This window comes from Staphylococcus lutrae (assembly GCF_002101335.1).
In the GTDB taxonomy this organism is placed as follows: domain Bacteria; phylum Bacillota; class Bacilli; order Staphylococcales; family Staphylococcaceae; genus Staphylococcus; species Staphylococcus lutrae.
In genome coordinates this window covers 2,074,759-2,305,444 of sequence record NZ_CP020773.1, presented here as the reverse complement: position 1 = coordinate 2,305,444, position 230,686 = coordinate 2,074,759, and the positions used below count along the sequence as shown (strand labels likewise).

Here is a 230,686-nt window from a genome sequence, read left to right as displayed (position 1 = left end):
TCAACCAAATAATCTCGATCTTCTTGGTTGACGAGTGGTTTTGATTTGTCATTATTATAAAATGTATCTGTAGTTCCGACGTACGCCTTGCCATCACGTGGAATCGCAAAAATCATACGCCCATCTTTCTCAGTATCAAAGTATACCGCTTGACGCAATGGGAACTTCGATTGGTCAATAACAACGTGAACACCTTTTGTTAATCGCAGTTGTTTATTGTTTTTAGAATAATCTGCACTACGCACTTCATCTACCCAAGGTCCTGTCGCATTCACGACTTTTTTACCTCTAATTTCAAATGTTTCATTAGCAAGGCGATCAATCACCATGACACCATTCACTTTTTCTTTATGATCATATAAGAAGTTATTCACTTTGACATAGTTCATGATGTCTGCACCTTGTTCAGCTGCTTTTTTCATTACTTCTATCGTTAATCGTGCATCATCCGTACGGTATTCTACGTAATAACCGCCGCCTTTTAATCCTTCTTGTTTAACAAGCGGTTCTTTCGCAGAAGTTTCTTTCTTACTTAACATTTTTTTTCGTTCTGATTTTTTTACCCCTGCTAATCGGTCATACATCGCTAAGCCGATTGAAGTTGAGAATTTACCAAATGTACCACCTTTGTGCATCGGTAATAACATCCATTCTGGTGTCGTGACGTGTGGCCCATTTTCATAGACGATGGCACGTTCTTTACCTGTTTCAGCAACAACCCCCACTTGAAATTGCTTTAAGTAGCGTAAACCGCCATGTACTAATTTTGTCGAACGTGAACTCGTTCCCTGTGCAAAGTCTTGCATTTCAACAAGCGCCACTTTCATTCCTCTCGCTGATGCATCTAAAGCGACACCTGCCCCCGTAATGCCGCCACCTACAACAATAACATCATATTCCTCATTTTTCATTCGCTGCTTCACCGAATCACGTTTCAATGTCGATAAACTCATATATTTCGCCTCCTAATTTCATAAAAAGAGAGACTCCGCCTATACACCTTCATCAAGTTGTACGAACAAAGTCTCTTCTTTTCTCGCGTTATGCTATTAACTTACCTACAGTATATCATACGGCTTATGCCTCGTCTATTTTAAAAACTTGTGTGGCTTCTACAGCTTTCTTCCATCCTTTGTATAATCGATCACTTTCCTTATTGTCCATTGATGGTTCGAAAGCTTTTTCTAATTTCCAACGACTCGTAATTTCTGATTTGTCCTTCCAAAATCCTGTTGCCAAACCAGCTAAATAAGCCGCACCTAGGGCTGTTGTTTCATTGATTTCTGGACGTTCTACGCTGATATTAACTAAGTCGGCTTGGAATTGCATTAGGAAATTATTTTTAACTGCACCACCATCTACGCGCAAACTGTTCACTTCAATCCCTGAGTCTTGTGCCATAGCTTCAATGACATCACGTGTTTGATAACATAATGACTCAAGCGTCGCACGAATGAAGTGTTCTTTTTCTGTACCACGCGTTAATCCGAAAATTGCGCCACGTGCATCAGAATCCCAATATGGCGTTCCCAAACCAACAAATGCAGGAACAACGTACACCCCTTCAGTAGAATCAACGCGTTTTGCATAGTCTTCAGATTGCGGTGCAGAATTAATCATTCTCAGCCCATCTCTTAACCATTGAATCGCAGAGCCCGATACAAAGATTGAACCTTCTAAGGCGTAATTGACTTTACCATCGATACCATATGCGATTGTCGTGAGCAAACCATTGCCTGACTTCACAGCTTCTTCGCCTGTGTTCATTAACATGAAACCACCTGTACCATATGTGTTTTTGATATCGCCACGTTCAAAGCATGCTTGCCCGAACAATGCCGCCTGTTGATCGCCAGCAATTCCAGCAATCGGTACGTTCTCACCAAAGAAATGATAATCGATTGTTTCGCAGTATACTTCACTCGAAGGTTTGACTTCAGGTAACATCGCCTTTGGAACATCTAATAGTTCAAGAAGCTCATCATCCCATTTTAATTCGTGAATGTTATACATTAATGTACGACTTGCATTGGAATAATCGGTCACATGCGCACGACCGCCTGACAATTTCCAAACGAGCCATGAATCAATCGTACCAAACAATACATCGCCTTTTTCTGCACTTTCACGTGCGCCTTCAACTTTATCCAAAATCCATTTTACCTTCGTACCTGAAAAATAAGGATCTAACAATAATCCCGTTTTATCCCTAAATAATTGTTCATATCCCTCATTTTTCAACGCATCACAAATTTGTTGCGTTTGTCGTGATTGCCAAACGATGGCATTATAGATGGGACGCCCTGTGTTTTTATCCCATACGACCGTCGTTTCACGCTGATTCGTAATACCAATTCCTTTAATTTCTTTAGCGGATACATTATTTTCATTCAAAACTGACGCCATAACAGATAAAACCGACGTCCAAATTTCATTCGCATCATGTTCTACCCAACCCGCTTTTGGAAAATGTTGTTTAAATTCTCGCTGGGCAACGCCTACAATTCCACCTTCTTCATTGAATAAAATCGCACGTGAACTTGTCGTACCTTGGTCTATTGATAAAATATAATTTCCCATAATATGATCTCCTCTCAACACTTCGTCTCTGTTTCAAATATTAACTTGTAGAAAAACATGGTGTGGCGATGAATCCACCACACGTCAATCTTTTGTCACTTCACTCTATACAACCACAAGGCTTTATGTCAACAAGAGTGACCAGACTTCTATATTCATTCACCTATCAGAGAAGCCTTGTCATTCTCTCATTGTTATTCATACATCCATGTTGTATTTTTATATTTGTGCAATTTCTTCTTTAGGTGTTTTTTGGTTTAAAATTTTACCTAACAATAATGTAAGGATTAAAATGACGATTGTTGCAATCGTCCATCCATCAAAAATACTTTTGAATACGAGTCGATACAACACTGTCCCTAGCATACCCCCAACTAGTGGTCCAATGACCGGCACGATCGCATAACCCCATCCACTTGAACCTTTACCATGAATAGGTAAAATCGCATGAGCAATACGTGGGCCTAAGTCCCGTGCTGGATTAATCGCATACCCTGTCGTACCTCCTAAACTTAAACCGATGGCTACAATCAATGCGCCAACAATCAATGGGTTTAAACCATCTGTAAATTTGTTCGCACCGATATACAAAAGTCCTGATGTTAACACCGCTGTTCCGATAATCTCTGATATAAAATTTGCAATATAGTTTTTTAATGCAGGACCAGTTGCAAATACCCCGAGTTTCGTTGCAGGTTCCTCAGTTGCACGCCAATGCGGTAAATACATGAGCCAAGTTAACATACCACCCAAAATACCACCCAGTAATTGCGCAATCATATAACCAGGTACTTGTGCCCATGAAAAATCTCCGTTAATGGCTAAGGCTAATGTTACAGCAGGGTTTAAATGTGCGCCAGAAATTTGCCCCACCGCATAGACGCCTAATACTACTGCGAGGCCCCATCCAATTGCGATAACAATCCAGTCTGCACCATTGGCGTTCGTTTTTTTCAAACTCACATTTGCAACAACGCCACCACCCATGAGTAAAAGTAATGCTGTACCGAAAAACTCGGCTAAGTAGACATTCATTCTTTTTCCTCCCTTTAAATAGAAAAAGACTTCAATACGCATTAAACAGTATTAAACGCGAATAGAAGTCTCTTAGTCTCTAGCTAAATATCAACTTGCAATCATATTACAACGAAAATGTAAGCGTTGTCAATATTTTCGTCAACTTATATCAACCAATTTAATCACTTTTGACACTTTAATCGGATTCTGCCGTAACCGCCACTTCATCTATGCTAAAAGTAAGGGCGTCCACTGAAAGGGTCGCAAGGACGCCATATGGAAGCGTAAATTTAGGTTCATTATGTCCAAAACTTGCATTCCCCATAATAGGCAACCGCTCTTGATTAAATTCACGCATAATGAGACGTAATTTATCGTGATAGGCTTCTTGGTGAACACCATTTTGGGGACGTCCAAATAGGATACCTACAACGCGATGAAAGATTCCCATTAATCCAAAAGAACGCAATGTTTCTTCAAAATTCACAGGTGAAATCTGCACTTCTGATGTCTCTAAAAACAGGATTTTTCCGTCAAATTCATCTAAACTCGGAAAATAAGGGGTGCCTCGAAGTTTGTCCAAAGATTCAAAACACCCGCCAATCAATGCACCTGTCACTTGCCCTTGTCCTTGCACATACATATAGCCCTCATTTGGTTGTTTTTCTCGCTCAATATGACGTTGATGATAGTTCCAACGCAAACCGGAAGTGCGCACGTCTTTTGAAGGGACAATCTCTCCTATCGGTTGTGTATCGCTAATGACGCTAAATAAATGCGACAACGTATAGGTGTCTAATTGAACATTTTCAGCAAAATCTGTTAATAGTGCCGGTCCATAAAAACTGATTACGCCAAGACGATATAAATGAAGGTGTAGCGGAGTGATATCAGAGTAGCCAATAAAAATTTTAGGATTTCGACGAATCAATTCATCGTCTAAATACGGAATGATACGTACACTTTCATTTCCTCCAATTGTTGATAAAATGGCAGTCACTTCTGAATCTACAAATGCTGCATTTAGAATTTCAGCACGTGCTTGTGGATGTTCATAATTCCACTTGATGCCATTTAAACTATTTTCCATCACTTTCACACGGTAACCCAATGCTTCTATATCACGAATCCCCTGTTGCGTTCGCCATAAAATGTCTGGCTCACCCGCCAAACCCGAGGATGGCGATACAATTGCAATTGTGTCCCCTTTCTGTAATCGTTTTGTCTTTATCATCACCCGAACCCCCTTTACTCAATTTACCATAATGATTGTTCACTCGTAGTAATGTACGCTGCGCCACTCTGAATCGCACGTGAAACTTCGTCTTGTGTATTGATGAGTCCACCCGCGATAACGGTTACACCGGTTTTTTGATGAATTTCTTGAATCACTTTATCTGCAATACCAGGTAAGACTTCAACATAATCAGGTTCAATTCGTTGGATGAGTTCAATACTCCGTGCCAAAGCATGACTATCAATGATAAAAACACGAAAAATCGTTACGACACCTAATGCTTTTGCTTTTTTAATCACTTTCGTTTTAGTTGATACAATACCTTTGGGCCGATAAGTTTGAATAATGTATTCGCAAGCAAATTCATCATGACTCATCCCTTTAATTAAGTCAATGTGCATAAATGGCTTTAATTGATGTTGTTGAATCAGTTTCATAATGCCATTCAAATGACCAATATGTGTGTCTAATAATACACATGTTTTGTAATCCGTTTTGAATAACTTCTCCAAATCTTTAATCGATCGAATTGCTGGTAAAATATGTGGCTTCATGGCAAACTCCTTTAATTCTCATGTTATTGAATCCTTTTAAACAAACGTTCTAATTCATAATTTGTGAAATGAATAATGACCGGTCTTCCATGCGGACAAGTAAACGGATCTTCCATTTCTCCCAATTGATTGACCAAATCTGCCATCTCGTTCAATTTCAAATAGTGGTTTGCTTTAATAGACCGCTTACAACTCATCATAATCGCCGCTTCTTCTCGAAACTTTGCAATATCGATTTTTTTATGGCGAATGACGTACTCGATCATATCGCGCATTGTACCCTCAACGTCTTCTTGTGGGAACCAAACTGGGAAACTATCGACAATATAATCATGTCCCCCGAAAGGTTCTAAAAATATTCCCGCTGTTTTTAACGCATCCCGATACTGTTCAATGATGAGCTGTTCATCTTTTGAAAAATTAAAAGTAAGCGGAATGAGCAAACTTTGATTTTCATTATTGACTTCGCCGATTTTATCTCGATAATATTCATATTTAATTCGTTCCTGGGCCGCATGTTGGTCAATTAAATACATGCCTTGATCATTTTGCGCAATAATGTACGTGCCATGTACTTGTCCAACCACTTCCATGTACGGAACACGTCGTTTAGATTGTGTTCGAGAGGTTGCCTCAATCGTTTGTGGTGTATCTTCTTGTTCTGCTTCGTGCCGATTGACAGACTGCAAATGCTCAGAGTCACTCCCAGTCAATTCAGAAAAATGTCTACGCTCATCTATCGAAAAATCGTTGTCATGATGATGTCGTATGTTTTGCTGGTCAGGCATGACATCCATAGATGAATCAGAAAATGATGTACGCGGTTCCTCAACAGTCATCTCCTTCAACTGTGATGTTGAAGTTGAAGACGGTGCTTGCGTATCTTGCTTAGAGGCAACGTCCTGTTGTTGATTAAAGGCCATTTTTTGTTGTTCAAATTGTTGCAATACTTTTTTAGGTGTATATTTAGATTTCAAGTCATTTTGTGGTATGAGCAATTGGTCTTTAAAAGCCTCTCGAATCTTTTGAACAATGAGATCAAATAATTGATCCTCTTTCGACAGACGTACTTCTAATTTAGTGGGATGCACATTCACATCAACTAAAATGGGATCCATTTCAATATTCAAATAAACAATAGGATAGCGCCCAATCATCATCAGTGTGTGATAGCCTTCTTGCACCGCTTTATTTAACAAGAAATTTTTAATATAACGCCCATTAATGAATAAAGATATATAATGTCGATTGCTACGTGAATGTTCAGGTTTTGCGACGTAACCAGATATACGATAGTCACTCGTTTCACCTTCGACACGTACTAAATCGCGTGCTACTTTCATACCATAAATTTCAGCCATGACTTCATTTGTCCGGCCTGATCCATTCGTCTGTAGTATCTTTTTACCATCATTTGTTAAGGACATCCGGATTTGAGGATGACTCATTGCCATACGGTTGACAATATCGGTTATTTTTCCCAACTCTGTGTATAGGCTCTTGATATATTTCAAACGTGCAGGTGTATTATAAAATAAAGATTCGACACGAATATCCGTTCCTTTACGTGCTTTTGCAGGTTTTTCCGACAAAATTTCGCCTTCTTCAGCATAAACTTCATAGCCATTGACACCATCTGTAGATGTTTGTAATGTCACTTTCGCAACGGATGCAATACTGGCTAGCGCTTCACCCCGAAACCCTAAAGTACGAATATGAAATAGATCGTCATCTTCAATCAACTTACTCGTTGCATGTCTATGGAACGTCAGTGGTAAATCGTCCGGTAAAATTCCAGAACCATTATCTACCACACGTATAGAAGTAACACCCGACTCAACAACTTCAACATTAATTTCTGTCGCACCTGCATCAATACTATTTTCAAGCAATTCTTTTACTACAGAACTTGGCCGTTCAACCACTTCGCCCGCTGCAATTTTATTCGCTAAGGACGCGTGTAATCGTCTAATTTTCCCCATCCGTTTCACCTTCTATCGTAATCTATTTTGAAGTTCGCTTAATTTTACTAACGCTTCTATGGGTGTCATTTGTGAGAGGTTTAAATTTTTAATTTCAAGTTCTACTTCACTTTGCTCAACTTCTGGTACAAATAAATCGAAAGTCGGTTGTTCAAATTGCGTCGCACCGCTAGGCTGATTGGTTGTACTCAAGTTAGATTTTTGTGCCACATCACCACTATCGTCATGTGACACACTGGTTTTCTCATGCGCTTCAAATGCTTCCAATATCACCTGTGCCCGTGCAATGACTTGTTCTGGCAGATTTGCGAGCTGTGCAACTTGAATGCCGTAACTGTTTGCGACTGCGCCATCTTTAACTTTGTGAAGAAATATCAATTCTCCTTGATATTCATCTGCCGCAACGTGTACATTTTTAAGACTCGGCAATTGTTGATCTAATTCTGTGAGTTCGTGATAATGTGTAGAAAACAACGTCTTTGCTTGTGAAGTTTCAGCAACATACTCAATCATCGCTTGAGCTAAGGCAAGTCCATCATATGTCGACGTCCCACGTCCAATTTCATCAAAGATAATTAAACTATTCGCAGTGGCATACTTTAATGCTTTTTGTGCTTCTAGCATTTCCACCATAAATGTACTTTTACCAGAAACCAGATCGTCCGCTGCACCAATACGTGTGAAAATTTGATCAAACAGCGGCAAAATTGCACGTTCACAAGGGACAAACGCGCCCATTTGTGCCATGATGCTAATAATTGCCACTTGACGCATATACGTCGATTTCCCTGACATATTCGGTCCAGTAATTAAATAAATAAACTGATCTCGATCGAGGTAGCAATCATTTGGGACATAATCGTTATAATCCATTACGCGTTCTACTACTGGATGCCTTGAATCAACTAACTGAAGTGTTTGATCTTCGCTAAACTGTGGTCGAACATAGTGATATTGTTGTGCAATTTCCGCAAAACTTTGTAAACAATCGATTTCCGAAATAATTTTGGCTTGTTGTTGTAGCCTTTCGGTATAACTTTTCACTTTTTCACGTAGCCCAACAAATAATTGATATTCAAGTTCAATCGCCTTTTCTTGTGCGCCTAAAATAATCGCTTCTTTTTCCTTTAATTCATCAGTGATAAAACGTTCAGCATTCGATAAGGTCTGCTTCCGTTCATAACCATAATCGGCAGGGTTAAACTGGGATAAATTGGCTCGTGTAATTTCAATATAATAACCAAATACTTTGTTGAAGCTAATTTTTAATGACTTTATCCCTGTACGCTCACGTTCTTGTGCCTGCAATTGAGCTAGCCACTGCTTACCATTTTTTGAAGCATCTAAATATTGATCTAACGCCTCGTTGAATCCTGTTTTGAACAAACCACCTTCTTTTACAGATAGTGGCGGCTCATCCACGAGACTTTCCGATAATAGATGTAGCAAATCATCGAGTGGCTCTAAAGCATTAAAATGTGCAATAGACGCATGTTCAATGGATTGTAACAATGCCTTTATAGAAGGGATTTGTGCAATGGAATGCTTGAGCTGAACTAAGTCTTTCGCATTGACATTACCAAAACTCACACGTCCAACTAATCGTTCGATGTCATACACTTCTGTCAAATATTGTCGCAACGTATCTCGTTCAATAAAGTATTGTAAAAATTGTTCCACTGCATCATGACGTTTTGAAATTTCAGCTTGTTGAATGAGTGGACGGTCAATCCACTGTTTAAGCCGACGTGCCCCCATTGGTGTTTTCGTCTTATCCATCAACCAAAGCAATGTCCCTTTTTTCGATTTGAGTCGGATGCTTTCTGTTAATTCCAAATTGCGTTTGGCATAAAAATCCATTTTCATATAATCAAGCGCTTGATACGCAATCGCCGTTTCAATATGAGATAAGTCTCTTTTTTGCGTATCATAAATATAATCTAATACAATCTGCACGGCTTGGTGCATCAATGGGTGGGTCATGTCATTCGCTGCGTATGGCTGTTCGGAAATCGTTTTAACTACCGTTATGGTCTCAGTAATCACACTGAGTTGTCGCTTTAATGACTCTGATAATGTTTGTGTCACAACAATTTCATTGGGATGAATCGTCGTGATTTCATTAATTAATGTACTTTCATCTTCAAAGTGCGTGACTTTTAATTCTCCTGTAGATACATCACAATAACTTAATGCATAACCGTCGTCCTTCACAAAACTTAAAATATAGTTATTTTGTGTATCGTCAATCCCACCTTTTTCCATGACCGTCCCTGGCGTGATCACACGAACCACTTCACGCTTGACCATGCCTTTTACTTGCCTTGGGTCTTCCATTTGTTCGCATATCGCTACCTTATAGCCATTTTGAATTAACGTTTCGATATAGCCTTCCGCCGAATGATAAGGAACACCTGCCATCGGTATAGGATTCTCTTTTTTAGCATCCCGCTTCGTCAACGTAATTTCTAGGACACGCGAAGCTGTAATCGCATCATCGTAAAACATCTCATAAAAATCTCCGAGTCTGAAAAACAATAATGCATCTTCATGTTGTGCTTTAATATTCATATATTGCTTCATCATTGGTGTGACATTTGCCATATATTTTTCACAATCCTTTTTTAATATTAAGTTTATGTATGATTTTGCTCACGTGCTGATATTTTGATACACGTGACGTGCCTTCACTTACGATTAACCCTTGCTTACGACTGACCTCAATCCTAGCAATAAAGTACAAAAGACTGAGAGAATAAACACGCCGTTTAAGCCCCCAGTCCCTCGTATCATGTACGATATCGCTTGAATATGATCGTCATGCAAGCATGGTCAATTTACTATTTAAAAACGATTTCTTCCACGATAGCGATGCTTTTGTTCTAAATCGAGATAAGTCAGTAACCCTCGACATTTCAAAATAATCAATAAGATATAACTCATTGTCGCACCGATAAAGCTTGAAACGATAAAAACCGCCATCAATGGTTTGATTAAAAAATGGTCAATTTGTAACAGCCAAGCAAGCGGTATACACATGAGACTCCCAATGATACCTGTACCAATCACTTCTCCAATAGCCGCAACGAAAAGATGACGATTCACATAGTAAAATAAACTTGCTAGCAATACGCCAATCATACTCCCTGGAAAAGCAAAAAGCGTTCCCGTACCGAATAAAATACGTATAGTTGATGATAAAAATGCTTGCACAAGGGCGTACCACGGGCCGAGAATGACTACACTTAATACATTTACAAAATGTTGAACAGGTGCAGCTTTAATCGGTCCTAATGGAATCACAACAACTGTGCTTAATACAACATTGACTGCAATAAAGAGCGCGGTCAGTGTTAGTTTACGTGTGTTCAAACGTATCACGCTCCTCTATAGGCGAGAGATTCAGCCATTTCATTTTCAGAACAATTTAACATTCTTAAATTACATCTTTTTATGGTCCTCAACCTCAAAGTTTTCTTGTCCAATTTTTGACGATAACGTCCCAATCACCACTTGTAGCAAGGTGTTCGCTTCCTGTTGTGCAACTTTGAATTCATTGACAATAGGCATATGATTCATTTTCTTTTGTAATGCTTCAATTTTTGCTTCTGATTGTTCGAATGCCAAAGGTTTATCATAATTTTGTAGATTGACGGATTGTTTTTGATTCGCTTTTAACTCCGCCATGTATTGGGAAATCCGTTGATTTTGATGAATTTGTGCTTCGACACGTTGATAGGCTTGAATGGTCTCCAATGATTGAAGCGATGTACTCAATTCACGAGCACGCGCTAAAATATTTTCACGTGAGTTCATTTAAACGGTCACCATTGTTGGCGCACTTACACCTACAAACTCACCATTTAAAGAAAATTGTTTCGCTTCAATGATTTTAACGTCAACGATTTTACCAATCACTGATTGTGGTGCGCGGAAATTAACTAATTTATTTTTCTCAGTATACCCAGCGAGTACCGCTTCATCCTTTTTACTTGCCCCTTCACATAGCACACGCACAACTTCACCTTCATAGGCTTTTAATGCACGTGATGAATACTCACCAACAAGTCGGTTCAATTGTTGTAAACGGGCTTTCTTCACATCATTCGGTACATTATCTTTCATTTTAGCAGCTGGTGTACCATCACGTTGAGAATAAATATACGTATACGCATGTTCAAAGCCCACCGCTTCATATAATGATAGGGTTTCTTCAAATTGTGCATCTGTTTCATTTGGGTAACCGACGATGATATCAGTGGTCAAAGCAACATCAGGCATCGCTGTTTTAATCCGTTCTACCAAATCCAAATAGCTTTCACGCGTATACTTACGTCCCATGATTTTCAGTACTTGGTTATTTCCTGATTGTACTGGTAAATGAATATGTGGCACAATGTTACCACCTTCCGCAATGACTTCAATCATACGGTCAGTAAAGTCCCACGGGTGGCTCGTTGTAAATCGCACACGCGGAATATTTATTTTTGAAATATCCGCGAGCAAATCGCCTAAGCCATATTCAATATCATCTAAATCTTTTCCATAAGCATTTACATTTTGACCCAGCAAAGTAATTTCTTGATAACCTTGACGTGCTAAATCGCGCACTTCTTCAATAATATCATCAGGGCGGCGGCTTCGCTCTTTACCTCGTGTAAACGGCACAATACAATATGTACAAAATTTATCACAACCGTACATAATGTTGACCCATGCTTTAATGCGACCTTGTCTTACTTTTGGCAAGTTCTCAATCACATCGCCTTCTTTAGACCACACTTCTACAACCATCGCTTTAGATAAATACGCTTCTTCTAAAATTTGAGGAAGTCGATGAATATTGTGTGTCCCAAAAATCATATCCACATTTTGATAAGACTTCAATATTTTATTGACCACCGATTCCTCTTGAGACATACATCCACAAACACCGATTAAACAATCTGGGCGTTCTTGCTTAATGTGTTTCAAGTTTCCAATTTCACCAAACACTTTATTTTCAGCATTTTCACGAATCGCACAAGTGTTCAATAAAATCACGTCTGCCACATTTACATCTTCAGTTGGTGTAAAACCTAGCGCGGTCAAAATTCCTGCCATCACCTCAGTGTCATGCGCATTCATTTGACAACCGTATGTTTTAATTAAAAATGAGCGACCTTTTCCCATTCCACGATATTTTTCATCAATTTGGAAGTCGCGATTATATTGTACAGTTTCTTTTCCACGCTTTTTCGCTTCTTTTAAGCTAGGAGGTTGATAAACGTGCTCGAAATCAAAATATTTACTGTAATCTTTCTCTTCTTTATTTTTTCGTTGTGCTAAAACGTCTATTGTTCCAGCTTTTCTTTGTTCTTCATTCACATACAAAACCCTTTCTGCCCATATCATCATTAGTTCATTATATTAAAAATCTAGAGAAAGTGCAAAATGAAATCTTATTCATATGCATGACTAAAAGGGGACTTTACGCTTCATTCATCGCATCGTATTTCCCGGTCAACGTTTCAATCATTATGCCTTTCGGTACATGATAAAATTTAATTTGACTTATCACACTAGGTGCTTCAAGCTCAACCATTCGATCGTTCATGTTTTGAATCAGTATTAATAAGGCACTCATATCTCCTTCAACTGTTGTTTCTAATGGACCTACACGATATTTCAAACCTGATGCATCAATGACTTTAATTGCTTCATCAACATAGGGAATGACATCTTCTCCGTTAGGCGTTTGTGGAATGATTTGAATGCTCATGAGTGTATCAATCATTGCAAGACCTCCTTAATTAAAAACAAAAATAATAATTTTTAATGCAAGATTTCGTTACGCGCTCCCGTATCAATGATTCGTTTGGAAACAGTTTGGCTAAAAACGAATGTCCGATTCTGCTTTTTAAAGACGATATATTTTATTTAAAGTACCATTACCATCATATGCTCATTATGACTTTGTTGAAAGCGGAGTGCAAAAATTTAGTTCCATACTTTCTCCATTTCGAGCTGCGCAACACGAACATTCTTAAAATACTGCCACATAACATAAAGGGAACGGTTGTATCAGAAATAACAACCATTCCCTTTTCTCTTCATCATTACACAAATTGTTTCGTCAATGACTCAAACTGCGCTGCACTTAACTTCAAATCTTGGTGTACTAACGGTTTTTCTGCAAAACCATCAATTTGAGATTCGTATGAAGGGGTTGTTGTATCTTGATAGACAATCCCTTTCACTAACGAGTGATGCTGTAAAACCATTTGCAATGCGGCTTGCTTATCACTCACATCGTAACCTTCAATATCATCAATTGCTGTAAGATTCTCTTTAAACCAATCATACGTATTGATTTTATTGTACGTTACACAAGGGGAAAAGACGTTGACAAACGAAAATCCGTCATGTTGAATGGCATCTTCAATCATTTTAGTTAATGCTTTAATATCACTTGAAAATCCTTGCGCAACGAACGTCGCACCTGAAGATAATGCGAGTTCTAATGGGGCAACATTTTGTTCAATATTACCTTTTGGTGTTGTTTTAGTGACAAATCCCGGTGCTGAAGAAGGTGACGTTTGTCCTTTTGTCAAACCATAAATTTGATTATCCATAACGATATAAGTGATGTTCATATTACGACGCAACGCATGAATCGTATGTCCCATTCCAATCGCATACCCATCTCCATCTCCACCTGATGCGATGACGGTTAAATCACGATTTGCCATTTTCACGCCTTGTGCGAGTGGTAACGCACGTCCATGAATCGCATGCATACCGTATGAATTGACATAACCCGATAAACGCCCAGAACAACCAATCCCCGTAATCAGTGCCACATCTTCTGGTTCCAACCCGACATTTGCTGCTGCTTTCTGGATAGCGGCTTGAACAGAGAAATCACCACAACCTGGGCACCAGTTCGGTTTCACATTATTTCTAAAATCTTTAAAAGTAGCCAATTACACTCTCTCCTTTAATGCGTTTAAAATTTCTAAACCTTTACTTTCGATTTCGTGAGGTAAAAATGGGGTACCGTCGTATTTGGTTTGTTTGATTAATTTGTCACCGATATTCACATTCATTTTAATGATGTTCGCCAGTTGTCCTTGATAATTATGCTCGGCAACAACCACTTTTTGCGCTTGGTCGACAGCTTTTTGAATCACTTCTGTCGGAAATGGATGCAGTTGACGAATTTGTAGATAATTCACACGATGACCTTGTTCAATTAATCGCGTGACCCCTTCTTGAATTGCACCTTTTGTAGAAATAAAGCCGACATAAAGAATATCTGCTTCATCATATTCAATCGCACCTTCGACAGGTTTTGGAATTAATAAATGTTCTGTCTTACGCATCCGTTTATCCATTTGATTTTGACGGTTTTCTGGCGCTTCACTTGGTTTACCTTCTTCGTTATGCTCCACACCTGTCACATGATGAATTCCGCCTTTTACACCAGGAATTGGACGCGGTGACACACCTGAACTTGTTAAGGCGTATCTTCTAAAATACGCTTTGTCATCTTCATCACGTTCGATATCTTCTAAAATCGTCGCGCCACGACGAATTTCAACTTTTTCATAATCCAATGCTTGTACAGTTTGTTTACCGAGTGATAATTGTAAGTCGCTTAATAAAATGACTGGACATTGATATTCCTCAGCTAAATTGAAAGCTTCAATGGTTAAATAAAACGCGTCTTCAGCGTCTGTAGGTGCTAAGACGATCTTAGGAATGTCCCCATGTGTTCCATAAATCATTTGCATTAAATCCGATTGCTCTTGTTTCGTCGGTAATCCTGTAGAAGGACCCCCACGTTGCGTATTAATCACAACAAATGGCGTTTCCGTCATCCCCGAAAGTCCAATCGCCTCCATCATGAGTGATAGCCCTGGACCTGCTGAAGCTGTAAATGCACGTACACCGCCATAATTTGCACCAATCGCCATCGTAGCCGCAGCAATTTCATCCTCAGTTTGAATGACTGATCCACCCACCTTAGGTAAATTCTCAATCATATACTCCATAATTTCTGAAGCAGGTGTAATGGGATACGCCGCCATAAATCTAGAACCTGCCGAAAGCGCTCCTAAACCTATTGAATCATTTCCAATCATATACAAATGGGGCACCCCATCGCTGTCTTCTAATTGAAAATCTCCAGTGATTTGATCCAGTTGCGCTTGCATTAAACGATATCCCTCATTCAATGCTTGAATATTTAAATCAACAACTTTTTCTCCTTTTTTCTCAAACATGTTTGTAATTAATGCTTTAAAAGTGTCTGTATTCAAGTGCATTAAGGCAGCCGTTGCACCAATTGCTACCATATTTTTCATTAAAGTTGTCCCAAGTTCTTTCGCAATGTCTGTAAATGGTAAAACAATGAGCTGCGCTTGACAATTTTCTGGTTTTTCTGGTTTTGCTTTGCTGTCCGCTAAAATCACGCTATCCTCACGCATTTCATGGTGGTTCAAGACAATCGTCTCTTGATCAAAAGCGACAAGTATATCAAGGTCATCGCTAATGGCATGGACGGGTGTTGTAGAAACACGAATTTTATTATTCGTATGCCCCCCTTTAATACGACTGGAAAAATGACGATAACCATAGAGATAATATCCTTTGCGGTTCATAGCAGTAGCGAAAATTTCACCCGTTGATTCAATACCTTCGCCTTGCTGTCCTCCCACTTTCCATGATAATTGAGATTTCATAGATTTAGCCTCCTACACGTTGGAATTCACTCAACATTTTATCAAAATAACCCACTATTTGCTTTACAAAATAGTGGGTTATAAGAAAATTCATACTAATGGCGGATAAAACAACGTCACATTGTATCCACATTTAAACACTCTTCAAATACTGTACGACATTGACCTTTATTAATTATCGAAAGGATGATCTTCATTAATTAATATCCGCTCAATTTTTTTGGCGGTGCCATCCTCTTTCAAATCAATAATCACACCCGATAAAACGCTACGACCTTCGTCTGGAACCACATGCCGCTGTGGCAAACTCGTAATAAATCTTTTAATCACTTCATCTCTGTTGATTCCTAACACGCCATCATAATAACCTGTCATTCCAACATCAGTGATAAAGGCCGTCCCTTGGGGTAAGATGCGGTTATCTGACGTTTGAATATGTGTATGTGTTCCGACAACTGCACTCACTCTGCCATCTAAATACCATGCCATTGCATTTTTTTCGGATGTCGTTTCAGCATGAAAGTCAACGAAGATAAAATCCGCTTCCTTTTGTGCTTGCGCAATGAGTTGATCGGCTTTTTTGAATGGATCATCAATGACCGGCATGAAACTCCGACCTTGTAAATTGATCACCGCTAATTTTTTAGCGTTTAATTGAATAATACGCATGCCGAGACCAGGTGCTTCATCAGGGAAATTGGCAGGTCTGACTAGACGCGTCGCATCGTGAATAAAGTCGTAAATTTCTCTTTGACCGTATGTGTGATTACCCATTGTCATGAAATCAATGCCTTCTCTCAATAATGCTTTATAGATCTTCTCTGTCAATCCTTTACCATGTGCAGCATTTTCCGCATTCGCAATTGTCAAAGTAGGTCTGTAATGTTGTTTCAGCTTTGGTAAAAACGTCGTGATTGCTTGTCGTCCAACTTTACCAACAATATCCCCTATAAATAAAATTCTCATTTCTTTCGTCCTCTCTCAATGACCATTTAAAACCTGTCATTCAATCTCTTCATATGTATATCTATACGTTGTGTTTCATGGGTGATATTTGCATGACGGATTTAATGAGAAGAACGTATCATCAGCTGCTGTTAACAATGATACGCCTTCTCCAACATCCCATTTTAATTCTCTTTCTATTCACATTCATTTTATATATATTTGATAAGTTTTATTGTAACGCTCTCTTCTACGATGTCAATCAACTCACTCGTTTCGTTCAAGACACTTTAACATAATGTAAACGAAGTGCATTCAGTGCGACAATTAAAGTTGCACCCATATCAGAAAAAACAGCAATCCATAGTGTTAACCAACCTGGAATAACGAGTAACAACGCAATGAGTTTGATGATAATAGCAAATGCAATATTAACTTTAATCGTACGCATCGTTCGTTGGCTCAATCGATACGTAAAAGGCAGTCGCGACATATCATTGCTTAACAATGCGACGTCTGCGGTCTCAAGAGCGGCATCTGTACTTGCTCCACCCATCGCGATACCAATCGATGCCCTCGCTAAAGCCGGAGCATCATTTACGCCATCTCCGACCATTCCTACTGTACCAAAGTGTTGTTCTAAATATTCAATTTCATTTAATTTATCTTCGGGTAGCAGATTGGCTTTAACATGTGTCATACCTAACTGATCAGCAATGACTTTTGCCGTTGGTCCATTATCACCTGTCAGCATAATTGTATGTTGAATACCTAATTTTTTCAATTGTTGAACGGCTTGTAAAGACTGTTCTCGCACTTCGTCTCTCATCGCAATTAATACACACAATTGTTCATTTTTCTTAGCGATAACCACGGTATGGCCTGTCGTTTGCAATTGTTGAATTCGCGCTGACATATTATGATTCAACTGCGCTTCAAACATTTGTGGTTGTGCAATAACATATCGTTGACCGTCCACATTCGCAGAGACACCTTGGCCTGTTTGAGAATAAAAATCGGTCACGTGAAATTGTTCAAACGTGTGATGGTGACTTTGTGCATATTCTACAATAGCACGCGCAATCGGATGTTGCGAATATGTTTCGATTGCAGCGATAGGGCCGATGATACTTTCATCCACTGGGGTATGATCGGTTAACGATTCTACAACTGTGACAACAGGCGCGCCAACGGTAAGTGTCCCTGTCTTATCAAATGCGATGGCACGCATCCGACTTAACTGTTCAAGGTGAATGCCACCTTTTATTAAGACACCATTTTTTGCTGCGTTACCAATACTGGATACAATTGAAATCGGAGTGGCTATGACTAACGCGCATGGACAACCCACTACGAGCACGGCAAGGCCTTGATAAATCCAAGTTACAAAAGGTTGATTGAATAAAAGAGGCGGCAATAAGGCGACCAGAAGGGCAATAATCATGATGGCTGGCGTATAATAGCGGGCAAATTTTTCTATGAGTGCTTGTACAGGAAGTTTTTTAACTTGCGCTTCTTCAACAAGTTGAATCATTTTTGCTAACGTTGTCTCATGTGCAACCTTAGTCACACGGACTTCCAAAACGCCATCATTATTCAGTGTTCCGGCATATACATCCATTCCTTCTGTCTTTTCAATTGGCATCGACTCCCCTGTAATTGCAGCTTGGTTGACTGTCGCTTGACCCGAGATCACAATGCCATCTAGCGCGATTTTTTGTCCTGGCTTAATATATAATACGTCCCCTTGTTGGACTTGTTCCACCGGCATTTGTTGTTGTTGTCCATTGCGTAATACAGTCGCTTCATCCGGTGCAATTTCCATTAAAGATCGCATGGACTGACGTGCTTTATCCATAGAAAAACTTTCAAGCGCTTCACTGATTGCAAATAAGATCACGACTGCAGCGACTTCTCCCCATTGTCCTAAAATAGCACCCCCAATCACTGCTATCGTCATCAATGTTTGCATATCAAACTCAAGGCGACAGAGATTTTTGATACCTTGGATAATTAATTGTCCTCCGCTTAATAAAATAGATACAATAAATAATAAGCGCGTCATCAATTCGTGCTCTCCAATGAGAAAGCTAGAGATATAACCCAGTAGAAACACCACAGTAGCAAAACAAATCGTTGAATGTCTCTCATAAAATGCGCGCATCTTTTGGATGATCCCTTGATCATGATGCGTGGGTTGCCCCATGTGATTTTTCTCGCTTTTTTGATAATCTGGCGTCAATTTAAGATTTTCAAATGCACCGGCACTTTCCAACTCAGCGATTGTTGGATGGCCAGTGACATAAATTTTTGCTGCGCCAAAGTTGACTTGCGCTTGATCGACGGAATCCAATTGTTGAACATTTCTTTCATACTTAACTGCGCAATGTGCACATGAAAGTCCTTCTATTTTATAAGTTGTCCGACTTTGATTCATCTTCATCCACTTCTTTCTTATGCTCAATCGAAATCATCATCAATTGTCGAATATGTTCGTCATATAATCGGTATAAAGCACGTTTTCCTGATTTTCGATAAACGACAATACCATTTTTGTATAACGATCTTAAATGATGTGACGCATTCGCAACCGTTACACCTAAAATGTCCGCGATATCACAAACGCAAAGTTCTTCATGTTGACAAAGTGCAAATACAATTTTTGAACGATTGACATCTGCAATACTTTTAAACATTTGACTCACACGTTCAATATTAGAATCACTAATTTCTTTTTTAGCTTGATGCACTGCATCTACATCTATTCTATATGTTTCACAAGTCGGTATTTTTTGATTGACCATATCCTCATATCCTTTTTTATTTTTATAATAAAATTATAACTTCTTTTATCACCATATTCAAGTCATCGCTTGAATGAAAATATTAGATTAATTTTTTAAAAACAGGGTATGGCTATTTTAGGAAGCGGCTAGAATACATGAAGATGTATCTCGTGTTTTTCTCTCACGTACGATGATGGGGCTGCGCCTTTTTTCGCTTGAGCGTGTGCGCATTTCGCATCAGTCAACATGGTTCTATGCCCCAATATAAAAACAAAAATTAGGAGTTGTAGTTAATTCATGTCAATTCAAATTGATCCAAAAACATTTGCCGAACTTGTCGTTGGTGCAAACACTTCTACAAAGAAAAATCCAGAAGATATTGCAAAAGAAAGTATCGCCATTTATATTCACGCCTATCATATGGCAGAACGTTTTACTCATATCTCATCAAGTTGCTATGATACGGCGAGTGCATTGGAAGAATTGAAAGCAACCGAATTGCATCTCTCTCGTTAATATAAGAAAATAACTGATTTCAGAATCAAAAAAGCAAGTTTCTTAACTATTCATGTAGTTAAAAAACTTGCTTTTCATTTTCATACGCGATTATTTTGCATATTCAATTGCTCTCGTCTCACGAACGACTGTCACTTTGATATGACCCGGATATTGAAGTTCTCCTTCAATTTGGTTTTTAATATCTCTAGCTAAACGATGCGATTTCAAATCATCAATGGCTTCCGGTGATACAATCACACGAATTTCTCGACCCGCTTGAATCGCATAGGCTTTTTCAACGCCATCATAGTTTTCAGAGATTTCTTCTAAACGTTCCAAACGTTTAATGTAATTTTCAAGCGTTTCTTTTCTAGCCCCCGGTCTTGCAGCAGAAAGTGCATCTGCAGCTGCCACTAAGATTGAGATAATAGAAGTTGGCTCTACATCACCATGATGAGAATGAATTGCATTAATTACAGTCTCTGGTTCACCATATTTTTTAGCTAATTCCACACCAATTTCAACATGGCTACCTTCCACTTCATGGTCAATCGCTTTACCGATATCGTGTAATAAACCTGCACGTTTCGCTAAAGTAACATCTTCATTTAATTCTGCTGCGAGCATACCAGAAAGATGTGCTACTTCGATAGAATGCTTGAGTACATTTTGACCGTAACTTGTACGATAATGCATTCGACCTAAAATTTTAATCAAATCTGGATGCATATTATGAACATTTAGTTCAAATGTGGCATGTTCACCAGCATCTCGAATAATTTCATCGACTTCTCGTCTCGATTTTTCAACCATATCTTCAATTCGACCTGGATGTATGCGGCCATCAGAAACAAGGTTGATCAAAGCGGTCTTAGCAATTTCTCGACGAATAGGATCAAACCCTGATAAAATGACTGCCTCGGGTGTATCATCTATAATTAAATCGATACCCGTCAACGTCTCCAATGTTCGAATGTTGCGGCCTTCTCTCCCAATAATTCGACCTTTCATTTCATCATTAGGTAAGTTCACCACTGAAACCGTTGATTCAGATGTATGGTCTGCTGCAAATCGTTGTACTACAGTTGCAAGTAATTCTTTGGCTTTTTGGTTTACTTTTTCTTTCGCTTCATTTTCTTTTTCTTTAACAAGTACTGCAATATCTTGTGACAACTCTTCTTCTACACGTGTTAATTGTTCTTGACGTGCTTCTTCTTGTGTGAGACCGGAGATGCGTTCTAGTTCTTGTTCATGCTTCATTATTATTGATTGAACACTACTCTCTTTTGCGTCTACTTGTTGTTGTCTTTCTTCAATTTTAGATTCCTTTTGCTCTAAAATCTCATCTTTTTTATCGAGAAGATCAGATTTTCGCTCCAAGTTCTCCTCTTTTTGAAGAAGTCGGGATTCTTGCCTTTGAAGCTCTGACCGTCGTTCTCTAAGTTCACTTTCTACACGTTCTCTGAGAATTTGGTTTTCTTCTTTCGCTTCAATTAACTTCTCTTTTTTAAGGTTTTCAGCTGCTTTATTTGCTTGCTCAAGAATATCTTTTGCAGTATGCTTCGCTTGCACCTGCTTTTGGTATATCAAGTTTTGGGCGATAAAATACCCTACAACAACTCCTAGAATCATACCCAGCAAAATGAGTAAGAGGCTTAATAAATTCACACAAACACCTCCTTTTTTCTAGGATTTCATTCTGTATGTTAATAAATCTATATGATTATATGGATAAAAATAAGAATCATACAAGTTCAATTGTACGTTTTGAACAATGAAAAATCAAGGCTTCTGACATCATTGAATGAAAAAGACATTCGGCTTTGAAACGATATGTTCAAAAATTATTTAATGGACTACTATTGTTAACTTATGTCATTTTACATTTTACTCGTCCATGGAAGGTTGTTTCAAAAAGTTGAAAACATCTGCAGTCTGTGCCCAAAATCTTTTAATTCCCTCATGATGTGCCTCTCATCAAATGGGATACGTTTAAAAAATCATTTTGTCATAATAAGCATAATAATAAAGAAAAACCGAACAAAGGAAGAGGCCCTTTCAAGCCTCAATCCCTGTTCGATTGCTAATACAGACGATAAATGAAATGCACCAATCATCTATCTGAAACCGTTGACCGATTCCTGTCGTTTATTCATCAAATAAAGTCTGTGTTTCTTCTTGTTCAGCCTCTTCAACATCACCATCAAAAATGCCTAGTTTTTCTCGTAATTTACGATCGATTTCATCTTCAAGTTTAGGGTTTTCTTGTAAAAATTGTTTAACATTTTCTTTACCTTGTCCCATACGTTCACCGTTGTATGAGTACCACGCACCCGACTTATCCACAATATCATATTGTACCCCTAAATCTATCAATTCACCTTCACGAGAAATACCTTTACCATACATAATGTCAACTTCAGCCACTTTAAACGGTGGTGCCACTTTGTTTTTCACGACTTTGATTTTCGTTCGGTTACCTACGATATCTTGACCTTGTTTTAATTGTTCTGCACGGCGGACTTCCAAACGAACGGAGCTATAAAACTTGAGTGCGCGTCCACCTGGTGTTGTCTCAGGATTACCAAACATTACGCCAACTTTTTCACGAATTTGGTTAATAAATATAGCGGTTGTTTTCGACTTAGAAATCGCAGCAGACAATTTACGCAACGCTTGAGACATCAAACGCGCTTGCAAACCTACATGCGTATCCCCCATCTCACCTTCAATCTCAGCTTTAGGTGTTAATGCAGCAACAGAGTCAATAATCACGATATCAACAGCACCACTTCTTACAAATGCTTCAGCGATTTCAAGACCTTGCTCTCCATGATCAGGTTGTGATAAATATAAATTATCTATGTCTACGCCAAGTGCTTCAGCATAAACTGGATCAAGTGCGTGCTCAGCATCAATAAAAGCAGCAACACCTCCATTTTTCTGTACTTCTGCAATCGCATGTAGGGCTACTGTCGTTTTACCTGAACTCTCTGGGCCATAAACTTCGATAATACGACCTTTAGGATAGCCACCCACGCCTAATGCATGGTCTAATGTTACAGAACCCGTCGAAATACTTGAAACACGACGATCTTTATTTTCACCGAGTTTCATTACAGCACCTTTACCAAATGATTTTTCCATATTTTTAATGACTGTATCTAATGCTTTTTGACGTTCATTATCCAATTTAGGACCCCCTACTTAATCGAAATTTCCTGTTAATTTATTTCTACTATACATGGTCTGAGATTAAATTACAAGCATTTTGCGAATGTTTGTTCGTTATTTTAGAAATGCAAAATCATAAAAACAGAACGCATGTACTTATATTTGTTCGATAACTTTTTGATTTTGTGGATATTTTAACCAATTTAACCAGGTTATTAAAATATAATTTTGACTTCTGTCACGTTGTAAATGTCTCTTTTGACTCATTTTAAACGTTTTAATTTGGAAGTCCTCCTGATTTAACAATCCAATAAAAACCGTATTTACTTCTACGAGTATACTGATAGCCATTTCGGAATCATATAAAGATTGAACAAAAACAGCCGCATTGTATAGCTGTTGCTTCATCGGTGCAGTGGTATCAATAAACTGCGGGTGATGTAGCATATAACCTTTCAGTAAATGATTGACATCTTCCTGCTTTATGCGCGAATATAATATGCCATCCGTTACTTGATCATAAATCGCTACGGTTTGCTTTTGTAATTCGAATACGGCACGTTCAGGTGTCATCGCATCAGAACCGTAGTAATATAGCCCTAATCTTTGTAGAATTTCTTTTTTTACCGGTGCAATACGCTGACGTACCGCTTCAGTGTGTGTACCACTGGCCGTCAATCGAATTGTGACCTCATGGGTACCTGCTAATGGCGCTATAGTAGGATTCGATTGTGCATCTATTAAATCCATAATTGTCGTTTCCACTTGTGACTCACCAATACCACAAAATCGTAATACTTCTGACTCAATGGTTTGTCCACTTTGAGCAAAATAAGGCATCAACTCATGATTGACCATTGGCTGTAACTCTTTCGGTGGTCCAGGCAACATAATGATATGCTGATTTCCTTCATCTACATAAATTCCAGGTGCCATTCCTACTTTATTTTTCAACACATGCGCCCCTTCAATGACAAGCGCCTGTTGACGATTATTTGTCGTCATGACTTTTCCATGTTGCTGAAAGTATGCCGTAATCGCATCCATTGCTTCTTGATCGATCACCAAGCGTTTGTTCAACACATCAGCAATGGTTTGTTTTGTTAAATCGTCCTTAGTCGGCCCTAATCCTCCTGTAAAAATCAAGATGTCATATTGATTTAATGCACGTTTCGTCACTGATGCTAAACGTTGTGCATTGTCACCTACGACAATATGTTCTAAAACATGGTATCCCGCTGCGTTAAACTTTTGCGATAAAAATTGTGCATTGCTGTTCACAATTTGTCCTAATAAAAGTTCTGATCCAACTGCAATAATACAAACTTTCATAAAATACCTCCAATATTGACGCCTTCTCCATGGCACATGCGATGTCATCGTCATCCAAACAGCTATTACAAAACGATGCCCTTTAATCACATCATCCTTGTTACATTTTCAATCAACACAAAAAATAGAAAAGCAACACAAGCCGTTAATACACTCATGTTGCTCAATCATCGTACGTCTTTTCATTAAGACCTTACGCTTTTCTATCTTGTAAAAAAACATCACGGCCTTTATAAAAATACTCAATACCAGAAAGTATAGTGAAAAATACGCCAATATATAATAAAATTTGTCCCAATGAAAAGCCAATCCATTGACTGAAAGGTTCGCCTAACAATATCAATACTAACGCCACCATTGTCACAGCTGTTTTAATTTTTCCTAATTGCCCTGCCGCACTTACAAAGCCTTGTTCGATTTGCAATAAACGTAAACCTGTGACTGCAAATTCACGTGCAATAATAATGACTGCAACGACAGAACTCGTAAGTCCCAATTCAACTAGGACGATGAGTGCTGCGGACACTAAAAGCTTATCCGCTAATGGATCTAAAAATTTCCCCATGTTTGTGACAAGTTGCCATTTACGTGCCAAATATCCATCTAAAAAATCGCTTAATGACGCTACAATAAAAATCACGCCACTGATTAAAAATTCAACACGAATCAATTGTCCTCCTAAAAAAGTCACTTGACCCATTCCAAAGTCGACAAGTGCAAACAACATAAAAATTGGAATTAAAATCACTCGAAACAAAGTAATCTGATTCGGTATATTCATTATTTTTCCTCTCTTCAACATTCTCTATCTTTTAAAATCATTATAGCATAAGCGCCATGAGTCCCCAACAGACTGCTGTAATACATATGAGTAATCCAATCAAAGTCGCAACCTTTTTGGGCTGTTCATTCGACTGTTCAAAGGTCAACACATCTTTATGTTCCGCGATTTGCTGTAAAATCATGTGCGCTTGACGCTGTGATTCAGGTAATTCCTCTTTGTGCTTTTCCATCAACAATTGTGCGTCGATATTCACAGATTGGGCATATTTTTGAATAAATCCTCGAATATGATGTGGATGTTTAAAACTTTCGAAATGATTTTGTTCAATACGCATCAACGTGTCTCGTTGTATTTGCGTCCTTTTTTCTAATTCAGCGAGTGTCATGCCGATACGCTCTCTTTTACTCTGCAACACTTCTCCGATCGTTTGCACATTGCGCCCCCCGTTCATCTCCATGATCCAAATCCGTCCCCAAAACCATCACCGAATCCACCAAAAGTATCACCGAAATCTAAATTGTTTTTACTTCTTACGGTTTGCTTTTTCATTTCTTCATATTCTATTTCTTGGTTTTCTTCCGCTCTGAGTTCGATGATATAGTCAAAATCTTCCATTATATAATCACTTGCTTCAACAAAAAGGTCAGGGTGCTCAACAACTTTGACAGAAGGCAATGTCATTACCTCTCTAACCAATTCTTGATGTTTCGGATTCGTTTCACGCGCCGTTACTGCTCCATCGATGATATAGACGTGATCTTTATCATATTCTCCTTTAATTAAAGAACTTCTCACAGTTTGCTTAATCAATGTAGAACTAATAAAAAGCCACTTTTTATGTGCGGAAACACTTCCCGCTACAATAGACTCTGTTTTTCCCACACGTGGCATCCCTCGAATACCGATTAACTTATGACCTTCCTCTTTAAATAACTCTGCCATGAAGTCAACAAGTAAACCTAAATCGTCTCTTTCAAAGCGGAATATTTTTTTATCATGCTCATCTTGCTTTACGTATCGTCCGTGTCGGACTGCCAAACGATCTTTAAGTTCTGGTTCACGTAACACTCTCAATGAAATATCATCGATTTCTTTCAACAATGTTTCAAAACGTTTAATTTTTTCTTCGCTATCCGACTTAATGATGAATGCACGTATCGACTTATCAATGCCATTAATCGTTCCGATGTTAATACCCATCATCCCTAGCAAGCTTGATACATCGCCTAATAACCCAGCTCGATTGACATTAATATTATATTCTAAATACCATTCGCGTTTTTCTCGTGTGATCATCAAAATCCCCCTTACGTATACAGTGCCAGTAGATTAACTTTATTATAGCAAATTAACAATACCATCCACCATTAATACGTTGAACAGTACCGGTCATACTTTGCGCACTAGGTGATAATAAAAAACGCGTCACATATGCAACTTCCTCAGGTGTCACCCACCGATTTTGAGGCAATTCCTCAAGCAAAGCGTCACGCGCATCTATTGGTAATGCGTCCGTCATCCGACCTGCAACCACACCTGGTGCAACGGCATTGACAGTCACAGAAGTACGCGCTAACTCTTGTGCAAGGGCTTTAACAAAACCAATTTGGGCCGCTTTCATACTAGAGTATACCGTTTCATAACTCGCACCTGTTTCACCCCAAATTGAAGAAATGACCACAATACGCCCTTGTTCACTTTGAATAAGTTGATTAATGAAATAGCGTGTCACTTTGATGAAATGAAAAACGTGTACACGATACAGTGCGTCAATTTGCGTATCTTCCATATCTTGTAACAAGCCATACAAACTTTGACCACTCGCATAAACGATGGCATCTAAGTTACGAATGAATCCAAATTGTTGGTCTAAATCGATGGATTGCGTTAAATCCAATTGGATAAACTGTACAGGTTGATTTTGAAATTCATCTCTTAATTCAGCAATAGGTGTCTGATGATAGGTCACAACCACTTCATAGCCATGTGAAAGAAGGTCATGCGTAATTGCACGACCTATTGTACCAGAACCTCCAATCACAAGTGCTTTCATGACATTTTCATCTCCAAACGACTGTCCACCATCGCCTCTAAATCCAGACGACGACGAACTGTTTCGTTTACCGTTTCTAATGTAATACTGTCCACTAAATTTAAAAGTTCAAATAAACTCAAACCATCAAAATAAAATTTCGTAGATTGGTTCGCAATATACTCTGGCGCATTCAAGCTAGAAATATATTCACCAATAAATTGTCTCTTCAATAAATCAAAAGCATGTTGATCCTCTAATTGTCCCATTCTCAATTTAAGTTCATCAATCAGTAAACCTTTCAAGCGATCTGGTTCAGTCGTTGCTGATGTAATCAGAGTAAAACTATAGCTTGGTTCAATCACTGTTTGGTAGCTAAATGTATCATCAATCAAATCCTGACTGAGCAACATTTGATAAAATGGTGTTTCTTCTCCATAAATCATCTCGAAGAAAAATGACATCTCTATATCTTCTTTAACCCCTTGTTGCAACGTCGTTTCGTATACGGGATGCTTTAAGCCAATCATTATTCGTGGCGATTGAATTGCCATTGCTTCATCTGTTTTAGAACATACGATTTCAGAAGGTTCTAACAACGGATCACGCTCAATAACAGGTTGCGCTTTAATGCCACGTGCATCTTCATGTGTTCGTACCAGTTGCTCGATATGTTCGGGGTCTACATCTCCTACAACGAATAGCACCATGTTGGAAGGATGATAGAACGTTTCATAGCATAAATACAAATCGTCTTTTGTGATTTGATAAATACTTTCAACCGAACCCGCAATATCGACGCGCACTGGATGTTGATGATACATCGCACGCAAAGTGTTAAACATCAGACGATATCCGGGTTGCTCTTGATACATTTTAATTTCTTCAGCAATAATCCCTTTTTCTTTTTCAACAGAGGCTTCTGAAAAGTAAGGTGATTCCACCATTTTTAACAAACGTAAAATATTGTCATCAATATGATTGGTGGCGCTGAATAAATAACTTGTACGATCAAAGCTTGTAAAGGCATTCACTTGTGCATCATGTGCTGCAAACTCTGTGAACAAATCACCGTCTTCTTTTTCGAATAATTTATGTTCTAAAAAGTGGGCAACACCATCAGGAACAGAAACAAATTCATCAGAGCCATGTGGCTTAAAACGGTAATCAAGAGAACCAAATTGTGTCGTATATGTCACAAAAGTCTTCTGAAAATCTTTTTTAGGAATAACAAAAAGGTTTAATCCATTTTCCAAAGTCGCATGATACACCGTTTCATCAATTTGCTGATAGTATGTTTGCTTCATCTACGTCACCTTCCTTTGTCAAAATATAAATCGTATCTAAATGCGCATTTTGACAGAGTCGTTGAATATCTTCATGTCGAACCGCTTGAATGCGTGCTTCAAATTGCGCTTCTGTTTCAGGGACATCTAACAGCAATTGATTGTGCATCGTCTCAATCATATGTTTTGGACGATCTTTCGATTCTTTTCTGCCTGATAAAATAATCGTTTTCGCCAATTCCATTTTCTCTTCTGTGAAATCACCTGTTTTAAATCGGTTAAACGCTTCTATAATCGTATCTTTTGCGAGTTGATCATCTTTTACAGATACACCACTCATTACAAATAAGAAACCATTTTTCCCATCGATTTGTGAATGGATGGAATAGGCTAAACTTTTTTGCTCACGTACTTCATTGAACAATACAGATGATGGATCACCACCGAACATGGTATTAAAAACAACGAATGCATAGTAATCTTTTTCACCATAATGCGTAGGAAAACGAAATCCCATATTCAGTTTAGCTTGGTCTATATCATCTTTTTCAACGATTTCTTTCACAGGTGTACCGTGTTGAATCGTTTGACCAAATGACGTAGGTCGATATGTGAAAGCGCGAATGTTAAATTCTGATTGAATACGTTGAATCGTTTCGTCTTCTTTAACATTTCCTACAACATAAACAGAACAGTAATCATTGTCTAACATAGAACGATATGTATGATAAAGATCTGCCGCGGTTATCTTGTCAATTTCATCAAGGTCGCCCGCCGCCATATAACGATAAGGATGCGTGCCAAACATATGTTTAAGTAATCGTAAGTATGCAATTTGAGATTTATTATCTTCAAGCGCAGATAATTTTTTCTTTAACAAACTTTTTTCTTGTTTCACAAATGTTTCGTTAAATTCACCATTTGATACAAGTGGATTCAAAATAATTTCTTTTAACAAAGCGATACCTTTTTCGAACAAAGGCTCATCATCTAACAAATAACGCGAATTAACAATTTCCAACGTTATCGTAATGACATGGCAATCTTTATACTTAGACACATAGCTATTAACGTAAGCGCCATACAATTCAGATAAATATTGATTGAATGCCTTATCGTTTGGAAATTGATGTGTCGCGCGTACAAGTAATTTGCTTAATAAAGAACGCTGTGTCATTGTTTTTTTATCCAATGGCGCCATAAATTTAAACGTCACAGTCGTTGTCTTAAACTTCTTCGTGGATAACACTGAAATAGGTAGTACAGATGGGTCTTGAAGTTGTTTCATGCAACTCCTCCTTTACAATTGATTTAATACATTATAGACGTTTTCGAATCGTCCGAAACTTAACTAAGCTACTTTTAAAATAGTTTAAAGAATACAGAATTGGATTTCCTGCCTCTGTATAATGAACCTGTTTTAATAGCATTAAGCCATCGTGTGGATCGGCTTCTAATGCTTCTGAAATATACGGCTCATAACTAATGGCTTCGATTTCTGTATCAGCGTACGCAATCTTTTGTTGACTGACTGATTCAATCGCTTTCAAAATCGATGTTTGTTGATTATGTGTACCAAAATGGGACAACACATTCATTGAGACTTTGTCTAAACAGTATACAACAGGTTGACCATCCGCTGTTCGAATACGCTCAATGACAGTAATCGGCGTCTCCGGCTCTAGTTGCATAATTTTACAATCATCAAGAGAGGCGATTTCTTCATCTAGACTTAAAAAGACTGTTCCATTTTCATAACCTTTATCAGAAATCATTCGCCCAATGCTCATCAACTCATCTAATGGATAGAAAAAAGGTTGTGGCACTTTTGCCCGTACGCCTTCTTCAAAATTTTGAGTCACGATTTGTTCGGTCACGAGCTCATGAATCGCCACTTGAACATTGTCAGCAGTGACACCAAATTGACGCGCAATGGACATTAAACCTGGCAAAGAAGCACCAGGTTTAATGTTTTCTTGTTCTATTTCTTTAAGAATCCATTCTTTTACAATATTAACATCTGGGTTTATAGACATCGGTTACACCTCTCCATCATTTAAATCGACTAATATTTGTCTTGGTTTGCTGCCCTTTTGCGGACCAATCACTTGATTACGCTCTAAATCATCCATAATTCTTGATGCACGGTTATAACCAATTCTAAATTGTCGTTGGAGTAAAGACGTGCTCGCTTTTTGTTGTTCAATCACGAACAAATAAGCTTCAGGGTATAGTGGATCATCACTTTCATTTGTTCCGTCCTGAGACGTATCAGCATCAGGTTCCATTTCTTTCACATAATTGGCGCTTTGTTGTGCGACTACAAAATCTACAACCTTTTGCACTTCATTATCACTTAAAAACGCCCCTTGTACTCGCGTACGTGTGGAACCACCGTTTTTGATAAACAACATATCACCTTTACCCAATAATTTCTCTGCCCCGCCACTGTCAATAATGGTGCGTGAATCTGTTTGTGAGCTCACTGCAAATGCAATGCGCGAAGGAATATTATTTTTTATCAAACCGGTAATGACATCTACTGAAGGTCGTTGTGTGGCAATAATCAAATGAATCCCCGCAGCACGCGCCATTTGTGTAATTCGCGTAATCGCTGTTTCAACATCTTTGCCTGCAACCATCATTAAATCAGCCAATTCATCCACGATAACAACAATATAAGGTAATAATGGTTCTTTTTCAGCCAATTCTTTATTTTTTTGTGCGACAAACGCATTAAAGCCTTCAATGTTTCGTGTCCCTGAATGTTGAAATAAATCATAGCGTCTTTCCATTTCTGCGACGACTTTTTCTAATGCTTGTGCCGCTTTGTGTGGATTTGTGACGACAGGCGTTAATAAATGTGGAATACCATTGTATACATTTAATTCTACCATTTTAGGGTCAATCATCATCAATTTAACTTCATGCGGTTTTGCGTTTAGCAAAATGCTCGTAATTATTCCATTAATACATACGGATTTACCACTACCCGTTGATCCCGCTACTAATAAATGAGGCATTTTATTTAATTCGGCTGTCACAGGTTCACCCGATATATCACGTCCTAAAGCAACTTCTAACTTGTTGGTTGTAGGAAATTTCTCATCAAGGACTTCTTTCAAAGTCACTAATGCAACTTTCTGATTCGGCACTTCAATACCTACAGCAGATTTACCAGGTATCGGCGCTTCGATACGAATATCCTTTGCTGCAAGTGCAAGCGCGATATCGTTATGTAAATTTACGATACGACTGACTTTCACCCCTTGTGCAGGTTGGACTTCGTATTGTGTCACAGCCGGACCAATTTTAATTTGAGTCACCTTAGCATCGACACCAAAATTTTTCAATGTGGTTTCAAGCAATTTACCTTTACGCTGTACTTCCGTTTTTGAAGTCGTTTGTTGACGTTGTGGTGCATCTAATAATGATAGCGGTGGCACTTTATACTTCTGATTTTCTACCGCCCCCGCCTCAGAAATAGAGCCCTCAGCATCCATCACGCGCTCAAAATCGCCATCTTGTTGTGACTGATTTGATTTTGAAGCGTCGAATGATTTCGGTGAGTTACCCGCAGGCGTTGTATGTGATTCAGCAGAATTTTCTTCCTCTACCTCAACTGTTTTATGTCCGAAAATAGGAATTGTCGGTGCATCAACGGACTCACTTTCATCATGAGCGATTTCAGGAAAATCCGAAACATCTTTGACTTCAGGGGTTTCCGTTTGTTCCTTTTCTCGTGCAAGGCGTTTTTGTTCTTTTTGATCCGCCTTCGCCATACGTCGCTCTGATTGTCGTACTTTCGCTTTTTCATACGAAGCGACCGTGGATTGTTTAAACTGTTCCAACCACGACTTTGCAACGTCGCGATGTCGTTTTTTCATTAACAAAATACCACTTGAAATTAATAAAATGAGTGTCAATAATACGATGCCGACCAAAGAAATCAATGGCAAAAGAAAATGAACCAACTCAAAACCAATACGACCGCCTCCAAAGTGCATATGTTCCGGCGCATCATAACTTTGAAATACGAATGACAATACAGGTTCACGTCTCGCTCTTACCCCTTCTGTACCCATAAAAAATAACTGAGCTACAAAAAGTAACGCAATTTGCAATACAATTGAACCTGTCATGCGCCGTGTTTTAGGCAATTTGCCATTATAAGCAATGAATCCAATCGCTAATAATAGTAAGAAGTATGTAAGATAACGTGTTAAACCAAACAAATAATTAAAAAAACTATCGATGGCGATTCCAATCAGTCCTAGTTGAAACACACCCAACATGAGGACAATCACCATAACTATCGCTAAAACAAATCGGATTGGCGTATCATTCTGTTTCCTTTTCGATGTACGCTTTTTGTTACGCGTCGTTTGGGATTTACGTTTTGGGGTTTGCGCCATGCTTCGTCACCTTCTACTTTCTTAAAATGATATCATTAACCTGTATGATGAAAAAAGCGAATCTACTCTTCAAAATGGCGTGCTTTCAAAGAGTAAGATTCGTTTTCTTGTTTGAACTTCACACAGACATTAACCTTAAATTTCCGATATAACCGGGATAATCATTGGTTTTCTACGTGTATTTTCATAAAGTAATTTACTTACTTGGTCACGCATATTTTGTTTCATCTCAGACCATTCGATACGCTTTTCTTGTAAACCTGCTTCTACAATTTCACGTACCTTTTCCTCCGCTTCTTTCAGTAACGCTTCACTTTCACGCACATACACAAAGCCTCTCGATTGAATCTCAGGCCCAGCAGCGATACGTCTGTTTTTAGGATCCAATGTCACAACTGCGATAAATATACCATCCTGCGCTAACAAATGACGATCACGTAAAACGATATTGCCGACATCTCCCACACCAATACCATCTATCAAAGTATTTCCAGCATTCACTTTTTCGTTAAGGTTCATTTCTTCACCGTCAAAGTGAATCACATCGCCTGCTTCAGCTAAAAAGATTTTTTCAGGTTTAACCCCTGTTTCACTAGCCAATTTGGCATGCGTAATTTGCATTTTGAATTCACCTTGCACTGGAATAAAGTATTCTGGTTTCATCATGTTTAACATCATTTTTAATTCTTCCATGCATCCATGGCTTGATGCGTGGATTTTTTTGTTATTTGGAATAATATGTGCACCCGCACGCACTAACTCATTAAGTGTATTACCTATAATGACTTCCATATTGGCAGAAGCCGTTATCGCCAGAAAGACTGAATCCCCTTTTTGGATATTCATAATTTTATGTTTTTGACGTGCCATTTGACTCAATGCTTCTACAGGTTCCCCTTGCATCCCAGTGGCAATAATAATCACTTCATTTTTCGGATAATTTTCAACTTCACTCATCGGGATCAGTAAATCCTTTGGAATGTTAAAGTATCCCATTTTGCGCGCAATGCTGAATGAACTTTCTAATGAACGACCTAAAAATGATACTTTTCGGTTTAATCTGCTTGCAATATTGAGTACTTGTTGAATACGAATAAAGTTAGACGCATAACATGACACAATCAAACGACCTGACACTTTTGCAAAAGCGTCAAACATATGGCTTTCAATAACATTCTCAGGTGTGTTATACCCTGGTTTTTCAGCTTCAGTTGAATCACTTAATAACGCAAATACGCCATCTTCACCAATCTCCGCCATTTTCTTCATATCAGGCGCATAATGCCCTTGTAAACTTTGATCGAATTTAAACTCGCCCGTGTATACAATCGCACCATAAGACGTGTGAATACAAACCCCTAAACTATCCGGTATACTGTGCGTTGTATTAAAAAATGTCACATTGACCCCTTTAAAACGCATCACTGATTCATTATTTACAACGTAATAACGCACCTTTTTACTAATTTGTCGGGCTTTTAAGCTTTCTTTAACGAGTCCAATCGTCAATTTAGAGCCGTAAACCGGTGCATCGACTTGTTCTAAAATGTAAGAAACCGCTCCGATTGCATGTTCGTGACCATGCGTTAAGAAAATCCCTTTTAATTTTTGTTGATTTTCCAGTACATATTGAATATCAGGAATAACAATGTCAATGCCTAACATTTCGTCCTCAGGAAATTTCAATCCTGCGTCCAGCATAAACATCTCATCGTCGACTTCAACAATGTACATGTTTTTAGCAATCTCTCCTACACCACCGAGTGGAATAATACGTATGTCTTTATTTTTCTTTTTTACTAAATTCAAAATTTTACCTCCTAATAAATATAACCCGTCCATTTTACATTCATTCTTTATTATAGTGGATAAAAGAGATGCTGTACACTATTAAAGTCAATCGCGTCAAGGCAGCGTTCTATTCACACTTCACTGCTTTCATGTGCGGTATCGCTCTTTCATCCTTTCATTAACAATGGAACGTAACGTGCGATTAAATTAATCCGTTTCAACCTAAATCGCGTGTAAATGGGTTCACTTAATCCCTCGTTCATTTCATCCTTTAACAATATGGATGTCTACGTGGGAGAGATGTCACATTCCACACTCCCGTTTGTTTGAAAGATGCACCTAAACTAAAAAAACAGAAGTATAGACGTCAACTCAACGAAAAAAGAGTTACACTTACTTCTGTTGGTTCCTTTTTATAAATGGTTACAGGGACTGCTGTCTCAACTTTGTTTCTCCAAATCCAGCCTTTATGACTGCGCTATTAAAACTTTATGTGAAGCATTGACACGCCCTTGTTTATCAATTTCAGTGACCTTAACTTTAAGTGTGTCACCGATATTCAACACATCTTCTACTTTGTTAATTCTTTCATTGGCAATTTGTGAAATATGAACTAAGGCATCTTTACCAGGGAATAATTCAACAAACGCGCCAAATTTTTCTATACGCTTCACTTTAGCATCATAAACTTGTCCAACTTCAGCTTCACGAACAATTCGCTCAATCCACTGACGTGCTTGATTAATCATTTCTTGTTCAGTTGAGCCGATATAAACCGTACCATCTTGTTCTATGTCTAATTTAACGCCCGTTGCGTCAATAATTTCATTGATTTGTTTACCACCTGGTCCAATGACATCACGGATTTTTTCAGGTTTAATTTGCATCGTTTCAACTTTAGGCGCATAAGCACTTAATTCTGTTCTCGGTTGATCTATCGTTTGAAGCATATGTTCTAAAATCGCTAAACGACCTTTACGCGCTTGTTCCAATGCTTCTTCAATGACCTCTTTAGTCAATCCGTCTATTTTAATATCCATTTGAATTGCAGTAATCCCTTTTTCAGTTCCCGCTACTTTAAAGTCCATATCTCCAAGGGCATCTTCCATACCTTGAATGTCCGTCAGAATCGTGTAGCTTTCCTCACGAGTGACAAGCCCCATTGCAATACCCGCTACCGGCGCTTTTATTGGCACACCCGCATCCATCAATGCTAATGTGGAACCACAAATAGAAGCTTGCGATGATGAACCGTTTGACTCAAGCACTTCACTGACGATACGCACTGTATAAGGGAATGTTTTCTCATCCGGAATGATATACTTCAATGCACGCTCACCTAACGCACCGTGACCAATTTCACGACGCCCTGGCGCGCGGACTGGTCCCGTTTCACCGACTGAGAAGTTCGGGAAATTATAATGATGCATAAAACGTTTATGTTCTTCCTCACCCAAACCATCTATAATTTGATATTCGGAAATTGAACCTAACGTTAACACAGATAATGCTTGTGTTTGTCCACGTGTAAACAAACCTGAACCGTGTGCACGTGGCAATAAGCCAACTTCTGATGAGAGCGGACGAATTTCATCTGGTTTACGACCATCTGGACGAATTTTTTCATCAGCAATTAAGCGACGAACCTCTTCTTTAATCAAAGTGTTGATGATTTGTCCCACTTCTTTTAATAATGCTTCATTTTCAGGGTCATCTTCGTTTTCGAAATTTGCCAGTACACGTGACTTAATGTCTTCCAAGTTCGCTTCACGTTCTTGCTTATCAAATGTTTGAATTGCAGCGTTTAAGTTTTCATTGTGTGTCATTTCAGTGACTTCGTCGATCAATGCTTGATTTTTTTCTTCTGGAATGAACACTTGTTTTTCTGGTTGTAAATGCGCAATAATTTCTTCTTGGAATGCACATAATCTTTTAATTTCTTCGTGTCCAAATAAAATCGCTTCTAACATTTCGGATTCAGTAATTTCACTTGCACCTGCTTCGACCATGTTGACCGCATCTTTATGACCAGCAACTTCTAAATCTAGGCGTGATTTTTCTCGTTGTTCTACGTTAGGATTGATCACATATTCACCATCTACATAGCCAACATTGACTCCGGCAATCGGTCCTTGGAATGGTATATCCGATACGCTTAACGCCATAGATGAGCCGATCATCGCTGCCATCTCAGGAGAACAATTCGGATCCGCGCTTAACACAATATTTATAATTTGGACATCGTGACGGTAGCCATCTGGGAACAATGGACGTATCGGTCGGTCAATTAAACGTGCCGTCAATGTCGCTTCATCACCTGGACGTCCTTCACGTTTTTTAAATCCTCCAGGAATTTTACCTGCCGCATACATTTTTTCTTCATAGTTTACTGTTAATGGAAAAAAGTCACCATCGCGTGGTTCTTTTGATGCTGTTGCAGTAGATAGTACTACCGTATCTCCATAACGTACGAGCACAGCACCGTTCGCTTGTTTAGCGAGCTGTCCTGTTTCTATTGTTAACGGCTGGTTCGCCCATTCCGTTTTAAAAACCTTCTTTTCTTGAGACATGATCAATCTCCTCTCTTACTTCTTTATACATTTCATAGTCTTTTACATTTCAATTATATCTTACATGCAACTTATTTAATAGTTAAAAAAGGAGCCGGATACGATAAATGTCCCAGCTCCTTCCCCATTATGTCAAAAGCCGTCCCTTAAAATTAACGACGGATACCTAATGACTTAATTAGTTCACGATAACGTTGGATATCTTTGTCACGTAAGTAGTTCAATAAGTGACGACGACGTCCTACCATTTTTAATAAACCACGACGTGAATGGTGGTCTTTTTTATGAATACGTAAGTGATCGTTTAATGCATTGATTTCTGCAGTTAACACTGCGATTTGAACTTCTGGTGATCCCGTATCAGTTTCGTGTGTACGGTATTCTTTAATCAATTCATTTTTACGTTCTTGTGAAATTGCCATTTGTCAATTTCCTCCTTTAATTTTTATAATGCCCTTATCTGAGTGAGGCGTCGGAGTTTCGACCTACCAAGACAAAGGTCTCTTTCTAACCTTGATTAGACTTATATATTATATGATACTTCATCACCAAAATCAACAGCTAAAAGATATTTCGCACGTTCTTTATCCTGATTCATTTGCGCAACAAGTGGATCGATACCAGCAAATTTTAATTCTGGACGCATATAATGATGCCAATACAGTGTAACACGTTCACCATAAATATTTTCTTCGAAGTCAAAAATATTCACTTCAATCACAGCTTGAGGTAAATCATCATGAAATGTCGGCTTCACACCAATATTACATACGCCACGGTAAATTTTCTCACTTGAACCAATCGTTAAGCTTACTGCATATACCCCTAACGTAGGCATCACATAATCATCACTCGGTTCAATATTTGCTGTAGGAAAACCTATCGTCCGTCCTCGTTTTTCGCCTTGTACTACTGTGCCTTTCATTCGATATCGAGAACCCAGTTGCTCATTTGCATACGCTAAGTTCCCCGTCTCCAATGCCTCTCGTATAGCGGTTGTCGAAATTTTTTCACCATTTAATTCTTGTTTACCTACCGTGATGCAATCAAAATATGCTTGGTATTCCTGCAACATGGCCATGTTCCCTTTTCCGAATTTACCAAACGTAAAGTCAAAGCCTGCTATAATTGCACGTGCGTGGTTTTTAACTAAATAGTCATGTATGAACGCATCGGGTGTGACTTCAGCAAAACGAGAAGAGAAGTTTACAACGAGACAATAATCAATCTCTCGCTCTCCAAGTCGTTCGATTTTATCAGCAAGTGGCGTGATATAAGTGGTACGCTTTTGCTCAGGACTTAACACAACTGATGGATGAGGATCAAAAGTCATGACTGCTTTTTTCAACCCTTTTTCCTTTGCCACCTGATCGAGTTTGTCAAACAACGCTTGATGTCCTCTGTGTACACCATCAAAAAAACCTAGCGCCATCGCAACATCCTCTTGAATATACTGTTCAGATTGAATCGGATGTGTAATTTCGATCACTTTCATCATTAAAATCTCCTTTTAATTAAATACCTTTTTCGGTTTGATTTCTTCTTGACGCGACGGATGCACTTCATAAATGGCAAGTACTTCATTCGTCTCCCCATTCAGCATCACGACCTGTGTTTCAAATGGTATTTTAAAATAATCTCTTGAAAACTTTTTTCCATTCTTAATTTTCATTTTATCACTATCGTTCTGAACAACGCACATCGGCAGCCCTTTTAAACCGTACACCATCGGATATAACTTTTCCTGTAACGTTTGCGCCTGATGTGCCGCTTCAATCTCCTCTAAACTTAATGACTGCTCGAGATCAAAACCACCGCTCATCGTTCGTGTTAATAATGACATATGTGCCGGCATGTTCAAAGCACGACCAATATCCGTTGCCAGCGTGCGAATATATGTCCCTTTACCACATTCAACGATGATTGAAAAGCGCGCAGTTTCATTTTCAAATATGAGCTCTGAACATCGCGCAATATGTGAAATATAAATTTGGCGTTCAGGTCGTTGAACGGTTTCACCTCGACGTGCATATTCGTATAATTTTTTACCATTCACTTTAACCGAGGAATACATTGGAGGGACTTGCGTCGTCCATCCTTTAAACGATTGTAGGATGTCATCTACTTGTGAAGCGCACAATGCATCTGGTGCTACAGCTTGACGTGTCAATATGTCGCCCGTTTGATCTTCAGTCGTCGTCGCAATACCTAACGTCACTTCTGCACGATACATTTTACCCATTTCCATGACATAATCGCTCACCTTTGTCGCTTGTCCAATACAAATGGGTAAAACACCGTCTACTTCAGGATCTAGTGTACCGGTATGCCCTATTTTTTTAGTTTTTAAGATTTTTCGCAATTTAAATACGACATCGTGACTCGTTAAACCTCGTGCCTTATACACGGGTAAAATACCATGATACATGAACGTCACTCCTTTCATAAAAAAACTAGGTGACGCGGACTCTACAAATGCAGATTATCTCACGTACCTAGCGCACATTGTTAGTCATTATGATTTAAATTTTGAATCAATTGCTCAATACGGTTACCATATTCAATTGATTCATCATATTCAAATTGTAAGTCCGGTACAATTCTCAGTCGCATGCGTTGTCCGATTTCCGACTTAATAAATCCTTTTGCTTTTTCAAGACCTTTGAACGTCTCTTCACGCGCTTTATCATTACCAAGTACTGTTAAATAAACCTTTGCTAACGATAAATCATTGGTCGGTTTGACATCTGTAATTGTTAAAAAACCAACTCTTGGATCTTTAAGCTTATTATTAATAATGTCCATCAATTCTTTTTTCATTTGTTCGCCTACACGTTCTGCACGCATATTCATCGTATCGCCTCCTCTCATCGTTATTTCGCAACTTAATCCTCAATTACGTATTATAACGGAGAAAAGGATTTGCCGTCAATGAAACAATATAGCCACACGTTTGTGATTACGACATTGTTCAGACACCATAAAGTAAACCAAGTCAAGTTGGGTGACGCACTCAGGCATCACCCATTGACGAAGAGATTATTATGCTTCACGCCTTGTATCATTTTTTATCGCATCCCAATTGACTTAAAACACCGTCGCTTCAACATAAAGCGAAGGTCATAGATTAATATATGGCGCTATTTCCTGGATATTTGTGCTACTTCAATGTATCGACACGACCGAACCACCTCCTCGACACTGTCAAATGCCGATAATTTCTACGGACTAACAACGATGATGTTTGAGGTGAACTTTAAAAATAAAGATTTACGTTAATCTGTTAAATCCTCATTTTATAGATTTCCACAATCTCTTTTGCCAATTCAATGAAACATATAGAGGTCATCAAATGGTCTTGACTGTGTACAACAAGCAATGAAACGTCAAGTTTTTCACCATTTGCTTCTTGTGTTAACATTTTAGTTTGATATTGATGTGCTTCAACAATGTTTTGATCTGCTGCATTTAACAGCTCGATTGCGCTTGTCGTTTCTCCTGTTTTAGCAAGTTGAATCGCTTCCATTGCGTAAGATTTCGCATTACCACTTTTAACAATTAATTGCATCACATTCTCTAAGTTTCGGTCTTCCATTTCTATCACCCAATGATTTCGATGGCCTTTTCCATAACAGCTTGACCATCCATTAATCCATAGTCTGACATATCAATCACACGAAGCGGGATACCTATAGGCTCTAATTTTGCCTTTAATTTTCCTTCTTCATACCTTACTTGTGGTCCTAATAAGACAATATCGATTGTGTTTTGCTCAATCTCTCTTTCAACTTCCGCAACTGAAACCGCATATATTTTAAATTCACCTTCAAAATTTTGTGATGCTTTTTCCATTCGTTGGACTAACATGCTTGTACTCATACCTGCTGCACATGCTAATAGTATCGTTTTCAACATCGTCCCCTCCTTATTTATACGTTGTAAATGTATTACCTTAAAATTGATCGAGACATTTTAGAAGCCGTGTGACGTAAGCCTCTAATTGCTATACCTAATTCAAAAATATTTTCTACTGGAGCCAAACCCCCATAGCCCGCATCTCCAATATGTTGAATATCAACACCGGCCATTTTATTTTGAATGGCAAAATAACGAATTGTTTCTTTTGATGCCCCTTCTTGACTTGTACCAATCGCACTCATCACTAAAGCGCCGTGTGTATGACAGAGTTGAACAACATCGTGAATCATTTCCAAAGTGATTCCTGGCACACAACCTATTGAAGGCACTAAAATGACATCTTCACCAGCCTCGATTAACGTTTTTACTAACTCTAAATTAACCACTGCTTCGTCTACACCCGAGCTGTGCATCTTACCCGCAAAAATCAAACCATTAAAAAGTTGCTTTGCTTGTTTCACACTTTCTACAATCGCTGTATTAGAGACACCGGTACCTGGATTTCCTGTAAAGCATACAAAGTCTACACCCAATTCATTTAACTTTAGTAAAGTCTCATGATTTGCAGTACGACCTTTTTCTAATTCAAATCGGTCATCCATCATATTCACAGTCCCGTCAACAGGCTCTAAATTCACACCTACTGGACGCCCACATAGTTTTTTTAATGATTGAATTGGATGATTCTCGATATCATATAATCCTGCAATATTGACATTAAAAACATCCACTGCATTGAGTAAAATCAAGTCCGCACCAAATGCAGCAGCCATTTCGGCATTGGTGACATCGAAAATCCACGGATCTCTATGTGCCACATTTTCTGATAATACGACACGCCCTTCTGATGCTTTAATACTTTGCTTCAATTCATTTACTGACATCTCAAATACTTCAGAAGTATTTGCACTGATTAATCTTTTTACCATTTTTCAACACCTTCCATCGGTTGATATCATTTAGATTCAAAATAGACAATTTATGCATTGTCTTTTTCTTCTTTAAGATATGATTTTTCTATAGCCGCGTAAAAACCGATATAAATCAATATATCTATCACGATTAATATGAATTGTAAAATAGAGGCTTTGATACTACCTGTCGTTAAAAAACCCGATATAATCGGTGGCATGGTCCATGTTGCTGTTGCTCTAGTATAGGGTAAAAGCCCCATTACAGTCGCAAAATATGCGATAAATAAATTGACCACCGGAGTCAACACAAAAGGAATAAGTAAAAATACATTCAATACGATGGGCAGACCGAACATCGCAGGTTCGTTAATATTGAATAAACCTGGGACAAGTGTGAGAGGTGCTATCGCCTTCGTTCGTTTGCTTGCTCTCTTTCTCCGGGCGATAAGTGTAATTGCAATAACAAGTCCTAATGTCGCACCTCCCCCTCCCATGTAAACATAATTGTCCATAAACGGCTGTGTGAAAATTTCAGTCATCGGTTGTCCCGCTTTATAAGCATCCATATTCGTTTGTAAGTTACCTAACCATACGGGTGCCATAATAGAGTTAACAGCACTACCTCCATTAATGCCGACAAACCAAAATAAGCTGTTTAATGCGACTATCATTGCCGTTCCAAATACCGAACCACCTAAGAAATGAATCGGACCGCCTAATATCGTCGTAATAAGATCATGGGCATTCGGCAAATGAAAAACATCAAGTAACGCATAGACGACTAACCAAAATGTAAGAATGACGACACCTGGAATTAGTGCAACAAACGAACGCGAAACAGCAGGAGGAACACTGTCAGGAAGTTTTATACGAATATCTCGATCAATAAAAAACTTGTAAATATGCGTCGTTGTAAGCGCAATGATAATCGCAGTAAACATTCCTTTAGCCCCTAAATAGCCAATTGTTATCCCTGATATATTCTCTTGCTTGATAAAAGGCGTTACTGTAATAAAAGCACACAATGCAATGATTCCAATTGCAACGCCATCTTGTTGATGTTGTTTGGCATAACTCCAAGCAACCGAAAAACTCGCAATTAATCCTACTAAACTAAAAGTACTTTCCACACCTTTCCACAAATATTGACTCAGACCAATTCGATCTAAATACTCTGGCCAACCTGGAATAGGCAGACTCGCCAACAACATAAATATAGAACCTACAATTGCTAAAATCATCGTTAGCGATAACCCATCACGAATTGCAACTAAAACTTTATTCGTTGAAAACTTAACAGCAAATGGCATGATTTTATTGTCAATGAAATGATTCATACGTATCTCCCTTCAAAATAACTTAAACAATCCGTTTTAAAATCAACCTATATAGGTAAAGCTATCTTTTTAAGCGTTTTAACCGACGCTATTTCTTGATAACACCAGTAAATGAAAACGTTTTCTTGCCTTTATTTTAGAAGTTCATCAAAAGAATTAATATGTTATAATGTGTGAAAAATATGTCAAAAGATATTAAGAGGGATGAGAATGAGAGAGGTTTGGAAACATTTTGATATATCACACGACAACATTGTTATCTCTGAATGTGGCATTCAACAGTTTCTTCCTGAACAAACTTACAGTTACGCAGTCAGTGAAACATTCGTATTACATTATGTAGAGATTGGAAAAGGGATTATTAAAATCAATAACAAAACTTACTATTCAAAAGATTTTAATGGATTTATTTTAAAAAGAGGACAAAGGGTGACATATAAAGGAGATAAAAATATTCCTTGGAAAACGTTTTGGGTCGGTCTTCGCGGTTCAAATTTACAAAACTTTTTAAAAACCAATCAACTGAATAATCAAGATATTTTAAAATTTGAAGATCATAGTCATGCTGTTAATATGATTAAAGACATTTGCTACACCACAAAAGAAAATACGAGACAATCAGATTACTGGTATAAATACAAAACTTATGAATTATTATATTGTTTAGAAAAAGAATTTAAGCAAACAGATTTAATCACTTTAAACAATAACCAAGATATCATCCATCATATTTATGAATATATCTGTAACAATTATACTCAATCTTTAAAAATTGATGACATTGCCCATCGATTCGCTATTAGTAAAAGTCACTTATTTACACAATTCAAACGTAACTACGGAAGAACGCCAAAGCAGTTTATCTTAAAGCTTAGAATTGATAAAGCGACACAAATCTTAAGAGAGACTGACTACCCAATCAATGTTGTCGGCCAAATGGTGGGATTTAACGATTATTTTGTTTTTGAAAAAGCATTCAAAAAAATTGTGAATCGTTCACCTAAAAACTATAGACTCGAGAAATCAATGACTAAAAGAACATAGCATCGCAATCTGCAAATATGTCACATTTAAAATCTACGTTATTCATGTTAAATAATAAAATTTATTTACAATAATAAAAGGAAGAAATTATTCAAAATAAAGATATTGTTTTTGATGACACTGATGAACCAGTAATGATTCCAAGAGTTCTTCTAGCAATCCCTTTTGTGGCTTCAGCTGTTTTTGGAATTTTAGCTAAACAAGGTGTAAAAACTTTTGTAAAATCAATATCTAAACACGCTTTGCAAAGAGCAGGACAAAGAGGTATTACTAAGCATATGATGGCAAACACCTAAAAAATGGTACTAAATACACCGACAAGAAAACAGGAGCTAAAATTTTATACGACAAGAAAACAGGTACTACTTTAGTTATCAAAGGCAACAAAGTTGTGACAACTTATAAGCAAAAGAAACCTAAAAAAGTATGGAGAAAGGGTCATTAATTTGATTTCAAAAAATATAAAACTACAAGATTCTTCGTATGAATCAAGTAATACTTCATTAACCTTAAAACTTAAAAGAATAGAAAATGATGAAGACAGTAAGATTTATTATTTAGACGCTGTACTTGAATTTGAAAATGAAAAAGCTGAAACAGAATTAGCTATTTTTGACTTCGACATTGATTTTCTGAAAAACTTAGAGTATTCGTTCCCTGTAACAGACATTTATTTCACAGAGCCTGATATATCATTGACAGTCATTGACTATGAAAGTGATGAGCTTTGTATATACGTTAACTTAGATTCTGGATTGAATCATAAAAATGAATCTACTGACTCTGGATTGTCAATAAGACTAAATGTAGCAAAGCAAGTATTTGACAACTTTATTAATCAGATTATTTTATTAGAACAAGAGCAATAAATGTAAATATTTAAATTATATTGTTACAGGTTAAAAGTAATTCAAACATAATCGAGTAGGAGAATAGCCATTAATTGACTATTCGTCCTCTCACACCACCGAGCGTACGGTTCCGTACTCGGCGGTTCAATATCTTGCGTAAGCCAACTCTACAAGCTGGGTTAATGGTATTAATCCCCACCTGTAGAGTTGTTTTTATAACTTTAGAAATAGGATTTTAATTATTTCAAGGTTATACGTGAGTGAATATAAAAAACGTACTAAGCAACAAAAAATTGCCACTTAGTACGATATTTCTTCACCAACCGACGTTGACAAACCCGCCGTTATAAAAAACACCCTTTATTTGATTTTAATCAAAACAAAGAGTGTTAATTTTTTATAAATTGATATTTTCGATATATTCCTTCTTTCAGATATCAGTAAGTGTTAATCTCTTATAAGCACAAAACAACGAAAAATAAGTCAATGTGCTATTTTATGAGTTCATATCTCCACTGCTTTCATAAGTCAAAAACCACTTAAATGCGTTGACTGACTTATCTTTCAACCTCTACCATAACGTAAGCTTCAATGATATCGCCTTCCTTGATATCGTTGAATTTTTCAATCGTGATACCACATTCATACCCTTGTGCAACTTCTTTTGCATCATCTTTAAAGCGTTTTAATGTGTCCAGTTCGCCTTCAAACAATACGACACCATCACGTATAATACGAACGTTAGAATCACGCGTAATTTTTCCGTCAATGACATAGCTACCTGCAATTGTTCCCACTTTAGAAACTTTGAATGTCTGGCGTACCTCGGCTTGCCCAATCACTTTTTCTTCAAATTCTGGATCGAGCATCCCTTTCATTGCCGCCTCAATTTCCTCAATGACATTATAAATCACGCGATGTAAACGCATATCTACGTTTTCAGCATCAGCAGCACGTTTTGCCCCTGCATCTGGACGTACATTAAATCCAATAATAATACCATTTGAAGCGTTAGCTAATGTGACATCTGATTCATTAATCGCACCTGTCGCTGTATGAATAATACGTACATTTACACCTTCAACATCAATTTTCATCAACGACGCGGCTAGTGCCTCAACTGAACCTTGTACATCACCTTTAATAATGACATTCAAATCTTTCATTTCACCTTGTTTCATTTGCTCAAACAAGTTATCCAATGAGACATTTTTGCTTTCTTGACGTTGTTGAATAATATTTTCTTGTTCCCGTGCTTCACCAATACGGCGTGCCTTTTTCTCATCTTTAAAGACAACAAAACGATCACCCGCTTGTGGCACGTCGTTTAATCCTGTAATTTCAACCGGTGTCGAAGGACCTGCAGTTTTGATGCGCTTTCCTAAGTCGTTGACCATGGCACGTACTTTACCGTGCGTGTTCCCTACAACGACTGCATCGCCTACATGTAACGTTCCATTTTGAACTAATAAAGACGCGGCTGGCCCTCGTGATTTATCCAATTCTGCTTCAATGACTGTTCCCACAGCAACTTTATCTGGATTTGCTTTTAATTCTTGAACTTCTGAAACTAAAATTAACATTTCAAGCAAATCGTCAATCCCTTCACCATTTAATGCAGAAAGCGGAACAAATATCGTATCTCCACCCCAGTCTTCAGGAATGAGATTATACTCTGTTAACTCCTGCATCACGCGATCTGGATTTGCTGTCGGTTTATCGATTTTGTTCACTGCTACAATAATAGGCACATCTGCTTCTTTTGCATGGTTAATCGCTTCGATTGTTTGTGGCATAACCCCATCATCCGCTGCTACAACTAAAATGGTAATATCTGTGACTTGTGCGCCACGTGCACGCATCGTTGTAAAAGCGGCATGTCCCGGTGTATCTAAGAAAGTGATTTTTTTGCCATTGCTTTCAATTTGATATGCGCCGATATGTTGCGTAATCCCGCCTGCTTCGCCTTCCGTAACACGTGTATTACGAATCGAATCAAGTAGCGTTGTTTTACCATGATCGACGTGCCCCATAATGGTAACAACTGCTGGACGTACAATCGCATCCTCATCCTCTTCGACATCCTCAAAATAAATGGATAAGTCGTTATCGTCTACAACAACTTCTTCTTCAATTTCCACACCATAGTCAGATGCAATCAATTCAAGCGCTTCAACATCTAACGACTGGTTAATGTTCGCCATAATTCCTAATAAGAAAAGTTTTTTAATAATTTCAGATGAATCGACACCTAATTTGTCAGCAAGTTCACCCACTGTAATGCCTTCGGTATACGTGATTTTTGAAGGCATTGCTTTAGGTTCAGCAGGTGGCTTAGGCGCAACATTTTTTTTATTGCCTTTATTATTTTTCTTATTTTGCTTTTGATTATGATTTGAGTTGCCTTTAGGTTTTTGATTTTTACCTTGTTTTTGATTTTTATGGTTTGCTTGCGAATTTTTTTGCTCTTTGTTTTGTTTCGGTGCTTGTTCTTTTTTAAACACTTTATCCAATGCTTTGACTTGATCATCCTCAATCGTTTGCATATGGTTAGAAACTTCCACACCATTTTTCTTTAATTCATCTATTACATCTTTACTTTTAATATTTAACGCTTTGGCGTACTCATATATTCTTTGTTTGCTCATTAAACCACTCCTCACATTATTCATCTATCATTAACATCAACTTTTTTGCAAACCCTTGATCTGTAATCCCCACATTGACGCGTGCACCTTTACCTAGTGCATCTCCTAATTCATGACGGTCACTTACAATTCGATATGGTGTTTGATAGCTCTTACATTTATTAATTATATTGTTCTTTGTATTTTCAGATGCATCACTTGCGATAAGCACCAATTTTAGGCGTTGCTTTTTCACTTCAGTTAATATGACAGATTCACCTGTTTTAACTTTACCCGCTCGCATCGCTAAACCTAAAAAATTCAAAAATTGTTGTTGTGTCATTTTGTTGGTATCTCTTCTCTATAGATAAGGCGAATAATTTCTTTATATACCGGTTCTAAAGTTTCCTCTGATGCTTTGAAATATGCCTCTAACTTGTGCGCTTGTTGTGCTTTTTCAATGCATGCAATATCTTTAGAAACATAGGCACCACGACCTGGCATTTTCCCAGTCACATCTGCTGAAATTTCGCCTTCTTTATTTTTTACGACACGAATCATCTCTTTTTTAGGTTTCATCTCATTAGATAAAATACATTTTCTCATAGGAATTTTTCTCTTTTTCATAAAAATCCCTCCTCGTTCTATTTACTTTCATCCTCTAAGTTTAATGGTTCTTCAGCCAGAATGTCTTCATCTTGTATTGCTGTATCAGCTTCTTGTACACGCTCTGTATTCACGTCCGTCTCTTCACCAATACCCAACGCTTTCGCATCAGTCTCTGATTTAATATCAATTTTCCATCCTGTAAGTTTTGCCGCTAGACGTGCATTTTGACCACGTTTACCAATTGCAAGAGACAATTGATAGTCTGGAACGATAACCGTTGTAGACTGTGTTTCTTCATTCACAATCACATCAATCACTTGTGATGGACTTAAAGCATTGCGTACAAAAACAGTCGGATCGTCACTCCATTGAACAATATCAATTTTTTCTCCACCTAGTTCTGCAACAACGGCTTCAACACGTGCACCTTTCGCGCCGACACAAGCCCCTACTGCATCGATATCCGGATTGTCTGAATACACACTAATTTTAGAACGATCGCCTGCTTCACGCGCGACTGTTTTCACTTCGACTGTCCCTTCAAAAATTTCAGGCACTTCTTGTTCAAAAAGTCGTTTGAGCAATCCTGGGTGGCTACGAGAAACGAAAATTTGTGGACCTTTCGTCGTTTGTTCAACCTTATTTACATAAACTTTAATTCTTGCATTCGGCACGTATGTCTCATTCGGACTACGTTCTGCTTCTGATAATACGGCTTCCGTACGCCCTAAGTTAACGTAAACATAGCGGTGATCCACTCGGTCAATCACACCAGTCATAATATCTTCTTCTTTATCAATGAATTCTTTATATAAGATTTCACGTTCAGCGTCACGTAAACGCTGCATCACCGCTTGTTTTGCTGCTTGTGCACCAACACGACCAAAATCTTTTGGTGTCACGTCTTCTTCGTAAATATCCCCTATTTCATAAGCAGGATTTTTAACTAATGCCGTCGACAAATCAATTTCTTCTCGGTGGTCAAATACTTCTTCAACGACTTCTTTACGTGAAATCACTCGGAAAGAACCACTGTCTAAATTCAATTCAACACGTACATTACGTGCACTGTCATAATTCTTCTTATATGCTGTAATTAATGCGGCTTCAATTGCATCTACTAATACGTCTCTTGGAATTTTTTTCTCTTTCTCTAAATATTCCGTTGCTAATAATAATTCATTACTTTCCACTCATTTTCCTCCTCACATCATTAAAGCATGACTGCATGACGTGCTTTTGCGATTTTATCACGTGGAATCGTGATGTTTTTCGTCTTTGATTTAACTTTAACTTCCATAGTTATCGCTTCATCAGATACTTCTTTTAAATGCCCTAACCATTCTTTGTCACCTTCAATAGGCGCGTATAACGACACAAAAATAGAATGATTTACTGCATTTTGAAAATCTTTATCATTTTTAATTGGACGTTCTGCACCCGGCGATGACACATCTAAATAATAAGCTTGTGGGATTGGGTCATGTTCATCCATCACTTCGCTAATTCGTTCTGATGCAAGTGCGCAATCGTTTAAATCTACGCCACCTGGTTTGTCTATGGCAACGCGTAAATAGTGTTCGCGCCCCTCTTTGGCAAACTCAACATCAACTAATTCAAAGTGAAGTTCGTTAAGGACAGGTTGTATTAATGTTTCAACTTGCTCTGTTACTTTACTCATACGAGCCCCCTTATGACTGACAAACAAACAGAAAAGAGCGGGTCATACCCACTCTTCCTACTTGAGTCTCATTTTATAAGCAATCCTATTATATCATAGATTTACCTTGCGGACAAATTAATCTCTACATATCAAAAATAGACAGTTGCGCTTTATCTGGCATATGCGGTAACGAGCCTAAATCATCAAGATATTCAATGATTTTTTGAGAGACGCCCGCCTTTTTATTTAAATCTTCTTTAGATAAGAATGGACCTTCTTCACGTGCTTCTACAATACGTTTTGCTACGTTCTCACCCAGCCCTGGCACTGCTACAAATGGAGGGATTAATGTATCGCCTTCTATAATAAATTCATAGGCTTGACTCTTTTCTAAATGAACAGGTTGCATACGATAACCTCGATGCGCCATTTCATTCATAATTTCTAACACAGTCAAGACATCTTTTTCTTTCTTTCCTAAATCCATGTGTCGAGCATACATGTCTTTCACTGTAGCTCGGATACTTTCTTTATCTTTAACCATGGTCATTAAATCAAAGTCTGAGGCTCTCACTGTGAAATAACTCGCGTAATAATAGAGCGGATGATGCACTTTAAAATACGCAATACGAACTGCCATTAACACATATGCCGCGGCATGTGCTTTTGGGAACATATATTTAATTTTTTTACAAGAATCCATATACCAATCCGGTACATTGTTTTCTTTCATGACCGCTTCAAATTCTTCAGTAAGTCCTTTACCTTTACGAACCGCTTCCATAATTTTAAATGCAACAGATGGCTCTAAACCAGCGTACATTAAATACACCATAATATCATCACGACAACCGATACAACTGGATAGTGTACAAATACCATTACGAACCAGTTCTTGCGCATTACCCAACCATACATCCGTTCCGTGTGATAGACCTGAAATTTGAACGAGCTCTGAAAAAGTCGTTGGTTTTGTATCTTCTAACATTTGTCGAACAAACCCCGTACCAAACTCAGGGACACCAAATGTACCTGTTTTTGACATAATTTCCTCTTCTGTCACACCTAATGCTTCGGGCGAACTAAATATCCCCATTGTCTTTTTGTCATCCACAGGGATTGTTTTAGGATCGATGCCAGATAAATCTTGTAGCATCCGGATCATTGTAGGATCATCGTGTCCGAGAATGTCCAGTTTTAATACATTGTCATGAATCGAATGGAAATCAAAATGTGTCGTCATCCAACTTGAATTTTGAGCATCAGCCGGGTATTGAATCGGTGTGAAATCAAAGATATCCATATAATCCGGTACAACGATAATGCCTCCAGGATGCTGTCCAGTGGTACGCTTAACGCCTGTACATCCTTTCACTAGACGATCCACTTCGGCGCCTCGTTTATGAATGCCTTGATCATTTAAATACCCTTTAACAAAACCAAATGCTGTTTTTTCAGCAACCGTACCAATCGTACCCGCACGGTAAACATAATCTTCACCAAATAATACTTTTGTATAATTGTGTGCTTGAGGTTGATACTCACCACTAAAGTTTAAATCAATATCTGGCACTTTATCCCCTTTAAAGCCAAGAAACGTTTCAAACGGAATGTCCTGCCCTTCTTTAATCATTTCTGTACCACATTCACACACTTTGTCAGGCAAATCAAAACCAGAACCGACTGATCCATCATTAAAAAATTCGCTTTTTTTACATTTTGGACAAATATAATGTGGCGGTAGCGGGTTCACTTCTGTAATCTCGGTCATTGTCGCAACAAAGCTCGAACCGACTGATCCTCGAGAACCAACAAGATAACCATCTTCCAGTGATTTTTTAACCAACCGTTGTGAAATTAAGTAAATAACAGCAAATCCATTGCCGATAATACTTTCTAATTCTTTTTCTAACCGATCGATAACAATTTGTGGTAAATCCTCACCGTACAATTGTTTCGCATTTCGATAACTCATTTCACGGATTTCTTCATTTGCGCCGTCCATATTTGGTGTATAAAGCTTATCTTTGATTGGAACAACTTGATCAATACGATCTGCTAATGCGCGTGTATTTTCAACAACGATTTGATGCGCGCGTGCCTCACCTAAAAAATGGAACGCATCTAACATTTCATCTGTCGTTCTAAAATGTGCTTCAGGGAGTGTCGAACGATTCAGTGGATTCCCCGGTTGAGATGCAATTAAAATACGTCGAGCAATGCCGTCATGCTCATGTAAATAATGTGCATTTCCCGTAGCAATCACAGGGATTTGATTCGTTTCACCTACTTTTAAAATCCGTTCATAAATCTCGAGTAATGTGGCATGATCACGAATTAACTCCCGGTCAAGTAAGTCTTGGTATAAGGCCGGCGGTTGAATTTCAATATAGTCATAATATTTGGCAATGCGTTCAACTTCTGACTGATCCCGTTGCATAACCGCTGTGAAGACTTCTCCTTCATCACACGCCGTCCCTATCAGTAAACCTTCTCGATGTGCATCTAATACAGATCTCGGAATTCTAGGTGTACGATAGTAGTATTTCACGAGTGATGCACTGACAATTTTGAATAAATTTTTCAAGCCCGTTTGATTTTGAACAATAATTGTCACGTGTTGTGGACGCGCTCTTTTGTATGCATCTTCGTTCGATAATTTTTGATTAATCTCTTGATGATTGTGGACATCTAATGCTTTTAATTGCGCTAACATTTTCATAAAAATATATGCTGTTGTTTCAGTATCATAAATCGCACGGTGATGTTGCGTTAACTCGACGCCATATTTTTTAGCTAAAAAGCTTAAACCATGCTTGCCATAGCTCGTATTAATCGTACGAGAGAGTTCAAGCGTGTCAATGACGCCGTTTGTGGATGGACCAAAACCTAATCTTTCATAGCCTGTATCAATAAAACCCATATCAAATGACGCATTATGTGCGACAAAAATCGCATCTCCAACCCATGCTTTAAATTCCGTTAACACGGTCTCAATCTCAGGTGCATCTTTTAACATATCATCAGAAATATGCGTTAAATTTTTTATCGTCTCCGTTAACTTCTCATGTGGATTACTAAAACGTTCGAATTTGTCTATAATTTCACCATTTTTTAATTTAACGGCCGCTAATTCGATAATTTTGTCGTATTGGTTCGATAACCCCGTCGTTTCAACATCGAAGACGACATATGTTGCATCTTGTAATGCTACATCAGTCGGATGATATGCAATAGGGACACCGTCATCGACAAGCATACCTTCCATACCATAAATCATTTTAATCCCGTGCTTCTCAGCAGCGGCATGCGCGTCAGGATATGCTTGTACAACATTATGGTCTGTAACTGCGATGGCTTCATGCCCCCATTGTGCCGCTTGAGCCACATAATCACCGATATGCGTGACGCCATCCATTTGACTCATCGTTGTATGTAGGTGGAATTCAACACGCTTTTCTTTCGCCTTATCCATTTTAGGTGTTTTTTTGATTGCTTCTATATCCGTCATCATCATCACTAAATCGCGAATGAACATGTCTTCTTCAATTCGACCTTGTGCACGAATCCATGTACCTTCTTTTAACGATTTAAAATGCTCTAAATCGTCTTTATTTTTACGCGTAAACATTTTTAGTACGAGCGAATCAGTATAGTCTGTAACTTTAAGTTCAACGATGTGACGACCACTTTTCAACTCTTTTAAGTTGATATCGAAAATAACACCTTCAATCGCCACTTTAAACTCTTCTTCAATAATTGATTCAATAGGGCGTACCTGCTCAATCTGAATGGGTTTGCCGATTTGACAACGTTCAACAGTGATTCCGTCTTGTTGTTGCGTGCGTTGTTCTTTCATTTTTTCAATTTTAGCTGTCGCCTCACGTGCACTTTGTTCATCCTCTTCCTGAATATGTGCTTCTAAAGAGGCTAAGTCATCATCATGTCGCCCTTCATCTGTTTCAAAAATGACCTTTTGTACATTAAAACCGCAACGTTGCATGGCCTGCACTAAACTACCGTTGCAGACTTTATGGAAGTGACTGCCTTCAATATCGTTTTGTACGAGTATTTTCACCACGTCACCCGACATCACAATACGCTTTTGTTTTAATTGACCTTTCACTTTAGAAGACAAACGGGTCTGATCAATACAATCTCCGATATACTTCAACAAATGTTCGTCTTGATGCGACACATCACTCACTGTAATTTTCCAATCCACTTGTGCAATATGTTGGAATGTTTCTTGCATAGCATGTGTAAAAACAGCATAGTCTTCATACTTCAATAATCGTGGCAATTGAATATGAAACGTCCATTTTCGCGATTTTTCTGATACATCTACACGTGTCAAACACCCCTGTTCAACAAAGTCCTGTTCAAAATGGTCTATCATATTGATCTGTTGAAGAAGAATCTTAAATTTTTCCTGCTTCTGTAATGTCACATTTCTAACCACCTTATTTGTATTACCGTGTGTCCTTGGTTGATGTTAAGGCGCAAACATAAAAGTACGCCACTTCAATTGCTTTTGGGATAAGAGACTCGGACATTGGGCCGTGCTTGTTATGTCGAAAGCTTGCAAATCTGTCTCGTTCTTTTGTCATTCTGATTAAAGCTCGCTCTACTCAACCACTGCTTTGCGACAACACCCTATTCTCTGTCCTCCATATAAAAAGCCAAGATTCTCTCTCGGCTTTTTAATGTGATGAAAGTCAGGTTGCCCGAGCCCTTGATTCAGTTTCAGACATTCTATCCCAGTCCATTCATCATGTTCAACGATTAATCGTATTATAACAAATTCATCGCGACTTGTTATTTAATTTGTTCATTTAATCTTTCAAGATGAGAAATCAATGCATCGACATGCACATCTTCACTTTCACCATTGTCACGTCGTTTGACTTCCACTATTCCTTCTTCTGCATTTTTTCCAACCACAATACGGACAGGTATACCAATTAAATCTGCATCATTAAATTTGACACCCGCACGTTCATTTCGGTCATCATATAACACATCATAGCGTGACGTTAATGTTTGATTAATTTGATCTGCACAATCTCGTTGCGCCTCTTTTTTATGATTCACAGTAATGAGATGCACATCAAATGGTGTCACTGATTTTGGCCAAATGATGCCGTTATCGTCATGATGTTGCTCGATAATTGCACTCAATGTTCTGGACACACCGATACCGTAACATCCCATCAATAAATTTTGTTCACGTCCCTGTTGATTGAGTACTGTGGCATGCATCGACTCAGAATACTTTTCGCCAAGTACAAAAACTTGTCCAACTTCTATACCTTCTGCAAATTTCGCCGGTCCTGAACCATCAGCAAGTGGTTCACCTTCTAGGATAAACCGGAAATCGCCATATTCATCAATATTAAAGTCACGTCCAACATTCGCATTAATAAAATGGTAACCATCTTCATTCGCACCAATTGTCATATTACAAACTGACTTTACAAACTGATCTGCATAAATTTTTACCTCTCTATTTGTAATTGGACCTAATGAACCCGGATACGCGCCTAATAAATTGCGGATCTCTTCATCACTCGCCATTGAAACGTCATCAGTTTTAAAATAATACTTCAATTTAACTTCATTCACTTCATGATGCCCACGCATTAATAAGAGGATCAACTCGCCATTGACTTTAAAGACCATTGTTTTAATGATCTCTTCTACTGACTTCCCTAAATATTCAGCGAGTGCTTTGACCGTTTTAATATTCGGTGTCTCTATTTTTTCTAATGGTTGATGCGCTTCATCTGTTGAAGGCGTCTCGTAATATGTGACATCTGCTTTTTCAATATTTGCGGCATAGTCACTTTGTTCACTATACACAATCGTATCTTCACCAATTTTACTGAGTGCTTGGAATTCATGCGTGTGATTCCCACCAATGGCACCTGAATCTGCAAGTACAGGTCTCACATTTAAACCAACACGTGCAAAAATCGCTTGATATGCACTATACATATCTTGATACGTTTCCATTAACGATGCCTCATCTGTATGGAATGAATAGGCATCTTTCATCATAAATTCACGTCCACGTAACAAACCAAAACGAGGTCTTTTTTCATCACGAAACTTAGTTTGAATTTGGAACAATGTTAAAGGGAGTTGTTTATATGATCGTAATTCATCACGAACAAGTGCAGTGACGACCTCTTCATGCGTTGGACCTAACGCGAATTCACGTTGATGTCTATCATGTAGACGCATCAATTCTTGTCCATACGCATCCCAACGGCCGGACTCTTTCCAAAGCTCTGCTTGTTGCAATACAGGCATGACGACCTCTACCGCATTGATTCGCTCCATCTCCTCCCTTATAATCGCTGCAATTTTATTGATGACGCGTGTTGCAATCGGTAAATAACTGTATACCCCTGCAGCATTTTGCTTAATTAAACCCGCTTTTAGCAAGAGCTGATGGCTTGTTGCCTCAGCTTCTGCGGGCGTTTCTCTTAAAGTTGGAATAAACATTTTTGATTGTTTCATTCTTGATTGTACCTCCCATTCTTATTATAAGAAATAACGTTGAATATCATTCCAAGTCACTAAAACCATAATGATAAGTACGAAGATTGCACCCGCAGCAATAATGATCGTCTCGGCTTTTTTATTTGCAGGTTTTCTAAAAATGGCTTCGTAAATGACGAATAAAATACGTCCACCATCTAGTGCAGGAATTGGCAATAAATTCATAATCCCTAAGTTCACACTAAGAATCGCCGTCCATCTGATTAAATTGATAATCCCTGTTTGTACGACGGTATCAACATTTTTATAAATACCGACCGGGCCATTGAGCATATCAAAACTGAATGAACCTGTAAAAATACTACCAATCATACTAATGACAGCAACAAAAATGACTTTTCCGAAACGTACGGTTTCTTCAATACCGAATATCAACGGTTCAAAAATTGAACGCTCCTTCATAGGAATAAATCCAAGTTGAAAGTCTGTCTCTTTTTTCGTTTTTGTTGTTTGTATTTCTACTTTTTTGGGTGAAAAAGTTTTGTTAATGACTTTTCCGTCTCGTTCAATTTTAATCGATGTCGACGCACCATTCGTTTCACTTAGCCGTTTTTTGACATCTGCAAAACGATTGATTTCATGTCCGTCGATTGCTTTAATGATATCCCCATGTTGTAAGCCAATTTTTGCTGCTGGTGAATTGTCAGCCACTTGGTCAATTTTCGGAACAGGCGCGCCTTCATAGTAAGCCAAACCAATTAATAATGCGAATGCTAATAAGAAATTAAATAATGGGCCTGCAAATAATGTTAAAAACTTTTGGTAAGGTTTTTTATGCGTAAATTGACGATGACGTGGTGCAATTTGAATTAAACTACCATGTTGCACGAAATAAGCTTTTTCAGCAATGTTAAAGTGATGCCGTTCATGATCATCAGCTGCCACACCTTCAATGTACAATCCTTCAGTTAAATCGACTTTCTTAACTTCTAAAGCTTCAATTTGTTGGAATTTATGTTGATCATCTAAAATAATATGTGTCACTTCACCGGCGTCATTCACTTTAATTCGAACATGCATCCCCGGTTGCACGGGGCTTTCTTCCATTCCATCACCAGCCATACGAACATAACCGCCTACGGGCAACAATCGAATCGTATAAAGCGTTTCGTTTTTACGGAAGCTAAAGATTTTGGGTCCCATACCGATCGCAAACTCTGGACACATAATACCTGCGCGTTTCGCAAAATACATATGACCAAACTCATGTACAAATACGAGGACACCAAAGACGATAATAAATGCAATAAGTGTGATTAACACAGTATCTTACACCTCATATTCTTTTGATTTATAATAGGAATCTAATTCTAAAATTTGTTCTAGCGTTGGATTTTGAATCGCGCGATGTGCCGACATTTCTCGTTCTATCATTCGCTCAATGTCTAAAAAAGCGATTTCATGATTTAAAAACTTAGCGACTGCAACTTCATTAACCGCGTTAAGCACCACCGGCATTGTCCCCCCAATTCTCAACGCTTCATATGCATATTTTAAACAACGATAGCGCTCAAAGTCCATTGGTTTGAAATTCAATTGTGCCACTTCTGCAAGGTTGAGCGAAGGCGCTCGATGTTCGATACGGTCCGGATACGTAAATGCATATTGGATTGGCATCCGCATATCAGGTGTGCCCAATTGTGCCATCACACTTGTATCAATAAATTCAACCATTGAATGAATAATGCTCTCTTTATGTAAAACCGTTTGTATTTGATCAATCTCTAAATCAAACAACCATTTGGCTTCAATCACTTCAAATCCTTTATTCATCATTGTCGCGGAATCAATAGTTATTTTATCCCCCATAGACCAATTTGGATGATTTAAGGCATCTTCCACCGTCACTGTTGCTAATTGTTCTCGTGTCAAATCACGAAATGAGCCACCACTCGCTGTGATAACAACGTTTTTAACTTTGTGTAACGCTTCACCATTTAAACATTGGAAAATGGCAGCATGTTCAGAATCAACTGGTAAAATATGAACCCCGTATTGGCGCGCATGTGCCATCACCAGTTCCCCCGCAACAACTAAGGTCTCTTTATTGGCTAATGCAATATCTTTACCTGCTTCAATCGCTTTCATAGTCGGTTCCAGGCCAACACTTCCGATCAAAGCATTAAGTACTAAATCACTGTTGCCATATGTTGCAACCTCGATTAACCCTGCGTGACCACTCACAATATTGGGATGGTACGCTGTTAATGATTCAACATCACTTTCATTTTGAACAGCAACAATTTCAGGGTTAAATTTACGAATGACTTCTTTTGCAAAATCAATATTTTTACCTACCGTGAAAGCAATTAAATTAAATGATTCTGGATGGCGTTCAATGACATCAATGGCTTGTTGTCCAATAGAACCTGAAGCACCTAATATTGCGATGTTTTTCATTTATTTTCACTTCTCTTTACATTTGAATTAAGAAAATATTCATTAAAGGTAAGACGAACATAAAACTATCGAAGCGGTCTAAAATACCACCATGCCCCGGTAACAGTCGTCCTGAATCTTTGACACCAAAATGGCGTTTAAACCCTGACTCTACCAAGTCCCCTAATTGACCAAATACACTGAGTATAAGCGTAATCAGTAATAGCCAACCCATTGAATAGTCAAAATCGATGAACATCATAAAAACGAGAGGGACGATTAGACTGCAAATCAATCCCCCAATAAAGCCTTCAATCGTTTTGTTCGGACTGATGACCGGCCATAATTTATGTTTGCCAAAAAGACGTCCAAAAATATACGCCCCCGTGTCTGTTAACCATACAATCAGCAAGCCAAATAAAATAAAATGCAAACCTGCTTCTCGTGTTTCATAAAAATACATAAACCCGATTCCAACGTAAGCGACAGACATCAAACAAAAAGCAGAGTCCATAAAACTAAATCTGTTTTTTGACATCACTGTATAACTTAATATAATAAAACTCAACGCAATTAAAGATTTTTGCTGTAAGATAGCCACCCAATCTCCAAATCCCTGAGGAAGCATGATAATCATTAAAGCAAGTGCGCTAATGAGTCCGGGTATTGACAAAAATTGAATTCGATTCATATTTAATAGCTCTTTTAAAGCAATTAAAGCGAGTAGAAATGTAAAATACATCCACGTTGCGCCACCAATAAGTAATATCGGTAAAAAAACAATTAATGCCACTATCGTTGTGATTGTTCTAACCTTCATCCCTCTGCTCCTATCTACAATCCTCCAAATCTTCTTTGTCGCGATTGATAAATTTTAATACATGCTTTTAATTCAGCCTCGTCGAAATCTGGCCACATTTTCGCATTAAAAATAAACTCACTATACGACAACTGCCAAATCAGAAAATTACTAATGCGTTGTTCCCCGGAAGTACGAATCAGTAAATCTGGATCAGGATAATCATGCGTCATTAAATACTTTTGAAAACATTCCTCAGTAATCGCGTCGATGTCTTGTTCAGTAGCCGTACGCATCTCTTTCATCAACCTTTGTACACCATGTACAATTTCTGCCCGTCCTCCATAATTTATTGCAAATATTAAAGTTAATCCATCATTGGTAGATGTTTTCGTTTTTGCTTCTTCAATGGCTTGGATCGTTTTTGCAGGTAAATCGTTGATGAACCCAATCGTTTCGACTTTCACATTTTTTTCAATGAGTTCTGGTAGAAATGAATTCAAAAAATTAACAGGCAATCCCATAATATAGTTCACTTCATCGTCGGGTCGTGACCAATTTTCTGTGGAAAAAGCGTAGAGTGTTAAATATTTAACCCCCAACTCACTCGCTGCACGTGTAATGGTTTTAATCGTTTGCATGCCTTGGTAGTGCCCTTTAATTCTTGGCATTTTACGTTGTTTAGCCCAACGACCATTGCCATCCATAATAATCGCAATATGTTCAGGTATACGATGTAAATCAATGTCATCAACATGGTTTTGAGTGTCATTATTTTTCTTGAATTTCTTAAACATGCGCGTTCCTCCGAGCCTATTTCGTCTCTTAAAATATTATAATCTCATAAGCGTACAATTATCTACCATTTTAACATACTCAATTACTGCATTGAATAAACAAAGAAAAAAACTGTACCAAAGTCGTACTCGGTACAGCGGTATAATAGATTAATGTCACTACAGTCTACCTATGAAATTGGACTGCGTTCACTCATCACACTATTATCAAACATTACAACGAACATGATGACCGTATTGATTAGACTGACATAATATCCTTTTCTTTATCGGCCACGATTTGATCGATCTCCTTAATAGATTCATCCGTAATTTTTTGCACTTCGTCTGCACCATTACGTAACTCATCTTCAGAAATGTTGCCTTCTTTTTCTTGTTTCTTCAATGTATCGTTGGCGTCACGTCGAATGTTACGAACAGACACTTTAGCATTTTCACCTGTTTTTTTCACTTCTTTAACAAGTTCCTTACGGCGTTCCTCAGTTAATGCAGGCACCATAATGCGAATCACTTCACCATCACTCGTTGGATTGACACCTAGGTTCGCTGCGAAAATGGCTTTCTCAATATCACTGATTGATGATTTATCATACGGTGATACGACAAGCAAGCGTGCTTCTGGCACATTGATGCTTGCCAATTGCTGAACAGGTGTTGGCGCACCATAATAATCGACTTCTACACCTGCTAATAAATTTGAATTTGCACGTCCAGCATTAATTTGAGCCAATTCACGAGATAAATTTTCTGCTGATTTTTTCATACGATTTTTTGCATCTTGAATAATTTCTTTCATTGTTCTGCACCTCTATATTATTTTGTAATAATTGTACCGATATCTTCACCTTGAACAGCACGTTTAATGTTACCCTCTTCCATTATCGAGAAGACTTTTAACGGGATATTGTTGTCCATACAGAATGAAGAGGCTGTCGAATCCATTACTTGTAATCCTTCTTGTAAGAGTTGGAGATAGGTTAAACGGTCATATTTTATCGCATTCGGATCAACTTTAGGATCTGCTGAATAAACACCATCCACATTGTTTTTACCCATTAAGATTACATCTGCCTCAACCTCAGCTGCACGTAAAGCAGCAGTGGTGTCTGTAGAGAAATAAGGGTTTCCGATACCTGCTGCAAAAATAACAACGCGATTTTTCTCTAAATGACGAATGGCGCGACGTCGAATATACGGTTCTGCAACTTGCTTCATTTCGATAGATGTTAATACACGCGTATCACAGTCCAATTGCTCAAGACTATCTTGTAAGGCCAAGGCATTCATTACCGTTGCGAGCATCCCCATATAATCCGCAGTTCCGCGATCCATCCCGAGATCACTTCCCGTTTTGCCTCGCCAAATGTTTCCTCCACCGACGATAACAGCAATTTCAGTATCCATTTTCGCAACTTCAGCAACTTGTTGCGCAATACTTTTAATAATGATTGGATTAATCCCAAAGCCTTTATCGCCTGCTAATGCTTCTCCACTCAGTTTCAAAACAACTCGCTTATATTTTGAAGTTTCAGTCATTATTCTAACCTCTCTATTCGTATTATGTAAAACAATACAAGTAAAGAAGACACAATAAGTATCTTCCTTGCACACGGCTTCAATCATGCATTGAAGTCATGCAAAGGAGGACACGAAAGGTGTCTTCTTTCTTATACAAAACCGTGCTAATTATTTCATTTGTCCTTTAACTTCATCAGCGAAGTTTTCTTGGCGTTTTTCAATGCCTTCACCCACTTCGTAACGAACGAAGTCAACAAGTTGTCCACCTTTAGATTTAAGGAAAGCTTCAACTGTTTGATCTGGGTTCTTAACGAAGTTTTGGTTAACTGCACAAATTTCTTGTAAATATTTACGCAAACGACCTTCTACCATTTTTTCAACGATATTTTCTGGTTTACCCTCATTTAATGCTTGTTGTTTTAATACTTCTCTTTCGTGGTTAAGCTCATCTTCACTCACTTGATCTGAAGACACATATTTAGGGTTGATTGCTGCAATATGCATTGCAACATCTTTCGCTGCTTCTTCATCTGTTGTTCCTTCAACAACTGAAAGTACACCGATACGGCCACCCATGTGTAAATAAGCACCAAACGCATCATTATCCGTTTTAGTTCTCATTTCAAAGCGACGTAAGCTTAATTTTTCACCGATTGTTGAAATCGCTTCTGTCATATGTTCAGAAACTTTTTTACCATTTGGTAATGTTGTTTCATTTAATTCATCAACTGTACTTACTTTAGTTTCAAGAATTTGGTTAGCAATTTCTTTTACAAGTTCTTGGAAACCTTCGTTACGTGCAACGAAGTCCGTCTCAGAGTTGATTTCTACGATAACTGCTTCATTACCTTTTACTTCAACATGTGTAATACCTTCTGCAGCAATACGGTCTGCTTTTTTCGCAGCTTTTGCAATCCCTTTTTCACGAAGGTAGTCAATTGCTTTATCGATGTCTCCATCTGTCGCTTCTAACGCTTTTTTACAATCCATCATTCCTGCGCCAGTTTTTTCACGTAATTCTTTAACAAGTTTAGCTGAAATTGCCATTCATGATTCCTCCAATTAAAATCGAATATTTATTTTAAAAAAAGGTGATAAGCATATTTATCTTATCACCCATTTCAAGATGCGTCTTAGTTAGATTCAACAGTTGCTTCAGTGTTTTCTGTCGCTTCAGTTGATACATTTTCTGCTGTTTCATCTTCAGTTAAATCGATGTCTTGTTCAGCAGCCACTTCTTCATTTGATACACCTTGTTGACCTTCTAAGATTGCGTCTGCCATCTTACCAGTTAACAACTTAACCGCACGAATCGCGTCGTCATTCGCTGGAATAACATAGTCAATTTCATCTGGATCGCAGTTTGTGTCAACAATACCAACGATAGGGATGTTTAATTTACGCGCTTCTGCAATGGCATTACGCTCTTTACGTGGATCAACTACGAATAATGCTTGTGGCATTGATTTCATTTCACGAATACCGCCTAAGAATTTGATTAAACGGTTATATTCTTTTTTAAGCTCTATGACTTCTTTTTTAGGAAGTACGTCAAACGTACCATCTTCTTCCATTTTTTCAATTTCAGAAATACGTTGAACACGTTTAGAGATTGTTTTATAGTTTGTTAAAATTCCACCTAACCATCTTTGGTTAACGTAGAAGTGGCCTGCACGTTCTGCTTCTGCTTTAACAGATTCTTGTGCTTGTTTTTTCGTACCAACGAATAAAACTTTACCGCCTTCTTCAGAAACTTGTTTGATGAAATGATAAGCTTCTTCCACTTTTTTCACTGTTTTTTGTAAGTCGATAATATAAATACCGTTTCTTTCAGTGAAAATGTACTTTTTCATTTTTGGGTTCCAACGGCGTGTTTGATGACCGAAGTGAACACCCGCTTCTAATAATTGCTTCATTGAAATAACTGCCATAATTTAAATTCCTCCTATTGGTTTACATCCGCCATGCACACTCATATAAAAACGATAACCATTCTTATCGCACCCTTTTATACTTCGGTGATACATGTGAGTTTTGACTTTTTCAGCCGCATATTAATATAGCACAATATGCGGCAAATTGCAATATATGAATTCATTTATTCTGAACGCGATAACTCATCTAAAAATGCGGCTTTCTTCACTTTAATAAACGTCCCTTTCATTCCTAAAGAACGCGACTCAATGACACCCGCACTTTCTAATTTTCTCAATGCATTGACAATCACAGAACGCGTAATGCCGACACGGTCAGCCACTTTAGAAGCAATTAATAAACCTTCTTTGCCACCAAGCTCCTCAAAAATATGATCGATCGCTTCTTTTTCAGAGTATGACAATGAATTAATTGCCATTGAAATGGCTGCTTTATCACGTGCTTCTGATTCAATTTCGGAATGTTTTTCACGCAAGATTTCCATTCCAATTACCGTTGCAGCATATTCACCAAGAATCAAATCATTATCTTCAAACTCATCAGCCACTCGACCTAAAACAAGTGTTCCTAAGCGTTCGCCGCCTCCAATAATTGGAAATACAGTTGTTTTTGAGTTTTTAAATACATCTTCATTTTCAGGTGGAAATACTGATAAGTCATCATCAATCGAGATATTAGATAATGTTTCATATACGTGCATTAACTTTTCAGTGTAAGCTTCAGGAATATGGCGATCCTCTAACATCTTAATAATTCGTTCGTTTTTAAGTAATTCATTTAAACAAGATCCCAATATTTTACCACGACGAGAAACAATGAATACATTCGTTACAGTGACTTTACTTATCGTTTGGGCAACATCTTTGAAATCAACTGAGATCCCTTTATGTTTTTGTAACAAACTGCTCAATTCTCTAGTTTTCGATAATAAGCTCATGTCATATCTCCTTTTTTTCTTATAAAATAAATTCGCTTAAATCTTTGTTTGTCGAAATTGTTTTTAATTTATCATCTACATACTGAGGGGTAATATCCACTTGTGCATGCGGCATGTTTGGCGCTTCAAAAGATAAATCTTCTAACATTTTTTCTAAAATCGTATGCAAACGGCGCGCCCCGATATTATCCGTTTCTTGATTGACGTGATATGCCATTTCAGCAAGACGATAAATCGCTTCATCTGTGAAATTTACCGTAACAGTTTCGGTTTGTAACAACATTTCATATTGTTTGATTAAGGACAATTTAGGTTCTTTCAAAATACGTACAAAATCGTCTACTGACAGGTCTTGTAATTCTACCCGAATTGGAAAACGTCCTTGAAGCTCTGGAATTAAATCGCTTGGCTTCGAAACATGAAATGCACCTGCCCCGATAAATAGCATATGTTCCGTACTAACAGTACCATATTTTGTTCTCACAACGCTACCCTCAAGAATAGGGAGAATATCACGTTGTACCCCCTGTCTCGATACATCTTGTCCACCGTTTTGGTGTGAGGTTGCAATTTTATCAATTTCATCAATAAAAATGATTCCCATTTGTTCAGCGATGTCTAGTGCTTCTTGGTTCGCTGTTTCGTGATCGATCATTTCTTCAGCAAATTGATCAATCAATATTTTACGTGCTGTTTTTACCGGCACTTCTTTTTCCACTTTTTTCTTTGGCATAAGTTGATTCATCATTTCTTGCATTTGCTCGTTTTGGTTCACGCCAAGCATCCCCAACGCACCAGGATCTTGTGCAACTTTCACTCTGACTTTTTCGTCTTCAAGTCGGCCTCTGAGTAATTGCACACGAATGTCTGATCGTTTCGTTTTAATCTCTTCTGTTGGTGGTTCTTCCTCCTCTTCATCTTGCTGCTGACCAAAATTTGGGATAGCCCCTCCAAATAATGATTCCAATGGATTGCTTGAATTTTGATTCGCCTTTTTCTTTAAACTCGGCACGAGCAATTTCACTAACTTATCATTTGCTTTTTCCGTTGCCGCATCAACAACTGCTGCTTTTTTCTGATCGATAACTAAACGAACTGCGACATCAACGAGATCCCGGACCATACTTTCAACATCTCGTCCGACGTACCCCACTTCAGTAAATTTTGTTGCTTCTACTTTTAAAAATGGGGCACCCACAATTTTCGCCATACGTCTGGCAATTTCAGTTTTCCCTACACCTGTGGGACCAATCATTAAAATATTTTTCGGAGCAATCTCTTGTTTAATTTCGTCATCAAGGAGACTCCGACGATATCTATTTCTCAACGCAATAGCTACTTTCTTCTTAGCATCCTCTTGTCCGACAATGTATTCATTAAGTTTTGATACGATATCTTTTGGTGTGAATTTAATTGCATTACTCTCCATGCTCGATACCTCCATTATAATTCTTCCACAGTGATGTGATCGTTAGTGAATACACAGATTTCTGAAGCAACTTTCAGACTTTCGTATGCCATTTCACTTGCGCTGAGTTGTGATGCATGTCGTTTTAAAGCACGACCCGCACTTAAAGCAAAGTGACCACCAGATCCAATGGCAATTAAATCGTCATCAGGAGAAATCACTTCACCTGTTCCACTGACAACGAGAATGTGGTCTTTATCCATGACAATGAGCATTGCTTCAAGTTGTCGTAGCTGCTTATCTCCTCGCCACTCTTTTGCGAGTTCTACTGCTGCACGTTCAAGATTTCCACTATACTGTTGTAATTTTCCTTCAAATTTTTCAAACAATGTAAATGCATCTGCAACACTTCCTGCAAAGCCAGCGATGACGCGACCGTTATACAACTTTCTCACTTTTTTGGCTGTTTGTTTCATAATGACCTTCTCACCTAAAGTCACTTGACCATCACCAGCCATTGCCGCACTACCGTTGTGTCTTACTGCATAAATTGTTGTTGCATGTATTGATGAACCCATGTATGATTACTCTCCTTTTTTCGCACGCGGATGTGCCTTTAAATAAACATTGCGCAATTGACGATTCGTCACATGTGTATACCGACTCGTCGTTGATAAATTGACATGTCCCAACAAACTTTGAACCGTTCTCAAATCTGCCCCTTCATTCAGCAAATGCGTGGCAAACGTATGTCGCAGTTTGTGCGGATGAATCGCAGTCACCCCCGCAGTTCTTTTGACAATATCATTTAACACGTAACGGACGCCACGCTCAGTAATGGGCTGTCCTTTTAAATTCGTTATTAAATACGGGTGACTCACATTTTGAATCGGTTCAAACGCATCAAGATACTGAACGATACTTTGTCTACAAAATTCCCCGAAAGGGATAATACGCTCTTTGTTCCCTTTCCCTAACACTTTGATCCAACACATGTCCAGATCAACATCAGTCACTTTTAAAGAGACCAATTCCGAAACACGAATTCCTGTTGCATAAAATAGTTCTAGAATGACTCGATCTCGCAAACCTTTGCGCTGATCTTCAATGACTGTTCGAAATAAAGCGTCCATTTCTTCTGTGTAAAAGAAAGAGGGCAGATAGCGCTCTTTCTTCGGATGAACCAATTGGACAAATGGGTTAACGATTTCTGCTTCAACCGTCATCCAAAAAGCATAAAAGCGACGTAATGTGGAAATTTTGCGTGAGACAGACGTCCGCTGCAACCCCATATCATAAAGCGTTTGTAAATAATTACGAGCATCACGATAGTGAAAACTTTCTAAGTCAAGTTGTTCCTGCGCAAGAAAACGATTAAATTGAACGAGATCATCATGATACGCTTTTAACGTATGTGCTGAGAAAAAACGTTCCCTTTTTAACATATCTAAAAATTGTTCTTGGATTTGTCTCAATTCAAAAACCCCTCCATCATTTGCATTGTAGCACAATGATGAGGGGAACTGCATTGATTATACATTGAATTTTTGTATTTATCAAAATTTTGCTTATTTTGTCATTAATAATATTTCTTTATAAAGTCTGTTTGAAGTGATCAAGATAGTCAAGTGCACGATATGCTAATGTTTCATATCGTTCTTTTTTATCTTTAATCCGTTGTTCAAGTGGGGGCACAAGTCCAAAATTAGCATTCATCGGTTGGAAATTCTTGTTGTTTGTCGCATGTGAAATATAATAGGCCATACTCCCGATCATTGTCTCACGTGGGAAGATGACGTCGCCTTTGTCAAGCATGCGATGGGCTAAGTTAATTCCAGCGACCATGCCACTCGCCGCACTTTCAACGTAACCTTCAACACCAGTCATTTGACCCGCAAAAAATAAATTTTTACGATTTTTGAATTCATAGTTAGCGTTTAAAACTTCAGGCGAGTTGATAAAAGTATTACGATGCATGACACCATATCTTACAATATCAACGTTTTCCAGTCCTGGGATAAGGCGAATCACTTCTTTTTGCGCGCCCCATTTTAAACGCGTCTGAAACCCAACGATATTATACAACGTCCCAGCTGCATCGTCCTGTCTTAATTGAACGACTGCGTATGGTCGTTTTCCTGTTTTCGGATCTTCTAATCCTACAGGTTTCATAGGGCCAAACAATAGCGTTTTTGGCCCTCGCGCTGCCATCACTTCAAAAGGCATACACCCTTCGAAATATTTTTCTTTCTCAAAATCATTCATTGGCGCCACTTCAGCTGCAAGTGTGGCTTCATAAAAACGATTAAATTCTTCCTCTGTCATCGGACAATTTAAATATGCGGCTTCACCTTTATCGTAACGTGATTTCAAATAAACTTTCTCCATATCAATTGAATCTTTTTCAATGATTGGTGCTGCAGCATCGTAGAAGTAAAGTTGATGCGCGCCAGTTAAAGCAACGACTTCCTGTGTGAGTGATTCTGATGTTAATGGGCCCGTTGCAATAATTGTTGGCCCATCAGGAATCGATGTCACCTCTTCATTCCGCACCGTGACATTGGGATGATTTTTCAACACATCTGTAATATATCCTGAAAAATCATGCCTGTCTACAGCAAGTGCCCCACCTGCTGGAACACGCGCTTTATCAGCCGCAGTAATAATTAACGAATTTAAGCGACGCATTTCTTCTTTTAATACACCGACTGCATTCGTTAACGAATTGCCGCGCAGTGAATTTGAACATACGAGTTCAGCAAATTGTGGGGTATGATGGGCTGGTGTTTGTTTGACCGGTCGCATTTCATATAAATTGACATGAATGCCACGTTCGGCCAATTGGAATGCCGCTTCAGAACCCGCTAAACCCGCACCGACAATATTAACAGATGCCATAGTTTTTCCCTCACTTTAACGCTCTTTTATTTTTGTTCTGCTTCTTTATAGTCACAATTTGTACAAACGACTTGTGTTGTTCGTCCTTTTTTATGTTCTGCCAATGCATGTTGACATTTCGGACAATCTCGACCAACAGGTTTATCCCAAGCTACAAAATCACATTCGGGATAATTAGAACAACCGTAAAAAACGCGGTTTTTCTTAGATTTCCGTTCAACAACATCACCTTTTTTACATTTTGGACACGTGACACCAATCGGCTTCGTAATCGCTTTCGTATTGCGACAATCCGGAAAATTTGAACAAGCCATGAATTTACCGTAACGTCCCATTTTAATGACCATAGGATGTCCACACACTTCACAATCTTCTCCAGCCGGTTCATCTTTAATCTCTACTTTTTCCATTTCTTCTTCAGCACGTTCAACATCTTGCTTGAAGCTATTGAAAAAGTCACCAACAACTTTTTTCCATGCAATGTCACCATCAGCAATTTTATCAAGTAATGTTTCCATGTTTACTGTGAAATCAACATCAATGATTTCTGGAAAATATTCTTTAACTTGTTCATGAACAATTTCACCTAATTCAGTTGGCACAAACCGTTTATTTTCATTTTTGACATAATTACGCTTTTGAATGGTATCAATCGTCGGTGCATAAGTTGAAGGTCGACCGATTTTAAGTTCTTCCAATGTTTTAACCAATCGCGCTTCTGTATAGCGTGGTGGCGGTTGAGTAAAGTGTTGTGCTGGATCAATTTTTGTTGCAAGCACTTCATTTCCTACTTCGAGTTTTGGCAAACGATTTTCTTTTTCTTTTGCTTTATCATCAGTGGTTTCAACATATAACGTCATGAACCCTTTAAATTTCACCGTTTGACCATTGGCTCTGAATTTTACGTCATTTTGTGTCAAATCAACTGCGACGGTATCCAAAATTGCAGGGGCCATTTGACTGGCAACAAATCTTTCCCAAATCAATTTATACAAACGGTATTGATCACGTGTCAAGAAGTCTTTCATTTCTGACGGTGTTCTTAAAGTGCTTGTTGGACGGATGGCTTCATGTGCATCTTGATCGCCTTGTTTTCCTTTTTGTACGGTTTTAGATAAATAGGCTTCGCCATACGTCTTTTCGATATATTGTTTGGCCTCGTTTTGTGCATCTTTAGAAATACGTGTAGAGTCTGTTCTCATATATGTGATAAGACCAATTGTGCCTTTACGTTTTAAGTCAATACCTTCATACAACTGTTGTGCGACCATCATCGTTTTACGCGCCTTGAAATTTAATTTCCGCGCTGCTTCTTGTTGTAGCGTTGATGTTGTAAAAGGTTGTGAAGGCTTACGTGTCTTTTCTTTTTTCGTCACATTGGTAACCGTAAATTGATTGCCGTCTAACGCTTTAGTAATCACAGCAACATCCTCTTGTGTCGTTAGCTTAAACGGCTTGTCTTTATAATGAAGAAACTTAGCATTAAATTTTGATTTGCCGTGACGAAACTCACCTTCAATTGACCAGTACTCTTCTGGTTTGAAATTTCGTATTTCGTTTTCACGATCAATCACTAAACGTAATGCAACAGATTGCACACGTCCGGCTGATAGCCCTTTTTTAACTTTTTTCCATAACACAGGTGAAATGTTGTAACCTACTAATCGGTCTAGCACACGTCGTGCCTGTTGCGCATCGACAAGATTCATTTCTATTCCACGCGGATGTTTAAAACTTTCTTTAACTGCGTCTTTCGTAATTTCGTTAAAGACAACGCGATTTTCTTTACTATCTTCAAGCTCTAAAATATTTGCCAAGTGCCATGCAATTGCTTCACCTTCACGATCGGGGTCACTTGCGAGAAAAACTTTTTTTGCCTTTTTCGCATATCTCTTTAAATCTTTGACAACAGGCCCCTTACCACGGATAGTAATATACTTAGGTTCATAGTCGTGCTCCACATCCACACCCATTTGACTGCGAGGAAGATCCCTTACATGTCCCATTGATGCGATGACTTTATATTTCTTACCTAAATATTTTTCTATAGTTTTCGCTTTTGCAGGCGATTCAACAATGACAAGATTATCTGCCAATGTAGTTACCCCCTTGCTATTTCTGTTTACAAAGTTAAATGATAAACGGTTATTTTTATATTTGTCAATCTTTTGTATTGATTTCACAAAGCATTAACATTTCATTAAACGTAATCTTTCAAAATATCTTGTGCCGATAAAACAATCTCCGCGCCTTCTTTCACACGTAACATGTTCCCTCTTGTATGCAAATTAAAAAAATCTCCAGGCAATACATAAACGTTACGATTTTGTTCTAATGCCTGATCTAATGTAATCAATGCCCCACTGCGTTCTTTTGCTTCCGTCACTAATACCCCTTTTGATAATCCACTAATAATTCTATTTCTCTCTGGAAATCTAAATTTTGCGATGGGCGTGTGTGGTGGATATTCACTAATCGTGAGATGTGTAGACTCAATCATTTGCCTTAGATGAGAAGTTTTTGAAGGATAATGATGAAAATGACCAAAACCGAGCACACCAATCGTCGGTAAGTGCTGTTGCAACGCCTGCTGATGCGCAATTGCATCTGTACCATTAGCCAAGCCTGAAACAATGACAAGTGGGTGATGTTTAAATGATTGGAATAGTGTTTCTAATACTTGCGGGGTATAATCTGTATGCTGCCGTGCACCGACAATTGCGAGGCATCTGCAAGAATGCTGTAATAAATCAAGCTGACCTTTACAAAATAAGACGAACGGGGGATCATAAATTTCTTTTAATAACGAAGGATAATGAGGGTCATTTATCGTCACGGGGATAATCTGATGTTCCTGTAAAGTGGATGCAATCCATTGAATATCCAGTGTTTGTAGTCGTTGCAATTTATGTCGAATGGTCGCTCTTGGAAATACTGTGGCTATTTCAGTTAAAATCTGAACTAATGAGACCTTTTTTTCTGTTAAATCAAGTAAACGTGGATAAAATCTATGAATTTGTTGTGTCGTAAAACCTGCATAAATGAGTAAGAGTAAATAATGTTTTAACATACGGTCGTCACCTCTAAGATGTCATTAAAAAAGGATTAAAAGAGAGAATCATAGAATGAGTGAATAAGGGGATGCAATCATTGAAAAAGCGCCGTCATCCATTGAAATGGTTCAACAATCAAGGGCATTACAAATCACATTGACAAAAGCGGTTCGAATTGAAACGAAATCCCTTTCAATTCGAACCCTTATTTTGAGTATGATTATCCTATGCTCATTGCCAACGTAGATATCATTTTTAATGTACAAAAACAATTCGATATATGGTTTGCCATTACATAAAAATATGCAATGCGCGCTATATCACCATTATTTTATCGTTAATAATGACTCGTAAATTCCAGCTTCTTTAGCTGCTTCAATTAAAGTGACACCGATTTCAGAAGGTGTAGCTGCTGTTTTCACACCACAGTCATTTAATGTTTTAATTTTTTCAGCTGCTGTCCCTTTACCACCTGAAATAATCGCGCCTGCATGGCCCATACGTTTTCCTGGAGGTGCAGTTTGACCACCGATAAAGCCGACAACAGGTTTTTTCATGTTCGCCTTAATCCATTCAGCCGCTTCCTCTTCAGCAGTTCCACCGATTTCACCAATCATTACAACCGCTTTCGTCTCTTCATCATTGTTGAATGCTTCTAGCACATCGATAAAGTTTGTCCCATTTACTGGATCTCCACCGATTCCGACTGCTGTTGATTGACCGATACCTTCTTCAGTTAATTGATGTACCGCTTCATATGTTAAAGTACCAGAGCGTGAAACGACACCGACATGACCTTTTTTATGAATGTAACCTGGCATAATACCAATCTTTGTTTCATCCGATGTAATCACACCTGGACAGTTTGGTCCTACGAGACGCGTCTTTTTACCTTCGAGATAGCGTTTAACCTTAATCATATCAATAACAGGAATATGTTCTGTAATACAAATCGCTAAATCTAATTCCGCATCAACACACTCTAAAATAGCATCTGCTGCGAATGGTGCAGGGACGTAAATGACAGAAACGTTACCGCCAGTTTCTTTCTTTGCTTCTTCTACAGTGTTGAATACAGGAACCCCTTCAACGACTTGGCCACCTTTACCGGGTGTAACACCTGCAACAATTTGCGTTCCATATTCTAACATCTGTTTAGTATGGAAAAGGGCAGTCGACCCTGTAATACCTTGTACGATTACTTTTGAATTCTTATCTACAAATATACTCATTGTAGTTGTCCCATCCTTTCCTTACGCTTCGTTAACAAGTTTAACAATTTTTTGTGCACCTTCAGCCATCGTATTCGCTGGTTCAATTGCCAAACCTGAGTCTTTTAAGATTTGCTTACCTTCTTTTACATTTGTACCTTCAAGACGTACAACTAATGGTAGTGTTAATTCAACTTCTTTCACTGCCGCAACGATACCTTCAGCGATGACATCACAACGCATGATACCACCAAAGATATTTACAAAAATACCTTTTACGTTATCATCACCTAATATAATTTTAAAGGCTTCAGTTACTTTTTCTTTAGTTGCACCGCCACCTACGTCAAGGAAGTTTGCAGGGTTACCATTAAAGTGATTAATCGTATCCATCGTTGCCATTGCGAGACCTGCACCATTGACCATACAGCCGATGTTACCGTCTAAAGCAATGTATGATAAGTCATATTTAGAAGCCTCAATTTCTTTTGGGTCTTCTTCTTCTAAATCACGCAATTCTACGATATCTTTATGACGGAACAATGCATTGTCGTCAAAGTTGATTTTTGAATCTAACGCCAGAACATCACCTTCACCTGTTAAAACAAGCGGGTTGATTTCCACGATAGAACAGTCTTTCTCAATAAACACGCGATATAACGCCGTTAAAAATTTCACTGCTTTATTGATAGACTCTTTTGGAATATTAATATTAAAGGCAATACGTCGCGCTTGGTATGGTGCCAAACCAACCACTGGATCGATGGATTCTTTGAAGATTTTTTCAGGGTTTTTCGCTGCGACTTCTTCAATCTCAGTTCCGCCCTCTTCAGATGCCATTAACGTCACACGGTCTGTTGCACGGTCAATGACAAAGCCGACATAGTATTCTTTTTGGATGTTCGCACCTTCTTCAATGTAAAGTCGTTTTACTTCTTTACCTTGAGGGCCTGTTTGGTGTGTAACGAGTACTTTTCCAAGAAGTTCATTCGCATATGTTTCGACTTCTGATAAAGACTTCGCAATTTTCACACCACCTGCTTTACCACGTCCTCCTGCATGGATTTGTGCCTTTACAACATATACATCTGTGTCTAACGCTTTAGCTTTTTCAACTGCTTCTTCAGCTGAGAAAGCAACACGCCCTTCTGGTACTGCTACGCCCATAGAGCGAAAAATTTCTTTTCCTTGATACTCATGGATATTCATACTCCATCCTCCTGTTTCTTAAGGTTAAGTTCATTTACAATTATAGGAAATGTAAGCGTTATTGTAAACAGATAGCCCTGGCCTAGCCGTTTATTTACGCCTCATTTTCAAAACAAAGAAGCTAAGATACAGCTGCTTCTCGCACCTTATCTTAGCTTCTTATATTTCTTCAACGGTTAAACGATAACCATTTACGTTCACTTGCTGATTCTCACTATTTGTCAGCTTGAAAAGTAATTTGCGTGTCATCATCCATTGGTACATGAATCGTCTTCTGTTCTTCTTCTGTCGATTCAACAGTAAATTGATGTTCTTTTAATAAACGAATTAAATCCGCTTGTGATTCATCAGCGATTGAAACGTTTAAATTCTCCTCAATTTCTTGCTTAATCTTCTCCAATTTGTCTTCATCATTCGTAATCGCTAATTCTGTTTCTTCAAAGTGAACAAGTACTTTATATAATTTTTGTAATGTTTCATTCATAGATTTCAAATCCCTTTCTTTTGTTGGACATTACTTATAGTAAAACATAGTCTCATTATTTTTCAAAAGAATTCGCTAATATGAAGATGTGAAATTCAATTTATTTCTCAATACTGAATACTGTTCTCTCAGTCGGATTCACGTGTGCACATTGATTTGATCGGTTCAAAGCTCCGACGATGTATCGGAGTGATCCCATGTATTTTCAATCCTTCCAAATGATTTTTTGTACCGTATCCAGCATTTTGACTAAAATCATATCCTGGATATTGTTGATCATAATCCACCATTAATTGATCACGATACACTTTAGCGATGATACTTGCTGCTGCAATAGAGACACTTTTAGCGTCCCCCTTAATGATGGCTTGCTGAGGTGCATTCAAACCTTCCAAAGTCATCGCATCGATTAAATAATGCGTAGGCTTCAAACGTAATTTTTGCACTGCTCGGTACATCGCTAATTTTGTCGCTTCATAAATATTGAATGTGTCGATTTCTTCAGGAGATGCCATGCCAATTTGCCAATCCAGAACATGCGCTTTCAACTGTGCATCAAGCGCTATCCGTTTAGCACTGGATAATTGTTTAGAATCATTAATCCCTATAAATTGATGTTGCGCTTGCAAAATCACTGCACTTGCAACAACCGGACCTGCAAGCGGCCCTCTTCCCACTTCATCAATACCACAAATCAATGCTTGGGGATCTTGATTCAAAATCGCTTCTTCAAATTGACACATTGCTTGGTAGGATTGTTGTAATGCCTTTACCTTTTCAAGTTGCTTAATCCGACTTGAAAACGCTCGTTGCACACCCTTCCGTGTATCTCTCATACTGGGATGTGCATATAATTGTTCAAGGGTCTCAATTTTTTGAAGTGCTTCTTTGATTTCTTTGACCGTTCTTACTTGTGCCATCTATATCTCCTGCATTTCATTATACAAATCTAAACAATATGTCCCTATTTTGGCATTTCTTATGTCGTAAATAATCAGCTCAATCACCGCTTCATAATCCACTTCATTGCCTCTTTGTAGGAGTCCACGCTTACGCCCGATGGCATCGAACCATGCTAATATTTCAGCATCGCGCGCAACATCAACTTTATAATGCGCTAATAACTTTTCATAATCATGTGCAATCATATATTCTAGACCAAAAATTGCTACTTCATCCAAATGGACAATACTATCTTTAATTGCTCCTGTTAAACTTAATTTTTTTCCAATTAATTGATCTTCAAATTTTGGCCATAAAATACCTGGTGTATCTAACAATTGTAGCGCTTTACCTACCTTAATCCATTGTTGTTGTTTTGTAACGCCTGGTTTATTGCCTGTCTGCGCAATGGCACGGTTCGCAAGTTTATTGATTAATGTTGATTTACCTACATTAGGAATCCCAACAATCATCGCGCGAATCGCTCTCGGTTTTAATCCTTTTGCTTTTTCACGCTCAAACTTTTCTTTAGTGACTTCAATCGCAGCGGCCTCAACCTGTTTCAAACCTTTCCCATGTTTGGCATCGACTGCAACAGGAATCGCTCCTTTAGCTCTGAAAAAAGCAAACCATTTTTCCATTTCTTTTAAATTCGCCATATCTTTTTTATTGAAAATCACGACACGTGGTTTTTGTTGAATGACTTCATCAATCATTGGATTTCTTGAGCTAAAAGGAATCCGTGCATCGACTAGCTCAAAAACAACATCTACTTTTTTTAATTGTTCACTGACTTCTCTTTTTGCTTTGGCCATATGACCTGGATACCATTGTATTACCATATTTTTAACTCCTCTTGTTTATCTTTCAAATCGTCTTTTTAAATTTTATATGTTATATTAGTGATTAGTTTTAAAGTGATATTTAAATGATATTTTACTGTGTACTGTAGCTGTTCTTATACCAACTTAGTCGCACCACATCATCGCTATCCTCTTATCAGTATAATGAACTTTATCATCAAAAGCTATGCACAATCTAACGTCAAAAAATGAAAGTAGGTTGATGAAATGATGGACGCAACTCGATTGTTTGAAATCGTACGCTTTGTCATTGTTGGCGGCATCAATACAATCAATTATTATATCGTCTATTTGATTTTACTGCGCTTATTACATGTGCACTATTTGGTGAGTCATATCATTGGGTTCACCATAGCATTAATCATTTCTTATTTTTTGAATTGTTATTTCGTATACAAAGTGAAACCTACATTAAAAAAATTTTTAGCTTTTCCACTTACACAATTTGTCAACATAGGAACACAAACGTTATTTATATTTCTTTTTGTTGAATTACTGCATTTAAACGCGACGATTGCACCTTTTGTTGGACTCATCATCACGATTCCCGCGACTTATCTGCTCTCTAAATACATTCTTAAAGATTAATATGTTAAATTTCAATGTATCCCGACTTCGTTTAGGACGAAGTTCCACTGCATGCACGCCAGTTTTGATGCAGTCTGTAGTATCCATATCAAACTGTAAGAAAGAGTGAAAAAGTTGAAAAATTATAATCAAAATGCTTTAATATCTCGTTTTTTTAAAGTGTGCTTCATTGCATGTTTGGTAGGGGCAGTCGTCTATGTTCCAGTCATTTATCGTTTTCTACACGATGGTATCATTTATAGCGGGAATGGTGACGGATTTAAACAAATGATGCCCTTTCAACGCTTTTTATATGAACACTTTTCACAACACCATTCTTTTTATGATGTCGGTTTTGGGTTGGGTGGCGATTATTGGACAGACTTAGCTTATTATTACACAACTTCCCCAATGATGTACCTTAACTTCATCTTTGTTGGTCTTGGACAGTGGCTTTTTCATCTCAATCCAAGTGAAATAGAATTTTGGCCAGGGAATCAAATCTTCACAGCCTATTTGCGCTGTATCTTCACCTTTCTAGCCGCTTATGGTATGTTTCGAAACTTTAAGCTCGAACGATTTTATAGCCATTTGGGCGCCATGCTTTATGCAACCTCATCAGTCGTCTATTACTTTAATTTTACTTGGTCTTTTTTTGGTGATATTTTAATCTATTTGCCACTCTCAATTTGGGGAATCGAACGTTTTTTCAGACGTCGTCGTATCGGTTTATTTATTATTGCCATCGCTTTGACTTTGTTTTCTAATTTTTATTTTAGTTACTATGAAGCCATTGTTTTGACTATTTATTTAATATATCGCATGATTCTTCCACATCCTGATGACCAAGTCCACCGTTGGCAAAAATTGTACTTGCTCATTCCAGCTGTTGTATGTAGTGTCTGTATTGCCTCATTTGGCTTTTTCACAGGGGTACGCTCATTTTTAAATAATGATCGTCAAAGCAATGATGTCGTCATCTCACCCATTATCGATTTTTCGCAAAAGTATCATATTTTCACGAATGGTTTTTATATTACAATTACTTTTATTGCACTTGTTGCACTCTGTTCTTTTAAACTTTATCGACATTACCATTATAAAATGGTTGCTATTCTGACATGGATTTTATTGATTGGTTCATTTTCACCATATTTTGATAGTATGTTTAATGGTTTCTCATTTCCTCAGCGCCGTTGGATTTATGTACTCGCACTATCAACAAGCGCTCTAATGACGTTATGGGTCAAACATTTTACAGAACTACATTTCAAAGCATTTTTGCAATCGCTCATTCCAGTTGTAATTCTCGGCATTGCGACGCTTATTTTTTCCCGCGGTGCAATGTGGTGGATAATCATGAGCCTATCTATTTTAGTCCTTGTTGCTGTCCTGATTTATAAACAGCGTTCGCTCTCAGGACTCATGCGTACGATAATATTCTCGCTGTTTGTAGTCCAACAGTTCATTTTATTGATCAACTATCATCACAATAATATTGCAGCGTATCAATCTAAAATGGGAGACATGAAAGCACCGGACTATCATAGCGATGTTTTACAACGCTCTATTAACTCGATTAAACAGCAGCAGTCACCATTACAACGTATTGATTATATGAGCCTTTATGCAGTGAACTCAAGCATGATTTATAACTTTAATGGGGTTGCACTGTACTCTAGTATTTTCGACGGCAATATTTTAGATTACTATGATCGACAAATGCAAATCAATATGGGCTATGACAGCAATAGTACGTATCGTTTATTAGGTGATCGACAAAACTTATATGCACTCTGGGGTGTGACAGATCGTATCAAAAATGCACCAGATTCTACGCTGCCATATGGAATGAAAAAAGTACAAACGATTCAAGACCATCATCAAGCTTGGACACACTCACAACAAACGATAGATTATCCAAGTGCGCATTTGACCTCTCGCGTCTATAACGCAAATGATCTAAAATCACCGTTAGATCGTGAACAAGCCATGTTAGAAGGTGTCGTACTTGATGATCAAAAAGCCAATCAATCTTTCAAACCGAACCCTAATCTCTTATCGCAAGCAGTTGTCACGCCACGAGATGCGTCTATGACAGACGATATATTAACCGTGCACCATAAAGATGGCGGCGTTGATATCCGGTTGCCTGAAAACATACGACAACGTTATCATGACTACTACATCGAAATGGATCTCGAACTATTATCACCGAATCAACCACATTATTTAAAACTAGATGATTTTTATCAACGACGTACGAAACTTGACTATGCCTATCGTCGTTTCGTCACACCAGTAACCATTCGTGTACCGGTGCGAGATACGATGCAACTCAAATTAAAAAAAGGAGATTATCGCTTTCAGCTCAAGGGGATTTACGGTGAAGATTATGCGACATTAAAACGTGCCGCTTCGGAAGTGACGCCTGTTAAAATCGAAAAAGACACGCGCAGTTTGACAGCACACTTCAAGTCAAATAAAAACCAATATCTCGTGTTACCCCTCCCATATCGTGATGGCCTGCAAGCTGAAGTGAAGGGGCGCACACGCCCTGTCCTTCAAGGTAATGGATTAATGACAATCATTCCAGTCAACAAAGGGGATCATGAAGTGACATTGACCTATGTCCTGCCATATTGGGGCTTATTCACAATTTTAACCGTACTAGGACTCATCGGTACACACGTTTATCGTTGGTGGCTACGTCTGCAAAAATAGCACAGTGATTCACCATCGTTCAACTTTGTATCGCCTCATTATAGAAAAAAAAAACGATGCTTTGCTTTCTAAAAGACATACCTTCATTATTGATATTCAATCAGGTATTCAGCGCTTAAAGTGACGCATCGTTTTTCATTTTTTGTACATTTAGCAATAAGATTGGCCAAATAAATTTCAGACACACACGTGGATATCACTACCAATCTGCATTTATTTTTAAGAATAATATTTTTATCATATATACATAGCATTTTATAAACCGAAGAGTTAAAATGATATTATATTAAACTTCATAAAGGAGGTGATTTTTTGAATCCCCTTGTAAATACATTTCTCGATTTTGAGGTGCAACTTTTTAGTCGTATCTCTCATTTTTTGATGTCCTTATATGAACATTTCAATTTTCCTTGGCTTATTTTAATCATTGTCCTCATTTTTAGGAAAGATATTTCAAAAATGCTTATACGCGTCAGTAGCATTGATTATGAAAAAAATGCCGGTAAGGTAAGCGTATTATTTTCAACTATGAAACATTTAGAATCCCAAATGGAAGGATCAGAACAGCAACAAATCGATGAATATGGAGAAGATATCCGAGAGCGTGTGCACTTAGATCAAGATCCTAAGTTTGTAGGCGAGATGCCTTCTTATGATTATTATTTTAATCTCGTTCATAGGCCAGCGTTTACTTGTAAATCAATCGCAAAATATGGCTATTTCAAAACGATTGAAGATTTATACAAGGCTTATCTCTTCCTCACAAAAGACTATTCTAAAGTGCATCACCCGCCTAGTGACATTATTGAAAACATCTATGAAACAGCGATGGACATTAAAAGAAATCGTGGCCTTTTATTTGACGAACAATTTATAGCGAAATATAGAAGGTTTATCGCATTAACCTACATGGGGCTTGTTGAAAATAATAAAAATAGTGAATAAGTTGCGACATAGAAAGAACGTCTTGATGCCATTTTTCAAAGATGAATTAAAGGCAATCAAGTATACTTTTATAACAACAAACAGGGCTGAGACCTCGAAATGTCCCAACCCTGTTTTAATATTTGTATTTGGTATCTTCAAATTAACGAATTTCTTGGATACGTGCAGCTTTACCGCGAAGGCTACGTAGGTAGTAAAGTTTCGCACGACGGACTTTACCGCGACGTTTCACTTCGATTTTCTCAATTTTTGGTGTATGAACTGGGAATGTACGTTCAACGCCTACACCTGATGAGATTTTACGAACTGTGAAAGTTTCAGAAATGCCACCACCACGACGTTTGATCACAACACCTTCAAAGACTTGGATACGCTCACGGCTACCTTCAACAATACGTACGTGTACACGTAAAGTGTCACCTGGACGGAATGTTGGAATATCTTCGCGTAATTGTGATTTTGTAACTGCTTCAATTAACTTATGATTTGTCATAATTTATTCTCTCCTTCAACCTATGTTCTTGCCTTGACAATGTATAGCAGCGGATCATAGTGATATTCGTGTTTCCACACTCAGAATATACTAGCATACATTCAATTTTTTTTCAATGTTCTTTTTAATGATTGTACATATTTCTGATCTTCTGTCGTAAGTGGATAGTGTTCTAACAAGTCAGGACGCTTCATGAATGTTCTTTTCAATGATGCTTCATGACGCCATTGCGCAATTTTCGCATGATCCCCAGAGAGCAATACATCAGGAACCGCCATTCCTTCATAATGGCTCGGCCGCGTATACTGCGGATATTCCAAAAGACCACTCGAAAAGGAGTCGTCTTCATGTGACACTTGATTGCCTAATACACCTGGAAGTAAGCGCACAATCGCATCTGTCATCACCATCGCAGGCAACTCGCCGCCTGTTAATACATAATCTCCTACCGAAATTTCATCTGTCACTAAATGTTCTCTAATTCGTTCGTCGTATCCTTCATAGTGACCACAAATAAAAACGAGATGTTCCGCTTCTGCTAATGATTCAGCCAATTTTTGATTAAACGGTTGTCCCTGAGGCGTCATTAAAATAACACGCGTCTGATCCGACATCTCCAATGCACGCATCGCATTAAAAATAGGTTCCGGTTTCAACACCATGCCTTGCCCACCCCCATAAGGATAATCATCCACTTGGTGATGTTTATTATTGGCATAATCTCGAAAATTAATTAATTGTGTCTCTAAGTATCCATTTTCTTTCGCACGCTTTAAAATGGATTGATTGAGCACACCTTCAAACATTTCAGGAAAGAGCGTCAAATAATCAATTTTCATTCGTTTAACAACCCTTCTAATGGCGTAATGACGATGCGACGTCCTTCAACGTCAACTTCTTTAACGACGTCAGCAATATACGGAATTAAATGTTCTTTATCACCTTTAACAACCCAAACGTCATTCGCACCCGTTTCGAAAATTTCTGTTACACGGCCAATGGGACGGTCGCCATCAAACACTGTACAACCGATAATATCTGAATAGTAAAACTCATGCTCATCTAATTCAATCGCTTTATGATCTCGTTCTTGAAAAAGATGTGTCCCTTTCAAATGTTCAATCTCATTAATATTCGTATAGCCTTCAAACGTCAACATATGTAACCCTTTATGCATACGATGTGAACGTACGGTTAAATCCAGTGTTTTACCTTGAAATTCTGCTTGTAACACTTCACCCGGTTGAAAGCGCACATCTGTAAAATCAGAATGCGACTGCACTTTCACTTCACCTTTAATTCCATGTGTATTCACAATTTTACCTACTTCTACGTTCATTTACTCACCCTCCTATCAAAAAATATAAAAAGGTGAGATAGAAGCACTTTTATCAAGTCGCTTCTTATCCCACCTTAACAAAAATAACGAGATTGAAGTGCTTCATCACAGCACTCACGCATTCAAGTCATCTTTGCCACATTAAAGCATAAGAATTGTAGCGGAATTGAGCACTTCAAGTCCCAGTCGCTTCATCATCTATTTAATTATTTTGCTTTTTTTTGCTCATCAAAAGTTTTTAAAATACCTTGACGTGATAAAAGATTGTGTACTGTATCCGTAGGTTTCGCACCATCTTTTAACCATTTTAATGCCAATGCTTCATCGATTTTTACTTCTGGTGTATTCACAGCTGATGGGTTGTATGTACCGATTTGTTCGATAATACGACCATCACGTGGTGCACGTGCATCTGCCACGACGATACGATAGAATGGATTTCTTTTTGAACCTAAGCGTGTTAAACGAATTTTAACTGCCATTTATAATTCTCTCCTTTAAATATCAAATGTTTTGTTATCTACAAGAAACTATAATAACAGGAAGTTTAACGTTTGTAAAGAGAAAATACTTTACCAATTTAGATTTGTATTTTATCTTTCCATTCGTTACGAAACTTCAAACACCGAAGCATTACTCGTCATAAATTGATATAATTGATGTCTCAGCTTCGACGTGATGAGATTGCGCCATCTCATCTATAGGAACTTCAACATATCTGAGTTCAACCGTTTCCCTATCTGTGATATAACGTTCTTGAAAACATTCATTGAATTCGAGTAACATGGCCTTTCCCATTTGCGTGACATAGACGGATAAATCATTATTATCTTGTCGATAGCCGTTCAAAAGCCCTGCTGCAAACAAACGGCGCAAATACTTTTGAAATGACTCTGAGACTGTATTCATTTCTTTATGATTTCTATGGAAATATCTGATTTGATAGAACAACAACCCCATCATCGCACCATCAAAAATCCCCATTGAATTATCAACATAAATTCTCAAGTTTTTATAGGTTAACCGCATTACAATTTTTAAAGTAAAAAAATCTTGATATGTAAAAATATACCACCCACTATGATCAAGATGTTGTCGAATTTGATTAAGTATCCTCACTTCCCCTCTTTTTGTATAAAAACTTTTGTTAGAAAAATACGTATGATTTTTATGATCACTAATTCGTATCGGCATATAAGCGAAAGCTCCCTTTTGAAATAATACGTAAATAGAACTTTTCGCATCTTTTTGAGTTAATGACAAAATTTTCTCATCATCATGTAAAATTGTTTGAAGTTTGAGTTCGATTTCATTTATCATTCAACATCCCCCATTTATGACGGCCCTACGTCCTTCCCTAGACAAACACATTTTCTGTCAATAGGTCTCCCTTTCTTTTCACCACATGACATGCATTGAATCATTGATGGAAATGATCCGCACGCCCTATTCCTCTGACACTTTCCCTTATCCATAGCTGTTAGATATGAACTGGTCTATCCCTTTATCCCATTCATGACGCACGAACAAAACCCGTTTCACCCTTATTTTTAGCTATGTTGCAACCTATTATAATATAAAATAGATTCATGTGGTGATATTGTTTTAATTTTTATAAGTCGCTCTTTTGTTTAAAATATTCCACAATGATAAAAAAGGGCGTACACTTTCAGAACATGAGCTGATTTTTGTTGAGACTTTTTAAAAGCGCAACATGCTATAAAAACCGAATGATTTTCAATTCAAAATCTGCGCAAAAAAACACCGAGATGTGTCACCACAACCCGATGTTGCTATAAATGGAAATTAAAACGGCAAATTCATACCTTTGAGCATGTTTTGCAGTTGATTCTGTTTCCCTTTCTTACCTTTACCGCCACCTGTAAATTGCTTCATCATCTTTTTCATATCATTAAACTGCTTCAATAAACGATTGACTTCTTGTAATGAGCGCCCTGAACCCGCAGCAATTCGACGTTTTCTCGACACGTTTAATTTTGCTGGATCCTCACGTTCATCTGGTGTCATGGACTGAATAATGGCCTTAATATGATCGATTTGTTTCTCGTTCATATTGAGTTTATCCAATCCTTTCATTTTATTCATACCCGGTATCATTTTCATAATATCATCAAGGGGCCCTAATTTTTTCACTTGATCGAGTTGATCTAAAAAGTCTTCTAACGTAAATGTAGACGTCCGCATTTTCTTTTCTAAATCTTTAGCTTTTTCTTGATCCACGTCTTGCTGTGCCTTTTCGATGAGACTCAATACATCTCCCATACCTAAAATACGAGACGCCATACGCTCTGGGTGAAAAAGTTCTAAACCATCCAGTTTTTCACTCATCCCAATAAACTTGATTGGCTTTTGAGTGACAGCACGAATAGAGAGCGCTGCCCCACCACGTGTATCCCCATCTAATTTAGTGAGTGTCACACCTGTCACATTTAATTGTTGATCAAAGGATTCCGCTACATTTACAGCATCTTGCCCCGTCATCGCGTCAACGACAAGCATGATTTCGTCTGGCTTTGAGATTTCTTTTACTTCTTGCAATTCATTCATTAATGCTTCATCGATGTGTAATCGTCCCGCAGTATCGACGATGACAAAGTCTAGATGTTCCGCTTTCGCATGCTGTAACGCATTTTGTACAATCTGTTGCGGCGGGACTTGATCCCCTTCACTGTATACGGGGATATCAATTTGTTTACCCACTGTTTGTAATTGTTTAATCGCAGCTGGACGATAAATATCACATGCAACAAGCAATGGTTTTTTGTTGTATTTTTTACGCATTAATAGTGCGAGTTTACCGGCTGTTGTCGTTTTACCGGCCCCTTGTAATCCGACCATCATGACAACAGTCGGCGGCTTTTTAGCCATTGTTATCGTGCTGTTGTCCCCTCCCATTAATGCCGTTAATTCTTCTTGTACGATTTTGATGACTTGTTGTCCAGGCGTTAATGATTTCATCACGTCAGAACCTAATGCACGCTCTGAAACAGTATTCACAAAGTTTTTAACGACTTTAAAGTTAACATCGGCTTCGAGTAAAGCAAGGCGCACTTCACGCATCATGACTTTGATATCAGCTTCAGTTACTTTACCTTTACCTTTAATTTTCTGCATCGTGGCTTGCAGTCGCTCAGATAATCCTTCAAAAGCCATAAAGTAACCCTCCTTATTCTAGTTCTTCAAGTTCTTGGATAGCATGTTCAATTTGTTCCGGTTCATCGATATGTTCACGGATATATTGATAGATTTCTTGTCGTTTTGTAAAGCGACGATATAACCCTAATTTCTTTTCATAATCTTCTACTAAATCGCCAGTTCTTCTTATGTTATCATATACGGCCTGCCGACTCACTTCAAACGTTTCTGCAATTTCACTTAAAGCATAGTCTTCCAAATAAAAGAGCCGTAAATAATTGCGCTGTTTTTCTGTAAGAAGTGATTGATAAAAATCAAATAGATAATTCATCCTAACCGTTTTAATTAAATCGTCCTCATGATGCATCGATCATCCCTCATTTTCTGGTTGATTTTCTGCTGTTTCTGGTACATTTTTTTCAATCATATCTGCAAACAAGCCGTATACATAACTTTCTGCATCAAACGGTTGTAAATCATCTAATTTTTCGCCTAAACCGACAAATTTTACAGGGATGTGTAACTCGTTACGAATCGCAAGAACAATACCACCTTTTGCTGTACCATCCAGTTTAGTTAGAACAATACCCGTTACATCCGTCACTTCTTTAAAGGCTTTCGCTTGTGATAACGCGTTTTGTCCAGTCGTTGCATCTAAACAGAGGAGCACTTCATGTGGCGCATTCGGAATCGAGCGACTAATCACACGCTTTACTTTCTCAAGTTCATTCATCAAATTTTGTTTGTTTTGCAGACGGCCCGCAGTATCACATATCAAAATATCGATGTTCTTGTTTTTAGCCGCATTTATTGCATCGTACATCACAGCGGCTGGGTCAGATCCTTCACCTTGACGCACAACATCGACGCCCACACGTTCTCCCCATACTTCGAGCTGCTCAATTGCACCTGCACGGAATGTATCACCTGCTGCTAACATGACCTTTTTGCCTTGTGCTTGATATCGGTGGGCTAATTTACCAATCGTTGTCGTTTTCCCTACACCGTTAACGCCAACCATCAAAATGATATTGAGTCGCCCCTCTTCAATGTTCATCACTTCTGATTGTGTATCATCTTGTTGATAAATTTCTACAATTTTCTCAACGATTGCTTCACGCAAATCTTCAGTTTCTGTAATGTTACGTCGCTTAGCTTCTAAACGTAACTCATCCACCAATGCCATCACCGTGTTGAATCCAACATCTGCTTGAATCAGCATTTCCTCTAAAGCTTCAAAGAAATCTTCATCCACTTTTCGATAATGTGCTAACAAATTGTTTAATTGATTTTGGAAATTTTCACGTGATTTTTCAAGTCCTTCACGGAATTTCGCACCCATTTTTTGCGATTCTAGTTCTTCAAATTCTTCGATTGATATTAAACCGTCATCAAAATCATCTGTTGTTGGGGGAACGTGTTGATCTTGCTGAACTTTTTCACTTTTTGTCGGCTGCGCCTTTTCATTTATTGGTTGCGCTTCTTCATTTTGTTGTAGATTTTGTTCATCTTGTTGTTCTTTTTCAGGTTTCGCAAATTTATCTTTTAATCGTTTAAAAAAACTCATTTTATGTTTGTTCCTCCTTCAATACTTCATCTATCGTATTTAAGTTCACACTGACGAGACGAGAGACACCCATTTCTTGCATGGTCACCCCATATAAACAATCGCACATTTCCATCGTTCCTTTACGATGCGTGATGACAATAAACTGGGTCTCCTTTGATAATGTTTTTAAATAGGTCGCATAACGTATGACATTCGCCTCATCCAAAGCCGCTTCGACCTCGTCCAATATCACGAATGGTGCGGATCTCACCTTTAAAATCGCAAATAATAAAGCAATGGCACTCAATGCACGCTCTCCACCGCTCAATAAAGACAAATGTTGTAACTTTTTCCCAGGTGGCTGAACTTTAATATCGACACCTGCTGTTAAATAGTCTTTTTCAGTCAATATCAATTCGGCTTGTCCGCCGCCAAATAGACTTTGAAATACATTGGCAAAGTGTCCTTGTATCGCATGGAACGTTTGACTGAATCGGTCAGCCACTTCCTCATCCATCTCTTGGATAATCTTTTCTAACGTCATTTTCGCGTCTCTTAAATCTTGACGTTGTTCGGATAAAAATTGATATCGGGTAGAGACCTCTTCATACTGCTCTACCGCATTTAAATTCACATGGCCTAACTCTTCTATCGACATTTTCGTTAATTTCACTTTCTGGCGCAACGCTTCAATCTCTTGCGCTTCTAGTGGATAATTTTGCTGTGCGTAGTTAAAAGTTATATGATACGTCTCTTCTAAATGCTTTAAAGCTTGGTCAATTAAAACGTCTAATCTTGACTGCGCTGTTTTAATTTCTTGGTACTGATTTTCAATATTTAATAATTTTTGATGAATGTGCTCCAGCGCTTGTTCATTGGATTCAATCAAATCTTCCATTTCCTGTCGCTGTTGTCTCAATTGTTGTTGAACTTCTATGTGACGGTCTTTTTCTGTTTGCTGTTGTGTGATTTGTGTTTGAATGGCTTCTAATGTCGAATCGTCATTGACTTCGTCTGAATTAATCAATGCCAATTGCGCTCGAAGCTTTTGTTGTTGTTCATCCAGTTGACCTTGTTGATGTTTCAATCGTTTTAATTGTTGCTGTTGCGTCGTCATTCGCTCAACAACCACTGCAAGATCCGACTGATGTTGGTGTAACTGCTGTTGTAACTGAGAGGTCTGTGCTTGCGTGACCTTCCGCTGTGCCGTCATCGCTTTAATGCGCTGATCCATTTTTTCAAGTTGTTCAGTCATCTGCGCTTGTTGTGCTTGTTTTTCTTGCAACGTCGCTTCACTTTGAGCACTTGCATAGCCATCATTTTTTTCGAATTCAAATTCCTCATGATCATGTTTCAGACGTTGTATCACTTCACTGTAACGGTCATGCTCCAATGCCAAGTGATGTAACGCTTGTTTGCAGTCATTATATTGTTGTTGTGCTGTGACATATTGTTCACTCAGTTGATCTTGTTCTGCTTTCTTAGTTTGGCAATACGTCTCCAATTGTTGCGTTTTCTCAACATATTCCTCTAACTGAGCTTGTAATTGTCGCATTTCATCTTTTTGTCCTAATAACGACTGACGTTGTTGCGTGCCGCCACCTGTCATAGAACCACCTGGGTTCACAACATCTCCCTCTAAAGTGACTAGACGTGTGTGGTATTGAATTGCACGCGCAATCTCATTCGCATGTTTCAAGTTGTCTACAATCAATGTACGTCCTAGTAAATGATTGATAATGCCACGATAGGATGAATCCACTTGGACAGCATCACTTGCAACAGTAACAAAACCCGGCATTTGTTGCGCCGTATTGATGATTCGTGCATCCAATGATTTGCCTTGAATGACAGACAAAGGTAAAAATGTCACTCGCCCCATTTTTTTAGTTTTTAAAAATTGAATGGCTTGTCGGGCTGCCGCTTCATCAGATACGATGATATGTTGCATACTTGCACCTAACGCCGTTTCAATTGCGCTCGTGTAGCGAGAAGGGACATCAATTTGTTGGGCGACTGCTCCGTGTATTCCCTTCAATTGATCGTCTTTCGCTTTTAAAATGGCTTTCACGCCTTGATAAAAATTGCTCAAATCATCCTCACGCATTTTCATCGTTTCAATACGGGCTTTCAGTTTATCGTTATAACGATACGCTTGATAAAGTTGAGATTCTGTTTGGTTTTGTACATTTTTAGCTTCTGTTAGTGCCGTCGCAATTTGTTTGCATTCATCTTCAATCTGCCGCATTTGTTGTTGCTGTTGTTGCTGTTGTTGTTCAATGTCAGCTTTTTGCTGTTGGGCATCTTTTAATTGCGCGTAGGCTTCTGATAAACGTGAATCAATGCGCTGTTGCTTGGCTTTATGTTCCTCTATCGTGCGCGTTAAAAAGCGAATGTCATTGTTGATATCGGCTTGTTCAGTAATCAATTGATAGTACTGATCTTTTAATTGCTCTACATCCGCTTCAACGTCCTCATCGGCTTGATACAATTGTCCTTCTAGTTGTTGGATGGTTGCATTCAACTGTTTTCTTTTGTCTTTTAACTGACAAATCGCTTGTTCGGTGTCAGAAAAGTCTTTATCAAGCAATTGCTGTTGATGATCAATCGCCAATTGTTCTTCTTCAATCCGTGCATTAGACTGAGATTGATTTTTTTGTCGTTCTTCTATTAATTGATATTTTCCAGCTAATTTTTCAACTTGTTCCGTTGCTTCGATGAGTTGTTGATTAACCGCTTCTAATTGTTGATCAATTTTAAAACGTTCACCTTTTGCGTTTTGAATCGTATGCGTGATTTGCGATTTTTTTTGATGTGCATCTGCCTGTTGCCCTTTTAATGCGTTTAATTCGACATCATATTGCGCAATTTGAGACTGATAAGATTGAACATCATGGACTGTGACTCGGATATCACTGTCTTTGAGTATCTCACTTAATTGTAAGTATTCTTTAGCAATCGCTGCCTCTTCTTTCAAAGGCTCAACACGACCTTCTAAATCATAAAGAATATCTTCCACACGCGTTAAATTATCTTCCGTTTGACTGAGCTTTTCTAAAGATGCTTCTTTACGTTTCTTATATTTCAACACGCCGGCTGATTCTTCAATGATCTGTCGTCGATCAATCGGTTTCGCATTGAGTACTTCATCTACTCTTCCTTGCGAAATAATACTAAATGCTTCTTTACCTAAACCAGAATCTAAAAATAAATCTCGAATATCTTTGAGCCGCCGCCGTTCATTATTTAAATAAAACGCACTATCACCGTTGCGATAAAGACGACGTGTCACCGTTACATCTTCGGCATCAATATTGAGCAAACCGCTACGATTATCTAATTTGAGTTGTACTTCTGCTAGATTTTGTGCATTGCGGTGTTTGGCTCCAGAAAAAATAATATCCTCCATTTTGCTCCCACGTAATACGCGTGCAGATTGTTCACCGAGGACCCATTTTATCGCATCTGTTATATTACTTTTCCCACTCCCGTTAGGTCCTACAATTGCTGTTACCCCTTGATCAAAACGAATTTCAGTGGCTTCTGCAAAGGATTTAAATCCAAATGCATCAATTGATTTTAAATAAACCATAATCTACTCCTTATGCGTCATCAATACGTATGCTTGTTCAGCAGCCTTTTGTTCAGACTCCTTTTTCGTACGTCCTTCACCTTGAGAAACGGACTTACCGTTCAATAAAATCTCAGAAGTAAACATTTTATTATGTGCGGGACCGTCTTCTTTGACAATTCTATATTGAATGATACCTAAATAGTGTTGGTGTACAAATTCTTGAAACTTTGTTTTAAAATCGATGACACCTGTAAGTTGCTTGTCTTTCACATGTGGAAAGATGACTGTCTCTGCAAATTGCCAAACAACCGATAATCCTTGATCTAAATACAAAGCGCCGATAAATGCTTCGAAGACATCCGCAACCAATGACGGACGTGTTCTTCCTCCTGTTTTTTCTTCACCTTTACCGAGTAAAATCAGTGACATGAGCTCAATCTGTTTTGCAAAAATGACCAAAGAAGGTTCGCAAACAATCGTTGCACGCATTTTCGTTAAATCGCCTTCAGGTAATTGCGGAAAAGTATCAAATAAATAGCGTGAAATCGTTAATTCTAGTACCGCATCACCTAAAAACTCTAACCGTTCGTTATGTTCAGTTCGTGCCATGTTAAAATCATTGATAAAACTTGAATGTGAAAAAGCTTGTTGGTATAGCGTGATGTCGTTATACTGCAACTCCCATTCTTCCATTTTAGTTTTAAATTTTTCTTGAAATTGCGCAATCAGCATTTCTTTTCGCGCTTTAGTCATTCCGTCAATGCCTCCTTTAAATTGCTATAAAACGACCGTTCCAATTCTTGATACATTACTTAGCAAATGCTAAAAAACAATCTTATTGAATACGCTCTCAAACTTTTAGTGAGCACATCACAATGTCATCGTGTTCAATAAAAGTGAGATGCCTTTATTCAAATTCCATACCCTTTATTATACGTGATATCATAACTAAAACCTACTATATAATAAAAAATCTGAGCCGAAAAATCGACTCAGATGAAAGGCATTATTTTTCAAGTGTATTAATGTAATTAACAGCGTCTCCAACTGTATTGATTTTTTCGGCTTCTTCATCTGGAATCTCAGTGCCGAATTCATCTTCTAATTCCATAACTAACTCTGCAATATCAAGTGAATCTGCGCCTAAATCATCTTTGAATGATGCATCCTCAGTGACCTTATCCGCATCAACGCCTAAACGGTCAACGATGATGTCTTTAACTTTATCGAAGTTGTCCACAGTCTTTCACCTCCTTATTAATCATGTTACGCGTGCACAAAACATATTTTGCGCATTCTTTTATCGAATTGAAATACTCGACTGTTATATTTTGCCATTTTATCTGCGTAAATACAACCCATTTCCGATAAGTTCAATCCGTCATTTTTAAATTTATCATTGAATGTCAATCGGCCTAATGATTGTGTCGTCAATTATTCCATATGCATGCCACCATTGACATGAATGGTTTGCCCTGTAATATACGCTGCTTTTTCAGAAGCTAAAAACGCCACCGTGTGTGCAATATCGGTATCTTGACCAAATCGGCCTAACGGTATTTGTGTTTTCATTGTGGCTTTCAAGTCATCGCTGAGCGCATCTGTCATATCAGAAACGATAAATCCAGGTGCAACCGCATTAACAGTAATATGGCGCGATGCCAATTCACGTGCTGCCGTTTTAGTCATTCCAATGACACCCGCTTTAGATGCCACATAGTTAATTTGTCCAGGGTTTCCAACTGCACCCACCACGCTCGTTAAATTAATAATGCGACCACTACGCTGTTTTAACATTTGTGGTGTCACTTTTTGAATACAGTTGAAAACACCCTTTAAATTTGTGTCAATGACTGCATCCCATTCATGTTCTTTCATTCTCATCAATAAGTTATCTCTTGTAATCCCCGCGTTGTTCACCAGCACATCTAACGAACCAAATGTTTTAACAGTCTCTTTAATCATGGCTTTGACTTCATCACCGTTAGCTACATTCGCTTGAATCGCCATGCTGTCTACACCTTTGGCCTTAATTTCTTCCACTACGGCTTCTGCCTTATCTTTATTTCCTGCGTAGTTCACAACGACATTGTAACCTTCTTCTGCAAGTTGTAATGCGATGCTACGACCAATACCACGTGAAGCACCTGTAACTAATGCGACTTTACTCATTTGTTTTCCATTCCTTTACGTCTTCGAGTGTTTGAATCGAAGTTATTTTAACATCTCTATTTATTTTTTTAACTAATCCAGACAAGACTTTGTTCGGACCGATTTCAATAAAATGATCTACACCTTGTTCGATGAGCCATTCAACAGATGCGATAAATTGAACAGGTGAATACAGTTGCGCCACCATGTTCTGTTTAATTTTTTCACCCTCTGTTTCAGGTCGTGCATTGACATTTTGAACCACAGGATACTGTGCATCGTGCCACTCAAACTGATCAATAAACGTTCTAAAATCATCCTCAATCACTTGCATCATCGAAGAATGAAATGGACCAGATACCGCTAAAGGCATCACTCTTTTTGCACCGAGTGACTTCCCTTCGTTCACTAATCGATCAATGGCTTCTTTATGGCCTGACACTACAATTTGACCAGGCGCATTAATATTCGCAGGCTCAATCACAGATGTTTCAGTTGAAAGCTGTGTGCAAACTGCCTTGACTTCATCGAATGATAATCCTAACACAGCCGCCATACTTCCCACACCGTTTGGAAATGCTTGAGCCATAAGCGCGCCACGTTTACGCACAATTTGTACAGCATCTTCAAACTTTAACACGCCACTCATCACTAAGCTGGAATATTCACCTAAGCTATGACCAATAGTATAATCAGCTGCCGGGCATCCCATCGCATGATAAAGTGCCATACTATGTGTTAACAATGCAGGCTGTGTATTTTCTGTCTGACCTAAGATTTGATTTGGATCTTCAAACATTGTTTCGAGCAAATCAAATGTTACATTTTTTGCTGCAACATCTAACACTGCCGTTGCTGCTTCATCATGTTGATAGAGGTCTTGTGCCATACCTACTTTTTGTGCCCCTTGTCCTGGAAACATCAAAACTGTCTTACTCATGAATGTTACCCACCTTTTCTCTCATACTCTCTACAATGCGTGTTTCACTGGCGATTTTCGCTTGACGGATAGCAGAATAAAACGCTTTAGCATTTGAACTTCCGTGTGCTTTCACCACAATGCCGTCTAACCCTAAAAGCACGGACCCACCATATTCAGAATAATCTAGTTGTTTTGCAATGCGTTTGATATCGCGTTTCATAACCAAAGTCGCTAACTTGTTTTTCACTTTTCTGAGCAAGTCATTTTTTAAAATCTTACCAAATGACTTGGCGATGCCTTCCAGATTTTTCAACACCATATTACCTGTAAAACCATCTGTGACAATGACATCCGCTTCATCTTCCATCAACATTTTTGCTTCGATATTGCCAACAAAATGAAACAATTCTGACTCTGACATTAAGCGAAATGCTTCTTTAGTTAGACTGTTCCCTTTTTGTGCTTCAGTACCAATATTTAACAACGCGACTCTCGGTTTAGCAATATCCCTTACCTTTTGTGCATAAATATGACCTAAAACAGCATTTTGATAAAGATGTTCTGCTTTTGCATCTGCATTCGCACCCACATCAAGGAATACAACACCTTTACCATTCACTGTTGGTAACGTCACAACGAGTGCAGGTCTTGCAACGCCCGGTAATCGTCCAACGATAAATAAACCCGCTGACATTAAAGCGCCTGTATTCCCTGCAGATACACATGCTTCGGCCTCTCCATTTTTCACTGCTTCAGCCATGCGGACCATCGAACTATCTTTTTTGCGCTTTATCGCACGTACAGGTTCATCTTCCATTGAAATTGCTTCGCTGGTATGTCGCATTTCAATTCTAGGATGATTTAAATGATATTGTTTTTCGTCACCGAAAAGTATGATCTCTAAATCATCAAAATCATGGACAGCCTTTTCGACTGCTTCAAGTACGATATGAGGGGCATCGTCGCCACCCATCATATCTACAGCTATTTTTGCCATCTTATTCATCCTCACTTATGTAATACATTTTAAATAGGCCTTCAAAGACTTTTTCTTGCGCAACAAATGATGTCACACTGATTTCATAATATTTTCCACCATGAAATTGAACTTCCGCATGCGCAATGACTACATCACCAAGCTGAACCGGTTTGACAAAATGAATATGACTTTCTTTGGTCAATACCGATGCATGTTTTAAAACTGCAACACATAAAGAATTCGCTTGCGCAAATAACACATGCCCTCTCGCAATTGCATTTCTCGCAAAAACATCCTTTTTTGAAATCGTCAAAATGGACTTTCCTTCTGAGTTAGGCTCAAGAAAAACAACATCTCCAATAATGTCCTGATCTTCAAGTGCACTAATGTTTTGATATTGATCTTTGGCTACATTTTTTACGCGCTCTCGAAGTTCAGGAATTTTCAACTGACTTCGATCAAGTCGTATCGTTTGTATGCTCACTTCAAACATTTCACTTAAAGCTTGATCCGTAATAAATGGATTTTGCTGGATGGTTGTTTTCATTCGTGCGCGTCTTTCATCTTTTGTTTTTTTCACATCATCGCCACCCAAATTTAGTACCAAGTCTTAATTGACTCCACTTCATTTTACCATGTTTCACAACAAGTTCAAAATAATTATACACACTCAGAGTATACAGTGCACTTTGTGGTATTGTCGTCTATATTTAAGATTTTTATATGATTAATCAAAACTTTGATACAATACTTTATCTTCAATAAATGTCCGCAAATGCTGATACATCTCAGTAAAAAATTCACCTGACTGAATGAGTTTTGCGGCTTCATCTCTTGCAACTTCTAACATGCGATAGTCTTCTACTAAATTCCCAACTAAAAATTCAGGGAGGCCGCTTTGCTTCACACCAAAAAAGTCACCAGGCCCTCTCATTTCCAAATCACGCTCACTTAATTCAAAACCATCTGTCGTTTGCGTCATAATTTGCATACGCTCAATTCCAGTTTCGGTTTTAGGGGAGGCGATTAAGACACAATAACTTTGAAAATCACTTCTTCCAACACGACCTCGTAGTTGATGTAAAGTAGATAGGCCAAAACGATCGGCATCATAAATCATCATAAACGTGGCATTGGGGACATTCACACCCACTTCAACTACGGTCGTTGCGACTAGGACATCAATGTCATGTGTACTGAAGCGGTGCATCATGGTGTCCTTTTCGTCAGAAGTCATTTTACCGTGCAATAATCCAATGCGACGATGAGGAAGTGCTGCTTGTAAGTTTTCATATAATGCAATTGCGTTTTGAACATCTTCCAAATGCTCTGAACTCTCAATTAAAGGAGAAATTGCATAAGCCTGTCGCCCTTTTTGAAGTTCTTTTTCCAATTGTCCAATGACTTGTTGATAACGTTCATGCTTAACCCAAAAAGTTTGAATCGGCTTACGCCCTTTAGGTAAACTTTTAATGGATGAAACATCCATTTCACCAAATACGGATATCGCAAGCGTCCTTGGAATAGGCGTCGCAGTCATAAATAAGACATTCGTTAATGCCCCTTTTTCACGAAGTTTTTGACGTTGTTGAACACCAAAGCGGTGTTGTTCATCTGTGATAACTAAACCTACATTGTGAAAATCGACATCATCTTGAATTAAAGCATGTGTTCCAATCAAACAATCAATCTCACCATTCGCAAGACTTTCTAATAATAAACGCCTTTTTTTACCTTTAACAGTACCTGTCAGCAACGCCACATTCATATGCGGACCGAATAATGCTGCGAGACTTTCTGCGTGTTGTTCAGCTAATATCTCGGTAGGAACCATGAGTGCAGATTGGTATCCAGCTGTTTTCATCGCATACATACAAATCGCTGCAACGACCGTTTTTCCTGAACCTACATCGCCTTGAAGTAAACGATGCATTCGAATTGGCGCTTTTAAATCACGAAAAATTTCATTAACACTTTGTTTTTGCCCGTCAGTCAACTCAAAAGGTAACGTCTCGATAAATGTTTTGACCTTTTGAATATCATAATTGACTTCCTGTGCTTCTTCCGACATCTTTTCAAGTCGATTCAACCATTGCATCCGCAATTCAAACATAAAAAATTCAGTAAAAGCGAATGTGCGACGTGCTTTTATTAATGACGTTTGATCTTTCGCTTCATGTAGCGCGTGAATGGTATCATGCAACGTTTCTAATTGATATTGTTGACGTAAACCCACTGGAAGCCATTCGTGTATCGTCGTATCTTTCAATGTTTGTTGAATCATATCTCTTAAAGTTTTTTGCTTTAAACCTTCTTTCACACGATAAACCGGCGTGAACTGCGCATGTGTCACTTGCGTTGTATCAAAAATCATTTTTTGTCCGTTGATTTCTTGCTTACGTCGCGACCATTTCCCTTTAATCATCACCGTTTCATGTAATTGAATCTTATTTTTTAAATAAGGTTGATTGAAAAATACGGCTTTAACGGCGATTCCATTAATGATCAAATGCACCGTTAATTTAGAACGATTTCTCCCAAAAAAAGCGACAGTTGGGGTTGAATAAATTTCCCCCATAACTGTCACATTTGCTTCATCATCCGCACGTGTTAAATCTACCAACGTATTATCTTCATAACGCATCGGCAAATACAACACCAAATCTTGAATGGTATGAATATTCATTTCATTTAAAAGTAGGAGTAGTTTCGGTCCTAACCCTTTGATGTCCTTGAGTTCATAAGGATTTTCAATCAGGTTTAATTTTGTCATGTTTAATCACCAAATATTTGTTGTTTTAATCGTTGACCTGTAGGTGTACCTGCCAAGCCGCCACGCCCCGTTTCGCGTAAAGCAGATGGCATTGTTTGTCCGATTTTATACATCGCATCAATAACCTCGTCTGTCGGAATTCGTGATGTGATGCCTGCCAAAGCCATATCCGCTGACACAATTGCATTAGACGCCCCTGCCGCATTCCGTTTTACACAAGGGACTTCCACTAATCCGGCGACCGGATCACACACAAGGCCTAACATGTTTTTCAGGCAAATGGCAAACCCATCAGCCGATTGTTGTGGAGAACCCCCTGCCGCTTCAACGATTGCCGCGGCAGCCATTGCACTTGCCGAGCCGACTTCTGCTTGACATCCACCAGCGGCACCAGAAATTGAAGCATTATTGGCAACGACAAATCCAAAGGCACCTGAAGTGAGCAAAAAATTCAGCATGTCTTGTCGACTTAATTGTAATCTATTTTTGAGAGAAAATAAAACGCCAGGAACAACGCCAGCAGAACCAGCAGTAGGCGTCGCACAAATTTTACCCATCGCAGCATTGACCTCATTTGTAGCAACGGCCTTGCTCACTGCATCTAGGATCAGATCTCCAGCTAGTGATTGACCAGACGCCACATACCGCTTCATTAGGACTGCATCTCCACCTGTTAAACCTGTTTTAGATGTGACACCTGCCAAACCTTCATCTAACGCTTTTTCCATCGTTTCTAAATTGCGATTCATATGCGTATAAACTTCTTCAGCTGTCATCCCTGTTACTGCCATCTCTTGTTCAAGCATGACTTCATAGATTGCTTTATTCTCTGTTTCACATTTATCAATCAGTTCTTTCACACTTTTAAACATTTTAACTTCTGTCATCATGACTTATCCCCATTAACGAAACTGTTACGACACCTGGTACTTGTCGAATTAAATTGAGTATTTCTTCATTGACATCCTCATCTAGCTCACAAGTCATTAACGCTTGATCTCCTTTTTCTTTACGGGAAACCTGCATACTCCCTACATTGATGCCTCGATCACCAATAATATTAGCGACTTTTCCAATTGTTCCAAATGTATCTTGGTGAAATACAAGCAATGTAGGATAATTACCACTTATCGCTAACGGAAAACCATTAATCGCTACGACTTCTATTTTACCACCACCGATAGATACACCTTCAACAGAAATATTTTTATCGCTATCTGTCATATCTATGATTGCTGTATTCGGGTGTGAACGTTCCTCTGTCATCTCTATGAAATGGACTTTCATACCTGCTTTTTCAGCCGTATCTAAACTCGTTTCTATACGATCATCATCGGTGTCATAACCTAACAAACCTCCGACTAATGCAACATCTGTCCCATGTCCTTTATAAGTTTCCATGAAGGAACCGTACAAATAGATGTCGGCTCGATCTGGCTGCTGACCAAACAAGTCGCGCGCGACCCGACCAATTCTAACGGCGCCAGCTGTATGTGAAGACGATGGCCCAACCATCGTCGGTCCGATAATATCAAAAACACTTTTATATTTCATTTTTGCTCCCCCTCATCAAAGACCATCAAATGTGTCACTCCATTATAACAATGTTCTCTTTGTAATGTAATTTTTGAAGTTTCTTCTTATGAATTTTTTTATATTTTGATTTTTATTTTAATGAACAACGTGTTTTATTTCGTGATGAAAGAACCTCACCCCCTGTCATCGCAAAAAACAACTGAGGATGAATTTACTTCAGTAATACAAAAAGTTGAATGGCGCTTCACTTTGAAGTCGTATTCACCATACCCACCTCATCTAAAAATTACACATCATTAAGAAAAATGAGGGTACACGATATCACTTTTGAATAAATATGACATAAGATACTTTGAGAACATATCGTACCTGTTGTGCTACAATCATACGACGTCCGCTCGACTATGGTGCTCGTCAAACGCTTCACCTCAAAACTGCATTTTAAAAATGGATTCAAACCTCTAAAAAGCATCAAACAACGACTTATCATTGTTTGATGCTTTTTATTTTAAAACAGTATGACTATCTCATTATTCAACGGCAAATAAATATGGATAGATCGGTTGTTGACCATTTTGTACTTCGATTTCAACTTCTTCATATTGCGTTTCTACAAATGTTTCAATCCACGCTGTCAAATCTGCATCCGCTTCCTCACCCGTAATGATTGTTAAAATTTCACTATCATCATTTAACATCGATTCCAAAGTTTGTTGTAACACGTTTTTCTTGTCGCGATCACTCGCTACAATTTTATCTTCAATCAGTCCAATAAAAGCATCTTTTTCAATTTCGATTCCTTCTATTTTCGTATCTCTCACTGCATACGTCATTGCACCTGATTTCACATCTTTGATTGCTGCTGTCATGGCTTCTTTGTTAGTCGCCATATCTTCGCTGTCATCATAATGGAACAATGCAGCCATGCCTTGAGGAATTGTACGTGTTGGAATAATGACAGTTTCCGCATCGACAATATCCGCCGCTTGTTGACTCGCCATTTGAATATTTTTATTGTTTGGTAATATGATCGCGCGCTTACAACCACTCTCATTAATCACTTTAACAATGTCTTCGGTAGAAGGGTTCATCGTTTGTCCGCCACTAATAATATGTGTGGCACCCATTGATTTGAAAAGTTCAGTAATGCCCTCTCCCATCGAAATCGTAATAATCGCTGTTTCAACGGTTTGTTGTTTTTCAGCCGCCTCTTTCTTAGAACGTGAATGCGTTACGGCTTCTTTACGTAGCAACTCCCTGTGTTGTTCTCTCATGTTCTCAGCTTTAACTTTAATCAATTCGCCGTACTTTTGACCGAATGAGAAAACCTCACCCGGTGTTTCCGTATGAACATGTACTTTTACAATTTCGTCATCACTAATGACAAGTAAAGAATCGCCAAATCGGCTCATTTCCGTTCTAAAATCGGCTTCGTCAAAAGGTTTTTTACCGGACTGAAAGCGAACCATCATTTCAGTACAATACCCATAAACGATATCTTCAGTGTCCATTACACCGTGGAAATCATGCTGATCATTAAAGAATGTGTCCTGGTCGACCTTAGATGTTTCAGCTTCAATTTTTTCGCCTCTCATCGCTTTTAAAAAGCCCTCATAAACTAGCGTAAGTCCTTTTCCACCACTATCGACAACCCCTACTTCTTTCAGTACAGGTAACAAGTTCGGTGTGTTTTCCAATGCCTTTTGTGCCTCTTTGTAGACGTGCATCATGACTTCTAAACAGTCATCTGTTTCTGAAGCTTTTGCCATTGCAGCGTGTCCTGCCTCTTTAGCAACAGTTAAAATCGTACCTTCTACCGGTTTCATCACTGCTTTATACGCCGTTTTAACACCTGCATCAAAACTCTCCGCAAACTGTTTTGCGTCAATCTCTGCCTTATCTTCTAACGCTTTAGAAAAACCACGAAAGATTTGCGACAAGATGACACCTGAGTTACCCCGTGCACCCATCAACAACCCTTTAGAGAAAGCCTTTCCTAAATCACCAATATGCGCAGTTAAATGCGCTTGAACTTCTTCACGCCCCGATGTCATCGATAAGTTCATATTGGTTCCTGTATCCCCATCTGGCACTGGATAAACATTTAATGCATCTACCATATCCGCATTATTAGATAAATTCTGTGCCCCTTGTATAATCATGTCGGCAAATAAATTACCGTTGATTTTAGTTACCATGCAAATATCCTCCTAATTTTCTTTCCTGTCATTAATAAAACGCACGCCCTGAACAAAAATATTTACAGAGTTGACTTTAAGTTTCAATGTGTTTTCAAGTGTATACTTCACTGTCGCTTGCACGTTTTGTGCAACTTCAGAAATTTTCACACCATAACTCACAATAATGTGCATATCTACATCTAAAACACCATTATCTTCCCTCACAACGATCCCTTTCGCATAATTTTCATGTCCTAGAATTTCCGCCAGCCCATCTCGGACTTGTTGACGTGAAGCCATGCCCACAATCCCATAACATTCGACTGCTTTACCACCTACTATAGATGCAATGACTTCATTTGAGATATCAATACTTCCATATTCATTTGTAATTTCTAAAGCCATATTTTACGCCTCCCATTTACAAATTCATTTTATCATCATAGCTGTCTATATATTTAAAAAAATTTAATGCATAATTTTAATAAAATAATCTTGTTTCTATTGGTTTTATATTACTATATCTTATTCTTTGTTGCCAACAAGAGATGAATAGTAACGATTTTCTAATGCCTAACAGTTAATCACAACTTCAAATTATATCAGAAAGTGTACTGTACAAAAAGTAATTTATGAAAATATAACCTGTTTTTTTATTGCATGTCAATGACTGTTGTGGTATATTGTTTTAGTATGTAGTAGAAATGTGTATTTGTATTTCTTAAAGGAGGTACGATGATGGGTAAAGAATGTTTCGTAACAGGACGTAAAGCTTCAACAGGAAACAGTCGTTCACACGCATTAAATTCAACTAAGCGTCGTTGGAATGCAAACTTACAAAAAGTAAGAATTCTCGTTGATGGCAAACCTAAAAAAGTTTGGGTTTCAGCTCGTGCTTTAAAATCAGGTAAAGTTACTCGCGTATAATTAACATCATATATTGTATCGAAACGTGTCTTTATGTGGGAGACACGTTTTTTGTTTTTTATAATCAATCGGACTGGTCAAATCAATACGAATTTTGACCAGTCCGATTTCATCATTCATGATATTTATCGCTCACATACACGCCTATTCATCACGACTTCTCATCACATACACGCCACCTTGATGAATGGTCAGTTCACCATAATCTGCTGCAAACTCATTTGAGACTGTGAGCGTCCGACCACGCTCAAGTGATTGCGCCTCCAAGTTATATTTAAAACCTGATAACGATAAAACCACTTCATCTCTACCGGGTATAAAAGAAATATACGTATAAGGGGCACAATACGGGATACTGTATTGTCCTGCTGGATAATACATGATTTCATTTTGCGCATCGATGAGTTTAATATGATGATGTTTAAAACCTGGATGTTGAAGTAATTGCATCGCTCCCATAAAATGATCCAGTCGCCCCCCAGTTGCACCATAAATTTCAATGTCTGAATAGCCTAACGCCACAGCTTGATGCACGGCAAGGGCTAAATCGGTATCTGCTTTTTCTGCAGGAACTGGATGAACAACGATTTTCGATTGCATCCATTCCCGTTCTTCAGCCGTCATCGAATCAAAATCTCCGACTGCAAATTCAGGCACAATGCCATTTTGAAGTAAAATCAAAGCGCCTCTGTCTACCCCTGCCCATGCCGTCTCCTGATGACTCAATAAGCAGGATGGAAGTCCACTCATCCGACAGACTAAACGTATTTTACCTTTTGTCATGATACAGTTCCTTTTAAGCGTTGCGTCGCCTCTTGATAATGATCTTGACTAAAAAAATAAGAACCCGCGACAAGCCAATCTGCTCCCGCTTCAACAACTTGTCGGGCCGTTTGCGCATTTATTCCCCCATCGACTTCAATTCGAAAATCGAGTTGACGCGCAGCACGTAAAGCTGATAATTGTTTGATTTTATCGACTGATTCAGGAATAAACGCTTGGCCACCGAAACCTGGATTTACAGACATGATTAAAATAAAATCCACTTGACTTAAAATAGCCTCTAATGCGTGTACTGGTGTACCCGGATTAATCACTACTCCCGCTTCGACACCATGGCTTTTAATATTCTGAACAACGCGATGAATATGCGGCGTTCCTTCAAGGTGAACAGAAATTTTATTTGCACCTTTATCTGCAAAATCATTCACATAATCATCCGGATTTTCAATCATCAAATGGACATCAATGGGTAATGCGGTTGCTGCTCGAATCGCTTCAAGAACAGGAAAACCAATTGAAATATTAGGCACAAAGCGACCATCCATCACGTCAAAATGTAAACCATCTACACCACTTTGTTCTAATCTCAACAATTCTTCTTTCAAATTTAAAAAATCAGCTGATAATAAAGAAGGGAAAACTTTTGTCATTAGTATCTTACCTTTCGATTGGATATTTCATTATAAAGCTGGACGTAATGTTCATAGCGAAATGCTGGCAATTCACCTGTATCTATCATCGCTTTAACATGACAATGAGGTTCATTGATATGATAACAATCTCTGAATTTACATTGTTCACCTAACGCAGCAATATCGATAAAATAATGGCGTAAATCTTCTTTCTCGATATGATTGAAATCTAGCGCACTAAAACCGGGTGTGTCAGCGATATGTCCATTTTCGCGCACATACAATTCAACATGTCGCGTCGTATGTTTCCCCCTATTCAGAGACTGCGAAATTTCATTCGTCTGTAAGTCCAATTGTGGTTGATAACGATTTAATAATGTCGACTTTCCTACACCTGATTGTCCACTTAATACAGCTAAACCGGGCGCCCACTCACGAAAGACTTTTTTCACATCATCTTGCGCACCGATAAATTGCGTTTGATAACCGATTTGCTCATAGTATTTCAGACACGCTACAACGACTGCTTGTTCTTTAGGCGTTGCTAAATCTTTTTTAGTAATCAAAATACTCGGTGTTAAACCGTATGAATGCGCAATGACAAGAAAACGATCGAGTAATTGCGTCGAGAAGTCAGGTGACACCGCACTCATCACTACAATGAGCAAATCAATGTTGCTCACTGGAGGACGTTTTAATTCATTTTTACGTGGATGAATATGTTGAATATACCCTGAAGCATGCGTTTCTATATCAATATCAACGATGTCTCCAACAATAGGCGATATTTGTTTTTTTCTGAAGAGCCCCCGAGGCTGTGCATCATACCATTCGCCAGCCACGTCAACACGATATACGCCACTAATAGATTTAATGATTCGACCCGTTTCCAAATTCACACCTCTTTTTATGTTATCTCCTCACTTATTATATCAAAGGCTATTGCACAAAGACATGAATAAATCCCGTATCTGCAATCTCTGGGTATCGTATTTCATTTGATCATCCTACGATGCGCATGCGTTCATCGTACACCCATGTTACCCCATCATAAGGAACCTTCATCATGATAAGAACGACGCAATTGTAGTCATAAAGAAAAACCGGAAAAGTGAAATTCCTTTAGTCATTTCACCCGTCCGATTTTATCGCCTTCGTTTTATTGAATGAAGCAAAGACGACACGGCGACAGCACCCCATCACAAGTCAAATCATCTCGATAGCATCTGTCAACATCTCTGTATACGATGACACTTGTATACTCTGATCTCCATTCAGGGTAGCCCTGTGCATCTCTTTTATTTCTATGAACGTCTAGGACGAACGTTTTTGATTAAAGTCCCGCTCGTCACTTTACCTGGAAAACGATCCAGTTTCACACTTAAATCTTGAGCAGGCACTTCAAAATCAATTTTATTAGCAAAATATTGCACTGTTTCTTCCATAACAATAATCGTCATCCATTCTCCCGCACAGCGATGATTGGTATAAAAATCACCACCGCCTTGTGGAATTAAATCGAATGGACTGCCATCCCATTTTTCAAAACGATTAGGGTTAAATTGATAAGGGTTTTTAAATAATTCAGGGTCGTGGGTCGTTCCGAAAATATCCAGCGCAACCATTGTCCCCTTTTTAATTTTAAATCCGTCAAAGTCTATTGTTTTCTTTAATTTCCCTGGTAAAAAAGGAACAAATGGAAAAATACGGCGTACTTCTTGTGCAAATTTATAGGCATAATTCGGGTCATGCGTCACTTGTAATTTTTGACGTTCTTGATCAAATTCAATCAGGGCTTTTACCGCATAACTGATAAAGCGATTGACCGCAACAAGGGGACGTACAATATTCATTAAGTCCACTGCACAGAGATGAAGATCCATCGGTTGTCCTTTTAAATCTTTCCAGTGCGCAAATTCATATAAAGCGGTCCCCGGTTCAGCATATTGTTTATTTTCACGGACCGCTTTAATTTGGTCTCGTAAAAATTGTTCCACTCGTGCACGTGCTTTCTTCGCTTGACGATAGCCTTTAACAGATTGTCCTAAACGACTAAATGAATCAATCATCTTATTCATATCTTCTGCATTTTTTACTGCCTCTTCATCCGTTTGTTTCAAACCTGCCCAACGAAAGCCTACTTTAGTTAAAATAATGCCCGCTTCTTTATAGACACTGACTTCATCCATATTTTGCATGCGTTCTGTATGCATAAACCAATAATGGCGTGTCAATTCGCGCAAATATTTTAAGTTCTTTTCTGTCATTAACGACATAAACAGCGCTTTACGATTAACATGTACTTTTCCTTCAGTCGTATGAATCGCACCTTTGCCGAACAAAGTATGGACGACACGTTTGGGTAACGTCCCTGTACGTGATACTTTATCATTGTCGTAAAATAATTCCGCCGCCGCTTTCCCACTCATGACTGTAATGGGTTTCATTCCTAAAGCGCGTGTTTCAAATGCTTTCGTCCCAAATTTTTCTAGTCGTTTAGGTACATAAGTATAAGCCTCGTTGATGATTTTTAACGTATTGTCTAATCCCGTATCTTTTGGTAATTTCTTATTCACTGTCTCATCCCCTCAAAACATTTTTTACATTTTCATTTTAATAAACGGCTTGGTTTTGTAATACATTACAAAATACACCCTTTGCCGTCATTCCAAATGAATGCTTCTAAATCATCTACCCGAAATCGCACCCGATGATGCATGATTTTTGAGAATAATAAAAAGCACACAGATGCGCTCACTTGTTACAGCTTCACGATCTGTGTACTTTTATCGTCCTTATTCATTAAATGTCATCATATGCAATCTTCTTCTTAACTACCGTTTTACCATCGACTTTTATCTCATACTGTGCCGATTGATTTTCAGCCACTGTAAAATGCATCGTTTGCGGTGTATCTTTAGTGATATTGAATGATTCCGCTGCACTTTCACCGTTATCATTTTTATCTGTAATGTACACCTCTACTTTTTGAGGTTTACCATTTTTTCCAGTGTAAGGCACATTGACTGTCTCAGTATAGGTCTTATCTATACTCTTGTCTGATTGAGAATCGGAATCTCCCGTTGAGACGATAAAACGCACGGTATCTCCTTCATCGACGTTCACTTTTTTAGGAGAATGGCTTATGATATGATTCTTTTTCACATCCGTGCTCGCACGCTCTTTTTCTACTTCTACAACTAGACCTTTTTTCTCTAACTCTGATTTTACTTTATCAAAATCTTCATCTGTATAATCACCAACGTAAATTTGACGTTTACCTAGTGATTCCGTAATTTCGACTTTGTCTTGTGTCACCGCAACATCTTCTCCAGCCACAATACTTTGCGCTTCAATATGACCTTTTGAGATATTGTTCTGTGTGTATGCAGTCGTAAAAGAGACACGACTAAAGCCCAGATCTTTTAATTTTTTCTCAGCTTCTTCTTTAGTAAGACCAATCAATTGTGGCATTTTTTCGATATGTTGTCCTTTGGAAATAACCAGATTGATTTCGCTATTTTGTTCTACTTTTGTGCCTTCTTCTGGATCAACACCCATCACGCGATCTTTTGCATACTGATCACTGTAATCATAACTGATTTTACCGACTGCGACTTTATTTTCTTTTAACAACCTTTCCGCTTCCACTTTAGATTTACCAACCACTTCAGGGACTTGGCTGTATTTATCTCCTATCATCGCAAAGCTCATAAAAATGATCAAACTTCCTAATAACACGAATAATATCAAACCAAACAACAATTTCTTTCGCACGGAACGACGTGGCGGTGCTTGCTGATAAACAGGTCGTTGTGGGGGCGGCTCTGGTTTTGTTTTTGTCGGCACAATAGGAATCTGTGCTGTTTTCTCAGTTGGTTGATCACGTCTTTCTGTTTCCGCTTTTAAAGCACTTTTATCGATAGGCACCGTTTTCGTTGTCGATGCGTCTGCGCGATAAACGGCTTCGTTTTTGCGACTCGGATCCAATGTTGACATAACATCATTAGCCATTTCTGACACAGAACGATAACGCTGGCTTTGTTCTTTTTCGGTCGCTTTTAATATCACATTACTGAGCGCTTGTGGAACATCTCGTCTACGCTCAGTCACATTCGGAACGGCTTCTTGAATTTGTTTAATCGCAATACTCACTGCCGTTTCTCCACTAAATGGGGGATGCCCGATTAACATTTCATATAAGAGAATCCCTAGCGAATAGATATCGGATCGTTCACCTGTCTTTTCGCCTTTTGCTTGTTCTGGTGACAAATATTGTACAGTGCCCACGACATGATTCGTTTGGGTCATTGTCGTTTCGCTTAGCGCCTTCGCAATACCAAAATCTACAATCTTTAACGTTTGATTGCGATCAATCATGACATTTTGCGGTTTAATATCGCGATGTACAATGCCTTGCTCATGCGCATGACGGATCCCATTTAAAATCTGTTCAATAAAATAAAGGGCCTTCGCAGGTTCGAGTGGACCATTTGCTTTAATATAATCGGACAATGTGGGACCCTCAATATATTCCATTACAAGAAAGAAAAAGTCTACTTCTTCGCCCACATCTAACACACTCACAATATTAGGATGTGATAATATCGTTGTATTTTGCACTTCTCTTTCAAAACGTTGCACGGTCGCCTGTTTTTCATTAGGCGGAATATGAATTAATTTAACTGCCACTTTACGCTTTAAAATGGTGTCCATTGCGACATACACATTCGACATGCCGCCACCACCAAGAATCTGTGTTAATTCATAACGATCATCAATTAAACGTCCAATCATACGGGCTCACCTGCAATTTTAGCAAGAATAAATGAGACATTATCTTTCGCTTCTTGGGTTTCCGCTAATGCCAACATTTTTTCACCCATTTCTTGAAGTGTGACCTCTTCGTTAAGGATACTATGGAGTTGTTCGGCTTTTACATAATCCGTTAAACCATCAGAATTTAAAATCAAATATTGGTAAAATTGCGTGCGCTTCGTAAAAATATCAGGTGTCACAAAACGATTCGTTCCCATTACTTTGGTAATAATATGACGTCTCGGATGTTGGAAAGCTTCCTCTTCGGTAATTTCACCTAACATGACTAACTGATTCACAAAAGTATGATCAATCGTCACTTGATCCATTGTTCTACCGTTTGTTAAATAGGCACGAGAATCGCCAACATTTGCTACTACAATATGATGTTCAAAAACAAGCGCACATACACAAGTTGTCCCCATGCCATGATAAGCTGGATTTTGCTGTGCTTTATCGTATAAATCTCGATTCACAAATTGTAATTGTTGTTTTAACCACGTTTCTGCTTGCTCAGGCTCAATATAATTTTCAGCTTCAAACTTCTCTTGTAAGGCATCAACAACAAATTGTGAAGCAACTTCACCCGCTTGATGTCCTCCCATACCATCACATAATACGAATAACTGCTGTCCTGTTTTGTTGTAAAACACGCCACCTGCATCTTCATTGTTGTCACGAAAATTCCCTGCTACTGAAAAAAATTCTGCATTTAACATTATGTTCTACCTCGTTTCTGCTTGACGTTCCTTTGCTCTCAATTGTCCACATGCAGCATCGATATCTGCGCCTTGTTCACGTCTAATTGTAGCATTGATGCCTTGCTTTTTTAATTCCTTTTCAAATTTAAAAATGTCATCTTTAGGTGTTTTTACATAGTTCCGTTCTGGGACATGATTAACCGGGATTAAATTGACATGACAGTTCAACGGTTTAATCAATTGCGCCAACTCACGTGCATGCGCAACTTGGTCATTAACGCCACCAAACAAACCATATTCAAAAGTCACACGTCGCTTCGTTTTCTGTTGGTAATAGTGAATGGCTTCCATTAATTTATCGACATCGTAAGCTCTATTTATCGGCATTAATTTTGAACGAATTTCATTATTTGCTGCATGTAAGCTCACCGCAAAGTTAATTTGAAGTGATTCGTCCGCAAAATCATAAATTCTCGGTACAATACCTGATGTTGAAACTGTGATATGGCGCGCGCCAATATTTAAACCGTTGTCATCGTTCACAATTTTCAAGAAATCCATCATCTCATCGTAATTTTCGAAAGGCTCACCAATTCCCATAATCACAATTGAAGAAACACGCTCATCCGATTCATCTAATGCTTTTTGAACGGTTAACACTTGTGCTACAATTTCTCCAGCCTCTAAATTACGCTTGAGTCCCCCTAATGTAGAAGCACAAAATGTACAACCAATCCGACAACCGACCTGTGTCGTCACGCACACGGAATTCCCATAATCATGACGCATTAAAACCGTTTCAATGGTATACCCATCTTGTAATTCGAATAAAAACTTAATCGTACCATCGCGACTTTCTTGACGCACGACTGTTTTTAATACAGTCATCGTAAAATGCTGTGCGAGTTGTTGACGTAACGTTTTTGAGAGATTCGTCATATCTTCAAAATCATTGACACGCTTTTCATAAAGCCATTCAAAAATTTGTTTTGCACGAAAACTTTGTTGACCCTGTTCTGATAACCAATCTTTTAATTCATCATATCTTAATGAAAAAATGGATTGTTTCTCAAAATCAGGCAAAAATTTATTTTTCTTTTTCTTATCGGCAGTAATCATATCCACTTATCCTTTCTTTCTTACTCTCGTGATAAAAAAGCCGTCTGAATCCATATCTTGTGGCAATAATTGTAAAGTATTGACATGTTGTTGCGTACGTGGATCTACAATAGGATCAAACTCAAACTCAGGATGCGACTTGAGAAATGTATAAATCACATTTTCATTTTCCAATTGTTCTATTGTACACGTAGAATAAACCATTGTTCCTCCATTTTGAAGATGCTGTGACACATTATCAATTAATTGTAATTGCAAATCGACTAATGATTTGACACTTTCAGGCGTCACAGTATATTTAATTTCTGGTTTATGTCGCAAAACGCCTAGCCCACTACACGGTGCATCGAGTAAAATTTTGTCAAACTGCTGGTCGTACGGTTGTGTCGCATCATGTTGCATTGCGCGAATCCCTGTTAAATGTAACTTGCGAATATTATGGTCAATGAGCTGAATTTTATGCGCATGCACATCCGTTGCGAGCACTGTTCCTTGACCATTTAAAATTTCAGCCATGTGGCACGCTTTCCCTCCAGGTGCACTACAGCTGTCCAACACGTTGTCACCCGGTTGTAACCCCATATATTCCGCGACAAACATAGAGCTCTTATCCTGGATACTGATCAAACCTTGTTGAAACAGCTCAGAAGTCATCACGCCATGACTTGACACGTGTAGACAAACGTCAATATGATCATCCGATTGAACGTCAAACCCTTCAGCACGTAATTGGGCGATCGCTTCATTTACTGTGATTTGTGTACGGTTCACGCGCACAGTTTGTGTTCCTGGGAGAAGCAAGTTCGCCGCAATCGTTTCAGTCGTGTCAGCTCCGAAATGCGTTAACCAATGTTTGATAATCCAAGTCGGTATACTGTACTGAATTGAAAGTCTTTCAGGTTGCTTTTTAATCGCAGTCACATCTGGTAATGGTTGCGATGTCATTTGACGCAAAATCGCATTGACCGTATTGCCCGTTTGTGCACCACCGCGCTTCTTGGCAATATTCACGGCTTCATTAATTAAAGCATGCGTTGGCACTTTATCTAAATAAAGGAATTGATACAGACTCATCCATAATAAACGACGCACCCAGCCTTTAATTTTTGTTTTGATGAACGGTTTTAAATAATAATCTAGTGTCAGTTTACGCTTAATCGTGCCATATACGAGTTCCGTATATAAACCACGATCAGCAGGATTTAATGGATACGTCTGTAACATTTCATTCATTTTTAAATTACTGTAAGCTCCGTCTTTCAACACTGCTTCAATTGTCATTAAACTTAATTCACGAACTGTGACCATTTAGATGAGTTCCTTTCCAACTAGAGATGTTTGGAAACCACTTAAAAATTGTGCAACAGGCATTCTTTTCTTACCCGCTAATTGAATTTCTGTTAGTGCAATCGCATCGTCTGAACCTGTACCGACAATGATGTGCTTTTTCGTAACATCGATCATCTCACCCGGACGCCCAGATTGACCTTTTACGAGTTGCGCTTCATATATCTTCATATTTTTATCTTCAAATGTCGTATAAGCCACTGGCCACGGAGATAAGCCGCGAATATGGTTGAAAATCGTACGCGCATCTTGTGTCCAATCAATACGTTCATCTTCACGTTGAATATTAGATGCAAAGCTCACTAACGCTTCATCTTGTGGCGTACGGTCATTCGTGCCATTTAAAATTGATGGGAGCGTTTCTTTTAATAAGTCCGTACCGAGTGCACTTAACTTATCATGCATAGTCCCCACATTGTCCGTGTCTTCAATTGGAATCGCACGTTGTGAAATGATATCCCCAGCATCTAACTTTTTCACCATATACATAATCGTCACGCCTGTTTCTGCTTCACCGTCAATAATCGCTTGATGGATTGGTGCACCGCCGCGATATTTTGGCAATAATGAGGCATGTACATTGACAGCGCCGAATTTTGGATGTTCAAGTAATGATTCAGGTAATAATTGACCAAACGCCGCTGTCACGATTAAGTCACATTCCATTTGAAGTAATGTTTCAAGTTCTGCTGAGCCAGTTAACTTTTCAGGTTGGTACACAGGAATATTGTGTGCAACAGCCACCTTTTTCACTGGAGGCGGCGTGAGTACCCGTTTACGTCCTACTGGTCTGTCGGGTTGAGTGACAACTGCAATCACCTCTTCAGTGTCGATTAATATTTCTAAAATTGCGGTTGAAAAATCAGGTGTCCCCATAAAAATAATTTTACTCATCTTCTAAATAAGCCTCCAATTCTGCATTTGAAATTTCTCGATCCATCCTATCTACAAATAAAACACCATTTAAATTATCAATGACATGTAAAATCATCCGTGCAATGTCATCATAAGCCGTCATTTCGACTTCATTGCCATTTAAATCATAACTTCGAACCGTAATCATACGACTGCGCGTTACTTCACCAAAACGCCCTGGCACACTCAAGCACCCTTCAAGTTCCGTCGCTGTTTCGTCTGATTGGGTAATGACTTCAGGATTGATCAGCTGTAACAAGCCATCTTGTTCCATGTCAACAATTGCGACACGCTCACTCACACCAATTTGCGGTGCCGCTAACGCTTGACCTTCTGCATCATATAACGTATCTTCCAAATCTTGAATGATGTCTTTCAAATGTGCATCAAACTCAGTTACAGGCGCTGCTTTTTCCCTCAAAATCGGATGCATATGCGTTTTAATTTTTCTGATCATATCCTTCATCGCCCCTCACGAAAATTTATCATTATATTATAGCTTATTCTCACCCAAAATGCGATAGTCTCTCATCGTCATCATAACAAAAAACGCATTATTCATCATTATGCGTACGCAAAAAAGGGACAAACCGCTCAATGATCAATTAAAAATGGTTCTATACTTTTAACGGTTGGTGAGTTTTTCACTGGCCGTTATTTTTGTTTTAAATACAAAAATAGCACAAATATCTCTATAATTGTAAGTGACAAAACCAACAAATTAAGGAGAGATATTCGTGCCTATGTATAATGATATATCAGAAATGATTGGAATAAAAGTATCAAATTTAAAAATCACTGAATGTTTAGGTATTCAAACCTTCAAGAACGTTCAATCATTGTTTTATAAAGGGGTTTTAACTTATCAACCTAAAGGTTGTGAGTGTTGTGGTATCAAGAATGAGCAACACACAGTTATTAAAAATGGCTTTCGCAGTACAAGAGTGTATATGGGGCTTATTCTTGAAAGGCCTAGTTATCTTGTGTTAAAAAAGCAACGCTTCTATTGTAAAGCTTGTGGTCAAACTTTTACGGCTAAAACACCATATATAGAACCGCGTTGTACAATTTCTAATGACGTAAAACTAATGGTGACGAGAAAGCTCGCCACTGTCATATCTGAAAAAGATATAGCGAATAGTGTTTTAGTTTCACCTTCAACTGTTCATCGGTATTTGAAAGACCTAGGGGAAGCAGTAAAAACACAACCTAGTGATATATTGCCCCAACATTTATCCTTTGATGAATTTAAGTCAACTAATGATGTCGACAGCTCTATGAGCTTTATATACTGTGATAGTATCACGCATGATATTATTGATATCTTGCCAGATCGACGTAAGTTCAAGTTGGAAGAATACTTTTTAAGATTCTCAAGAAAGCAGCGTGAAGGAGTTAAAAGTGTTTCTATTGATATGTATCCACCATACATGTCGCTAATTCAATCATTATTTCCCAATGCAGATATTATCTTAGACCGTTTTCATATTGTTCAAGCGGTTAACCGTGAAATCAATCACAGTCGCGTTAAAACAATGAATAGTTTTAAGACTAAAGAAAAACCCAAGTACAATAAATTAAAACGGTATTGGAAGCTTTTATTAAAATCTCCAATTGAATTAGACAGAGTCCATTATCACTCGTTCAGACTTTTTAATACATGGCATAGTCAGTATAGTTTAGTACAATTCTTGTTAACTTTTGATGAAGAATTCCAATTAACGTATGAAGCAGGACATCATATTCTAGAAACCCTAAGATCAAATAACATTGAACAATTAGAGGAAGCATTACAACGTTCGAAGAGTTTAAATATTTCAAATGGACTCAAACGTGTTATTAACACACTCATAAAATATATACCTTATATTTCAAATACGATTCAAAATCCTCATTTGACCAATGGTCCAATTGAAGGTATTAACAATAAAATAAAGCTTATTAAGCGTGTCTCTTATGGTTATAGAAATTTTTATAACTTTAGAAATAGGATTTTAATTATTTCAAGGTTATACGTAAGTGAATATAAAAAACGTACTAAGCAACAAAAAATTGCCACTTAGTACGATATTTCTTCACCAACCGACGTTGACAAAGAGCCTTAAAAATCTATCACATTGAACCATCTGTCCTTTTTCTGCCCTTAATTATATATATAAGGTTTCAAAACCCTTGAAACGCTTGGTATATCAGCACTTTCTGCCTATTCTACATCATCATATATGGATTGATATCAATTTTCAACGCTAATTTGTCTTTTATAAACTTTTCATGGTAGTAATCATCTAAATATCTAAGCGCATGAATTAATGAAGGCTCACTTTTATATTTCACTAATACTTGGAAGCGGTATTCATTGTTAATTCTAGGGATGACAGAAGGCGACGGTCCTAGCACATAAGCTTTGTCTGTTAAATGTTGCAACAATATTTGATGAATGTGTGTGGCTGCCTGTAGGACTTCCTTTGATTTTTCATGCGTTATTGTGAAATTAATTAAATAATAATAAGGCGGATATTGACCTAATTGACGAAATCGCATCTCTTTACGATAAAAGCCGAGATAGTCATTAGATTGGACATCTTTAATCGCGTAATGATCCGGATTATATGTTTGAATGATGACTTCCCCTTTTTTCTCATGTCGACCTGCACGTCCGGCAACTTGTGTCAATATTTGAAATGTCCTTTCACTCGCTCGAAAATCCGGTAAATTCAACATTGTATCCGCATTTAACACACCGACTAATGTAATATTAGGAAAGTCCAAACCTTTTGCAATCATCTGTGTCCCTAATAAAATATCGCCTTCCCCATTACCAAATTGCTTCAGTAACTTTTCGTGACTACCTTTTCGTGTTGTGGTATCAACATCCATTCGAATTGTTCGGGCACCCGGAAATTGTTGTTGAATTAATTCTTCTACCCGTTGTGTGCCTGTCCCCATTTGGCGAATATGCTCACTTTCACAACTTGGACATTGAAAGGGCGCAGGAGTTTGATAGCCACAATAGTGGCATTTCAATTGATCTGTCGTCTTATGATAGGTTAACGAAATATCACAATTCGGACATTGCGGGACATGTCCACAATCTCGACACAACATAAAAGAAGCATAGCCACGACGATTTAAAAATAATACAATCTGTTCTTTGCGTTGAAGGCGTAATTCAATTGCTTCAACTAATTGTCGAGAAAACAACGAGCGATTGCCATGTGCTAACTCTTCTCGCATATCAACAATATCAACATTAGGTAGTGGTTGTTGATTCACACGTGTCGACATTGACAGCAGTGTATAGACACCTTTTTCAGCACGTGCATAGCTTTCTAAACTTGGCGTTGCGCTTCCCAGTACGAGCGGACATTGATGATAACGACTCCGCCATTCAGCAATATCTTTTGCATGATAGCGTGGATAATCTTCTTGCTTATAAGTGGCTTCATGCTCTTCATCAATAATAATCATTCCTAATTTTTTAAAGGGTGCAAATACACTCGAACGCGCACCAACACTGACACGTGCACGGCCATCACGAATTTTTTGCCACTCATCATAACGTTCGCCGTTCGACAAAGCAGAGTGTAGGACGGCTACTTCATCACCAAAGCGTCGTTTAAATCGTAATACCATTTGCGGTGTTAATGCGATTTCTGGCACGAGCATCATCGCCTCTTTACCTTGTGTGAGGACATCTTCAATAATTTGGAGATACACTTCTGTTTTGCCGGAACCTGTTACGCCATGTAGTAAAAACGTTTCAGCTTGTTGTTGACGGACCGAATGCAGTAAAGTGTCATATGCGACTTGTTGTTCTGGCGTGAGCTCACGTTTTTGTTCTTTCTCAAAAACACGTCCTTCATATGGGTTTCGTTCCACAATCGCATCATATTTTTCGATTATACCTTGTTTTTCTAACGTATTGATGGCTGAAGTAGAAAATGCCATTTCTAATAATTCTTGCAACAATACATCACGGTGACGTTCATCGAGTAAAAATACGAGGACCTCATACTGCTTTTGTTTCTTTTGCGCGGTTTCCAAATACGCTTCAGCCATTTCTGTAGACACCACTCTGACCGCACGTCGCTTTTTCTTCGTCGTATTTTGCGATAATATCGTAACAGCTTCAATATAGCCTTCTTTCAAATACGGCATGAGCTGTTCAATATTTTCATCTTGTTGCGCGTCTTTATAATAGTACAGCCCTTCATTATTAAAATACGCCACCACTTCATTAGGTAAATCCGCATCCTCTTTTAACTTGAATGCTTTTGAATATTTCGCTTTAATCGCACTGGGCAACATCGCTTCAAGAATAGAGATGCGCTTCGATAAAAAATAGCGGCTATACCATTCACTTAATTGGACGAGTTCTGTCGTCAGTTCTGGCTGAATATCTTTCACTTCTAAAATTGGTCTCAATTTCTCCAAATCATATTCCGCTTCTTCATCCGGTACACATCGCATTACGTACCCTTGAATTTTGCGCGGGCCGAATGGCACAATGACACGAACGCCCGGCTGAACGATATTTTCTAAATCAGCCGGTATGGCGTAATCAAACCTTTTATCTACACTTTTCGAGGCAACGTCTACAATGACTTGCGCAATCATACATCCCATCTACTTTCTAAAATTGATAAGATTTGGAAAGCCAATTTCTTTTTAGGGCCTTTTTGAAGCGTTTCAAATGTCCCGTCTTTAAAATAAAGTGACACTTCATTGTTGTCTGAACTAAAACCAATAGACGTATCGCCCACATTGTTCGCAATAATGACATCTGCATTTTTACGCACGAGTTTGTCTTGTGCGTAGCTTTCCATATTTTGTGTTTCTGCAGCAAAGCCTACCAGTTTTTGTGTCGTTTTGTGTTCGCCTAAATATTTCAAAATGTCTTGTGTACGTTTAAACGTGACAGTCACATCACCGTTTTGCTTTTTCATTTTATGTGGCAACGGATCAACCGGTGTGTAATCTGATACGGCAGCAGTTTTGAATATAATATCTTGTTGCTTGAAACGCTGCCTTACCGCTTGAAACATATCTTCAGCTGTCGTCACTTGTACGACTTCGACATGACGTGGTGCTTCGATTGACGTAGGTCCAGTTACTAGCGTTACCTCTGCACCGACTTTTTGAAGTGCCTCTGCGATGGCGTATCCCATTTTCCCTGATGCTCTGTTCGATACAAAACGGACAGGGTCAATCGTCTCGACAGTTGGCCCTGCAGTAACGAGCACTTTTTTATCACGAAAATATGACGATTGTAACTTTTCTGCATTTTTCTGACCTTGTCGATCGATGACTGCTTTAATTTCGAGAGGTTCCGCCATACGTCCTTTCGCTACGTAACCACATGCTAAAAAGCCTTCTCCCGGTTCGATAAAATGATAACCATCGTCTATGAGTGTTTGAATATTAGCTTGAATTCGCGGATTTTCAAACATATGGACATTCATTGCAGGCGCCATAAATTTAGGTGTCGTTGTCGCTAATAACGTCGTCGTCACCATATCGTCCGCAAGACCGTGACTTAATTTTGAAATGATGTTCGCTGTCGCGGGTGCAACGACAATCGCATCCGCCCAATCTCCTAAAGCAATATGTTGGATTTCTGCAGGGTTCTCTTCAATAAACGTATTCGTATATACCGCATGACGACTTATCGCTTGAAATGATAATGGTGTGACAAATTGTTGCGCATGTTCTGTGAGCATCACACGTACTTCATAACCCCCTTGAGTGAGTTTGCTCGTTAAATCTATAGCTTTGTAGGCCGCAATACCGCCTGTGACAGCTAGTAAAATGTTTTTCATTTTTGTCCACTCCCGTTTTTCACTATTAAAAGCATTATAATATATTTACCGTTTTGTTTCATATGACGTTGCTTTTCAAATATACGCGGCTTAGACATAAAATTTTCAGCGATTTAAATTATTATATTTTAAATCAGATACGCTTCATTGATTACTGTTCTGAATTCTACACAATTGTCATTATAAAATCACGCTCTAGAGACTTATCTCAACTCAATTTGGTTCGATTCAAATATACATTTGATGGAAGTCGGATTGGATGTTTAAGCAGTACAGAAATCTCATATGTAACAAAGATTTTGCAGGGTTCTGTAACAACATCGGTTAGTGAGACGATAACACATTAAGCAACGTTTTTGTGGTTCAGTGCGTTTTTTTATATTCACTTACAAACACCCTAGAAATCATTAAAATTCAATTCCTAAAATTCCAGAAATTTCTGTCACCATACTAATAATGAAATATGCTTGTATTTTACATTATATTCTTATAGCCAAACACTGAATTGATTTTGATGGTTCTGTTGCAAAGTCGAAAAAATTAAATAAGTAAAAAGTAAATTTAATTATATATAGGGAATTGTTGGATTAATCCTAGAATTACCACATTTCATAAATATCTGAAAATTCATTGATTTCCTTTTTTTTGTGTGATAATATGTAAATACATTAACTTTAAAGAAGATGTTAAATATGAAAGAGATTTTAAATTTACAAACTTTTGAATCTGAAAATTCAAAAAAATCTTATCCAGGTACTACACCATAAAAGTACATAATTATAGAGGACGCTAGTTAGCGTTCTCTATAATTTATGTTATAAAAAGGAGATATAATAAATTGGCTTATTTTAACTCTTTAACTAATGGAGTGATTCGAAAAAAAATTTATAAGTTAGTAGGATCAATTAACAATTTACCTTCTTATGGTTTTAAAATACATATATCTAGTGAGCCTTTAACAGCTCAAGAATTATTAAATATAGTAGTGTAAATGGCGGTTATAAAATGTAGGAAAATGGCGGAATGAAAATGCTGTTTTTCCTACATTTTTTATTTTCTAAAATATATAATCATGTCTTAACTCAATCTTTGAATGGAGGTTGTTTGATTGAGACATGATATATACGAAGGAGTGTCATTTTACATTATGAAAGGCATAAAACCAAATTACGCTGAGCTGGCTAGACAATATCATTGCGATCCAAGGACAGTAAAAAAATATTATGAGGCTGGGAAAGGCAATGAGTTGAAAAAATTAAAAACAAGAAAAACGACAAAGAGAGTATCAAAATTAGAACCCTATAAAACGCTCATAGACGAAAAATTAGAGCTAGGTTGTACGGCTATGGCGATTTATAAATATATTACTAAAAAAGGGTATGAAGGCAAATATACGATTCTAAGAGAATATTGTAAGAATAAAAAAGGAAAGGAAATTAAAAAAGCAACTATACGGGTAGAAGCACGACCCGGTATAGCTGCTCAAGTAGACTGGAAAGAAGATATGGTCATGCATGATAAATTTGGGAAACGTTATCAATTTAATATCTTTCTTTACGTTCTACACTATTCAAAAATGAAGTATATCACATTAACTTGGGATAGAAAACAAGATACATTATTTCAATGTTTGAAAGAATCTTTTGAGTACACTGGAGGTGTTCCTAAGGAGATATGGTTCGATAATATGAAAACGGTCGTTGATCGTCCTAGAACACAATATAGAAAAGTGGTATTTAACGCCCTTTTTCATCAATTTAGTAAAGATGCAAACTTTGAACCCATCGCGTGTAGGCCTTATAGGCCGCAAACCAAGGGCTCTGTGGAATCTTTAGCTAAATTTGTGGAACAACGTTTAAGGCCCTACGATTACGAATTTTATGACGCTGTTGAACTTATCAGTCTTGTCAATCACTTTTGTCATGAAATGAACCATAACGAAATATCGCAAGCAACTGACTGCTATCCAATTGATTTATTCAATTCTGAAGAAAAACATCTATTGAACCCGTTTAATGTGCAGTTACTAGACACCTATGTCGAAGATGAATGCATTCGAATCGTTTCTAAAGAGTCGATGGTTAATTTTAGAAAAGGTAAATATTCAGTACCTACAAAGTTTATTGGAGAGGAGGTTCAATTGATCTTTAATGAATTGACTGACGAATTATCCATCTACTTTGATGCCGAGTTAATTAGAACCCATCATTTATCGGAAAAGAAATTCAATTATGTTACCGAAGATATGTGTGAGATATTGAAGTCTGATGCATTCAAGCACAAAGACGATCAAGAAATTCTTACTTATATCGAAGATTCATTATTAAAATATGACGAGGTGTAGGAGAACAGATATGTATACAGACCATCAAAAGCTATTAGAAAATTTTCAACTGCTCAATCTAAAAATGATTAAAGACTATTATCCGAAGTATTTAGAATCACTATCCAAGAATCAAAAATCTTTAACTGAAATTTTACTTGAGTTGACAGAAAAGGAAGTAGAATATCAAGCTGAACAAAAATTTAAACGCGCTATTAAGTTAGCACGTTTCCCTAAGGTTAAATATTTAAGTGACTTTGATTTCACGTTTCAACCAAGCATTAATAAACAAGAAATACTCACATTAAAATCCATGCATTTTCTAGAGAAGAATATCAATATATGCTTCTTAGGTAATAGTGGTGTCGGTAAGACACATCTAGCAATATCGCTAGGCGTAGAAGCCTGTAAACAAAATATCAAAACTCGATTCTATACTTTTAAAGAGTTAATTGAACTCTTAACCACTTCAGAGGAGAAAGGAATCACCAATAAAACTTTAAAACAATTAAACAGAATTGAACTGCTTATCATTGATGAAATAGGCTATACCCCCATCTCAAAAGAACAGGCAGACCTCTTCTATCAATTGATGTCACTCAGGTATGAAATGAAATCCACAATCATAACGACGAATATCCCATTTTCTAGTTGGGGAGACTCATTTAGTAACAAGATAGCGTCAGCAGCCATTATTGATAGACTTATTCACCATTCAAAAATATTTAAAATTACAGGCGATTCATACCGACTTAAAGACTATAAAAGTGAAAAAAGTTTAAACATACGTCATTCTTAAACCGCCAAAAAACGACATTTTCAAACCGCCATAAAACAACATTTTCAAACCGCTATTGACAGTAGAAGCGTATTGTATTGAGAATGAGCTAACCTATAAATATATTTTTAAAAAAGAAGATTATTATGCTTCTTTAAAAAAAGACTTTGATAGATTTTCTTCAGGAAAATTTATTACTATTTATCCTCCTACAGAATCTATATTCAAAAAAGCCTTGTATGATTTAAATGAATTGTTAGGTGAAAAATATAAAGGACCATATATTTTAAGTGATAAACAATATAGTGGTTCGAGCACTTTATATTATAGATATGGACGCATGAAAGAAGAAGCACCATATAAAATAACTAAAAATGGTAAATTTTATATAGACAATAATCGTTCTTTATATGAATTGCCTGATTGGATTGAAGAACCTTTTCCAGTTGTTGATAATCAAGAGAGTATGGATTTGTGTCAAGAAATCGGACACAGTGAATTTATAAGGGAATGTAAAATAAACTGTGTAAGTAGAGTGCGTACGGCTCTGCTTCGCAGTTTATTTTTTTATTTTCCTAGCGCGCTAACGCTTGCTAGATCCATAAAAAGTGTTGGTTAAAAAACAAACCAATCACTTTTTACGGATTCTAAGCATAACTCTATGCATAGTGTTAAAATACACTTAAGATACTATGGAGGTAACATGATGGCTCGTAAAAAACGTAATCCTAAATCTGTTGAATTAGCTAATAGAATTATTTCTGAGTATGCTCCCGAAACTGTTGAAGATATGGAAGAGGCGTTAAAGGATATTTTCGGACCCATGTTTGAAGCTATGTTACAAGGTGAAATGAATAATCATCTAGGTTATTCTTCGAATGATAAATCTGACAAATTTACAGAAAATAGACGTAATGGCTATGGAAATAAGACATTAAAAACTTCTAAAGGAGAAGTTGAAATTAATGTACCCAGAGATAGAGATGCTTCATTTGATCCAAAATTAATCAAGAAGCGCCAACGAGATGTTTCGGAAATTGAAGATAAAGTAATTTCTATGTATGCCAAAGGCATGTCTCAACGTGATATTTCATCAACTATAGAAGACATTTATGGATTTTCCGTATCACATGAAATGATTTCTGATATTACAGATGCCGTTATACCTGAGATGGAAGAATGGCAAAGTAGACCTTTAGAAAAGTGTTATACTTTCGTTTTTGTAGACTGTCTGTACACAAAGATTAGAAATGATTATGAAATAAAGGAATACGCAGTTTACACAATACTAGGTTATACAATTGATGGCCGAAAACAAATTCTAGGTTTATGGTTAAATGAAACTGAAAGTAAGCATAAATGGATGCAAATCTTTGATGAAATCAAAGCTAGAGGTGTAGAAGATATTTTCTTTTTATCAATGGATGGTGTATCAGGTTTAGAAGCTGGTGTTAAAGCTATCTTCCCACAAACTATCGTTCAAAGATGTATCGTACACCTAGTCAGAAATTCAATTAAATATGTACCTAGTAAAGATTATAAAGCTTTTACTGCTTCCCTTAAAAAAGTTTATGGAGCAACTTCCTTAAAAGCATGTCATACCGCCTTTGAAGCATTTAAACAACAATGGTCTCAATACCCTGGAGCCGTTGATGTGTGGATCCGAAATTTCGCACATGTAGAACAATTATTCGATTACGGAAGTAATATTAGAAAAATTATGTACACTACAAACGCTGTAGAAAGTATTCATTCTAGTTACCGCAAGGTAACAAAAAAAGGCGCATTCCCTAATGAGCATGCACTCCTAAAACTTCTGTTTATTCGAACTAAAGAACTTGAAAAGAAATGGTCAACTGGCTTCATTCCAAACTGGTCTATGGTTATGAATCAGCTCCTTTTACATGATCAAATTAAGAATAGAGTTATAAAGTATCTTGAATAACTTACACACTTAATTTGACAAACCCATTTATAATTTTACCTCGCTCTGCTCGGTTTCCTATTCAAAAATAAACTTATTAAATCATATAAGTTCATTTTTAAACAGGTCATTTTATGAAAACATTTTTTCAAATTCAAGTGGACTTAGATAATTTAGTGTTGAATGAATTCTTTTGGAATTATAGAATGTCACAATATATTCTATAATACTAAACATTGCCTCATTACGCGTTTGAAAATTACAATGATGAATGAGTTCTTTCTTTATTATACTGTGAAATGACTCTATACACGCATTGTCATAACAATTTCCCTTCCGACTCATACTCGTTATTATTTCGTTTTCTCTTAATATATTTTGATATTCTATTGAGGCATATTGACTTCCTCTATCAGAATGGTGTATTAAACCTGCTGTTGGCTTCTGTGCAGTAAATGCTCTTTCTAGTGCTGAAATCACTAAATCTTTCGTCATTCTGTTCGACATTGACCAACCTATTATTCTTCTTGAGAATAAATCCATCACTGTTGCGAGATACACCCATCCTTCCCGTGTATAAATATAGGTAATATCTGATACCCATACCACACCTGGCTTTTCAACTTTAAATCGTTGGTTTAGTAAATTCGGATATATTGGTAGATTGTGTTTAGAATCTGTTGTTGCTTTATATTTCTTCTTTGTGATTGATCTGATACCCATTTCTTTCATCAATCTTGTTACTGTACGCTGTGAAACCTTTATTCCTTCTTTCATCAGTTCCTTTGTGATTTTTGGACTGCCGTACCTTTTTTGACTTCCAATATAAACTTTATAGATTTCCTTTTTTAATCTATCACGTCTCTTTTGTTGTGATGAAGCTGGACGTTTTTTCCAATCATAATATCCACTTTTTGAAACACCTAATACTTTGCACATCTTAGTCACACGAAATTCGTGCCGGTGTTGATATATAAATTCATAAATTATTTCTGGTCTTTGGCAAAGATGTGCATAGCCTTTTTTAATATTCGATTCTCTTCTTCAAGTTCCTTAAGTCGCTTTTGTAATTCGACTTCTGTTTGTTTTACTGGTGTTAATTTACCGCTACCAACAAAAGATGCTTCGCCACCTTCACGATACTTACTCAGCCATTTTGTAAGTGTTTGTATCGGTATATCAAGGTCTCTTGAGACCTCAGTCGCTTTTCTACCTGATTCAACCAGTTTTATTGCTTCCATCTTAAAGTTATGCTCATATCTTCTCTTAGTCATGACAGACACTCCCGTAAATTAATAATATTATTATAAACTATTTATTATCAATTCGCTGTGTCCGTTAATGAGTCTAACATCATCTGTATCAAGGAAAACCCATCAATCAAAAAAATTTTTTATAATTATTCATATGCAATAAGGGATAAAAGTTTTTTATATTTTATATTAGCTGGAGGTATTATATTCAGTAGTGAATGGCACTTAACTAATATAGTAAGTGTAAATTTAAGTAAAAATAATATAATAAATTCAATCGATAATTATTCGTTTGATGCTGCAAAAACTATCGCCTTATTGCAAGTAATAAACACTTTTATTATTCTATTATTATCAATATATATAGGTAAATATATGGAACGTTATAAAGTGAAGTATGTCTTACTTATTGGAACAAGTTTTTACTCCTTTTCGTATCTCTTCATGTTAACAACCAATAATATATATTTAATGATACTACTTATTATAATCGCTTCTTTAGGAGAATTGGTGTTCGCCCCCTCTTATCAAGTAGCGCAAGTGAATATTATGAATCTAGATAAAAAAGGATCCTATTCAGCTCTAGGATCACTGGCCACGCAGAGTTCTTCTTTAATTGCATCATTGACTCTAATGATTAGCCAATACTTAAATACTTATTTCATTTTTATAATACTTCTATTATTAAGTATTTTTGCGATTTTGACGCTTTACACAGTATATAATAAAAGAATGGAGAGTGTGTAAGATATGGCGGTTTATTTTAAAAAAACTACCTTGAAGAATGCGGATTTTATTTTAGAAATGCAAAAGCAATGCTTTAGAAATGACTTTTTAGAATATGAAGATTATGAAACCAGTCCATATTATGAAACTTTAGAAGATTTACAGAATGATATATGTACAAATCATCATTTTACGATTTTTTTAGACGAAAATATAATAGGTGCTTTTGAAATCAAAGAAAAAAAAGACAGTCAACATTTATATAAAATTTTTATATCTCCGAATAAACAAAATAATGGAATTGGAAAAGTAGTCATGAAAATGATATTTGAAAAATTGACTAATAAAAACAAATGGACTGTCTATACACCACACAAAAGCTTTAGAAATCATCATTTCTATGAATCTTTAGGTTTTAAAAAATATGGCGAGGCTATTTTATCAGATAAATTAACATTGTTTAAATACGTTAAATACAATTAGCTTATTTCTGGTTCTGTTGCAAAGTTGAGAAATAAGCGGTTAACCTCATGTTTAAAAGAATCAGTTGTGTTAACTAGCTAGCATAATAGTAATTTCATGGCATGGCGTATAATCCGTAGTTCTGAAGACACCTGCCGTTATAGGTTGTATATTTTTAACGGTTAGCGAGAGATACACTGACCGTTATTTTAATTATTGATATTAAAAAAGCACAAATATCTCTATAATTGTAAGTGCCTAAACCAACGATTAAGGAGATATTATTCCTGTGTGTAATGATATATCAGAAATGCTGTAAATGGTGGGGCTGGGCAAGCAAGCGAAGCCCTCTTTTTTCTGTGTCCTTATTCTTGACATAGATCCAGATAGTAATGCTGATTTATTAGAATTCCAAGAACCAGTTTATAGTAACGGAAAATGGAAAATTAATACAAACAACAAATCAAGTGTTGGAGCAAACATCATCATAAGAAACTACTAATAATAGATATAGACTATGTCATTTTATCATCTCATTCACCGACGTTTGATAAAGAACCAAAATATACAATCAATGTTAAAAAGCGCCTTTCAAATTCATCTCAACGGATAGAGACAACTTTGAAAAGCGCATTTTAAATGTGATATGCATTTATCGATTGTATTGAATTAAAAGTGTGATTCATCAACGTGTGGATGAATTTTGCTTGCGGCGATTTCTTCTAACGCACGGCCTACTGTTTTTTTGCTTTCATAACGATCTAATAATAAATGATCAGGGTCAGCTTGTAACTCACGTGCACGTTTAGCGGCTGTTGTCGCAATTAAATATTTTGAGTTAATTTTATCTTGTAATTGGTGTAACGGTGGGTATAACATTATTTTTTGGCCTCCAATAACATTTTTCTGTATTTCGCTTCAATGCGTTCTCGCTTTAAATGTTCAGCTTCAACAATAGACTGAATGCGGTCTTTCGCTAGATCCACTTCATCGTTTACGACAACATAATCGTAAAGATTCATCATCTCAACTTCTTTTTTCGCTTCTTTTACGCGACTTTCAATTTTTTCTTTTGATTCTGTTCCACGACCGATTAAACGCTCTGTTAAATGGTCTAGACTTGGTGGTGCTAAAAAGATAAATAGCGCATCTGGAAATTTCTTGCGCACTTGCTTGGCCCCTTCAACTTCAATCTCTAAAAATACATCATGACCTGCATTCATCGTATCTTTAACATATTGCACGGGTGTGCCGTAATAATTTCCTACATACTCTGCGTATTCAATAAACTCATCTGCCTCAATGAGTTTTTCAAATTCTTCTCTCGTTTTGAAAAAATAATCAACGCCATCTTGTTCACCTTCTCGCATTTGACGCGTTGTCATCGAGATAGAATATTTATAAGATGTGTGTGGATCATCAAAAATACGTTTTCTAACTGTGCCCTTGCCAACACCAGAAGGGCCTGAGAGTACTATTAGTAAGCCTTTTTCAGTATCCATGCCTTACGACCTTTCTTCGCTATTCTTCTATTTATTAACATATCTTACCACAATTTTTATTGAATTGCATAGAGGGCCAAGCGAAAACTTTAGTTCTGACGTGCATGGATAGGCATGTTATAATAATATAATGAAAATTTTTAAAGGTGGCAGATAATTATGGCATTTGATGGTGTGTTTACAAGAAAAATGGTAGAAGATTTACAATTTCTCATTTCTGGGCGTATTCATAAAATCAATCAACCGGAAAACGATACAATCATCATGGTTATAAGACAGCAACGCCAAAATCATCAATTGTTGTTGTCGATTCACCCGAATTTTGCACGGATTCACCTCACTACAAAAAAATATGATAATCCATTTGAACCGCCGATGTTTGCGCGCGTCTTTCGTAAACATTTAGAGGGTGGACGTATCCTTGCCATTCGCCAAATCGGAAATGACCGTCGCATCGAAATGGACGTGGAAAGTAAAGATGAAATTGGTGACACGATTCATCGTACAGTAATTTTAGAAATTATGGGCAAACATAGTAACCTCATTCTCGTTAATGAAGAACGTAAAATTTTAGAAGGTTTTAAACACCTTACACCAAATACGAATCAATTTAGAACCGTGATGCCAGGTTTTCAATATGAAGCACCGCCAACACAACATAAACAGAACCCTTATGCATATACTGGTGCGCAAGTGCTTCAACATATTGATTTCAATACGGGCAAAATTGATCGCCAACTGCTTCAAACGTTTGAAGGTTTTTCACCGTTAATCACAAAAGAAATCACATCAAGACGCCATTTTATGACCATGCAAACTTTACCTGAAGCTTTTGACGAAGTGATGGCCGAAACGATAGCGACACCCCAACCGGTATTTCATAAAAATCACGAAACAGGTAAAGAAGACTTTTATTTTATGAAGTTACATCAGTTTTACGATGATTGCGTCACATATGATTCACTCCATGAACTGCTCGACCGTTTTTATGATGCACGCGGTGAACGTGAACGCGTCAAACAACGTGCGAACGATTTAGTCAAACTGGTTCAACAATTGTTGCAAAAATATCAAAATAAATTGAGCAAGCTCGTCGATGAACAAGCGGGAACTGAAGAAAAAGAAAATCAACAATTGTACGGCGAGTTAATCACAGCGAATATTTATCAACTCAAACCTGGGGATCGCCAGTTAGAAACAGTGAATTATTATACAGGAGAAAACGTGACTATTCCGTTAAATCCACAAAAGTCACCTGCTGAAAATGCGCAATACTATTATAAACAGTACAACCGAATGAAAACACGTGCGCGCGAATTGACATATCAAATTACTTTAACCGAAGAAAATATCGCTTATTTTGAAAATATCGAGCAACAGTTGTCACACATTCAAGTGCATGAAATTGACGATATTCGTGAAGAACTGGCAGAACAAGGCTTTATTAAACAGAAAAAACAGCAGAAAAAGAAAAAGCAACAAAAAATCCAATTACAATCCTATGTTTCTACAGATGGCGATACCATTTTAGTAGGCAAAAATAATAAACAAAATGATTATTTAACGAATAAGCGTGCGCAAAAATCACATTTATGGTTCCATACGAAAGATATTCCAGGAAGCCATGTCGTGATTTTAAATGATGCGCCGAGTGACAAAACGATTGAAGAAGCGGCGATGATTGCAGCGTACTTTTCAAAAGCCGGACAATCGGGACAAATTCCAGTGGATTATACAACGATTCGCAACGTGCACAAACCGAGTGGCAGTAAACCTGGATTTGTCACGTACGATAACCAGAAGACACTTTACGCAACGCCAGATTATGATATGATTCGTCGATTGAAAGCTGAAGAAGAGTAAAAGATATAGTGTTAAATTTGCTATTTAATAGACTGTAGTATCGGATTTAACTCTAAAAAATGAAGCTAGGATGACGTGCACTCTAGCTTCGTTTTTTATTGAAAATTATCAGTAAATTAATGAATTTTCATCATATGATTAATCTTAAAATAAGGCTACAAGGATACTGAAAAGAATTAATAAAATTAAAAATAGCGTTGAAATAATAGCAGACCGCTTGAGAGATAACTTACCTGTTGCATGTAATAACAACATGAATAAATAACTTTGAAGGATAAGCTTTAAATGCCCATTGAGTAGGGGATCTTTTTTTATAAAAATCGTAGTATAAAGGCCATTTTTTGATATCCACTTTAAAGTTCCCCTCCGTTAAATAAAACCTATGCGTACAATATTCAAACAAACTAAACGCGCACTTGGTAAATGTATGGTTCAATACAAGAATTGACTATATTATACATAAAATCCGAGTCTTTTCGCCACACGTAACGAAAGACTCGGATTTTTGCTCATCTTATTCTATAGTTATTTCTTTGATTCTGGTAAGGCCAGTTGGAAGTTCACGAAATTGTGGTGGCATTGCAGTTTGCGGCATTAAAATTGCACCACCCTCTTTTAAACCGTTGTATAATGTGTCCATCTCAAACCCTAATATCACTTTCACTATTGTAACGCAGAAAAATGAAAAACGGTTCACTACCTAATATAGTAATGAACCGTTTTATATAGGTTCTATACTTTTAACGGTTGGTGAGTTTTTCACTGGCCGTTATTTTTGTTTTAAATACAAAAATAGCACAAATATCTCTATAATTGTAAGTGACAAAACCAACAAATTAAGGAGAGATATTCGTGCCTATGTATAATGATATATCAGAAATGATTGGAATAAAAGTATCAAATTTAAAAATCACTGAATGTTTAGGTATTCAAACCTTCAAGAACGTTCAATCATTGTTTTATAAAGGGGTTTTAACTTATCAACCTAAAGGTTGTGAGTGTTGTGGTATCAAGAATGAGCAACACACAGTTATTAAAAATGGCTTTCGCAGTACAAGAGTGTATATGGGGCTTATTCTTGAAAGGCCTAGTTATCTTGTGTTAAAAAAGCAACGCTTCTATTGTAAAGCTTGTGGTCAAACTTTTACGGCTAAAACACCATATATAGAACCGCGTTGTACAATTTCTAATGACGTAAAACTAATGGTGACGAGAAAGCTCGCCACTGTCATATCTGAAAAAGATATAGCGAATAGTGTTTTAGTTTCACCTTCAACTGTTCATCGGTATTTGAAAGACCTAGGGGAAGCAGTAAAAACACAACCTAGTGATATATTGCCCCAACATTTATCCTTTGATGAATTTAAGTCAACTAATGATGTCGACAGCTCTATGAGCTTTATATACTGTGATAGTATCACGCATGATATTATTGATATCTTGCCAGATCGACGTAAGTTCAAGTTGGAAGAATACTTTTTAAGATTCTCAAGAAAGCAGCGTGAAGGAGTTAAAAGTGTTTCTATTGATATGTATCCACCATACATGTCGCTAATTCAATCATTATTTCCCAATGCAGATATTATCTTAGACCGTTTTCATATTGTTCAAGCGGTTAACCGTGAAATCAATCACAGTCGCGTTAAAACAATGAATAGTTTTAAGACTAAAGAAAAACCCAAGTACAATAAATTAAAACGGTATTGGAAGCTTTTATTAAAATCTCCAATTGAATTAGACAGAGTCCATTATCACTCGTTCAGACTTTTTAATACATGGCATAGTCAGTATAGTTTAGTACAATTCTTGTTAACTTTTGATGAAGAATTCCAATTAACGTATGAAGCAGGACATCATATTCTAGAAACCCTAAGATCAAATAACATTGAACAATTAGAGGAAGCATTACAACGTTCGAAGAGTTTAAATATTTCAAATGGACTCAAACGTGTTATTAACACACTCATAAAATATATACCTTATATTTCAAATACGATTCAAATGGATTTGTGTCAAGAAATCGGACACAGTGAATTTATAATTTTACCTCGCTCTGCTCGGTTTCCTGTTCAAAAATAAACTTATTAAAATCATATAAGTTCATTTTTAAACAGGTCATTTTATGAAAACATTTTTTCAAATTCAAGTGGACTTAGATAATTTAGTGTTGAATGAATTCTTTTGGAATTATAGAATGTCACAATATATTCTATAATACTAAACATTGCCTCATTACGCGTTTGAAAATTACAATGATGAATGAGTTCTTTCTTTATTATACTGTGAAATGACTCTATACACGCATTGTCATAACAATTTCCCTTCCGACTCATACTCGTTATTATTTCGTTTTCTCTTAATATATTTTGATATTCTATTGAGGCATATTGACTTCCTCTATCAGAGTGGTGTATTAAACCTGCTGTTGGCTTCTGTGCAGTAAATGCTCTTTCTAGTGCTGAAATCACTAAATCTTTCGTCATTCTGTTCGACATCGACCAACCTATTATTCTTCTTGAGAATAATTCCATCACTGTTGCGAGATACACCCATCCTTCCCGTGTATAAATATAGGTAATATCTGATACCCATACCACACCTGGCTTTTCAACTTTAAATTGTTGGTTTAGTAAATTCGGATATATTGGTAGATTGTGTTTAGAATCTGTTGTTGCTTTATATTTCTTCTTTGTGATTGATCTGATACCCATTTCTTTCATCAATCTTGTTACTGTACGCTGTGAAATCTTTATTCCTTCTTTCATCAGTTCCTTTGTGATTTTTGGACTGCCGTACCTTTTTTGACTTCCAATATAAACTTTATAGATTTCCTTTTTTAATCTATCACGTCTCTTTTGTTGTGATGAAGCTGGACGTTTTTTCCAATCATAATATCCACTTTTTGAAACACCTAATACTTTGCACATCTTAGTCACACGAAATTCGTGCCGGTGTTGATATATAAATTCATAAATTATTTCTGGTCTTTGGCAAAGATGTGCATAGCCTTTTTTAATATTCGATTCTCTTCTTCAAGTTCCTTAAGTCGCTTTTGTAATTCGACTTCTGTTTGTTTTACTGGTGTTAATTTACCGCTACCAACAAAAGATGCTTCGCCACCTTCACGATACTTACTCAGCCATTTTGTAAGTGTTTGTATCGGTATATCAAGGTCTCTTGAGACCTCAGTCGCTTTTCTACCTGATTCAACCAGTTTTATTGCTTCCATCTTAAAGTTATGATCATATCTTCTCTTAGTCATGACAGACACTCCCGTAAATTAATAATATTATTATAAACTATTTATTATCAATTCGCTGTGTCCGTTAATGAGTCTAACATCAAAAATCCTCATTTGACCAATGGTCCAATTGAAGGTATTAACAATAAAATAAAGCTTATTAAGCGTGTCTCTTATGGTTATAGAAATTTTTATAACTTTAGAAATAGGATTTTAATTATTTCAAGGTTATACGTAAGTGAATATAAAAAACGTACTAAGCAACAAAAAATTGCCACTTAGTACGATATTTCTTCACCAACCGACGTTGACAAAGAGCCTTTATATATTAATAAAGAGACTGTTTTCTTAATTGATCAATAAAATCTTGTTTGGAAATAGCTATCCCTAATTCTTTATGGAAGTTGCGTAAAGTGCTAAATCTATATGGGTTCAAAGTTCTAAAAGTAAGAGTATCTCCATTTTCACTCTTAGAACAAATCTCAATATACTTATTTACATAGTTCTTAACTCGTGAGAAAATACGGTTTGAATTCTTTAAATAAAAGTTCTTCTCATTTGGATTTTTAAAATGATATATTCTTGAATAGTCAATATATTTTTCATCGATAATAGTCAACTTACTGAAATCTAAAGCCTTCAAGCACATTTTCCCATCATGACGTCTATAAGTTGTGTAAGTAAATAGATGACTCGAATTCCTAAGCTTATCAGAAATACCTGACCGAAGTGGAATGGCAATCAACTGATTATTGATATCAAGAATCATAACACCGTGGCCACGTGTATGATCTTCTTGAAATTCATCTAAATATTGATAAGTATCAAAATAATCTTGAGTTAGTAGATGAAAATATAAACTATTCTTATTGATTTTTGACATAAATTAAACCTCTATTATACAAAAAAGGGCTTTCTTTTTAGAGTCGCGACCCTTACGACTACATCAACTTTAGAGTATTTTCTTTTTAGAGTCGGTATTACTCTCCGACTACCTCTGATTAAATTATACCAAAATCACCACGAGTGTCAAATATGAACACTATTTCGGGTCAATTTCTTTCAATAAATCTGTCTCTAAAGTGCGGGCTTTGTTAAACGATAGAATACTTATTATTATAAACATCATTTGATTTTCATTGATATTGAAAGATATCTTAGTTTTTTAGCTATTTTGTAGGCTAAGTCTTGGAAACTTTCAGACATACAATTTTTATGCCAATATCAGGTATTTTAAAAGACTTTAATTCCATTGTGCAGCCTACATTATATAAATTATTAGCATCTGGATGTGATATTTATAATATCTTTATCCGTTATCACTTTGTCATATAAATTCTCCCTCACACCAACATGTATTATTTTTTTGACTTTATCTAAATTACTAACTTCTTTCATAAAATTAGAATGATTAATGTTTTGATAATAGACTAGAGAAAAGTTATCAAAAGGTACGTCAATTTTGATAATAACAGGTTCGCTATAATCATTTTAAAAAATCCATTACTTCTAAGTATGTTTATAATTTCTGAGCCATTTTTTGATATCCACTTTAAAGTTCCCCTCCGTTAAATAAAACTTATGCGCGCAATATTCAAAGAAACTAAACGCGCACTTGGTAAATGTATGGTTCAATACAAGAATTGACTATATTATACATAAAATCCGAGTCTTTTCGCCACACGTAACGAAAGACTCGGATTTTTGCTCATCTTATTCTATAGTTATTTCTTTGATTCTGGTAAGGCGAGTTGGAAGTTCACGCCGTATTTATCTTGAACCCAAGCAAACTCACGAAATTGCGGTAACATCTCTGTTTTGGACATTAAAATCGCTCCATTTTGCTTCAATCCATGATAGAGTTTGTCCATTTCAAATTGGTCTTTGACCGTCACATACAATGACATTGCGGGGTTCATTTCGATGCCTACCCCATTCATATTATCAATCGCCATAAAGACTTGACCATTTAATGTAAAAATAGAATGTTGCACTTTACCCGCTTGCTCAGGTATCGTGTCATCATATTTCACCATTGTCAAAATTTCGCTATCTTCAAATAAATCCGTGTAACGTCGAATGGCTGCTTCAGCGTCACCGTTAAACATTAAAAACGTAGTAATCTTAGGAATTTTCATCATTATGCCTCCTCAAACTATCACGCGTTGACTTGTCTTTACTTTTTACTTTCACTATCTATTATAACCCGTTACAATAAAGTTAAATCATCATTTGGAGGTTATTCTATGATTACTATGACTTTTTTAATCCCTATTTTAGCTTGTATACTCATTATCGTCGTCGGCTGGTTGTTTTTACGTTGGTATTTGAGATAACATACGCCTGCTTTGTTGCTTTTGACACTTGCAAGCCATGTGTCGCTTCAAGTTCAAAATGTAATTAAAATTGTGCGAACCATTCTTCTCAGCGAATCAACCCATGATTCACTTAAGCGACATGCGCAGCAAACATATCGATAGAATGGTTCAAGCAGGAACACCTGTGATCAATTACAATTGATTGCGCCAATCGACTAAAGTTTGAATATCCTCTGCTGAAATCTTCCCATCTTCACGTGCCACTTCAATCAGTTCATCATAGTTGCTTAACGTATAGAAAGGGAGACTTGCTGCTTTAAACGTTTCGTCCGCTTTATTTAAACCATATGTGAAAATCGCAACGACACCTAACACTTCAGCACCCGCTTCTTGTAATGCTTCAACAGCTGTGATGGAAGAGCCACCAGTTGAAATTAAATCTTCAATGACGACGACTTTTTTGCCTTCACTGCGCGCGCCTTCGATTTGGTTTTGCTTGCCGTGGCTTTTACTTTTTGAACGTACGTAATTCATTGGCAAGTTCATTTTATCTGAAATATACGCCGCATGTGGAATACCGGCTGTTGCTGTGCCTGATACGATTTCGACCTCAGCAAAATGTTGTTGAATGAGTTCAATTAAACCGTCACGAATCGCGGTACGTACTTCTGGATATCCGAGAGTGACACGGTTATCACAATAAATAGGTGATTGAATGCCGGAACTCCATGTATACATTTCATTCGGTGATAATGATACGGCTTCGATATCTAATAATGCTTTTGCGATTAATTTTGACATGCATTTAACCAACTTTCTTTAATTTGATGATAACTTTGTACTGGATTGTCGTTTTGTGTAATCGGGCGACCGACAACGATATGTGTCGAACCGAGTTGGCGTGCTTTTTCTGGTGTCGTGATGCGTTGCTGATCGTCTTTTGCACTGTGCGCTAGACGAATACCTGGTGTCACTTTTAAGAAATCGTCGCCACAATGTTCGCGAATCAATGTCGTTTCTAACGGTGAACATACGACACCATCTAAACCTGCTTGTTGCGCAAGGCTAGCATAGTTTAAAACAGCTGTTTCCATCGATGTTTGGATGTTTTGCTCCTCATGCAACTGTTGTTCAGATGTGGATGTTAATTGAGTGACGGCGATAATCTTAATGTCTTTGTTGTGTCGACGTAATCCTTCTACGGCACGCTCCATCATGACTGTACCGCCAGCTGCATGGACATTGACAAGGTCCACGTTCAGCTTTGCGAGACCTTCCATCGCTTTACCGACCGTATTTGGAATGTCGTGTAATTTTAAGTCTAAAAAGATGTCGTGGCCTAATCCTTTGATTCGATCAATTAAAGCAGGTCCTGTTTGATAAAAAAGTTCCATACCCACTTTAACAAATAATGACTCATCGAATTGTTGCAAAAATGCCATCACTTCGGCTTCATTTGAAAAATCTAATGCAATGATTGGCGTTTGTTTCATTATTTTACAGTCCTTTCAATGTTCTCCCTTTCAGCTCACCAATATGATGTACATTTAACGCATCTAAATATTCAGGTAAAGTATCGATAATTTCTTTGCAGACCATTGGATTTTGGAAGTTGGCTGTTCCCACTGCCACTGCATCTGCACCGACTGACACGTAATCAATAACGTCTTGCGCATTTTGCACGCCACCCATTGCGATAATTGGAATATCAGGTAAAGCTTTGCGAACGTCATGCACCATTCTTAATGCGACCGGTTTAATTGCTGGCCCACTTAAACCACCCGTAACGTTATAAATAATCGGTTTGCCTGTGCGTGCGTCAATTCTCATGCCGACGAGTGTATTAATCATTGTTAACCCGTCTGCATATTGGGCGATTGCTTCCGCCATTTCTACAATGTTAGTCACATTAGGCGACAACTTCACATAAACGGGGACTTCAGACACTGCTTTTACTTTACGTGTTAGTTCAGAAGCGATTGTCGGGTCTACACCAAACTGCATGCCGCCTTCTTTTACGTTTGGACATGAAATATTTAATTCTAACGCTTTCACATTCGGTGCTTTTGAAATGTGTTCAGCTACATATACATAGTCTTCTTCCATCGAGCCCGCTACATTCGCAATAATTGGGACGTCGTGTTGTGCCAATGCTTTAAGTTCATGATTAATAATATGATGGACGCCTGGATTTTGCAGTCCAATCGCATTCAACATGCCACTATCTGTTTCCGCGACACGTGGCGTTTCATTGCCAAAACGTGCTTCTTTCGTTGCGGCTTTAATCATGATGGCCCCTAACTCAGACAAATCGTAAAACTGACCGTATTCCGCACCGAAAGCGAAACAACCACTTGCCGGCATAATCGGATTTTTTAACGATAATCCTGGAATTTCTACTGCTAATCGACTCATAGTACAACCGCCCCTCTTTCAAATACTGGTCCATCTGTACACACTTTGACATAATCTGTCGGACTTTCTGGTACGTGACAAACACACGCAAAGCATGCACCGACACCGCAACCCATACGTTCCTCTAGTGAAATGTAACCCGGTACATCTTTCAATGTTTCTAACTGTGTTAACGCTTTTAACATCGGTAACGGCCCACATGTGTAGAAAATGTCATAATCGACTGGAAGTGCATCAATAACCGTTGTGACAAAACCTGTTGTACCTAATGAGCCATCTTCTGTCACAATGTGCGTCTCACCTAATGCTTCAAATTGTTGTTGATAAAACACATCTTTAGCTGAACGGAAGCCTAAAACATGTACTGTTTCAATGCCACGTTCATTGAGTTGTTTCGAAAGTTCATAAAGCGGCGGAACTCCAATGCCCCCTCCGACGAGTAAAGCTTTTTTCTTCGCTTTGTCTACTGGAAATCCATTACCCAGTGGTGCTAAAATATCAATTTCGTCGCCTTCATTTAAGGCAGCAATTCGCTTTGTGCCATCCCCTTCAGCACGAAATAGCATTGTGAACTGTTGTTGCGCTTGATCGATATGACAAATCGAAATCGGTCGACGCAACATGTGTAATGAACCTTCTCCAGCTTTAATATGCACGAACTGACCAGGTTGCTGAAGTTTTTCAACAACCGGCCCTTTGACTGTTAATTCATAAATGCGCTCTGCAATAGGTGCATTTGAAACCACTGTTAATTTTTCCACCGCTTTTGACCTCCTACATATTTCTCATTGAAAATGTCATGCTTTCAATGACATTCGTTAATGCGTTTGCTGTATCGAGTGAAGTGAGACAAGGGACCCCATTTTCAACTGATGCACGACGAATTTGGAATCCATCACGTTCAATCGTTTTACCTTTTGTCATCGTATTAATGACAAGTTGGACTGAACCGTCTTGAATTTTTGTCATTAAATCATCGTGGCCTCCAATTTTTTCTACCGTTTCAACGTTGATGTCGTGGTCTTTCAACGTAGCGGCTGTGCCTGCTGTTGCCACGATTTTATAGCCGACTTCACTTAAACGTTTCGCAATTTTAACCATTTCTTCTTTATCTTTATCGCTGACAGTAATCAACGCTGTACCGTAATCTTTGACTTCCATCCCTGCTGCTGTTAACCCTTTGTATAGCGCCTTTTCTAACGTAATGTCGCGACCCATCACTTCTCCTGTTGACTTCATTTCAGGTCCAAGTGTGATGTCGACATTTTTCAATTTATTAAAGCTGAATACCGGTGCTTTAACAAAAACCCCTTCTTTGTACGGTTGAATGCCTGGTTGATAACCGAGAGCAGTTAATTTTTGTCCCATAATCGCTTGCATTGCGAGTTGTGCCATTTGAATTTCTGTAATTTTACTTAAGAACGGCACAGTACGGCTCGCTCTTGGATTCACTTCTAGCACATATACCCCATCATGTGCGAGGACGAATTGGATATTGATTAAACCAATAACGTTGAGTCCTTTCGCCAATTTGATTGTATAAGCTTCCAACGTATCAATGACGTCTTGACTTAACGTTTGTGGCGGATACACTGCAATAGAGTCACCTGAGTGAACACCCGCGCGCTCGATATGTTCCATAATCCCTGGAATAATGACTGTTTCTCCGTCAGAAATGGCATCCACTTCAATTTCTTTACCTGTTAAGTAACGGTCTACGAGTACAGGATGTTCTGGACTGGCTTTTACTGCTTCATTCATATAGTTTTCAAGTTCTGCATCATTGTATACAATTTCCATCGCACGGCCACCAAGTACGTATGATGGACGGACCACAACGGGATAACCGATATCGCGTGCATTGTCGAGTGCTTCTTGAGCCGATGTCGCTGTTTTCCCTTTCGGCTGAGGCACGTCAATTTTGTTCAGTAACGCTTCAAATTCTTTACGATCTTCAGCACGGTTTAAATCTTCTAGGGATGTCCCTAAAATTTTCACACCGTATTTCGCTAATTTGTCAGCTAAGTTGATCGCTGTTTGGCCACCGAATTGTACGACGACGCCTTTAGGTTGTTCCAGATTAATGATGTTCATCACATCTTCTTCTGTCAGTGGCTCGAAATAGAGCTTGTCTGAAATTGAGAAGTCCGTCGATACCGTTTCTGGGTTATTGTTAATAATGATCGCTTCATAGCCCGCTTTTTGAATTGCCCATACGGCATGCACTGTTGCATAATCAAACTCAACACCTTGACCAATTCGAATAGGTCCTGAACCCAGTACAATAATTTTCTCTTTATCTGTAACAATCGATTCATTCTCTTCTTCATATGTGCCATAAAAGTATGGTGTTGTGGATTCAAATTCTGCTGCACACGTATCGACCATTTTATACACAGGACAAATGTTGTGCTGTTGACGTAACTCATACACTTCTGCTTCTGTCATTTCAAAACGATGTGCAATGACGCGGTCGCTAAAACCGAAACGTTTCGCAAATCTTAAGTAATCAATATCACCTGGATGTGCCTTTAATGCATGTTCCATATCGATAATATTTTTGAATTTATTTAAGAAGAAGTAATCGATTTTCGTCATTTCATGTAATTCTTCAAGCGTTGTGCCACGACGAATCGCTTCACCAATGAAGAACAATCTTTCGTCATCTTGCGCTTTTATACGTGATTTAATGTAATCTAAGTCAAAAGATTCGCCGTTAGGTAAGCCAAGATGATGCACGCCGTATTCTAATGAACGAATTGCTTTTAATAACGATTCTTCGTACGTGCGACCGATCGACATAACTTCCCCTGTCGCTTTCATTTGTGTACCGAGTTCGCGTTCACCTTTTTCGAACTTATCAAATGGGAAACGTGGGATTTTCGATACGATATAGTCTAAACTTGGTTCAAATGCCGCATAAGATATGCCAGTAACTGGATTTTTCATCTCATCTAGCGTCAGACCTACTGCAATTTTCGCAGCGAGTTTCGCAATCGGATACCCCGTTGCTTTTGAAGCGAGCGCCGACGAACGCGACACACGCGGGTTCACTTCGATAATGTAAAACTGCATCGAATGTGGATCCAAGGCGAGCTGGACGTTACATCCCCCTTCAATTTCTAGTGCACGAATGACTTTTAATGACACGTCACGCAACATTTGATATTCCACATCTGACAATGTTTGGCTTGGTGCAACAACGACTGAGTCCCCCGTATGGATACCGACTGGATCAATGTTTTCCATGTTACATACGACAATCGCATTATCGTTTTTATCGCGCATCACTTCATATTCAATTTCTTTAAAGCCTGCGATTGACTTTTCAATTAAACATTGCGTGGCCGGGCTATATTTCAATCCGTTAGAAACGACTTCACGGAGCTCTTCATCATTATGACAAATGCCGCCCCCTGTACCACCCATCGTAAATGCTGGCCGTACGATTAACGGATAACCGACTGCTTCTTTAAATGCAAAGGCTTGTTCAAGTGTATTCACGATGTCACTTTCAGGTACTGGCACATTCAAGTCATTCATTAACGAGCGGAACAATTCACGGTCTTCTGCTTGTTCAATAGATGACAATTTCGTACCGAGCAGTGTGACGTTATTTTCCGCTAAGACACCGCTATTATGTAGTTCAATCGCCATGTTGAGCCCTGTTTGTCCACCGAGCGTCGGTAAGAGCGCATCCGGTTGTTCTTTACGGATAATGCGTGCGATAAAATCATGTGTGAGCGGTTCGATGTAAACTTTGTCAGCAATTTCTTTATCCGTCATAATCGTCGCAGGGTTTGAGTTAACTAAAATGACACGGTAACCTTCTTCTTTGAGTGCGAGACATGCTTGTGTCCCTGCATAGTCAAATTCCGCAGCTTGACCGATAATAATTGGACCTGATCCGATAACGAGAATCGTTTGAATATCATTTCTTTTAGGCATAAGTCGAGCGCTCCTTTTGTTTATTGTCTTCCATCATTGCTACGAATTGATCAAATAAATAATTGGAATCTGTCGGACCTGGACAAGCTTCTGGATGGTATTGTACAGAAAACGCAGGTAACGTTCGATGCTTTAAGCCTTCTACTGTACCGTCATTTAAAGCAAGATGCGTAATTTCTAAATCTGTTCCCTCGATTGAATCGGCATCAATCGCATAACCGTGATTTTGACTTGTTAAGGCAATTTTTCCAGTCGCAAGATCCTTAACAGGGTGATTTGCACCACGGTGACCGAACTTCATCTTAAAAGATTTCGCCCCTTGTGATAAGGCGAAAAGCTGATGCCCTAAACAAATACCAAAAAACGGAATGCGTCCTAAAATGCCATTAATCATTTCTAAAGCGACAGGGACATCATCAGGGTCACCAGGTCCATTCGACAACATGACGCCATCTGGTGCAATTTTAATAATCGTCTCTGCTGAAGTATCATAAGGAACCACTGTCACTTCGCATCCTCTAGCATTGAGTTCACGAACAATATTTTGTTTTTTACCAAAGTCAACGAGGACAACACGTAAGTTAAAACCTGTTGAAACATAAGGTGATTTTGTAGAAACTGAAGGCACCTCTGTTCTAGGAAATACTGCTGTTTGAAGTGCTTCTACTGTAGATTCAATTTCATCTGCATGATCTACAAAAGCTGCTTTTAACACCCCATATTGGCGGATTTTTTTCGTAATGCTTCGTGTGTCCACACCACTAATTCCTGGAATATCATACTCTTTTAAAACGGCTTCGAATGATTTTTGTGAACGAAAATTACTTGGCACATGACAAGCTTCTTTAACAACTACACCATTCAAACTTGGCGTTAACGATTCAAAATCATCATGATTGATTCCATAATTCCCTATTAAAGGATAAGTGAACGTAATGATTTGCCCTGTGTATGAAGGGTCAGAAATCGTTTCTTGATAACCTGTCATTGCAGTATTAAACACGATTTCTCCTTGTGTTAAGCGATCAGAGCCCAACTTAAAGCCTGTATAAATAGAACCATCTTCTAAAACGAGATAACGTTTCTCAAACATGTTTATTGTGCCTCCTTGTATCGAACATCGCCCTCAACCATTGTTAAAATCGGCTGACCATATACCTTTTGCCCTAAGAAAGGCGTGTTGGAACCTTTTGATAAGAAATCTTCTGCTTTAATCTCATATACATCATCCAAATTAATGATTGTTAAATCGGCTAAGCTACCGACTTCTAATTTGCCATAAGGGAGATTAAAAACATTTGCAGGTTTTACAGTTAAATAATCAACCAGCTGTTGTAATGTCCATGCGCCATTTTTTACGAAATGTGTATACAGCAGTGGAAAAGCTGTTTCACTCCCTACAATGCCGAACGGTGCACGTGTCATCGGTTGCGCTTTTTCGTCTGCAGCATGTGGTGCATGATCTGTTGCAATACAGTCAATCGTCCCATCTAATAATCCCTCGATTAAGGCTGTTTTATCTGCCTGACTTCTTAAAGGTGGATTCATTTTATAAATCGCGTTATCGCCTGGAATATCATCCTCTGTTAAAAGTAAATGATGTGGTGTGACTTCAGCCGTTACCGGAATACCCGCTTTTTTAGCATCACGAATGACTCGCACACTTTCTTTTGTAGAAACGTGACACACATGATAGTGACATCCTGTTGCTTCACTGAGTAAAACGTCTCGTGCAATTTGTACAGACTCACAAATGCTAGGAATGCCCGGAATACCTAATGCACGACTGCGTTCTCCTTCATGCATCGCACCACCGTAAATTAAACTATTATCTTCGCAATGTGCCACAACCGCCTTGTTTTGTGCTTTAGCTTGTTGCATCGCCTCGTACATCATTGATGCTTGTTGTACACCAACCCCATCATCCGTAAATGCAAACGCACCATGAGCCGCCAACGTTTCAAAATCGACATGCGTTTGCCCAGCTTGTCTCACTGTGATAGATGCATACGGTAGCACACGAACTTGCGCATGTGTTTCGATAAGTTGATTCAATGCGGTTAAATGTTCAAGTGAATCCGGCACTGGTTTCGTATTCGGCATTGGACAAACCGTTGTAAACCCGCCTCGTGCTGCGGCTTTCGTCCCCGTTTCAATCGTTTCTTTATACTCCCCACCTGGCTCTCTCAAATGGACATGCACATCAATAAAACCTGGTGCTAAAAAGTGTCCTTGCGCATCGATAATTGTCATTTCTTCTGTAGCTGGAATCGTTTCAGCGATTTCTTTTATCTTTTTCCCTTCGATGAGTACGTCTACTTTTTTCATCGTTCCGGCTTCTAACATTTTTGCATTTTGAATTAATTTCATCGTTATCGCTCCTTAACCTTTTAATATCTCAGTGAGTACCGCCATTCTTAAATAAACCCCATTCGCCATCTGTTCAAAAATTCGTGATTTCGGGGCTTCAACTAACGTATCCGCAATTTCAACATTGCGATTGACCGGCGCGGGATGCATCACAATCGCATGGTCTTGTAATCGCGCATAGCGTGTTTCCGTTAAACCAAATTGACGATGATAAGTGGCAGGATCAAAATTTTGACTCCCTTCACCATGACGTTCATGTTGTACCCGTAAAAGCATAACAATATCAACTTGTTCAATCACTTCATCTAAATCAACGTAAGCTGCTGCCATACTATGGTCTTTCCATACATCTGGACTAGAGAACATGACATGTGCTCCGAGCGCCGTTAAACTGTGATAATTGCTACGCGCAACGCGAGAATTTTTAATATCGCCACAAATCACGACTTTTAATCCTTTAAAACGTCCAAATGTTTCATAAATCGTCATCAAATCTAGTAAGCTTTGTGTCGGATGTTGACCGCTACCATCCCCCCATTGATAATGGGAATCCCCATATTCAATAAAGGCTCATAATAATGATTTTGTGGATGACGAATGACCAGTGCGTCACATCCAATGCTTTGTAACGTGCGACACGTATCGTATAATGACTCTCCTTTTTGTACAGAAGAGGCACTTGATTCAAAGTGCAGTTGTTGAATCCCCAAACGATGCTCTGCCATTTCAAAACTGCATTTCGTTCGCGTAGAGTTTTCAAAAAACAAATTAGCGATGTACCTTCCTTTTAAGTCAGGTATTTCTTTCCCTGCTTTATATTGCATTGCTTTTCGAATTAAACTTTCAATCTCTGTTTGAGTTAAATGTTCCATAGACACAAGATGCTGCATAATAAGTGAAGCCCCCTATTTTAACGTTTTGGTAAAATCAAATTAAGAATGATACCTGCTGTTGCCGATAGTGCCATGCCTTCAATTGTGAGTTGTACACCGACTTGAGATAAATTCAACATCATGTTACCAATACCAATCACGAGAATCACTGATGCAATGACAAGATTACGGTTTTGTGTGAAATCGACTTTACTTTCTACAATCATACGCAAACCACTCGCAGCAATCGTTCCAAACAATAAGATGGATACGCCGCCCATCACTGGTGTTGGGATGGAAGAAACAAGTGCGGTGAATTTACCGATAAATCCAAGTACAATTGCGATGACTGCTGCACCTCCGATAACGTAGATGCTATAAATTTTTGTTATGGCCAGTACACCAATGTTTTCCCCGTAAGTTGTACTCGGCGGACCACCGATAATACTTGAAAACATGGTAGAGACCCCGTCTCCAATAATAGAGCGATGTAAGCCAGGATCCTTAAAGAAGTTACGTCCAACAATTTTGTTGATCACCATCTGATGACCGATATGCTCACTTACCGTTACGAAAACGATAGGCAGCATGATCGCAATCAACCCCAAATGTACAGAAGGGTGATAGTCAACAAAAGGAATATAAATATCTGGAAATTGGAACCAAGCTGCTTCAGCAATGGTTTTAAAATTAACCATGCCGAATAAAATCGCCGTGATATATCCCACAACAATTCCAATTAAAACAGGAATTAATGAGAAGAATCCTTTTGCAAAACCTTGCATGATGAGTGTGACGAGTAATGTGATACCTGCAACGGCTACAAAACTTAATTGGTAACCTTTCATTTCACCCGGATTTTCAAACATTGCCATGTTGACTGCAGTAGGCGCTAAGCTTAAACCAATCACCATAATGACAGGCCCAACAACCACTGGTGGAAGGAGATGCATCAGCCAATTTGTCCCACTGATTTTAATTGCGATACCAATCACGACGTACATTACTCCGCTCATAAATAATGCAACGAGCATATCACCTAAACTATTCGTACTTAATCCTGTAATAATCGGGGTAATAAATGCAAAACTTGAGCCAAGATAAGCTGGTATTTTCCCTTTTGTAATCAAGATGTATAGCAGTGTTCCCACACCTGATGCTAACAATGCCGATGATACCGGTAATCCCGTTAAGAATGGGACTAATACCGTTGCACCAAACATCGCAAATAGATGTTGTAAGCTTAAAAAGGCCCATTGCCCCGCTTTTGGTTTTTCATTGACGTCCAGTACAGGTTTGACTGTCCGTTCAAACATTTGTTCATTTTCCATTATTCTCTTCCTTTCACAATAAAAAAATCTCTTAACCATTAATGGTAAGAGACTGAGGTTGAATCAAACAGACCTTTATACAATAGACATGTCCATTGCATATGAGGTTGAAACTTTATCCTGTTTGAAATATGACCTTTGTCAGTCTCTCGTACTGAATTAAAAGGTGTTGCTATGTAATGACAACGGCATTACGTTGATCTATTTCATCTAAATAAACATTGACCGCTTCTTGTTGTGCTGTTGGAATGTTTTTCCCTACGAAATCGGCACGGATAGGTAACTCTCGATGACCTCGATCTACGAGTGTTGCCAATCCAATTTTTTTCGGTCTCGCATGCAATAAAATCGCATCTAAAGAAGCACGTACAGTTCGTCCCGTATAAAGCACATCATCGACGATTATGACAATGCGATGGTTCAAATCAATGTCAATATCGAATGCAGGCACTTTTTGTTGTTCTCTGAAATCAATATCGTCACGATAATCCGTGATATCAATCGTTCCAGTAGGCACCTGTACATCTTCTATCTGTTGAATCTTTTGTTGAATGCGTTGCGCTAAAAATTCACCCCGTGTTTTAATACCGAGCAGTACTAGGTGATCTGTACCTTTGTTGTATTCTAAAATTTCGTGTGCAATTCTAGTGACTGTACGATTGATTGCGGCCTCATCTAATACAACACGTTCTGCCATTGATTTCACTCCTTAATAAAAAACTCATGTCTTCATCTAGACATGAGTTTAGTCAGTGATGGGTATCACCATGCGCTGACAATGAACCGTCTCTCGTACGGATTCCACCATCATTCAACAACGCGGGATACACCATGATATCGTCATGTCTTTTGAGCCTCACGGGACTCTCTATTAAAGACCTTCATTTTTTAATTGTTTGTCATTCAACTTGTATTAATGTTAACGTTTTTATCCTTCAATGTCAAAGTATATTTGAAATTTCTTGAAAAAGATGACTATGCTCACACGTCTTCTTTACGAACTTGTTCAATAACCGCTTCGAACGATTCTGGTAGCGGCGCAGATCGTTCAATATATGCTCCTGTTTTAGGATGTTCAAAGCCAATTAAACCCGCGTGAAGGGCTTGTCCTCCAATATCTAGCGTTTTCTTTGGTCCATATTTCGGATCACCCACCAACGGATAACCGATATACTTCATATGCACACGAATTTGATGCGTACGTCCTGTTTCAAGCTCACATTCCACCAACGTATAATTTTTAAACGCTTCAATGACATTAAAATGTGTAATCGCTTCTTTACCATTGTCTTCTACGGCCATTGCTTGACGATCATTTTTATTTCTACCTATCGGTGCGTCTATCGTTCCAAACTCATGTGGGATATGGCCATGAACTAATGCGGTGTATTTTCTCTTAACCGTTTTTGCCATTAATTGTGCGACTAAACTACGATGTGCGACATCATTTTTAGCGACCATCAACAACCCAGATGTATCTTTATCGATACGGTGTACAATGCCAGGTCGAATTTCACCATTAATCCCAGATAAGTTTTTAATTTGATACATTAAACCATTGACTAACGTTCCCGAATAGTGGCCCGGCGAAGGGTGAACGACCATTCCTTTAGGTTTATACACGATGGCAACATCATCATCTTCATAATAAATGTCTAAATTTAAATTCTCTGGAAGAATGTCTGCTTCCACAACTTCTTTTTCAGTCACTTCAATGAGATCGCCCATTTTTAATTTATAATTTGATTTTACTGTCTTACCATTTACTGACACGAGTCCCAATTTAATCCAGTCCTGTATTTGACTGCGCGACCATTCTGAATGAAACTCAGGCAAAATTTTATCAATGCGCTGTAAATGATGGGCCGGTAATTCAATTTTGAATGCATGTTTTTCCATTACGACACCTTACCCTTTCGATTCTGATCTTTCAGCAACACAATCAGCAATAAAATCACACCAATTGTTAAGCTCGCATCCGCAACATTAAAAATAGGGAATTCATAGCCGAAGATCACCGTGTCGACAAAATCCACAACTTCTCCACTACGCACGCGATCAATGAAGTTTCCTAATGCACCTGCAAACAACAAGCTAATCGAAATTTGCATGAGCATATCACGCTTCGCCTCTTTAATATAAAAGACAATGAGCGCGACTAATATCACTAGAGTAATGATAATAAAAAATGTCATTTTGCCACTGAGTATTCCCCAAGCTGCCCCATTATTTCGATGAGACGTAATATATAAAAAGTGAGGAATCACTTCAAAAGATTCCCCTATTGCCATTTGTGTTCGGATGATAAATTTTGTGATTTGGTCTGCCAACAAAATAATCAATACCGTAACAATGGATAGAGCAATATAATATTGTTGTTTCATAATTTTATTCCTTTCTGTTCATCACCGCTTCATTATAACACGATATATTTTCGCAATGTAAACATTTCAATGCTTTTTCGTTTTTACGCATTGCGATTAAGATTCTTTTTCTAGTTGGATGATGACATATCAAGTTTCTTTGCGTTCATCAACACACTTTATGCCACAAAGAAAAGACGATACGCACACATTTAAGTGCTTGTATCGCCTCACTTTCACTTTTACGATTCTGTGATGAGTGTTTTAACCACTTCTTGACAACGTGGACATAAATGATCTAATTCTCCTACGCGACCTAAATCATCACTATAATTCCAGCATCGTGCACATTTTTCTCCGTCAGCATGAGAAATCGCAATCGTGCCATATTCATAAACATTACCCTCTAAAGTATCCACTAACTCTACTTGTGAGACAATAAAGAGTTGATGTAAGTTTGTGAAGCCTTCTAAAAAGGCAAGTGTATCAAATGATGGACTGTTCGCTATTTTAACTTTTGCCTCTAACGACTTCCCAATCACTTTTTCGTTTCTCGCCGCTTCAAGGGCACGGTTCACATCATCACGTAATCCCATAAATTGACTCCATTTATCTAACAATGCTTGATCAACTGTTTCTCTTTCAGGCATATTGGTTAAATGGACACTTTCCTCATCGACTTGTTCAATATGCGACCAAACTTCATCTGTCGTATGCGGTAAAATCGGTGCTAACAATTTTGTCATACGGACAAGGATTTCAAAAAGAACCGTTTGCATACTACGACGTTGATGTGCATTTTCCTGTTCAATATAGAGGATGTCTTTACCATAATCGAGATAGAAGTTACTTAATTCGACATTAATGAAGTTTTGTACTTCTTGATAAATATCTAAGTAATCAAACGCCTCATAATGATCAAGTGTACGCGCTGTAAACTCACGTAAACGATTCAAAATATAGCGATCCACTTCTAACAATTCTGATTCGGCGATGTGGTCCATTGCCGGGTCAAAGTCATGGATATTTCCTAATAAGAAACGTAATGTATTACGAATTTTACGGTAAACATCCGCCACTTGTTTCAAGATTTCATCCGAGATACGTACATCTGCGAGGTAGTCTACTGAGCATACCCATAAACGTGCGATATCTGCCCCTTTCTGTTTAACGATCGTATCAGGTACGATGACGTTGCCCAGTGATTTACTCATTTTTTTACCTTCACCGTCCATCACAAATCCGTGTGATAACAGCATTTTATAAGGTGAACGACCACGTGTCGCCACTGATGTCGTAATCGATGAGTTAAACCAACCTCGATATTGGTCACTGCCTTCCAAATACATATCAGCCGGATAACTTAATTCCGGACGTGTCTCAAGGACACCACGATGAGAAGAACCCGAATCAAACCATACATCCATAATATCTTCTTCTTTTGTGAACACACCATTCGGACTACCCGGATGCGTGAAACCTTCTGGAAGTAAATCTTTGGCATCGCGCTCAAACCATACATTAGAACCATGCTTTTCAAATAAATCCGCCACATGGTACACGGTTTCTTTAGTCATAATGATGTCACCATTTTCAGCATAAAAAACAGGTAGTGGCACACCCCATACACGTTGGCGAGAAATCACCCATTCACCACGGTCACGAATCATATTGTAAATACGTGTTTTACCCCAATCTACTTTAAACTGTGTCTCTTCAATCGCGTCTAAAATATCTTGTCTCACTTTTGAAATAGATGCAAACCATTGTGGTGTCGCACGGAAAATAACAGGTTTTTTCGTACGCCAATCATGCGGATAACTATGCGTGATGAAGTCTAGTTTTAATAATGCCCCTTTTTCAGTCAATAATTCTGTAATCGGTTGATTCGCTTTGTCATAAAACAAGCCTTCAAATTGTCCAGCTTCGGCTGTGAAAACCCCTTTATCATCAACCGGGCTAATCACTTCTAAATCATATTTTTGACTGACGATATAGTCATCTTCACCATGACCCGGTGCTGTATGCACACAACCTGTCCCTGCATCTGTCGTTACATGTTCACCATTGATAATCAAAGAAATACGATCAATAAAAGGATGTTGTGCTTCAATGTACTCAAGTTCAGTCCCTTTGAAGTCTTGTTCACGTACGATGGTGTCTTTGTTCCACCCTAGTTGTTCAGCAACGTCATCAACTCGCGCTTCAGCAACAATATAACGTGTTCCCTCTACATTCATCTGTACATAAGTAAGTTCTGGATGCACTGTTATCGCAACATTAGACGGCAACGTCCATGGCGTCGTTGTCCAAATAATAAATTTTGCATCATCAGCGACAACGCCTTTACTATCTTTAACGTCAAAAGCCACATAAATAGAAGCTGAACGCTTATCATGATATTCAATTTCAGCTTCCGCCAATGATGATTCACTTGATGGAGACCAATAAACCGGTTTTTTCCCTTTATAAATCAACCCTTTATCTGCCATTTCACCAAACAACCGGATTTGCGCTGCTTCATACTCCGGCTTTAACGTAATGTATGGATTATCAAAGTCACCCGTAATACCAAGGCGCAAAAAGTCTTTTTTCTGGTTTTCAATTTGCTCTAATGCAAATGCTTGACACTTATCGCGAAACTCAGCAGTCGTCATTTCTTTGCGGTTAATTCCTTTTTTCGTTAACGCTTGTTCTATTGGTAAACCATGCGTATCCCAACCAGGCACGTATGGCGTATAAAAGCCTTGCATCGTCTTATAACGGTTAATGAAATCTTTTAAAATTTTATTAAGTGCATGACCCATATGTAGATTACCATTCGCATATGGTGGACCATCATGCAAAATGAACGAAGGTTGCCCTTCATTTTTGGCTAGCATTTTACGGTATAAATCTTTTTCCTTCCACTCCTGTTGGATTTGAGGCTCCTTTGTAGGTAAGCCCCCACGCATTGGAAATTTTGTTTTTGGCATTAATAAAGTATCTTTATAATCCATTTTTAATTACACTCCTTTAACTCAAAAGAACTCTAAGCTCAGTGACAGGGACGGACGAACCGCGGTACCACCCTGTTTAACTCAGCTTAGAGTTCTCTCGTTAGAATTTATTTTAGTGAATGACAATACAGTGATATTAAAACAGGTCATCTACTAGGCTCTCACCTCTCCTAGTTCGCTGTACAGATGATGGTCTCTTTTACTTGTCTGTATCGTTATCTGATTTCGTTGTTTTATTTTGTTCCGCTTGTTGCTTTTCTTGTTCAGTGATATCTTGTTCATTTAAATGTTGAAAATTTTCTTCTGTCACTTGTTGTGCATCAAGATCATAATTCAACAAATATTCCCAATCATCACTTTTTAATAAATCAAGTTGTGCTTCTACGAGCATTTTAAAACGTGCACGGAAAATTTTAGATTGCCGCTTCATATCTTCCGTTTGGAAAGAGAGTCGGCGTGCCTTTTCTAAACCATCATTGACAATGCGACTGGCTTCTGCCTGTGCACGTTGAATGATGGCGTCGTGTTCTTTTTGCGCAGCTGCCTTTGTCTCATCTGCCGCGCGTTGGGCACTCACAATCGCTTCGCCAACTGATTTTTCGACCTCTTTGAACGATTGAATGTGCGCATCACGTTCTTCTAACACTTTTTCTAGTTGTTTTTTATCCTCTTTTAAACGCTCTATTTCATGACTCAATTGTTCTAAATATTGTTCAACTTCAGCAGGTTCAAAACCATTTTTAATACGCGTAAATGATTTGTTTTTAATCTCACTTGGTGTGAAAGCCATTTCTTGTCCTCCTCCATCATACACTATTTAAATAAAGTTTGATAGGTGATCCTTATTTTATCTTTTTTAGTACGTGTTCCAATATTCGTGATTTTTGCACGTCCATAACCTTGAATGGACAACAAATCCCCGACTTCAAGTTGAAAATCAGCCGCTTCAATCAAAGTATAATTCACTTTGACACGCTTACGCTGTATATAGTTTTTAGCAATTGTACGAGATTTACGTATCATTTCCTTAAGCACGACATCTAACCGTGTCGCACTCACTGTCGCTTCAAACGTTTCCCAATGTACTTTTGATTGTACCATATCTTCAAATGGGATAACATTAAGTTTAATTGTTGCCCCTTTAATCCGTGTTAATTCTAACATAATATATGATTCCAGTTGTTTTGTCAAAACGAATTGTATGCGGTCAGACACAATAATATCCCCGACTTGTTCACGTTCAATTCCTAATGACATTAAAGTCCCTAACACATGTGGATGTTGTATTGTTACAAATTTAGCTGGATAATCAATTTCTATTAAACTGAGCTCGAAATCTTCTAAAGTCGGTTCAAAATAATTTGGGGCAATGATCGCACGACATCTTTCAACTTGAGATCCCCCGTTGAATGTGACCTTTAAATCATTAAAACTACCGACAATGACCTCTAAAATATATTGACCACGCGGATCTAAAAAGTGTGTCAAAACTGGTGCATACTGTGCTTCTGCTTGTCGCACTTTATCTAATAAATCATCAATTAGTTCGTGCTCTTCGGGACGAAAGTGTTGATAAATATCCAAATGCGGAACTCCTTTTCCTAATTAATCCTAACATTCGACTGTCATTCACATTGATCAATATGAATCACGTTGCTTATACAGTTTATCATTAATTGAAGTGAATAAGGAAGTGGAAACGGCTTGTTTACACATATTTAGAATCAGCGACTCGCCTTAACATTTAAAATATCAAAAATAATAAAAGGCTCATTGTCATTGAAACGAGCCTTTTACATTTTAGATACATAACGTTGACATGATTTCATTTAATGATACTTCGAAAATTATACTCTGCGATTACAAAAGGCCTTGAGTCACTTCATCTAGCGAAACTTTTCTATCTTCATTCAAAGATATTGTACACGCATCTGCTGTCGCAATTGATTCTAATGCAGCCACGCCATTTAAAAGTTTCAAGTATTCTTCAGATATCGTTCCCCCTGTTAATACGTGATGAAGATATGACATTTCTTTATCGATACATGTTTGAAGCCATAATGGCGTTCTTATCCCTGGTTTACCATAGGCAATCGCACCATCCATCCCCCGACCTGTGTAGATGGCCGTTCTTTCATTATCCTCTTCTTGTGTTTCGTGAATTAAGAAATGCGAGTCGTCCTCACCCTTCACACGTAGCGTTCCGCCAGTTTGATATAAATCGAGTTTTATCGCTCCTTTTGTTCCTTCAATGAGGACGTAATGTTCTCCCCAACGGAATGCATTCCCATATTCAAGTAAAGCGTACCGATCGTCATCATATTCTAAAGTGAGGATTAGCATGTCGTCTTCATCACCAAACTGGTCACCTTTATGGTAAACGTTACCACCAACCATTGTGACCCGCTCTGGCAATCCTCCCATCATAAACTGTATACAATCTAATTCGTGGATATGATGATACAGATGCCCTCCTGATTGCGCACGTATTTTTTTCCAAGAAACAGTGGACTGCGGTTCTTCCCAACCTGTACGTGTCGCATGGCAATAAAGGACTTTTCCTATCCGCCCCTCACTGATTAAACGCTTTGCCTGATGAACACCATTAAAAAAGTTCATAATGTGTCCCGCCATAAACTTCACCTGATGTGTGTGACACGCATCGACCATCGCTTTACAATCTTCAAAATTAAGTGCAATTGGCTTCTCACAAAATACATGTTTGCCATGCTCTGCCGCTTTAATCACAGGTTCACGATGCAAGTGACTTGGAGACGCCACAATGACACAATCCACATCGTTTCTACACACCAATTCATCTAAACTGTTACAAACGTCCGCCTGTAATTCCATTGCAACTTCTTCTGCATGATTTGAATCAAAAACTGCCGTCACCTCTGCATCATCAATTTTTCGAATAGATCTCGCTAAATCAGCTCCAAAATAACCTGTACCTACAATGCCATATCTTATCATTATCCTTCACTTACTTTCTCATTAATTTTGAATGTTCGGTTTATAAGATTTATACGGAAGATGACTTTTAATATGCCATTCATTTCCAGTCCATCGATTGATGACACGGTTAATTCAAAACTTTAATGACCAGTTTTTTGACGTTGTCGTCATTTACACGTACTTTAGGCTGATGCAAGTCTTCTTCAAAAGTCACAAGAAGATTACTTTCATTTAATTTTATTATTTGATAATGATCACTATCAAACAACTCAAAATCATTTTCTACATCGAATTCTGCTTTTGAACGTGCATCTTGGAGTGCACTCACTGCCATTTCTTCAGTATTATGAATGACAAGATGAATATCAATATATTTTTTATGGTTCTCAAATTGTCCCCCTGCTACACCATCTGCAACATACGTCATACAATTGGCAAATACATTATCTCCATCAATATCAATGCGTCCCTCTTCCAATTGTGACAAATCAGTATTCGCTAAAAAGTCGTTAACTTTATGAAAATGTGGATTTATAGCAACATATCTTTTAAAATCTTTTCTTTCAGCAATAATCATGTAGTTGCCCCCGTTTCAGTTTAATGTCGTTTTTCCCAAGAACCATCCGCTAAAATTTCTGGAATATCATGAATTGTTGTATATTGAGGTGCAGACACTTTATTTCCAGTCAAAATAGATACCACGTAACCTGTGACGCATGATACAGAGATTGAGATAAGTGAATACGCCCAATAGTTCACTGCTTCAGGTGGCAAGACATACTTGATACAAACCATAACAATGGTTGAAACAATTAATGCTGCATAAGCCCCATATTTATTTGCTTTTTTACTTACAAAACCGAGGACAAAAACACCACCAAGAAGTCCTAAAACGAGACCCATAAATCCATTGAACCATTCATAAGCCGATTTAATATCTGAGTGTGCCATCACAATGGACACCACAATTGAAAATACCCCAACGAGTAAAGATACAATTTGTGCAATTCGCGTGCGATGTTTATCTGACATTCCTTTTGAAATAATATCTTGAATATCAAGCGTCCATGATGTCGCGACTGAGTTTAAGCCTGTTGAAATGGTTGACTGTGCCGCTGCATAAATCGCCGCTAAAATAATCCCCGTCACACCTACTGGTAATTGATATGCAATAAAATACATGAAGATTTGGTCTTGCGGGATTTGATTTGTCGCATCACTGACATGTTGTAATTTATAAAACACGTATAGACCTGTTCCCATTAAATAGAATACTGTCGCAACACCTAAAGATAACACCCCGTTCGTCAACAACATTTTATTTAATTTTTTAATGTTTTGTGTTGTCGTAAAACGTTGTACTAAGTCTTGAGAAGACGCATACGATGAAAATATTGTTAAACCTGAACCGATAATAATTAAGAAGATTGAACTCGACAAAATATTAGGATCAAAAATCTTTTCTGTAGGTCCAATAAATTTTCCATTCGCCAATTGTTCTGTTATCGTTCCTATTCCGCCATCTACATCTTTAATTAACACGAATAACGCAAGTAATGCACCCCCAGATAAAATGACACCTTGAATAAAATCTGTCCAAAGTACGGATTTCAAACCGCCTGTGTAGGAATAAACAATGGCAATGACACCCATAAGGATAATTAAAATATTAATGTCGATTCCTGTTAATCGCGCTAACCCTACAGATGGCAAATACATAATAATCGAAATACGTCCCAATTGATAAATGATGAATAAGAGTGCCGAAATGACACGTAATGATTTTGCTTCATAACGTCGCTCCAAATAGTCATATGCTGTATCGATATCCATCCGTGCAAAAATAGGAAGCACATATTTAATCGCTAAAGGAATAGCAATTAACATACCAAGCTGTGCAAACCATAAGATCCAACTTCCAGCGTATGAGTTACCCGCTAAACCTAGAAATGAAATGGGGCTTAACATTGTAGCAAAAATAGAAACGGATGTGACATACCACGGCACAGAACCGTCACCTTTGAAAAACTCTTTCCCTTGCATTTCTTTTTTCGAAAAATAAAGCCCCGCAACTAGAACAGCAAGTAAATAAACAATTAAAACAACTAAATCGATTAAAGTAAAACCCGTTGTTTTCATGAAAAACACTCCCTTAAAAATCTAATTGATGACTTCATATTAAAATTATAAAAAGGCATTTCGTGTATCATTAATTTTCTTTGTAGCAACTTGCGCTATGTCTTTATCTGATGTGTCTAAAGGGGCTAGCGGTTCACGGACTGAACCTAAATCTAATTGCTCATTGATTCTTAACACTTCTTTTGCAATCGCATACATATTGGCATGACCAGAAACTAACACATCAATAATCTCATTGATTGCATATTGTAACTTTTGTGCTTGTGCAATATCTTGCGCTTGAATGAGCGCGTCCAATTTAATAAACAGGTCTGGCATGACACCATAAGTTCCTCCGATACCAGCTTTCGCTCCCATTGTGCGCCCACCGACAAATTGTTCATCTGGACCATTAAAAACAATGTAATTCTCACCGCCTGCTGCAACAAATCTTTGTATATCTTGTACAGCCATTGAAGAATTTTTCACACCAATGACACGTGAGTTTTGACGCATTTTTGCATATAATTGATCGGTTAAGGCTACCCCAGCTAATTGTGGAATATTGTAAATAATAAAATCTGTGTTGGGAGCTGCTTCACTAATCGTATTCCAGTATGTTTCGATTGAATACTCGGGTAACTTAAAATAGATCGGTGGAATCGCAGCAATGGCATCTACACCCAATTTTTCAGAGTGTGCAGCTAGTGCTACACTGTCTTTTGTGTTATTGCAAGCAACATGATTAATGACCGTCAATTTGCCATTAGCCACTTCCATCACTGCTTCTATAATTTTTTTACGGTCTTCTACATTTTGATAAATACATTCCCCAGAGGAACCGTTGACATAAATCCCTTGTACACCTTTGTCAATAAAATATTGAACTTGTTGTTTTACTCTCTCTTGACTGACTTCTCCTTGTTCGTCGTAACATGCATAAAATGCCGGAATAATCCCTTCATACTTTGTTAAATCTCTCATCTTTATTCTCCTTCTCATCAATTTATGAATTACTATCACAATATAACAACATTTTCACTAATTTTATTTTTGTGAAACACTATTTAGTATCCAAAACATTCCTATTCTTCTTTTTCAATAATCGTTTGATCATAATTCATTCTTCGATTCGGGTTTTCTAAATAGTAAGAAAACAAGCAATCTACCATGAGTAAAATAGGAATTTGAGGTGAAATAATATTGCCATATGACAAATTTTTATTTGCTGCTAATAATAACGTTTCATCACAGGTTAAATCGTGATCTGCAAAATTTCGAGTCGTCATCAAAACGGTTTGAGCACCTTGTTTTTGAGCAGATGCCAGTGCATTTAACACTGAACTGGTTTTACCTGAAATGGAAGCACCAATGACGAGACAAGTCGTATCGACAAGCAAATTATTCCAAACGAACATGTCATCATCTTCAATCACTTCGCAAATGATTCCTAAACGCATAAATCTCATTTTCATCTCTTTAAGCGCTAGGGCCGAGCTCCCTTTGCCATATAAATAAACGCGTTCAGCCTGATCCACCATTTCTATAATGCGCTCTAGTTGATTCTCATTAAGAATAGAATAATTTTTTCGCAACATTTCTTCATAATCAAACAACACTTTTTGAGTTAAATCTTTATAAGCTAATATATCTTCTTTTTCTCTCATCATTTCTCTATAGTGAAATAAAAATTCACTAAAACCCGTAAAACCACATTTTTTTGCAAAGCGGGTTAAAGTGGCCTTTGACACATGAAGTTCACGACACATCAACTCCGTAGATAAATCACCTAACGAATTTTGCTTTAAAAAGTACTCTGCCACTTCTTTTTCTGTATTTGTCATATTTTCAAAATTTGCTTCAATCATAGGAACGAGTACTTTATAAAATCTCATCATCATCACCACCTCTACTACAATATGCATTCACAAGGTAATTGTAAGCGCTTACGTTCAGTTTTTCAATAGTTGTCAAAATTTAGAAACGTGTTTCAGAATAAATTTTGTTACTTTCAAATGCTGTTATTTTCCATACGTAAAATATTCGTCACTTTCATTCGAAAGATTGTTGGTTGTTCCATACATAACAATCATACGAAATTTTGCGTTTTAGGAATTTTATCCAGAGACCACACAACAAAACCTTGCACCTTTGGCATGTGATAAACAAGTTTCTGGATATAAAATTAGCGTGGGATAAGACATCTCATGAAACATACACGTCTATACTCAAATATACATTTAAAGGATTTCTCTTTAACATACGAAAGTATTTATTCCGCCCAATTGATGATAAAAAAAGAGACTGTTGAACACATATCAAACGCGTTCAACAGTCTATTTTATATCGGTATATGGTTTATAGTTACGACTGACAATCATGAATTAAAAAAAGATCGAAGAATAACATTGAAAATCGCAACTAAACCACGTTGAAATAAATTAAGAACCAAAAATGCGACAATAGGAGAGATATCAATGATACCTAGCGCCGGAATAATACGCCTAAATGGTTCCAAAAATGGTTCGTAAATTTTCGCCATCCATCTCCCAATCGTACTTTCCCTCGCCCCTGGTAACCAGGACATAAAAATATAAATAATCATACCAAAAGTATAGGCACGAACAAGAAATAGAAGGAACTCAAAGATGGTTGTGGTTAACTGTATACTCATAAAATACTCCCTTATTCGTAATGTTTTTCCATCGACTCAATATGATCTGAGATGCTGCCGGCCACTTCGACGTTGTCCGGTGTACACAAAAAGATATCCGCACCCACACGCTGAATATCACCGCCGATTGCATATACCGTTCCACTTAAAAAGTCGATAATACGTTTTGCAGACACTTGATCAATGCGTTGGAGGTTCACCAAAGTGGCACGGCGATTTTTTAACTCATCTGCAATATCTTGTGTGTCAGAAAATACACGTGGCTCAAATAAACACATTTTAGAACTTCCATTATCATACGATTCTTGTGTTTGATTCATGTTCACCACATTCCCTTGCTCTTGTTTTTGTGCAATATGCAATTGTTTTTCATTTTGTGAAGCCTTTGTCCGACTCGATTGACGTTTCGGCACAGATTGAATCGCTCTCGGTTTCTCTGTTTGTTGCTTATTCGCTTGTTGCTCTCGTTCACGACGACGCTCTTCCTCTGCAATGAACGCCTCATCATCCTCTTCTTCAATTGTAAAAAAATTATTGAACAAATCTTTTATAGCCAATGGATTCACTCCTCTTTTTCGACAAGACGCGTTCCAATTCTAACAAATGTTGCACCGCTTGCTGTGGCGATATGAAAATCATTACTCATCCCCATAGAAAGTTCATTACAAGGTGCATATGAAAGATTTAATGCTTGGACCTCATCGCGTTTATTTTTAAGTTTCTCAAAAATTTCTTTTAAATAAGTTTCATCATCAGTATAAGGCGCCATAGTCATTAAGCCGATGACATGAATATGCGCGTATGACGCCAACATTTCAATAAAAGGAATGACTTCATCTAAACTTATACCTTGTTTAGATGCTTCGCCTGAAACGTTGACTTGGACAAAACATTTCACATCATGTTGGGCACGTTTACTAATTTCTTTCGCTAAACTTTGACGATCTAATGCGTGTAAATAATCAATTTGATGAATCACGTCTTTCACTTTACGTGATTGTAATGTGCCGATAAAATGCATTTGAATATCATCTGGTAATGCGGCCTTCTTCTCAAGAAAGCCTTCGATACGATTTTCACCGAAATGACGAATACCCGCTGCATACGCTTCTTTTGCTCGGTCTATTGTAACATATTTTGTGACGGCAATCACGTGAGGTCTCGTTTGATCTTCACGAAAAGCCATATACTGAGTAATGATTTGTTCTATTTCGTTTAAATTTGATTTTACTGACATTTAATCATTCCTTCTTTCACATCATGATTGACCGATAAATGCTAACATTCTACCTGTTTGTCCTTTTTCAACACGATATGAGAAAAATAACTCTAAATCTTCCGAAGTGGCGTAGCTTGTACAATAAATATTCGAACGTGGGACACCATAGGATTCACATAACAATTGATTCGCATATTTTAAATCTATGCCATATCGATTGGGAGCACGCTTAACCGTATACTGGCGAATATCAATGGGAAGGCTTTGAAACTGATGCCATATTTCCTCGTTGATTTCATAACTGTCAGACGTTGCTGGACCAATCACAACGGATAAATCTTGATAATCATACGGAAACTGTTCTAACACGCGGTGGACAATGCGTGCGACAGTACCTCGCCATCCTGCATGTGCTAGCGCAATAAAATGGTGTGACGGACTATAAAAATAAATAGGGACACAATCGGCATAACACATCGTTAATAAGGTGTCAAACTCGTATGTAAACATCGCATCAATGCCATAAAGTGTGTCTTGCGTAAGCATGTCAATATTCTTGCCTTGGTCTGCTTTCGTAATCTCGACAACACGCGCTTCATGTGTTTGAATTGGAAACACCCATTGTGCTCTGGGGAAGCCGATTTCTTCAGCTAGCACTTCTTGGTGACGCGTAATATTTTCTGGTACGTCATCAATATACCTTGCCATATTAAAAGCTTCCATTGGATATGCACTTTGTCCATGACGACGTGTTGTTATTCCAATATGAACCCCTTGCGCTAAACTCGGTTGATACGACAAGTGATGTGCCTTTTTTACAAATAATTCCATGGCTTCCCCTCCCTTTTTCTTGTGTTGAAGATCTATCCTCAAACATGCGATTGATTTTCACTGACCGATAACGAGTAAAAAAGCTAGGACATTGATGAAGTGACAATGGTCCTAGCAGTTCATTACATTCTACATCAGATAAGATCATCTCATGCCGTCAATAGATGTATATTATAATTCATTCCATATATGATGGTGATTAACGACGCGTTCTTCTTGAACGTCTTTCCTCACGGTTACGGATAAAGCTTGGGATATCATCCTCAGCCGTTGTATGGCTACGACCACTTTCAACTTCTTTATCTTGTGTCAAAGCGGCTCCTGTATGTCCACCAAAGCTTGATTCTTTTGCTGGTGAAGCAGTCGCACTTGCACCAAAGCCACCATGACCTTGTTTACGTGCTTGTGAAGATGGCTTATCTTCAAAGCCAGTTGCGATAACTGTAACGACAATTTCATCTTGTAATTCTGGATTAATCACTGTACCAAAAATCATATTTACGTCTTCATCTGCAGCGTCTTGAACAATATCTGCTGCTTCTTGTGCTTCAAATAGCGATAATGACTCGCCACCTGTAATGTTCATTAACACACCTTGCGCACCAACGATAGACGTTTCAAGTAATGGAGATGAAATCGCTTTTTTCGCTGCTTCTACTGCACGGTTTTCACCAGAAGATACACCGATACCCATCAAAGCAGAACCTTGGTTAGACATGATTGTTTTGACATCAGCAAAGTCAAGATTCACTTCACCTGATACTGCGATTAAATCAGAAATACCTTGTACACCTTGACGTAATACGTTGTCAGCTTCTTTAAACGCTTCCATCATCGGTGTAGACTTATCAACAATATCTAACAAACGATCATTAGGAATAACAATTAATGTGTCCACAGCGGCTTTCATTGCTTCAACACCTGCAGCAGCTTGTGTTTGACGCTTGCGGCCTTCAAAACTAAACGGACGTGTGACAACACCTACCGTTAAAGCACCCATTTCTTTAGCGATTTTGGCTACAACAGGTGCTGCACCAGTCCCTGTACCACCACCCATACCAGCAGTAACAAAGACCATATCTGCACCTTGGATGGCATCTTCAATTTGTTCACGTGATTCTTCAGCAGCTTTTTTGCCGATTTCAGGGTTTGCCCCAGCACCTAAACCACGTGTTAATTTTTCACCGATTTGGATTTTAGATTCCGCTTTAGACAAGTTTAACGCCTGTCCATCCGTATTAATAGCAATAAATTCAACATTGTTCATGCCGTGGTCAATCATTCGGTTAACAGCATTGTTACCGCCACCACCGACACCGATGACTTTTAGTGTCGCTAAATGATTAAATCCTTGTTCAAATTCTAACATTTAAATTTCCTCCTAATCTTTGTAGCCAATCAATCAAACAGTGATTTCATAATCTTTTTGAACTTACTTTCTTCTTGTTTAGGTTCTGCATGTTCATGTCCATCATTGTGTTCGTATACCTCTTCAGAAGTATCCTCATCAACAAATTCAGAATTTGCCGTTTCTTGTGACTGTTGTTTTTTTGTTTTTTTCTTGAAAAATGACTCGAAACCACCTAATTTTTGGTCTTGTCGTTTTGAATCGCTTTCAATAACTTCTTCTTCAATTTCTTCATTATCATGATTACTAATTGTAACATAATCCAATAGCTCATCAAAAGCAATACTACTAGAAATTGTTGAAATTGCCGAAGAAAATTCTGGTTTCCTCACTCCCATTTGTGAAGGCGTGTGAATACGTACTTTTTCATTCACCATATCTTGTAACAATTCTTTAACCCCTAATAGGTTAGCAGAACCCCCTGTCACGACAAAACCACCATTCACTTTTGTTAAACCTAATTCTTGTAGTACATCAAAAACTTCAAACAATATATCTTCCATACGTGCTTCAATCACATCGCTCAATTCTTTCTGAGTGAACTGTGCTGGTGCTTCAGCATCAAGCTGATTAACCGTAAATACATCTTGATCAGAAGCTGAATCGTAAAACGCATGTCCATATTGTTGTTTTATTTTCTCAGCTGTGTCGTATGTAGTATTTAAAAATTGTGCGATATCATCAGTGATGTGACGTCCAGCCATAAATACAACATCCGCATCAACTAACTCACCGCGTTCGTAAAATGCAATCTGTGTCAAATCTTCACCGATATCAATCACACACGCCCCTAGCTCACGCTCAGTCGCTGATAATATTGAGCGATAGTTTAACGCGTCTGAATATACGTCTAATACATCTACACCACAAGATTCTACACATTTAATCATGTTGATTAAAATAGACTGATTAATGGCAATGACACCCGCATCTACTTGTAATGAATGGCGTGCGACAAGTTCTTTCGGGTCAGAAACTTCATTATTTTCATCTACTATAAATCGAATAGGAAATGTGTCAATCACTTCCGTTTCAGGTTCCGTATTTTTTTGACGAATACTTTCGAGTACTTCTTCAATATGTGTCCCATTGATTTCCGTATCTTGGTGAAATTCTATACGTGTTGTTTCATCATAAACTTCCGTACTGATAATTGGTAACTTTAAAAATACTTCTTTAATATCGACACCAGAAGCAATGGCTGCTTTCTTGATTGTGTCTTTAATTGCTTGTTTTGCGATATCAAAATCATCAATCAACCCATTTTTAATCCCATTCGTATAGGTCTGCCCTGTACCTATCACATTAATTCCGTTATGAAATTTTTCACCAACAATCGCTTTCACGCTTGATGAGCCGATATCTACACTAACATAATAATGCTCTTCCATAGATAGGCACCTCCTGACATTTCTTTACATATTTAAGCTATTATAAGTTTACAATAACACACAATCAATGTGAACTATAAACACATTTGAAATTCAACTTTTTAACACAAGGTCACATCCGTGCCTCCAAATGGTGTTTCGAAACTCCAATTCACTGCGTATCTCACTTTTTTGTTAACAATTGATGACCTGTTATTTTATTAATCATTGCCTTATTATCAAGCTATGACGTCTCATCTTTAATTTTATTCAATGCCTTTTGTAAATCGTCTTTTGCCTTATCTTCACTTGCTGTTCCGCTTTGTACTTCTTTAGCACTTGCAGAACTACCTTGTCCATTTTTTACGTTATCATAAGGGATAAATGTTGCCCCTACCGATAAATCGATAAATCCCGATTTTTTTAAATTGCCACTTTCATCTTTTTCAAGTGCTTGGGACATACTTGGATAATACTTCAACTTTTCTGCAATCGTATTTGTGTTTCCGACTACTTCAATCCCATCACGCATAAACAATTTAATCAAATGAGGCTGATCCTTTTGTGATGCCGTCACAATTTCTGAAATTTGAGCACGTGTCGTTCGATCCATTTTTTGTAATGCGTCCACCAAATCTCGTTTTTCAGTGCCTTTGAATCCGTCTATATATGGCGCTGCTTGAGGTATTTTTTCCTTGTAATCTTTTAACACTGTACCGTTTTCAATTATAGGTACTGTATGGGATTTCTCAGCAGTTAGTGCGATAATTTCATGTTCTTTAACTGTCACTTCGATGGGATTAAACAATCCTTTATGAATCGAAACATCTGCAACGAGCGGATGTTTTTTAATACGTGTCTCCGCGTCTTCCGCACTATAAGCATATATCCGAGGATGATTATTAATTTCAAGCGCAGTCATTACTTCTTTATTTGTCACATAATGATTCCCTTTAATGTCAGCTTGTTTTATTTGACTCAACGGTGTAAACATATATACGACAATCAACATCACGATAGCGAGTAAAACAATGACAATCGTCAATTGGATACGCCGCTGTCGCACACGTTGCTTACGTCTTTTTTCTTTTAAATATTCATTATCAATCGTTGGTATTTTTTTGGTCATCAAACATCACATCCTTTAATGTGAGGGTAAATGTGCTCTAAATGCTTGGATAAAACGTTCCCCACGTTGTTCAAACGTATCATATTGGTCCCAACTTGCACATGCCGGAGACAATAACACGACGTCATTGGGTTCGATAATGTCTTGAACCTTGACGACTGCATCAGTCACATCGTTCGCACGAATGACAAATTTACCTTGACTCTCACCAAGTTTCACGAATTTTTCTTGTGTTTCACCAAATGTTACAACGACGCGTACATTTTCCATATACGGAATCAAGTCATCAAAACCATTTCCTCGGTCAAGCCCACCACATAACCATATAATGGGTTGTTTAAATGAACTTAATGCAAACTTAGTCGCCAACGTATTTGTTGCTTTTGAGTCATTGTAATACTTATTCGTTTTATTATTACCGATATATTGTAAGCGATGTTCGATTCCTGAAAATGTCGTTAATGATTGTATAATCGCGCTGATTGATACACCTGCCAAAATAGCTGCTAACACGGCTGCCAATATATTTTCAAGGTTGTGTTCACCTGGCAATACAATATCGTCTAAATGAATCAGACGAATCCCTTCATAAACGATGTAATCTTTATCGACATATATGCCGTTCACTTTGTGTTGTGTCGAAAAATATAAAACTTTAGCGCGCACCTTTGATGGATCAATTAAATGTCTTTGATTGTCATTAAAAATAAGGTAGTCACTTTCCGTTTGATTTTGATAAATTCGTTTTTTAGCCTCTTGGTAATTTTCAAGGCCTTCATGATAGTCTAAATGAGCCGAGTAAATATTCGTTATAATGGCGATATGTGGGCGATAATGTTCCGTACCTAGCAATTGAAACGATGACAGTTCCGTCACTAAATATTCATCCGCCTTGATTTCTTGAGCGACTTTCGAAGCGACATAACCGATATTTCCAGATAAACGCCCATTCTCTCTACTTTTATCAAACATGTCACCAATCAAAGAAGTCACCGTTGTTTTTCCATTTGTTCCTGTAATGCCAATAATCGGTGCTTCTGAAATAAGATAACTGAGTTCCACTTCAGTTAAAATTTTCAAACCTTGCTTTTCTGCCTCTTTAATAATCGGAATTGTGTAGGGAATGCCTGGATTTTTGAAAATAATCGGCGCTTCATCTAGCAAAGCTAAAGGATGTGCCCCACTGACAACATTGATCCCCATATCCTGCAAATCTTTGGCATGAGGATCCTGAGAAATATCATTACCGTCATTGACTGTGACCTCAGCCCCTAATCGGTGTAACAATTTGGCTGACTCATACCCACTTTTCGCTAATCCGATGACCAAGACTTTTTTACCTTTGAATCCCGTATAATTAATCAATTAACTCACTCCCATCCATAAACCAATCAATCCTGTAATCAAACCAACAGACCAAAATACAATGACAACTTTCCACTCACTCCAGCCAATGAGTTCAAAGTGATGATGCAAAGGACTCATTTTGAACACACGCTTCCCTGTCAATTTGAATGAAGTCACTTGAATCATCACTGACAACGTTTCTAAGACAAATACAAAGCCAACCAATAGCAATGTGAGTTCTTGGTTCAGCATCATTGAAACAGTCGCAAAAATCCCTCCTAAGGCTAAACTTCCTGTATCTCCCATAAACACTTTGGCAGGATTAATATTGTATGGGAGGAAGCCCGCAAGTGCAGCCACCATAATAATACAAAATATGCCAATGGCCGGTTGTTCAAGCACGAAACTCATAATGGCGTACATCGTAAATCCAATGATAGATAATCCTGTTGCAAGACCATCTAACCCATCTGTTAAATTGACTGCATTAGAAAAGCCCACTTGCCAAAAAATAATAAAAATCACGTAACCCCATGATAATGGAATGCTAACATCTGTAAACGGTAAGTGAAGATCTGTCGAAAAATCGAATGCATTAAATCCTTTTGCAACGATAAAGAAGATCACGGCAATCGCAATTTGAGCTGAAAGTTTTTGCTTACTTGTTAGCCCTTGGTTATTTTTCTTCACGACAATAATGTAGTCATCAATAAAACCAATTAAACCAAAGCCAATGGTTACAAACAGAAGTAACAACAATGGACTGGCTGGTTCTACAAATAGACTGGCAATCACTGTTGTCATGATTGCACCAATTAAAAAAGTTAAGCCCCCCATTGTAGGTGTTCCCGTTTTCTTCATATGACTTTGTGGACCTTCTTCTCGAATACTTTGGCCAAATTTCATCCTTTTTAACGTTGGAATTAAAATCGGCACTAAAACTGCAGTAATGACGAATGCGATAATTGCGCTAATAAACCCCATAATAATCTCCTTATCTCTTATTCTTTATCTCTTATTCTTTTTCTCTTATTCATAAAATCATCTTGATTCCGCTCTGATGTAAGCGCATCAAATGTTGTCGCTCGCGACATAATCGCGCACTTCCTTTGAATGCATTCATGATAAACAGGAGTGAGCGAGACAACGTCAAGTTGTGTCGTCAAATCTATCACTCCTGTTATCATTACTCGGTCTTCTCAGAATCAAGTGTGACTTCTATTTTACTATTTTTATCAACCAGCGACTGTGCTGTAATAGATTGTGATTTCACGAAGCCATTTCCTTTTACTTCAATTTTAATGTTGGTTAATGATTCAAAAGCAACTAAATCATCTCTTGTCCAACCTCGCATATCAGGCATCGTCCAATCACCATCTGTTAACAATAAAATGTGGCTATTCGGTAATAATTGCGACTCTGATGATGGCGTTTGACTCACGACTTTTTTACCATTACCGATAACAACAGGGTCTAACTTTTTACCTTTAATTTCATCAACTGCACGTTGTACAGTGTGATTTTCAACATCCGGTACATCACTAATTTTAGTTTTGCTACCATCTACTTCATTATCACCAACATTTAAATATTGTAAAGTGTTTTTCATAATTGGATTAAAGGCTTTGCTCACACCCATTTCATACGCTTCTTGATCATTTTTTTGCGCTAAGCTCATCCCTGCATAAACAACGATACGTGGATTGTTACTTGGTGCATGTCCCATAAAACTTACAAAATAAGGGTTAGGTCCTTTAACGTACCCCCCATTCTCAGGGTCTGCAACTTGTGCTGTACCTGTTTTACCACCGATACGATAACCCTCGACTCGGTAGTTTTTAGCATGACTGTCTTCACTATTAACAACTTCATCCAATTGTTTATCCACTTTTTTGGCTGTGTCACTCGTAATAGGTTTGCCTACAACTTCTTTTTTGCCTTCATAAAAAGTTTGATGAGACACCGGGTTCATCACAGATTGTATGAAATATGGACGCAACATTTCTCCTTCATTGAAAAAAGCTGACTGGGCTTGTAACATTTGCGCAGGCGTGACAGTTGTGGATTGACCAAAAGCAGATGTTTTTTGCATCAGTTCATTTTCCCATGCAATATTACCTTTTTGTTCACCATCAAACAAACTACCTGTTGACTTACCAAATCCAAACTTTTCATACCACGATTTCATTTTATCCGCACCAACAAGATCTTGAAGTCTCATCATCAATGTATTAGAGGAATAAGTAAACCCTAATCCCATGGTGATTTCTCCCCAACCTTTTTTGTTCCAGTCATATATTCTAGAACCTTGAATATCACGATAACCTGATTGATATTTTCGTTCAGGTTTAAATTCGCCTTCTTGAATTGCAGCCGCTAAGCCAAAACTTTTAAATGTCGATCCAGGTTCATACGTATTTTGATATAAATCATTCGCCCATTTTTTACCAAAGTCTTCTCCTGTTTCCGGGTTAAATGTTGGGCGTTGACTGTAAGCTAAAATCTCACCTGTTTTCGCATCCATAACGACAGCAAATAAATCTTTTGGTTCATAATGCTCAACCATTTTGTCCAAGGCTTCTTCCACGAACACTTGAATATTTGAATCAATCGTTAAATGAACATCATCTCCTCGTTGAGGTGCCACTTCATTTCGCGAATTCGGAATAATATATCCCCAGATATCTTTCGTAAAAGTCGCATGTCCATCTTTACCCGTGAGATAACTATCAAATATTTTTTCTACACCTAATGCCCCTTTCAGTTTACCTGTATCAGGGTCCTTTTGGGCAATACCAATCAGATGTGAGGCAAACTTACCATTAGGATAAAAACGTTTCACTTCTGGATAGAGCGTAATTCCTGGTAAATCCGCTTTTTCAATTTTTTCTTTATCATTGTATGTGAGATTTTTCCCTGCTTTACCAAATTCAACTTGGAATGCTTTTTTTGTGTTTAATCGTTTTTCAATATCTTCTTCAGGCATATCTATAATTTTCGAAAGTGCTTTAGCTGTTTTCTTCTTATCTACAACATGTCGAGGTTTCTTTGAATCTTTACTTGCTTGAGGGTCAATGACTGCTGCTAATCGAAAACGATCAACATCTTCAGCTAACACTTTACCGTTGCGATCGTATATTTTACCACGTTCTGCATCTTGGTCTAAATGAGACAAATATTTCTCATTTGCTTTGGCGATTAAGTTTTCCCCAGAAGAATGTCCCGTAAGCATCACAAAACCATACCTTAAAACCAATAGAAAAAAGAGCAGCCCGAAAACACCCATCAGGAGGACTGCTCCTAGCTTATTTTTTTTAATTTTAATTTTTCGCTTCGCCATCTTTACGCACTACCTTTACATTGTTGTTCTGTAAACGCATACCTTGCGCCTGAGCTTTTTTATAAATTCGTTGATATGAAGCATTTTCCATTGTCTCAGATTTTAATGCGCTGTTTTGACTTGATTGCTTTTCGATTTTTTGATCTAAATCTGCAATTTTCCCTCTTGTATCATATGCATCCATTTTTAAAGATAGCATATAAATACTAATCACAACAATGAGTGTTACTAATGTTATGTATAGCATTTTTTCAAATCGTGTTAATCTCACGACAACTTGCTTTTTGACACCTTGTTTTTGCGTCGCTTGTTTTTTCCGTGGTTTAACTTGCGGTCGATGTTGATACGGTTCGTAAACTCTTTCTACAGCCATTGTCTTGTTCGCCCCTCTATTTTAAAATTTCAGCCACTCGAAGTTTGGCACTTCTCGCACGATTGTTTTCTTCCAAGTCTGCTTCGTCAGCAATGATTGGTTTTCGGTTTACACGTTTTAATTTAGGTGTATACGCTTCAGGAATAACAGGTAACCCTCTCGGTATTTCAGGACCTTTTTCATATTCTTGAAATATTTGCTTACACAAGCGGTCTTCTAACGAATGAAATGTAATCACAGAGATTCGACCATTCACTTTCACATTTTCAATCGCTTGTTCGAGCGAGTCTTCAAAAGCTGAAAGTTCATCATTCACTGCTATACGAATCGCCTGAAAAACACGCTTCGCTGGATGCCCCCCTTTGCGTCTTGCTTTCGCCGGGATACCTTCTTTAATACATTCAACTAATTCAAATGTTGTTTCGATTGGTTGCTGTTGTCGTCGAGCTTCAATTTTACGAGCAATTTGTTTAGAAAATTTTTCTTCGCCATATCGAAAAAAGATTTTCACTAATGCTTCATAAGACCATGTATTAACGACTTCATATGCAGATAAGGATTGAGACTGATCCATTCTCATATCCAACCTCGCATCATGTTGGTAACTAAATCCTCGTTCAGGCACATCGAGTTGAGGGCTTGAAACCCCTAAGTCATAAAGAATGCCATCCACTTTCCCTACATTTAATTCTGTTAAAATTTGTGCCAAGTTTCTAAAATTGTCATGTACAAACACAACTTTATGTAAATCTCGCTGTAATTTTTCTTTCGCATGATGAATCGCTGTCATGTCTTGATCAATTGCGATCAATCGCCCTTCATCTGATAATTGGTTTAAAAGATATTGCGAATGTCCTGCACCGCCTAGCGTACAATCCACATAGATGCCATCTTTCTTAATATTCAGTTGATCCACTGTTTCTTTTAATAACACGCTAATGTGATGGAACACTGCAAACCCTCCGTTTAAAAATCAAAGTCAATTAAATCTTCTGCAATCTCTTCAAAGCTTTCTTCTGACTCATCATAAAAGTCATTCCATGTTTGACGATCCCAAATTTCAATACGATTAGATACGCCAATCACTGTACAATCTTTATCGAGATGTGCATACTCTCTTAATTTTGCTGGAATATTAATTCTTCCTTGCTTATCGATTTCCACTTCAATAGCCCCTGAGAAAAACATACGCATAAACTTTCTTGCGTCTCGTTTAGTCATTGGTAAGGTTTTCATCTTTTCCTCAATGGTTTGCCATTCATCCAGTGTGTAACCAAATAAACATTTATCAAGGCCTCGTGTGATAATAAAACGTTCATTTAAGTCATAGCGAAATTTTGACGGAATAATCATACGTCCTTTTGCGTCAAGCTTATTCTCATATTCACCCATGAACATTTTTTATCACCTCACCTTAAATATAATTTACCACATCTCTCCACTATCCTCCACTAATTCTGTAAAAATCTCCCATATTTATCAATTTAGACATAAAAAAAGCGTAATTCTTATAATAAGAATTACGCTCTAAGCACTGATATTATCACGTTTTAATGATGCTTTGTTGAAAAGTGTAACGAAGTGGAGGGAAAGTGGAGGACGTATACATCTCCATCCCAAATTCATTGAGTAATTGGAGCGGATTCCATATACGCTCTTGTAACCCGCCCATTGGATGGAGCGTTTGGGATAAAATCTGAAAATGGCGCATACTGATTTCATTTTCGCGTTCAATATTTTTCAAATAACGCGTCTCCAAATATTCATTTTGTTTCATTTGAATTTGATGATTCTTTTTCAAAAGTTTACGTTGAGGTTCTGAATCACCCATTTGTACGCATAATTTTTCATAAAAGTCTTGTTGTTGTTGACGCATCTGCCGAATATCTTCCAACACTGCATCAGATGCCTGTGCACGAATGAATTGTTCACGTGCTGCTTCTGTTCCATTAATGATGAGCTCAGACGCATCGAGTTGATATGTCTTTAATAACTTTTCAACTTTCGGTGTGAGATAAGTCATTCGCATGCGAGGTAATACGATTGGCATTTCAATCTCCATTGTATGAAAAACGCCTTGCAACTCAGCCCAATACTTAATTTCACTCGGTCCACCGATAAAAGCGACCGTGTTAAAAAGCCATTCTTCAGCAATCGGCCGGGTCACTACATTGTTTGAAAATAAGTCTGGTGATTGCTGCACGAGATCTAACAATGTCTCACGATGAAATGTCATCTCTGATTTGCTTAAGTGATATACGCCATTTTCATACTTCAACAATTGACGTTGGCCATCGTAATGCATAAATAAATGAACATTAGAATCCGTATGAATCATCGGTGCCAGTTCAGCATCAACTATGCGTTGTTGTTGTGTTCTAAAGGCTTGATCAATCTGTTCGTGTTTGTCGATAAGTTGTTGTAGCAACGGGATTTCCATTTCACGTAACGCTTCGAATTGTGCGTCAATCAACAATAGTCCTGATGATTTGAAGCACGCCTGAACTATTTTCTTAAACAACGAAGTCCAATGATCAGATTGTTCTATGAATTTTAGAATTGTGTTGTACAGCGTTTTAGTATGTGTCGTTTCAGGTAAAACAGCAAAGTAATCCGTCAATGCCTGCTTTAATGCCTCTTTATTGGGCTGATAGCGTGTGATATTGGATTCTGGTGGGTGCATTGTATGATATTTTACTTTTTCTAAACGCCCCGATTGTTGATGCATCACATACGTATGATCTACTTCACCAAAATCATGGTCCTCTCCTGCAATCCAAAAAACTGGAACAACCTCTGTTTGATAAGTCGCTTCAAGTTCACGTGCTTTAACAATAATCGACACAATTTTATGAAAAGTATAGAGTGGTCCCGTAAATAATCCGGCTTGCTGACCTCCGATGACGACCTTTGCCCCATGCTCTAATGCATGTAACGCCTTTTCTTGTGCTACTGTTAAATCCAAATCCGCCATATATTGACGAATGACTTGAGCTAATTGTCGTTCTCTCCCATTACTTGGCTGTTGCATACGACGTTGATAACTTTCATCTAAAGTCGGGTCATAATCAAAAAATTGTAAGATTCGTTGTTCTTGTTGTATTAAGCCTGCGATAAATGAATCCGACTCATTGACGCTCATATTTAAACAATCCATGCTGATTTCTCCTTAAACAGTATTCCATAACAGTATAATGGTTACGGAGGCCAATGACAATTTAACGGCTTGCTTCAAAATTCAAAATAAATAGGCTATAATTAAATCAATAAACACAAAGGGGGTAATCACATGACTAAAGTTGTACACCTCGATATCAACTACAAAACTGAGGAACTTTTCGAAGACTTTCGTCAAAATTTTGGTAACAAGGACTTGTATATGGTCAATGAGTTACATGGGGAGATGATTGATGCAAGTTCAGAATCACCTTTTTTCGGCATTTATGTGGGCGAAAAAATTGGTGCACGTATGGCACTTTATCGAAAAGGTGAAGTTGAAGAAACATTTTTTCCAAATTTTGAAGATTATTTAGTTGTATGGAAATTAGAAGTACTCAAAAAGTATCAAAACAAAGGTTACGGGTCTGCACTCATTGCATATGCAAAGTCGTATCAATTGCCTATCAAAGCAATTGCAAGAAATGAGTCAAAAGCATTCTTTATCAAAAATGGCTTTACTGATTTAGAGGTTAAAAACGACGATGGCCACGATATCCTCATTTGGGAACCTCAAGCATAGACAAATTCGAATCAGGTCATCCTACGCTCGTGACGCTCACGGCCAACTGTGATGTTGATGATATTCAACATTTACAAAAGTGGCTCACATGGGTGGATTGAAAATGCCATTACTTATTGAGCGTCGTGAAGTTGATTCGTCTTAAATCAAATAAACAAAACCCACTAAATGTGATACACCCCAAAAGTTGAACAAATTACCAACTTCCAGGGTGTATTTTTATGAAAACGTGTCCTCACCGAACGTCTTTATAGTAAAAGCTCGGCCAATGCTTTTGTACTTTCGATTGTGTACGTCGGTTGAATCCCCGTCTGGTTACTCAATTGGCGATGATTCAACCAACACGTATCAATCCCCGCATTCAATCCACCTTGAATATCTGAAGTCAATGAATCACCGACAATTAAAAAGTCTTCCTTCTGATACTGTGGAAACATTTCAAATACACTGTTAAAGAAACCGACGTGCGGCTTCTGCACCCCCACTTTATCTGAAATGAAAATATAATCCATGATTTCCTCCAGATTTGTTCGTGCAATGCGACGTTCTTGTGTATCTGTAACCCCATTTGTCACAATCGCTAAAGCGTAGCGCGTGTATAGTTTTTCAAGCAACCATTCCATTCCCTCTAACCACTTTATCGGCGCCGTCGCTAAACCATCGCGAAAGATGACATCCGCTTCTGCACCATCCACAGTCATCCCATATGTATCAAACGTCTCAATAAAGCGGTGACTTAATACTTCGCTTTTAGAAATTTCACCCCGTTGAAACGCTTCCCAATGATTTTGATTTATTGTTTTAAACCGGTTGTAATCGTGCAAATGTTTAGGAACACGGTATGTCTTCATTAAGTGCCCGTACGCATACACTTCTGCATCGTGAAAATCCACAAGTGTATCGTCAAAATCAAATAAAATTGCTTTGTATCGCATCGATGCCACTCCTTTTATGAAATATTAACTTCCCCAAGTTTATCAAAATCACACATCACTGTCATGATTTTGATCATCCTCTCAACATACCAAATCGTAATAACGTATAAAAAGATGATACGTCCATGTCATGTGGATGCCACACTTTAATATGAACGTATCATCACTAGACGATTAAGCATCCCTTTTAACAAGGTGCGCCTAATCGATTTAATATGCTGTTTTTAGGAAAGTTTTGCATAAATTGTCAGGAGTTGTTATACAAATTAACCAAAGAAACCAGAAATGGCATCGACGCCTTTAGCAACGATATCTGCAATACCTGTTCCCATTGTTACCCAATCATGTGAGATACCTGCTTGAACAGTATCTTTAATGGCATTAATTAAATCTGACATCGTATACACCCTCCGTTAAGAAATATTTGATGAGCAAAGCACCCAATTTGTTTGCTTTGCTAACTATAATATAACGCACCCCCAATAACATTCCGTCAATTTTTCTCACATCGCTAAAAATAGTGCTCAATTGTTCTATTCGTTAAAATAATAGACACTTTTGTTGCCTAACTGTATTTACCAAATAACTTTGTTTATATAATGACAATATATTCTATTTAATCAAAAATAATAAAATATCAAATAGTTAAACAGTTAATGCCTTTGAGCCTAAACAGTTGGGCGCATATCTCATGCCTAACTGTTTCGTATCGCAGACAACACAAACAATTAGGTAGACAAATTAATGACTTACGACCTATTTCTCATAAAACTAAAGATATCGATTAAAATAAATGTATAAGTTAAACATGAGGAGGTCATCACTATGACATGGGTAAGCATTATTCTAGGTATCGTTAAATTAATCGCAGGTTTAGTTAACATGTTCGTAAAATAATACGCATCCTTTTTAACTGGCGTATTCAAAAAGGAAGTATCCCCACATCACGGGTACTTCCTTTTTTATATTGGATGCGTCACCTGGTCAATTAGAATGCGCACCCTTAAAAGATAATTGGTTAATCAACAACCGTTTTGACCTTCACCTATGAGATTTTTATACGTCAATGGACTCGAAATCCTCTTTAGCCTTCAATCTCCTATGGCAGTACAACCAAAATCATCTGCGTTATTCATATAGAATGGATTGGGTTTGAGGAAGACACAATCTATTTTCGTTCTTTGTTTTTCCAAAATAACATGCTATGATTACATAAAAATGAACGAACCGAGGGGTAGAAGATGTACAGCAAACGACAACCTATTATGTTATACTTGATTTTATTTTTAAGCACAACCTTAGTGGGGAGCCTACTACTCTACTTACCTTGGACTGGACGTCATCCTATTTCCTTTATAGATGCAATGTACGTTGCGACGAGTGCGTTTACAGTAACAGGCCTTTCCACAGTTGATATTACACAGCAATTTAATATTGTAGGCGAAACCGTTATCATGTTACTCATCCAAATTGGAGGCATGGGAATCGTCGCCGTTTCTTTGTTGGCACTGATGGTTTCACAAAAAAAGATTACATTTCAAAACAATCAGCTTTTTAAGTTAGAACTGAATATTGATGAAACATTAAATGTCGTTGATTTTGCGAAATTTATTTTTATTTTCACGATCTCATTCGAAGCCCTAGGTGCAATGGTATTAGCAACGGTTTTCGTGCCGACTTACGGTTGGTCCTATGGTCTTTTCATTAGTTTATTCACATCTATTTCAGCATTAAACAATGCCGGCTTCTCATTATTTAGCGATAATCTCGTTTCTTATGCACACGATCCAATAGTCAATTTAATGGTTGCTATTCTGATCATTGTCGGTGGAATAGGCTATATTGTTCTATTTGATTTAATGACAACACGCCAATTAAAACGGCTTCACGTCCATACCAAAGTGACGTTATTTGTGACTTTTATTTTAATTGTTGTAGGAACGCTAGGTTTTTTAATTTTAGAATATCACCATGCATTAAAAGGCATGTCTTTATCACAACAATTATTAGCATCCTTTTTCCAATCTGTGAGTACACGAACGGCCGGATTTAATACGATAGACTTTTCACATCTCGCACCAGGCACGTTAATGCTAACTATGGTGTTAATGTTTATCGGTGCTGGGCCAATCAGTGCTGCAGGTGGGATTAAAGTAACAACATTTACACTTGTGATTCTGTTTGTGATCACCTCTTTGAACGGCCATCGCTATACTCAGGTATTTCGACGGTCTATTGATCCGAGACAAACACAAAAAGCAGTAGCCATTACCTTATCCGCGATGATGTTTGTTATTTTTATCATTTTCTGGTTCTCAGTGGCTCAGCCCAATTTAAGAATTGAAGAGATTGCTTTTGAAGTCATTTCAGCATTTGGTACTGTCGGTCTTTCAACAGGAATCTCAACTGAGTATAACACCTTTGCTAAACTGCTCATTATTGTAACAATGATCGTCGGAAAAATCGGCGTTCTGACACTTCTAGGTTTACTTCAAAACCGTACAAGAGAAACGTATCATTACGCTAAAAGTCATTTATATTTATAAAAGCACTGAGCGCAATCAGAGATCCCATTTTAGTGAAACGATTTCTGACTCGCTCTCAGTGCTTTTTTACTTTTTATGATTAATTTGCATTTAAATCTTGACCATGTATCATCCAACGAATGCCATAGCGATCTTTGAACACACCCATTTTACCACCCCAAAACTGCTCTTCTAAAGGCATTTCGATGGTAATGCTGTCATCATCTTTTATACGATCATATAATCCTTCAACTTCACGCGCATCTTCTGCTACATTCACATCATAATCTAACATCAATGAAATCCCATCGGTAATATTCGCTTGTTTCCCAAATGCATCCGATGCAAACAATTGTTTTTGTGCAATGGTAAATTCTGCATGCATTGTCGCATCAGTCGCCTTTTCTTGTGGAATACCAAAATGGTTAGCTTGATCTTTTGCTACTGGTAAACGTTTAATATGTGTCGCACCAAAAACGGCTTCATAATATTCTAATGCTTCTTTCGTGTTATCAAATGCGATATATGGATATAACTCAGTCATTATCCTACTCCCTTTCATTCATATGATTTCTATTATTATATACCTTTAATCTATTGAAAGAAAACAAACGCACCCTTTGAAATTAAAACGCAAAGTCAAACCCGTACGACGTGACACAGTTCGATCACCATCGTATACATCTATCCTCACACCTTACGCTTATTTTGATAACAATTAAACCTTTTTAATTATTGTAAAATTTTGTATTAGGTGTTAAATGTATAGTTTTTTTCTTAAGGTTATGTTGATTTATCAAGTTTCATTCGCTATAATTAATCTTGTGTTAAAAATGTCCTGGTAGCTCAGCTGGATAGAGCAATGGCCTTCTAAGCCATCGGTCGGGGGTTCGAATCCCTCCCAGGACGCTAATTAATGAAATTTAAGCACTTTTTAATATTAAGAATCCTGTAACGACGGGGTTCTTTTTATTTTGCCTATCAATAACATACCATATAAAACGAATTTTTAGGGACCCATTAGGGACCCGAGTCCCTGTTATTACACCCCACCTATTGCAGGCGGGGTGTTTCCATAAAAAAATACCACACCGGTTAGGGTGTGGTGAGTAAAGTTGTTAAAGGAAAAGTTTTAATTATTAAAAAACTACTTACTTCTAAAAAGTAAGTACACTCCATACACAGATGTATTCACAACAACAGGTAATAAGCAATATATGAAAATTACAACAAAATTACCTTCAACTTTCCAAATAAAGAAAAATAAAACAATCAAAATAATACTAATAATTAAACCTAATAAAGGTAAACTTCTAACATACTTGTCTATATTCTCTTTTGCATCCTTCATAAAATCTCTCCTTAATAAAAAATAAAAATAATTGTTGACTTTAGAAAGCGATTACAATTAAAATCTAAGTATAAAATAAAAATACATTATTAATTTGGAAGAATCAAATGAAATTTTTAAAAATAATATCATTTATAGGATTACTACTATTGCTTATCGCCTTAAATTCAAATACCCTATACGCAAAAGGGCAACCAACACTTTTAGAGACCCAAAAAGAAAAGCTCAAAAATGAGAATGTAGAAATAACAAAAATGAGTGAAAAAGAAAAAGAAGATCTTGAAAAATTAACATCTAAAAACAATGACATTATTCAATTAGAAAAGAAAATCAAAAAAGACGGATTTACAGAATTTAAATTAAATGATGAAAATTCAAAATTAAAATACATAATTAAAAATCAAGACGGTAAAAAAGAGTACGGCTTTATAGTCAGCACAGTCTATAAAAATACAAAAACAAAAGAGATTATTGTTTCTGAGTTAATTTATGACAGCTATCATAATAAAATAACAAAATTTGTAGCTGAAAAAAGAAAACAAACTGAAAATAAAGAAGGCAAATTGATTGTAAATAAAAACTATATAGCGCAAGAAGATAATCAAAATGCACCTCAAGCAGTAGGATTTAAATGGAACGGTAAAGCATTTGCATGTAGTATGGGGGGACTTTATGCATGTGCTCATTATTGCGGAGTGTGGGCAATTGTAAACCCAATAGCAGGCGCAGGGTGTGAAGTGGTTTGTGGTACTGCATTCGCAGCAGCATGCTCTCTTAACTAATAATTTATTTCAATTACATTATTGGCACTACTCTTTTGACTTCTGTTTAGGGTATATTGACCAATTTGATTATAAATTTCTTATTAGCAAAAAAGTAGGGGGTGGGACATAATCCCCCCTAGTTTGTTAAAAAAGCTCTGATTAGATGTCAAAAAACATTTAATCAGAGCTCTTTTTAGATATGACTTAAAAAAATAAAGCACTTCCCGTATAATTATTAATAACCACAAAAATAATAGACAGGGGGGCTTTATATGTACAAAAATTATAACATGTTTCAACTTACACTTCCAATAGAAACTGAGATGTCTTTTCCAGAAAATGATGTCGTATTCATTATCAACAAGCTGGTAGAATCTATTCCCCAAGAAGCTTTTAATCCATATTATAGCCAAAGAGGTCCTTCATCATACCACCCCAAAATGATGTTAAAAAGCATACTGTATGGTTATACCCATTCTGTTTTTTCAGGCCGAAGAATCGAGCACCTTTTAAAAGATAGTTGCCGAATGATGTGGCTTGCGCAAGGCCAAACGCCAACTTATAGAACAATCAATCGTTTTAGAGTGAACCCCCATATGATGAAATTTCTACATATTTTATTTGTCGGTTTAAGAGCACAATTATTAGAAGATAAACTCATTACAGAGGATGTCATTTATATTGATGGCACAAAAATAGAAGCAAATGCGAATAAGTACACATTCCAATGGCTAGCTAGCTAATACGAAGCGTTTTAGTCAGTCTGTCATTGAAAAATCTACGGCATTATATGAGCAACTCGTTTCTGAAGAGATTATTCCTGAAATCAAGCGTGAATCTGGGCATGAATTAACAAGTGAAGAACTGAATCAAATAGAGACGCATTTAGGTTTTAAAGATGATGCGCTCACGTCTGAAATTGAAACGACTCAAGATGTAAAAACAAGAAAAAGCCTTAGAAAAGAAAGAAGTAAGGTGAGACAAAGTAAGAAAGCCGTCCAAGATTTTAAAGACCGTAAATTAAAATATGACAAACAAATGGAAATTTATGGCGACAGAAAAAGTTATTCTAAGACTGATCATGATGCGACATTTATGAGAATGAAAGATGACCACATGAAAAATGGACAATTAAAACCAGGTTATAACTTACAAATAGCAACAAATAATCAATTTATACTAGCCTACGGCGTGTATAATAAACCAGGAGATACGAGAACACTGGAGCCGTTTTTGAATGAAATGAAAGAATTATATGGTGACATTCCGGAGTATATCGTGGCAGATGCAGGTTACGGAAGTGAATACAACTATACCATGATACTAGATAAATTTGAGAAAACACCTTTGATCACTTATAGTATGTATCTCAAAGAGAAGCAGCGTAAATATAAAAACAATCCATTTATTACTGCTAACTGGGAATACAACGAGATAGAAGATTATTACATATGTCCGAATAAGAAGACATTACATTTTCAAAGTTACAGAAAGAGAAGAGACGGATACGGTATTCAAAGAGATTTTAAATTATATGCATGTGAAGAGTGTGTGGCCTGTCCATTACGAAGTCAATGTATGAAACAAAGTACTCACCCCAACACAAATAAAAGCTTATTTAAAAATCTAACTTGGGACTATTTTAAAGCTTTCACAAATAAGCAGCTTTCAGATCCAAAGAAAAAACACATTTATCAAAAGAGAAAGATAGATGTTGAATCAACTTTTGGAAATCTGAAGGCTAATTTGGGTTTCCAAAGATTATCGGTTCGCACTCAATCAAAAGTTGAATGTGAACTTGGCATCGCACTCATGGCAGTAAATATACGAAAACTGGCCAAAATTAGTGCTAGTTTTCGTTCGCTAATAAGAAAAAAGCCATCAAATTCTAAAAAAATGAATTTTGACGGCTTTTTCTTAATGGAACTGAAGGTCTGTGTCCCAGCCCCTTAGTAAATAATACTTGTCTTTATTTGTACTTTTCTTTTCACCACAATAAATGTTTAATAATCCATTTTCTATGATATTAGAAATTTCATTTTTCACCGTTCCCCTTAACCTCTTTCTATGTGTAGTAATGTAATTATACAATACATTTAACACAATAAAAATAGAAAATATTAAAAAACGCAATCAACATCGGGGAAAGACGTTGATTGCTACTACACACATTCATTATATAACATCAATAAAGGTAACTCAAATCCTTTAATTTATATTTAAGTTGCGTTATTAACTGTAAAAATAGGCAATCATTAAAATTGGGGCTATAACAAATTAATCAGAAAATAGAAATAACCACCCGTTAACTAGCATGGGTGGTTGAATATTTCGTTATATAATAACTTTATAATAAGAACTGTCAAGTCTGGAAGAGATTCGTTTAAAAAATAGCAATCTCTTAAAGTTTATTCTTTCTTTGCTTTGTAGTTTTTAACGGTAAAAATATATAAATTAAAAACATGAGCAAAGCAACATAGACAATGGAATAAATAATTATCATGATAAAATCGTCAGGCATAGGAACTAAATAATTCAAAGTACAGAATAGTAGTAGTGATAAAATACCAACTTTTAAAGAAAATTTAAACCTATCCATAAAATCACCCTTACTGATAACCCCATTTTATTGGTGTTAAAACATACACACCATCCGAATTCTTTTTAGATTTGAATTTTATATAAATCCCTTTACTAGTATCAACATTAGATGCTGCTATACTACCAAAGAAACCTCCAGCTGCAGCCCCAGGTATACCACCAGTTAACGCAGCAATCACACTAATTCCAGCAGCACCTAATGCAGCTATCGTTTTAGTGTATGCAGATGAAAGATACAATGTCGCTGAATCTTCCCCAGTTACAATATATTGAGTTTTACCTGCTCTTAATTTGTCTTCAGCTTTATACTTTTTTATTTCTTCTTTTGTGAATATATCTTCTAATTTATAACCTTGCTTCTCAAGCTCGTCAAACAAATCTTGATTGCTCAAATATTTAGTTTTTAATTGAGAGTTATCCGCTTTTTCTTCAGCGTTAGCAATAACAGAACCAGATGAAAATGCAATAGGAGTAACAAATAACAAACTAGACAATAATAATAAAGATGTTTTTTTAGAATACTTCTTCATATTAAAATCTCCTTTTTATAAAATTATTCCTTTTTCAACTTTCTAATTTGTAGTATAACATAATATTGTTTTATTTCAATTGATTTATTAATATTAAAGATGGAAACCATAGCTGTATGTGTTATGTTGTGTAATTATGCTAAAATCGTTATTATCATACAAAAAACAGGGCAGTCGCAATGACCGCCCTTTCATGTCGTGGATATACATAGTATATCATACTTTATTTTTGTAATCAGAATACTTCTTTTACAATCAATCTTTCGTGCCAAATCCATTCATTATGATTATTCCAATAGATGCGACACCAACCATCAATGATTTCAAAAACATAAATTAAAGTACCTGGTACGTATTCAGCTTGTCCGACGTCAAAACGATAATTTGCACGGTTATCACCATATCGTGTCGCTGATGTAGCGCCTAAGCCGTCCACTTTCGCATTAAAATAAGCACCTTTTGACCATTTGAGGTTATAAGGCGCTCTACTGCCACTGACAATCTTACTAGCTCCATTACCTGCAGCCTTGTGTGATGGCGGATTAATCTTATTAGCTATTTTAGAAGCAGTGTTCTCGTTTTTATAATGAGGACGGATAAAATGCGTACATCCATAGTAATTGTCCCATCTTAATTTTGCGGGGGTATTGGCATTGCCATCAAAATTTTGCTCTAAAATTAAGAACTGGTTTGTGTTACCACTATTATAAACAATACCAATGTGACCGTACTGCTTATAAATACCATTCCTAAACACCGCCACATCACCCACTTGCGGCACGAATAAAGGTGTATTTTCATAAATTGTAGCCATGTTTTTAAAGTCGTTGTTAATCGCATCTTTAGCGTTCCCCCACATTCGAATGCCTAACAACCAATAAATGTAATCAACAGCTAAGTCCATGCACTGGTATGCCCAGTAGCCGTCAAAATCAATGTATCTCCCTTCGTACCAACGTAAACGACTTATTGCCTCGCTATATGTTTTCATGTCATTCACCTCTCAATATTTTTGTCTAGGCTCTTCGTAATTAAGCGCTTGATCACTATCGCCAATACCAGATGTAGTCGGGTCTTGAATCACACCAACTAACACTAAAAACCCTAATACACCGTTTAATGTGTCAGTTAATTGTGTTGTGTAAACCTCAATATCATATCCAAAGATTTTAGCAATGTTTTGTGCGAATAAAAAAATGGCTGACAAAATCGCCACCCAAAATGTTTTTTGTTTTATTCTAATTTTCCAGTTAATCATTCCAAATGCCCCCATAATTTTATTTTTTGTATTGGTCATATATAAAATATTCACCTTTTAATCCTATGTTTTTATACATCGAACTAATCATTTGCGCCTGCACGCTCGCCCATCCAATATCCGTCGCATATTGATGTGTGCCTGGTTTTTTCGGGTTCCAACGCATACGATACAAAGTATTTTGACCTACATCGAAATACCCTTTCCCAACAAATTCGGCACCACCAATAATCGCTTTAGTAGGTGATGTCCATCCATGACTGCGTGCGAATCCCATTGCGTTATTTGGATTGTTGTCAAAAGCACCTATGCCGAAATAGTTATATACACCAGTTTTACCACTCGCAAAAAATGATGTACCATTAGCACTTTCTAAAAATGCGTGTGCAATCAGATAGATTTCATTAACGCCGTACTTTTTACAACCATCAGCAAACGCTTGACCTTGATTCTGTAAAGTCCCTTTACCTACAAGCAACTTGTTTAACTTATCAACTGAAATTCCTTGATATTGATTCAGCTTCAAAAACTGATAAACTTGTACGTTGTTGTTAAAGATTTTGTTAGTGTCCATAGCTGATTTAGTTTGCGATAAAGTTGCATTATACCAACTAACACCATTATTCGTTTGTGGTTTAGTACTTAAACTAAATTGAATATTTAACGCTTCTTTTAAAGTGTAGTTGCTAATAATTCTGTCAATCTTACTATCTTGATTATCCTTAATATCGCTACTAGGCTTTAATGCACTTGGAACGAATTTTGTATTTTCTTTAACAACTGTTCTTATACGCACTTTTTCGATAATATCCTTAGGTTTGCTGTTGAGTATATTATCTTTATCGTTAAATAGCTTAATTAGCTCGTTGACAGCCTTTTGATACTCTTTAGAAGCAAAACTACTAGACTTTAAAGAATCTTTACCAGTGTGCAGTTTGAACGTTCTCCAAGCGCCTTTGTCGATGATTATATTATAGACACTCATTTTTTTATTGTTAGCTTTCAATATTGATTCAGCTAACGACAAGCATTCAATTTCATTCATCTTATAATTATCACTAACAGCATTGTTTCAGTGATAGACAAAACTACTGCATTACTATAGTTATTAACAGCTTCTTCAATTGGCCTGCACGCCCAAACATTCAAACGATCAACAAAAAAATGAGGTAATTCATTAATATCTAAATCATTTCTATATTTATAAACATCAATTGTAGATAGTCCTGTGTTAGCATTCTTAATCACAATTTTATTTGGTTTGTTTGTTTTGTTTTGAGAATCAGAAATATAGTGAACAAAATGATTTGCTTTAACAACTTCAATTCTTGACGATGTAAATAATATTCTGTTTACTACTTTATAAATAGGTTTGTTAGATTCAGCGTTTTTACCTGCTTCTGACTGGGTCAAATCATATTTAGCACGTAACATCTTCAGTGTATACGGTTCTCTTTCTACTTTTACGCCCATTTTTCCACCTCATTTCTTAAGAACTGACTAAAGTATATTACGGTTAAATCGTAATTCCAACACTTAAACCGTATTTTTTATTTTTTTGTTGTATGATTTACGGAAAAGCCGTATAATAAGATTAAGCTATTAGATGAAAGGAGTGGTAAACATGTTAGGTAATAAAGAAGTAATGTCTAAAAATATTCGACGTTTGATGAAGGAAAATAACGTTGACAGAAAGCAATTATCAACAGATTTGAAAGTGAAATATACAACTTTATCCGATTGGATTAATGCAAAAACTTACCCAAGAATAGATAAAATCGAGCTATTAGCAAATTACTTTAATGTGAATAAATCAGATTTAGTCGAGGATAAAACCAAACCTCAAATCGACACATTACCTGTCACAGCAATTCCAGTTGTAGCAAAAATAAGTGCTGGATTACCTATCTACACAGAAGAAAATATAATCGAATATACATACATACCTTCTCAAATGACTAAAGGTGGCAAAGAGTTGTTCGGATTAAAAGTTTTTGGCGATTCAATGGACAAAGAATTTCGTGAAGGCGATGTTGTAGTAGTAGAAAAAGATTCTGTGGTAGAAAATGGTCAAATTGGCGTAGTAAACGTCAATGGATATAACGCAACTGTAAAACGAATTAGATACAACGAAGATAAAATTATTTTATTACCTGAATCTAACAATAGCGACCATTTACCACAAGTTTATACAAATGACGATGAAATTAAAGTCGTTGGTAAAGTTGTTTCAAGCATGAAATTTTATTAACAAGGCGCCCTCGAGGCGCTTTATATAAAAACAAGGAGTGATACATAATGACTAGAAATTTTAAAGAACAAACTAAAATAAGTTGGAATGAAACTAAGTATAAAGGAACATTAACAACAGAAGAAAAGCAGGTGTACAAATCTTTAACACGTGAACAAAAAGATAATGTTGTTTGGGAATGGCTAAACGATAATCCAATTGATCTTTTAAAAGAAGAAAAAAGACTTAAAGAAGAACAAGTAAAAACCAAGCAACTTAAAATTAAAGAGAGCAAAGAATCTCAAAAAGAGAGAATAACTAAATTCTTTGCTACTCAAGGTATTTACAATCCTTCAAACACTACAATAGAAGTCTTTCAAAAGCAGCAGATATTAGCAAACTTTGACAATTTTTATCACGCTTTTGGAAAATTGACTTTTGATATGGAAAAACAAGCTACATATAATTATTATATGACCCATCAAAAACAAAATTTTATACAAATAGCTCAAAATGACAAAATTATAAAACAGAACGAAGAAATCATTGAATTGTTAAAAGTTATAGCGAACAAATGATTTTTAAAGGGCTAGCACGCCTACCCTATTAAATTGGAGGTTGAGGGATGGAAAGAGAAAATTTACAAAAACGATTATTAAAAAAATGTCAAGAAGCATTTATTATGGGATTAGAACTGTATAATAAACCTACAATTAAATATAGGATTGAAGGTTTTTCATTCTTTATATGTAATGCTTGGGAATTGATGTTAAAAGCTAAATTATTAAAAGAGGGGAAATCTATATATTATTCAGACAACCCAAACAGAACTTTAAATTTATCTGATGTAATCAAAATTATTTACACTGATAAGAATCAACCTTTAAGAATTAATCTGGAAAAGATTATAGATTTAAGGAATATAAGTACTCATTTGGTTACAGAAGACTATGAGACAGTTTATGCCCCCTTTTTTCAAGCTAATATTTTAAATTTTTCAGAGCAACTACAAAAATTCCATAATATAGATATAACACGAAAAATACCTCAAAACTTTTTGAGTTTAACTGTAAATATGGATATATTAAACAACGATGAAATACGAGGAAAGTATTCCCCAGTTATTGCAGAAAAATTGATAACTCAAAAAAATGATTTAGCAGCTACACAAGAAAAAACTAATTCTAATTCTTTAGTAATTCCTTTGCAAAACACAATAATTATTACTAAAAATCCAAAAAATGCTGATTTTTCCGTAAATGTTTCAAGCGATTCGGAGAATAACGCTAAAATTTTAAAAGAGTTAAAAGACCCTAACGATAAATACACATTGAGTTTTAACAATGTAATTCACGGTATTAACAAACAGTTAAAAGCCAAAAATTTAGCATTTAACTACTTTGATAAAAAAGATGGAAAAAATGAATTTAACAACTATACTTTGAGTTTAATTATAAAATTCTACAACTTGAAAAATGACGATAAATATTCTTATCATTTCGCAAATGTCACTAGGTATTCTCAACAGATTGTCGATTTCATAGTTAAAGAAATAAAACATGACCCAAATGTAATAAATAATATAAAAAAGGCAAATAAAAAAAGATAACCCCAGGGTCATAGGAATTCTCAGCTTTCGCCTACCCCCATTCGGGGACCCAGAGCTAATCCTTCTCGAGTTATCTTAAGCATATTATAAATTACATTGATTATTATTTCAAGAATTATTCACTGGGTACCTCGCCGTACCCTTATTATTTTTTTTACTTTTTTTGAGGAGGGATAGAATGAAGACGCGATGTTACGACGGAAAAAAATGGCAATATGAATTTAAATACGAGGGTAAACGGTATCGTAAGAAAGGGTTTAGGACTAAGCGCGATGCTAATTCAGCAGGATTAGACAAGTTAAATGAGTTAAGGCAAGGCATTGAATACGAACCTAATTTGACGTTGTATGAGTATTTCAAAACATGGTGCGAAACATTTAAAAAATCCACTGTGAAACCTAAAACATATAAATCTTATTCCGCTGCAATAGAACACATTTCCAAGCACCCTGTCGGAAAGAAAAAGTTAAAAGATCTATCTCGGTATCACTATCAAGACTTTATTAATGAGTTTTCAAAAACTCATTCTAAAGAATCTATTAGAAAGTTAAATGGCTACATTAGAACATCGTTAGATGATGCTGTATATGAAGGTCTCATAACAAAAAATCCAACCTTTAAAGTGAGTTATCGGGCTAGTAACCCTAACAAAAGTGAAGATAGTAAGTTTATCAATCTAAAAGATTACGAAATATTAAAAAGGCATTTAATGACTAAAGATAACGCGTCATCACTAGTACTGTTTATAATGATATGTACTGGTTGTCGTATAAGTCGAGTTTTGAATTTAAAACGCGAATATATTAATCAAATTAAGAGTGAAATATACATTGATGAACATAAAACTGATTCTTCACCGCGTTATGTGTCTATTAGTCAAAAAGATATGAAACATATTATCAAATCTGTTGATCAATTACCTAGAACGTTAGACGGTACTATTTTTGGCGAGTTAACAAATAATGCAGTTAATAAGCGTTTAAAAGCTTATTGTAATAATTTAGGTATCAAAGAAATCACTTCACATGCACTACGTCATACCCACTGTTCATATTTACTGGCAAAAGGCGTTTCCATATATTACATTTCTAAAAGGTTAGGACACAAAAACATTTCTATTACAACTGAAGTTTATTCGCATTTGCTTGAAGAAACATATAAAGAAGAGGATGAAAAAGCAATACGGATAATTAGCGCAATGTAATTTTTAGGGACCCAGTAGGGACCTAAAAGCCCATAAAACCCGTCGTTATAGAGTTTCAAGTATCCCTCCCAGGACGCTAATTGGCTATATTTCGTTTTTATACCGTTGTATCACGTAACTTAAAACGTTGATATGACGGTATTTTGTTGTATTTCGTTAACTTTGGTTGAATGTCGTATTTTGTACTAAACGTCCCCGAAACGTCCCCGAAATTATAAAAACATAGAAAAACGCCCCTCATTTTGTAATCACTTAAAACACCCACACCTATTGCAAGCGGGGTTTTTTATTATTCGATGACAAAATAATACTATTTCTTTTTAGTAAAACAAGATACTAACCAATGTGATGAAAGTGACAAACCAATACCAAAGAATATTACAATTATTAAATTAATTAATATATAAAAGAAGTTATCATCAGGCAAATATGAAAACAATAAAAACATAGGGATTATAAATATTAAATCTAGCCATCCTAGCGACTTTAATGCTTCTTCTAGATTATTCATTTTAAACACCTCTACTTGGTTGTAATTTTACAAGCTGCATCTTTACCTCCATATTTTTCAACAGCTGTTTGAAAAACATACCTGCATGCAAACCCTCCAGTGAATCCTGCAGCAGCACCGAAAGGACCAGAAACTAAAGAGCCAGCTGCACCCGCCCCTAATGCTACTCCGACACAAGCAGTATAACTTGAAAAGACACACGCCCATCTAGGCGCAGCTTTATTTACGTTGGCACTTCTATAATAAGTGGATTTGTCATCAATAGATTTTTCTTCTACAATTTCACCTTTTTGACTCACTTCTGAACTCAAAATAAAATTTTTATTTACGTCGTATAAAACAAACATAGCATTTTTGATTTTCTTAACATACTATACGCTATAATATTTTATATCATTACCTTCTAAATAAAAATTATAATATTTTCCATCTTTATCTTTAGCATTAATGAATCCTACTTTTTCACGTTTTATTTTGTAGTTATTATCAATTATATTCTGTTTGCTTAATTTAAGACTTTTGAGAACATTGTTAAGGTTAGTTACTTCATTTAATTTGATTTTTTCTACATCCTTATTTGTCAGAATGTTTCCATTTTCTTTTGCGACAGTTATACTTGAAGTGAAACTACAAATCACAATACTAATGCATAATAATATTACCATCGATTTAATAAATTTATTTTTCAAAAACATAGCCTCCTTTATGTTTTAATATTACAAAAAGTAGACTTAAAAACCATAAAATTTCCTAAGTGTAGTTATATCATGCTTAACTGTATAATAACTAAGCACAAACATTTTGCCACTTAATTAACACATAAAAACTTACTTACCATTCTCCAATTTTTAATAGTCAACGGATTTTATAAATCTCAGTGAACTTCTTGATAGTGCCATTAAGATTGCGTACTTGATTTAATTTGATTTTCTATATTTATCTTATCTACTCATTTTAATCATTTATGAAATTTCTCAAATGATTAAAAATTCAAAAAATATTGCAAAAAAGAGAAATCCCTAATATAATTAGGCTTGTAAATAACAACCTAGCGCGAAACACACATCAAACTTTCGAGATATATTGATCTCGATATGTACAAATCAGACATTGAGGATTCAATAAACTCGATGATCGACTCAATCATAGATTTGCTGTAAATTTTTAAACCGCTATCGACAAATGATAATAGCCACGCCACCAACATTCATTCAATACTTTGAGCGAGCCGTACGTGTGCTCAATGATAGAAAAAGTAATTGATATTGATATGAAACATCAAGGACCCTCACATCTCATCATGATAGTCATGACATAGAGGCGTATGACGCAAAAATAAGACATGTGCCGAATGCAAAATGATAGTCAAATCCCTTCTATTACGACAGCCAATTTTAAATTGAGAGAATGAACAAACAGATGGAATGCATACGCTACTCTAAACGCCCATTAAACAATGTTTTTTCAAGACTTAATCGATGCATATAACAATGGCATCTCAAAAAATTTGAGGTTGCCTATTTTTTAAAGTTGATTTTAGGATTTGTACAACAATGTTTAAATGATTACTAATAAAGCGGGCTCGCTTCCTAGCATACTGCAACATTAGCGATGCGTTCGAACCATTTAAAGTGATTAGCAATGATTTAATTAAACCGCTCTATGCGTTTAATATAATATGGATTTAAAGGGGGACATCCAAATGTCGGAAAAGAACACGCTCAGTCATGAAGAGTTATTAGCAAAGCAACAACAACAATTTGAAGCATATAAAAAAGAAGAAGCTTCAAAAAATAAAAAACGTTGGTTATGGGGCTGTGCGGGCTGTTTAGGTGCTTTTATTATCTTAGTCATTATCTTCTCATCTTGTACGGCTATTTATATCAACCAAGTTAATAAAGATGATACACAACAAAGTACATCAAAGAATAACAAACAAGATCAATCGAAGACAAAAAAATCTGGAAAAGCAGAGGATAATAAAAAGAAAGTTGGGGAAACGTCAGAAATTGATGGCATCGCCTTTACTTTAGATAGTGCAAAATACACAGATGAAAGGAACAAATTTGCTGATGTGGAAGCCGAAAAAGTGTTAAAGATTGATATTACAGTTAAAAATAATTCAGATACAGAAATACCAGTAGGTGTCAATACAAAGCTATATGTAGACGGAAAGCAAGCAAACGCCTATCCTATTAAAGATCAGTTATTTGATTCTTTATCACCTGGTAGAGAAATAAGTGGTTCTCAAGGTTTTGCAATTAACGGAGATGCTAAAAAAATAGAATTAGAATTCCAACCACTTGGCTCTACTTCGCCTCAACGCTACATTTATGAAATTAATCCTAAATAAATACGACAGATTTGAACGGGGTTAGGCATTATGTCCTAGCCCTGTTTATCTTAAAATCTGAACTTTTATTTTTAAAATCCTTTTGACAAATACGCCACCATGCGATTTATCGATAAATCGTAATCTTCCTTATTTTATCGTTTTTAGCATATTTCACATTCTACATACACTTTTGCATTCGCAACTGTTTGGGTCTTTTATCAAAGAAACAGTTGCGATTGTAATTAAACAACTTGAGGAATTTTTTAATCATTTTTATTTAAATCCTTTATACTAAAAACAAATCAAGATGTAGGAGGTGAATCCACATGTTTATCTTTGATTTAATTAAAAAGGTAGTAGAATTCATTTTAGGTTTATTTAACAAAAAGAAATAAATCTAATTCCCAACGCATTTGAGATGCACGATTGACATTGTATATTCATACATGTTTATAATCATCTCAACCTTCAAGGGCTTTGCTATTCATTATTTTTGAATAGTAAAGTCCTTTTTGGGTTCTATACTTTTCATTCATTCTTAAGTGACATGTCACATTCAAAAAGATTATTAGGCACCTAACCCCTTTTTTGGCTAAACAACATACGCACTCACTTACATTTATTATCTCATTATAAAATGAAAAAGCATTTCATATTTTCCCCTCTTCGTTTAATCCTCTTTTAATATATAGTTAAAATACTATTAATTCAATAACTTTTAATTTTATTATATACTTTGGTTACATTAGAAAAAGGAGATTGACAACATGAAAAAAAACCTCACAAAAAAATTAGTTTTATCAACAAGTTTATTACTCATGGGTGCTGCTGCCACACAATTATCAGATGATGCAATCAACTTTTCATCTGAAGCTAAAGCATATAGTATTGGTCAAGATGTCACTGACATTAATGAATTAACTAAATACTATACACAAGAAGTACAAGTTTTCTCGAATAAATGGTTACATCAAAAGGAAGATGGTCCTGACAAAGGCAACATTTATGTAGACTTCAAATATGGTTGGACAGGTAACATTAAAGTATGGGGACCCGAAAGCTGGGGGAACATTAACAATCTAAGAAATCAGTATGTTGATGTATTTGGATTACAAGATCGACCAACGCATCAATTTTTATGGTCGTATGAAGACTATTTTACAGGTGGTATCACACCAGCAGCTACAGCGGCAAATAAACACTATACTTTAAGTCTTAAATTAAATAAAAATGGACAGACAATTGGTGTATACCAATTCTATTCTGGTAATAAACCTGTATTAACTTTAAAAGAGTTAGATTTCCGTGTTCGTGAAACATTGATTAAGAATAAGCAATTATATACTGATGGAATTAATGCTGGTGAAATCAAAGTCAAACATGCGGGTAGAACTGATACTGTAGATTTAAGTAAGAGATTACATTCTGATCGTGCAAACCACTATGTTCAAAGTCCACAAAGTGCAACTGTAGAAGTGAATTTAAAATAAAATCTTTCATCTAATCCATTTATCTTCAATATATAAACTTCACCCAGTCGAATTTTACATGTAGGTTCGACTGGGTGTCATGATGTTATCGTGTTAATTTCTGTTTTCCAATTGAAACGATACCGATTTTACCCTTTCATGGTTTCGGTTATGAAAATGCACATGACCGAATGAACCCTCCAATACAATTTCAGCATACGTTTCTTCCATTTCACTTCTAGACTGAGAGATACTGCCTGGATTAATCACATGAACGCCGTTAATCTCCTCATATTTAGCAACATGTGTATGACCATATAACGCCATCATACTTTGATGTGCAATCGCTGCTTCAGCTAATTGTTGGCGTGATTGATTTACTTCATATCGATGGCCATGCGTATAAAAAATACGATAGCCTTTTTGTTGCTCAACTAAACTCTCAGGAAATTCAGGATAAAAATCCATATTACCTTTTACACGTTGAAATAGACTCAGTTCTGTATCATCATATTGAAATTCTGAATCACCTAAATGAAAAAATACATCGGCATCTTTATGCTTTTGATAAATGTCGTATAAAATCCCTGCTTCTGAATGGTTATCACTCACTGCGATGAACTTCATCATGTTTCTCACCTTCAATATACGCTTTCAGTAAATCAATCGCTTGACGTCGATGACTAATGTTTGATTTTTCTTCTGCAGTTAATTGCGCCATTGTTTTCTGTTTTTCCGGAATGAAAAAAATAGGATCATAACCGAATCCATTTTCTCCTATTTGACTTAATGTAATTTCTCCTTCAACTGTACCTTTAAATGTCTTCGTCAATCCTTCTGCTGTCGTCATACTAATGACACAAACAAAACGTGCTGCACGATTTGTTTCATTCCCTAATTTTTCTAATACTTTTTCAATATTTGCCTCATCACTTTTTTGTAATCCTGCATAACGTGCAGAATAAACGCCTGGCTCACCATTCAACGCTTCAACTTCTAATCCACTATCGTCCGCGATAACTGTTCTGTTGAGCAGTTGCGCTGCCGCTTCAGACTTTAACCGCGCATTTTCTTCAAATGTCGTCCCCGTTTCTTCTACATCAAAGTCAGCGATTAATTCATTAATTCCAATGACACGTGCATCTGAAAAAATGACTTTAAAATCATTAATTTTTCCTTGATTAGATGATGCAATAACAATCTCTGTCATTCAAAACACTCCTATCCTAATTGAATTCTTTCCACAGTTGTGTTGAGATTCAGCCATTCTTGAATAATGTATGTCATATGGCGAACTTCTCCATTCGCAAAAAAACGATGTTGCGGTTGAGGCGTATACTGTGCGTGCTCATGACTAAAAGTTAATAATGCACTGACTTCTCTTGCTGTCTCTAACCCAGAAGAGATGACAGTCTTCGTCTTGCCAAAATAATCAAATATCGGTTGATATAACAAAGGATAATGTGTGCAACCTAGAATTATCGTATCCGCATCTGTTTGCCGCCAGCGTTTTAAAGTTTGGTGGATAATAATATTCGTAATTGTAGGATCCTTATACTTCATTTCTTCGACTAATGGGACAAATCCCGGGCACGCCACACCGTACACTTCAACATGCGGGTTAATCTTCTTAATATGCATTCGATAAGCTTCTGATTTAATTGTCCCCTCTGTCCCCAATACGAGCACATTTTGATTTTTTGTCGTCATGATGGCCGTTCTTGCACCAGGTTCAATCACACCAATCACAGGAATTTTCAACTGTTGTTGCAATGGCTCTAACGCTACAGCTGTCGCCGTATTGCACGCAATGACTAACATCTTAATATCAAATTGCACAAGATAATGTGACATTTCTATTGTAAATTTTTTAACTTCTTCTTGATTTCTAGGTCCGTATGGGCACCGTCCTACATCCCCTAAATAATAAATGGTTTCATTCGGGAGCTGTCTCATAATTTCTTTTGCAACTGTTAGACCGCCTACTCCTGAATCTATCACACCAATTGGTCTACTCATCTTATTCATCCTATTCGTTTTCGTAATTGTTTTTTATTTTATCATATCTGTGAATGGATTGAACAATAAGCTCTGTTTTTCTTTGCTTATTCCTATATCCCCAATTTACTGATTCATCAAAATTTTCCTTGCGAATTAACATTTAAAGATATTAACATAAAAAGAGCCTGAGACAAAATATCCCAGACTCTTGATCATTCACCTTATTCAACTTCATGATCTGACCCAAAAAATGATTTAAACATATGAAAAGATGTCTCACGGTTCAACGCTGCAATCGAAGTTGTCAATGGAATACCTTTAGGACAAGCTTGAACACAGTTTTGTGAGTTCCCACATGCCTGTAAGCCACCTTGATCCATCAATGCATTTAAACGTTCATCTTTTGTCATCGCTCCCGTCGGATGTAAGTTAAATAAACGGACTTGTGAAATAGCTTGTGCGCCTACAAAATCATTTGTTTTGGTAACGTTAGGACACACTTCTAAACAAACACCACATGTCATACATTTTGATAATTCATATGCGGTTTGGCGCTTTTTCTCTGGCATACGTGGACCAGGGCCTAAGTCATAAGTTCCATCGATAGGTATCCATGCTTTCATACGTTTTAAGTTATCGAACATACGTGTCCGATCCACTTGTAAATCACGAATGACCGGGAATGTATTCATCGGTTCTAAACGAATCGGTTGTTCAAGTTGGTCAATAATTGCCGAACATGATTGTCTTGCCTTACCATTAATGACCATCGAGCATGCACCACAAACTTCTTCTAAGCAACTCATATCCCATGTAATCGGTGTTGTTTTTTCACCTTTATCATTAACCGGGTTACGACGAATTTCCATTAATGCCGCAATGACATTCATGTTCTCGCGATAAGGAATTTCAAACCCTTCCTCATAAGGTGTTGAGTTTTGATCTTTTTGACGTTTAATAATTAATTTGATTGTTTTATTGGTAGGATTCGTTTGATTTTGTTGTTTTACTTGTGTTTCAGCCATTATTTTTTACCCCCTTTTGACTTACTTGTGTAGTCACGTTTACGAGGTGGGATTAAGCTCACGTCAACCGGCTTATATGTGAATTCTGGCGCCGCATCAGGCCCTTTATATTCAGCAATTGTATGTTTTAACCACTCATCGTCATTTCTTTCTGGGAATTCTGGCTTGTAGTGTGCGCCACGAGACTCATTACGATTATAGGCACCGATAGTAATGACACGTGCTAACACAAGCATGTTCCATAATTGACGTGTAAAGAACACAGCTTGGTTACTCCATTGCGAAGTGTCTTCCATATCAATATCTTGATAACGTTTCATTAATTCAACAATTTTCTTATCCGTTTCTAACAATTTATCATTATGACGGACAACCGTTACATTTGCTGTCATAATTTCACCTAGTTCACGATGCAATTTATAAGCGTTTTCAGTCCCTTTCATATTCAATAGTTGATCAAAACGTGCCTGTTCTTCATCCACACGTTTTTGGTACATTGAATCATCCATATCCACATATGATTTCTCGATATTTTCAACATATTTCACTGCGTTAGGACCTGCAACGCTACCTCCATATATTGCAGATAAGAGTGAGTTTGCACCTAAGCGGTTTCCTCCATGTTGCGAAAAGTCGCATTCACCTGCTGCAAATAAGCCCTCAATGTTGGTCATTTGGTCGTAATCAACGTATAATCCACCCATTGAGTAGTGTACAGCTGGGAAAATTTTCATCGGTACTTTTCGAGGGTCATCACCAGTGAACTTTTCATAAATCTCAATAATACCGCCTAACTTAACGTCTAGTTCATGTGGATCTTTATGTGATAAATCTAGATACACCATGTTCTCACCATTGATGCCCAATTTTTGATTCACACAAACATCAAAAATTTCACGTGTCGCAATATCACGAGGGACAAGGTTACCATAGTCAGGATATTTTTCTTCTAAGAAATACCAAGGTTTACCATCTTTGTAAGTCCAAATTCGTCCACCTTCACCACGTGCTGATTCACTCATGAGACGGAGTTTGTCATCCCCTGGAATTGCAGTTGGATGGATTTGAATAAACTCACCATTTCCATATTTAACCCCTTGTTGATAAACAATGGAAGCTGCAGATCCTGTGTTAATCATAGAGTTTGTCGTTTTACCAAAGATGATACCTGGGCCACCTGTTGCCATAATAACCGCATCAGAACCAAATGATTGAATTTCTGATGTTGTAATATTTTGAGCGACAATACCACGTGCCGCATTGTCATCATCTTTGACGATACCTAAAAATTCCCATCCTTCATATTTCGTTACAAGACCGTCTACTTCATAACTACGGACTTGTTCGTCCAAGGCGTACAGTAATTGTTGCCCTGTCGTCGCACCTGCAAAAGCCGTTCTATGGTACAATGTACCTCCGAAACGACGGAAATCTAAAAGACCTTCTTTTGTACGGTTAAACATAACACCCATACGATCTAATAAGTGAATAATTTGTGGTGCAGCCTCGGTCATCGCTTTAACAGGTGGCTGATCCGCTAAAAAGTCACCACCATATACAGTGTCATCAAAGTGAACCCATGGAGAGTCACCTTCACCTTTTGTATTTACCGCTCCGTTAATACCACCCTGTGCACAAACTGAGTGAGAGCGTTTAACTGGAACAATGGAGAATAAATCAACATGCGCCCCTTGTTCCGCTGCTTTAATTGTTGACATTAAACCGGCGAGGCCGCCACCGACAACAATAATTTTCTTCTCTGCCATAGAATTGTCACTCCCCTGAAATGATTAAACGTTTATACGAAAGCTAAAATTGCACTTACACCAATGTAAGAAACTACAACGAAAATCACCAAAGAAATCCAAGTAAACACTTTTTGTGATTTTGGTGATTGTAAAATACCCCAAGTCACTAAGAATGACCATAAGCCATTTGAGAAATGGAATACAACCGCAATAATACATACAATATAGAAAATCAACCAAAATGGATTCGAAACAACATCATGAACCATGTCAAAATTCACTTCTTGACCAAAAAACTTCTGAATACGTGTTTGCCATAAGTGAATCATAACGAAAATAAACGTTAAAATACCCGAAATACGTTGAAATAAGAACATCCAGTTGCGCATATAAGAGTGATGTCCTATGTTATGACTTGCAGTAAATGCAATATGTACACCATACACTGCATGATATAAAATCGGGATGTATATCATGATAATCTCTAAAGCATAGAGAAATGGTAACGACTCCATAAATGCTGCTGCTTTATTAAATGCTTCTACCCCTTGTGTAGCTTGGTGATTCACCATTAAATGAACGAGTAAAAAGCCACCTAATGGAATGACACCGAGTAACGAATGTAAACGTCTAAGGTAGAATTGGTTCTTTGATTGTGCCAAAGGAAGTCCCCCCTGCGATACTTTATATTTTTGATTTCTTTTTACTGTTGTCGGCTGATTAGAAAACGTTTGCAAATCAGATTAAAAAAGAAACCAATACGCTATTATTGTAACATTAAATGTGACAAAATTGGGTATGAGAATGATTCTCATACCCTGATTTATCTACTTTTCTTCCTGTAATGTTTCAAATAGCACCTTGGCTGTTTTTTGTGGTAACCCTGCCGCTTGAAATGCCTCAATAGAAGCTTCTCTCATTTTCTTGATTGAACCAAATGTTCTTAATAATTTTGTTTTACGTTTCGGCCCAATGCCTTCAATCTCGTCCAAAATAGAATGTAAGCCTGTTTTTTGACGTGTTTGACGGTGAAACGTGATGGCGAATCGATGGACCTCGTCTTGAATACGCTGTAACAAATAGAAAGCTTGACTATTTTTCTTCAATGGAATGACTTGTGCGGACTCACCATATAATAGTTCAGACGTTTGATGTTTCTCATTTTTGACGAGTCCTGCAATCGGTACATCTAAACCTAGCTCATTTTCGAGAACATCCGCAACACTCGACATATGGCCTTTCCCACCGTCTACAATGATTAAATCGGGTAGCGGTAAACCTTCATTTAACACACGAGTGTATCGTCGTCTAACAGCCTCTTGCATGGATTGATAGTCATTCGGTCCCTGAACGGTTTTAATTTTATATTTACGGTATCCCTTTTTATCCGGCTTACCATCTACAAAACTGACCATGGCTGAAACAGGATCGACCCCTTGGATGTTTGAGTTATCAAATGCTTCAATTCGAATAGGCGTTTGGATTCCCATTGCATCCCCCAATTGTTCAATAGCGTGAATCGTCCGTGATTCATCTCGAGCAATCAATTCAAATTTATTTTCTAAAGAAATTCGTGCATTTTTATTCGCCATATCAACGAGTTGTTTTTTCTGACCACGCTGAGGCGTCACTATTTTGGTATCGACGACGGAGTGAATCATTTCAACATCAAGTGATGTCGGTACATGCACTTCCTTAGGTAAAAAATGTTGATTCAGCTGATAAAACTGACCAATGAAAGTGTAAAATTCTTCTTCAGCCGTTTGTTGCAATGGAAACATCGTCGCCTCTCGTTCAATAAGATTGCCTTGTCTAATAAAGAAAACTTGAATGCACATCCAACCTTTATAGACATGATAACCAAAGACGTCCCGAATCGTTTGATCTGCGGACATGATTTTTTGTTTTTTTGTTAGATTATTGACATGTTGAATTAAGTCTCGATATTCTTTTGCTTGTTCAAACTCAAGATTTTCACTCGCCGTTACCATTTTTTCTTCTAAATGGTTTAAAATCGTTTTATCTTCACCACTTAAAAATTCTGAAATCTCTTTAGCCATACGCGTATATTCCGATGTGTCTACTGGATATACACAAGGACCTAAACATTGCCCAATATGATAATAAAGGCATAAGCGGTCAGGCATTTTGTCACACTTACGGAATGGATAAATACGGTCTAACAATTTTTTCGTTTCATGCGCAGAGTAAGCGTTAGGATACGGTCCGAAGTATTTACCACTCCCTTTTCGTACCGTCCTCGTTACAATTAATTTCGGATAGCGTTCTTTTGTGATTTTTATGAATGGATAACTTTTATCATCTTTCAACAAAATATTGTAACGAGGTTGATATTTTTTAATTAAGTTTAACTCCAACAACAATGACTCTATTTCACTTGTTGTGACAATATATTCAAAATCAACAATTTCACTGACCAGTCGCGTTGTTTTAGTATCATGTGCGCCTGTAAAATAAGAACGTACCCGATTTCTTATTTTTTTCGCCTTCCCGACATAAATCACTTGATTATGGCGATCCTTCATTAGATAACATCCCGGCTCAACTGGCACCACTGAAAGTTTTTGTTTAATTCGTGCTTGGGTCTCCTCCATCTATCGCTTCACCTTCTTTATCTCATCCTCTATGCTGAACCTATTATTAAATGTGGTCGTGCTACATCTCATCATTGATTAACATAACGAAAAGGAGTGAAACAAACGTCATTTTCGTAATGACATGACTGTTCCACTCCCCACATGGGTCATTCACTTCACATTCAGCGATAACAACACCATCTGTAATCGCTTTGAACAGAATCACCTTAAAAAGTATTCCCCTTCACAAAACACTGATTCATTTGATTAAATGTGAAATGAAGTTTAAATGTGTTTATCTAATACTTGCGCTAAAGTTTCTTTAGGTTGGAATCCTACTACTTTATCAACAGGCTCCCCATCTTTGAATACGATTAAAGTCGGAATACTCATTACCTCAAATTTTGCAGCTGTTGCTTGGTTTTGGTCTACATCTAATTTTAAGATGTCCGCTTTACCATCATAATCTTGTGCTAAATCTTCTAAAACAGGTGCAATCATTTTACAAGGGCCACACCAAGTTGCCCAAAAGTCTACTAATTTAACACCTGATTGAATTTCTTCGTTAAAATTAGAATCTTTTACTTCTTTTAATGCCATAGGACGTTTCCTCCTTAAATTTCGTATGATGTTAGGATTATATCAAATTGTGCACTTGATTTCATTAAAAGTGCTCATTATTTCAAGGTTGCAACAGTGACACCAAAGCCACCCTCGCTTGGTAAACCTGTCCTAAAATCAGCAACACTTTTATGACGTTTTAAATGCTGTTGCACAACTTTTTGCAATGCGCCTGTGCCTTTACCATGAATAATATAGACATCTTCATAGTTGCTAAGCACTGCTTGATCTAGATATTGATCTAATGCGAGCATTGCTTCATCATATCGAAACCCTCTTAAATCAAGCTCCATTTTAACTGTTGAACGATTCGTCCGCGTCACAAATTTTTTCGGTTGCGCTTTCGTTTTTTCCTTTTTCTCAAGATCATTTAACGGCAGTTTCATTTTGATGATTCCCATTTGTACAACCGCTTCATCTTGATTCAAAATTTCCAACACTTCCCCTTTCTGACCATAAGAAAGGACTTTCACCTCATCGCCTGCTTTAATTTCATCCCATTTTTGTTTTTGTACATTTTGTTTGATTGATTTCGCTTCATATTGTGCTTCTAAACGCTTACGTTGATCAATCAGCTCATGTTCTTTTACTTCTGCACCTTTTTGATCACGCATATCTCTTAAAGTGTTCAAAATGTCATCCGCTTCAACCATAGCCGCTTTGACACGTTGATTGGCTTTCTCTTTAGCTTCTTCGATCAAACGTGCTTCCATACTTTGATATTGCGCATATGCGCGCGACAAATCTAAATGAATTTGTGAAGCTTCTCTCACAAGGCGATCCAGTTCAATGCGTTGATCGTCAACACGTTTCGCATTCTGTTCTAGTGATGCAATCATTTCATTAATTTCTCGCTCATCTTGACCGATCATTGTTTTAGCATGATTAATAATTTTCAAACTTAATCCTAATCGTTTTGAGATTTCAAATGCATTCGAACGACCAGGGACACCCATTAACAATTTATAAGTTGGACTTAAAGTATCGACATCGAACTCCACACTTGCATTCATCACGCCGGCACGATTGTAACTATAAATTTTCAACTCTGGATAATGCGTTGTTGCCATCACTAACGCACCTTTTTCTCGCACAGCATCTAGAATACTCATCGCTAGTGCTGCGCCTTCACTCGGATCGGTACCTGCACCTAACTCATCAAACAAAATCAAACTTTTATGATTCGCTTCGTCTAATATATTTACAATGGTTTTCATATGTGAAGAAAAGGTGGACAAAGATTGCTCAATCGATTGCTCATCCCCAATATCACAAAACACTTGATCAAATACACTTAATCGACTGCCGTCCAATGTAGGAATCAACAAACCGGCCTGTGCCATTAAAACAATAAGCCCTAAAGTTTTTAATGTGACCGTCTTCCCTCCTGTATTCGGCCCTGTGATGATTACCGTTTGAATCGTAGACTCAAATTCAATCGTATTGGCTACGACTGTTTCACGTTCTAATAATGGATGAAATGCTTTCGGTAAATACACACTCCGATGTTCAGTAAAAGTGGGTTTTGTCCCTTTAATTTTAGCCGCATAACGTGCCTTCCCAATGAGAAAATCAGTATGTCCCATAATATCCTCAGAAATGAGACAGGCCTCTGCTTCCTTAGCGACTTCAGCTGTTAATGCAACTAAAATACGTTGCACTTCCATCGCCTCTTCACTTCGCAATCGACTGATTTGATTATTCAATTCAACGACAGCTGAAGGCTCGATATATAATGTCTGTCCCGATGACGATTGGTCATGTACAATCCCACTAAAATCTTGACGATATTCTGCTTTAACCGGAATAACATTCCGTTCGTTTCTCACTGTGACGATGGCATCTGATAATTTTTTCTGATTGCTCGTCGATTTAATGATACGATCTAATTGCGCACGGACACGTTGATTCGTTTTGGAAATACGACTCCGAATCGACTGCAATTCCAAACTTGCATTGTCGTATAAATTTTGTGCATCACATTTTTGATGGATTTCTTGGTATAAATGGGTCAGTATCGGTAATTGTTGCATTTGTGCGTCCAAAATTTCATAATTGACGGTTTGCTCATCTTCAATCAATTGATTATAAAACGTTTTAAATTGATTTTGTACTTGAATCAACATTTTAATGGCATTCAGTTCTTGTACGTTAAGTGTCCCGCCAATTTGTGCCCGTTGAACATAGGGTTGTATTCGTGATAATCCACTCATACTCGGCAAACGATATTGATTGTAAATTCGCGCGATTTCATCGACTTCATTCATTTGAAATACAACTGTGTCAAAATCTGAAGACGGCACTAAATTCCTCACTTTTTCAATCGCTAAATCACTGATGACTTCTTGTTCAATCAATGACTTCACTTTATTAAATTCCAATATTTCTAATGTTTTTTGTTTCATCAAATCCCTCAATTTCTATTCAACTGATTTGGGTTGCGTAATGAATTGTTTAAATGCATCGCGAGTCATCGCATTGACAACTTGTGCTTTTTTAACAAAGCCTTTTTGAGCGGTCGCTATACCATAATTCATAAAATTTAAATGATTGACATGATGGGCATCCGTATTGATTGTGACCATTAAGTCAGGATTTTGGCGTAAGACGTCAGCACTTAAATCCAATCGCATTGGATTCGCATTTATTTCTAGTACTGTTCCCGTTTCTCGGCATAAAGCAATCAGTTGCTCGATATTCACTTGATAACCATCACGTCGTCCGATAATTCGGCCCGTAGGATGTGCAATGTGACGGACATATGGGTTTCGACATGCATTTTCAAGGCGTTGCATCATCGTTTCCTCAGACTGGTTAAAGCTTTGATGAATTGCCGCAATGACATAATCAAGTTGCGCCAACACATCATCATCGTAATCAAGGCGACCATCTGGTAATATATCCATTTCTGTACCGGAATAAATGTCAATTTCTGAATATAATTGATTTAATCTTTTAATTTCTTCATTTTGTTGTAATAATCGTTCAACAGCCAGTCCATTCGCCACTTTCAAACTTCTGGAATGATCTGTAATACACATGAATTGGTAGCCTTTTTGAATATTGGCTTCAATCATTTCCTCTAATGAATAGGCGCCATCACTCGCAGTCGTATGCATATGCAAATCCCCGTTAATATCATCCAACGTGATTATAGCGGATAAATCTTTGTCAAATTCTGAACCGTCTTCACGCATACTCGGTTCAATCCATTTTACACCAAAATGTTCATAAATCTCCGCTTCACTATTCAATTGTAAAAGTTGACCATTGGACTGTTCAATCCCATATTCACTTACTTTTTCTTGTTTTTTCTTCGCCATTTGACGTATTTTAATATTATGATTTTTAGAACCTGTAAAATGTTGTAATGTGTGGTAAAAAGCACGTGGCTCAATAAGTCGAAAATCGACGCCAATTGTTTCGTCGTCAAAAGCCAACTCCAACGACACTTTTGTTTCACCCACTGCCACTTCCTCCACTTTTTCAGGAAGTGCCAATAGTTGCTCCTGAACTTTAAGCGGCACATTCGTACTAATGATATAATCCAAATCTTTACTCATTTCTTTCATTCGACGAAAACTTCCTGCCACTTCAAATCTTTCAATGCCCTCAAATGATTGCAAGTGGGATGAGATTAACGCATTGAGTCTTCTCATTGTATCAATGGGGTAAGCCTCTTTTTTCGCACCTAATGCTTGCACAGCTTCTAGATACTTTTCTTCTGTTTTCCGTCCAAAACCGTCTAAAGCACTGACTTCATGATTTTCACATGCTTTTTGAAATGATGCTTTATCCGTGATATTTAATGCTTTATAAAGTTTTGCGATTCGTTTACTTCCTAAACCTTTAATTTTTAACAAAGGAATTAAACCACTCGGTACTTCTTCTTTCAACGCGTTGAGGGTAGGAGATTCACCTGTTGTTAAAAATGTATGGATGACTTCTCCAACACCTTTACCAATATTTTTAAGTTCCGTCACATCTGAAATCTGGTCCATTGTTCTTTCATCCGCTTCTAAACTTTGCACAGCTTTTCGATAAGCAGAAACCTTGAACGCATTTTCTCCTTTTAGTTCTAAATAAGTTGCGATTTCTTCTAATAACCGAATAACATCTTTTTTAGTCATCTCATCACCTCATTAAAAAAGAGGGTGAAACATATGTGATAACACACTTCAGTCTCAGCCTCGTTCGTTTTTTTATTTCAAATGCCATGTAAAATCAGATAAAAATGGAATTTGTGTAATCACCCATTGTCCAATTTGTGACTGCGCCAGTGCCCGTTGCAAAAAGGCATTGGGATACAACGCTATGATATAGAAAAGAAAATGTAAAAATATGATGCCTGAACAACTGGCAAGGCATACCCCTATTATTCTACTCGCCCAACCGAGCTGTTGCAATGTAAACACACGATTTAAACTTCCAATGGCTAAGTACATCAATGTTTTCACTATGATTACGAGCAACAAAAATACCATCACTTGATTAAAGCGTAATTCATGTTGATCAAAATTCATCGCATAATGCGTATCGAATGCAACAGTACGAGGAAAAGGAATAAACAATCTAAAATACGGACTAAGTGGTTGATAAAATTGTACGGCAACCCATAAAGAAAAAAATGTACTTCCTAGATGAAGTGCACTGACTTTCCATCCTCTATGAAAACCTGTCATGGCAAAAAGTAACATGACAATAAATCCGACTAGCACATACACATTAGTGTCCTCTATGTTTTAAACGTTGAATTTCTTCTCTGAGTTGTGCATTTTCTTCCTCTAACAAAACCAATTCATGCATGACGTTTACCGCAGTCAGTACAGATTTACGCACGGAATCGAGTCCTGCGTTTCTACGTCCCAACTCTCGAATTTTATCATCTACTAAGTCAGCGACATAACGAATGCGTTCCGGATCGTCTTCGCCTAAAATCGTATAGTTCTGATCATTAATCGTTACATTGATTCGGTTTTTAAACTCACCCATTTCCACTCACCTAGCCTTAATATCTTTTTTATTCATCATGGTTCATTATACACGAGATCGTATGATTTGTGTATCATTCATTGTTTCAGACTTATTGAATCTATGTTACGATTTGAAAGAATAAATAGAAAAGAGGATCGGTTATGTCTCAAATTGTAAAACAGTTGAACACTGCTGAAATAGAACAGCTTATTGCACAACTTCAACCCGTGACTGAGCATCTGCCAGCCGGCATGCGCGCACGCACAAAATATCAAGGCGTGACAATCAGCATTTATCGTTCGAATAAGGTGATGTTTCAAGGTCAAAATGCAGAATCCATTTGTCAACAATTGTTAGGTGATGCAGTGTATAAAAAAAGCAATCCGACGCAATCAAATAAAGGTAAAAAGGAAATTGCGCACGCTTCCGAACATATTCAATATAATCAATTCAACTGTATCGGCAGTGATGAAGCGGGAAGTGGGGACTACTTTGGACCTTTAACGGTGTGCGCTTGTTACGTCTCTGCGGATCATATTCCTATATTAAAAACGCTTGGTGTGGACGATTCAAAGCGCCTAAAAGACTCAAAAATTATCGATTTAGCGGAACAATTGGTCACTTTCCTTCCCCACTCCCTACTCGTATTAGACAACATCAAATATAATGAACGCCAAAGTTTAGGCTGGTCACAAGTCAAAATGAAAGCGGTCCTTCATAATGAATGCATTAAAAATGTTTTGAAAAAAGTATCACTCCATGACGTAGACTACATCGTAATAGATCAGTTCGCACAACCTGGCGTGTACCAACACTACGCAATCGGTGATATCCCTGCACCTGAAAAAACGCGTTATGAAACAAAGGGAGAATCCAAATCACTATCGATTGCCGCAGCCAGTATCATTTCTCGTTACGCATTTGTTAAACATATGGATCGGCTATCAGAACAATTGCAAATGACACTCGTCAAGGGGGCAGGTCGAAAAGTTGACTTAACCGCAGCCCAATTGATTGAACGTTATGGCATCGCGCAGTTAGATGCTGTGACCAAGCGTCATTTTGCGAATCGAGAAAAAGCATTGAAACTCGTTCAATCAAAACAAAGCTAGGTTATCCTCCATCATTCATGTGATTCACTAAATTAAACAATCATACAGTGACAAATAAAAACGACGATGACCAGACGACGTAGGACATGATCACCGAAGTATACTGTTTACGAATTAAGTTGAGGATATAGAAGCGTATCAACGATGTTTCTATATCCAAATCGCTTTTATGCACAACCAAGTTAAAAGTATTTGCATTGAATATCCCACCTGTTGATGAAGTCGGTTATTCAAACTCATAATTTCGAACTAAAAAACTAAAAATGAGTAACACCAATAAAATCAAACTCGAAACGATTAAAAATACCATTCCCGCATTATGATTTAGAATGACACCAAAAAAAGCGAGCGAAATTGGAATAATAGATTGCGCTATAGATTGGTTTAGCGAAAAAACACGTCCTTTAAATTCATCCTCTATCACATTTTGAAGATAAATAAAATATGAAGTATTAGATAATGGCATCGCACTACCAATCATGAAATACACACCCGCTAAAAATAAAAAGGAAATCATGTGTGAATGTGGAAATAGTAAAAATCCCCCTAATGCAAAGATTGCAAAAAATTGAAGCAGTATTGACATTTTAAAATATTTTTTCAAATCTTTTTTCAGCGGATAAATAGATAAAATGAACGACACTAAAAAAATTGAAATGGTATAGGCTGCTTCAATCATACCAAACTGTGTTGAAGTTAACTTCAATTGTTGAACCGCAATAATTGGCACACCTACTATAATTGAATTTGATAAGAAGTTAACGAAAATAGCAGTACATAACACAATAAATAAATTTTTCTTCTTAAGCAGATACTGTAACCCTTCATTAAATAGAGTAGAAAACTTATTTTTGCTTTGCTTATGATTCAAAATTGGTAATGACTGTAATAAGAATATTGAAATCACTTCTGTAAATATATTGATTGTCCCAATCAGTTGCAATGGCATCACAGCAATAATAAGGCCCCTAGTATTGGCGTTATCAAGCTCGTGATTGTGCTAACCGTTTGTCTAATAGAAATAATACGTTCAAAATCCTTTGTTACAATTTTCTGTAGATTTTTTTGTATAATGATTGAATTAATATCATCGGGTATGACAAGCAATACACCAATCACTATGATTAAATAAATATGATCATAGTAAAGAAATGCAAAAAGCGTTAAAATAATCACACTCGTTAATTGGGAATAAAATACAAGTCTCTTATTATTTAACGTATCAATAAACACACCTGCTATCGGTGTACTAAAAATGGTTGTCAACACAATCAAAGTTAAATAAAGACTATATAAATAACTATTGTCCGTGTACTTTAAAATATAAAATGCACACGCAAAACTAAAAATCCTTGAACCCATCGTAGAAATAAAGCCGAATAAAATCAATTTCACTGCATCATAACTCAATACGTTTCCCTCCTTTAACCCCACTTACAATAATTTCAGCACAGCTTTTAAAGTTAACAATATTCCAATTTCACCATAACTAAAACTTGAATCCGATTCTTCAAAATTTTGATTTACAAATACAATATCATTGTTTTTAACAATACAAAGCGAAAGGAGGATTTCAGTTAATTTTTTCAGATTATCTACATGTGTTCTCTTTTTACTAAATTTAATTTCATTAATATAAATGAAAATAATACCCGAAATCCCTTCAGCAAAAGATGTTTTATAATAGTTATAATTCGTAAGTTCTATTAATAGGTCATAATAATATGTTTTATATTTTGAAAATATATGTTTGTATTGATCACGTTCTCTGATATATTGTAGTGTTAAGAGAAACCCACATATGCCATTATATAAATATAAACTGTATCTCCCTGAATTTTTGATTTGAAAACCAATATTAAAACCATTTTTTCTTTTTATATTTAAAAATAATATATTTATATATCTTTCTATAATTTTTGGGTTTTTATTCATGACTATAGACTTAAGTAACATATTTATAGCTCCGTGCTCTAAACTATAATCACCAACCGAAACACTAGATTTAAAATTTTCATCACTTACTGTAGTATTACTATCAAAAATCACATCTATTATTTTCTTATCTAAATCACTATCTATTATTTTATTAACATATTTTCTATTCAATTTATTTATAGCATTTCTAATTTTTAACATTGTACAATCTTTTATTTCTAAACATTTTATTAACTCATCAACACTCATCTCAAAATTTGGATTAATACACAGTTCAACCATTTCATAAATATAGTCAGGAATTTCTAATTTTTTATGAGCTAATTTAAAATTTTTTAAACATAAATCATAATCTAAATCAATCAAAAAGTTAGAATTAGAATACAATTTCATTGCTAAAAGCCCAAAGCCAATAATATCTTTCTTTTTTCCTGATGTATTATTTTTATTGCGAGGATTATAAAACCCTTTGGAACCAATACATTTATTTACTACATTAAATATTTTACTGCAGTATTCAAAGTCTACTATAAATACTTTATTGTTATTATCAATTAAGAAGTTTTCTGATGACATATCTCCAAACACATAGTCCTCACTATGTAACACTTTTAATATCTTTAGAACTTGCTTTAAAATATTATAAGTATTATCTATATAAGCATCTTTCTTTTGCTTAGATTGATAAATTTCTGTATTTTTTGCTAAATAATTAGTTAATGTTTCACCATTTACTTTTTCTACTACTAAGAAATAGTGTTCCCATTCCTGAAATGAATCAATTAATTTAGGGCAAAAATCAAATTCAAATAGTTTCTCATATATTTTTTTCTCATTACAAAAAATCTGCTGTCCTTCCCAGTTATTATTATAGACATGTGGTCTGAATTCCTTGATAATACATTCCTTCTCATTATATTTAGCAAGGTAAACACCCCCTTTTGAAGATAAAGAAAAAGCATCTATTACTTCATACTTATTTTTCAAGAGCAAACTATCGTCACTTTCAGATTCTGGTTCTTTAAATTCAAAAGGCCAATCAATTTCTGGAGGTAAATAAAAATATGGTAATCTTGGATCAAGAATAATTTTATTATTTTTTAACTTTATATATTTTCTTTCTTCTTCCGACTCATCGCTTAATATTCTCAACCTGCCATAACGAAAATACACTGATTTACAATCTTTATATCTTAAATCATTTAATATATAAGGCGCATCATATTTATTCAACAATACATTTAATTCTTCCAACAATTTTGAAGTTTCTTTCGAATCCTTCGGATAAATTGTAATAAATTTACCAAAATTACATCTAGGAGAATTTCTACTATTTATATATTTTAAATCATCAATGCTTTTCAAACATTTGAAATTTATTTTTTTATCAATTAAAAACTTAGAACATTTATAAAAAACCTCGAGAGAATTTTCTATTGTAGAAGATATATGTATTTTCCATCCATGTAAAGGTATATTATAATAACTTTTATTAATATATAAGACATGATGTTTATCAAAAATCAATTTATACTCTACTTTTGTTTCTATATCATTAAATATATCGCAGTAATTTAATATTTTATTCATATTTTTACCTCTTACAAAAAATAAGCATACTTAATTTTTTGTTTTTCTATTTCTCTACATAGCAAACATTAGTAACTACTGTAAATGGCGGTTATAAAATGTAGGAAAATGGCGGAATGAAAATGCTGTTTTTCCTACATTTTTTATTTTCTAAAATATATAATCATGTCTTAACTCAATCTTTGAATGGAGGTTGTTTGATTGAGACATGATATATACGAAGGAGTGTCATTTTACATTATGAAAGGCATAAAACCAAATTACGCTGAGCTGGCTAGACAATATCATTGCGATCCAAGGACAGTAAAAAAATATTATGAGGCTGGGAAAGGCAATGAGTTGAAAAAATTAAAAACAAGAAAAACGACAAAGAGAGTATCAAAATTAGAACCCTATAAAACGCTCATAGACGAAAAATTAGAGCTAGGTTGTACGGCTATGGCGATTTATAAATATATTACTAAAAAAGGGTATGAAGGCAAATATACGATTCTAAGAGAATATTGTAAGAATAAAAAAGGAAAGGAAATTAAAAAAGCAACTATACGGGTAGAAGCACGACCCGGTATAGCTGCTCAAGTAGACTGGAAAGAAGATATGGTCATGCATGATAAATTTGGGAAACGTTATCAATTTAATATCTTTCTTTACGTTCTACACTATTCAAAAATGAAGTATATCACATTAACTTGGGATAGAAAACAAGATACATTATTTCAATGTTTGAAAGAATCTTTTGAGTACACTGGAGGTGTTCCTAAGGAGATATGGTTCGATAATATGAAAACGGTCGTTGATCGTCCTAGAACACAATATAGAAAAGTGGTATTTAACGCCCTTTTTCATCAATTTAGTAAAGATGCAAACTTTGAACCCATCGCGTGTAGGCCTTATAGGCCGCAAACCAAGGGCTCTGTGGAATCTTTAGCTAAATTTGTGGAACAACGTTTAAGGCCCTACGATTACGAATTTTATGACGCTGTTGAACTTATCAGTCTTGTCAATCACTTTTGTCATGAAATGAACCATAACGAAATATCGCAAGCAACTGACTGCTATCCAATTGATTTATTCAATTCTGAAGAAAAACATCTATTGAACCCGTTTAATGTGCAGTTACTAGACACCTATGTCGAAGATGAATGCATTCGAATCGTTTCTAAAGAGTCGATGGTTAATTTTAGAAAAGGTAAATATTCAGTACCTACAAAGTTTATTGGAGAGGAGGTTCAATTGATCTTTAATGAATTGACTGACGAATTATCCATCTACTTTGATGCCGAGTTAATTAGAACCCATCATTTATCGGAAAAGAAATTCAATTATGTTACCGAAGATATGTGTGAGATATTGAAGTCTGATGCATTCAAGCACAAAGACGATCAAGAAATTCTTACTTATATCGAAGATTCATTATTAAAATATGACGAGGTGTAGGAGAACAGATATGTATACAGACCATCAAAAGCTATTAGAAAATTTTCAACTGCTCAATCTAAAAATGATTAAAGACTATTATCCGAAGTATTTAGAATCACTATCCAAGAATCAAAAATCTTTAACTGAAATTTTACTTGAGTTGACAGAAAAGGAAGTAGAATATCAAGCTGAACAAAAATTTAAACGCGCTATTAAGTTAGCACGTTTCCCTAAGGTTAAATATTTAAGTGACTTTGATTTCACGTTTCAACCAAGCATTAATAAACAAGAAATACTCACATTAAAATCCATGCATTTTCTAGAGAAGAATATCAATATATGCTTCTTAGGTAATAGTGGTGTCGGTAAGACACATCTAGCAATATCGCTAGGCGTAGAAGCCTGTAAACAAAATATCAAAACTCGATTCTATACTTTTAAAGAGTTAATTGAACTCTTAACCACTTCAGAGGAGAAAGGAATCACCAATAAAACTTTAAAACAATTAAACAGAATTGAACTGCTTATCATTGATGAAATAGGCTATACCCCCATCTCAAAAGAACAGGCAGACCTCTTCTATCAATTGATGTCACTCAGGTATGAAATGAAATCCACAATCATAACGACGAATATCCCATTTTCTAGTTGGGGAGACTCATTTAGTAACAAGATAGCGTCAGCAGCCATTATTGATAGACTTATTCACCATTCAAAAATATTTAAAATTACAGGCGATTCATACCGACTTAAAGACTATAAAAGTGAAAAAAGTTTAAACATACGTCATTCTTAAACCGCCAAAAAACGACATTTTCAAACCGCCATAAAACAACATTTTCAAACCGCTATTGACAACTACTACTTTTACTTTTCTAGATTCATCATTGATAATTAATTTTTGTAAACCTAATACATTTTTCATTTTGCTCACCTCCTATATCTTTATGCCAGTTGCATAATAAGATGATTAAACTTCCTGTTTTTAATAAAAATTAAGTATGCTGTATATTTATAATACATTACCTCTCTGAATATTCCAACATTAAATTTTATGTTTTAAAAATACGATAAATTTATATATATTGACTTGGAAAACCTACTTATAGAGATGTAAAATTTCAATTTTTTTAATTTATTGAGTTAATATGTCGAAATCTTAACTCATATAATCCATTTCAATACATTTTTTTACTCACACGATCAAATCAGCAACACTTAATCGTGTTATGACATCCAAGACGTACATCCGTATCATTGTTAAAGTCTCCCAAAAATAACAGCGCTAGAAAAACAAAAAAGTAGGACGCTCATTTTAATCAGCGTTCCTACTTTTTTGTTTTATCGTCATACTTTAATTAACATGTACATTGGTAATGCCTTAGTCCCATTACAATTATTTTCGTTATCGGTCAAAAATATTGCAACAAATACCTCTTAACATCACATAGACAATCATCCTCTTAATGTCGCGCCTTGTACTTCTAGAGCATTTAAAATAACCTCATGTACTTTTGTAACTTGCGCTTCTGTTAATGTATGATTTTCATCTAAATAGTCTAAACGTATTGCAACAGATTTTTTACCTTTTTCCATATGTTCGCCTTCATACACGTCAAATACCTGAGCATCTTTTAAAATCTGTCCGCCATGTTGATGAATGGTATCAATTAAGTTTGCTGCACGTACTTCCGAATCAACAACAAGTGCAATATCACGTGTCACACCTGGGAATTTTGGTATTGGTTGATAATTAATATAACCTACAGCGTGTTCCATGATTTTTTCATAGTTCAATTCAAATACATAAGTGCGATTTAAATCATATGATTTTGCCACTGATGGATGTAATTCACCAATCAAGCCGATGATTTCACCCTTTAATTTAACTGCGGCAGTTCGACCCGGATGAAGTCCATCAATGTGTGCCGTTTCGTACTCAAAATGTAGCGCAAGTTGATCTGCGATTCGATCGACTATCCCTTTGACAATATAGAAATCCACCTGTTCTTGTTTTCCTTGCCAAGCGTTTGATACGTATTCCCCTGTCATAATACCACTTAAATATTCAATCTGCTTTGGCAATACTGCATCTGTTTGACCTAAAAAGACATTCCCCAGTTCATACAATGCAACATTTTGATTTTTACGTGCAACATTATATTGTGTCGCATCAATAAGGTGTGGGATTAAGCTTTGACGTAATGTTGAATGTGCCTCACTCATTGGCATTAACAAGTCAACCGTATCAAAACGTTCTATTGTAAATGCAGTGGCACGTTCGCGATCAACTAATGCATACGTAATCGCTTGTGATAGACCTGCACCTTCTAACGTCCGTTTGACAACACGTGTCTTACGTTGACGATCGGTAAGTGCCCCGCTCGTGACATCTTCAAAAACAGGTAAAGTGGATGGAATGTTGTCATAACCATAAATACGTGCAATTTCTTCAATTAAATCTGCTTCAATTGTAATGTCTCGACGGCGTGAAGGCACTTTCACGTGAATGGCGTTATTTTTTAATTCCGTATCAAAAGCTAATTGTTGAAAGACTTGAATGATATCCGATTCAGTTAAATCAAAACCAACTGTTCGATTTACTTTTTCAGTTGTAATCGTAATATCAGTTACTAAATCACCTAGATCTCCTGCTGATACACGTCCATCTAACACTTGACCTTGTGCTAACGTTTCAAGCAAGTAACATGCACGGTCAACCGCTTCGTCTAAAAATTCAGTCGCAATCCCTTTTTCAAAACGACTTGATGATTCGCTACGCAAATTCAAGCGTCGAGACGTATGACGAATTGCTACTGGGTTAAAGAGCGCGCCTTCTACAACAACATTTTGTGTTGCTGTTGTGACCTCTGAAAAATCCCCACCCATAACGCCACCTAATGCAATGGGTTGCTCACCATTTGTAATGACGATATCACTTGGAAGCAATGTACGCGCTTGATTGTCTAATGTCGTCATTTTTTCATTTTCTTTCGCTAATCTTGCAACAATATGGTCTGAACCGATTTGATTTTGGTCGAACATATGTAACGGTTGACCATACTCTAACATGACATAATTTGAAATGTCGACCACATTATTGATAGGACGAATGCCTGCTTTCATCAAACGTGCTTGCATCCATTCTGGTGATGGCGCAATCGTTATGTTTTCTACAACTCTTGCACTGTAATACGGTATTTGCGCCTCATCCTCAATACTTACAGATAAGACGTCTTTAGCCTGTTTTGGCTGTGCTGTTACTTTTGTTTCAGGCTTTTGCACTTGCTTCCCGTATAATGCGGCAGTTTCGTAAGCTGTCCCAATCATACTTAATGCATCCGCACGATTCGGAGTCAAATCGAATTCCATCATTTGATCATCAAGATACAAGGCTTTTAATGCATCCGTGCCAGGCTGAATTGCGCTCGAAAATTGATAAATGCCTTCTTCAAACGCTTTAGGCACCACATTTGAAGCAATTCCGATTTCTTGCAGTGAACAAATCATCCCTTCTGACACCTGTCCACGCAATTTCGCTTTTTTTATTTTGACACCACCAGGGAGTCGCCCTCCTACTTTTGCAACAATGACTGTTTGACCAGCTGCAACATTGGGTGCACCACAGACGATCTGAACTGGTTCCTCTTCACCAATATTCACTTGACAAATATTAAGTTTATCCGCATCTGGATGCGGTGATTTTGCTTCAACATATCCCACTACTAAATTCTTAATTTCTTTCGTATAGTCATGGATGTCGTCTACTTCAATCCCTGTTCTTGTAATGCGTTCTGCCAATGCTTCAATAGACACGTCTAATTCCACATATGTTTCTAACCATTCCTTAGATATTAACATCTGATTCACCTCTATCTTCTACAGCCTTAAATTGATTTAGAAAACGCACATCGTTCGTATAGAAATGACGAATATCTTCAATGCCATATTTTAGCATGGCAATTCGATCCGGCCCCATTCCAAAAGCAAATCCGGAATATTTTTTCGAATCAAAACCAGCCATTTCAAGCACGTTAGGGTGGACCATACCCGCACCTAATATTTCAATCCATCCCGTATGTTTACACACGTTACAGCCTTTACCTTTACATTTAAAACAAGAGACATCGACTTCCACAGAAGGTTCTGTGAATGGAAAGTAACTCGGTCGTAATCGAATTTCACGATCTACGCCGAATAACGATTTAGCTAAAAGTTCGAGTGTCCCTTTTAGATCGCTCATTTTAATATTTTCATCCACCACCAGTCCTTCAATTTGTGTGAATTGATGGCTATGTGTGGCATCATCCGAATCACGGCGATAGACTTTTCCAGGACAAATGATTTTTACAGGACCTTGACCACTTCGCTGTTCCATTGTACGCGCTTGAACAGGTGAGGTATGGGTACGCAACAAAACGTCTTCAGTAATATAAAAACTGTCTTGCATATCACGTGCAGGGTGCGACTTTGGTAAATTAAGCGCTTCAAAATTGTAATAATCTTGCTCGACTTCATAACCAGTTACAATTTCATAACCTAATCCTAAAAATAAATCCTCAATTTCTTCAACAGTACGTGTCAATGGATGGGGTGCGCCCGTTGCTACTGTTCGTCCAGGTAATGTCACATCAATTGTTTCCTCCGACAGTTGTTGATTTAATTGTTCTTCTGCCAAAACCACTTGACGTTCTGTCATCGCCGCTTCAATCGCTTGACGGACTTCATTCACACGTTGCCCATACGCCGGTTTTTCATCTTTTGGCAAATCTTTCATATGTTTCATGAGACCCGTCACTAAGCCTTTTTTACCTAAATATTTCACCTTAACATCTTGCAATGCTTTTTCGTTTTCTGCATTTTGAATCTCGTTTATTGCTTCTTTTTTAATTTGCACCATTGCTTCATTTTGCACCACTGTCATTCCTCCTTTAAAATTTCAACGTTGCTCACACTATGACTTACAGCCTAATTCGCTATCATGCTTTACAATAATGGACCGATAGGCAAAACAAAAGAGACTCCATCCACATAATTGGGACGAAATCTCTTCCGTGGTACCACCCAGTTTTACGCATCTTAAGACACGTACACTCTGAATTGATTGATAACGGATGAATCTTCCGACTTAAATTTCTTTAAGTAGCTCAAAAAGGTGAAAAAAACTATGTAGATCGAGTCCAACTCTCAGTTATTGTTGTACTTCCCTGAACAATCCCAATAATAGTTTACGTCTTTTTATATGCGCGTTGTTGAATTGTTAATACGTTCATTATATACATGCGTTCATAAGGGGTCAACCCACTGTACCACATTCTCTTATCCTTTTAAGTAAAACATTAAAATACCAGCAGCTACTGCAACATTTAAACTTTCTGCTTGTCCATAAATCGGAATTCGCAAATTTTGAGTCGTTTGTTCTAATAATTCATTTGCCACGCCTTCTCCTTCATTGCCGAGTACCAGTGCAAATGTCGGCTGTTGACTCGGGACTTGGTGATATGTCGTTGCATGTTGTAATGATGTCCCATATATCGGTCCGTCAAACGATGCCAACCATTGAACCCCTTCCTCTATATATTGAATAGGAAGGTGAAATACGCTCCCTTGACTCGCACGCAATACTTTATCTTGATAAACATCCGCTGTTCCTTTGGTCAAGACAACTAAATCTAAACCTGCTGCATCTGCCGTACGGATTAACGTCCCTAAATTCCCTGGATCTTGAATACGGTCTAAAACTAATACTTGTTTCGCATCCAAAACCGCGACATGAGGTTTTTCAAGTACTGCGAAGACACCTTGAGGTGTGACAGTGCCAGATAACGACTCTGCCACTTTTTGTGTAATCATATAAACTTCTTCTGCAACTTCAATCCATTCTGCAGGGACACGTTGAGGATCTATTAAAAACAACTGTGTCATTTTAACGTCACTTCGTACCGCTTCTTCTACGAGGTGAAATCCTTCAACAATGATTCGGTTTTGTTTGTCACGCTCTCTTTTTTTCTTCAGCTTATTGTAATTTTTTATTTTGGGATTTTGTATGGATGTAATCGACTCCATGTCATGTGCCTCTCATTTCATCTTAAATTCTCTTTTAACTTTGTTAACCGTTTTGAAGTGATTAAAAATAGGACTGGAACGATGAAGTTCCAGTCCTATTTTACATGAATATGCATAAGCTGTAAAAAGTCTATTATTTAGAAACGACTTCTTCACCTTTGTACGAACCACAGTTTGGACATACACGGTGAGATAATTTTAATTCACCACAGTTCGGGCATTCTTGCATACCTGGTACTGCTAATTTAAAATGTGTACGACGTTTGTTTTTTCTTGTTTTAGAAGTTCTTCTTTTTGGTACTGCCATGGTTAGTTCATCCTCCCTTTTATTCGATTCATTTGACGCATCGTATTTCAAAAGACTTAGCGTGCATGATTACTATCATCGTATAATTGTTGTAATTTTTGAAGCCTTGGATCGACATTCACTACTGAATCATCTCGAGATGGGTCGTTATCCAAATCACTTTCGTCAATAACTTCCCAGCCTTGACCACCCGTCAGCATTTGATCGCTACCATCTGCAACGACACGCATTGGTTTTTCAAGCATAACAATCTCTTCAACTATCTCGCGAAGATCAATCATACCATTTGTGACAAGATGATAGTGTTCATCGTCCTCATCTTCATACAAACCATCTAAATCAAACACTTCTGTTGTTGCTGCATCTAAAGGGACATCAACAGGAACTAACGTACGCGCACAAGCCATCGTATATTGTCCCGTGATATGTATGGTTGCCACAACTTCACTCGATTTAACGCTCAACTCACCTTCGATATGAATCGGTGATAAGTCTAACAAATCTAGGTTTTGAACCAGATGATTCAACGTTACGGTTTGATTAAATTTAAAAGGTTGTCCTTGGTATTTTCTCAATTGTGTTATTGACCACTTCATATGGCTTCACCTCTAACAAGCACAAAATTTATTTTAACTTTTGAAAGTTAAGTTGTCAAGATTTTTTCTTAACATCTTATTTTCTGATACAATAATCATAATGAGACACGAAAGGACAGAATGCAAATGAAAAGTGTCGCAATGATAACAGAATATAATCCTTTTCATAATGGGCATCTTTATCACGCTCGCCAGAGTAAAAAGCTTGCCCAAGCTGATGTCGCGATTGCCATAATGAGTGGCCAATTTATGATGCGCGGGATGCCCGCCATGTTCAATAAATTTCACCGTGCACAGATGGCACTTCAAGGTGTGGACTTAGTTGTTGAATTACCCTTAGTCGGCACATTGTCATCTAGTGATATTTTTGCTCAAATGGGTGTGAAAGTGGCAGACTACTTACAGGCTGACACGTTAAGTTTCGGAAGTGAAAGTGGTGAAGTCGCAGCTTTAAAAAAGGCAACCCAACGTATCATTGAACTCGAACAATCTACGACATTCCAAGAAGCGATTAAATCCGGAAAAAGTTACGCACGCATTGTATCCGAAACGTTACAAGACGACCTGTTAACGCAACCGAACAACATACTTGCCATTACATATTTAAAACAGCGCCTCTATCAACAAAGCACGATAGAAGCGATAACTGTTCCGCGTCGGCACACACACCACCATGATACGACGATGCGTCATCACACTTTTGCTAGTGGTTCTGCCATTCGTCAAAGTATCGTGCGAGGAGATCATCAGTGGCATGCAATGGTGCCAACAGAAAATATTCCTTTAATGTCTAAACCCTTTTTAGATCAACAACGTCTGTTTGACTTTATAAAGTATGCAACTTTACAGCATCACCCTTCATCTTTAAAGCAAATCTATACAATGAGTGAAGGTTTTGAGAATCGTTTATATCGTGCTGTAACAACCTCGAATGATTATGCAACCTTAATGCACAAATTAAAAACAAAGCGCTACACGTACACGCATATTCAACGTATTTTAATGAACGTCTTGTTGCATTTTCAATATACAGATGCCGATACAGACGTGCATGCCGTTCGAATATTAGCAATGAATGATACTGGACAACGCTATTTAAAACATCTTAAAACAGTAGCACCAGAACGGCAATTGATAACCAATTTGACTCGTGAAAACGCCATTTGGTTCAATCACGAAATAAAGGCGACACACATTTATAATTGTCTAACCGGAGACCAGAAAACGGACTTTAATACGCCGGTACAGACGCTTCAAACCCAATAAGTCTTCAAAATACACGCCATTGAATCATTTCCCCTTCAATCAATCGCCTCATTTTGACAAAATAAAAACGGACTGTATTGTGAAAGACAATCAGAGTGTGAGATATACACTGAATTCCTTTCACAATACAGCACGCATGTCTACATACACAATCAAAGTGCACAATTAAAATGATGAAACCTCTCTCTGTCGCCATCGCTTTTCGTTCACTATCATGTGGAACAATGACGAGTCAACATTTGTTAACCACCTCAAACGTATACTACAAATTCCGAAACTTCCATTTTATACGCTGATGCATGCTTGAAAATAGAATGAAGGACATGTTACGATTTCCGTTTGAATTTTTTTAACAATGCTTCTTCAACATGCTTAGGTACAAACTCTGAAATATCTGCGTCATATTGTGCGACTTCTTTGACTACACTTGAACTAATAAATGAATAATCCATCGAACTCATCATATATAATGTCTCTACTTTGTCATTTAATTTCTTATTCATTGATGTAATTCTCAATTCATATTCAAAGTCACTTACTGCTCTCAATCCACGAATAATGGTCGTTGCGCCGATTTCATCACAAAAATTAACAAGCAGACCACTAAAGGAATGGACATAAACATTTGATAAATGCTTTACAGAACGTTCAATCATATCCAGACGTTCATCAACTGTAAACGTCCCATTTTTACTACTGTTGCGCAGGACGCACACATGCAATTCATCAAAACGATCCGCACTTCTTTCAATAATGTCCAAATGTCCTTTTGTAATCGGGTCAAAACTTCCGGGTATCACAGCTTTTGTATTAACCATGGCTTTCTCCTTTTTTCAAAACACAAGTATCTGTTAAACCATAATGATATCGCTTAACCTCTTCAAAAAGTGAAGTGTCAATCGATTCACGATGACTAAACTCACACACGATCATACCATTTTGTTGTAATAAATCAAACTGATGGATCGCTTTAAGTGCCTCATCGATGAGCCCTTTGTCATAGGGGGGATCTAAAAAGATAACATCAAATTGGATTTCTCGTTTACTCAAAGCTTTTAACGCACGTGCCGCACTGTTTTTATACACTTCCGCTTGTTCCATCAATCCTAATTTTTTTAAATTTTGTTGAATCACTTTCACTGCACGAATATTTTGATCGACAAAAATGACCTTATCCATACCACGCGAAATCGCTTCGATACCTAAGCTCCCGCTACCCGCAAATAAATCTAAACCGAGTCCTTCAACAGTATGTAAACTATTAAAGATACCTTCCTTGACTTTATCCATTGTAGGACGCGTGTGACGTCCCTCCAATGTTTCTAATGGCTTACTTTTGTGTTTTCCCGCAATGACACGCATGCTTATTACACTTCCAATCCGAATTCTTTTTTAATATAATTTGTCTAAAGAGGAGGAACCCAAATGCAACAATCTTTCATCGTTTTAGGACATGGATTAACAGATCTTTACGAATTTAAAACGCTCATCGAATACAACCATGCGCGTATTGATCGGATCGTCTTTTTCCACACACCAAAGTCTGAACAGCAATTGACATCGGTGGCCATGATTATGCAGCCCACAGCCGGTCGTCATTTTCAAGCGATTTATATCATGTTAGATGCGCTACGCTATCCATATCCAGAACACAATCGGAAGTATACGCTGATTCAATCTTTTGCGACACCTTACAATATCGAAATGGTTGGCATTGATGTCCATGCGCCAGACGATTATCCAGAACTTGAACTTTACTTTAATTACTTAAAAGGGGTACTGAGACTACAACATTGGATTCCTGCACTCGAATGAGCTTATTCATGAGCTTCTTCAGAATACACTTGCTTTAAATGTTTATATGGCGATCCTAGGATTTGTGTCACATACTTTAGTTTCATTAAGCGTGTGACCACTTCATCCACATCAGCTTGATCAACATACATCGTTACAAACTTTTGTTTGGGATTCGTATAAACAATATGACCATATTTTCGAATATGACGTTCATGCTTCATATGTTTAAGATAAATGATAAGACTTTCACGTTGTATGATATCCATTTTTTCACCTCGAATTTTACAAGCTTATCGTACCATGTCTCGCTATCATTCGAAAAGTATCAGTATAACGTTAAAAATGAAGGAGGGAAAATTATGACTCCAAAATCTACTTGGTTTAAACGCGCTGTGATAGGCGCGTCCGCGCTATTTGCTGGGACAATTTTATTCAAACAGCGCCAACGCCCAAATCAAAGTCGCGTTGTGCCACCTTTTTTTGATGCACCTGCACCCTATATATTGAGCCATAGAGGTGGCATGCAAGAACGCCCAGAATCAACTGTCCTTGCATTCAATCATTCTGTTGAAATGGGATTGACCGGGTTTGAGACCGATATTCGCATTTCTAAAGATGGGCATGTCATTGTCTTTCATGATGCCGATGTAAATCGTACGACCAATGGTTCTGGACGAGTCAGTCAGTACACACTCAGCGCTTTAAAATCTCTTGATGCGGGTTATCATTTTAAGGATATTAACGGGACATATCCTTATCGAAATCATCCTGACGCCAAAGTAATTACAATGAATGAACTGTTGTCCCGTTATCCAAATCAATATGTCAATATCGATATTAAAGATCACCCAGATAGTCATGAAGGTAAAATTGCGGCACAAAAATTATACGATGTGATTGTCCAAAATCAAGCCCAATCACGCGTGTTAGTAACCAGTTTTTATCGCAAACAAATCAAACGCTTCAAGTCTATCAGTCGAGGGACTGTCGCGATAGGCGCCAGTCAGTATGATGTGACTGAAGGCATTCTATTGTGCTATTCCGGGCTTCAACGGACGTATCGTGGGCAGGCACAAACGTTCCAAATGCCCACACATTTTCACGGTCTTCCACTTGTACAATCCAAACTGATTCGTTGGCTGAATGCTTCGAAAGTCATTCCTGGATATTATGGCATCAACAACGTCGACTTGATGCATCACCTTGTCCGTTTAGGTGTCCATACGATTGTGACAGATCGTCCTACGATAGGGCGTCAATTTTTAAGTGCTTATCACATTGAAAATGATAGGTTGTGATATTAATCATTGATTCTGTGATGGATTCATATGAAGCCCCTCACCTTGCCGTCGTCTTATCATATCAAAAAAGCGTCGACATGAGGGGGCCTCATCATAACCCCCACACGCCAACACTTCAACACACGTTATTGTCAGTTTAGTGACATTGACACGTTGCACCCACCGCACAACCGCCACCAGTCGTCAATGCTTCGAATAAAGGGGCCCCTGCATCAATTTTAATATGCTCCGAAACCCCATTTGCGATAATCGTCACAACTTCATCAAGCAATTGTTGTAACGCGGTCTCACTCTTTTTAAACGCTTGGACTGTATGGTGCATTTCATAGGCACGTTTACATTGTCGGGTGGTTAACATCACTTTCTGATAATCTGGATGATAACGCCCAAAGCGTTGCACTTCATCAAATCGAATTTTACTTTTTAAAAATTGACCATATAATCGTTGTGCCTCTTCATCTTCAACGAGGCTTTGTTTCGCTTTTTGATAATGGTCGAACAACGCTGACTGTCGAATGCAAACAGCTAAAGCTTCTGTTTGGTCAAGCACACACATAAACTGCTCATCATACACCATTTTAACTGTCCCCTTTCTCTAAGAAAATCAACATATAATATTGCTGTTCGACATCTCCACCAAATTCAACATATTTTGTATTCAGCATCCGAGAACGATGGACATCAGAATTAATCCAACTATTCACAAGGGTAGGCACATCGTTAAAGTTATATCCAACGTTTTGAGACACGGATTGGTAGCTCAGTTTCGTTTGTTTCATGAGCGCGAGCAAGTTTTCTTCAGTGAATTCTGCAGTGCCTTGTTCCCCAGCATTAAATAAATCTACAGTGGCCACATTTTCAAGGATATGATTAATTTTTAGCGTACGCCGACCATTCAATTGACGCATTTCGTTCGTCAGTTCATACAATGTGAGTCGTTCATTGACATTTTGGTCAGGCGGTCTCTCCTCAGTAAGGTGATCAGGCTGCACGCTTACCCCTTCACTATTTTGTGGATAAGGATTCATATCAGCGAGTGCTTCTTTATCTAAATATCGTACGCCGACAACTTTATTCTTTTGTTGATCAATGAACACTTGCGCATACGTTTGACCAAATTGAATTAATGCCTGTGTTTTCACATCGCGATCTGATAATTCAAAATGATATGTTTTACCTTTCACCTCAAATTGTGGCTCTGTGTTAATTGAAAAAGTATTAAATAAATCACTCGCCCGATCATTGATCTTAATAGGACCTGTTAATTTACTGGTCTCTTTTCCAGTAATATAAACCGATTTCACTTGTTGATTTTTAGTAGAAAAAATCAGATAGTGATTTTGATTTTTAAATATATATTGACGGTATCCTTTTTGATAATTGTATATACGATCTGGTGTTCCAAATTCTGAAGTCACTTGACCTAATGATTGACCAATATACATCCCTAATCCGCTTGTCAATTTAGGATTTTCCTCGCTATTTTGAGGGACTTTTTCTGCTTTTTCTGGCTGTGAATGCTTTGTATGATTTGGATTTTCTAATACATCAAATTCAAGTTGAGGCGAATAAAATAAGTAAATCAAAAGACCAATCAATAATATCAATGCAAATACTTTAAACAACTTTCTCCGCACAGCAATCCCCCTCCAATTTATAAATGATTCTATTAAGTATGAAACACCTAGATTCGTACACATGTTTTATATCTCAAGTCTTTGACATCAATGAAAAATGATCGCCGATACCGATTTATTTTTACTTGATTCGTTCAATTCCGTTTTATCGTATCATTGTTATATTTAAGTTTCTAGTTTTTTATCAATTCTTAGATATTGATATATGCATATAGATAATGAAGCACGATATAATATATTCCTCTATATGCATTCAACTCATTTTTTAATTTTTCAATGTAATGAGCATTTACATTTTACATCTTATATTCTTTATGGTATACTTTTTATATCAAATGAAGGAGGTATTCGAACAATGAAAAATTTATTCAGAGTTTCAGCACTTTCCATTTCACTTGGTTTAGTTGGATTAGTTGGTTTAGTCGGTCATGAAGTAAACGCTGCTGAAGACACAGCAGCAACTCAAAATGTTAAAAGCAAAGAATTTGATGAGCATCAATATGACCGAAACAAGCTTTTCCATAGTCAGTATGATGTATTAAGACAATACCAAAAGCATTAAGTTGTAACTTTTCAAACAACACGATATTCTAATTTAATTAATAATTATACTGTATTTCAATATCTTTCTATGAATAGATGCTGAAATACAAAGCTAGGTGCATTCCTTCTAAATGTACCTAGCTTTTTTGTTGATTATATTTGATGTATGCTTATTTCAAAATTGAGATGCGTTCCCTTTTACTATATGATTCTCAAAGAAAAAGAGTGACAAAACATGTTGCTCATGCTTTATCGCTCTTTTTTAACATAATCCATCTCCATCAAAGGCCAAATGTCGCTTTTATGAGTGACGTTGTTTCGCCTCCTGGATAAAGGACGTACAGCAAAATGTATACTGCAACGCCCGTTATGGCAGTAAAGAACCACACCACTGAAGCAACTGGACCTACCTTACGATGTACACTATAGCGATCTTTTAACCCGGTGAATATTTGAATTAGCCCTAGCACTGCCCCCACAGTTGCTAAAGTGATATGGAAAACTAAGAAAATCGTGTAATAAATTTTCACTGAATCCGGTCCACCAAAGGCTGTATTACCAATAAAAATGGTGCGACTCGCATAGATAAGAAAAAATGTTACTGCAAAAATAGCGGCCCACAGCATTGTCTTTTTATGTTTTTCAATTTGACGTTTCCAAATGAGACGCCAGCCGATAGCAACTAATATCGCACTGATGACAATACAAGTCGTACTTATTGTAGGTAAAATCGGTACATTCATTTTATTCATTCCTCACTCATAGATCTTTTAAATCATTTTTATTAAAGATACCACGACAACGAGTGCAAAAAAGAGAACAAGATAATTCAAAGAGTAGATAAACATTTTTGTTGCCCATTTTGTTTCATTCGCTGACGATTTAAAACTTGTTAACCCAAGCACAATCCATCCGATATTGAGTAAAGATGCAAGGACTAAAAAGACGACACCTAATTCTTGCATAAAGAATGGAATGGGTAATAAGAGCATCATCCATAAGAACATACTTAAACGTGTTCTGTTAAAACTTTTTACAGCTGGTAGCATTGGGATATTTGCAATCGCATATTCATCTTTTCGTTTAATAGCTAATGCATAAAAGTGTATCGGTTGCCAACAAAATACGACGAAAAACAATGCCCAAGCCATCACACTCAGATGTCCTTCAATTGCAACCCAACCGATTAGCGGTGGTACTGCACCCGGGACACTTCCGATGACCGTATTCCAAGTTGTATGACGTTTTGACCATATCGAATAAAAAGAAACATAGCCAACAATGCCCACTAATCCAATGACACCCGTTGGAATGTTTAACATGAATAATAAAATCTCACCGACAATCATCATACCGAAACTGAGCATTAACAAATGATGATCTGTAATTCGCTCGTTCACAGTAGGTCGATTTTGCTTACTCTCCATGAGACGATCGATATCTTGATCATAGAAATTGTTTAATGCGCATGCACCACCCATGACTAAAGTCGAACCAAGCATCATCATGATAATTTGTGGTACCGAAGCTAAAAACGCGTGATGTGCAATGACAATGGCAAGCCACGCCCCTGCAAATGATGGTATTAAGTTGCCTTGAACAAGACCTAACTTGATGATTTGTTTCAATTCTTTATAAGTCATACGACTGGAAGTTTGTGCAACAACTTCTGTTTTGGACATCAGTTCCCCCCTTTTTTATAACATATACATTAATGATATATGAAAGTGGGTTCAATAACCAGTTCAAATAAGAAAAATTTGTGACACTTTAACGACATTCAAAAAACGTCATGATTAAGTCACATTTTTGGAAGCTGTTTTTGCTATAATAAACATATTAAGTATGAATATACGTTTTTCAATATGTTACATAATGAGGTGTTTGAGATTGTTTAAGAAGCGAAACCTAAAGTGGCTAGCTGTCGTATCGACGTTGATTATGACTTGGGTTCAGCTTGGTGGCGCACTCGTAACTAAAACTGGTTCAGAAGATGGTTGCGGTACAGATTGGCCATTGTGTCATGGTGCGTTTTTACCACAGAACTTACCTATGGATACAATTATCGAATTAAGTCATAGAGCTGTGTCAGGATTATCTGTCATTTTTGTAACCTGGCTTGTGATTACAGCTTGGAAAAACATTGGTCATATTAAAGAAGTCAAGCCATTGTGTATCATTAGCATTGGTTTCCTACTCGTCCAAGCTTTAGTCGGTGCTGCCGCTGTCATGTGGCAACAAAATGATTATGTATTAGCACTTCATTTTGGGATATCTTTAATTAGTTTCTCGTCTGTCTTCGTTTTAACTTTAATTATTTTTGAAATGGATCAAAAATACGAAGCCAACCAAGTACACATACACAAGCCACTGCAAGTTTACACTTGGACGATGACGATTGTAGTCTACCTAACAATATATACTGGGGCTCTTGTTAGACATACAGAATCAAGTCTCGCGTATGGGGCATGGCCATTACCTTTTAATGACATGATTCCACATGATGTTCATGATTGGGTTCAATTCGCGCATCGTATTATGGCTTTCCTTGCTTTTCTTATCGTGATGATCACATACATTCATGCGATTAAAAATTATCCTAATAAGCGAACAATTCACTATGGATACACAGCAAGCTTTATTTTGATTATTTTACAAGTGTTGACCGGTGCACTATCTATTGTTACCGATGTTAATTTAATTATCGCTTTATTCCATGCCTTATTTATCACACTACTATTCGGTATGATTAGTTACTTCATACTCCTGATTTTACGCTCAAAACGCGGCGAACAATAGAATTGATGTAGTGAAAAGTAAAAGACATCACCAGCAAAAAGTTGGTTGATGTCTTTTACTTTAATGTGTGACCACTCTTTTTAAGTCATTAAAAATAGAGACAAGACACGACCTGTGTCTCATCCCTATTCCTAATCGTTCATCTCGCACCATAGACGTGCACTCATCATTTATAAAACACTCATTATCCCACACGACATCAATAGCTACGTTTATACTCTCCCTGCACATCAAACGAATCTAGCCATTGTTTTTTCCACCGCTTCAATTTCAACGAGTAAATCTTGGGTTTCCACACTTTCATTTGCGACGACATGCACCTTTTTAACCGTTCCTTTAAATGGCGCTTGGACAGTTGTTTCCATCTTCATTGCCTCGCTAATAATGAGTGATTGTCCTGCTTCTACGACATCCCCTTCTTTGACATTTACCTCAATAATCGTACCCGGCATTTGAGCCCCAATGTGTGTTGCATTTTGTTTGTCTGCTTTCACCCTCGCCACGTGTGACGTTTGGATATTCTCATCTTTCACTTGAATACGACGAGCTTGGCCATTCATATCAAAAAATACTGTTCGTACGCCATTTTCATCTGGCTCTGTGATTGTTTTTAATTCAACGATTAAAATTTTACCCTTATCAATTTCAATTTGAATCTTTTCGTTATTTCGCATACCAAAGAAGAAAGTCGGTGTATCCAATGTCGCCACATTTCCAAATTGTTCATGCGTCTGAATATATTGTTCATATACTTTTGGATATAACGCATAACTGATTAAATCTTGTTCAGTCACCGGCTGTTGCTGCTTCTCTTGCAACGTTTTACGCAACGCTTCAAAGTCAATCGGTTTTAAATATTCACCCGGACGTTCAGTTAAAGGTTTTTGACCTTTTAATATCACACGTTGTAAAGATTGGTTAAATCCGTTAACCGGTTGACCGATATCTCCTCTGAAGAATGAGATAACCGATTCTGGAAAATCTAATTTATGACCTTGTTCGATGATAGCTTCTTCATCCAACTCATTTTGAACCATATAAAGTGCCATGTCCCCAACGACTTTAGATGATGGTGTCACTTTAACAATATCACCAAATAAGAAGTTGACACGACGATACATTTCTTTTACTTCACTAAAACGTTCTCCAAGCCCTAAGCTTTTTGCTTGTTGACGTAAATTTGAATATTGTCCACCTGGCATCTCATGTTGA

General features: G+C 37.2%; 206 protein-coding genes, 1 tRNA gene and 9 pseudogenes (2 of these 216 running past the window's edge). 37 read left to right on the top strand and 179 right to left on the bottom strand.

The features are described from left to right. The 16 genes from B5P37_RS10700 to B5P37_RS10625 form a co-directional block, all read right to left on the bottom strand. Positions 1 to 953, bottom strand: partial view of a glycerol-3-phosphate dehydrogenase/oxidase gene (locus B5P37_RS10700; RefSeq protein WP_085238201.1) — the 5' portion only. The gene continues 718 nt to the left of window position 1, outside the view; 953 of the gene's 1,671 nt are visible here — the first part of the coding sequence; the start codon lies at positions 951 to 953; the stop codon falls past the left edge of the window. 124 nt (positions 954 to 1,077) lie between these two features. Beyond that, on the bottom strand, positions 1,078 to 2,580 hold the full coding sequence (gene glpK, locus B5P37_RS10695) for a glycerol kinase GlpK (protein ID WP_085238200.1): 1,503 nt from the start codon (positions 2,578 to 2,580) through the stop codon (positions 1,078 to 1,080). A gap of 219 nt (positions 2,581 to 2,799) precedes the next feature. Continuing rightward, on the bottom strand, positions 2,800 to 3,615 hold the full coding sequence (locus B5P37_RS10690) for an MIP/aquaporin family protein (RefSeq protein ID WP_085238199.1): 816 nt from the start codon (positions 3,613 to 3,615) through the stop codon (positions 2,800 to 2,802). 178 nt (positions 3,616 to 3,793) lie between these two features. Then, positions 3,794 to 4,831 carry a S66 family peptidase gene (locus B5P37_RS10685; RefSeq protein WP_085238198.1) on the bottom strand — a complete coding sequence of 346 codons (1,038 nt, stop codon included), beginning with the start codon at positions 4,829 to 4,831 and terminating at the stop codon, positions 3,794 to 3,796. A gap of 23 nt (positions 4,832 to 4,854) precedes the next feature. Continuing rightward, a complete protein-coding gene (locus tag B5P37_RS10680) occupies positions 4,855 to 5,388 on the bottom strand; it encodes a glycerol-3-phosphate responsive antiterminator (protein WP_085238197.1) in 534 nt (177 codons plus the stop codon). Positions 5,389 to 5,411: 23 nt separating this feature from the next. Further along, positions 5,412 to 7,370 carry a DNA mismatch repair endonuclease MutL gene (mutL, locus tag B5P37_RS10675; protein ID WP_085238196.1) on the bottom strand — a complete coding sequence of 653 codons (1,959 nt, stop codon included), beginning with the start codon at positions 7,368 to 7,370 and terminating at the stop codon, positions 5,412 to 5,414. A gap of 12 nt (positions 7,371 to 7,382) precedes the next feature. Further along, positions 7,383 to 9,974: a DNA mismatch repair protein MutS gene (gene mutS / locus B5P37_RS10670; protein WP_085238195.1), complete on the bottom strand. Its 2,592-nt coding sequence runs from the start codon at positions 9,972 to 9,974 to the stop codon at positions 7,383 to 7,385. Between the two features lie 240 nt (positions 9,975 to 10,214). Further along, positions 10,215 to 10,742: an energy coupling factor transporter S component ThiW gene (gene thiW, locus B5P37_RS10665; RefSeq protein WP_085238194.1), complete on the bottom strand. Its 528-nt coding sequence runs from the start codon at positions 10,740 to 10,742 to the stop codon at positions 10,215 to 10,217. A gap of 69 nt (positions 10,743 to 10,811) precedes the next feature. Continuing rightward, entirely contained in the window at positions 10,812 to 11,186 is a 375-nt protein-coding gene (locus tag B5P37_RS10660) for a YlbF/YmcA family competence regulator (RefSeq protein ID WP_085238193.1), read from the bottom strand. Further along, positions 11,187 to 12,737 carry a tRNA (N6-isopentenyl adenosine(37)-C2)-methylthiotransferase MiaB gene (gene miaB, locus B5P37_RS10655; protein ID WP_085238192.1) on the bottom strand — a complete coding sequence of 517 codons (1,551 nt, stop codon included), beginning with the start codon at positions 12,735 to 12,737 and terminating at the stop codon, positions 11,187 to 11,189. A gap of 103 nt (positions 12,738 to 12,840) precedes the next feature. Then, positions 12,841 to 13,146, bottom strand: a complete 306-nt coding sequence (locus B5P37_RS10650; RefSeq protein WP_085238191.1) for a thiamine-binding protein — start codon at positions 13,144 to 13,146, stop codon at positions 12,841 to 12,843. Positions 13,147 to 13,468: 322 nt separating this feature from the next. Beyond that, positions 13,469 to 14,335, bottom strand: a complete 867-nt coding sequence (locus tag B5P37_RS10645) for a 2-oxoacid:ferredoxin oxidoreductase subunit beta (protein WP_085238190.1) — start codon at positions 14,333 to 14,335, stop codon at positions 13,469 to 13,471. Continuing rightward, on the bottom strand, positions 14,336 to 16,096 hold the full coding sequence (locus B5P37_RS10640) for a 2-oxoacid:acceptor oxidoreductase subunit alpha (RefSeq protein ID WP_085238189.1): 1,761 nt from the start codon (positions 16,094 to 16,096) through the stop codon (positions 14,336 to 14,338). It abuts the gene before it with no gap. Positions 16,097 to 16,267: 171 nt separating this feature from the next. After that, the gene (locus B5P37_RS10635; protein WP_085238188.1) at positions 16,268 to 17,062 is read right to left on the bottom strand and encodes a TIGR00282 family metallophosphoesterase; all 795 of its coding nucleotides are present in this window, start codon (positions 17,060 to 17,062) and stop codon (positions 16,268 to 16,270) included. Between the two features lie 259 nt (positions 17,063 to 17,321). Continuing rightward, positions 17,322 to 19,478: a heavy metal translocating P-type ATPase gene (locus B5P37_RS10630; protein ID WP_085238187.1), complete on the bottom strand. Its 2,157-nt coding sequence runs from the start codon at positions 19,476 to 19,478 to the stop codon at positions 17,322 to 17,324. After that, entirely contained in the window at positions 19,453 to 19,845 is a 393-nt protein-coding gene (locus B5P37_RS10625) for an ArsR/SmtB family transcription factor (protein WP_085238186.1), read from the bottom strand. Before B5P37_RS10625 ends, B5P37_RS10630 begins: the two co-directional genes overlap by 26 nt. A gap of 279 nt (positions 19,846 to 20,124) precedes the next feature. Between B5P37_RS10625 and B5P37_RS10620 the strand changes: the two genes are divergently transcribed. Next, the gene (locus tag B5P37_RS10620) at positions 20,125 to 20,343 is read left to right on the top strand and encodes a hypothetical protein (RefSeq protein ID WP_085238185.1); all 219 of its coding nucleotides are present in this window, start codon (positions 20,125 to 20,127) and stop codon (positions 20,341 to 20,343) included. A 90-nt stretch (positions 20,344 to 20,433) separates the two neighbouring features. Here B5P37_RS10620 and rny read toward each other — a convergent pair whose 3' ends face one another. The 21 genes from rny to B5P37_RS10515 all read right to left on the bottom strand — a co-directional run bounded on the left by rny (position 20,434) and on the right by B5P37_RS10515 (position 43,878). After that, positions 20,434 to 21,993: a ribonuclease Y gene (rny, locus tag B5P37_RS10615; RefSeq protein ID WP_085238184.1), complete on the bottom strand. Its 1,560-nt coding sequence runs from the start codon at positions 21,991 to 21,993 to the stop codon at positions 20,434 to 20,436. Positions 21,994 to 22,473: 480 nt separating this feature from the next. Continuing rightward, positions 22,474 to 23,517, bottom strand: a complete 1,044-nt coding sequence (recA, locus tag B5P37_RS10610; protein ID WP_085238183.1) for a recombinase RecA — start codon at positions 23,515 to 23,517, stop codon at positions 22,474 to 22,476. Between the two features lie 138 nt (positions 23,518 to 23,655). Next, positions 23,656 to 24,831 carry a CinA family nicotinamide mononucleotide deamidase-related protein gene (locus tag B5P37_RS10605; RefSeq protein WP_085238182.1) on the bottom strand — a complete coding sequence of 392 codons (1,176 nt, stop codon included), beginning with the start codon at positions 24,829 to 24,831 and terminating at the stop codon, positions 23,656 to 23,658. Between the two features lie 193 nt (positions 24,832 to 25,024). Continuing rightward, a complete protein-coding gene (gene pgsA / locus B5P37_RS10600) occupies positions 25,025 to 25,612 on the bottom strand; it encodes a CDP-diacylglycerol--glycerol-3-phosphate 3-phosphatidyltransferase (protein WP_085238181.1) in 588 nt (195 codons plus the stop codon). Between the two features lie 40 nt (positions 25,613 to 25,652). After that, on the bottom strand, positions 25,653 to 26,048 hold the full coding sequence (locus B5P37_RS10595) for a helix-turn-helix domain-containing protein (RefSeq protein WP_085238470.1): 396 nt from the start codon (positions 26,046 to 26,048) through the stop codon (positions 25,653 to 25,655). Positions 26,049 to 26,062: 14 nt separating this feature from the next. After that, the gene (locus B5P37_RS10590) at positions 26,063 to 26,911 is read right to left on the bottom strand and encodes a YmfK family protein (RefSeq protein WP_085238180.1); all 849 of its coding nucleotides are present in this window, start codon (positions 26,909 to 26,911) and stop codon (positions 26,063 to 26,065) included. Positions 26,912 to 26,963: 52 nt separating this feature from the next. Beyond that, complete coding sequence (gene ymfI / locus B5P37_RS10585; RefSeq protein ID WP_085238179.1) at positions 26,964 to 27,668, bottom strand: elongation factor P 5-aminopentanone reductase; 705 nt, start codon at positions 27,666 to 27,668, stop codon at positions 26,964 to 26,966. Beyond that, a complete protein-coding gene (yfmH, locus tag B5P37_RS10580) occupies positions 27,665 to 28,954 on the bottom strand; it encodes an EF-P 5-aminopentanol modification-associated protein YfmH (protein ID WP_085238178.1) in 1,290 nt (429 codons plus the stop codon). Before yfmH ends, ymfI begins: the two co-directional genes overlap by 4 nt. Then, the gene (gene yfmF, locus B5P37_RS10575; RefSeq protein WP_085238177.1) at positions 28,926 to 30,221 is read right to left on the bottom strand and encodes an EF-P 5-aminopentanol modification-associated protein YfmF; all 1,296 of its coding nucleotides are present in this window, start codon (positions 30,219 to 30,221) and stop codon (positions 28,926 to 28,928) included. The genes yfmH and yfmF overlap by 29 nt, the downstream gene beginning before the upstream one ends. 31 nt (positions 30,222 to 30,252) lie before the next feature. Next, positions 30,253 to 30,969, bottom strand: coding sequence for a GntR family transcriptional regulator (locus B5P37_RS10570; RefSeq protein ID WP_085238176.1), 717 nt, complete (start codon positions 30,967 to 30,969; stop codon positions 30,253 to 30,255). Positions 30,970 to 30,972: 3 nt separating this feature from the next. After that, positions 30,973 to 33,348: a DNA translocase FtsK gene (locus B5P37_RS10565; RefSeq protein WP_085238175.1), complete on the bottom strand. Its 2,376-nt coding sequence runs from the start codon at positions 33,346 to 33,348 to the stop codon at positions 30,973 to 30,975. Between the two features lie 135 nt (positions 33,349 to 33,483). After that, the gene (gene rnjB / locus B5P37_RS10560) at positions 33,484 to 35,157 is read right to left on the bottom strand and encodes a ribonuclease J2 (protein WP_085238174.1); all 1,674 of its coding nucleotides are present in this window, start codon (positions 35,155 to 35,157) and stop codon (positions 33,484 to 33,486) included. Between the two features lie 449 nt (positions 35,158 to 35,606). After that, entirely contained in the window at positions 35,607 to 37,709 is a 2,103-nt protein-coding gene (pnp, locus tag B5P37_RS10555) for a polyribonucleotide nucleotidyltransferase (RefSeq protein WP_085238173.1), read from the bottom strand. Between the two features lie 152 nt (positions 37,710 to 37,861). Next, positions 37,862 to 38,131 carry a 30S ribosomal protein S15 gene (rpsO, locus tag B5P37_RS10550; protein ID WP_019167813.1) on the bottom strand — a complete coding sequence of 90 codons (270 nt, stop codon included), beginning with the start codon at positions 38,129 to 38,131 and terminating at the stop codon, positions 37,862 to 37,864. Positions 38,132 to 38,232: 101 nt separating this feature from the next. Continuing rightward, positions 38,233 to 39,204 (bottom strand): riboflavin biosynthesis protein RibF, encoded by a 972-nt coding sequence (gene ribF, locus B5P37_RS10545; RefSeq protein WP_085238172.1) that lies wholly within the window; start codon positions 39,202 to 39,204, stop codon positions 38,233 to 38,235. A 15-nt stretch (positions 39,205 to 39,219) separates the two neighbouring features. After that, the gene (truB, locus tag B5P37_RS10540; protein ID WP_085238171.1) at positions 39,220 to 40,137 is read right to left on the bottom strand and encodes a tRNA pseudouridine(55) synthase TruB; all 918 of its coding nucleotides are present in this window, start codon (positions 40,135 to 40,137) and stop codon (positions 39,220 to 39,222) included. Positions 40,138 to 40,217: 80 nt separating this feature from the next. Beyond that, a complete protein-coding gene (gene rbfA, locus B5P37_RS10535) occupies positions 40,218 to 40,562 on the bottom strand; it encodes a 30S ribosome-binding factor RbfA (protein ID WP_085238170.1) in 345 nt (114 codons plus the stop codon). A gap of 430 nt (positions 40,563 to 40,992) precedes the next feature. Beyond that, a complete protein-coding gene (locus tag B5P37_RS10530) occupies positions 40,993 to 41,304 on the bottom strand; it encodes a PTS sugar transporter subunit IIA (protein WP_085238169.1) in 312 nt (103 codons plus the stop codon). Positions 41,305 to 41,309: 5 nt separating this feature from the next. Beyond that, positions 41,310 to 41,621 carry a PTS sugar transporter subunit IIB gene (locus tag B5P37_RS10525; RefSeq protein ID WP_085238469.1) on the bottom strand — a complete coding sequence of 104 codons (312 nt, stop codon included), beginning with the start codon at positions 41,619 to 41,621 and terminating at the stop codon, positions 41,310 to 41,312. Between the two features lie 35 nt (positions 41,622 to 41,656). Next, positions 41,657 to 42,556 carry a DUF7916 family protein gene (locus B5P37_RS10520; RefSeq protein WP_085238168.1) on the bottom strand — a complete coding sequence of 300 codons (900 nt, stop codon included), beginning with the start codon at positions 42,554 to 42,556 and terminating at the stop codon, positions 41,657 to 41,659. 50 nt (positions 42,557 to 42,606) lie between these two features. Beyond that, entirely contained in the window at positions 42,607 to 43,878 is a 1,272-nt protein-coding gene (locus tag B5P37_RS10515; RefSeq protein ID WP_085238167.1) for a PTS sugar transporter subunit IIC, read from the bottom strand. A gap of 210 nt (positions 43,879 to 44,088) precedes the next feature. Between B5P37_RS10515 and B5P37_RS10510 the strand changes: the two genes are divergently transcribed. The 3 genes from B5P37_RS10510 to B5P37_RS10505 all read left to right on the top strand — a co-directional run bounded on the left by B5P37_RS10510 (position 44,089) and on the right by B5P37_RS10505 (position 45,791). Continuing rightward, positions 44,089 to 44,922, top strand: a complete 834-nt coding sequence (locus B5P37_RS10510; protein WP_169710811.1) for an AraC family transcriptional regulator — start codon at positions 44,089 to 44,091, stop codon at positions 44,920 to 44,922. Positions 44,923 to 45,056: 134 nt separating this feature from the next. After that, on the top strand, positions 45,057 to 45,218 hold the full coding sequence (locus tag B5P37_RS12000) for a hypothetical protein (protein WP_169710809.1): 162 nt from the start codon (positions 45,057 to 45,059) through the stop codon (positions 45,216 to 45,218). Between the two features lie 150 nt (positions 45,219 to 45,368). Beyond that, the gene (locus tag B5P37_RS10505) at positions 45,369 to 45,791 is read left to right on the top strand and encodes a hypothetical protein (RefSeq protein ID WP_085238165.1); all 423 of its coding nucleotides are present in this window, start codon (positions 45,369 to 45,371) and stop codon (positions 45,789 to 45,791) included. Positions 45,792 to 46,330: 539 nt separating this feature from the next. On the opposite strand, the gene infB is transcribed toward B5P37_RS10505, so the two are convergent. The 27 genes from infB to ylqF all read right to left on the bottom strand — a co-directional run bounded on the left by infB (position 46,331) and on the right by ylqF (position 77,651). Next, positions 46,331 to 48,421: a translation initiation factor IF-2 gene (gene infB, locus B5P37_RS10500; protein WP_085238164.1), complete on the bottom strand. Its 2,091-nt coding sequence runs from the start codon at positions 48,419 to 48,421 to the stop codon at positions 46,331 to 46,333. 16 nt (positions 48,422 to 48,437) lie between these two features. Further along, positions 48,438 to 48,743: a YlxQ family RNA-binding protein gene (locus B5P37_RS10495; RefSeq protein ID WP_085238163.1), complete on the bottom strand. Its 306-nt coding sequence runs from the start codon at positions 48,741 to 48,743 to the stop codon at positions 48,438 to 48,440. Beyond that, positions 48,740 to 49,027 (bottom strand): RNase P modulator RnpM, encoded by a 288-nt coding sequence (gene rnpM / locus B5P37_RS10490; RefSeq protein WP_085238162.1) that lies wholly within the window; start codon positions 49,025 to 49,027, stop codon positions 48,740 to 48,742. Before rnpM ends, B5P37_RS10495 begins: the two co-directional genes overlap by 4 nt. Positions 49,028 to 49,044: 17 nt before the next feature. Continuing rightward, on the bottom strand, positions 49,045 to 50,202 hold the full coding sequence (gene nusA, locus B5P37_RS10485) for a transcription termination factor NusA (RefSeq protein WP_085238161.1): 1,158 nt from the start codon (positions 50,200 to 50,202) through the stop codon (positions 49,045 to 49,047). Positions 50,203 to 50,222: 20 nt separating this feature from the next. Then, entirely contained in the window at positions 50,223 to 50,690 is a 468-nt protein-coding gene (gene rimP / locus B5P37_RS10480) for a ribosome maturation factor RimP (RefSeq protein WP_085238160.1), read from the bottom strand. Positions 50,691 to 50,814: 124 nt separating this feature from the next. Next, complete coding sequence (locus tag B5P37_RS10475; RefSeq protein WP_425319125.1) at positions 50,815 to 55,071, bottom strand: PolC-type DNA polymerase III; 4,257 nt, start codon at positions 55,069 to 55,071, stop codon at positions 50,815 to 50,817. A gap of 419 nt (positions 55,072 to 55,490) precedes the next feature. Beyond that, positions 55,491 to 57,197, bottom strand: coding sequence for a proline--tRNA ligase (locus B5P37_RS10470; protein ID WP_085238158.1), 1,707 nt, complete (start codon positions 57,195 to 57,197; stop codon positions 55,491 to 55,493). 24 nt (positions 57,198 to 57,221) lie between these two features. Continuing rightward, positions 57,222 to 58,502, bottom strand: a complete 1,281-nt coding sequence (rseP, locus tag B5P37_RS10465; RefSeq protein ID WP_085238157.1) for an RIP metalloprotease RseP — start codon at positions 58,500 to 58,502, stop codon at positions 57,222 to 57,224. Positions 58,503 to 58,508: 6 nt separating this feature from the next. Then, positions 58,509 to 59,639: a 1-deoxy-D-xylulose-5-phosphate reductoisomerase gene (gene dxr / locus B5P37_RS10460; protein WP_085238156.1), complete on the bottom strand. Its 1,131-nt coding sequence runs from the start codon at positions 59,637 to 59,639 to the stop codon at positions 58,509 to 58,511. Positions 59,640 to 59,655: 16 nt separating this feature from the next. Beyond that, positions 59,656 to 60,438: a phosphatidate cytidylyltransferase gene (locus B5P37_RS10455; RefSeq protein WP_085238155.1), complete on the bottom strand. Its 783-nt coding sequence runs from the start codon at positions 60,436 to 60,438 to the stop codon at positions 59,656 to 59,658. Positions 60,439 to 60,452: 14 nt separating this feature from the next. Then, positions 60,453 to 61,214 (bottom strand): undecaprenyl pyrophosphate synthase, encoded by a 762-nt coding sequence (locus B5P37_RS10450; RefSeq protein WP_085238154.1) that lies wholly within the window; start codon positions 61,212 to 61,214, stop codon positions 60,453 to 60,455. A gap of 241 nt (positions 61,215 to 61,455) precedes the next feature. Further along, entirely contained in the window at positions 61,456 to 62,010 is a 555-nt protein-coding gene (frr, locus tag B5P37_RS10445) for a ribosome recycling factor (protein WP_085238153.1), read from the bottom strand. 17 nt (positions 62,011 to 62,027) lie between these two features. After that, positions 62,028 to 62,750: a UMP kinase gene (gene pyrH, locus B5P37_RS10440; protein WP_085238152.1), complete on the bottom strand. Its 723-nt coding sequence runs from the start codon at positions 62,748 to 62,750 to the stop codon at positions 62,028 to 62,030. Positions 62,751 to 62,900: 150 nt separating this feature from the next. Continuing rightward, entirely contained in the window at positions 62,901 to 63,779 is an 879-nt protein-coding gene (gene tsf / locus B5P37_RS10435) for a translation elongation factor Ts (RefSeq protein ID WP_085238151.1), read from the bottom strand. 86 nt (positions 63,780 to 63,865) lie between these two features. Beyond that, positions 63,866 to 64,663 (bottom strand): 30S ribosomal protein S2, encoded by a 798-nt coding sequence (rpsB, locus tag B5P37_RS10430; RefSeq protein ID WP_085238150.1) that lies wholly within the window; start codon positions 64,661 to 64,663, stop codon positions 63,866 to 63,868. Positions 64,664 to 64,830: 167 nt separating this feature from the next. Beyond that, a complete protein-coding gene (gene codY / locus B5P37_RS10425) occupies positions 64,831 to 65,604 on the bottom strand; it encodes a GTP-sensing pleiotropic transcriptional regulator CodY (protein ID WP_085238149.1) in 774 nt (257 codons plus the stop codon). Positions 65,605 to 65,623: 19 nt separating this feature from the next. Beyond that, positions 65,624 to 67,033 carry an ATP-dependent protease ATPase subunit HslU gene (gene hslU, locus B5P37_RS10420; RefSeq protein WP_085238148.1) on the bottom strand — a complete coding sequence of 470 codons (1,410 nt, stop codon included), beginning with the start codon at positions 67,031 to 67,033 and terminating at the stop codon, positions 65,624 to 65,626. A gap of 14 nt (positions 67,034 to 67,047) precedes the next feature. Further along, positions 67,048 to 67,590 carry an ATP-dependent protease subunit HslV gene (hslV, locus tag B5P37_RS10415; RefSeq protein ID WP_085238147.1) on the bottom strand — a complete coding sequence of 181 codons (543 nt, stop codon included), beginning with the start codon at positions 67,588 to 67,590 and terminating at the stop codon, positions 67,048 to 67,050. Positions 67,591 to 67,596: 6 nt separating this feature from the next. Further along, the gene (gene xerC, locus B5P37_RS10410) at positions 67,597 to 68,487 is read right to left on the bottom strand and encodes a tyrosine recombinase XerC (protein ID WP_085238146.1); all 891 of its coding nucleotides are present in this window, start codon (positions 68,485 to 68,487) and stop codon (positions 67,597 to 67,599) included. Between the two features lie 118 nt (positions 68,488 to 68,605). Beyond that, the gene (trmFO, locus tag B5P37_RS10405) at positions 68,606 to 69,910 is read right to left on the bottom strand and encodes an FADH(2)-oxidizing methylenetetrahydrofolate--tRNA-(uracil(54)-C(5))-methyltransferase TrmFO (RefSeq protein WP_085238145.1); all 1,305 of its coding nucleotides are present in this window, start codon (positions 69,908 to 69,910) and stop codon (positions 68,606 to 68,608) included. Positions 69,911 to 69,936: 26 nt separating this feature from the next. Continuing rightward, positions 69,937 to 72,006: a type I DNA topoisomerase gene (topA, locus tag B5P37_RS10400; RefSeq protein WP_085238144.1), complete on the bottom strand. Its 2,070-nt coding sequence runs from the start codon at positions 72,004 to 72,006 to the stop codon at positions 69,937 to 69,939. A gap of 104 nt (positions 72,007 to 72,110) precedes the next feature. Further along, positions 72,111 to 72,980: a DNA-processing protein DprA gene (gene dprA / locus B5P37_RS10395; protein ID WP_085238143.1), complete on the bottom strand. Its 870-nt coding sequence runs from the start codon at positions 72,978 to 72,980 to the stop codon at positions 72,111 to 72,113. A gap of 309 nt (positions 72,981 to 73,289) precedes the next feature. Next, on the bottom strand, positions 73,290 to 74,195 hold the full coding sequence (sucD, locus tag B5P37_RS10390) for a succinate--CoA ligase subunit alpha (protein ID WP_085238142.1): 906 nt from the start codon (positions 74,193 to 74,195) through the stop codon (positions 73,290 to 73,292). A 21-nt stretch (positions 74,196 to 74,216) separates the two neighbouring features. After that, positions 74,217 to 75,383 (bottom strand): ADP-forming succinate--CoA ligase subunit beta, encoded by a 1,167-nt coding sequence (gene sucC, locus B5P37_RS10385; RefSeq protein WP_085238141.1) that lies wholly within the window; start codon positions 75,381 to 75,383, stop codon positions 74,217 to 74,219. Positions 75,384 to 75,597: 214 nt separating this feature from the next. Then, complete coding sequence (locus B5P37_RS10380) at positions 75,598 to 75,867, bottom strand: hypothetical protein (protein ID WP_085238140.1); 270 nt, start codon at positions 75,865 to 75,867, stop codon at positions 75,598 to 75,600. Between the two features lie 128 nt (positions 75,868 to 75,995). Then, complete coding sequence (locus B5P37_RS10375) at positions 75,996 to 76,787, bottom strand: ribonuclease HII (protein WP_085238139.1); 792 nt, start codon at positions 76,785 to 76,787, stop codon at positions 75,996 to 75,998. Next, positions 76,788 to 77,651: a ribosome biogenesis GTPase YlqF gene (gene ylqF, locus B5P37_RS10370; protein ID WP_085238138.1), complete on the bottom strand. Its 864-nt coding sequence runs from the start codon at positions 77,649 to 77,651 to the stop codon at positions 76,788 to 76,790. Positions 77,652 to 77,879: 228 nt separating this feature from the next. Here ylqF and B5P37_RS10365 point away from each other — a divergent pair, with 228 nt between their 5' ends. The 3 genes from B5P37_RS10365 to B5P37_RS10355 all read left to right on the top strand — a co-directional run bounded on the left by B5P37_RS10365 (position 77,880) and on the right by B5P37_RS10355 (position 81,908). Beyond that, positions 77,880 to 78,260 (top strand): GtrA family protein, encoded by a 381-nt coding sequence (locus B5P37_RS10365; RefSeq protein WP_085238137.1) that lies wholly within the window; start codon positions 77,880 to 77,882, stop codon positions 78,258 to 78,260. Positions 78,261 to 78,374: 114 nt separating this feature from the next. Then, the gene (locus B5P37_RS10360; RefSeq protein ID WP_085238136.1) at positions 78,375 to 80,963 is read left to right on the top strand and encodes a YfhO family protein; all 2,589 of its coding nucleotides are present in this window, start codon (positions 78,375 to 78,377) and stop codon (positions 80,961 to 80,963) included. 528 nt (positions 80,964 to 81,491) lie between these two features. Beyond that, positions 81,492 to 81,908 (top strand): hypothetical protein, encoded by a 417-nt coding sequence (locus B5P37_RS10355; protein WP_244898614.1) that lies wholly within the window; start codon positions 81,492 to 81,494, stop codon positions 81,906 to 81,908. A gap of 142 nt (positions 81,909 to 82,050) precedes the next feature. Here the strand turns inward: B5P37_RS10355 and rplS are convergent, their stop codons facing one another. The 20 genes from rplS to B5P37_RS10255 form a co-directional block, all read right to left on the bottom strand. Then, on the bottom strand, positions 82,051 to 82,401 hold the full coding sequence (gene rplS, locus B5P37_RS10350) for a 50S ribosomal protein L19 (protein ID WP_085238134.1): 351 nt from the start codon (positions 82,399 to 82,401) through the stop codon (positions 82,051 to 82,053). A gap of 101 nt (positions 82,402 to 82,502) precedes the next feature. Continuing rightward, on the bottom strand, positions 82,503 to 83,240 hold the full coding sequence (gene trmD / locus B5P37_RS10345; RefSeq protein ID WP_085238133.1) for a tRNA (guanosine(37)-N1)-methyltransferase TrmD: 738 nt from the start codon (positions 83,238 to 83,240) through the stop codon (positions 82,503 to 82,505). Beyond that, positions 83,237 to 83,740, bottom strand: a complete 504-nt coding sequence (gene rimM, locus B5P37_RS10340; RefSeq protein ID WP_085238132.1) for a ribosome maturation factor RimM — start codon at positions 83,738 to 83,740, stop codon at positions 83,237 to 83,239. The genes trmD and rimM overlap by 4 nt, the downstream gene beginning before the upstream one ends. A gap of 206 nt (positions 83,741 to 83,946) precedes the next feature. Beyond that, positions 83,947 to 84,222 carry a 30S ribosomal protein S16 gene (gene rpsP, locus B5P37_RS10335; RefSeq protein ID WP_085238131.1) on the bottom strand — a complete coding sequence of 92 codons (276 nt, stop codon included), beginning with the start codon at positions 84,220 to 84,222 and terminating at the stop codon, positions 83,947 to 83,949. 151 nt (positions 84,223 to 84,373) lie between these two features. Beyond that, the gene (locus B5P37_RS10330) at positions 84,374 to 85,060 is read right to left on the bottom strand and encodes a hypothetical protein (protein WP_085238130.1); all 687 of its coding nucleotides are present in this window, start codon (positions 85,058 to 85,060) and stop codon (positions 84,374 to 84,376) included. A 486-nt stretch (positions 85,061 to 85,546) separates the two neighbouring features. After that, positions 85,547 to 86,914: a signal recognition particle protein gene (gene ffh, locus B5P37_RS10325; protein ID WP_085238129.1), complete on the bottom strand. Its 1,368-nt coding sequence runs from the start codon at positions 86,912 to 86,914 to the stop codon at positions 85,547 to 85,549. A gap of 13 nt (positions 86,915 to 86,927) precedes the next feature. Continuing rightward, complete coding sequence (locus tag B5P37_RS10320) at positions 86,928 to 87,263, bottom strand: putative DNA-binding protein (protein WP_085238128.1); 336 nt, start codon at positions 87,261 to 87,263, stop codon at positions 86,928 to 86,930. 3 nt (positions 87,264 to 87,266) lie between these two features. Then, complete coding sequence (gene ftsY, locus B5P37_RS10315; protein WP_085238127.1) at positions 87,267 to 88,463, bottom strand: signal recognition particle-docking protein FtsY; 1,197 nt, start codon at positions 88,461 to 88,463, stop codon at positions 87,267 to 87,269. A gap of 1 nt (position 88,464) precedes the next feature. Then, a complete protein-coding gene (gene smc / locus B5P37_RS10310) occupies positions 88,465 to 92,037 on the bottom strand; it encodes a chromosome segregation protein SMC (RefSeq protein ID WP_085238126.1) in 3,573 nt (1,190 codons plus the stop codon). Positions 92,038 to 92,040: 3 nt separating this feature from the next. Continuing rightward, positions 92,041 to 92,772, bottom strand: coding sequence for a ribonuclease III (gene rnc / locus B5P37_RS10305; RefSeq protein WP_085238125.1), 732 nt, complete (start codon positions 92,770 to 92,772; stop codon positions 92,041 to 92,043). Between the two features lie 253 nt (positions 92,773 to 93,025). Then, positions 93,026 to 93,259, bottom strand: coding sequence for an acyl carrier protein (locus B5P37_RS10300; protein WP_085238124.1), 234 nt, complete (start codon positions 93,257 to 93,259; stop codon positions 93,026 to 93,028). Between the two features lie 194 nt (positions 93,260 to 93,453). After that, entirely contained in the window at positions 93,454 to 94,191 is a 738-nt protein-coding gene (gene fabG, locus B5P37_RS10295) for a 3-oxoacyl-[acyl-carrier-protein] reductase (protein WP_085238123.1), read from the bottom strand. Further along, positions 94,184 to 95,110: an ACP S-malonyltransferase gene (fabD, locus tag B5P37_RS10290; protein ID WP_085238122.1), complete on the bottom strand. Its 927-nt coding sequence runs from the start codon at positions 95,108 to 95,110 to the stop codon at positions 94,184 to 94,186. Before fabD ends, fabG begins: the two co-directional genes overlap by 8 nt. Further along, positions 95,103 to 96,089: a phosphate acyltransferase PlsX gene (plsX, locus tag B5P37_RS10285; RefSeq protein WP_085238121.1), complete on the bottom strand. Its 987-nt coding sequence runs from the start codon at positions 96,087 to 96,089 to the stop codon at positions 95,103 to 95,105. Before plsX ends, fabD begins: the two co-directional genes overlap by 8 nt. 1 nt (position 96,090) lies before the next feature. Further along, complete coding sequence (gene fapR / locus B5P37_RS10280) at positions 96,091 to 96,651, bottom strand: transcription factor FapR (RefSeq protein ID WP_169710807.1); 561 nt, start codon at positions 96,649 to 96,651, stop codon at positions 96,091 to 96,093. A 147-nt stretch (positions 96,652 to 96,798) separates the two neighbouring features. Further along, positions 96,799 to 98,844 (bottom strand): ATP-dependent DNA helicase RecG, encoded by a 2,046-nt coding sequence (gene recG, locus B5P37_RS10275; RefSeq protein ID WP_085238119.1) that lies wholly within the window; start codon positions 98,842 to 98,844, stop codon positions 96,799 to 96,801. 2 nt (positions 98,845 to 98,846) lie between these two features. Further along, complete coding sequence (sdaAA, locus tag B5P37_RS10270; protein ID WP_085238468.1) at positions 98,847 to 99,716, bottom strand: L-serine ammonia-lyase, iron-sulfur-dependent, subunit alpha; 870 nt, start codon at positions 99,714 to 99,716, stop codon at positions 98,847 to 98,849. A gap of 1 nt (position 99,717) precedes the next feature. Continuing rightward, positions 99,718 to 100,398, bottom strand: a complete 681-nt coding sequence (sdaAB, locus tag B5P37_RS10265; protein ID WP_085238118.1) for an L-serine ammonia-lyase, iron-sulfur-dependent subunit beta — start codon at positions 100,396 to 100,398, stop codon at positions 99,718 to 99,720. A 512-nt stretch (positions 100,399 to 100,910) separates the two neighbouring features. Next, entirely contained in the window at positions 100,911 to 102,578 is a 1,668-nt protein-coding gene (fakA, locus tag B5P37_RS10260) for a fatty acid kinase catalytic subunit FakA (RefSeq protein ID WP_085238117.1), read from the bottom strand. A 12-nt stretch (positions 102,579 to 102,590) separates the two neighbouring features. Beyond that, positions 102,591 to 102,965, bottom strand: a complete 375-nt coding sequence (locus B5P37_RS10255) for an Asp23/Gls24 family envelope stress response protein (protein ID WP_085238116.1) — start codon at positions 102,963 to 102,965, stop codon at positions 102,591 to 102,593. Between the two features lie 333 nt (positions 102,966 to 103,298). Here B5P37_RS10255 and rpmB point away from each other — a divergent pair, with 333 nt between their 5' ends. Then, positions 103,299 to 103,487, top strand: a complete 189-nt coding sequence (gene rpmB, locus B5P37_RS10250; protein WP_085238115.1) for a 50S ribosomal protein L28 — start codon at positions 103,299 to 103,301, stop codon at positions 103,485 to 103,487. Positions 103,488 to 103,631: 144 nt separating this feature from the next. Here the strand turns inward: rpmB and B5P37_RS10245 are convergent, their stop codons facing one another. From B5P37_RS10245 to B5P37_RS10200, 10 genes are all read right to left on the bottom strand, one after another. Further along, on the bottom strand, positions 103,632 to 104,270 hold the full coding sequence (locus tag B5P37_RS10245; protein ID WP_085238114.1) for a thiamine diphosphokinase: 639 nt from the start codon (positions 104,268 to 104,270) through the stop codon (positions 103,632 to 103,634). After that, entirely contained in the window at positions 104,267 to 104,920 is a 654-nt protein-coding gene (rpe, locus tag B5P37_RS10240) for a ribulose-phosphate 3-epimerase (protein WP_085238113.1), read from the bottom strand. Before rpe ends, B5P37_RS10245 begins: the two co-directional genes overlap by 4 nt. Continuing rightward, positions 104,920 to 105,795, bottom strand: a complete 876-nt coding sequence (rsgA, locus tag B5P37_RS10235; RefSeq protein ID WP_085238112.1) for a ribosome small subunit-dependent GTPase A — start codon at positions 105,793 to 105,795, stop codon at positions 104,920 to 104,922. The genes rpe and rsgA overlap by 1 nt, the downstream gene beginning before the upstream one ends. A gap of 411 nt (positions 105,796 to 106,206) precedes the next feature. Further along, complete coding sequence (locus tag B5P37_RS10230; RefSeq protein ID WP_085238111.1) at positions 106,207 to 107,478, bottom strand: cytochrome P450; 1,272 nt, start codon at positions 107,476 to 107,478, stop codon at positions 106,207 to 106,209. 226 nt (positions 107,479 to 107,704) lie between these two features. After that, positions 107,705 to 109,699 (bottom strand): Stk1 family PASTA domain-containing Ser/Thr kinase, encoded by a 1,995-nt coding sequence (pknB, locus tag B5P37_RS10225; protein ID WP_085238110.1) that lies wholly within the window; start codon positions 109,697 to 109,699, stop codon positions 107,705 to 107,707. Continuing rightward, positions 109,696 to 110,439 (bottom strand): Stp1/IreP family PP2C-type Ser/Thr phosphatase, encoded by a 744-nt coding sequence (locus tag B5P37_RS10220; protein WP_085238109.1) that lies wholly within the window; start codon positions 110,437 to 110,439, stop codon positions 109,696 to 109,698. The genes pknB and B5P37_RS10220 overlap by 4 nt, the downstream gene beginning before the upstream one ends. Positions 110,440 to 110,445: 6 nt before the next feature. Further along, complete coding sequence (gene rlmN, locus B5P37_RS10215) at positions 110,446 to 111,540, bottom strand: dual-specificity RNA methyltransferase RlmN (protein WP_085238108.1); 1,095 nt, start codon at positions 111,538 to 111,540, stop codon at positions 110,446 to 110,448. A 6-nt stretch (positions 111,541 to 111,546) separates the two neighbouring features. Beyond that, positions 111,547 to 112,848, bottom strand: a complete 1,302-nt coding sequence (gene rsmB / locus B5P37_RS10210) for a 16S rRNA (cytosine(967)-C(5))-methyltransferase RsmB (RefSeq protein WP_085238107.1) — start codon at positions 112,846 to 112,848, stop codon at positions 111,547 to 111,549. Beyond that, a complete protein-coding gene (gene fmt / locus B5P37_RS10205; protein WP_085238106.1) occupies positions 112,849 to 113,781 on the bottom strand; it encodes a methionyl-tRNA formyltransferase in 933 nt (310 codons plus the stop codon). Then, positions 113,774 to 114,259: a peptide deformylase gene (locus B5P37_RS10200; protein ID WP_085238105.1), complete on the bottom strand. Its 486-nt coding sequence runs from the start codon at positions 114,257 to 114,259 to the stop codon at positions 113,774 to 113,776. Before B5P37_RS10200 ends, fmt begins: the two co-directional genes overlap by 8 nt. Positions 114,260 to 114,545: 286 nt before the next feature. On the opposite strand from B5P37_RS10200, the gene B5P37_RS10195 reads away from it, so the two are divergent. Continuing rightward, the gene (locus tag B5P37_RS10195) at positions 114,546 to 115,865 is read left to right on the top strand and encodes an ISL3 family transposase (protein ID WP_085238400.1); all 1,320 of its coding nucleotides are present in this window, start codon (positions 114,546 to 114,548) and stop codon (positions 115,863 to 115,865) included. A 145-nt stretch (positions 115,866 to 116,010) separates the two neighbouring features. Here B5P37_RS10195 and priA read toward each other — a convergent pair whose 3' ends face one another. Both priA and coaBC read right to left on the bottom strand, forming a co-directional pair. Continuing rightward, the gene (gene priA, locus B5P37_RS10190) at positions 116,011 to 118,419 is read right to left on the bottom strand and encodes a primosomal protein N' (RefSeq protein WP_085238104.1); all 2,409 of its coding nucleotides are present in this window, start codon (positions 118,417 to 118,419) and stop codon (positions 116,011 to 116,013) included. Continuing rightward, complete coding sequence (gene coaBC, locus B5P37_RS10185) at positions 118,416 to 119,621, bottom strand: bifunctional phosphopantothenoylcysteine decarboxylase/phosphopantothenate--cysteine ligase CoaBC (protein WP_085238103.1); 1,206 nt, start codon at positions 119,619 to 119,621, stop codon at positions 118,416 to 118,418. Before coaBC ends, priA begins: the two co-directional genes overlap by 4 nt. Before the next feature lie 1,147 nt (positions 119,622 to 120,768). Between coaBC and istA (B5P37_RS10180) the strand changes: the two genes are divergently transcribed. From istA (B5P37_RS10180) to B5P37_RS10165, 4 genes are all read left to right on the top strand, one after another. Next, entirely contained in the window at positions 120,769 to 121,965 is a 1,197-nt protein-coding gene (istA, locus tag B5P37_RS10180; RefSeq protein ID WP_240622398.1) for an IS21 family transposase, read from the top strand. Positions 121,966 to 121,975: 10 nt separating this feature from the next. After that, positions 121,976 to 122,743, top strand: a complete 768-nt coding sequence (gene istB / locus B5P37_RS10175) for an IS21-like element helper ATPase IstB (protein ID WP_085236837.1) — start codon at positions 121,976 to 121,978, stop codon at positions 122,741 to 122,743. A 55-nt stretch (positions 122,744 to 122,798) separates the two neighbouring features. Next, a complete protein-coding gene (locus B5P37_RS10170) occupies positions 122,799 to 123,341 on the top strand; it encodes a class III lanthionine synthetase LanKC N-terminal domain-containing protein (protein ID WP_085238102.1) in 543 nt (180 codons plus the stop codon). An 87-nt stretch (positions 123,342 to 123,428) separates the two neighbouring features. Further along, positions 123,429 to 124,667 carry an IS256 family transposase gene (locus B5P37_RS10165; RefSeq protein WP_420852987.1) on the top strand — a complete coding sequence of 413 codons (1,239 nt, stop codon included), beginning with the start codon at positions 123,429 to 123,431 and terminating at the stop codon, positions 124,665 to 124,667. Between the two features lie 111 nt (positions 124,668 to 124,778). On the opposite strand, the pseudogene B5P37_RS10160 reads toward B5P37_RS10165, so the two are convergent. Then, positions 124,779 to 125,920: pseudogene (locus B5P37_RS10160) on the bottom strand (IS3 family transposase). A gap of 57 nt (positions 125,921 to 125,977) precedes the next feature. Here B5P37_RS10160 and B5P37_RS12385 point away from each other — a divergent pair. Continuing rightward, a complete protein-coding gene (locus B5P37_RS12385) occupies positions 125,978 to 126,646 on the top strand; it encodes an MFS transporter (protein WP_169710805.1) in 669 nt (222 codons plus the stop codon). Positions 126,647 to 126,649: 3 nt separating this feature from the next. Further along, the gene (locus tag B5P37_RS10145; RefSeq protein ID WP_037543219.1) at positions 126,650 to 127,108 is read left to right on the top strand and encodes a GNAT family N-acetyltransferase; all 459 of its coding nucleotides are present in this window, start codon (positions 126,650 to 126,652) and stop codon (positions 127,106 to 127,108) included. Positions 127,109 to 127,756: 648 nt separating this feature from the next. On the opposite strand, the gene rpoZ is transcribed toward B5P37_RS10145, so the two are convergent. Together rpoZ and gmk are read right to left on the bottom strand one after the other, a co-directional pair. Beyond that, a complete protein-coding gene (gene rpoZ, locus B5P37_RS10135) occupies positions 127,757 to 127,966 on the bottom strand; it encodes a DNA-directed RNA polymerase subunit omega (protein WP_019165540.1) in 210 nt (69 codons plus the stop codon). Then, entirely contained in the window at positions 127,966 to 128,589 is a 624-nt protein-coding gene (gmk, locus tag B5P37_RS10130; RefSeq protein ID WP_014614147.1) for a guanylate kinase, read from the bottom strand. The genes rpoZ and gmk overlap by 1 nt, the downstream gene beginning before the upstream one ends. A gap of 159 nt (positions 128,590 to 128,748) precedes the next feature. On the opposite strand from gmk, the gene B5P37_RS10125 reads away from it, so the two are divergent. Beyond that, positions 128,749 to 130,452: an Rqc2 family fibronectin-binding protein gene (locus B5P37_RS10125; protein WP_085238099.1), complete on the top strand. Its 1,704-nt coding sequence runs from the start codon at positions 128,749 to 128,751 to the stop codon at positions 130,450 to 130,452. Positions 130,453 to 130,977: 525 nt separating this feature from the next. Here B5P37_RS10125 and B5P37_RS12275 read toward each other — a convergent pair. Beyond that, positions 130,978 to 131,095 (bottom strand): annotated as a pseudogene (locus B5P37_RS12275) (VOC family protein); the annotation flags it as partial. A 215-nt stretch (positions 131,096 to 131,310) separates the two neighbouring features. On the opposite strand from B5P37_RS12275, the pseudogene B5P37_RS10120 reads away from it, so the two are divergent. Further along, positions 131,311 to 132,453, top strand: a pseudogene (locus B5P37_RS10120) (ISL3 family transposase); the annotation flags it as partial. Between the two features lie 119 nt (positions 132,454 to 132,572). On the opposite strand, the pseudogene B5P37_RS10115 reads toward B5P37_RS10120, so the two are convergent. Next, positions 132,573 to 133,714: pseudogene (locus B5P37_RS10115) on the bottom strand (IS3 family transposase). Between the two features lie 90 nt (positions 133,715 to 133,804). Between B5P37_RS10115 and B5P37_RS10105 the strand changes: the two are divergent. Then, positions 133,805 to 133,975 (top strand): annotated as a pseudogene (locus B5P37_RS10105) (transposase); the annotation flags it as partial. Positions 133,976 to 134,021: 46 nt separating this feature from the next. On the opposite strand, the gene B5P37_RS10100 reads toward B5P37_RS10105, so the two are convergent. The 36 genes and pseudogenes from B5P37_RS10100 to bshC form a co-directional block, all read right to left on the bottom strand. Next, a complete protein-coding gene (locus B5P37_RS10100; RefSeq protein ID WP_085238095.1) occupies positions 134,022 to 134,576 on the bottom strand; it encodes a hypothetical protein in 555 nt (184 codons plus the stop codon). 841 nt (positions 134,577 to 135,417) lie between these two features. Continuing rightward, positions 135,418 to 135,831, bottom strand: a complete 414-nt coding sequence (locus B5P37_RS10095) for a VOC family protein (RefSeq protein ID WP_085238094.1) — start codon at positions 135,829 to 135,831, stop codon at positions 135,418 to 135,420. A 372-nt stretch (positions 135,832 to 136,203) separates the two neighbouring features. After that, the gene (pyrE, locus tag B5P37_RS10090; RefSeq protein ID WP_085238093.1) at positions 136,204 to 136,812 is read right to left on the bottom strand and encodes an orotate phosphoribosyltransferase; all 609 of its coding nucleotides are present in this window, start codon (positions 136,810 to 136,812) and stop codon (positions 136,204 to 136,206) included. Then, on the bottom strand, positions 136,800 to 137,504 hold the full coding sequence (gene pyrF, locus B5P37_RS10085; protein ID WP_085238092.1) for an orotidine-5'-phosphate decarboxylase: 705 nt from the start codon (positions 137,502 to 137,504) through the stop codon (positions 136,800 to 136,802). The genes pyrE and pyrF overlap by 13 nt, the downstream gene beginning before the upstream one ends. Before the next feature lie 4 nt (positions 137,505 to 137,508). Next, a complete protein-coding gene (locus B5P37_RS10080; RefSeq protein ID WP_085238091.1) occupies positions 137,509 to 138,426 on the bottom strand; it encodes a dihydroorotate dehydrogenase in 918 nt (305 codons plus the stop codon). Beyond that, the gene (locus tag B5P37_RS10075) at positions 138,423 to 139,187 is read right to left on the bottom strand and encodes a dihydroorotate dehydrogenase electron transfer subunit (protein ID WP_085238090.1); all 765 of its coding nucleotides are present in this window, start codon (positions 139,185 to 139,187) and stop codon (positions 138,423 to 138,425) included. Before B5P37_RS10075 ends, B5P37_RS10080 begins: the two co-directional genes overlap by 4 nt. A gap of 13 nt (positions 139,188 to 139,200) precedes the next feature. Continuing rightward, a complete protein-coding gene (gene carB / locus B5P37_RS10070) occupies positions 139,201 to 142,374 on the bottom strand; it encodes a carbamoyl-phosphate synthase large subunit (protein ID WP_085238089.1) in 3,174 nt (1,057 codons plus the stop codon). Next, positions 142,367 to 143,467 carry a carbamoyl phosphate synthase small subunit gene (locus tag B5P37_RS10065; RefSeq protein ID WP_085238088.1) on the bottom strand — a complete coding sequence of 367 codons (1,101 nt, stop codon included), beginning with the start codon at positions 143,465 to 143,467 and terminating at the stop codon, positions 142,367 to 142,369. The genes carB and B5P37_RS10065 overlap by 8 nt, the downstream gene beginning before the upstream one ends. 2 nt (positions 143,468 to 143,469) lie before the next feature. Then, a complete protein-coding gene (locus B5P37_RS10060) occupies positions 143,470 to 144,744 on the bottom strand; it encodes a dihydroorotase (protein ID WP_085238087.1) in 1,275 nt (424 codons plus the stop codon). 12 nt (positions 144,745 to 144,756) lie between these two features. Next, positions 144,757 to 145,634 (bottom strand): annotated as a pseudogene (locus B5P37_RS10055) (aspartate carbamoyltransferase catalytic subunit). 20 nt (positions 145,635 to 145,654) lie between these two features. Further along, on the bottom strand, positions 145,655 to 146,947 hold the full coding sequence (locus tag B5P37_RS10050) for a uracil-xanthine permease family protein (protein ID WP_085238086.1): 1,293 nt from the start codon (positions 146,945 to 146,947) through the stop codon (positions 145,655 to 145,657). A gap of 172 nt (positions 146,948 to 147,119) precedes the next feature. Next, positions 147,120 to 147,644 carry a bifunctional pyr operon transcriptional regulator/uracil phosphoribosyltransferase PyrR gene (gene pyrR / locus B5P37_RS10045; RefSeq protein ID WP_085238085.1) on the bottom strand — a complete coding sequence of 175 codons (525 nt, stop codon included), beginning with the start codon at positions 147,642 to 147,644 and terminating at the stop codon, positions 147,120 to 147,122. 284 nt (positions 147,645 to 147,928) lie between these two features. Next, a complete protein-coding gene (locus B5P37_RS10040; protein ID WP_085238084.1) occupies positions 147,929 to 148,846 on the bottom strand; it encodes an RluA family pseudouridine synthase in 918 nt (305 codons plus the stop codon). Beyond that, positions 148,846 to 149,331: a signal peptidase II gene (gene lspA, locus B5P37_RS10035; protein ID WP_085238083.1), complete on the bottom strand. Its 486-nt coding sequence runs from the start codon at positions 149,329 to 149,331 to the stop codon at positions 148,846 to 148,848. The genes B5P37_RS10040 and lspA overlap by 1 nt, the downstream gene beginning before the upstream one ends. Positions 149,332 to 149,552: 221 nt before the next feature. After that, complete coding sequence (gene ileS / locus B5P37_RS10030) at positions 149,553 to 152,309, bottom strand: isoleucine--tRNA ligase (RefSeq protein ID WP_085238082.1); 2,757 nt, start codon at positions 152,307 to 152,309, stop codon at positions 149,553 to 149,555. 199 nt (positions 152,310 to 152,508) lie between these two features. Then, positions 152,509 to 153,099 carry a DivIVA domain-containing protein gene (locus B5P37_RS10025; RefSeq protein WP_085238081.1) on the bottom strand — a complete coding sequence of 197 codons (591 nt, stop codon included), beginning with the start codon at positions 153,097 to 153,099 and terminating at the stop codon, positions 152,509 to 152,511. 23 nt (positions 153,100 to 153,122) lie between these two features. Further along, a complete protein-coding gene (locus tag B5P37_RS10020) occupies positions 153,123 to 153,893 on the bottom strand; it encodes a YlmH family RNA-binding protein (protein ID WP_085238080.1) in 771 nt (256 codons plus the stop codon). 276 nt (positions 153,894 to 154,169) lie between these two features. Then, positions 154,170 to 155,285: a Gfo/Idh/MocA family protein gene (locus B5P37_RS10015; protein WP_085238079.1), complete on the bottom strand. Its 1,116-nt coding sequence runs from the start codon at positions 155,283 to 155,285 to the stop codon at positions 154,170 to 154,172. Positions 155,286 to 155,394: 109 nt separating this feature from the next. Next, complete coding sequence (locus B5P37_RS10010) at positions 155,395 to 155,844, bottom strand: NanQ anomerase/TabA/YiaL family protein (RefSeq protein WP_085238078.1); 450 nt, start codon at positions 155,842 to 155,844, stop codon at positions 155,395 to 155,397. 20 nt (positions 155,845 to 155,864) lie between these two features. Then, positions 155,865 to 157,406 (bottom strand): sodium:solute symporter family protein, encoded by a 1,542-nt coding sequence (locus B5P37_RS10005; RefSeq protein ID WP_085238077.1) that lies wholly within the window; start codon positions 157,404 to 157,406, stop codon positions 155,865 to 155,867. Positions 157,407 to 157,451: 45 nt separating this feature from the next. Then, the gene (locus B5P37_RS10000) at positions 157,452 to 158,369 is read right to left on the bottom strand and encodes a dihydrodipicolinate synthase family protein (RefSeq protein WP_085238076.1); all 918 of its coding nucleotides are present in this window, start codon (positions 158,367 to 158,369) and stop codon (positions 157,452 to 157,454) included. A gap of 101 nt (positions 158,370 to 158,470) precedes the next feature. Continuing rightward, the gene (locus tag B5P37_RS09995; protein ID WP_244898612.1) at positions 158,471 to 159,283 is read right to left on the bottom strand and encodes a MurR/RpiR family transcriptional regulator; all 813 of its coding nucleotides are present in this window, start codon (positions 159,281 to 159,283) and stop codon (positions 158,471 to 158,473) included. 479 nt (positions 159,284 to 159,762) lie between these two features. Further along, entirely contained in the window at positions 159,763 to 160,059 is a 297-nt protein-coding gene (locus tag B5P37_RS09990) for a YggT family protein (RefSeq protein ID WP_085238074.1), read from the bottom strand. A gap of 11 nt (positions 160,060 to 160,070) precedes the next feature. Further along, the gene (locus B5P37_RS09985) at positions 160,071 to 160,616 is read right to left on the bottom strand and encodes a cell division protein SepF (RefSeq protein ID WP_085238073.1); all 546 of its coding nucleotides are present in this window, start codon (positions 160,614 to 160,616) and stop codon (positions 160,071 to 160,073) included. A 5-nt stretch (positions 160,617 to 160,621) separates the two neighbouring features. Next, positions 160,622 to 161,296 carry a YggS family pyridoxal phosphate-dependent enzyme gene (locus B5P37_RS09980; RefSeq protein ID WP_085238072.1) on the bottom strand — a complete coding sequence of 225 codons (675 nt, stop codon included), beginning with the start codon at positions 161,294 to 161,296 and terminating at the stop codon, positions 160,622 to 160,624. A gap of 21 nt (positions 161,297 to 161,317) precedes the next feature. Further along, positions 161,318 to 162,109 (bottom strand): peptidoglycan editing factor PgeF, encoded by a 792-nt coding sequence (pgeF, locus tag B5P37_RS09975; protein ID WP_085238071.1) that lies wholly within the window; start codon positions 162,107 to 162,109, stop codon positions 161,318 to 161,320. A gap of 199 nt (positions 162,110 to 162,308) precedes the next feature. Further along, the gene (gene ftsZ, locus B5P37_RS09970) at positions 162,309 to 163,478 is read right to left on the bottom strand and encodes a cell division protein FtsZ (protein WP_085238070.1); all 1,170 of its coding nucleotides are present in this window, start codon (positions 163,476 to 163,478) and stop codon (positions 162,309 to 162,311) included. Between the two features lie 29 nt (positions 163,479 to 163,507). Then, the gene (ftsA, locus tag B5P37_RS09965) at positions 163,508 to 164,908 is read right to left on the bottom strand and encodes a cell division protein FtsA (RefSeq protein ID WP_085238069.1); all 1,401 of its coding nucleotides are present in this window, start codon (positions 164,906 to 164,908) and stop codon (positions 163,508 to 163,510) included. Positions 164,909 to 165,131: 223 nt separating this feature from the next. After that, entirely contained in the window at positions 165,132 to 166,016 is an 885-nt protein-coding gene (locus B5P37_RS09960; protein ID WP_085238068.1) for a cell division protein FtsQ/DivIB, read from the bottom strand. Positions 166,017 to 166,031: 15 nt separating this feature from the next. Beyond that, the gene (gene murD / locus B5P37_RS09955; RefSeq protein WP_085238067.1) at positions 166,032 to 167,381 is read right to left on the bottom strand and encodes a UDP-N-acetylmuramoyl-L-alanine--D-glutamate ligase; all 1,350 of its coding nucleotides are present in this window, start codon (positions 167,379 to 167,381) and stop codon (positions 166,032 to 166,034) included. Next, the gene (mraY, locus tag B5P37_RS09950; protein ID WP_085238066.1) at positions 167,382 to 168,347 is read right to left on the bottom strand and encodes a phospho-N-acetylmuramoyl-pentapeptide-transferase; all 966 of its coding nucleotides are present in this window, start codon (positions 168,345 to 168,347) and stop codon (positions 167,382 to 167,384) included. 202 nt (positions 168,348 to 168,549) lie between these two features. Next, positions 168,550 to 170,703 (bottom strand): penicillin-binding protein, encoded by a 2,154-nt coding sequence (locus B5P37_RS09940; RefSeq protein WP_085238064.1) that lies wholly within the window; start codon positions 170,701 to 170,703, stop codon positions 168,550 to 168,552. Continuing rightward, a complete protein-coding gene (gene ftsL, locus B5P37_RS09935; protein WP_085238063.1) occupies positions 170,684 to 171,076 on the bottom strand; it encodes a cell division protein FtsL in 393 nt (130 codons plus the stop codon). Before ftsL ends, B5P37_RS09940 begins: the two co-directional genes overlap by 20 nt. Before the next feature lie 16 nt (positions 171,077 to 171,092). After that, a complete protein-coding gene (rsmH, locus tag B5P37_RS09930; protein ID WP_085238062.1) occupies positions 171,093 to 172,028 on the bottom strand; it encodes a 16S rRNA (cytosine(1402)-N(4))-methyltransferase RsmH in 936 nt (311 codons plus the stop codon). A 14-nt stretch (positions 172,029 to 172,042) separates the two neighbouring features. Then, on the bottom strand, positions 172,043 to 172,474 hold the full coding sequence (gene mraZ, locus B5P37_RS09925) for a division/cell wall cluster transcriptional repressor MraZ (RefSeq protein ID WP_085238061.1): 432 nt from the start codon (positions 172,472 to 172,474) through the stop codon (positions 172,043 to 172,045). 145 nt (positions 172,475 to 172,619) lie between these two features. Continuing rightward, positions 172,620 to 174,233, bottom strand: a complete 1,614-nt coding sequence (bshC, locus tag B5P37_RS09920; RefSeq protein ID WP_085238060.1) for a bacillithiol biosynthesis cysteine-adding enzyme BshC — start codon at positions 174,231 to 174,233, stop codon at positions 172,620 to 172,622. Between the two features lie 132 nt (positions 174,234 to 174,365). Here bshC and B5P37_RS09915 point away from each other — a divergent pair, with 132 nt between their 5' ends. Then, the gene (locus B5P37_RS09915) at positions 174,366 to 174,815 is read left to right on the top strand and encodes an N-acetyltransferase (RefSeq protein WP_085238059.1); all 450 of its coding nucleotides are present in this window, start codon (positions 174,366 to 174,368) and stop codon (positions 174,813 to 174,815) included. Positions 174,816 to 175,063: 248 nt separating this feature from the next. Here B5P37_RS09915 and B5P37_RS09910 read toward each other — a convergent pair whose 3' ends face one another. Beyond that, a complete protein-coding gene (locus B5P37_RS09910; protein WP_085238058.1) occupies positions 175,064 to 175,750 on the bottom strand; it encodes a YjjG family noncanonical pyrimidine nucleotidase in 687 nt (228 codons plus the stop codon). A gap of 266 nt (positions 175,751 to 176,016) precedes the next feature. Continuing rightward, positions 176,017 to 176,148 (bottom strand): beta-class phenol-soluble modulin, encoded by a 132-nt coding sequence (locus tag B5P37_RS09905; protein ID WP_085238057.1) that lies wholly within the window; start codon positions 176,146 to 176,148, stop codon positions 176,017 to 176,019. 867 nt (positions 176,149 to 177,015) lie between these two features. Here B5P37_RS09905 and B5P37_RS09900 point away from each other — a divergent pair. Then, positions 177,016 to 178,296 carry a TrkH family potassium uptake protein gene (locus B5P37_RS09900; protein ID WP_244898611.1) on the top strand — a complete coding sequence of 427 codons (1,281 nt, stop codon included), beginning with the start codon at positions 177,016 to 177,018 and terminating at the stop codon, positions 178,294 to 178,296. A 79-nt stretch (positions 178,297 to 178,375) separates the two neighbouring features. On the opposite strand, the gene B5P37_RS09895 is transcribed toward B5P37_RS09900, so the two are convergent. Next, the gene (locus tag B5P37_RS09895; protein ID WP_169710804.1) at positions 178,376 to 178,819 is read right to left on the bottom strand and encodes a VOC family protein; all 444 of its coding nucleotides are present in this window, start codon (positions 178,817 to 178,819) and stop codon (positions 178,376 to 178,378) included. Positions 178,820 to 179,110: 291 nt separating this feature from the next. On the opposite strand from B5P37_RS09895, the gene B5P37_RS09890 reads away from it, so the two are divergent. Then, positions 179,111 to 179,184 (top strand) — tRNA-Arg (locus tag B5P37_RS09890). A gap of 238 nt (positions 179,185 to 179,422) precedes the next feature. Here the strand turns inward: B5P37_RS09890 and B5P37_RS09885 are convergent. Continuing rightward, positions 179,423 to 179,626 (bottom strand): hypothetical protein, encoded by a 204-nt coding sequence (locus B5P37_RS09885; protein WP_085238054.1) that lies wholly within the window; start codon positions 179,624 to 179,626, stop codon positions 179,423 to 179,425. Positions 179,627 to 179,733: 107 nt separating this feature from the next. Here B5P37_RS09885 and B5P37_RS09880 point away from each other — a divergent pair, with 107 nt between their 5' ends. Beyond that, positions 179,734 to 180,408, top strand: a complete 675-nt coding sequence (locus tag B5P37_RS09880; protein ID WP_085238053.1) for a putative immunity/bacteriocin fusion bifunctional protein — start codon at positions 179,734 to 179,736, stop codon at positions 180,406 to 180,408. A gap of 254 nt (positions 180,409 to 180,662) precedes the next feature. Next, positions 180,663 to 182,343, top strand: a pseudogene (locus tag B5P37_RS09875) (IS1182 family transposase). 656 nt (positions 182,344 to 182,999) lie between these two features. Here the strand turns inward: B5P37_RS09875 and B5P37_RS09865 are convergent. From B5P37_RS09865 to B5P37_RS11840, 5 genes and pseudogenes are all read right to left on the bottom strand, one after another. Continuing rightward, entirely contained in the window at positions 183,000 to 183,383 is a 384-nt protein-coding gene (locus B5P37_RS09865) for a hypothetical protein (protein ID WP_085238467.1), read from the bottom strand. 373 nt (positions 183,384 to 183,756) lie between these two features. Next, complete coding sequence (locus B5P37_RS09860) at positions 183,757 to 184,512, bottom strand: CHAP domain-containing protein (protein ID WP_085238051.1); 756 nt, start codon at positions 184,510 to 184,512, stop codon at positions 183,757 to 183,759. Positions 184,513 to 184,524: 12 nt separating this feature from the next. Continuing rightward, positions 184,525 to 184,779 (bottom strand): phage holin, encoded by a 255-nt coding sequence (locus B5P37_RS09855; protein ID WP_085238466.1) that lies wholly within the window; start codon positions 184,777 to 184,779, stop codon positions 184,525 to 184,527. Positions 184,780 to 184,798: 19 nt separating this feature from the next. After that, positions 184,799 to 185,389: pseudogene (locus B5P37_RS09850) on the bottom strand (N-acetylglucosaminidase); the annotation flags it as partial. Positions 185,390 to 186,168: 779 nt separating this feature from the next. Then, positions 186,169 to 186,252 (bottom strand): annotated as a pseudogene (locus tag B5P37_RS11840) (XRE family transcriptional regulator); the annotation flags it as partial. Between the two features lie 151 nt (positions 186,253 to 186,403). Here B5P37_RS11840 and B5P37_RS09845 point away from each other — a divergent pair. The 4 genes from B5P37_RS09845 to B5P37_RS09830 all read left to right on the top strand — a co-directional run bounded on the left by B5P37_RS09845 (position 186,404) and on the right by B5P37_RS09830 (position 189,822). Next, positions 186,404 to 187,030: a LexA family transcriptional regulator gene (locus B5P37_RS09845; protein WP_085238050.1), complete on the top strand. Its 627-nt coding sequence runs from the start codon at positions 186,404 to 186,406 to the stop codon at positions 187,028 to 187,030. A gap of 47 nt (positions 187,031 to 187,077) precedes the next feature. Further along, on the top strand, positions 187,078 to 187,587 hold the full coding sequence (locus B5P37_RS12210; RefSeq protein ID WP_240622413.1) for a hypothetical protein: 510 nt from the start codon (positions 187,078 to 187,080) through the stop codon (positions 187,585 to 187,587). A 47-nt stretch (positions 187,588 to 187,634) separates the two neighbouring features. Further along, positions 187,635 to 188,618 (top strand): DUF3644 domain-containing protein, encoded by a 984-nt coding sequence (locus B5P37_RS09835; RefSeq protein ID WP_085238049.1) that lies wholly within the window; start codon positions 187,635 to 187,637, stop codon positions 188,616 to 188,618. A gap of 178 nt (positions 188,619 to 188,796) precedes the next feature. After that, positions 188,797 to 189,822 (top strand): tyrosine-type recombinase/integrase, encoded by a 1,026-nt coding sequence (locus tag B5P37_RS09830; RefSeq protein ID WP_085238048.1) that lies wholly within the window; start codon positions 188,797 to 188,799, stop codon positions 189,820 to 189,822. Between the two features lie 310 nt (positions 189,823 to 190,132). On the opposite strand, the gene B5P37_RS12205 is transcribed toward B5P37_RS09830, so the two are convergent. From B5P37_RS12205 to B5P37_RS12195, 3 genes are read right to left on the bottom strand one after another with little or no spacing between them, the layout of a single operon-like run. Then, positions 190,133 to 190,333: a DUF6007 family protein gene (locus tag B5P37_RS12205; protein WP_085238047.1), complete on the bottom strand. Its 201-nt coding sequence runs from the start codon at positions 190,331 to 190,333 to the stop codon at positions 190,133 to 190,135. A gap of 11 nt (positions 190,334 to 190,344) precedes the next feature. After that, a complete protein-coding gene (locus B5P37_RS12200; protein WP_244898610.1) occupies positions 190,345 to 190,680 on the bottom strand; it encodes a hypothetical protein in 336 nt (111 codons plus the stop codon). A gap of 24 nt (positions 190,681 to 190,704) precedes the next feature. Further along, positions 190,705 to 191,022, bottom strand: coding sequence for a hypothetical protein (locus B5P37_RS12195; RefSeq protein ID WP_240622415.1), 318 nt, complete (start codon positions 191,020 to 191,022; stop codon positions 190,705 to 190,707). Positions 191,023 to 192,035: 1,013 nt separating this feature from the next. Between B5P37_RS12195 and B5P37_RS09815 the strand changes: the two genes are divergently transcribed. Next, positions 192,036 to 192,686, top strand: coding sequence for a DUF4352 domain-containing protein (locus B5P37_RS09815; protein WP_085238046.1), 651 nt, complete (start codon positions 192,036 to 192,038; stop codon positions 192,684 to 192,686). Positions 192,687 to 193,435: 749 nt separating this feature from the next. After that, the gene (locus tag B5P37_RS09810) at positions 193,436 to 194,158 is read left to right on the top strand and encodes an exotoxin beta-grasp domain-containing protein (protein ID WP_085238045.1); all 723 of its coding nucleotides are present in this window, start codon (positions 193,436 to 193,438) and stop codon (positions 194,156 to 194,158) included. 93 nt (positions 194,159 to 194,251) lie between these two features. On the opposite strand, the gene B5P37_RS09805 is transcribed toward B5P37_RS09810, so the two are convergent. From B5P37_RS09805 to zapA, 13 genes are all read right to left on the bottom strand, one after another. After that, the gene (locus B5P37_RS09805) at positions 194,252 to 194,767 is read right to left on the bottom strand and encodes a YfcE family phosphodiesterase (RefSeq protein ID WP_085238044.1); all 516 of its coding nucleotides are present in this window, start codon (positions 194,765 to 194,767) and stop codon (positions 194,252 to 194,254) included. Then, positions 194,742 to 195,347 carry an XTP/dITP diphosphatase gene (locus B5P37_RS09800; protein ID WP_085238043.1) on the bottom strand — a complete coding sequence of 202 codons (606 nt, stop codon included), beginning with the start codon at positions 195,345 to 195,347 and terminating at the stop codon, positions 194,742 to 194,744. Before B5P37_RS09800 ends, B5P37_RS09805 begins: the two co-directional genes overlap by 26 nt. 11 nt (positions 195,348 to 195,358) lie before the next feature. Beyond that, positions 195,359 to 196,156: a glutamate racemase gene (racE, locus tag B5P37_RS09795; RefSeq protein WP_085238042.1), complete on the bottom strand. Its 798-nt coding sequence runs from the start codon at positions 196,154 to 196,156 to the stop codon at positions 195,359 to 195,361. Positions 196,157 to 196,359: 203 nt separating this feature from the next. Further along, a complete protein-coding gene (gene sdhB, locus B5P37_RS09790) occupies positions 196,360 to 197,163 on the bottom strand; it encodes a succinate dehydrogenase iron-sulfur subunit (protein WP_085238041.1) in 804 nt (267 codons plus the stop codon). After that, entirely contained in the window at positions 197,163 to 198,929 is a 1,767-nt protein-coding gene (gene sdhA, locus B5P37_RS09785; RefSeq protein ID WP_085238040.1) for a succinate dehydrogenase flavoprotein subunit, read from the bottom strand. Before sdhA ends, sdhB begins: the two co-directional genes overlap by 1 nt. Positions 198,930 to 198,961: 32 nt before the next feature. Then, positions 198,962 to 199,573 (bottom strand): succinate dehydrogenase cytochrome b558 subunit, encoded by a 612-nt coding sequence (locus B5P37_RS09780; protein ID WP_085238039.1) that lies wholly within the window; start codon positions 199,571 to 199,573, stop codon positions 198,962 to 198,964. Positions 199,574 to 199,738: 165 nt separating this feature from the next. Beyond that, the gene (uvrC, locus tag B5P37_RS09775) at positions 199,739 to 201,526 is read right to left on the bottom strand and encodes an excinuclease ABC subunit UvrC (RefSeq protein WP_085238038.1); all 1,788 of its coding nucleotides are present in this window, start codon (positions 201,524 to 201,526) and stop codon (positions 199,739 to 199,741) included. 61 nt (positions 201,527 to 201,587) lie between these two features. After that, entirely contained in the window at positions 201,588 to 201,734 is a 147-nt protein-coding gene (locus B5P37_RS11995; protein WP_169710802.1) for a hypothetical protein, read from the bottom strand. Between the two features lie 59 nt (positions 201,735 to 201,793). Continuing rightward, a complete protein-coding gene (gene trxA, locus B5P37_RS09770) occupies positions 201,794 to 202,108 on the bottom strand; it encodes a thioredoxin (protein ID WP_085238037.1) in 315 nt (104 codons plus the stop codon). 77 nt (positions 202,109 to 202,185) lie between these two features. Continuing rightward, positions 202,186 to 204,534 (bottom strand): endonuclease MutS2, encoded by a 2,349-nt coding sequence (locus tag B5P37_RS09765; protein WP_085238036.1) that lies wholly within the window; start codon positions 204,532 to 204,534, stop codon positions 202,186 to 202,188. A gap of 15 nt (positions 204,535 to 204,549) precedes the next feature. Continuing rightward, a complete protein-coding gene (gene polX, locus B5P37_RS09760; protein ID WP_085238035.1) occupies positions 204,550 to 206,259 on the bottom strand; it encodes a DNA polymerase/3'-5' exonuclease PolX in 1,710 nt (569 codons plus the stop codon). A 72-nt stretch (positions 206,260 to 206,331) separates the two neighbouring features. Further along, on the bottom strand, positions 206,332 to 206,853 hold the full coding sequence (locus B5P37_RS09755; protein ID WP_085238034.1) for a CvpA family protein: 522 nt from the start codon (positions 206,851 to 206,853) through the stop codon (positions 206,332 to 206,334). Position 206,854: 1 nt separating this feature from the next. Further along, entirely contained in the window at positions 206,855 to 207,121 is a 267-nt protein-coding gene (zapA, locus tag B5P37_RS09750) for a cell division protein ZapA (RefSeq protein ID WP_085238033.1), read from the bottom strand. A 143-nt stretch (positions 207,122 to 207,264) separates the two neighbouring features. Here zapA and rnhC point away from each other — a divergent pair, with 143 nt between their 5' ends. Further along, positions 207,265 to 208,215, top strand: a complete 951-nt coding sequence (gene rnhC / locus B5P37_RS09745) for a ribonuclease HIII (protein WP_085238032.1) — start codon at positions 207,265 to 207,267, stop codon at positions 208,213 to 208,215. Between the two features lie 226 nt (positions 208,216 to 208,441). Here the strand turns inward: rnhC and B5P37_RS12190 are convergent, their stop codons facing one another. The 3 genes from B5P37_RS12190 to B5P37_RS09735 are packed head-to-tail and all read right to left on the bottom strand — an operon-like array spanning position 208,442 to position 211,743. Then, the gene (locus B5P37_RS12190; protein ID WP_244898609.1) at positions 208,442 to 209,164 is read right to left on the bottom strand and encodes an MFS transporter; all 723 of its coding nucleotides are present in this window, start codon (positions 209,162 to 209,164) and stop codon (positions 208,442 to 208,444) included. After that, a complete protein-coding gene (locus B5P37_RS12185) occupies positions 209,164 to 209,625 on the bottom strand; it encodes an MFS transporter (protein ID WP_244898608.1) in 462 nt (153 codons plus the stop codon). Before B5P37_RS12185 ends, B5P37_RS12190 begins: the two co-directional genes overlap by 1 nt. 24 nt (positions 209,626 to 209,649) lie before the next feature. Beyond that, a complete protein-coding gene (locus B5P37_RS09735; RefSeq protein ID WP_085238031.1) occupies positions 209,650 to 211,743 on the bottom strand; it encodes a class III lanthionine synthetase LanKC N-terminal domain-containing protein in 2,094 nt (697 codons plus the stop codon). A gap of 240 nt (positions 211,744 to 211,983) precedes the next feature. Here B5P37_RS09735 and istA (B5P37_RS09730) point away from each other — a divergent pair, with 240 nt between their 5' ends. Continuing rightward, on the top strand, positions 211,984 to 213,180 hold the full coding sequence (gene istA, locus B5P37_RS09730) for an IS21 family transposase (RefSeq protein WP_240622398.1): 1,197 nt from the start codon (positions 211,984 to 211,986) through the stop codon (positions 213,178 to 213,180). A gap of 10 nt (positions 213,181 to 213,190) precedes the next feature. After that, positions 213,191 to 213,958, top strand: coding sequence for an IS21-like element helper ATPase IstB (gene istB, locus B5P37_RS09725; RefSeq protein ID WP_085236837.1), 768 nt, complete (start codon positions 213,191 to 213,193; stop codon positions 213,956 to 213,958). Here istB (B5P37_RS09725) and B5P37_RS11990 read toward each other — a convergent pair. The 6 genes from B5P37_RS11990 to B5P37_RS09700 all read right to left on the bottom strand — a co-directional run bounded on the left by B5P37_RS11990 (position 213,938) and on the right by B5P37_RS09700 (position 220,131). After that, the gene (locus tag B5P37_RS11990; protein ID WP_169710751.1) at positions 213,938 to 214,087 is read right to left on the bottom strand and encodes a hypothetical protein; all 150 of its coding nucleotides are present in this window, start codon (positions 214,085 to 214,087) and stop codon (positions 213,938 to 213,940) included. The two genes, istB (B5P37_RS09725) and B5P37_RS11990, sit on opposite strands and share 21 nt — an antisense overlap. Positions 214,088 to 214,617: 530 nt before the next feature. Then, positions 214,618 to 217,023: a phenylalanine--tRNA ligase subunit beta gene (pheT, locus tag B5P37_RS09720; protein WP_085238030.1), complete on the bottom strand. Its 2,406-nt coding sequence runs from the start codon at positions 217,021 to 217,023 to the stop codon at positions 214,618 to 214,620. Then, positions 217,010 to 218,062: a phenylalanine--tRNA ligase subunit alpha gene (pheS, locus tag B5P37_RS09715; RefSeq protein ID WP_420852984.1), complete on the bottom strand. Its 1,053-nt coding sequence runs from the start codon at positions 218,060 to 218,062 to the stop codon at positions 217,010 to 217,012. Before pheS ends, pheT begins: the two co-directional genes overlap by 14 nt. A gap of 419 nt (positions 218,063 to 218,481) precedes the next feature. Continuing rightward, positions 218,482 to 219,228: a TrmH family RNA methyltransferase gene (locus B5P37_RS09710; protein ID WP_085238028.1), complete on the bottom strand. Its 747-nt coding sequence runs from the start codon at positions 219,226 to 219,228 to the stop codon at positions 218,482 to 218,484. 133 nt (positions 219,229 to 219,361) lie between these two features. Continuing rightward, on the bottom strand, positions 219,362 to 219,535 hold the full coding sequence (gene rpmF / locus B5P37_RS09705) for a 50S ribosomal protein L32 (protein ID WP_014614214.1): 174 nt from the start codon (positions 219,533 to 219,535) through the stop codon (positions 219,362 to 219,364). A gap of 56 nt (positions 219,536 to 219,591) precedes the next feature. Continuing rightward, on the bottom strand, positions 219,592 to 220,131 hold the full coding sequence (locus B5P37_RS09700) for a YceD family protein (protein ID WP_085238027.1): 540 nt from the start codon (positions 220,129 to 220,131) through the stop codon (positions 219,592 to 219,594). A 126-nt stretch (positions 220,132 to 220,257) separates the two neighbouring features. Here B5P37_RS09700 and B5P37_RS09695 point away from each other — a divergent pair, with 126 nt between their 5' ends. Continuing rightward, entirely contained in the window at positions 220,258 to 221,397 is a 1,140-nt protein-coding gene (locus B5P37_RS09695) for a nucleotidyltransferase (RefSeq protein ID WP_085238026.1), read from the top strand. A gap of 326 nt (positions 221,398 to 221,723) precedes the next feature. On the opposite strand, the gene coaD is transcribed toward B5P37_RS09695, so the two are convergent. Both coaD and rsmD read right to left on the bottom strand, forming a co-directional pair. Next, the gene (coaD, locus tag B5P37_RS09690; protein ID WP_085238025.1) at positions 221,724 to 222,215 is read right to left on the bottom strand and encodes a pantetheine-phosphate adenylyltransferase; all 492 of its coding nucleotides are present in this window, start codon (positions 222,213 to 222,215) and stop codon (positions 221,724 to 221,726) included. Beyond that, positions 222,208 to 222,759: a 16S rRNA (guanine(966)-N(2))-methyltransferase RsmD gene (gene rsmD / locus B5P37_RS09685; RefSeq protein ID WP_085238024.1), complete on the bottom strand. Its 552-nt coding sequence runs from the start codon at positions 222,757 to 222,759 to the stop codon at positions 222,208 to 222,210. The genes coaD and rsmD overlap by 8 nt, the downstream gene beginning before the upstream one ends. A 63-nt stretch (positions 222,760 to 222,822) precedes the next feature. On the opposite strand from rsmD, the gene B5P37_RS09680 reads away from it, so the two are divergent. Then, positions 222,823 to 223,212 (top strand): DUF7147 family protein, encoded by a 390-nt coding sequence (locus B5P37_RS09680; RefSeq protein ID WP_085238023.1) that lies wholly within the window; start codon positions 222,823 to 222,825, stop codon positions 223,210 to 223,212. Between the two features lie 2 nt (positions 223,213 to 223,214). Here B5P37_RS09680 and B5P37_RS09675 read toward each other — a convergent pair whose 3' ends face one another. Next, complete coding sequence (locus B5P37_RS09675) at positions 223,215 to 223,460, bottom strand: YlbG family protein (protein ID WP_085238022.1); 246 nt, start codon at positions 223,458 to 223,460, stop codon at positions 223,215 to 223,217. A gap of 93 nt (positions 223,461 to 223,553) precedes the next feature. Between B5P37_RS09675 and B5P37_RS09670 the strand changes: the two genes are divergently transcribed. Further along, a complete protein-coding gene (locus B5P37_RS09670) occupies positions 223,554 to 224,492 on the top strand; it encodes a lysophosphatidylglycerol phospholipase D (protein WP_085238021.1) in 939 nt (312 codons plus the stop codon). A gap of 139 nt (positions 224,493 to 224,631) precedes the next feature. Here B5P37_RS09670 and B5P37_RS09665 read toward each other — a convergent pair whose 3' ends face one another. Together B5P37_RS09665 and B5P37_RS09660 are read right to left on the bottom strand one after the other, a co-directional pair. After that, positions 224,632 to 225,069, bottom strand: coding sequence for a YlbF/YmcA family competence regulator (locus B5P37_RS09665; protein ID WP_085238464.1), 438 nt, complete (start codon positions 225,067 to 225,069; stop codon positions 224,632 to 224,634). Positions 225,070 to 225,073: 4 nt separating this feature from the next. Further along, positions 225,074 to 226,132: a CAP-associated domain-containing protein gene (locus B5P37_RS09660; protein ID WP_085238020.1), complete on the bottom strand. Its 1,059-nt coding sequence runs from the start codon at positions 226,130 to 226,132 to the stop codon at positions 225,074 to 225,076. 355 nt (positions 226,133 to 226,487) lie between these two features. On the opposite strand from B5P37_RS09660, the gene B5P37_RS09655 reads away from it, so the two are divergent. Next, positions 226,488 to 226,694: a hypothetical protein gene (locus tag B5P37_RS09655; protein WP_085238019.1), complete on the top strand. Its 207-nt coding sequence runs from the start codon at positions 226,488 to 226,490 to the stop codon at positions 226,692 to 226,694. A gap of 262 nt (positions 226,695 to 226,956) precedes the next feature. Here B5P37_RS09655 and B5P37_RS09650 read toward each other — a convergent pair whose 3' ends face one another. Together B5P37_RS09650 and cyoE are read right to left on the bottom strand one after the other, a co-directional pair. Continuing rightward, the gene (locus tag B5P37_RS09650) at positions 226,957 to 227,418 is read right to left on the bottom strand and encodes a DUF420 domain-containing protein (RefSeq protein ID WP_085238018.1); all 462 of its coding nucleotides are present in this window, start codon (positions 227,416 to 227,418) and stop codon (positions 226,957 to 226,959) included. 27 nt (positions 227,419 to 227,445) lie between these two features. Further along, positions 227,446 to 228,357, bottom strand: a complete 912-nt coding sequence (gene cyoE, locus B5P37_RS09645; RefSeq protein WP_085238017.1) for a heme o synthase — start codon at positions 228,355 to 228,357, stop codon at positions 227,446 to 227,448. Between the two features lie 208 nt (positions 228,358 to 228,565). On the opposite strand from cyoE, the gene B5P37_RS09640 reads away from it, so the two are divergent. Then, on the top strand, positions 228,566 to 229,474 hold the full coding sequence (locus B5P37_RS09640) for a COX15/CtaA family protein (RefSeq protein WP_085238016.1): 909 nt from the start codon (positions 228,566 to 228,568) through the stop codon (positions 229,472 to 229,474). Between the two features lie 230 nt (positions 229,475 to 229,704). Here the strand turns inward: B5P37_RS09640 and B5P37_RS09635 are convergent, their stop codons facing one another. Further along, a protein-coding gene (locus B5P37_RS09635; protein WP_085238015.1) for a pyruvate carboxylase crosses the window boundary here: on the bottom strand, positions 229,705 to 230,686 show its 3' end. It continues 2,489 nt past the right edge of the window; only the last 982 of its 3,471 coding nucleotides appear in the window; its start codon lies off the right edge, out of view — the gene reads right to left on this strand; it ends in the stop codon at positions 229,705 to 229,707.

Bases quoted from the DNA above. Each gene is read 5' to 3' on its own strand.
- glpK (WP_085238200.1), bottom strand. From the start codon at position 2,580: ATGGGAAATTATATTTTATCAATAGACCAAGGTACGACAAGTTCACGT.
- B5P37_RS10690 (WP_085238199.1), bottom strand. From the start codon at position 3,615: ATGAATGTCTACTTAGCCGAGTTTTTCGGTACAGCATTACTTTTACTC.
- B5P37_RS10685 (WP_085238198.1), bottom strand. From the start codon at position 4,831: ATGATAAAGACAAAACGATTACAGAAAGGGGACACAATTGCAATTGTA.
- B5P37_RS10680 (WP_085238197.1), bottom strand. From the start codon at position 5,388: ATGAAGCCACATATTTTACCAGCAATTCGATCGATTAAAGATTTGGAG.
- mutL (WP_085238196.1), bottom strand. From the start codon at position 7,370: ATGGGGAAAATTAGACGATTACACGCGTCCTTAGCGAATAAAATTGCA.
- mutS (WP_085238195.1), bottom strand. From the start codon at position 9,974: ATGGCAAATGTCACACCAATGATGAAGCAATATATGAATATTAAAGCA.
- B5P37_RS10660 (WP_085238193.1), bottom strand. From the start codon at position 11,186: ATGAACTCACGTGAAAATATTTTAGCGCGTGCTCGTGAATTGAGTACA.
- B5P37_RS10650 (WP_085238191.1), bottom strand. From the start codon at position 13,146: ATGATTGATACACTCATGAGCATTCAAATCATTCCACAAACGCCTAAC.
- B5P37_RS10640 (WP_085238189.1), bottom strand. From the start codon at position 16,096: ATGAAATCTCAATTATCATGGAAAGTGGGAGGACAGCAAGGCGAAGGT.
- B5P37_RS10635 (WP_085238188.1), bottom strand. From the start codon at position 17,062: ATGAGAATTTTATTTATAGGGGATATTGTTGGTAAAGTTGGACGACAA.
- B5P37_RS10630 (WP_085238187.1), bottom strand. From the start codon at position 19,478: ATGAATCAAAGTCGGACAACTTATAAAATAGAAGGACTTTCATGTGCA.
- B5P37_RS10625 (WP_085238186.1), bottom strand. From the start codon at position 19,845: ATGGTCAATCAAAAAATACCGACTTGTGAAACATATAGAATAGATGTA.
- B5P37_RS10620 (WP_085238185.1), top strand. From the start codon at position 20,125: ATGTCAATTCAAATTGATCCAAAAACATTTGCCGAACTTGTCGTTGGT.
- B5P37_RS10605 (WP_085238182.1), bottom strand. From the start codon at position 24,831: ATGAAAGTTTGTATTATTGCAGTTGGATCAGAACTTTTATTAGGACAA.
- pgsA (WP_085238181.1), bottom strand. From the start codon at position 25,612: ATGAATATACCGAATCAGATTACTTTGTTTCGAGTGATTTTAATTCCA.
- B5P37_RS10590 (WP_085238180.1), bottom strand. From the start codon at position 26,911: ATGATCACACGAGAAAAACGCGAATGGTATTTAGAATATAATATTAAT.
- ymfI (WP_085238179.1), bottom strand. From the start codon at position 27,668: ATGAAAGCACTTGTGATTGGAGGTTCTGGTACAATAGGTCGTGCAATT.
- yfmH (WP_085238178.1), bottom strand. From the start codon at position 28,954: ATGAAGCAAACATACTATCAGCAAATTGATGAAACGGTGTATCATGCG.
- yfmF (WP_085238177.1), bottom strand. From the start codon at position 30,221: ATGAAACAACTTCAAGACCCATCTGTACTACCTATTTCAGTGTTATCC.
- B5P37_RS10570 (WP_085238176.1), bottom strand. From the start codon at position 30,969: ATGTCTATAAACCCAGATGTTAATATTGTAAAAGAATGGATTCTTAAA.
- B5P37_RS10565 (WP_085238175.1), bottom strand. From the start codon at position 33,348: ATGGCGCAAACCCCAAAACGTAAATCCCAAACGACGCGTAACAAAAAG.
- pnp (WP_085238173.1), bottom strand. From the start codon at position 37,709: ATGTCTCAAGAAAAGAAGGTTTTTAAAACGGAATGGGCGAACCAGCCG.
- rpsO (WP_019167813.1), bottom strand. From the start codon at position 38,131: ATGGCAATTTCACAAGAACGTAAAAATGAATTGATTAAAGAATACCGT.
- ribF (WP_085238172.1), bottom strand. From the start codon at position 39,204: ATGAAAGTGATCGAAATTACACATCCGATTCAATCTGAACAGTATATT.
- truB (WP_085238171.1), bottom strand. From the start codon at position 40,137: ATGTATCATGGTATTTTACCCGTGTATAAGGCACGAGGTTTAACGAGT.
- rbfA (WP_085238170.1), bottom strand. From the start codon at position 40,562: ATGAATATGCGTGCAGAACGTGTAGGCGAACAAATGAAAAAAGAATTG.
- B5P37_RS10530 (WP_085238169.1), bottom strand. From the start codon at position 41,304: ATGGAAGACCGAAACTTAGAGAATGTGATGCAATTAATTGTTAAAAGT.
- B5P37_RS10520 (WP_085238168.1), bottom strand. From the start codon at position 42,556: ATGGTAAAAAGATTAATCAGTGCAAATACTTCTGAAGTATTTGAGATG.
- B5P37_RS10515 (WP_085238167.1), bottom strand. From the start codon at position 43,878: ATGAATCATTTCATTGACAATAAAATCATGCCATTTGCTGTTAAGTTT.
- B5P37_RS10510 (WP_169710811.1), top strand. From the start codon at position 44,089: ATGAGAGAGGTTTGGAAACATTTTGATATATCACACGACAACATTGTT.
- B5P37_RS12000 (WP_169710809.1), top strand. From the start codon at position 45,057: ATGATTCCAAGAGTTCTTCTAGCAATCCCTTTTGTGGCTTCAGCTGTT.
- infB (WP_085238164.1), bottom strand. From the start codon at position 48,421: ATGAGCAAACAAAGAATATATGAGTACGCCAAAGCGTTAAATATTAAA.
- B5P37_RS10495 (WP_085238163.1), bottom strand. From the start codon at position 48,743: ATGACACAACAACAATTTTTGAATTTTTTAGGTTTAGCGATGCGAGCG.
- rnpM (WP_085238162.1), bottom strand. From the start codon at position 49,027: ATGAAAAAGAGAAAAATTCCTATGAGAAAATGTATTTTATCTAATGAG.
- rimP (WP_085238160.1), bottom strand. From the start codon at position 50,690: ATGAGTAAAGTAACAGAGCAAGTTGAAACATTAATACAACCTGTCCTT.
- B5P37_RS10475 (WP_425319125.1), bottom strand. From the start codon at position 55,071: ATGATAGACCATTTTGAACAGGACTTTGTTGAACAGGGGTGTTTGACA.
- B5P37_RS10470 (WP_085238158.1), bottom strand. From the start codon at position 57,197: ATGAAACAATCAAAAATGTTTATTCCAACTTTAAGAGAAACGCCCGCA.
- dxr (WP_085238156.1), bottom strand. From the start codon at position 59,639: ATGAAAAACATCGCAATATTAGGTGCTTCAGGTTCTATTGGACAACAA.
- B5P37_RS10455 (WP_085238155.1), bottom strand. From the start codon at position 60,438: ATGAAGGTTAGAACAATCACAACGATAGTGGCATTAATTGTTTTTTTA.
- B5P37_RS10450 (WP_085238154.1), bottom strand. From the start codon at position 61,214: ATGTTTAAGAAATTCAAGAAAAATAATGACACTCAAAACCATGTTGAT.
- frr (WP_085238153.1), bottom strand. From the start codon at position 62,010: ATGAAAGAAATTATTCAAGATGCAAAAAATCGTATGAAAAAATCAGCA.
- pyrH (WP_085238152.1), bottom strand. From the start codon at position 62,750: ATGACTGAAACTTCAAAATATAAGCGAGTTGTTTTGAAACTGAGTGGA.
- tsf (WP_085238151.1), bottom strand. From the start codon at position 63,779: ATGGCAATTTCAGCTAAACTTGTTAAAGAATTACGTGAAAAAACTGGC.
- rpsB (WP_085238150.1), bottom strand. From the start codon at position 64,663: ATGGCAGTTATTTCAATGAAGCAATTATTAGAAGCGGGTGTTCACTTC.
- codY (WP_085238149.1), bottom strand. From the start codon at position 65,604: ATGAGCTTATTATCGAAAACTAGAGAATTGAGCAGTTTGTTACAAAAA.
- hslU (WP_085238148.1), bottom strand. From the start codon at position 67,033: ATGGAGAGTAATGCAATTAAATTCACACCAAAAGATATCGTATCAAAA.
- hslV (WP_085238147.1), bottom strand. From the start codon at position 67,590: ATGGGTTCATCAATACATGCAACAACAATTTATGCAGTAAGACACAAC.
- trmFO (WP_085238145.1), bottom strand. From the start codon at position 69,910: ATGGCATCTGTTAATATTGTCGGTGCGGGTTTAGCGGGTTCTGAAGCG.
- dprA (WP_085238143.1), bottom strand. From the start codon at position 72,980: ATGTTAAAACATTATTTACTCTTACTCATTTATGCAGGTTTTACGACA.
- sucD (WP_085238142.1), bottom strand. From the start codon at position 74,195: ATGAGTATATTTGTAGATAAGAATTCAAAAGTAATCGTACAAGGTATT.
- sucC (WP_085238141.1), bottom strand. From the start codon at position 75,383: ATGAATATCCATGAGTATCAAGGAAAAGAAATTTTTCGCTCTATGGGC.
- B5P37_RS10380 (WP_085238140.1), bottom strand. From the start codon at position 75,867: ATGAATGAAACATTACAAAAATTATATAAAGTACTTGTTCACTTTGAA.
- B5P37_RS10375 (WP_085238139.1), bottom strand. From the start codon at position 76,787: ATGGCACAAGTAAGAACGGTCAAAGAAATCAAAGAAGCACTTCAAAAA.
- ylqF (WP_085238138.1), bottom strand. From the start codon at position 77,651: ATGGTAATACAATGGTATCCAGGTCATATGGCCAAAGCAAAAAGAGAA.
- B5P37_RS10365 (WP_085238137.1), top strand. From the start codon at position 77,880: ATGATGGACGCAACTCGATTGTTTGAAATCGTACGCTTTGTCATTGTT.
- B5P37_RS10355 (WP_244898614.1), top strand. From the start codon at position 81,492: ATGAAACATTTAGAATCCCAAATGGAAGGATCAGAACAGCAACAAATC.
- rplS (WP_085238134.1), bottom strand. From the start codon at position 82,401: ATGACAAATCATAAGTTAATTGAAGCAGTTACAAAATCACAATTACGC.
- trmD (WP_085238133.1), bottom strand. From the start codon at position 83,240: ATGAAAATTGATTATTTGACGCTCTTTCCTGAAATGTTTGAAGGTGTG.
- rimM (WP_085238132.1), bottom strand. From the start codon at position 83,740: ATGAACGTAGAAGTAGGTAAAATTGTGAATACACATGGAATTAAAGGT.
- rpsP (WP_085238131.1), bottom strand. From the start codon at position 84,222: ATGGCAGTTAAAATTCGTTTAACACGCTTAGGTTCAAAAAGAAATCCA.
- B5P37_RS10330 (WP_085238130.1), bottom strand. From the start codon at position 85,060: ATGATAAATGAAATCGAACTCAAACTTCAAACAATTTTACATGATGAT.
- ffh (WP_085238129.1), bottom strand. From the start codon at position 86,914: ATGGCTTTTGAAGGATTATCTGAGCGACTGCAAGCCACGATGCAGAAA.
- B5P37_RS10320 (WP_085238128.1), bottom strand. From the start codon at position 87,263: ATGCATCATGAGGACGATTTAATTAAAACGGTTAGGATGAATTATCTA.
- ftsY (WP_085238127.1), bottom strand. From the start codon at position 88,463: ATGAGTTTTTTTAAACGATTAAAAGATAAATTTGCGAAACCTGAAAAA.
- smc (WP_085238126.1), bottom strand. From the start codon at position 92,037: ATGGTTTATTTAAAATCAATTGATGCATTTGGATTTAAATCCTTTGCA.
- rnc (WP_085238125.1), bottom strand. From the start codon at position 92,772: ATGACTAAAGCGCGAAAAGAAATGCTGATTGCGCAATTTCAAGAAAAA.
- fabG (WP_085238123.1), bottom strand. From the start codon at position 94,191: ATGAGTAAAGTCGCATTAGTTACAGGTGCTTCACGTGGTATTGGTCGT.
- fabD (WP_085238122.1), bottom strand. From the start codon at position 95,110: ATGAGTAAGACAGTTTTGATGTTTCCAGGACAAGGGGCACAAAAAGTA.
- plsX (WP_085238121.1), bottom strand. From the start codon at position 96,089: ATGGCAAAAATAGCTGTAGATATGATGGGTGGCGACGATGCCCCTCAT.
- recG (WP_085238119.1), bottom strand. From the start codon at position 98,844: ATGACAAAATTAAACCTGATTGAAAATCCTTATGAACTCAAGGACATC.
- sdaAA (WP_085238468.1), bottom strand. From the start codon at position 99,716: ATGTTTAAAAGTGTGAAAGAACTGATTGATAAATGTGAAACAGAGAAT.
- sdaAB (WP_085238118.1), bottom strand. From the start codon at position 100,398: ATGAAATATAAAAGTGTTTTTGATATTATCGGACCGACGATGGTTGGG.
- fakA (WP_085238117.1), bottom strand. From the start codon at position 102,578: ATGGTAACTAAAATCAACGGTAATTTATTTGCCGACATGATTATACAA.
- B5P37_RS10255 (WP_085238116.1), bottom strand. From the start codon at position 102,965: ATGGCTTTAGAAATTACAAATGAATATGGAAGTATTGATATCTCAAAT.
- rpmB (WP_085238115.1), top strand. From the start codon at position 103,299: ATGGGTAAAGAATGTTTCGTAACAGGACGTAAAGCTTCAACAGGAAAC.
- B5P37_RS10245 (WP_085238114.1), bottom strand. From the start codon at position 104,270: ATGACAAAAGGTAAAATACGTTTAGTCTGTCGGATGAGTGGACTTCCA.
- rpe (WP_085238113.1), bottom strand. From the start codon at position 104,920: ATGACAAAAGTTTTCCCTTCTTTATTATCAGCTGATTTTTTAAATTTG.
- pknB (WP_085238110.1), bottom strand. From the start codon at position 109,699: ATGATTGGACGTTTAATTGATGATCGTTATGAATTAACACAGATTCTT.
- B5P37_RS10220 (WP_085238109.1), bottom strand. From the start codon at position 110,439: ATGTTAAATGCAGAATTTTTTTCAGTAGCAGGGAATTTTCGTGACAAC.
- rlmN (WP_085238108.1), bottom strand. From the start codon at position 111,540: ATGATTACTGCCGATAAGAAAAAGAAAAATAAATTTTTGCCTGATTTT.
- rsmB (WP_085238107.1), bottom strand. From the start codon at position 112,848: ATGGTCACAGTTCGTGAATTAAGTTTAATGACAATTGAAGCAGTGTTG.
- fmt (WP_085238106.1), bottom strand. From the start codon at position 113,781: ATGAGTAAAATTATTTTTATGGGGACACCTGATTTTTCAACCGCAATT.
- B5P37_RS10200 (WP_085238105.1), bottom strand. From the start codon at position 114,259: ATGATCAGAAAAATTAAAACGCATATGCATCCGATTTTGAGGGAAAAA.
- B5P37_RS10195 (WP_085238400.1), top strand. From the start codon at position 114,546: ATGTATAATGATATATCAGAAATGATTGGAATAAAAGTATCAAATTTA.
- priA (WP_085238104.1), bottom strand. From the start codon at position 118,419: ATGATTGCGCAAGTCATTGTAGACGTTGCCTCGAAAAGTGTAGATAAA.
- coaBC (WP_085238103.1), bottom strand. From the start codon at position 119,621: ATGAAAAACATTTTACTAGCTGTCACAGGCGGTATTGCGGCCTACAAA.
- istA (WP_240622398.1), top strand. From the start codon at position 120,769: ATGAAAGGCATAAAACCAAATTACGCTGAGCTGGCTAGACAATATCAT.
- istB (WP_085236837.1), top strand. From the start codon at position 121,976: ATGTATACAGACCATCAAAAGCTATTAGAAAATTTTCAACTGCTCAAT.
- B5P37_RS10165 (WP_420852987.1), top strand. From the start codon at position 123,429: ATGGCTCGTAAAAAACGTAATCCTAAATCTGTTGAATTAGCTAATAGA.
- B5P37_RS10145 (WP_037543219.1), top strand. From the start codon at position 126,650: ATGGCGGTTTATTTTAAAAAAACTACCTTGAAGAATGCGGATTTTATT.
- rpoZ (WP_019165540.1), bottom strand. From the start codon at position 127,966: ATGTTATACCCACCGTTACACCAATTACAAGATAAAATTAACTCAAAA.
- gmk (WP_014614147.1), bottom strand. From the start codon at position 128,589: ATGGATACTGAAAAAGGCTTACTAATAGTACTCTCAGGCCCTTCTGGT.
- B5P37_RS10125 (WP_085238099.1), top strand. From the start codon at position 128,749: ATGGCATTTGATGGTGTGTTTACAAGAAAAATGGTAGAAGATTTACAA.
- B5P37_RS10100 (WP_085238095.1), bottom strand. From the start codon at position 134,576: ATGTCAAAAATCAATAAGAATAGTTTATATTTTCATCTACTAACTCAA.
- B5P37_RS10095 (WP_085238094.1), bottom strand. From the start codon at position 135,831: ATGAAAATTCCTAAGATTACTACGTTTTTAATGTTTAACGGTGACGCT.
- pyrE (WP_085238093.1), bottom strand. From the start codon at position 136,812: ATGTCAAAATTAATCGCAAAAGCATTATTAGATATCGAAGCCGTATCA.
- pyrF (WP_085238092.1), bottom strand. From the start codon at position 137,504: ATGAAACAAACGCCAATCATTGCATTAGATTTTTCAAATGAAGCCGAA.
- B5P37_RS10080 (WP_085238091.1), bottom strand. From the start codon at position 138,426: ATGAGTCGATTAGCAGTAGAAATTCCAGGATTATCGTTAAAAAATCCG.
- carB (WP_085238089.1), bottom strand. From the start codon at position 142,374: ATGCCTAAAAGAAATGATATTCAAACGATTCTCGTTATCGGATCAGGT.
- B5P37_RS10065 (WP_085238088.1), bottom strand. From the start codon at position 143,467: ATGTTTGAGAAACGTTATCTCGTTTTAGAAGATGGTTCTATTTATACA.
- B5P37_RS10060 (WP_085238087.1), bottom strand. From the start codon at position 144,744: ATGAAATTAATTCAAAATGCAAAAATGTTAGAAGCCGGAACGATGAAA.
- B5P37_RS10050 (WP_085238086.1), bottom strand. From the start codon at position 146,947: ATGGAAAATGAACAAATGTTTGAACGGACAGTCAAACCTGTACTGGAC.
- pyrR (WP_085238085.1), bottom strand. From the start codon at position 147,644: ATGGCAGAACGTGTTGTATTAGATGAGGCCGCAATCAATCGTACAGTC.
- B5P37_RS10040 (WP_085238084.1), bottom strand. From the start codon at position 148,846: ATGGAAAAACATGCATTCAAAATTGAATTACCGGCCCATCATTTACAG.
- lspA (WP_085238083.1), bottom strand. From the start codon at position 149,331: ATGAAACAACAATATTATATTGCTCTATCCATTGTTACGGTATTGATT.
- ileS (WP_085238082.1), bottom strand. From the start codon at position 152,309: ATGGATTATAAAGATACTTTATTAATGCCAAAAACAAAATTTCCAATG.
- B5P37_RS10025 (WP_085238081.1), bottom strand. From the start codon at position 153,099: ATGGCTTTCACACCAAGTGAGATTAAAAACAAATCATTTACGCGTATT.
- B5P37_RS10015 (WP_085238079.1), bottom strand. From the start codon at position 155,285: ATGATAAGATATGGCATTGTAGGTACAGGTTATTTTGGAGCTGATTTA.
- B5P37_RS10010 (WP_085238078.1), bottom strand. From the start codon at position 155,844: ATGATTATTGCTGAAAGAAAAGATTTTAAAAGATATGTTGCTATAAAT.
- B5P37_RS10005 (WP_085238077.1), bottom strand. From the start codon at position 157,406: ATGAAAACAACGGGTTTTACTTTAATCGATTTAGTTGTTTTAATTGTT.
- B5P37_RS10000 (WP_085238076.1), bottom strand. From the start codon at position 158,369: ATGAGAGATTTAACAAAGTATGAAGGGATTATTCCGGCATTTTATGCA.
- B5P37_RS09995 (WP_244898612.1), bottom strand. From the start codon at position 159,283: ATGATGAGATTTTATAAAGTACTCGTTCCTATGATTGAAGCAAATTTT.
- B5P37_RS09990 (WP_085238074.1), bottom strand. From the start codon at position 160,059: ATGAGTATACAGTTAACCACAACCATCTTTGAGTTCCTTCTATTTCTT.
- B5P37_RS09980 (WP_085238072.1), bottom strand. From the start codon at position 161,296: ATGTCAGTAAAATCAAATTTAAACGAAATAGAACAAATCATTACTCAG.
- pgeF (WP_085238071.1), bottom strand. From the start codon at position 162,109: ATGGAATTATTTGTAAAAAAGGCACATCACTTGTCGTATCAACCGAGT.
- ftsZ (WP_085238070.1), bottom strand. From the start codon at position 163,478: ATGTTAGAATTTGAACAAGGATTTAATCATTTAGCGACACTAAAAGTC.
- ftsA (WP_085238069.1), bottom strand. From the start codon at position 164,908: ATGGAAGAGCATTATTATGTTAGTGTAGATATCGGCTCATCAAGCGTG.
- B5P37_RS09960 (WP_085238068.1), bottom strand. From the start codon at position 166,016: ATGACCAAAAAAATACCAACGATTGATAATGAATATTTAAAAGAAAAA.
- mraY (WP_085238066.1), bottom strand. From the start codon at position 168,347: ATGGGGTTTATTAGCGCAATTATCGCATTCGTCATTACTGCAGTTTTA.
- B5P37_RS09940 (WP_085238064.1), bottom strand. From the start codon at position 170,703: ATGGCGAAGCGAAAAATTAAAATTAAAAAAAATAAGCTAGGAGCAGTC.
- ftsL (WP_085238063.1), bottom strand. From the start codon at position 171,076: ATGGCTGTAGAAAGAGTTTACGAACCGTATCAACATCGACCGCAAGTT.
- mraZ (WP_085238061.1), bottom strand. From the start codon at position 172,474: ATGTTCATGGGTGAATATGAGAATAAGCTTGACGCAAAAGGACGTATG.
- bshC (WP_085238060.1), bottom strand. From the start codon at position 174,233: ATGGATTGTTTAAATATGAGCGTCAATGAGTCGGATTCATTTATCGCA.
- B5P37_RS09915 (WP_085238059.1), top strand. From the start codon at position 174,366: ATGACTAAAGTTGTACACCTCGATATCAACTACAAAACTGAGGAACTT.
- B5P37_RS09910 (WP_085238058.1), bottom strand. From the start codon at position 175,750: ATGCGATACAAAGCAATTTTATTTGATTTTGACGATACACTTGTGGAT.
- B5P37_RS09905 (WP_085238057.1), bottom strand. From the start codon at position 176,148: ATGTCAGATTTAATTAATGCCATTAAAGATACTGTTCAAGCAGGTATC.
- B5P37_RS09900 (WP_244898611.1), top strand. From the start codon at position 177,016: ATGTTATACTTGATTTTATTTTTAAGCACAACCTTAGTGGGGAGCCTA.
- B5P37_RS09895 (WP_169710804.1), bottom strand. From the start codon at position 178,819: ATGACTGAGTTATATCCATATATCGCATTTGATAACACGAAAGAAGCA.
- B5P37_RS09885 (WP_085238054.1), bottom strand. From the start codon at position 179,626: ATGAAGGATGCAAAAGAGAATATAGACAAGTATGTTAGAAGTTTACCT.
- B5P37_RS09880 (WP_085238053.1), top strand. From the start codon at position 179,734: ATGAAATTTTTAAAAATAATATCATTTATAGGATTACTACTATTGCTT.
- B5P37_RS09860 (WP_085238051.1), bottom strand. From the start codon at position 184,512: ATGAAAACATATAGCGAGGCAATAAGTCGTTTACGTTGGTACGAAGGG.
- B5P37_RS09855 (WP_085238466.1), bottom strand. From the start codon at position 184,779: ATGATTAACTGGAAAATTAGAATAAAACAAAAAACATTTTGGGTGGCG.
- B5P37_RS09845 (WP_085238050.1), top strand. From the start codon at position 186,404: ATGTTAGGTAATAAAGAAGTAATGTCTAAAAATATTCGACGTTTGATG.
- B5P37_RS12210 (WP_240622413.1), top strand. From the start codon at position 187,078: ATGACTAGAAATTTTAAAGAACAAACTAAAATAAGTTGGAATGAAACT.
- B5P37_RS09835 (WP_085238049.1), top strand. From the start codon at position 187,635: ATGGAAAGAGAAAATTTACAAAAACGATTATTAAAAAAATGTCAAGAA.
- B5P37_RS09830 (WP_085238048.1), top strand. From the start codon at position 188,797: ATGAAGACGCGATGTTACGACGGAAAAAAATGGCAATATGAATTTAAA.
- B5P37_RS12205 (WP_085238047.1), bottom strand. From the start codon at position 190,333: ATGAATAATCTAGAAGAAGCATTAAAGTCGCTAGGATGGCTAGATTTA.
- B5P37_RS12200 (WP_244898610.1), bottom strand. From the start codon at position 190,680: ATGTTTGTTTTATACGACGTAAATAAAAATTTTATTTTGAGTTCAGAA.
- B5P37_RS09815 (WP_085238046.1), top strand. From the start codon at position 192,036: ATGTCGGAAAAGAACACGCTCAGTCATGAAGAGTTATTAGCAAAGCAA.
- B5P37_RS09810 (WP_085238045.1), top strand. From the start codon at position 193,436: ATGAAAAAAAACCTCACAAAAAAATTAGTTTTATCAACAAGTTTATTA.
- B5P37_RS09805 (WP_085238044.1), bottom strand. From the start codon at position 194,767: ATGATGAAGTTCATCGCAGTGAGTGATAACCATTCAGAAGCAGGGATT.
- B5P37_RS09800 (WP_085238043.1), bottom strand. From the start codon at position 195,347: ATGACAGAGATTGTTATTGCATCATCTAATCAAGGAAAAATTAATGAT.
- racE (WP_085238042.1), bottom strand. From the start codon at position 196,156: ATGAGTAGACCAATTGGTGTGATAGATTCAGGAGTAGGCGGTCTAACA.
- sdhB (WP_085238041.1), bottom strand. From the start codon at position 197,163: ATGGCTGAAACACAAGTAAAACAACAAAATCAAACGAATCCTACCAAT.
- sdhA (WP_085238040.1), bottom strand. From the start codon at position 198,929: ATGGCAGAGAAGAAAATTATTGTTGTCGGTGGCGGCCTCGCCGGTTTA.
- uvrC (WP_085238038.1), bottom strand. From the start codon at position 201,526: ATGGAGGAGACCCAAGCACGAATTAAACAAAAACTTTCAGTGGTGCCA.
- trxA (WP_085238037.1), bottom strand. From the start codon at position 202,108: ATGGCATTAAAAGAAGTAAAAGATTCTAATTTTAACGAAGAAATTCAA.
- B5P37_RS09765 (WP_085238036.1), bottom strand. From the start codon at position 204,534: ATGAAACAAAAAACATTAGAAATATTGGAATTTAATAAAGTGAAGTCA.
- polX (WP_085238035.1), bottom strand. From the start codon at position 206,259: ATGACTAAAAAAGATGTTATTCGGTTATTAGAAGAAATCGCAACTTAT.
- zapA (WP_085238033.1), bottom strand. From the start codon at position 207,121: ATGGGTGAGTTTAAAAACCGAATCAATGTAACGATTAATGATCAGAAC.
- rnhC (WP_085238032.1), top strand. From the start codon at position 207,265: ATGTCTCAAATTGTAAAACAGTTGAACACTGCTGAAATAGAACAGCTT.
- B5P37_RS12190 (WP_244898609.1), bottom strand. From the start codon at position 209,164: ATGCCATTGCAACTGATTGGGACAATCAATATATTTACAGAAGTGATT.
- B5P37_RS09735 (WP_085238031.1), bottom strand. From the start codon at position 211,743: ATGAATAAAATATTAAATTACTGCGATATATTTAATGATATAGAAACA.
- istA (WP_240622398.1), top strand. From the start codon at position 211,984: ATGAAAGGCATAAAACCAAATTACGCTGAGCTGGCTAGACAATATCAT.
- istB (WP_085236837.1), top strand. From the start codon at position 213,191: ATGTATACAGACCATCAAAAGCTATTAGAAAATTTTCAACTGCTCAAT.
- B5P37_RS11990 (WP_169710751.1), bottom strand. From the start codon at position 214,087: ATGAAAAATGTATTAGGTTTACAAAAATTAATTATCAATGATGAATCT.
- pheT (WP_085238030.1), bottom strand. From the start codon at position 217,023: ATGTTAATATCTAAGGAATGGTTAGAAACATATGTGGAATTAGACGTG.
- pheS (WP_420852984.1), bottom strand. From the start codon at position 218,062: ATGGTGCAAATTAAAAAAGAAGCAATAAACGAGATTCAAAATGCAGAA.
- B5P37_RS09710 (WP_085238028.1), bottom strand. From the start codon at position 219,228: ATGGAGTCGATTACATCCATACAAAATCCCAAAATAAAAAATTACAAT.
- rpmF (WP_014614214.1), bottom strand. From the start codon at position 219,535: ATGGCAGTACCAAAAAGAAGAACTTCTAAAACAAGAAAAAACAAACGT.
- B5P37_RS09700 (WP_085238027.1), bottom strand. From the start codon at position 220,131: ATGAAGTGGTCAATAACACAATTGAGAAAATACCAAGGACAACCTTTT.
- B5P37_RS09695 (WP_085238026.1), top strand. From the start codon at position 220,258: ATGAAAAGTGTCGCAATGATAACAGAATATAATCCTTTTCATAATGGG.
- coaD (WP_085238025.1), bottom strand. From the start codon at position 222,215: ATGGTTAATACAAAAGCTGTGATACCCGGAAGTTTTGACCCGATTACA.
- rsmD (WP_085238024.1), bottom strand. From the start codon at position 222,759: ATGCGTGTCATTGCGGGAAAACACAAAAGTAAGCCATTAGAAACATTG.
- B5P37_RS09680 (WP_085238023.1), top strand. From the start codon at position 222,823: ATGCAACAATCTTTCATCGTTTTAGGACATGGATTAACAGATCTTTAC.
- B5P37_RS09675 (WP_085238022.1), bottom strand. From the start codon at position 223,460: ATGGATATCATACAACGTGAAAGTCTTATCATTTATCTTAAACATATG.
- B5P37_RS09670 (WP_085238021.1), top strand. From the start codon at position 223,554: ATGACTCCAAAATCTACTTGGTTTAAACGCGCTGTGATAGGCGCGTCC.
- B5P37_RS09655 (WP_085238019.1), top strand. From the start codon at position 226,488: ATGAAAAATTTATTCAGAGTTTCAGCACTTTCCATTTCACTTGGTTTA.
- B5P37_RS09650 (WP_085238018.1), bottom strand. From the start codon at position 227,418: ATGAATGTACCGATTTTACCTACAATAAGTACGACTTGTATTGTCATC.
- cyoE (WP_085238017.1), bottom strand. From the start codon at position 228,357: ATGTCCAAAACAGAAGTTGTTGCACAAACTTCCAGTCGTATGACTTAT.